At 66.3% G+C, this 229,948-nt stretch carries 209 protein-coding genes, 3 tRNA genes and 1 pseudogene (2 of these 213 running past the window's edge); 137 read left to right on the forward strand and 76 right to left on the reverse strand.

Annotated elements, in window-relative coordinates:
* The 3 genes in view from QFZ53_RS06755 to QFZ53_RS06765 are tightly spaced (at most 48 nt apart) and all read right to left on the reverse strand, a layout consistent with a single transcriptional unit that may run on beyond the window.
* Positions 1 to 436, reverse strand: partial view of an MFS transporter gene (locus tag QFZ53_RS06755; protein ID WP_307294855.1) — the start only. Its footprint begins 791 nt before the window's first position; the window shows 436 of its 1,227 coding nt (coding positions 1–436); it begins with the start codon at positions 434 to 436; its stop codon lies beyond the left edge, outside the window.
* A 47-nt stretch (positions 437 to 483) separates the two neighbouring features.
* Positions 484 to 954, reverse strand: coding sequence for a MarR family winged helix-turn-helix transcriptional regulator (locus QFZ53_RS06760; protein ID WP_307294858.1), 471 nt, complete (start codon positions 952 to 954; stop codon positions 484 to 486).
* Positions 955 to 1,002: 48 nt separating this feature from the next.
* A complete protein-coding gene (locus QFZ53_RS06765; protein ID WP_292906141.1) occupies positions 1,003 to 1,560 on the reverse strand; it encodes a phosphorylase family protein in 558 nt (185 codons plus the stop codon).
* Positions 1,561 to 1,656: 96 nt separating this feature from the next.
* Between QFZ53_RS06765 and nadE the strand changes: the two genes are divergently transcribed.
* The 3 genes from nadE (at position 1,657) to QFZ53_RS06780 (ending at position 6,896) form a co-directional block, all read left to right on the forward strand.
* A complete protein-coding gene (nadE, locus tag QFZ53_RS06770; protein WP_292906143.1) occupies positions 1,657 to 2,475 on the forward strand; it encodes an ammonia-dependent NAD(+) synthetase in 819 nt (272 codons plus the stop codon).
* Positions 2,476 to 2,664: 189 nt separating this feature from the next.
* Positions 2,665 to 6,129: a TM0106 family RecB-like putative nuclease gene (locus QFZ53_RS06775; RefSeq protein ID WP_307294860.1), complete on the forward strand. Its 3,465-nt coding sequence runs from the start codon at positions 2,665 to 2,667 to the stop codon at positions 6,127 to 6,129.
* Positions 6,129 to 6,896 carry a hypothetical protein gene (locus QFZ53_RS06780; protein WP_307294862.1) on the forward strand — a complete coding sequence of 256 codons (768 nt, stop codon included), beginning with the start codon at positions 6,129 to 6,131 and terminating at the stop codon, positions 6,894 to 6,896. Before QFZ53_RS06775 ends, QFZ53_RS06780 begins: the two co-directional genes overlap by 1 nt.
* 229 nt (positions 6,897 to 7,125) lie before the next feature.
* On the opposite strand, the gene upp is transcribed toward QFZ53_RS06780, so the two are convergent.
* Positions 7,126 to 7,758: a uracil phosphoribosyltransferase gene (upp, locus tag QFZ53_RS06785; protein ID WP_292906148.1), complete on the reverse strand. Its 633-nt coding sequence runs from the start codon at positions 7,756 to 7,758 to the stop codon at positions 7,126 to 7,128.
* A 91-nt stretch (positions 7,759 to 7,849) separates the two neighbouring features.
* Here upp and QFZ53_RS06790 point away from each other — a divergent pair, with 91 nt between their 5' ends.
* Positions 7,850 to 8,281, forward strand: a complete 432-nt coding sequence (locus QFZ53_RS06790) for a nucleoside deaminase (protein WP_292906308.1) — start codon at positions 7,850 to 7,852, stop codon at positions 8,279 to 8,281.
* 37 nt (positions 8,282 to 8,318) lie between these two features.
* On the opposite strand, the gene QFZ53_RS06795 is transcribed toward QFZ53_RS06790, so the two are convergent.
* Positions 8,319 to 9,203, reverse strand: a complete 885-nt coding sequence (locus tag QFZ53_RS06795; protein ID WP_307294866.1) for an alpha/beta hydrolase — start codon at positions 9,201 to 9,203, stop codon at positions 8,319 to 8,321.
* Between the two features lie 3 nt (positions 9,204 to 9,206).
* The gene (locus QFZ53_RS06800; protein WP_307294868.1) at positions 9,207 to 10,178 is read right to left on the reverse strand and encodes a cation diffusion facilitator family transporter; all 972 of its coding nucleotides are present in this window, start codon (positions 10,176 to 10,178) and stop codon (positions 9,207 to 9,209) included.
* Positions 10,179 to 10,237: 59 nt separating this feature from the next.
* Between QFZ53_RS06800 and proC the strand changes: the two genes are divergently transcribed.
* Entirely contained in the window at positions 10,238 to 11,077 is an 840-nt protein-coding gene (gene proC, locus QFZ53_RS06805) for a pyrroline-5-carboxylate reductase (protein ID WP_307294870.1), read from the forward strand.
* Positions 11,078 to 11,254: 177 nt separating this feature from the next.
* On the opposite strand, the gene QFZ53_RS06810 is transcribed toward proC, so the two are convergent.
* The 4 genes from QFZ53_RS06810 to QFZ53_RS06825 all read right to left on the reverse strand — a co-directional run bounded on the left by QFZ53_RS06810 (position 11,255) and on the right by QFZ53_RS06825 (position 15,789).
* Entirely contained in the window at positions 11,255 to 12,847 is a 1,593-nt protein-coding gene (locus QFZ53_RS06810) for a hypothetical protein (protein WP_307294873.1), read from the reverse strand.
* A complete protein-coding gene (locus QFZ53_RS06815; protein WP_292906158.1) occupies positions 12,829 to 13,605 on the reverse strand; it encodes an ABC transporter ATP-binding protein in 777 nt (258 codons plus the stop codon). Before QFZ53_RS06815 ends, QFZ53_RS06810 begins: the two co-directional genes overlap by 19 nt.
* An 89-nt stretch (positions 13,606 to 13,694) precedes the next feature.
* A complete protein-coding gene (locus QFZ53_RS06820; protein WP_307294877.1) occupies positions 13,695 to 14,366 on the reverse strand; it encodes a potassium channel family protein in 672 nt (223 codons plus the stop codon).
* Positions 14,359 to 15,789: a TrkH family potassium uptake protein gene (locus QFZ53_RS06825; protein ID WP_307294880.1), complete on the reverse strand. Its 1,431-nt coding sequence runs from the start codon at positions 15,787 to 15,789 to the stop codon at positions 14,359 to 14,361. Before QFZ53_RS06825 ends, QFZ53_RS06820 begins: the two co-directional genes overlap by 8 nt.
* 101 nt (positions 15,790 to 15,890) lie before the next feature.
* Between QFZ53_RS06825 and QFZ53_RS06830 the strand changes: the two genes are divergently transcribed.
* On the forward strand, positions 15,891 to 16,307 hold the full coding sequence (locus tag QFZ53_RS06830) for an ArsR/SmtB family transcription factor (protein ID WP_292906164.1): 417 nt from the start codon (positions 15,891 to 15,893) through the stop codon (positions 16,305 to 16,307).
* Positions 16,308 to 16,374: 67 nt separating this feature from the next.
* Here QFZ53_RS06830 and QFZ53_RS06835 read toward each other — a convergent pair whose 3' ends face one another.
* Positions 16,375 to 17,172 carry an ABC transporter permease gene (locus tag QFZ53_RS06835; RefSeq protein WP_307294881.1) on the reverse strand — a complete coding sequence of 266 codons (798 nt, stop codon included), beginning with the start codon at positions 17,170 to 17,172 and terminating at the stop codon, positions 16,375 to 16,377.
* Complete coding sequence (locus QFZ53_RS06840) at positions 17,169 to 18,053, reverse strand: ATP-binding cassette domain-containing protein (protein WP_307294883.1); 885 nt, start codon at positions 18,051 to 18,053, stop codon at positions 17,169 to 17,171. Before QFZ53_RS06840 ends, QFZ53_RS06835 begins: the two co-directional genes overlap by 4 nt.
* 113 nt (positions 18,054 to 18,166) lie before the next feature.
* Here QFZ53_RS06840 and QFZ53_RS06845 point away from each other — a divergent pair, with 113 nt between their 5' ends.
* The 11 genes from QFZ53_RS06845 (at position 18,167) to QFZ53_RS06895 (ending at position 24,559) form a co-directional block, all read left to right on the forward strand.
* Positions 18,167 to 19,099 (forward strand): TetR/AcrR family transcriptional regulator, encoded by a 933-nt coding sequence (locus QFZ53_RS06845; RefSeq protein ID WP_307294885.1) that lies wholly within the window; start codon positions 18,167 to 18,169, stop codon positions 19,097 to 19,099.
* A gap of 39 nt (positions 19,100 to 19,138) precedes the next feature.
* Complete coding sequence (locus QFZ53_RS06850; protein WP_307294886.1) at positions 19,139 to 20,068, forward strand: cyclase family protein; 930 nt, start codon at positions 19,139 to 19,141, stop codon at positions 20,066 to 20,068.
* 74 nt (positions 20,069 to 20,142) lie between these two features.
* Entirely contained in the window at positions 20,143 to 20,334 is a 192-nt protein-coding gene (locus tag QFZ53_RS06855) for a helix-turn-helix domain-containing protein (protein ID WP_292906174.1), read from the forward strand.
* Positions 20,335 to 20,364: 30 nt separating this feature from the next.
* Entirely contained in the window at positions 20,365 to 20,862 is a 498-nt protein-coding gene (locus tag QFZ53_RS06860; protein ID WP_307294888.1) for a hypothetical protein, read from the forward strand.
* 113 nt (positions 20,863 to 20,975) lie between these two features.
* Complete coding sequence (locus QFZ53_RS06865) at positions 20,976 to 21,074, forward strand: 30S ribosomal protein bS22 (RefSeq protein WP_003792170.1); 99 nt, start codon at positions 20,976 to 20,978, stop codon at positions 21,072 to 21,074.
* Positions 21,075 to 21,154: 80 nt separating this feature from the next.
* Positions 21,155 to 21,457 (forward strand): rhodanese-like domain-containing protein, encoded by a 303-nt coding sequence (locus QFZ53_RS06870; protein ID WP_292906178.1) that lies wholly within the window; start codon positions 21,155 to 21,157, stop codon positions 21,455 to 21,457.
* Positions 21,454 to 21,738: a glutaredoxin family protein gene (locus QFZ53_RS06875; RefSeq protein WP_292906180.1), complete on the forward strand. Its 285-nt coding sequence runs from the start codon at positions 21,454 to 21,456 to the stop codon at positions 21,736 to 21,738. Before QFZ53_RS06870 ends, QFZ53_RS06875 begins: the two co-directional genes overlap by 4 nt.
* Entirely contained in the window at positions 21,735 to 22,037 is a 303-nt protein-coding gene (locus QFZ53_RS06880) for a Dabb family protein (protein ID WP_307294891.1), read from the forward strand. Before QFZ53_RS06875 ends, QFZ53_RS06880 begins: the two co-directional genes overlap by 4 nt.
* Before the next feature lie 130 nt (positions 22,038 to 22,167).
* Positions 22,168 to 22,977, forward strand: a complete 810-nt coding sequence (locus tag QFZ53_RS06885) for a basic amino acid ABC transporter substrate-binding protein (protein ID WP_292906184.1) — start codon at positions 22,168 to 22,170, stop codon at positions 22,975 to 22,977.
* Positions 22,978 to 23,009: 32 nt separating this feature from the next.
* The gene (locus QFZ53_RS06890) at positions 23,010 to 23,807 is read left to right on the forward strand and encodes an amino acid ABC transporter permease (RefSeq protein ID WP_292906186.1); all 798 of its coding nucleotides are present in this window, start codon (positions 23,010 to 23,012) and stop codon (positions 23,805 to 23,807) included.
* Positions 23,804 to 24,559 (forward strand): amino acid ABC transporter ATP-binding protein, encoded by a 756-nt coding sequence (locus QFZ53_RS06895; RefSeq protein WP_292906188.1) that lies wholly within the window; start codon positions 23,804 to 23,806, stop codon positions 24,557 to 24,559. The genes QFZ53_RS06890 and QFZ53_RS06895 overlap by 4 nt, the downstream gene beginning before the upstream one ends.
* Positions 24,560 to 24,632: 73 nt before the next feature.
* Here QFZ53_RS06895 and QFZ53_RS06900 read toward each other — a convergent pair whose 3' ends face one another.
* From QFZ53_RS06900 to QFZ53_RS06925, 6 genes are all read right to left on the reverse strand, one after another.
* A complete protein-coding gene (locus QFZ53_RS06900) occupies positions 24,633 to 24,815 on the reverse strand; it encodes a YegP family protein (RefSeq protein WP_130495960.1) in 183 nt (60 codons plus the stop codon).
* An 83-nt stretch (positions 24,816 to 24,898) separates the two neighbouring features.
* The gene (locus tag QFZ53_RS06905) at positions 24,899 to 25,978 is read right to left on the reverse strand and encodes an ABC transporter ATP-binding protein (RefSeq protein ID WP_307294893.1); all 1,080 of its coding nucleotides are present in this window, start codon (positions 25,976 to 25,978) and stop codon (positions 24,899 to 24,901) included.
* Positions 25,975 to 26,769, reverse strand: coding sequence for an ABC transporter permease (locus QFZ53_RS06910; protein ID WP_292906196.1), 795 nt, complete (start codon positions 26,767 to 26,769; stop codon positions 25,975 to 25,977). Before QFZ53_RS06910 ends, QFZ53_RS06905 begins: the two co-directional genes overlap by 4 nt.
* Positions 26,766 to 27,716, reverse strand: coding sequence for an ABC transporter permease (locus QFZ53_RS06915; RefSeq protein WP_373426246.1), 951 nt, complete (start codon positions 27,714 to 27,716; stop codon positions 26,766 to 26,768). Before QFZ53_RS06915 ends, QFZ53_RS06910 begins: the two co-directional genes overlap by 4 nt.
* Positions 27,695 to 28,843 (reverse strand): ABC transporter substrate-binding protein, encoded by a 1,149-nt coding sequence (locus QFZ53_RS06920; protein ID WP_307294898.1) that lies wholly within the window; start codon positions 28,841 to 28,843, stop codon positions 27,695 to 27,697. Before QFZ53_RS06920 ends, QFZ53_RS06915 begins: the two co-directional genes overlap by 22 nt.
* A gap of 241 nt (positions 28,844 to 29,084) precedes the next feature.
* Positions 29,085 to 29,597 carry a GNAT family N-acetyltransferase gene (locus tag QFZ53_RS06925; protein ID WP_292906202.1) on the reverse strand — a complete coding sequence of 171 codons (513 nt, stop codon included), beginning with the start codon at positions 29,595 to 29,597 and terminating at the stop codon, positions 29,085 to 29,087.
* Between the two features lie 25 nt (positions 29,598 to 29,622).
* Here QFZ53_RS06925 and QFZ53_RS06930 point away from each other — a divergent pair, with 25 nt between their 5' ends.
* The gene (locus tag QFZ53_RS06930) at positions 29,623 to 30,447 is read left to right on the forward strand and encodes a sulfite exporter TauE/SafE family protein (protein ID WP_307294899.1); all 825 of its coding nucleotides are present in this window, start codon (positions 29,623 to 29,625) and stop codon (positions 30,445 to 30,447) included.
* 258 nt (positions 30,448 to 30,705) lie between these two features.
* Here QFZ53_RS06930 and aspS read toward each other — a convergent pair whose 3' ends face one another.
* Complete coding sequence (gene aspS / locus QFZ53_RS06935) at positions 30,706 to 32,487, reverse strand: aspartate--tRNA ligase (protein WP_307294901.1); 1,782 nt, start codon at positions 32,485 to 32,487, stop codon at positions 30,706 to 30,708.
* Between the two features lie 194 nt (positions 32,488 to 32,681).
* Between aspS and QFZ53_RS06940 the strand changes: the two genes are divergently transcribed.
* A complete protein-coding gene (locus QFZ53_RS06940) occupies positions 32,682 to 33,305 on the forward strand; it encodes a histidine phosphatase family protein (RefSeq protein WP_307294904.1) in 624 nt (207 codons plus the stop codon).
* Positions 33,306 to 33,321: 16 nt separating this feature from the next.
* Here QFZ53_RS06940 and QFZ53_RS06945 read toward each other — a convergent pair whose 3' ends face one another.
* Positions 33,322 to 34,224, reverse strand: coding sequence for an NAD(P)/FAD-dependent oxidoreductase (locus tag QFZ53_RS06945; RefSeq protein WP_307294906.1), 903 nt, complete (start codon positions 34,222 to 34,224; stop codon positions 33,322 to 33,324).
* Positions 34,225 to 34,276: 52 nt separating this feature from the next.
* Here QFZ53_RS06945 and QFZ53_RS06950 point away from each other — a divergent pair, with 52 nt between their 5' ends.
* From QFZ53_RS06950 to ccsB, 5 genes are all read left to right on the forward strand, one after another.
* Positions 34,277 to 34,681, forward strand: a complete 405-nt coding sequence (locus QFZ53_RS06950) for a MerR family transcriptional regulator (protein ID WP_307294908.1) — start codon at positions 34,277 to 34,279, stop codon at positions 34,679 to 34,681.
* A 79-nt stretch (positions 34,682 to 34,760) separates the two neighbouring features.
* Positions 34,761 to 35,384, forward strand: a complete 624-nt coding sequence (locus tag QFZ53_RS06955; protein WP_307299364.1) for a TlpA family protein disulfide reductase — start codon at positions 34,761 to 34,763, stop codon at positions 35,382 to 35,384.
* Positions 35,381 to 36,169, forward strand: coding sequence for a cytochrome c biogenesis CcdA family protein (locus QFZ53_RS06960; RefSeq protein WP_307294909.1), 789 nt, complete (start codon positions 35,381 to 35,383; stop codon positions 36,167 to 36,169). Before QFZ53_RS06955 ends, QFZ53_RS06960 begins: the two co-directional genes overlap by 4 nt.
* Positions 36,170 to 36,200: 31 nt before the next feature.
* Positions 36,201 to 37,994 carry a cytochrome c biogenesis protein ResB gene (gene resB / locus QFZ53_RS06965; protein WP_307294911.1) on the forward strand — a complete coding sequence of 598 codons (1,794 nt, stop codon included), beginning with the start codon at positions 36,201 to 36,203 and terminating at the stop codon, positions 37,992 to 37,994.
* A gap of 4 nt (positions 37,995 to 37,998) precedes the next feature.
* Entirely contained in the window at positions 37,999 to 38,979 is a 981-nt protein-coding gene (gene ccsB / locus QFZ53_RS06970) for a c-type cytochrome biogenesis protein CcsB (protein ID WP_307294914.1), read from the forward strand.
* A gap of 49 nt (positions 38,980 to 39,028) precedes the next feature.
* Here ccsB and QFZ53_RS06975 read toward each other — a convergent pair whose 3' ends face one another.
* The 3 genes from QFZ53_RS06975 to QFZ53_RS06985 form a co-directional block, all read right to left on the reverse strand.
* Positions 39,029 to 39,613 carry a 2'-5' RNA ligase family protein gene (locus QFZ53_RS06975; RefSeq protein WP_292906220.1) on the reverse strand — a complete coding sequence of 195 codons (585 nt, stop codon included), beginning with the start codon at positions 39,611 to 39,613 and terminating at the stop codon, positions 39,029 to 39,031.
* A 120-nt stretch (positions 39,614 to 39,733) separates the two neighbouring features.
* A complete protein-coding gene (locus QFZ53_RS06980) occupies positions 39,734 to 41,722 on the reverse strand; it encodes a YhgE/Pip family protein (protein ID WP_307294917.1) in 1,989 nt (662 codons plus the stop codon).
* Complete coding sequence (locus QFZ53_RS06985) at positions 41,719 to 44,604, reverse strand: MMPL family transporter (RefSeq protein ID WP_307294919.1); 2,886 nt, start codon at positions 44,602 to 44,604, stop codon at positions 41,719 to 41,721. Before QFZ53_RS06985 ends, QFZ53_RS06980 begins: the two co-directional genes overlap by 4 nt.
* Before the next feature lie 142 nt (positions 44,605 to 44,746).
* Here QFZ53_RS06985 and QFZ53_RS06990 point away from each other — a divergent pair, with 142 nt between their 5' ends.
* Positions 44,747 to 45,367 carry a TetR/AcrR family transcriptional regulator gene (locus QFZ53_RS06990; protein WP_307294922.1) on the forward strand — a complete coding sequence of 207 codons (621 nt, stop codon included), beginning with the start codon at positions 44,747 to 44,749 and terminating at the stop codon, positions 45,365 to 45,367.
* Between the two features lie 24 nt (positions 45,368 to 45,391).
* Here QFZ53_RS06990 and QFZ53_RS06995 read toward each other — a convergent pair whose 3' ends face one another.
* Together QFZ53_RS06995 and QFZ53_RS07000 are read right to left on the reverse strand one after the other, a co-directional pair.
* Positions 45,392 to 45,706, reverse strand: a complete 315-nt coding sequence (locus QFZ53_RS06995; protein ID WP_292906228.1) for a DUF2277 domain-containing protein — start codon at positions 45,704 to 45,706, stop codon at positions 45,392 to 45,394.
* Between the two features lie 9 nt (positions 45,707 to 45,715).
* Complete coding sequence (locus tag QFZ53_RS07000; RefSeq protein ID WP_307294924.1) at positions 45,716 to 46,705, reverse strand: o-succinylbenzoate synthase; 990 nt, start codon at positions 46,703 to 46,705, stop codon at positions 45,716 to 45,718.
* 61 nt (positions 46,706 to 46,766) lie between these two features.
* On the opposite strand from QFZ53_RS07000, the gene metH reads away from it, so the two are divergent.
* Positions 46,767 to 50,411 (forward strand): methionine synthase, encoded by a 3,645-nt coding sequence (gene metH, locus QFZ53_RS07005; RefSeq protein WP_307294927.1) that lies wholly within the window; start codon positions 46,767 to 46,769, stop codon positions 50,409 to 50,411.
* A gap of 100 nt (positions 50,412 to 50,511) precedes the next feature.
* Here metH and QFZ53_RS07010 read toward each other — a convergent pair whose 3' ends face one another.
* The 3 genes from QFZ53_RS07010 to QFZ53_RS07020 form a co-directional block, all read right to left on the reverse strand.
* Positions 50,512 to 53,466: an ATP-binding cassette domain-containing protein gene (locus tag QFZ53_RS07010; protein ID WP_307294929.1), complete on the reverse strand. Its 2,955-nt coding sequence runs from the start codon at positions 53,464 to 53,466 to the stop codon at positions 50,512 to 50,514.
* On the reverse strand, positions 53,463 to 54,002 hold the full coding sequence (locus QFZ53_RS07015) for a hypothetical protein (protein ID WP_307294932.1): 540 nt from the start codon (positions 54,000 to 54,002) through the stop codon (positions 53,463 to 53,465). Before QFZ53_RS07015 ends, QFZ53_RS07010 begins: the two co-directional genes overlap by 4 nt.
* Before the next feature lie 68 nt (positions 54,003 to 54,070).
* Positions 54,071 to 55,084 carry a GNAT family N-acetyltransferase gene (locus QFZ53_RS07020; RefSeq protein ID WP_307294935.1) on the reverse strand — a complete coding sequence of 338 codons (1,014 nt, stop codon included), beginning with the start codon at positions 55,082 to 55,084 and terminating at the stop codon, positions 54,071 to 54,073.
* 90 nt (positions 55,085 to 55,174) lie between these two features.
* On the opposite strand from QFZ53_RS07020, the gene QFZ53_RS07025 reads away from it, so the two are divergent.
* From QFZ53_RS07025 to QFZ53_RS07055, 7 genes are all read left to right on the forward strand, one after another.
* The gene (locus tag QFZ53_RS07025; RefSeq protein ID WP_307294938.1) at positions 55,175 to 55,507 is read left to right on the forward strand and encodes a PadR family transcriptional regulator; all 333 of its coding nucleotides are present in this window, start codon (positions 55,175 to 55,177) and stop codon (positions 55,505 to 55,507) included.
* Position 55,508: 1 nt separating this feature from the next.
* Positions 55,509 to 56,498 carry a permease prefix domain 1-containing protein gene (locus QFZ53_RS07030; protein WP_307294943.1) on the forward strand — a complete coding sequence of 330 codons (990 nt, stop codon included), beginning with the start codon at positions 55,509 to 55,511 and terminating at the stop codon, positions 56,496 to 56,498.
* Positions 56,499 to 56,575: 77 nt separating this feature from the next.
* On the forward strand, positions 56,576 to 57,487 hold the full coding sequence (locus tag QFZ53_RS07035; RefSeq protein WP_292906242.1) for a 1,4-dihydroxy-2-naphthoyl-CoA synthase: 912 nt from the start codon (positions 56,576 to 56,578) through the stop codon (positions 57,485 to 57,487).
* Positions 57,488 to 57,492: 5 nt separating this feature from the next.
* Complete coding sequence (locus tag QFZ53_RS07040) at positions 57,493 to 58,656, forward strand: AMP-binding protein (protein WP_307294945.1); 1,164 nt, start codon at positions 57,493 to 57,495, stop codon at positions 58,654 to 58,656.
* Positions 58,657 to 58,694: 38 nt separating this feature from the next.
* Positions 58,695 to 59,486, forward strand: a complete 792-nt coding sequence (locus QFZ53_RS07045; RefSeq protein ID WP_307294947.1) for a class I SAM-dependent methyltransferase — start codon at positions 58,695 to 58,697, stop codon at positions 59,484 to 59,486.
* A 63-nt stretch (positions 59,487 to 59,549) separates the two neighbouring features.
* Complete coding sequence (locus QFZ53_RS07050; RefSeq protein WP_307294950.1) at positions 59,550 to 60,728, forward strand: sensor histidine kinase; 1,179 nt, start codon at positions 59,550 to 59,552, stop codon at positions 60,726 to 60,728.
* Complete coding sequence (locus QFZ53_RS07055; protein WP_307294952.1) at positions 60,725 to 61,360, forward strand: response regulator; 636 nt, start codon at positions 60,725 to 60,727, stop codon at positions 61,358 to 61,360. The genes QFZ53_RS07050 and QFZ53_RS07055 overlap by 4 nt, the downstream gene beginning before the upstream one ends.
* A 20-nt stretch (positions 61,361 to 61,380) precedes the next feature.
* Here the strand turns inward: QFZ53_RS07055 and QFZ53_RS07060 are convergent, their stop codons facing one another.
* Positions 61,381 to 62,259 carry a LysR family transcriptional regulator gene (locus QFZ53_RS07060; RefSeq protein WP_292906252.1) on the reverse strand — a complete coding sequence of 293 codons (879 nt, stop codon included), beginning with the start codon at positions 62,257 to 62,259 and terminating at the stop codon, positions 61,381 to 61,383.
* Between the two features lie 86 nt (positions 62,260 to 62,345).
* Between QFZ53_RS07060 and QFZ53_RS07065 the strand changes: the two genes are divergently transcribed.
* The 6 genes from QFZ53_RS07065 (at position 62,346) to QFZ53_RS07090 (ending at position 66,860) form a co-directional block, all read left to right on the forward strand.
* Positions 62,346 to 62,840, forward strand: coding sequence for a carboxymuconolactone decarboxylase family protein (locus tag QFZ53_RS07065; RefSeq protein ID WP_307294956.1), 495 nt, complete (start codon positions 62,346 to 62,348; stop codon positions 62,838 to 62,840).
* A 17-nt stretch (positions 62,841 to 62,857) separates the two neighbouring features.
* Positions 62,858 to 63,211 (forward strand): nuclear transport factor 2 family protein, encoded by a 354-nt coding sequence (locus QFZ53_RS07070; protein ID WP_307294958.1) that lies wholly within the window; start codon positions 62,858 to 62,860, stop codon positions 63,209 to 63,211.
* A gap of 100 nt (positions 63,212 to 63,311) precedes the next feature.
* On the forward strand, positions 63,312 to 64,073 hold the full coding sequence (locus QFZ53_RS07075; protein WP_292906258.1) for an ABC transporter ATP-binding protein: 762 nt from the start codon (positions 63,312 to 63,314) through the stop codon (positions 64,071 to 64,073).
* Complete coding sequence (locus tag QFZ53_RS07080) at positions 64,070 to 65,530, forward strand: ABC transporter permease (protein WP_307294961.1); 1,461 nt, start codon at positions 64,070 to 64,072, stop codon at positions 65,528 to 65,530. Before QFZ53_RS07075 ends, QFZ53_RS07080 begins: the two co-directional genes overlap by 4 nt.
* Positions 65,531 to 65,649: 119 nt before the next feature.
* Complete coding sequence (locus QFZ53_RS07085; RefSeq protein ID WP_307294963.1) at positions 65,650 to 66,306, forward strand: 2-phosphosulfolactate phosphatase; 657 nt, start codon at positions 65,650 to 65,652, stop codon at positions 66,304 to 66,306.
* Positions 66,307 to 66,425: 119 nt separating this feature from the next.
* Complete coding sequence (locus QFZ53_RS07090) at positions 66,426 to 66,860, forward strand: DUF3054 domain-containing protein (RefSeq protein WP_307294965.1); 435 nt, start codon at positions 66,426 to 66,428, stop codon at positions 66,858 to 66,860.
* 2 nt (positions 66,861 to 66,862) lie between these two features.
* Here the strand turns inward: QFZ53_RS07090 and QFZ53_RS07095 are convergent, their stop codons facing one another.
* From QFZ53_RS07095 to QFZ53_RS07110, 4 genes are all read right to left on the reverse strand, one after another.
* Positions 66,863 to 67,351: a SprT-like domain-containing protein gene (locus tag QFZ53_RS07095; RefSeq protein ID WP_292906265.1), complete on the reverse strand. Its 489-nt coding sequence runs from the start codon at positions 67,349 to 67,351 to the stop codon at positions 66,863 to 66,865.
* Positions 67,352 to 67,445: 94 nt separating this feature from the next.
* Positions 67,446 to 67,973, reverse strand: coding sequence for a hypothetical protein (locus QFZ53_RS07100; RefSeq protein WP_292906267.1), 528 nt, complete (start codon positions 67,971 to 67,973; stop codon positions 67,446 to 67,448).
* 123 nt (positions 67,974 to 68,096) lie between these two features.
* A complete protein-coding gene (locus QFZ53_RS07105) occupies positions 68,097 to 68,957 on the reverse strand; it encodes a spermidine synthase (protein ID WP_307294967.1) in 861 nt (286 codons plus the stop codon).
* 17 nt (positions 68,958 to 68,974) lie between these two features.
* On the reverse strand, positions 68,975 to 70,240 hold the full coding sequence (locus QFZ53_RS07110) for an LCP family protein (protein WP_307294969.1): 1,266 nt from the start codon (positions 70,238 to 70,240) through the stop codon (positions 68,975 to 68,977).
* A 143-nt stretch (positions 70,241 to 70,383) separates the two neighbouring features.
* Here QFZ53_RS07110 and QFZ53_RS07115 point away from each other — a divergent pair, with 143 nt between their 5' ends.
* The 8 genes from QFZ53_RS07115 to rpoC all read left to right on the forward strand — a co-directional run bounded on the left by QFZ53_RS07115 (position 70,384) and on the right by rpoC (position 83,517).
* Entirely contained in the window at positions 70,384 to 71,409 is a 1,026-nt protein-coding gene (locus tag QFZ53_RS07115; protein WP_307294971.1) for an extracellular solute-binding protein, read from the forward strand.
* The gene (locus QFZ53_RS07120; RefSeq protein WP_307294973.1) at positions 71,321 to 71,683 is read left to right on the forward strand and encodes an extracellular solute-binding protein; all 363 of its coding nucleotides are present in this window, start codon (positions 71,321 to 71,323) and stop codon (positions 71,681 to 71,683) included. Before QFZ53_RS07115 ends, QFZ53_RS07120 begins: the two co-directional genes overlap by 89 nt.
* A 13-nt stretch (positions 71,684 to 71,696) precedes the next feature.
* The gene (locus QFZ53_RS07125) at positions 71,697 to 72,665 is read left to right on the forward strand and encodes a carbohydrate ABC transporter permease (RefSeq protein WP_307294975.1); all 969 of its coding nucleotides are present in this window, start codon (positions 71,697 to 71,699) and stop codon (positions 72,663 to 72,665) included.
* Positions 72,662 to 73,495, forward strand: coding sequence for a carbohydrate ABC transporter permease (locus tag QFZ53_RS07130; protein WP_292906298.1), 834 nt, complete (start codon positions 72,662 to 72,664; stop codon positions 73,493 to 73,495). The genes QFZ53_RS07125 and QFZ53_RS07130 overlap by 4 nt, the downstream gene beginning before the upstream one ends.
* A complete protein-coding gene (locus QFZ53_RS07135) occupies positions 73,492 to 74,961 on the forward strand; it encodes a glycoside hydrolase family 3 N-terminal domain-containing protein (RefSeq protein WP_307294977.1) in 1,470 nt (489 codons plus the stop codon). The genes QFZ53_RS07130 and QFZ53_RS07135 overlap by 4 nt, the downstream gene beginning before the upstream one ends.
* A 15-nt stretch (positions 74,962 to 74,976) precedes the next feature.
* Positions 74,977 to 75,852, forward strand: coding sequence for a MurR/RpiR family transcriptional regulator (locus tag QFZ53_RS07140; RefSeq protein ID WP_307294979.1), 876 nt, complete (start codon positions 74,977 to 74,979; stop codon positions 75,850 to 75,852).
* A 215-nt stretch (positions 75,853 to 76,067) separates the two neighbouring features.
* Complete coding sequence (gene rpoB / locus QFZ53_RS07145; protein ID WP_307294980.1) at positions 76,068 to 79,568, forward strand: DNA-directed RNA polymerase subunit beta; 3,501 nt, start codon at positions 76,068 to 76,070, stop codon at positions 79,566 to 79,568.
* A 73-nt stretch (positions 79,569 to 79,641) separates the two neighbouring features.
* Positions 79,642 to 83,517: a DNA-directed RNA polymerase subunit beta' gene (rpoC, locus tag QFZ53_RS07150; RefSeq protein ID WP_307294982.1), complete on the forward strand. Its 3,876-nt coding sequence runs from the start codon at positions 79,642 to 79,644 to the stop codon at positions 83,515 to 83,517.
* A gap of 269 nt (positions 83,518 to 83,786) precedes the next feature.
* On the opposite strand, the gene QFZ53_RS07155 is transcribed toward rpoC, so the two are convergent.
* Complete coding sequence (locus tag QFZ53_RS07155; protein WP_307294983.1) at positions 83,787 to 84,386, reverse strand: hypothetical protein; 600 nt, start codon at positions 84,384 to 84,386, stop codon at positions 83,787 to 83,789.
* 87 nt (positions 84,387 to 84,473) lie between these two features.
* On the opposite strand from QFZ53_RS07155, the gene QFZ53_RS07160 reads away from it, so the two are divergent.
* Both QFZ53_RS07160 and QFZ53_RS07165 read left to right on the forward strand, forming a co-directional pair.
* Positions 84,474 to 85,391: a PfkB family carbohydrate kinase gene (locus QFZ53_RS07160; protein ID WP_307294985.1), complete on the forward strand. Its 918-nt coding sequence runs from the start codon at positions 84,474 to 84,476 to the stop codon at positions 85,389 to 85,391.
* A gap of 86 nt (positions 85,392 to 85,477) precedes the next feature.
* Positions 85,478 to 85,559, forward strand: a tRNA-Tyr gene (locus tag QFZ53_RS07165).
* 227 nt (positions 85,560 to 85,786) lie between these two features.
* Here QFZ53_RS07165 and QFZ53_RS07170 read toward each other — a convergent pair.
* The gene (locus QFZ53_RS07170) at positions 85,787 to 86,173 is read right to left on the reverse strand and encodes a hypothetical protein (RefSeq protein WP_307294987.1); all 387 of its coding nucleotides are present in this window, start codon (positions 86,171 to 86,173) and stop codon (positions 85,787 to 85,789) included.
* Positions 86,174 to 86,459: 286 nt separating this feature from the next.
* Positions 86,460 to 88,673 (reverse strand): KAP family P-loop NTPase fold protein, encoded by a 2,214-nt coding sequence (locus QFZ53_RS07175; RefSeq protein WP_307294989.1) that lies wholly within the window; start codon positions 88,671 to 88,673, stop codon positions 86,460 to 86,462.
* A 317-nt stretch (positions 88,674 to 88,990) separates the two neighbouring features.
* On the opposite strand from QFZ53_RS07175, the gene QFZ53_RS07180 reads away from it, so the two are divergent.
* The 3 genes from QFZ53_RS07180 to QFZ53_RS07190 all read left to right on the forward strand — a co-directional run bounded on the left by QFZ53_RS07180 (position 88,991) and on the right by QFZ53_RS07190 (position 92,561).
* Positions 88,991 to 89,749, forward strand: a complete 759-nt coding sequence (locus QFZ53_RS07180) for an Ig-like domain-containing protein (protein WP_307294990.1) — start codon at positions 88,991 to 88,993, stop codon at positions 89,747 to 89,749.
* A 95-nt stretch (positions 89,750 to 89,844) separates the two neighbouring features.
* Positions 89,845 to 91,614, forward strand: coding sequence for an SIR2 family protein (locus QFZ53_RS07185; protein ID WP_307294991.1), 1,770 nt, complete (start codon positions 89,845 to 89,847; stop codon positions 91,612 to 91,614).
* Positions 91,615 to 91,778: 164 nt separating this feature from the next.
* Positions 91,779 to 92,561, forward strand: a complete 783-nt coding sequence (locus QFZ53_RS07190; protein WP_307294993.1) for a hypothetical protein — start codon at positions 91,779 to 91,781, stop codon at positions 92,559 to 92,561.
* Between the two features lie 229 nt (positions 92,562 to 92,790).
* On the opposite strand, the gene QFZ53_RS07195 is transcribed toward QFZ53_RS07190, so the two are convergent.
* The 4 genes from QFZ53_RS07195 to QFZ53_RS07210 all read right to left on the reverse strand — a co-directional run bounded on the left by QFZ53_RS07195 (position 92,791) and on the right by QFZ53_RS07210 (position 97,579).
* Positions 92,791 to 94,590 (reverse strand): DUF4209 domain-containing protein, encoded by a 1,800-nt coding sequence (locus QFZ53_RS07195; protein WP_307294995.1) that lies wholly within the window; start codon positions 94,588 to 94,590, stop codon positions 92,791 to 92,793.
* Positions 94,591 to 94,599: 9 nt separating this feature from the next.
* Positions 94,600 to 96,135 carry an SIR2 family protein gene (locus tag QFZ53_RS07200; RefSeq protein WP_307294996.1) on the reverse strand — a complete coding sequence of 512 codons (1,536 nt, stop codon included), beginning with the start codon at positions 96,133 to 96,135 and terminating at the stop codon, positions 94,600 to 94,602.
* A gap of 150 nt (positions 96,136 to 96,285) precedes the next feature.
* Positions 96,286 to 97,323, reverse strand: a complete 1,038-nt coding sequence (locus QFZ53_RS07205; protein ID WP_307294998.1) for a hypothetical protein — start codon at positions 97,321 to 97,323, stop codon at positions 96,286 to 96,288.
* A gap of 124 nt (positions 97,324 to 97,447) precedes the next feature.
* Complete coding sequence (locus tag QFZ53_RS07210) at positions 97,448 to 97,579, reverse strand: hypothetical protein (RefSeq protein WP_307295000.1); 132 nt, start codon at positions 97,577 to 97,579, stop codon at positions 97,448 to 97,450.
* Between the two features lie 239 nt (positions 97,580 to 97,818).
* On the opposite strand from QFZ53_RS07210, the gene QFZ53_RS07215 reads away from it, so the two are divergent.
* From QFZ53_RS07215 to QFZ53_RS07230, 4 genes are read left to right on the forward strand one after another with little or no spacing between them, the layout of a single operon-like run.
* The gene (locus QFZ53_RS07215) at positions 97,819 to 98,433 is read left to right on the forward strand and encodes a hypothetical protein (RefSeq protein ID WP_307295002.1); all 615 of its coding nucleotides are present in this window, start codon (positions 97,819 to 97,821) and stop codon (positions 98,431 to 98,433) included.
* A gap of 53 nt (positions 98,434 to 98,486) precedes the next feature.
* Positions 98,487 to 99,722 carry a DUF4238 domain-containing protein gene (locus QFZ53_RS19835; RefSeq protein ID WP_373426320.1) on the forward strand — a complete coding sequence of 412 codons (1,236 nt, stop codon included), beginning with the start codon at positions 98,487 to 98,489 and terminating at the stop codon, positions 99,720 to 99,722.
* 15 nt (positions 99,723 to 99,737) lie between these two features.
* Positions 99,738 to 100,859 carry a hypothetical protein gene (locus QFZ53_RS07225; protein WP_307295005.1) on the forward strand — a complete coding sequence of 374 codons (1,122 nt, stop codon included), beginning with the start codon at positions 99,738 to 99,740 and terminating at the stop codon, positions 100,857 to 100,859.
* On the forward strand, positions 100,856 to 102,238 hold the full coding sequence (locus QFZ53_RS07230) for a hypothetical protein (protein WP_307295007.1): 1,383 nt from the start codon (positions 100,856 to 100,858) through the stop codon (positions 102,236 to 102,238). Before QFZ53_RS07225 ends, QFZ53_RS07230 begins: the two co-directional genes overlap by 4 nt.
* 378 nt (positions 102,239 to 102,616) lie before the next feature.
* On the opposite strand, the gene QFZ53_RS07235 is transcribed toward QFZ53_RS07230, so the two are convergent.
* The gene (locus QFZ53_RS07235) at positions 102,617 to 103,885 is read right to left on the reverse strand and encodes a serine/threonine-protein kinase (RefSeq protein ID WP_307295008.1); all 1,269 of its coding nucleotides are present in this window, start codon (positions 103,883 to 103,885) and stop codon (positions 102,617 to 102,619) included.
* 188 nt (positions 103,886 to 104,073) lie between these two features.
* Between QFZ53_RS07235 and QFZ53_RS07240 the strand changes: the two genes are divergently transcribed.
* From QFZ53_RS07240 to QFZ53_RS19840, 11 genes are all read left to right on the forward strand, one after another.
* Entirely contained in the window at positions 104,074 to 104,526 is a 453-nt protein-coding gene (locus QFZ53_RS07240; protein ID WP_292905682.1) for a hypothetical protein, read from the forward strand.
* 46 nt (positions 104,527 to 104,572) lie between these two features.
* Positions 104,573 to 105,064 (forward strand): FBP domain-containing protein, encoded by a 492-nt coding sequence (locus QFZ53_RS07245; RefSeq protein ID WP_307295012.1) that lies wholly within the window; start codon positions 104,573 to 104,575, stop codon positions 105,062 to 105,064.
* Between the two features lie 46 nt (positions 105,065 to 105,110).
* Positions 105,111 to 105,908, forward strand: a complete 798-nt coding sequence (locus QFZ53_RS07250) for an enoyl-CoA hydratase/isomerase family protein (protein WP_307295014.1) — start codon at positions 105,111 to 105,113, stop codon at positions 105,906 to 105,908.
* An 86-nt stretch (positions 105,909 to 105,994) separates the two neighbouring features.
* On the forward strand, positions 105,995 to 107,083 hold the full coding sequence (locus tag QFZ53_RS07255) for a hypothetical protein (protein WP_307295015.1): 1,089 nt from the start codon (positions 105,995 to 105,997) through the stop codon (positions 107,081 to 107,083).
* Positions 107,080 to 107,874, forward strand: coding sequence for an inositol monophosphatase family protein (locus QFZ53_RS07260; RefSeq protein ID WP_307295017.1), 795 nt, complete (start codon positions 107,080 to 107,082; stop codon positions 107,872 to 107,874). The genes QFZ53_RS07255 and QFZ53_RS07260 overlap by 4 nt, the downstream gene beginning before the upstream one ends.
* A 153-nt stretch (positions 107,875 to 108,027) precedes the next feature.
* A complete protein-coding gene (locus QFZ53_RS07265; RefSeq protein ID WP_307295019.1) occupies positions 108,028 to 109,203 on the forward strand; it encodes a M23 family metallopeptidase in 1,176 nt (391 codons plus the stop codon).
* A gap of 79 nt (positions 109,204 to 109,282) precedes the next feature.
* A tRNA-Thr gene (locus QFZ53_RS07270) sits at positions 109,283 to 109,354 on the forward strand.
* A gap of 34 nt (positions 109,355 to 109,388) precedes the next feature.
* Positions 109,389 to 109,462: transfer RNA gene (locus QFZ53_RS07275), tRNA-Met, on the forward strand.
* Between the two features lie 209 nt (positions 109,463 to 109,671).
* Positions 109,672 to 109,866 carry a helix-turn-helix domain-containing protein gene (locus tag QFZ53_RS07280; protein ID WP_307299365.1) on the forward strand — a complete coding sequence of 65 codons (195 nt, stop codon included), beginning with the start codon at positions 109,672 to 109,674 and terminating at the stop codon, positions 109,864 to 109,866.
* 113 nt (positions 109,867 to 109,979) lie between these two features.
* On the forward strand, positions 109,980 to 111,068 hold the full coding sequence (locus QFZ53_RS07285) for a site-specific integrase (protein WP_307295021.1): 1,089 nt from the start codon (positions 109,980 to 109,982) through the stop codon (positions 111,066 to 111,068).
* 532 nt (positions 111,069 to 111,600) lie between these two features.
* Complete coding sequence (locus QFZ53_RS19840; RefSeq protein WP_373426250.1) at positions 111,601 to 111,867, forward strand: hypothetical protein; 267 nt, start codon at positions 111,601 to 111,603, stop codon at positions 111,865 to 111,867.
* A gap of 617 nt (positions 111,868 to 112,484) precedes the next feature.
* Here QFZ53_RS19840 and QFZ53_RS07295 read toward each other — a convergent pair.
* The 5 genes from QFZ53_RS07295 to QFZ53_RS07315 form a co-directional block, all read right to left on the reverse strand.
* Positions 112,485 to 113,438: a hypothetical protein gene (locus QFZ53_RS07295; RefSeq protein ID WP_307295023.1), complete on the reverse strand. Its 954-nt coding sequence runs from the start codon at positions 113,436 to 113,438 to the stop codon at positions 112,485 to 112,487.
* Positions 113,407 to 114,078: an ATP-binding cassette domain-containing protein gene (locus QFZ53_RS07300; protein WP_307295026.1), complete on the reverse strand. Its 672-nt coding sequence runs from the start codon at positions 114,076 to 114,078 to the stop codon at positions 113,407 to 113,409. The genes QFZ53_RS07295 and QFZ53_RS07300 overlap by 32 nt, the downstream gene beginning before the upstream one ends.
* Positions 114,075 to 114,620 (reverse strand): hypothetical protein, encoded by a 546-nt coding sequence (locus QFZ53_RS07305; RefSeq protein ID WP_307295028.1) that lies wholly within the window; start codon positions 114,618 to 114,620, stop codon positions 114,075 to 114,077. Before QFZ53_RS07305 ends, QFZ53_RS07300 begins: the two co-directional genes overlap by 4 nt.
* Before the next feature lie 510 nt (positions 114,621 to 115,130).
* Positions 115,131 to 115,865: an O-methyltransferase gene (locus QFZ53_RS07310; RefSeq protein WP_307295030.1), complete on the reverse strand. Its 735-nt coding sequence runs from the start codon at positions 115,863 to 115,865 to the stop codon at positions 115,131 to 115,133.
* 596 nt (positions 115,866 to 116,461) lie between these two features.
* Positions 116,462 to 118,354: an RCC1 domain-containing protein gene (locus tag QFZ53_RS07315; RefSeq protein WP_307295032.1), complete on the reverse strand. Its 1,893-nt coding sequence runs from the start codon at positions 118,352 to 118,354 to the stop codon at positions 116,462 to 116,464.
* A 417-nt stretch (positions 118,355 to 118,771) separates the two neighbouring features.
* Between QFZ53_RS07315 and QFZ53_RS07320 the strand changes: the two genes are divergently transcribed.
* On the forward strand, positions 118,772 to 120,376 hold the full coding sequence (locus tag QFZ53_RS07320) for a leucine-rich repeat domain-containing protein (protein ID WP_307295033.1): 1,605 nt from the start codon (positions 118,772 to 118,774) through the stop codon (positions 120,374 to 120,376).
* 484 nt (positions 120,377 to 120,860) lie between these two features.
* On the opposite strand, the gene QFZ53_RS07325 is transcribed toward QFZ53_RS07320, so the two are convergent.
* Positions 120,861 to 123,356 (reverse strand): helix-turn-helix transcriptional regulator, encoded by a 2,496-nt coding sequence (locus QFZ53_RS07325; protein ID WP_307295035.1) that lies wholly within the window; start codon positions 123,354 to 123,356, stop codon positions 120,861 to 120,863.
* Between the two features lie 462 nt (positions 123,357 to 123,818).
* Between QFZ53_RS07325 and QFZ53_RS07330 the strand changes: the two genes are divergently transcribed.
* The 8 genes from QFZ53_RS07330 (at position 123,819) to QFZ53_RS07365 (ending at position 147,640) form a co-directional block, all read left to right on the forward strand.
* On the forward strand, positions 123,819 to 125,438 hold the full coding sequence (locus QFZ53_RS07330; protein WP_307295038.1) for a choice-of-anchor D domain-containing protein: 1,620 nt from the start codon (positions 123,819 to 123,821) through the stop codon (positions 125,436 to 125,438).
* A 912-nt stretch (positions 125,439 to 126,350) separates the two neighbouring features.
* Positions 126,351 to 128,795 (forward strand): DUF7507 domain-containing protein, encoded by a 2,445-nt coding sequence (locus QFZ53_RS07335; RefSeq protein ID WP_307295040.1) that lies wholly within the window; start codon positions 126,351 to 126,353, stop codon positions 128,793 to 128,795.
* A gap of 2,605 nt (positions 128,796 to 131,400) precedes the next feature.
* Positions 131,401 to 132,129: a DUF5819 family protein gene (locus QFZ53_RS07340; protein WP_307295042.1), complete on the forward strand. Its 729-nt coding sequence runs from the start codon at positions 131,401 to 131,403 to the stop codon at positions 132,127 to 132,129.
* Positions 132,129 to 133,253 (forward strand): HTTM domain-containing protein, encoded by a 1,125-nt coding sequence (locus QFZ53_RS07345; protein WP_307295044.1) that lies wholly within the window; start codon positions 132,129 to 132,131, stop codon positions 133,251 to 133,253. The genes QFZ53_RS07340 and QFZ53_RS07345 overlap by 1 nt, the downstream gene beginning before the upstream one ends.
* Positions 133,253 to 134,689: a phytoene desaturase family protein gene (locus tag QFZ53_RS07350; protein WP_307299366.1), complete on the forward strand. Its 1,437-nt coding sequence runs from the start codon at positions 133,253 to 133,255 to the stop codon at positions 134,687 to 134,689. The genes QFZ53_RS07345 and QFZ53_RS07350 overlap by 1 nt, the downstream gene beginning before the upstream one ends.
* Positions 134,686 to 135,108, forward strand: a complete 423-nt coding sequence (locus QFZ53_RS07355; protein WP_307295046.1) for a hypothetical protein — start codon at positions 134,686 to 134,688, stop codon at positions 135,106 to 135,108. Before QFZ53_RS07350 ends, QFZ53_RS07355 begins: the two co-directional genes overlap by 4 nt.
* A 1,259-nt stretch (positions 135,109 to 136,367) precedes the next feature.
* Positions 136,368 to 145,382 carry a hypothetical protein gene (locus QFZ53_RS07360; protein ID WP_307295048.1) on the forward strand — a complete coding sequence of 3,005 codons (9,015 nt, stop codon included), beginning with the start codon at positions 136,368 to 136,370 and terminating at the stop codon, positions 145,380 to 145,382.
* Positions 145,383 to 147,016: 1,634 nt separating this feature from the next.
* On the forward strand, positions 147,017 to 147,640 hold the full coding sequence (locus tag QFZ53_RS07365; RefSeq protein ID WP_307295050.1) for a class F sortase: 624 nt from the start codon (positions 147,017 to 147,019) through the stop codon (positions 147,638 to 147,640).
* A 519-nt stretch (positions 147,641 to 148,159) separates the two neighbouring features.
* On the opposite strand, the gene QFZ53_RS19845 is transcribed toward QFZ53_RS07365, so the two are convergent.
* A complete protein-coding gene (locus QFZ53_RS19845; protein WP_373426251.1) occupies positions 148,160 to 149,728 on the reverse strand; it encodes a helix-turn-helix domain-containing protein in 1,569 nt (522 codons plus the stop codon).
* A gap of 48 nt (positions 149,729 to 149,776) precedes the next feature.
* On the opposite strand from QFZ53_RS19845, the gene fepB reads away from it, so the two are divergent.
* From fepB to QFZ53_RS07405, 9 genes are all read left to right on the forward strand, one after another.
* Positions 149,777 to 150,772: a Fe2+-enterobactin ABC transporter substrate-binding protein gene (gene fepB / locus QFZ53_RS07370; RefSeq protein ID WP_307295051.1), complete on the forward strand. Its 996-nt coding sequence runs from the start codon at positions 149,777 to 149,779 to the stop codon at positions 150,770 to 150,772.
* 74 nt (positions 150,773 to 150,846) lie between these two features.
* On the forward strand, positions 150,847 to 151,827 hold the full coding sequence (locus tag QFZ53_RS07375) for a FecCD family ABC transporter permease (protein ID WP_307295053.1): 981 nt from the start codon (positions 150,847 to 150,849) through the stop codon (positions 151,825 to 151,827).
* Positions 151,828 to 151,853: 26 nt separating this feature from the next.
* On the forward strand, positions 151,854 to 152,858 hold the full coding sequence (locus tag QFZ53_RS07380) for a FecCD family ABC transporter permease (RefSeq protein WP_373426321.1): 1,005 nt from the start codon (positions 151,854 to 151,856) through the stop codon (positions 152,856 to 152,858).
* A gap of 10 nt (positions 152,859 to 152,868) precedes the next feature.
* Entirely contained in the window at positions 152,869 to 154,560 is a 1,692-nt protein-coding gene (locus QFZ53_RS07385; RefSeq protein ID WP_307295054.1) for an ATP-binding cassette domain-containing protein, read from the forward strand.
* A 229-nt stretch (positions 154,561 to 154,789) separates the two neighbouring features.
* Positions 154,790 to 155,980 (forward strand): IS30 family transposase, encoded by a 1,191-nt coding sequence (locus QFZ53_RS07390; RefSeq protein ID WP_444916559.1) that lies wholly within the window; start codon positions 154,790 to 154,792, stop codon positions 155,978 to 155,980.
* A gap of 80 nt (positions 155,981 to 156,060) precedes the next feature.
* Positions 156,061 to 156,462: a hypothetical protein gene (locus QFZ53_RS07395; protein ID WP_307295055.1), complete on the forward strand. Its 402-nt coding sequence runs from the start codon at positions 156,061 to 156,063 to the stop codon at positions 156,460 to 156,462.
* A complete protein-coding gene (locus QFZ53_RS19850; RefSeq protein ID WP_373426252.1) occupies positions 156,459 to 156,659 on the forward strand; it encodes a DUF2283 domain-containing protein in 201 nt (66 codons plus the stop codon). The genes QFZ53_RS07395 and QFZ53_RS19850 overlap by 4 nt, the downstream gene beginning before the upstream one ends.
* A gap of 71 nt (positions 156,660 to 156,730) precedes the next feature.
* Positions 156,731 to 157,066: a hypothetical protein gene (locus QFZ53_RS07400; protein WP_307295057.1), complete on the forward strand. Its 336-nt coding sequence runs from the start codon at positions 156,731 to 156,733 to the stop codon at positions 157,064 to 157,066.
* A gap of 157 nt (positions 157,067 to 157,223) precedes the next feature.
* Entirely contained in the window at positions 157,224 to 157,610 is a 387-nt protein-coding gene (locus QFZ53_RS07405) for a M20/M25/M40 family metallo-hydrolase (RefSeq protein ID WP_307295059.1), read from the forward strand.
* Between the two features lie 211 nt (positions 157,611 to 157,821).
* Here QFZ53_RS07405 and QFZ53_RS07410 read toward each other — a convergent pair whose 3' ends face one another.
* The gene (locus QFZ53_RS07410) at positions 157,822 to 160,299 is read right to left on the reverse strand and encodes a LuxR C-terminal-related transcriptional regulator (protein ID WP_307295060.1); all 2,478 of its coding nucleotides are present in this window, start codon (positions 160,297 to 160,299) and stop codon (positions 157,822 to 157,824) included.
* 479 nt (positions 160,300 to 160,778) lie between these two features.
* On the opposite strand from QFZ53_RS07410, the gene QFZ53_RS07415 reads away from it, so the two are divergent.
* Positions 160,779 to 161,426 (forward strand): response regulator transcription factor, encoded by a 648-nt coding sequence (locus QFZ53_RS07415; RefSeq protein WP_307295061.1) that lies wholly within the window; start codon positions 160,779 to 160,781, stop codon positions 161,424 to 161,426.
* Between the two features lie 711 nt (positions 161,427 to 162,137).
* On the opposite strand, the gene QFZ53_RS07420 is transcribed toward QFZ53_RS07415, so the two are convergent.
* Together QFZ53_RS07420 and QFZ53_RS07425 are read right to left on the reverse strand one after the other, a co-directional pair.
* Entirely contained in the window at positions 162,138 to 162,488 is a 351-nt protein-coding gene (locus tag QFZ53_RS07420) for a hypothetical protein (RefSeq protein ID WP_307295062.1), read from the reverse strand.
* Positions 162,489 to 162,504: 16 nt separating this feature from the next.
* Positions 162,505 to 163,335, reverse strand: a complete 831-nt coding sequence (locus tag QFZ53_RS07425; RefSeq protein WP_307295064.1) for a hypothetical protein — start codon at positions 163,333 to 163,335, stop codon at positions 162,505 to 162,507.
* A 1,461-nt stretch (positions 163,336 to 164,796) separates the two neighbouring features.
* Between QFZ53_RS07425 and QFZ53_RS07430 the strand changes: the two genes are divergently transcribed.
* Positions 164,797 to 165,105: an integrase core domain-containing protein gene (locus tag QFZ53_RS07430; RefSeq protein WP_307295065.1), complete on the forward strand. Its 309-nt coding sequence runs from the start codon at positions 164,797 to 164,799 to the stop codon at positions 165,103 to 165,105.
* A gap of 345 nt (positions 165,106 to 165,450) precedes the next feature.
* Here QFZ53_RS07430 and QFZ53_RS07435 read toward each other — a convergent pair whose 3' ends face one another.
* From QFZ53_RS07435 to QFZ53_RS07455, 5 genes are all read right to left on the reverse strand, one after another.
* A complete protein-coding gene (locus QFZ53_RS07435) occupies positions 165,451 to 165,870 on the reverse strand; it encodes a GNAT family N-acetyltransferase (RefSeq protein ID WP_307295067.1) in 420 nt (139 codons plus the stop codon).
* Between the two features lie 762 nt (positions 165,871 to 166,632).
* Positions 166,633 to 167,829 carry a hypothetical protein gene (locus tag QFZ53_RS07440; RefSeq protein ID WP_307295070.1) on the reverse strand — a complete coding sequence of 399 codons (1,197 nt, stop codon included), beginning with the start codon at positions 167,827 to 167,829 and terminating at the stop codon, positions 166,633 to 166,635.
* A 560-nt stretch (positions 167,830 to 168,389) separates the two neighbouring features.
* Positions 168,390 to 168,638: a hypothetical protein gene (locus tag QFZ53_RS07445; protein WP_307295071.1), complete on the reverse strand. Its 249-nt coding sequence runs from the start codon at positions 168,636 to 168,638 to the stop codon at positions 168,390 to 168,392.
* 36 nt (positions 168,639 to 168,674) lie between these two features.
* Positions 168,675 to 169,388, reverse strand: a complete 714-nt coding sequence (locus tag QFZ53_RS07450; RefSeq protein ID WP_307295072.1) for a hypothetical protein — start codon at positions 169,386 to 169,388, stop codon at positions 168,675 to 168,677.
* Between the two features lie 126 nt (positions 169,389 to 169,514).
* The gene (locus QFZ53_RS07455) at positions 169,515 to 169,649 is read right to left on the reverse strand and encodes a hypothetical protein (protein WP_307295073.1); all 135 of its coding nucleotides are present in this window, start codon (positions 169,647 to 169,649) and stop codon (positions 169,515 to 169,517) included.
* A 329-nt stretch (positions 169,650 to 169,978) separates the two neighbouring features.
* On the opposite strand from QFZ53_RS07455, the pseudogene QFZ53_RS07460 reads away from it, so the two are divergent.
* The 4 genes and pseudogenes from QFZ53_RS07460 to QFZ53_RS07475 form a co-directional block, all read left to right on the forward strand.
* A pseudogene (locus QFZ53_RS07460) lies at positions 169,979 to 170,118 on the forward strand (NrdH-redoxin); the annotation flags it as partial.
* Positions 170,119 to 170,126: 8 nt separating this feature from the next.
* The gene (locus QFZ53_RS07465; RefSeq protein ID WP_307295075.1) at positions 170,127 to 170,387 is read left to right on the forward strand and encodes a hypothetical protein; all 261 of its coding nucleotides are present in this window, start codon (positions 170,127 to 170,129) and stop codon (positions 170,385 to 170,387) included.
* Positions 170,384 to 170,959 carry a thermonuclease family protein gene (locus QFZ53_RS07470; RefSeq protein ID WP_307295077.1) on the forward strand — a complete coding sequence of 192 codons (576 nt, stop codon included), beginning with the start codon at positions 170,384 to 170,386 and terminating at the stop codon, positions 170,957 to 170,959. Before QFZ53_RS07465 ends, QFZ53_RS07470 begins: the two co-directional genes overlap by 4 nt.
* Positions 170,937 to 171,209: a hypothetical protein gene (locus QFZ53_RS07475; RefSeq protein ID WP_307295079.1), complete on the forward strand. Its 273-nt coding sequence runs from the start codon at positions 170,937 to 170,939 to the stop codon at positions 171,207 to 171,209. The genes QFZ53_RS07470 and QFZ53_RS07475 overlap by 23 nt, the downstream gene beginning before the upstream one ends.
* Here QFZ53_RS07475 and QFZ53_RS07480 read toward each other — a convergent pair.
* Positions 171,187 to 172,089 carry a hypothetical protein gene (locus QFZ53_RS07480; RefSeq protein WP_307295081.1) on the reverse strand — a complete coding sequence of 301 codons (903 nt, stop codon included), beginning with the start codon at positions 172,087 to 172,089 and terminating at the stop codon, positions 171,187 to 171,189. The genes QFZ53_RS07475 and QFZ53_RS07480 overlap by 23 nt on opposite strands.
* Before the next feature lie 205 nt (positions 172,090 to 172,294).
* Between QFZ53_RS07480 and QFZ53_RS07485 the strand changes: the two genes are divergently transcribed.
* Positions 172,295 to 172,510, forward strand: a complete 216-nt coding sequence (locus tag QFZ53_RS07485) for a hypothetical protein (RefSeq protein ID WP_307295083.1) — start codon at positions 172,295 to 172,297, stop codon at positions 172,508 to 172,510.
* Positions 172,511 to 172,706: 196 nt separating this feature from the next.
* On the opposite strand, the gene QFZ53_RS07490 is transcribed toward QFZ53_RS07485, so the two are convergent.
* The 4 genes from QFZ53_RS07490 to QFZ53_RS07500 form a co-directional block, all read right to left on the reverse strand.
* The gene (locus tag QFZ53_RS07490; RefSeq protein WP_307295085.1) at positions 172,707 to 173,093 is read right to left on the reverse strand and encodes a hypothetical protein; all 387 of its coding nucleotides are present in this window, start codon (positions 173,091 to 173,093) and stop codon (positions 172,707 to 172,709) included.
* Positions 173,094 to 173,427: 334 nt separating this feature from the next.
* The gene (locus QFZ53_RS19855) at positions 173,428 to 173,982 is read right to left on the reverse strand and encodes a TetR/AcrR family transcriptional regulator (protein WP_373426253.1); all 555 of its coding nucleotides are present in this window, start codon (positions 173,980 to 173,982) and stop codon (positions 173,428 to 173,430) included.
* Positions 173,983 to 174,633: 651 nt separating this feature from the next.
* Complete coding sequence (locus QFZ53_RS07495; RefSeq protein ID WP_307295087.1) at positions 174,634 to 174,891, reverse strand: hypothetical protein; 258 nt, start codon at positions 174,889 to 174,891, stop codon at positions 174,634 to 174,636.
* 28 nt (positions 174,892 to 174,919) lie between these two features.
* On the reverse strand, positions 174,920 to 175,825 hold the full coding sequence (locus tag QFZ53_RS07500) for a hypothetical protein (protein ID WP_307295089.1): 906 nt from the start codon (positions 175,823 to 175,825) through the stop codon (positions 174,920 to 174,922).
* 835 nt (positions 175,826 to 176,660) lie between these two features.
* Between QFZ53_RS07500 and QFZ53_RS07505 the strand changes: the two genes are divergently transcribed.
* The gene (locus QFZ53_RS07505; RefSeq protein ID WP_307295091.1) at positions 176,661 to 177,809 is read left to right on the forward strand and encodes a tyrosine-type recombinase/integrase; all 1,149 of its coding nucleotides are present in this window, start codon (positions 176,661 to 176,663) and stop codon (positions 177,807 to 177,809) included.
* A 6-nt stretch (positions 177,810 to 177,815) separates the two neighbouring features.
* Here the strand turns inward: QFZ53_RS07505 and QFZ53_RS07510 are convergent, their stop codons facing one another.
* On the reverse strand, positions 177,816 to 178,088 hold the full coding sequence (locus QFZ53_RS07510; protein ID WP_307295092.1) for a helix-turn-helix transcriptional regulator: 273 nt from the start codon (positions 178,086 to 178,088) through the stop codon (positions 177,816 to 177,818).
* A gap of 114 nt (positions 178,089 to 178,202) precedes the next feature.
* Here QFZ53_RS07510 and QFZ53_RS07515 point away from each other — a divergent pair, with 114 nt between their 5' ends.
* Positions 178,203 to 179,102 (forward strand): hypothetical protein, encoded by a 900-nt coding sequence (locus tag QFZ53_RS07515; protein ID WP_307295094.1) that lies wholly within the window; start codon positions 178,203 to 178,205, stop codon positions 179,100 to 179,102.
* A gap of 630 nt (positions 179,103 to 179,732) precedes the next feature.
* On the opposite strand, the gene QFZ53_RS07520 is transcribed toward QFZ53_RS07515, so the two are convergent.
* The 3 genes from QFZ53_RS07520 to QFZ53_RS07530 all read right to left on the reverse strand — a co-directional run bounded on the left by QFZ53_RS07520 (position 179,733) and on the right by QFZ53_RS07530 (position 183,072).
* Entirely contained in the window at positions 179,733 to 180,572 is an 840-nt protein-coding gene (locus QFZ53_RS07520; RefSeq protein ID WP_307295095.1) for a restriction endonuclease, read from the reverse strand.
* A gap of 139 nt (positions 180,573 to 180,711) precedes the next feature.
* Complete coding sequence (locus QFZ53_RS07525; protein WP_307295097.1) at positions 180,712 to 181,932, reverse strand: ATP-binding protein; 1,221 nt, start codon at positions 181,930 to 181,932, stop codon at positions 180,712 to 180,714.
* A 204-nt stretch (positions 181,933 to 182,136) separates the two neighbouring features.
* Positions 182,137 to 183,072: a hypothetical protein gene (locus QFZ53_RS07530; protein ID WP_307295098.1), complete on the reverse strand. Its 936-nt coding sequence runs from the start codon at positions 183,070 to 183,072 to the stop codon at positions 182,137 to 182,139.
* A gap of 101 nt (positions 183,073 to 183,173) precedes the next feature.
* Between QFZ53_RS07530 and QFZ53_RS07535 the strand changes: the two genes are divergently transcribed.
* Positions 183,174 to 183,398 carry a helix-turn-helix domain-containing protein gene (locus QFZ53_RS07535; RefSeq protein WP_307295100.1) on the forward strand — a complete coding sequence of 75 codons (225 nt, stop codon included), beginning with the start codon at positions 183,174 to 183,176 and terminating at the stop codon, positions 183,396 to 183,398.
* 256 nt (positions 183,399 to 183,654) lie between these two features.
* Here the strand turns inward: QFZ53_RS07535 and QFZ53_RS07540 are convergent, their stop codons facing one another.
* Complete coding sequence (locus QFZ53_RS07540; RefSeq protein WP_307295102.1) at positions 183,655 to 184,344, reverse strand: hypothetical protein; 690 nt, start codon at positions 184,342 to 184,344, stop codon at positions 183,655 to 183,657.
* A gap of 204 nt (positions 184,345 to 184,548) precedes the next feature.
* Between QFZ53_RS07540 and QFZ53_RS07545 the strand changes: the two genes are divergently transcribed.
* The 13 genes from QFZ53_RS07545 (at position 184,549) to QFZ53_RS07605 (ending at position 192,226) form a co-directional block, all read left to right on the forward strand.
* Entirely contained in the window at positions 184,549 to 186,477 is a 1,929-nt protein-coding gene (locus QFZ53_RS07545) for a hypothetical protein (protein WP_307295103.1), read from the forward strand.
* Positions 186,478 to 186,731: 254 nt separating this feature from the next.
* Positions 186,732 to 187,028, forward strand: a complete 297-nt coding sequence (locus QFZ53_RS07550; protein WP_292905670.1) for a DUF7882 family protein — start codon at positions 186,732 to 186,734, stop codon at positions 187,026 to 187,028.
* A gap of 84 nt (positions 187,029 to 187,112) precedes the next feature.
* Complete coding sequence (locus QFZ53_RS07555; protein WP_307295105.1) at positions 187,113 to 187,655, forward strand: hypothetical protein; 543 nt, start codon at positions 187,113 to 187,115, stop codon at positions 187,653 to 187,655.
* 177 nt (positions 187,656 to 187,832) lie between these two features.
* On the forward strand, positions 187,833 to 188,279 hold the full coding sequence (locus tag QFZ53_RS07560; protein WP_292905666.1) for an Asp23/Gls24 family envelope stress response protein: 447 nt from the start codon (positions 187,833 to 187,835) through the stop codon (positions 188,277 to 188,279).
* Complete coding sequence (locus tag QFZ53_RS07565) at positions 188,276 to 188,467, forward strand: DUF2273 domain-containing protein (RefSeq protein ID WP_292905664.1); 192 nt, start codon at positions 188,276 to 188,278, stop codon at positions 188,465 to 188,467. Before QFZ53_RS07560 ends, QFZ53_RS07565 begins: the two co-directional genes overlap by 4 nt.
* Positions 188,464 to 188,796: a hypothetical protein gene (locus tag QFZ53_RS07570; protein WP_307295108.1), complete on the forward strand. Its 333-nt coding sequence runs from the start codon at positions 188,464 to 188,466 to the stop codon at positions 188,794 to 188,796. Before QFZ53_RS07565 ends, QFZ53_RS07570 begins: the two co-directional genes overlap by 4 nt.
* Entirely contained in the window at positions 188,796 to 189,362 is a 567-nt protein-coding gene (locus QFZ53_RS07575; protein WP_307295110.1) for a DUF6286 domain-containing protein, read from the forward strand. The genes QFZ53_RS07570 and QFZ53_RS07575 overlap by 1 nt, the downstream gene beginning before the upstream one ends.
* A complete protein-coding gene (locus QFZ53_RS07580) occupies positions 189,359 to 189,961 on the forward strand; it encodes a hypothetical protein (protein WP_307295112.1) in 603 nt (200 codons plus the stop codon). The genes QFZ53_RS07575 and QFZ53_RS07580 overlap by 4 nt, the downstream gene beginning before the upstream one ends.
* Positions 189,962 to 190,106: 145 nt before the next feature.
* A complete protein-coding gene (locus tag QFZ53_RS07585; RefSeq protein ID WP_292905656.1) occupies positions 190,107 to 190,280 on the forward strand; it encodes a CsbD family protein in 174 nt (57 codons plus the stop codon).
* Positions 190,281 to 190,323: 43 nt separating this feature from the next.
* Positions 190,324 to 190,590 (forward strand): GlsB/YeaQ/YmgE family stress response membrane protein, encoded by a 267-nt coding sequence (locus QFZ53_RS07590; protein ID WP_292905654.1) that lies wholly within the window; start codon positions 190,324 to 190,326, stop codon positions 190,588 to 190,590.
* A 111-nt stretch (positions 190,591 to 190,701) separates the two neighbouring features.
* Positions 190,702 to 191,268: an RNA polymerase sigma factor gene (locus QFZ53_RS07595; protein ID WP_307295115.1), complete on the forward strand. Its 567-nt coding sequence runs from the start codon at positions 190,702 to 190,704 to the stop codon at positions 191,266 to 191,268.
* The gene (locus QFZ53_RS07600; RefSeq protein ID WP_307295117.1) at positions 191,265 to 191,891 is read left to right on the forward strand and encodes a hypothetical protein; all 627 of its coding nucleotides are present in this window, start codon (positions 191,265 to 191,267) and stop codon (positions 191,889 to 191,891) included. Before QFZ53_RS07595 ends, QFZ53_RS07600 begins: the two co-directional genes overlap by 4 nt.
* The gene (locus tag QFZ53_RS07605; protein WP_307295119.1) at positions 191,888 to 192,226 is read left to right on the forward strand and encodes a hypothetical protein; all 339 of its coding nucleotides are present in this window, start codon (positions 191,888 to 191,890) and stop codon (positions 192,224 to 192,226) included. Before QFZ53_RS07600 ends, QFZ53_RS07605 begins: the two co-directional genes overlap by 4 nt.
* 25 nt (positions 192,227 to 192,251) lie before the next feature.
* Here the strand turns inward: QFZ53_RS07605 and QFZ53_RS07610 are convergent, their stop codons facing one another.
* Together QFZ53_RS07610 and QFZ53_RS07615 are read right to left on the reverse strand one after the other, a co-directional pair.
* On the reverse strand, positions 192,252 to 192,986 hold the full coding sequence (locus tag QFZ53_RS07610) for a hypothetical protein (protein WP_307295120.1): 735 nt from the start codon (positions 192,984 to 192,986) through the stop codon (positions 192,252 to 192,254).
* A gap of 78 nt (positions 192,987 to 193,064) precedes the next feature.
* Complete coding sequence (locus tag QFZ53_RS07615; protein ID WP_292905644.1) at positions 193,065 to 193,910, reverse strand: SDR family oxidoreductase; 846 nt, start codon at positions 193,908 to 193,910, stop codon at positions 193,065 to 193,067.
* Positions 193,911 to 194,004: 94 nt separating this feature from the next.
* Between QFZ53_RS07615 and QFZ53_RS07620 the strand changes: the two genes are divergently transcribed.
* The 7 genes from QFZ53_RS07620 (at position 194,005) to QFZ53_RS07650 (ending at position 200,436) form a co-directional block, all read left to right on the forward strand.
* Positions 194,005 to 194,370, forward strand: a complete 366-nt coding sequence (locus QFZ53_RS07620) for a winged helix-turn-helix transcriptional regulator (RefSeq protein WP_292905642.1) — start codon at positions 194,005 to 194,007, stop codon at positions 194,368 to 194,370.
* A 102-nt stretch (positions 194,371 to 194,472) separates the two neighbouring features.
* Positions 194,473 to 196,011, forward strand: coding sequence for an APC family permease (locus QFZ53_RS07625; RefSeq protein ID WP_307295123.1), 1,539 nt, complete (start codon positions 194,473 to 194,475; stop codon positions 196,009 to 196,011).
* Positions 196,011 to 196,484 (forward strand): ribonuclease E activity regulator RraA, encoded by a 474-nt coding sequence (gene rraA, locus QFZ53_RS07630; RefSeq protein WP_292905638.1) that lies wholly within the window; start codon positions 196,011 to 196,013, stop codon positions 196,482 to 196,484. The genes QFZ53_RS07625 and rraA overlap by 1 nt, the downstream gene beginning before the upstream one ends.
* Positions 196,485 to 196,493: 9 nt before the next feature.
* Positions 196,494 to 197,339 (forward strand): tRNA pseudouridine(38-40) synthase TruA, encoded by an 846-nt coding sequence (truA, locus tag QFZ53_RS07635; RefSeq protein ID WP_292905636.1) that lies wholly within the window; start codon positions 196,494 to 196,496, stop codon positions 197,337 to 197,339.
* Positions 197,339 to 198,622 (forward strand): hypothetical protein, encoded by a 1,284-nt coding sequence (locus QFZ53_RS07640; protein ID WP_307295126.1) that lies wholly within the window; start codon positions 197,339 to 197,341, stop codon positions 198,620 to 198,622. Before truA ends, QFZ53_RS07640 begins: the two co-directional genes overlap by 1 nt.
* 223 nt (positions 198,623 to 198,845) lie before the next feature.
* Positions 198,846 to 199,724, forward strand: coding sequence for a hypothetical protein (locus QFZ53_RS07645; RefSeq protein ID WP_307295127.1), 879 nt, complete (start codon positions 198,846 to 198,848; stop codon positions 199,722 to 199,724).
* 43 nt (positions 199,725 to 199,767) lie between these two features.
* Positions 199,768 to 200,436, forward strand: coding sequence for an endonuclease/exonuclease/phosphatase family protein (locus QFZ53_RS07650; RefSeq protein WP_307295130.1), 669 nt, complete (start codon positions 199,768 to 199,770; stop codon positions 200,434 to 200,436).
* Positions 200,437 to 200,475: 39 nt separating this feature from the next.
* On the opposite strand, the gene QFZ53_RS07655 is transcribed toward QFZ53_RS07650, so the two are convergent.
* The gene (locus QFZ53_RS07655) at positions 200,476 to 201,447 is read right to left on the reverse strand and encodes a GlxA family transcriptional regulator (protein ID WP_307295131.1); all 972 of its coding nucleotides are present in this window, start codon (positions 201,445 to 201,447) and stop codon (positions 200,476 to 200,478) included.
* Between the two features lie 70 nt (positions 201,448 to 201,517).
* Between QFZ53_RS07655 and QFZ53_RS07660 the strand changes: the two genes are divergently transcribed.
* The 5 genes from QFZ53_RS07660 (at position 201,518) to QFZ53_RS07680 (ending at position 205,752) form a co-directional block, all read left to right on the forward strand.
* On the forward strand, positions 201,518 to 202,270 hold the full coding sequence (locus tag QFZ53_RS07660) for an MBL fold metallo-hydrolase (RefSeq protein WP_307295133.1): 753 nt from the start codon (positions 201,518 to 201,520) through the stop codon (positions 202,268 to 202,270).
* A 216-nt stretch (positions 202,271 to 202,486) separates the two neighbouring features.
* On the forward strand, positions 202,487 to 202,933 hold the full coding sequence (rplM, locus tag QFZ53_RS07665; protein WP_292905625.1) for a 50S ribosomal protein L13: 447 nt from the start codon (positions 202,487 to 202,489) through the stop codon (positions 202,931 to 202,933).
* Between the two features lie 32 nt (positions 202,934 to 202,965).
* Entirely contained in the window at positions 202,966 to 203,451 is a 486-nt protein-coding gene (gene rpsI, locus QFZ53_RS07670; RefSeq protein ID WP_292905623.1) for a 30S ribosomal protein S9, read from the forward strand.
* A 14-nt stretch (positions 203,452 to 203,465) separates the two neighbouring features.
* Positions 203,466 to 204,824 carry a phosphoglucosamine mutase gene (gene glmM, locus QFZ53_RS07675; RefSeq protein ID WP_307295135.1) on the forward strand — a complete coding sequence of 453 codons (1,359 nt, stop codon included), beginning with the start codon at positions 203,466 to 203,468 and terminating at the stop codon, positions 204,822 to 204,824.
* Positions 204,825 to 204,900: 76 nt separating this feature from the next.
* The gene (locus QFZ53_RS07680) at positions 204,901 to 205,752 is read left to right on the forward strand and encodes a patatin-like phospholipase family protein (protein WP_307295137.1); all 852 of its coding nucleotides are present in this window, start codon (positions 204,901 to 204,903) and stop codon (positions 205,750 to 205,752) included.
* 16 nt (positions 205,753 to 205,768) lie between these two features.
* Here QFZ53_RS07680 and QFZ53_RS07685 read toward each other — a convergent pair whose 3' ends face one another.
* Positions 205,769 to 206,707, reverse strand: a complete 939-nt coding sequence (locus tag QFZ53_RS07685) for a Ppx/GppA phosphatase family protein (protein WP_307295139.1) — start codon at positions 206,705 to 206,707, stop codon at positions 205,769 to 205,771.
* Between the two features lie 38 nt (positions 206,708 to 206,745).
* Here QFZ53_RS07685 and coaA point away from each other — a divergent pair, with 38 nt between their 5' ends.
* Together coaA and glmS are read left to right on the forward strand one after the other, a co-directional pair.
* The gene (gene coaA / locus QFZ53_RS07690; RefSeq protein WP_292905597.1) at positions 206,746 to 207,690 is read left to right on the forward strand and encodes a type I pantothenate kinase; all 945 of its coding nucleotides are present in this window, start codon (positions 206,746 to 206,748) and stop codon (positions 207,688 to 207,690) included.
* 198 nt (positions 207,691 to 207,888) lie between these two features.
* Positions 207,889 to 209,736 carry a glutamine--fructose-6-phosphate transaminase (isomerizing) gene (gene glmS / locus QFZ53_RS07695; protein ID WP_307295140.1) on the forward strand — a complete coding sequence of 616 codons (1,848 nt, stop codon included), beginning with the start codon at positions 207,889 to 207,891 and terminating at the stop codon, positions 209,734 to 209,736.
* Positions 209,737 to 209,866: 130 nt separating this feature from the next.
* Here glmS and QFZ53_RS07700 read toward each other — a convergent pair whose 3' ends face one another.
* Entirely contained in the window at positions 209,867 to 210,703 is an 837-nt protein-coding gene (locus tag QFZ53_RS07700) for a DUF559 domain-containing protein (protein ID WP_307295142.1), read from the reverse strand.
* 297 nt (positions 210,704 to 211,000) lie between these two features.
* Between QFZ53_RS07700 and QFZ53_RS07705 the strand changes: the two genes are divergently transcribed.
* The 12 genes from QFZ53_RS07705 to QFZ53_RS07760 all read left to right on the forward strand — a co-directional run bounded on the left by QFZ53_RS07705 (position 211,001) and on the right by QFZ53_RS07760 (position 221,474).
* Positions 211,001 to 211,360, forward strand: a complete 360-nt coding sequence (locus QFZ53_RS07705) for a holo-ACP synthase (protein ID WP_292905591.1) — start codon at positions 211,001 to 211,003, stop codon at positions 211,358 to 211,360.
* Positions 211,357 to 212,460 (forward strand): alanine racemase, encoded by a 1,104-nt coding sequence (gene alr, locus QFZ53_RS07710; protein WP_307295144.1) that lies wholly within the window; start codon positions 211,357 to 211,359, stop codon positions 212,458 to 212,460. The genes QFZ53_RS07705 and alr overlap by 4 nt, the downstream gene beginning before the upstream one ends.
* A complete protein-coding gene (gene tsaE, locus QFZ53_RS07715; RefSeq protein WP_373426255.1) occupies positions 212,457 to 212,948 on the forward strand; it encodes a tRNA (adenosine(37)-N6)-threonylcarbamoyltransferase complex ATPase subunit type 1 TsaE in 492 nt (163 codons plus the stop codon). Before alr ends, tsaE begins: the two co-directional genes overlap by 4 nt.
* Before the next feature lie 188 nt (positions 212,949 to 213,136).
* Positions 213,137 to 213,922 carry a response regulator transcription factor gene (locus tag QFZ53_RS07720; protein ID WP_307295146.1) on the forward strand — a complete coding sequence of 262 codons (786 nt, stop codon included), beginning with the start codon at positions 213,137 to 213,139 and terminating at the stop codon, positions 213,920 to 213,922.
* Between the two features lie 171 nt (positions 213,923 to 214,093).
* Positions 214,094 to 215,707 carry a sensor histidine kinase gene (locus QFZ53_RS07725; RefSeq protein WP_307295148.1) on the forward strand — a complete coding sequence of 538 codons (1,614 nt, stop codon included), beginning with the start codon at positions 214,094 to 214,096 and terminating at the stop codon, positions 215,705 to 215,707.
* The gene (locus QFZ53_RS07730; RefSeq protein WP_307295150.1) at positions 215,704 to 216,864 is read left to right on the forward strand and encodes a hypothetical protein; all 1,161 of its coding nucleotides are present in this window, start codon (positions 215,704 to 215,706) and stop codon (positions 216,862 to 216,864) included. Before QFZ53_RS07725 ends, QFZ53_RS07730 begins: the two co-directional genes overlap by 4 nt.
* Positions 216,861 to 217,472: a tRNA (adenosine(37)-N6)-threonylcarbamoyltransferase complex dimerization subunit type 1 TsaB gene (gene tsaB / locus QFZ53_RS07735; RefSeq protein ID WP_307295151.1), complete on the forward strand. Its 612-nt coding sequence runs from the start codon at positions 216,861 to 216,863 to the stop codon at positions 217,470 to 217,472. The genes QFZ53_RS07730 and tsaB overlap by 4 nt, the downstream gene beginning before the upstream one ends.
* Positions 217,469 to 217,999 carry a ribosomal protein S18-alanine N-acetyltransferase gene (gene rimI / locus QFZ53_RS07740; RefSeq protein ID WP_307295154.1) on the forward strand — a complete coding sequence of 177 codons (531 nt, stop codon included), beginning with the start codon at positions 217,469 to 217,471 and terminating at the stop codon, positions 217,997 to 217,999. The genes tsaB and rimI overlap by 4 nt, the downstream gene beginning before the upstream one ends.
* Positions 217,996 to 219,057: a tRNA (adenosine(37)-N6)-threonylcarbamoyltransferase complex transferase subunit TsaD gene (tsaD, locus tag QFZ53_RS07745; RefSeq protein ID WP_292905577.1), complete on the forward strand. Its 1,062-nt coding sequence runs from the start codon at positions 217,996 to 217,998 to the stop codon at positions 219,055 to 219,057. Before rimI ends, tsaD begins: the two co-directional genes overlap by 4 nt.
* Positions 219,054 to 219,518 carry a hypothetical protein gene (locus QFZ53_RS07750; protein ID WP_307295156.1) on the forward strand — a complete coding sequence of 155 codons (465 nt, stop codon included), beginning with the start codon at positions 219,054 to 219,056 and terminating at the stop codon, positions 219,516 to 219,518. Before tsaD ends, QFZ53_RS07750 begins: the two co-directional genes overlap by 4 nt.
* Before the next feature lie 398 nt (positions 219,519 to 219,916).
* A complete protein-coding gene (locus tag QFZ53_RS07755) occupies positions 219,917 to 220,264 on the forward strand; it encodes a hypothetical protein (protein WP_307295157.1) in 348 nt (115 codons plus the stop codon).
* A complete protein-coding gene (locus QFZ53_RS07760) occupies positions 220,248 to 221,474 on the forward strand; it encodes a hypothetical protein (RefSeq protein ID WP_307295159.1) in 1,227 nt (408 codons plus the stop codon). Before QFZ53_RS07755 ends, QFZ53_RS07760 begins: the two co-directional genes overlap by 17 nt.
* A gap of 1 nt (position 221,475) precedes the next feature.
* On the opposite strand, the gene QFZ53_RS07765 is transcribed toward QFZ53_RS07760, so the two are convergent.
* On the reverse strand, positions 221,476 to 222,756 hold the full coding sequence (locus QFZ53_RS07765; RefSeq protein WP_307295160.1) for a class I SAM-dependent methyltransferase: 1,281 nt from the start codon (positions 222,754 to 222,756) through the stop codon (positions 221,476 to 221,478).
* Positions 222,757 to 222,892: 136 nt separating this feature from the next.
* On the opposite strand from QFZ53_RS07765, the gene groES reads away from it, so the two are divergent.
* From groES to QFZ53_RS07780, 3 genes are all read left to right on the forward strand, one after another.
* A complete protein-coding gene (groES, locus tag QFZ53_RS07770) occupies positions 222,893 to 223,189 on the forward strand; it encodes a co-chaperone GroES (protein WP_017203655.1) in 297 nt (98 codons plus the stop codon).
* Between the two features lie 76 nt (positions 223,190 to 223,265).
* The gene (rarD, locus tag QFZ53_RS07775) at positions 223,266 to 224,198 is read left to right on the forward strand and encodes an EamA family transporter RarD (RefSeq protein WP_307295188.1); all 933 of its coding nucleotides are present in this window, start codon (positions 223,266 to 223,268) and stop codon (positions 224,196 to 224,198) included.
* 144 nt (positions 224,199 to 224,342) lie between these two features.
* Positions 224,343 to 225,602, forward strand: coding sequence for an ABC transporter substrate-binding protein (locus QFZ53_RS07780; RefSeq protein ID WP_292905565.1), 1,260 nt, complete (start codon positions 224,343 to 224,345; stop codon positions 225,600 to 225,602).
* A 410-nt stretch (positions 225,603 to 226,012) separates the two neighbouring features.
* On the opposite strand, the gene QFZ53_RS07785 is transcribed toward QFZ53_RS07780, so the two are convergent.
* The 4 genes in view from QFZ53_RS07785 to QFZ53_RS07800 are tightly spaced (at most 46 nt apart) and all read right to left on the reverse strand, a layout consistent with a single transcriptional unit that may run on beyond the window.
* On the reverse strand, positions 226,013 to 226,750 hold the full coding sequence (locus QFZ53_RS07785) for an ABC transporter ATP-binding protein (protein ID WP_292905563.1): 738 nt from the start codon (positions 226,748 to 226,750) through the stop codon (positions 226,013 to 226,015).
* Complete coding sequence (locus QFZ53_RS07790; protein WP_307299371.1) at positions 226,747 to 227,730, reverse strand: ABC transporter ATP-binding protein; 984 nt, start codon at positions 227,728 to 227,730, stop codon at positions 226,747 to 226,749. The genes QFZ53_RS07785 and QFZ53_RS07790 overlap by 4 nt, the downstream gene beginning before the upstream one ends.
* Positions 227,731 to 227,776: 46 nt before the next feature.
* Positions 227,777 to 228,754 (reverse strand): branched-chain amino acid ABC transporter permease, encoded by a 978-nt coding sequence (locus QFZ53_RS07795; protein WP_307295191.1) that lies wholly within the window; start codon positions 228,752 to 228,754, stop codon positions 227,777 to 227,779.
* Positions 228,755 to 228,756: 2 nt separating this feature from the next.
* A protein-coding gene (locus QFZ53_RS07800) for a branched-chain amino acid ABC transporter permease (protein WP_292905559.1) crosses the window boundary here: on the reverse strand, positions 228,757 to 229,948 show its 3' portion. It continues 155 nt past the right edge of the window; only the last 1,192 of its 1,347 coding nucleotides appear in the window; its start codon lies off the right edge, out of view — the gene reads right to left on this strand; its stop codon occupies positions 228,757 to 228,759.

Genomic DNA, 229,948 nt, shown 5'->3' on the forward strand with positions numbered 1-229,948 from the left:
CAGAGCCGATGAAGGCGAGCACCGCGAAGGCCCTCATTCGCGGTGCAGGCTCGGGGAAGAGGTCGGCGATCATGCCCAGCGAGACCGCCGTGGAGAGCCCGCCGCCGACTCCCTGCAGCGCGCGGCCGATGAGGAGCGAAGCGGGATCCCAGGCCAGACCGCAGAGGATGGATGCGGCGGTGAAGAGAGCGACGCCCGTGAGGAAGACGCGCCGGGTGCCCCATCGGTCGCCCAGCCTGCCGGCGGGCAGCAGGACCACGGCGAACGCGGCGAAGAAGGCGTTGACCACCCAGGAGAGCGAACTGTCGGAGAATCCGAGGCCGGAGCGGATCGCGGGGAGAGCGACCGTGACGACCGTGCCGTCGAGGATGACCATCAACTGGGTGGCGGAGAGGGCCAGAAATGCGAGCGAGCGTCGACGCGCGGTGGAAGTCATATTCCGACCGTAACAGATAGTTTTGTATAAAACTATTCTTTGTAGATCTACTTCGTGACGGGCACGCGACGTCGCAGGGTGGCGGTGTGCGAAGGGGTCGCCCACACCGACTCGGTCAGCGTCTGCAGGGTGGAGAGGAAGGTCGCACGCGCGGTGGGCTCGATCGCCACGAGGGCTTCTTCCACGACGGCGTCGTACACGTCGTAGGCGCGACGTAGCGTTTCGAGGCCGGAATCCGTGACGACGACGATCCGGGCGCGACGATCAGAGTCCGACACGCGACGCTCGGCGAGTCCTGCCCTCTCCAGGCCATCAAGCGTCGTGACCATCGTGGTCTTGTCGAGCATGGCGAGTTCTGCCACGACGTTCTGTGTGCGCTCGGCCTCTGCGGCCTTCATGAGCACGCAGAACTCGCGCACGTCCAGTCCGACTTCCTGCAGGGCGGCGCCCAGTTGCGCGGAGAAGGCATATGCCGACTGATTGAGCAGGAATGCCAGGTCGAGACGGATGCCGGTCATATTGCAACTGTAGCAAGATGATCCGCTGTCGGATTGTTTTCTCGCGCCTCAGACGCCGTACGCCGAGGCGACGAACTCGCGAAGCTGCACGCTGCATCGGGCGACGGCATCCCGCCAATCCGTCAGCGCACCGTCTTCGGCGCTGTCCGACACCGCACGGTACACGCGGATGGGCACGCCGAACTGCCCGGCCACCCAGATGTACGCGTAGGTCTCCATGTCGACGAGAGCGGCTCCGGTGGGGCGGATGACCGCCGTGACCTCGGCGTCGTCGACGAAGTGGTCGCCCGTTGCGATGAGGACCCCGTCGCGTCCGGTCGACACGCGGGCGGGAAGCGAGACGTGCTGACCGGAGATGCCGTCGAGGTCGGTGACGTCGTGCTGGAAGGCGGTTCCGACCTCGTGCACGCCCTCGGCCAGATCGGGGTCGATGGCCCCGGCCGTGCCGACCACGACGATCTCGTCATAGGTGTTCGCGTCGAGAGCCCGGGTCAACGCGTACGTCGCCTGGAGCTTCCCGGGGCCCGTGACCAGACGGTCGAATCCGGGCAGGGTGTCGGGAAAGGCGGAGAGCTCGGAGGCGAGTGCGGCGACGAGAAGTTTCACTGCCTCATCTTTTCACTCGGCACCTGGTAGAAACATGTGTCATCCCGCCGTAACAGTCAGGGGGGATACTGGTGTCACAACGAGTGAGGAGCCCCCGTGTCGCTGCAGCAGCAGATCTCTGAAGCCCTCGGCGTGAAGGCCGAGATCGATCCCGATGCCGAAGCGGAGCGGCGGGTGCAGTTCCTCGCCGACTATCTGCGCGCCTCCGGAGCGCGCGGGTTCGTGCTCGGGATCTCCGGCGGGCAGGACTCCACGCTGGCGGGGCGTCTCGCGCAGCTCGCGGTCGAACGAGTCCGCGAAGAGGGCGGCGAAGCGACGTTCCTGGCCGTGCGCCTGCCGTACCGCGTGCAGCACGACGCGGCCGACGCCGACGCCGCGCTGGCATTCATCCAGGCCGATTCCTCAGTCGAGGTGAACATCCAGAACGGGGTCGACGGCGTCGAGGAGGACATCGAGTTCGCCGTCACGAGCGACATCAGCGACTTCAACCGCGGCAACATCAAGGCCCGCGTGCGCATGGTCACGCAGTACGCGCTCGCCGGCCATGAGGGCAAGCTCGTGATCGGCACGGACCACGCCGCCGAGGCGGTGACGGGCTTCTACACGAAGTTCGGAGACGGAGCGGCCGACCTGCTGCCTCTCTCGGGACTCAGCAAGCGTCAGGGACGCGCCGTGCTGAAGAGCCTCGGCGCGCCGGAGCGGTTGTACCTGAAGGTGCCGACGGCCGATCTGCTCGACGGCACGCCCGGGCGCGCTGACGAGGACGAACTCGGTCTCACCTATGAGCAGATCGACGACTTCCTCGAGGGCAAGCAGGTCGATCCCGAGGTCGCCGGCCGCATCGAGGCGAAGTACCTCGCCACCCAGCACAAGCGGCACCTGCCCGCGACACCGGCCGACACCTGGTGGCGCTGAGGCGCTGAGCCGTCGGCGTCGCGGGTGGTGCGGCTCTGCTCGCTTCCGCCTGTGCCACACACCTGGCACCTGTTGGCGGAATCCGCGCGCGATTGCGGCCATCGGTGGCGTCCGAAGGGCGGTCGCGCGAGGGGCGCCCAGACTGCTGCGCGGCCGGGCGTTGTCGGATGCCGCGGCTAGTGTCGAAGCATGCGGATCGATCCCGAATCTCAGCGCGTCATCTGGAGCGCGAGCGACCTCAAAGCGGCGGCCGAGTGCGAGTTCGCGTGGTGCCGGGCGATCGATGCGAAGCTCGGGAGAGTCCCTGCCGTCGAAGAACCCGAAGACGCCACGCTGAAGCGCGCGGCGCTCCTCGGAGACGTGCACGAGCAGAAGGTTCTGGCGCGCTACGTCGACGACCTCGGCGATGATCGTGTGCACCGCATCGAAAAGGTGTCGTCGGTCGATGCCGAGGCTCTCGCCGCGGCCGTCGCAGAGACGATCGAGGCGCTGAACTCCGACGCGACGGTGATCTTCCAGGCCGCGTTCAAGACAGACGAGTTCGTCGGATTCGCCGACTTCCTGCGCCGCGATCCCGACGGGCGCTGGCGCGTCGAAGACTCGAAGCTCGCGCGTCGAGCCAAGGTGACGGCCCTCATGCAGCTCGCGGCATATGTCGATCAACTCGACCGCCTCGGCGTGCCGCGCTCCGACGAGGTCGACCTCATCCTCGGCGACGGCACCCGCAGCACGCACCGGGTCGACGATCTGCTGCCGCTGTTCCAGGTGCGCCGGGCGCGTCTGCGTGCCCTGATCGCCGATCGTGCCATCGCGTCCGGCGCTGCGGGCACGCCGCTGGCCTGGGGCGACGACCGGGGAGATCTCGAGATCGTGGCGTGTGGACGCTGCGCCACGTGCGAAGAGCAGGTCCTTGCGCACCGCGACCTGCTCATGGTCGCCCGCATGCGGCCCGTGCAGCGCGCCCGACTGCGCGTGGGCGGGATCGAGACGATCGACGCCCTGGCCACCGCATCCGATGCCCCTGAGGGCATGAACCCCGACACCTTCGACACCCTGCGCGCGCAGGCGCGGTTGCAGCTGCGCGCCGACGTCGCGGGAGAAGCGACCTTCGAGGTGCACTACGCCGCGGCGATCCACACGCTGCCGGTGCCGAGCCACGGCGACATCTTCTTCGACTTCGAGGGCGACCCTCTGTACACCGAGCCTGCTCCCGACGGCGAGGCCCATTGGGGGCTCGACTACCTGTTCGGCTGGGTCGACAACGCCGATCAGTACAGCGCGCTGTGGGCGCACGACTTCGCGGCCGAGAAACAGGCGCTCGAGGACTTCCTCGATTTCGTCGCCGCCCGTCGCTCCGCGCACCCCGGCATGCACATCTATCACTACGCGCCGTACGAGACCTCGCACCTCGTGGCGATGGCGGCGAGGCATGGCGTGCGCGAGGGTGAGGTCGACAAGCTGCTGCGTGAAGGAGTCTTCGTCGACCTGTATCCGCTGGTCCTGCGGACAGTGCGCGTCGGCTCGCGCTCGTACTCGATCAAGAAGCTCGAGCCGCTGTACATGGGCGACGAGGTGCGCACACAGGACGTGCAGAAAGGCGACGACTCGATCGTGCAGTACGTCGCCGCGCGCGAGCTCGCGGCGGCGGGGGAGCAGGCCGAGGCCGATGCCGTGTTCGCCGATCTCGCCGACTACAACCGCTACGACTGCGTGTCGACGAGGCGATTGCGCAACTGGCTGATCGACATCGCCAGAGAGAAGGGCGTGCGCCCCGCTCCGCCGGATCAGGCCGACGAGATCGTCTACGAACCGTCTCCGCGGTCGGTGTCGCTGCTCGCCGACGCCGCGCACGACGTCGACTCAGGGGGCGACGGACTCGTGCACCGGATCGCCGCAGCCGCGATCGACTACTTCCCCCGCGAGGCGAAGAGCTTCTGGATCTCGCACTTCGCACGACTCCGTGAGCCTGTGACGATGTGGGAGACCACGCGGGACGTCATCCGCATCGACCGTTTCGCGTCGACGGTGCTCCGCGACTGGAGCGTCGGCGAAGGGCGTCGCGTGATGTCGCGCGACATCGAGATCCGGGGAGAGGTCGCGCCCGGCACGACCCTCGGCGCGGGCGGCGAGCCGTTCGCTCTGTACGAGATGCCGGCGCCGTTCGAGATCGACGCACCGTCCAGGGCCGTGCACGCGGCCCGGACTGTCAAGATCGCCGAGGTGCTCGACGACGGCTATCTCATCACCGAGGCCTCGGTGCGCGGCCAGACCTGGGACGAGCTGCCGATCGCTCTGACACCCGCGGCACCGCCGCGGGTGGCCTCTCTGCAGGGGGCGATCGACGAATGGGCGGATGCCGTGCATCTCGCCGCCCCCGATTTTCCCCGCGACGCGGCGACCGACATCCTGCGGCGGATCCCGCCGCGCACGATCTCCGGCGCTCCGCTGCCTGAGGCGGGCGAGGACACGATCGACGCCATCGTGCGCGGCGTTCTCGATCTCGACCGCAGCTACCTCGCGGTGCAAGGTCCTCCCGGCACAGGCAAGACCTTCACGGGTTCTCGCGTGATCGCGCGGCTCGTGAAGGAGCACGGCTTCAAGGTCGGCGTCGTCGCGCAGTCGCACGCGATCATCGACACCCTGCTCGAGCGCGTCGTCGCCGACGGCGTGCCCGCCGGCCAGGTCGGCAAGGCGCCGAAGGACGGCGCCGCCGAACCCTCCTACACGCCTATCCCGAAGGGCGGCATGGCTGCATTCCTCGGAGAGCACGCCGATCACGGCGTCGTGGTCGGCGGTACCGCGTGGGACTTCAGCAACACCCAGCGCGTCGACAGAGCTGGTCTCGACCTCCTCGTGGTCGACGAGGCAGGGCAGTTCTCGCTCGCGTCGACGATCGCCGTGGCCGCCGGTGCCCAGCGCCTCCTGCTGCTCGGAGACCCGCAGCAGCTGCCGCAGGTGAGTCAGGGGGCGCACCCCGAGCCGGTCAACACCTCGGCCCTCGGCTGGGTCATGGACGGTGACGAGGTGGTCAGGCCCGAGTACGGCTACTTCCTCGCGAGGTCGTGGCGCATGCACCCCTCCGTGGCCGCTCCCGTCTCGAAGCTCTCCTACGCCGGAAGACTGGCATCGGCTCCCGTCGCCGCGAAGAGGTCGCTCGACGGAGTCGAGCCCGGGCTGCACGTCGTCGCTCTGCGCCACCGGGGCAACGCGACGGAATCGCCCGAGGAAGCAGCCGAGGTGGTGCGCATCGTGCGCGAGATCGTCGGCCGTACCTTCACCGACGACGATGGCGCTGTGCGTCCCTTGGAGCAGTGCGACATCATCGTCGTCACGCCGTACAACGCGCAGCGCCAACTCGTTCTCGACGCGCTGGCGGCGGCGGGTTTCGGCGAGGTGCCCGTGGGCACGGTCGACAACTTCCAGGGCAAGGAGGCTGTGGTCTCGATCACGTCGCTCGCGGCGTCGAGCGGCCGTGACGCCCCGCGCGGACCCGAGTTCCTGCTGCTGCAGAACCGGCTGAACGTCGCAATCTCGCGCGCGCAGGTCGCGGCTTACCTCATCCACTCCCCGGCGCTGCTCGACGACCTGCCGCACACGCCGGACGGCGTGACACGGCTCAGCGCCTTCGCCCGGCTCGTGGGGGCGGCGAACTGATGCACACGACGGACGACATCATGCGGGCGGCGGCAGCCTGGGTATGGTTCCCGCGCGACAGCGAGCAGCAGAACGACGAGCTGCAGCTGGTGCGCTATCCGGCGCGGTTCGGCGGGGGAGTGCGCGCTTCGCAGGTCGATTCGACGGCCGATGCCGCGGCTGTTGTCGACCATGCGATCGCGCGCACCCGCGCATGGGGTGAATCGCGGCTGACAGTGTGGGTCAGTCCTTCGGACTCGCCTGACCTCGAGCACGAACTGCTGCGCCGCGGCGGCGAGCTTTTCGACACGGTCACCGTGTTCGCCAGCCCTATCGAGGCCATCGAGATCCACATTCCGGTCGGCAGGAGCGCCGAAGTCGTCCGGAGCATCGAGCAGGTGCGAGAGGTCGACGCAATCAATGTGGCGGTGTGGGCGCAGGCGCCCCTCGACGAGGAGGGGCTGAGCACAGAGTTCTCCGACATCTCGACGGTGCTCGCCGCGGGCACCGGTCTACGAGTGCTGGGGCGGATCGACGGCGAACCCGTGAGTACCGGCGGTTGCACGATCGTCGACGGGTTCACCCGCCTGTGGGGCGCAGCGACACTCGAGCACGCACGCGGACGAGGGGCCTATCGTGCGGTGCTCGCGGAGCGGCTGCGTGCGAGCGCTGAACTCGGCGCCCGTACCGCGCTGGTGAAGGGGCGGATCTCCACGTCAGCGCCGATCCTCGCCCGAGCGGGTTTCCGCAACTACGGCGACGAGCGCGGATACCGGCTCGCGGTCTGACGGGGCCTCGCCGTGCGCAGGACCGGTCCTTGCGGATCGCGCTCAGGTACGAAAAGTCGGTGTTTCGGTCGACACGCCGCTGCCGACGGCCGCCTGCGCGGCGTGTCGGTGCGTGGGTCCGACGTTTCGTACGGCGCGGAGCGGCGCGGCGCAGGAATGTGGAGCGGAGCAGGAGCGGTGCGGCGCAGGAGCGCGGCGCAGGAGCGGAGCGCTGCAGCATCCCATCCGCTCAGACGGTGCCGTAGAGCCTGTCTCCCGCGTCGCCGAGACCGGGCACGATGTAGCCCTTCTCGTTCAGGCGCTCGTCGAGTGCGCCCAGCACGAGGGTGACGTTGCGGTCGCCGACAAGCTTCTCGATCGCCGCGACTCCTTCGGGCGTGCCGAGCAGGCAGATCGCCGTGACATCCTCGGCGCCGCGGTCGAACAGGAACTGGATCGCGGCGGCGAGAGATCCGCCGGTCGCGAGCATCGGGTCGATCGCGAAGCACTGACGGTCGCTGAGGTCGGCGGGAAGGCGCTCGGCGTAGGTCGTCGGCTCGAACGTCTCCTCGTCGCGGACCATGCCGAGGAATCCCACCTCGGCGGTCGGCAGCAGCTTGACGAGGCCCTCGAGCATGCCGAGGCCGGCGCGGAGGATCGGGACCACGATCGGACGCGGCTCCGACAGCTTCACCCCTGTCGTCGTGGTGACCGGCGTCTTGATCTCGATCGGGGTGACCTTGACATTGCGGGTCGCCTCGTAGGCGAGCAGGGTCACGAGCTCCTCGGTGAGCTGGCGGAACAGCGGCGACGATGTGCGCTCATCGCGCAGGACCGACAGCTTGGCTGTGATGAGAGGGTGGTCGGCCACGTGAACGCGCATGAGTCCAGGCTATCCGACGCACACGCTTTCGCCGATGCCGGCTCATCGGGCGGGATAGGGTGTGACCGTGAGGCAAGGCGACAGCGAGGGCATGCTGCGCTCGCTCGCGCTCGCGGCCGAAGCCGCCGCGGTCGACGAGATCCCGGTCGGCGCCGTGGTGCTCGATGCCGACGGCCGCATCATCGGCGAAGGGCGCAACAGCCGAGAGATCTCCCACGATCCGACAGGTCACGCCGAGGTGAACGCCCTGCGAGGAGCCGCGGCATCCGTCGGATCCTGGAACCTCGAAGGCTGCACGCTGGTCGTCACCCTCGAGCCCTGCGTGATGTGCGCCGGCGCGATCCTGCAGTCGCGAATCTCGCGCGTCGTGTTCGGCGCATGGGATGACAAGGCCGGAGCGGCCGGCTCGATGTACGACCTGTTGCGAGATCGCCGGCTGCCGTACCGCGCCGAGGTCGTCGGGGGAGTCGAAGCGGATGCCGCCACGGCTCTGCTCCGCGACTTCTTCGCCTCGCGCCGCTGACTGCGCCCCTGTCGTCGCAGCCGTTCGAGCTTCCGGCTCAGCCCGTCGCCGCATCCGTCAGCCGCGCCACCAGAGTGAGATACCCCTGAGTGCGCTCGTCGAAGTAGCCGGGATGCCGGATCCCCCGCTCGTCGACGGCGGTCTGCGACGCGTGTCCCTCGACCGCGACGCCGAGCACGAGGTCTCCGTCCACCCCCGGCGCCTCACCGCCGTCGCAGTCGTAGACGATGACGCCACGAAGATCGCGCGGGTCGACGGGGTGGTGGCCGAGTCTCCCGAGCGGCGCGGTGCCGTCGCCCGCGCCCTCGGTCGCGTAGAAGACGACCTCTCCATCGGCGATCGCCGACTCGATGGCCGCGCCCGCCGCGTGCGTGACTCCGGCCGAGGCGATCGCGAAGGCCGTGTGCACCTCCTCGGCGATGTTCAGTGCGAACATCTCACCGAGCAGCGTCGTCGAGTACGAGTAGGTCACGACCGCGATGTGCGCGCCCGGGTTGCGGTCCGCCAGCCGGTCGATGTCGACAGCGAGGCGGGCCGCCCCGATCGTGGCGTGCTTGGTCGCGAGGACGCTGGTCTGTGTGCCGGAGTCCCACCCGAACCAGGCGATGGTCGCGACCGAGCGCGGCGTGCCGCGCACCACGCATGAGCGGATGACGTCCGCGCACACGCGCTGCGCAGCATCCGCCCACCCGGGGAGCGCCTCGAGATCCGTCTCGATGCCGTGCATCAGGTAGACGACGAGGTCCGCCCTGTCCGGGTCGCCGAAGGCGATCACCGCATACGGGCGATCACCGGCGATCCAGAAGGACTCGAGCCGTGCCTGCGAGTCACGGTCGAGCACGCTCTTCACGGCGCGCGCCTTCGCGAGCGTCGCCGCGGGTAGATCGGTGCGTGCGAGGGCCGCCTGCAGATCGCGCAGCACGGCTCAGTCGGAAGACTTGAGCACGAACACGTCCGTCGACGGCTGCGGGTCGATCGCCGGACGGTAGACGTCGGGCTCGATGTAGACGACGCGGGCGACGGGCACGGCATCGCGGATGCGCGCCTCGATCGCGTCGATGTCGTCGGCGACCTCCCGCAAGGGCTTGTTCGCGCTCATCGCGATCTTGGCGGCGACCATCAACTCGTCGGGGCCGAGGTAGAGCGTCTTCATGTGGATGATCTTCTCGATCTCATCGCCCGCGTTGATCGCGTCGACGATGCGGTCGTAGTCAGCCTGGTTCGCTCCTTCGCCGACCAGGAGGCTCTTGGTCTCGATGCCGAGCACGATCGCGATCGTCACGAGCAGCAGACCGATCATGATCGTGCCGAGGGCATCGAACAGCGGGTTCCCGGTGATCACGGTGAGCCCGACGCCGAGCAGCGCGAACGCGAGTCCGATCAGCGCTCCCGTGTCTTCGAGCAGAACGACGGGCAACTCGGGCGCCTTCGCGCGGCGGACGAACGACACCCACGACTGACCCTTCTCACGGACGTGGTTGCTCTCCCTGACGGCCGTGCGCAGCGAGAAGCTCTCGAGCGCGATCGAGATCACGAGCACGACGAGGGGCAGCCACCACCACGCCGGGTCGAGCGCGTGCGGCTCGCGGATCTTCTCGACACCTTCGTAGATCGCGAACACGCCACCGACCGAGAACAGGATGATCGAGACGACGAACGCCGATACGTAGCGTTCGCGCCCGTATCCGAAGGGATGCTCGCGGTCGGCGTCGCGCTTGGCGCGGTTGCCGCCGAACATCAGCAGCAGCTGATTGCCCGAATCGGCGACCGAGTGGATGGCCTCGGCGAGCATGGATGCCGACCCCGAGAGAGCTGCAGCGATGAACTTCGCGAGGGCGATGCCCATGTTCGCCAGGAACGCTGCGACGATGGCCTTGCTGCCTCCGGATGCACTCATGGAACGAGTCTAGATCTCCGTCCCGATCGAGCGAGGGGAGCCCGCCGTAGGATGACGACATGGCTGATTCTCTTCCCGCTCTCGCTTTTCTCGGTGCCGGTTCCATGGGGGGAGCGATCCTCCGCGGCGTGGTGGCTTCGGGCATCACTGTGGACGGCGGGATCACCGCCACGAACCGCTCGGCCGACAGCGCGGCCGCGCTCGCCGAGGTTCCCGGTGTGAAGAGCATCGCGCTCGAGGAGCAGCCCGACGGCAACCTCGACGCGGTGGCCGCGGCAGGAGTGGTCCTCGTCGGTGTGAAGCCGGCCATGGTGCCCGATCTGCTGCGCGAGATCGCCCCTCGCCTGAAACCCGAGACGATCGTCGTGAGCGTCGCGGCCGGCGTGACGCTGCAGACCTTCGCCGATGTCCTCGGCGCCGGCGCCCGAGTCGTCCGGTCCATGCCGAACACTCCGGCGACGGTCGGCAAGGCGGTCACGGGACTGGCGGCCGGAGCATCCGTCAGCGCCGATGACCTCGCCGTCGTGCGACGCCTCTTCGAGACCGTCGGCGCGGTCATCGAGGTGCCCGAGTCGCAGATCGACGCGCTGTCGACGATCTCAGGATCCGGCCCCGCCTACGTCTTCCTGCTCATCGAGGAGTTCACCCGGGCCGCGATCGGCATGGGGTTCACCGAGGCGGATGCGCGGCTCATGGCCGAGCAGACCTTCATCGGCGCGACGGCGCTGCTCGACGCCTCGGGCGAGAATCCGGCCGAGCTGCGGCGTCGAGTCACGAGCCCGAAGGGCACGACCGAGCGCGCGATCGCGGTGCTGCAGGACGCTCACCTCGACCGCACCTTCGCGGAGGCCGCCGCCGCCGCCCTGGTCCGTGCCAAGGAGCTCGCCGCCGGAGTCTGACCGCGCAGCATCCGCGCCTGTTCCCGAGAACCACTGCCGGTGCGAGAAGCACCGTCTCCCACTCGAAAACAGGTCAACCGCGCGAGATCAGGAGCGTTCGGCCGTATCGTCCTGTTCTCGAGCGGTTGACCTATTCTCGGACCGGATGCCGGATGCCGGATGCCGGGTGCCGCGCGTCTAGGCCTCGCTCGAGACCTCCGCGAGCACCTGCGGCCAGCGGCGGTCGAGCACGCGCCCGCCGAGCGCGGCGCCGCCCCAGATCGCCGCCGCCCCGACCACAAGACCGCAGGCGAGGCTCGCCCAGCCGAGCGCCGGCGTCCAGAACGCGGCGATCGCGAATCCGAGCGCGGGAGCGCCGAGGATCAGGGTGATCGGAGACATGACGGCCATCGCGATGAGCGACTGCACTCCGCCCGACGATCCCCGTCCGAAGGGATTGGCCTCGGGTGCGGGTGCACGGCCGGGCAGGAAGCTGCCGACCCACGCGCCGGCGCCGGCCGATATCGCGCCCAGTCCGAGGGCGGCGCCGAGGCTCCCGGGCATGAGGTCGGGGCGCCCTGCCAGAACGCAGCTCGCGACGCACAGCACCAGGAGCAGCGGAACCGCGATGATGCCGAAGCCGAGGAGGCGCCCGAAGCGGTCTGCCGACCCGCGCACGCCGGTGTGGATGTGCAGGGCGAGGGCGTCGTTGTCGTAGGCGAGCGCCATCTGCATGATCGTGCCTGCGAGCAGAGCGTCGATCGCCGGCACGAGCGTGACGACCGGACCGAACCCGATCGACTCGTCCTGCAGACCGTTCATGAAGACGACGCCGATGAGGATGGCGGGCAGGAACAGCATCATGACGACGTTGACGACCTGGCGGGGGTCGCGGCGGAAGTACCGCAGTGAGCGGGCGGCGATGGCGCCGACAGCAGTGGCGGGCAGCATCCGATCGATCACCCCGCCCGAGCGCACGCGTCCGCCGCCGCTGGACTGGATCGGAGCGACCAGCCGGGCGGCGAGCAGCGCCTGCGAGGCGAACCAGAGCACGGCGACCGTCGCGAGCCCGATCAGCAGCCGAAGACCTGCGGCGCCGATGTCGCCGGCGACGATCGAGGCGGGCACGCCGAAGGCGGCCGCGAGCGGCGTCCACCCGAGCACGTCGGCGGCGTCCGCGAACACCGAGCCGACGTCGCCCATCTCCCGCACGGCGGCGAGCACGAGGTTGATCAACAGGCCCGAGCTCGCAGCGAGCAGCACGCCGATCGTCATCACGAGATCGCGGCTGCGGCGGCGTGCCAGCCATCGCGCGAGCAGCCCGCTGATCACGCGCGCCCCGAGGACGCAGATCGCGAGCGCCAGAGGGATGATCAGCACTCCGACCAGGAGAGCGAGTCCGTTCACGGACCATCCGAGCAGCATGAGCGCAAGCGCCAGGGTCGTGCCGAGGCCGCCGATGGTCGTCGCTCCGGCGATGACCATGCCGGGAAGCAGCTGGCGGGCGGTCACGGGCAGCAGCGAGAAGCGCTCGGCGGCCAGCGTGTCGTCGGCGCTCACGAGCAGCGATCCGATCCACCACCCGGCGGTGATCACCGCGCCCGTCAGCACCAGCACCGTGACCGCGGCCTCGGGGGCGGCGAAACGCATCGCGAACAGTCCGGCGGCGAGGACGGCGAGGAATCCGAGCGCCATCAACCCGGTGATGATCAGGGTGACGATCATCCACGGGTTGCGGGCGAGCTGGTGACCGAGCTGCCGCCAGCGCAGGCTTACGAGGAGCGCAACCATGCCAGCGTCTCCGTTCCGAGGTCGTGGGCGCCGACCAGCGACAAGAAGCGCTGCTGCAGGCTCATGCCCGCGCGTACCTCGTCGAGGGTGCCGTTCGCGAGCAGGCGGCCTTCTGCGACGATCGCCACCCGGTCGCACATCGACTCCACGAGTTCCATCACGTGGCTGGACAGCACGACGGTGCCGCCGCCGTTCACGAACGCCCGCAGGATCTGTCTGATGGTCTCGCCGGAGACCGGGTCGACGGCTTCGAGCGGCTCGTCGAGGATCAGCAGCCGCGGAGCGTGGATGAGCGCGCAGGCCAGGCCGATCTTCTTGCGCATGCCTGCGGAGTAGTCGACGACAAGAGTGCTGCCGGCGTCCGCGAGCCCCAGCGCCTCGAGCAGCTCTCCCGTGCGCGAGACCACATCGGCTTCGGTCATTCCGCGCAGCAGGCCCGTGTAGCGGAGCAGCTCGGCACCGGTGAGGCGGTCGAGCATGCGGATGCCGTCGGGCAGCACGCCCATGAGCGCTTTCGCCGCCGCGGGGTTCTGCCACACGTCGATGCCGAGGATCCACGCGGTGCCGGCGTCGGGGCGGAGCAGCCCGGTCGTCATCGACAGGGTCGTCGTCTTCCCCGCGCCGTTGGGACCGAGCAGACCCAGCATCGTGCCCGCCGGAACGTCGAGAGAGAGGTCGTCGACGGCGACCTTCGGGCCGAACTGCTTGCGAAGGCCGCGGAGGGCAAGGACGGGAGGGGCCGCTGTCTGGTCGGTCATGACTTCATCTCATCACGACGGCGGATGCCGCGGCATCCGCCCTGCGGGGGATATCCCCGATGCCGTCAGCGGACCGACGGCTGCCGGGGTTACCGGTCGAGAGCGGCGAAGCGCTCGATGTCGCTGTTCGTGCCCGACACGATGATGAGGTCGTGATTGGTGACGATCGTGTTCGCCTCGGCGTAGCGGAACGGCTTGCCCGGGCTCTTCACCCCGACCACAGTGACCTTGTACTTGGTGCGGACGCCGGACTCGTTCAGCCGCACGCCGCGGATGAACTTCGGCGGGTACATCTTCGCGAGCACGAAGTCGTCGTCGAAGCGGATGAAGTCCAGCATGCGCCCGGAGACCAGGTGCGCGACGCGTTCGCCGGCCTCGCGCTCGGGGTAGATGACGTGGTTCGCGCCCACGCGGGCGAGGATCTTGCCGTGCGACTGGGAGACGGCCTTCGCCCAGATCTGGGGCACCTTCAAATCGACGAGGTTGGCCGTGATGAGCACGGACGCCTCGATCGACGATCCGACTGCGACGACCGCGACCTGGAAGTCCTGAGCGCCGACCTGGCGCAGCGCGTCGATGTTCTTGGCGTCGGCCTGCACGGTGTGCGTGACACGGTCCGACCACTTCTGGACGAGCTCGAGGTTGTCGTCGATCGCGAGCACCTCGCGGTCGAGCCGGTCGAGCTCGCCGGCGCAGGCGGCGCCGAAACGGCCGAGACCGATGACGAGGACGGGGGCGTCTCCGCGGAGGACTTCAACCAACGATCGGCCTTTCAACCGGCAGCGAGTAGTACTGCGTCCGTGATGTCGCGGCGACTGCCGCGGCGAGAGTCACTGTACCAACGCGGCCCATGAAGATGGTGGCCGCGAGCACGTAGGCGCCGGAATCGGGCAGGGACTCGGTGAGCCCTGTGGACAGCCCGACCGTGGCGAAGGCGGAGATCACGTCGAACAGCACATGGCTGATGTCGTCTTTGGTGATCTGGGCGATGATGATCGTCGACAGGGCGACGATGGTGGCGCCCCAGGCGACGACGCTGAGGGCGACGCGCTGCACGTCGCTGGGGATGCGTCGCCCGAAGACCTCGACCGACTGGCGTCCCTTGGCCTCCGACCACACGGCGATCGCGAGCACAGCGAGGGTCGTGACCTTGATGCCGCCGGCTGTGGATGCCGAGCCGCCGCCGACGAACATCAGCATGGATGCCGCCAGCAGCGACGAGCCGTTCAGATCGGCCATGTCGATCACGTTGAAGCCGCCGGAGCGGGTCATCGCAGACAGGAAGAACGCCTGGAACGTGGTGTCGACGGCATCCATCGATCCGAAGGTCTTGGGGTTGTTGTATTCGAGGATCAGGAAGACCGCGGCGCCCAGGAAGAACAGCAGCACCGTCGTGACGATCGTGAGCTTGGTGTGCAGCGACCACTTCTTCACGTGCCAGACGTGCTTGGCCAGCGTGTAGATCACGGGGAAGCCGATGCTGCCGAGGAACACCCCGGCCATGAGGAGCGTGAGCACCAGGTAGTCGTCCTCGAACACCGCGACGCCACCGGCGTTCGGTGCGAAGCCCGTGTTCGTGAAAGACATGGCGGCGTAGTACGGCGCCTCCCACAGCGCCGCGATGGGATCGACCTCCGCCATGACGAGTGCGGGGTAGAGCAGGATCGCGAGGGTGCCCTCGATCACGAGGGCCGAGATCGCGACGGTCGTCAGCAACTGGCCGACCTCGCCGAGCCGAACGGTCTGGCTCTCGTTCACGACGCCGCCATGAGCGCGGAGCGGGTTCGTGTCGCCCGCCGCCATCAGCTTGGCGCGCAGTCCGAGGCGCTTGGAGATCAGCATGCCCATGAGCGACGCCAGGGTCAGCACACCCAGAGCGCCCACGTTCACGCCGACGAAGACCAGCACGTGCCCGAAGGGCGACCAGTGCGTGGCCATGTCGACGGTGGTGAGGCCCGTCACGCAGATCGTGGAGACGGCGGTGAACAGGGCATCGCTGAGATCGGTGAACTCGCCGGTCGCAGACGAGATCGGCAGCCCGAGCAGCACCGTGAAGATCAGGATCAGCAGCGCGAAGACGACGATCGCGAACCGTGACGGGGACGAGGTGACGATGTGGCGCGCGCGCACCGCGAAGCTTTCCAGCCGACGTCGCGGAGAAGACGCCGATGCGATGCCCGACATCCCGCCCCTTTCGTCTGCTCCCTGCCGCGCCATGCGGTCGCGGCCCGCCGCTGCGAGCCTTCGTCATGGTACTCCGTGCCGGGGGCGGCTAGCCTGATCACATGACGGACATCTTCGACGTGATCGCAGACGGTACGAGGCGCGACATCCTCCAGCTCCTTCTGCGCCGGGCCGAAGAGGGCGACGCGGGCACCAGCGTCGGCCACATCGTGGCCGAGCTCGGCATCAGCCAGCCGACGGTCTCGAAGCACCTCAAGGTTCTGCGCGAGGCAGAGCTCGTCAACGTGCGCGAAGACGGCCAGCGCCGGTTCTACAGCCTGGCGGTCGAGCCGCTGTCGGTCGTCGACGACTGGCTCGTGCCGTTCCTCGTCGACGCCTACGGAGACGACGCGCCCGACATCGACTACCCCTTCCAGCCGCTTCCCGACGGAGCGGCCCACGCGGCCGAGGTGGTCGGCCGTGCAGCCGCCTCTGCGAAGCACGTGGTCGCGAACGCCATCAAGCGGCTCGGCGGCTGACCGGCGCCTCCGCTGGCATCGGGCGTCATCGGGGGCGTTGTGCTCCAGCGGCTCGCAACGTGAGAGGTCATCGACGACCGGACTTGCGACGGAACAGCCACGCACCCCAAGCCACGGCGATCACGAGGATCACGAGGCACCAGCCGATAGCCCACCAGAGCTCCGCGCCGAGGGACGTGTCGCTCAGCAGACTCCGGATCGTGTCGACGATCGGCGTGATCGGCTGGTGAGCGGCGACCGGCTGCAGCCAGTGCGGCATGCTCTCGACAGGGACGAACGCGCTCGACAGGTATGGCAGGAAGAGCAGGGCGAAACCGTAGCCGTTCGCGCCCTCAGGGCTGCCGGCGGCGAGGCCGATCGCTGCGAACAGGTACGTGATCGCCAGGATGTACAGGGCGATGAGCGCGGCCACGCCGACCCAGTCCATGAAGCTCGCCTCCGGCTGGAACCCCACGAGGACGCCGACGCCGATGACCACGCCTGTGGCGAGGAGATTGCGCAGCAGGCTGGCGACGACGTGCCCCGTGAGCACAGCGCTCGCCCGCAGCGGCATCGTGCGGAAGCGATCGATGATGCCGCTGCGCATGTCGTTCGCGACGTAGACGGCGGTCGATGCCGCACCGAATCCGGCGCACGTGAGGATGATGCCCGGCACGACGTAGTCGACGTAGGCGCCGGATGGATCGATCGCGCCGCCGAACACCCATGTGAACATCAGCATCAGCATGACGGGCAGGGCGATCGCCATGACGAGTGACTCCCCGTCGCGCAGCGAGTGCTTCAGGCTGCGGGTGACGAAGACGGATTCCGCGGCGAATCCGCGGAGGCGAGGGCGGAGGGCGACGGATGCCGCGGCGGCGTTCATGCGTGCTCCTTCTGGGGGAGTTCATCGGAGGTGACGGCGAGGAAGACGTCGTCGAGGGAGGGACGACGCAGCGTGATGATCCCCTCTCGGCCCTCTTCGTCGAGCAGGTCGAGCGCTCGCCGGAGTCCCGCGACGCTGCCGTCTGTCGACATCTCGCTGAGGAGATCACCACGATCGTCATGCAGCTCGACGGTGTCACCGCCGATACGAGACTTCAGTTCGGCCGGTGTTCCGAGCGCGGCGATACGGCCACCGTGGAGGACCGCGATCCGATCCGCGAGCTGATCCGCCTCTTCCAGGTACTGCGTGGTGAGGAAGACGGTGGTCCCCGCCGCGGCGAGTGAGCGGATGATGTCCCACAGATCCCTCCGGCTGCGGGTGTCCAAGCCCGTCGTCGGCTCATCGAGGAACAGCACCTCCGGCGTCACGACGAAGCTCAACGCGAGATCGAGGCGCCGCCGCATGCCCCCGGAGAAGGTCTTCACCGGACGACGCGCCGCTTCGGCGAGGTCGAACTGCGCGATCAGCTCTTCGGCTCGGTGCCGCGCCGCGCCGCGGTCGAGTCCCGCGAGCCGGGCGAACATGATGACGTTCTCGATCGCGGTGAGCACGTCGTCCACCGCAGCGGATTGACCGGTGAGGCTGATCCGTCGCTGCACTTCCCGCGGCTGCGTGCGTACGTCGAAGCCGGAGACCGTCGCGATCCCCGCATCGGGCTCTATGAGAGTCGTGAGGACGTTGATGGTGGTCGTCTTCCCGGCGCCGTTCGGGCCGAGAAGGGCGAACACCTCGCCGGACGCGACCGTGATGTCGAGGTCGTCTATGACGAGCCTGTCTCCGAACTTCTTGCGCACGCGGCGCATCTCGATGGCGGGTCTCATGATGTCCCTTCCTCCCTGACGTGGGGTCTGCATGTCGAAACTGTGTATGAGCTACGCAAGTGTGTATGACCATAACACACTGTTTATTTAATAAACAGAAGTAGGATGGCGGCATGACCGAGAACGAGCCACCGGAGCTGCCGCGGGGTATCGCTCTCGCCTGGGGCGTCGCGGCCACTCCGCAGCGCGGCCCGAAGCGCGAGATGAGTGTGGAGCGCATCGTCGACGCGGCAGTGGAACTGGCGGATGCCGAGGGCATCGGCGCCGTTTCGATGGCAGCGGTCGCCGCGAAGCTCGGCTTCACGCCGATGTCCCTCTACCGCTACGTCACCGCGAAAGACGACCTGCTGCTGCTCATGCAGGAGCAGGCGACAGGCGTTCCTCCGGAGTCGCACCTCGAGCACGAGGGCTGGCGCGATCGGCTGCTCGCTCTCTACGAGGAACAGGTGCTGCTGTATCTGCGGCATCCGTGGATGCTCTCGGTTCCGATCACCGGATCGCCGATCACCCCGAACAGCTCGGCATGGCTCGACGCCTCGCTCGCAGCTCTCGAACAGACCGTTCTCACGGCCGACGAGAGGATCGCGACCGCCCTGGCGGTGACCGGCCAGGCGCGCTGGTGCGGCATCGTGCAGGCCGGCTACACCGCGCAGGCGCGCGGCATCGGACTCTCGCCAGACGAAGTCGCCGTCAGGGAGGCCGACCTGTACGACAGGGTCATCACCCAGGACGAGTTCCCCGCCCTGCGTCGCGCGGTGGACGAGGGCGTGTTCACCTCTCCTGCCGATCCTTTCCGCTTCGGCGTCGAACGCATCCTCGACGGCGTCGCGGCGTACCTCGACGCGCGGGATCGTGGCGAGTCTCGCGCTCCGGTCGACGAGTGGATCGCGATCGACCCCGTCGAACTCGCGGGCGATCGGCGGCTGAAAGAAGCCCAGAAGACGGTCCGCGAAGCGGAGAGGATGCTGCGCGCCGCCCGCAAGGCCGAGCGACAGGCCCTGCGCGAGGCGAAGGAGCGGTTCGCGAAGACGAAGGGGCAGGGCTGAGCGCGCTCGGCGCCCAGCCGTCTTTGTCATGATGTGGTGATGACACAGGCATCGGCGCAGCACCGCGCGCACTTCGACTTCTCGATCTCCTTCGCGAACGGCGGCGGGATGAGCGGCGAGGGCTTCCGTCTCGACCTGCCTCGCCCCGACCTGAGCGCCGAAGAGATCGGCGTGCTTCTCGTGCGGCATCTCGGCCTCGCGCTCGTGCGCGACGTGGACCTGCGCGGGCTGCGCATCGTCGAGGAGACGCATCGCGGCAGCAGGGGAGCGGATGCCGCGGCCCCCGGAGTCGACCGGGTGATCGACCTCAGTCATCCGATCGAAGCGGGAATGATCACGTACCCCGGCCTGCCGGCACCGGCGATCACTCCGCATCTGACCCGTGAGGACTCTCGGGAGAAGTACGCACCGGGAACCGAGTTCGCGATGGACATCATCACGATGATCGGCAACACCGGCACGTACCTCGACGCCCCGTACCACCGCTACGCAGACGGCGGTGACCTCGCCTCACTCGATCTGAACACGCTCGTGGGGATACCCGCGGAGGTGTTCCATCTGCGCGACTCGTGGAGCGCGGATCGTCGGGGGATCGAAGCGGTGACACTCGCGGATCGCGAACTCGCAGGCAGCGCCGTCCTGCTCGACACCGGGTGGAGCAGTCGCTTCGGCACACCGGAGTACGCGGCGGGCGCGCCCTTCCTCACCGAAGGCGGGGCGCGCTTCCTCGTCGATGTCGGCGTGCGGATCGTGGGCATCGACTCCCTGAACATCGACGACACCGAGAGCGGAGGGGCGCGCCCGGCGCACAGCATCCTGCTCGCGGCGGGGGTGCACGTGGTCGAGCATCTGACGAATCTCGATACGGTCCCGGCGCACGGGGCACGGTTCACCGCGGCCCCGCCCGCCGTGCGCGGATTCGGGACCTTCCCGGTGCGCGCGTTCGCCACGACGTCGGAGTCCCACTGATCACAGGGGTCACATGGGTTTACATGCGTCCCAGCGACCCATAGAGTGTGCACATCGAGAAAGGGGTACGTGGGATGCCCGAGGTTCCTGACGTCCGGTTCCTGACGGTGGCTGAGGTCGCCGAACTCATGCGCGTGTCGAAGATGACCGTCTATCGGCTCGTGCACTCCGGCGAGCTGCCTGCGATCCGCTTCGGTCGCAGCTTCCGTGTCCCCGAATCCGCCGTGGCTGAGGCGTTGCAGCGCCCGATCGCCGACGTGGGCTGATCCGCGAGCAGGATCGCCGCAGGAGGCACCGTGGACGCCAGCACTTTCTACGCACTGTTCTCCGCCACCTGCTTCACGCTGACCGGGCTCTGGTGGAACGTGGTCCGTGCCCGCAGCGACTGGACGGCCGATCGCTCGATCCGACGCACGATCGGCGGCGTCTACCTGTCGTTCCTGCTCCCCGCGCTGATGGGGCTGTTCGCCCAGGTCGGCGGGACCGAGAGCCCGCTGATCTGGCGGCTCTCCTTCGTCGTGATCGCCGTCGTCGGCGGGGTGTCGATGCTGCGACTCGTCTCCCAGGCGCGCGGCGACGGCACGCCACGAGCGGTGCGTTGGACTCAAGCCGGCACCGTCGTCGTGTACGCGGCGATCGCCGTCATCGGCGTCGCACCGCAGTTGGCCGCACCGCTGGGCCTCACCGGCATCCAGGTCGGAGCACTGCTTCTGATCGTCTTGGTCGCGCTCGGTCACGCCCTCGTCTGGCGTTTCATGGTGGCTGATCATGCCCTGCACAGCGGTGAGGAGTGAGTGCGTACGAGCGGGCCCCCGCGATTTGCTAGACTGTTCCGAGGCATTTTTCCGTGCCCGTACCCGGGTGTCCGCCACGTGCGACGCCCAGCCCCTGACTTAGTGAGGTTTCCGTGGGTTCTGTCATCAAGAAGCGCCGCAAGCGCATGGCGAAGAAGAAGCACCGCAAGCTGCTTCGCAAGACTCGCCACCAGCGTCGCAACAAGAAGTAAGCGGCCAGACACCGAGCGCCTGTCTCCGGACGGGCGCTTTGTGTCTCCGCCCGCAGTTCCGATCCACCGCAGGAGGACGCATGAAGTCGATCACCGTCGCAGAGCTCGCCGCTCGTGAGAACACGCCGCTCATCGATGTGCGCGAGGCGAACGAGTTCTCATCGGGGCACATCCCGGGCGCCGTGAACATCCCGATGTCCGAGATCGGCAACCGCCTCGAAGAGCTCCCTGCCGAGGCGTTCGACGTGATCTGCCAGATGGGCGGACGTTCGGCCCGTGTGGTCGAGGCGCTCGAGGGGCGAGGATACGACGTCACCAACGTCGAGGGCGGCACCGCCGAGTGGATCGCCGAGGGCCGTGAGGTCGAGGTGCCGTCGGCGTGACCACGCTGACTCTGATCGGCAAGCCCGACTGCCACCTCTGCGATGTGGCTTCCGAGATCATCGACACCGTGATCGCCGATCTTCCGGATGCTGCGGCGGAGAGCATCGAGGTCGTCGAGGCTTCCATCCAGGACGACCCGGCGCTGTACGACCTGTGGTGGGAGAAGATCCCCGTCGTGCTGATCGACGGAGAACTGCATGCGCACTGGCGCTTGTCGGCCGACCGGCTGCGTTCCGCACTCGAAGAGGCCGTGGTGAACGACCTGAAGGAGACGAGATGAGCATCCGCCATGTCGTGAGCTGGAAGCTCGCCGCATCCGATCCCGCCGCCCGCGCCGAGCAGGCCGCCGAAGTGGCGCGCCGGCTCAACGCCCTCGACGGCGTCGTGCCGCAGCTGCTGTCGATATCGGCCGGCGCCAACGTGGCCTACCCCGACTCCAACTGGGACGTGACGCTGATCGCCGACTTCGACTCGATCGAGGCGCTCGAGCAGTACCAGGTGCACCCGGCGCACGAAGAGGTCGTCGCCTACGTGCGTTCGGTCGTCGCCTCGCGAGCGGCCGTCGACTTCGAGGTCTGACGAAAAGCACTTGCAACAAAAACGTAACCCGGGGAAACGCTGTTCGGCCGTGACGGCCCTCGAGCGCATGTCAAGATGAACACCTACCCGTTCGCGGGCGCGATCCGCCCCCGACTCCCCAGGAGCTGACATGCAGCGTCGCAACATCTTCGCCGGAATCGCCCTCGCGGCGACCGCCACTCTCGCCCTCGCCGGCTGCGCCAGCGGATCAGGTGCGGGTTCCGGCGGCTCGGCGGACGACCCGTACGGCCTCGTCGAGGCCGGTACGCTCACGGTCTGCTCCGACATCCCCTACCCGCCCTTCGAGTTCGAGGGCGGCGACAACGGCACGGGATACACGGGCTTCGACATCGATCTGCTCGACGCGATCGCGAAGAAGCTCGACCTGAAGCTCTCGGTGCAGGACGTCGGCTTCGAGGCGCTGCAGTCCGGAACCACTCTGGCCAACGGCACCTGCGACCTGGGTGCATCGGCTATGACCATCACCGACGAGCGCAAGAAGAACATCGACTTCTCCGAGCCGTACTACGACTCGCTGCAGTCGCTGCTCGTGCGCACCGACTCGGGCATCAAGAGCATCGACGACCTCGACGGCAAGAACGTCGGCGTGCAGCAGGGCACCACCGGCGAGTCCTACGCGACGGAGAACGCGAAGGGTGCGCAGCTCGTGCAGTACCCGTCGGACGGCGAGCTGTGGCCCGCGATCCAGGCCGGCCAGATCGACGCGATCCTGCAGGATCAGCCGGTGAACCTCGAGCACGAGAAGGCCGACAGCGCGTACAAGATCGTCGAGACCTACGACACCGAGGAGTCCTACGGCTTCGCCTTCGAGAAGGGCAAGAAGACCGAGCTGCTCGACGCGGTCAACGGCGCTCTGAAGGACCTCCGCGACAGCGGCGACTACCAGACGATCTACGACACCTACTTCACCGCGAACTGAGCGGCGAGCAGGAATACAGGAGGACCTTGACAATGGCGTTGAGGCGCACTCAAAGACAGAAGCTGTACCGGTACGTCGTCTATGCCGTGCTGATCGCCGTAGTCCTCTGGGCGATCGTCACGACGGACTGGAGCCGGATCGGACCTCTGTTCTTCGACCCCGAGATCGCGGCAAAGATGTTCCCCGGGATCATCACGACCGCACTCGTCAACACGCTGTGGTTCACGGCCGTCGCCTTCGCGGGCGGACTGCTGCTGGGCATCCTCCTCGCACTGCTCAAGATGTCGAGCATCGGTCCGTTCCGGTGGATCGCGACCGCCTGGATCGAGCTGTTCCGCGGCCTGCCCGCGATCATGACGATCTTCGCGATCTCGCAGGTCCTTCCGATCGCGACCGGGATCTCCGGTCAGAAGCTCGGCGGTCCCGTTGTGCTCGGTCTGATCGGCCTGGTCCTCGTCGCTTCGGCGTATATGGCGGAGACGATCCGCGCCGGGCTCCAGGCCGTCCCCAAGGGGCAGACCGAGGCCGCGCGCTCGCTGGGCATGTCGCCGTTCAAGACGACCTTCTGGATCGTGGTGCCGCAGGGCTTCCGCATCATCATCCCGCCGCTGACGAACGAGTTCGTGCTGCTGCTGAAGGACACCTCGCTGCTCTTCGTGGCGGGCTCGTTCATCTGGTCGAAGGAGCTCACGAACTTCGCCAAGGACGCGACGACGCAGAACCAGAATGCGACGCCTCTGGTGATGGCCGCGATCCTCTACCTGATCGTGACGATCCCGCTCACGCGGTTCACCGCCTACCTCGAGCGACGGATGGGGAACCAGCGATGATCACCGACCTGATCGATGTCCACGCCCCCGCGATCGACGTGCAGGGGCTCGTGAAGACGTTCGGCGACAACGAGGTGCTCAAGGGCATCGACCTCACCGTCACCGCTGGTGAGGTCGTCTGCGTGATCGGGCCCTCGGGCTCGGGTAAATCGACGCTGCTGCGCTCGGTGAACCTCCTCGAGGAGCCGACCGGCGGAAAGATCCTCATCGAGGGGATCGACATCACCGACCCCGACATCGACATCGACGGTGTGCGCACACGCATCGGCATGGTGTTCCAGAGCTTCAATCTGTTCCCGCACATGAGCGTTGTGGGCAATCTCACCATCGCTCAGCGGCGTGTGAAGAAGCGCGGCAAGGCCGAATCCGAGAAGATCGCTCACGAGATGCTCGCCAGGGTCGGCATGGCCCACAAGGCCGATGCCTATCCGACGCAGCTCTCCGGCGGCCAGCAGCAGCGTGTGGCGATTGCGCGCGCTCTGTGCATGAACCCCGACATGATGCTGTTCGACGAGCCGACGTCGGCGCTCGATCCCGAACTCGTCGGCGAGGTTCTGCAGGTCATGCGCTCGCTGGCCGACGAGGGGATGACGATGCTCGTCGTCACGCACGAGATGGGCTTCGCGCGCGAGGTCGGCTCGCGCCTGATCTTCATGGACGGCGGCCACATCGTGGAGGAGGGCGACCCGCGTGAGGTGCTCGGCAACCCGCAGCACCAGCGCACGAAGGACTTCCTCTCCCGCGTGCTCTAGCCCGCACTCCCTGTTTCACGACGAAACCCCCAGCCGCAGCTGGGGGTTTCGTCGTGAGACAGGGGTGTCGGCGTCAGCTCTCGACCTCGACGACCTCGGCATCGGCGGCGTTGCGCTTGACCGAGTCGATGCCGTTCAGGGCACCGGACTTCGAGGCGTAGCCCTGGCCGGTCGCGATGACTTCGCCATTGCCGGCCTTCAGGCGGAATCGGTAGTCCCCGCCCTTGTCCTGATACAGCTCGAATTTGCCTGCCATGAGGCGTCCTTTCTCTCCGGGTCGAGGGCGACGCCCTCGCGGCTCAAACTATCGTTGCGGGCACGGGGACGGAAGAGCGGGATTCATCCGCGCGGATGAACCGCGACCGGTTCGGGTGCGAGGGCGATCCGCACACGGTCGCCGAAGGCGGGCTGGATGCCTGGCGCGTGCTGCAGCCGGATGAGCTCTCCCGACTCGGTGCGAACCAGGGTGCGGCGCATGCTTCCGAGAAAGGTGCTCTCCTCCACGAAAGCGTCGGTGGCGGCATCCGCCTCTCCGGCGAAGTGCACGTTCTCAGGGCGGATGTACACGTCGACCGGGCCGTCGGCCGGGGTCTGCAGCGGCAGTCGCTGACCCCACACCGTCACGTGGTCGCCCTCGGCGACTCCGGAGACGACGCTGGAGAGGCCCACGAAGGCTGCGACGCCCGCGGTCGCAGGTGTCGTGTACAGCTGCTCGGGAGAGCCGATCTGCTCGATGCGGCCCGAGTTCATCACAGCGATGCGGTCAGAGACGGCCAGGGCCTCTTCCTGATCATGGGTGACGAACACGGTCGTGATGCCCAGACGCAGCTGGATACGGCGGATCTCGTCGCGCAGCTGCACGCGGACCTTCGCATCGAGGGCCGAGAGCGGCTCGTCGAGCAGCAGCACCTTGGGCTCCGTGACGAGGGCGCGCGCCAGGGCCACGCGCTGCTGCTGGCCGCCAGAGAGCTGGTGGGGGAACCGGTCCGCGAAATCCGCGAGGCCGACCAGGGCGAGGGCATCGAGCGATCGCTTCGCCGCATCCGCCCGGTTCACACCGCGACGACGCAGGCCGAAGGCCGTGTTGTCGACCACTCGCAGGTGCGGGAACAGCGAGTACGACTGGAAGACCATCCCGATGTCGCGCTTGTTGGTCGGCACCCGAGAGACGTCTCCACCGCCCAGCAGCACCGCGCCCTGGTCGGCGATCTCGAGCCCGGCGAGCACCCGCAGCAGGGTGGTCTTGCCGCAGCCGGAGGGGCCGAGCAGAGACACGAACTCGCCGGGCGCGATGTCGAGGTCGACGCCGTGCAGAACGGTGGTGCCCGCGTAGCTCTTCACGATCCCCTGCAGCTGCACGCGGGTGCCCTCACCGGCATCGGCGAGCAGCATGTTGTCGGCGGTACGGGGGAGGGTCATGAGCGGGCCTTTCCGGTGCCGCGGGCGACGCGACCGATGACGAGGAGCAGGACGAAGCAGAACAGCAGGGCCAGCAGGGTGAAGATCGCAGGCAGGTAGCCGTCCTGCTTCTGCACGACGACCATGGCGGTCTGGAACACGGGGCGGTTCAGGAGCGACGCGATCGTGAACTCGCCGAGCACGACGGCGACCGAGATGAGCGACGCGGCGAGCAGTCCCTGACGGAGGTTCGGGGCGAGCACCTGGAACACCACTGTGGTCCACGACGCGCCGAGGGAGCGAGCGGCCTCGGTGAGCGTGCGGATGTCGACCGCGTCGATGGATGCCTGGATCGATCGGTAGGCGAACGGCAGCACGGTGATGCCGTAGGCGAGGGCGAGAGTCCAGGCGCCGGTGCCGAGCGTTCGACCGATCTGCAGGTAGATCGGCGCGAGGCCGACGACGAGCACGATGGCCGGGATCGAGATCGGCAGCAGAGCCGCGAACTCGAACGCCGGACGCATCTTCGCGAAGCGCAGGTTCACGAGGATCATGGTGGGCGCCAGGACGAACAGCACGATCGCGACCGTGATCACGGCGAGCAGCAGCGAGTTGCCGAGCCCCGTCCAGATCGGCTTGAGCGTCGCCGCCATCGCGGGGTCGAAGAGGCTCGCCCAGCGCTTCAGCGAGTACGAGCCGTCAGCCATCTTCACGGTGTACAGGAAGGTCGCCAGCAGCGGGATCGCGAAGAACGCACCGACCAGGATGCCTATGATCCAGCGGGTCGGGCGTGAAGGGGCGAGCGGATTCATGCCTGCCACCTCGCTGCCCGGCGCTGGACGAGCGAGTACAGGCCCATGACGACTCCCACGACGACGATCATGCCGAGCGCCAGGGCGCCGGCGAGGTTCTCTCGGCCGAGCACGGTCTCGCTGGTGAGCGCGGCGCGGATCTGGAGAGGGACGATCTGCGAACCCTGACTGGCGAGCGCCGCGGCAGTCGCGTACGACGAGAACGCGTTCGCGAACAGCAGCAGCAGGCTCGCGAGGAACGAGGGGGCGAGGACCGGAATGCCGATGCGCAGCCAGAAGCTCGACCGGGTGCCTCCGAGGGTGAGGTTCGCCTCGGACCACTGCGGCTTGAGGGCGGCGAGTGCGGGCATGAACGTGATGACCATGAGCGGGATCTGGAAGTAGATGTAGGGCAGGATCAGCCCCGGCAACTCGTAGAGCCAGGTGCCGTTCGCGAAGATGTCGATGCCGAAGCTCTCCTGGAGGAACACCTTCACGACGCCTTGGATGCCGATCGTGGCGATGAAGACGAACGCGAGCATGACGCCGCCGAACTGGGCGAGCACGCCTGCCGCTGCATCGACGGTCTGCCGGACGAGTCCCTCCGGATTCATGCCGAGCAGCGCGTAGCAGACCAGCGCGCCGACGAGCGCGCCGACGAGCGCGGTCAGCAGTGAGACCCAGGCCGAATTGGCGAAGGTGTTCAGGACTACGGGGTCGCCGAGAGCGGCGACGTTGGTCCACGTGAAGGTGCCGTCCTTGGTGAAGAAACCCGACCCGATGGCGAGGATCGTCGGAACGGCGAGGAACAGGATGACGTAGGCGGCGAAGGGGACGAGACCGAGCCAGGAGAGGGAAGGGGCGAACCGCCGGGCCCGCGCGCGCGGCGCGAGCCCGGCGGAGGGGGCGGATGCCGCAGCATCCGCCCCCGTCTGCGTGAGGGTGGTCACTGAACCGCCGCTGCCCACTTCTCGCCGAGCAGCTTTCCGGCATCGGTGGACTGCTGTTCGGTCGGGACGACCGTGTCCGACGGGGCCTCGGGGAGAGCGGCTGCGAGCTCGGCGTCGATCGTGCCGGCATCCGTCATCGCCTCCATGCGGGCCGGACGCGCGCCACCCTTCAGCCACAGGTTCTGCACCTCGTCGCTGTACAGGAACTCCTGCCACAGACGGGCGGCTGCAGGATGCGGGGCGTCGATGTTGATGGCCTGGTTGTAGTAGCCCGCGTAGCCGGTGCCGTCGAGGACCACGACCTTCCAGTTCTTGTTGCCGTTCTCGCCCTGAGCGTGGGCCGCGTTCAGGTAGTCCCAGTCGAAGACGACCGGGGTCTCGCCGCTCGCGACGGTCGCGGTGGTGACATCGACCTTGAGCAGATTGCCGGCCTTCTGCAGCTCGCTGAAGAAGTCGATGCCGGGCTGGAAGTCGTCGAGCGTGCCGTCGGACTGCACCGTGGCGAGGCCCACGGCCGCGAAGGCCGCGCCGGCCTGCGTGGGGTCGCCGTTGATCGCGACGGCGCCCTTGTAGTCGGCTCCGAGCAGGTCGTCGAGGGTCTTCGGCGCGTCGAACTTCGAGGAGTCGTATCCGATCGACATGTACCCGCCGTAGTCGCCGACGAACAGGCCGGTCGGCTCCTTCAGCGCGTCCGGAATGTCGTCGAACGTCTGCACCTTGTAGGGCGCGAACTGGTCGGTGTTCTGCAGCGCGACGGCGAGGCCGAGGTCGAAGACGTCGGGAGCGGTGTCGAGGCCCTTGTTGGTCTCCGCGGCCTGGATCTCTTCGGCGCTCGAGACGTCAGGGGAGGCCTCGTTGATCGTGATCTCGGGGTACTTCTCGGCGAACAGGTCGAGGATCTCGCCGTAGTTCGCCCAGTCACGGGGGAGCGCGATGACGTTCAGCGCGCCCTCGGCCTTCGCTGCCGCCTCGAGGTCGGCGAATGTGCCGAAGTCGGCGACGGTGGTGGCGGATGCCGCGTCGACCTTGTCGGAGCCGGCTGCCGGAGTGTCGCCGCCGCTTGCGCAGCCGGTCAGTGCGAGCGCGGCCGTGGCGGCGAGGGCGATGCCGGCGCCGAAGCGGGCGCGGCGGGGGAAGTGTGCCATGAGGGTCCTCTCGGTGACCGGCGCGGGTACGCCGGTTCGGGTTGCGAGTGGACGCTACGGGACGGAGGTGACCGGTGAGTCGGCGACGGGTGAATGGCGGGTGTCCGGGCGGTGGCCGGATCGGATGCCGTCGCCCCGACGGCGCCAAGGAAGGACGACTGCGCCTCGGAAGGACGAACGCTCCGGCTTCGTCCTTCGGTAGCGCGGTCGTCCTTCGGGGGTGGAGCCCTCGGATGCCGGGTCAGCGTGAGACGGCGTACTTGAAGCCGAGATGAGAGCCGACGTAGCCGAGCCGTTCGTAGAAGCGATGCGCCTCGACGCGCGCGGCATCCGAGGTGAGCTGGATCATCGCGGCTCCCAGTGCGGGCGCCGCGGCATCCGACACCCAGCGCATCATCGCGGAGCCGATTCCTGACGAGCGAAGGTCGCTGCGCACACGCACCGCCTCCACGAGCAGGCGCCGGGCGCCGCGCCGTGCCATGCCGGGAATCGATGTGAGCTGAAGCGTCGCGACGATCTGCCCGTCGAGCTCGACGACCACGAGATCGTTCGAGGGATCTCCGAGGACGTCGGCCAGTCCGGCCTGGTACGCAGGGCGGTCTTCGACAGACGCGACGTCGCCGCGCGAAGCACTGATCGGGTCGTCGGCGAGCAGAGCGATGACGGCATCCGCGTCGTGCACCGTCGCCCGGCGCAGGGTGGCGCTTCCGGCACGGGAGTCGAGCGGGCGAGGCAGCGGGAGGACATCGAGCATGCAGCCAGTCTGACATCCTGGACGGATGGACATCGGCGCTGTGCTCGGGCTCGAGCAGCTCACGTGGGGCACGCTGATCCTCGTCGTCGTGGCCGCGTTCTGCGCGGGGTGGATCGATGCCGTCGTCGGCGGCGGAGGGCTGCTGCAGCTGCCCGCACTGCTGCTGATCCCCGGCATCACACCCGTGCAGGCGCTCGCCACGAACAAGCTCGGCTCGGTCTTCGGCACGGCCACGAGCAGCGTCACCTACTACCGGCGGGCGAAGCCAGACATTCGAACAGCCCTTCCGATGGCAGCGATCGCCTTAGCCGGATCCTTCGGAGGAGCGGCGGTCGCGACCGTGCTCCCGTCATCCGCGTTCAAGCCGATCATCGTCGTCGCCCTGCTGGCCGTCGCTCTGTTCACGGCGTTCAAGCCGCAGCTGGGCGCCGCGACGCAGCTGCGGTTCCACGGGCACAAGCATCACATCGCGGCGGGGGCCGCGGGCCTCGGCATCGGCTTCTACGACGGCATGATCGGCCCGGGAACGGGCACGTTCCTCGTGATCACGCTGGTCGCGCTGCTCGGCTACGACTTCCTGCAGGCGAGTGCGAAGGCGAAGATCGTGAACTTCGCGACCAACGCCGGCGCGCTCATCCTGTTCATCCCGCACGGCGCCGTGTTGTGGCTGCTCGGCGGCATCCTCGCCGTGGCCAACGTGGCCGGAAGCTATCTGGGCTCGCGGATGGCGATCTCTCGCGGGACGACGTTCATCCGCGTGGTCTTCCTCGTCGTCGTCATCGCGCTCATCGCGAAGCTCGGCGTCGACGTGTGGAACGAGAACATCGCGCCGGGACTCGCTGCTCTCTGACGCACCGCTTCACCTCACGCGTTTCGTCTCGCTCGCTGGCGCTCGCTCGCTCAACGACCCGCGGGCTGAGTCACCGTTCGTTGAGGGACGTTTCGACCCGCGGGCTGAGTCACCGGTCGTTGAGGGAGGCTTCGACCTGCGGGCTGAGCCGCCGGTCGTTGAGCGAGCGCAGCGAGACGAAACGCCTCATGCTCCGTAGAACATGAGGCGTTTCTTCTCGTCGCTGCGCTCCTCGCTCAACGACCGGTGGTGCGAAGCTCAGGCCTCGGCATCCTCCGGCACGAAGTCGACTCCGGCCTCCTTGCGCTGCGCGTCGCTGATCGGCGCAGGTGCGGAGGTGAGCGGGTCGAAGCCGCCACCCGACTTCGGGAAGGCGATCACGTCGCGGATCGATTCGCTCTTCGACAGGTGCTGCAGCACGCGGTCCATGCCCAGCGCGATGCCGCCGTGCGGCGGGGCGCCGAACTTGAACGCGTCGAGCAGGAAGCCGAACTGCTCCTGCGCGACCTCGTCGCTGATGCCCATGACCTCGAAGACGCGCTTCTGCACGTCTTCGCGGTGGATGCGGATCGAGCCGCCGCCGAGCTCCGAGCCGTTGCACACGATGTCGTACGCGTAGGCGAGCGCAGACCCGGGGTCGGTGTCGAAGGTGTCCTGGAACTCGGGCTTCGGGCCGGTGAAGGCGTGGTGCACGGCCGTCCAGGCGCCGGCGCCCACGGCGACGTCGCCGGATGCCACGGCATCCGCTGCGGGCTCGAACATCGGTGCGTCGACCACCCAGGTGAACGCGAATTCATCGGGGTTCAGGTAGCCGAGGCGACGGCCGATCTCGACGCGCGCGGCGCCGAGGAGTGCACGCGACTCCTTGGTCGAGCCGGCGGCGAAGAACACGCAGTCGCCGGGTTCGGCGCCGACGAACGCGGCGAGGCCTGCCTGCTCGGCCTCGGAGAGGTTCTTCGCAGCGGGGCCCCCGAGGGATCCGTCTTCGTTGAAGAGCACGTAGGCGAGGCCGCGGGCGCCACGCTGCTTGGCCCAGTCCTGCCAGGCGTCGAGCGTCTTGCGCGGCTGCGAGGCACCACCGGGCATCCGCACCGCACCGACGTACTCGGCCTGGAACACGCGGAACGGCGTCTCCTTGAAGTACTCGGTCGCTTCGACTAGTTCGAGTCCGAAGCGCAGGTCGGGCTTGTCCGAGCCGTACTTCGCCATGGCCTCGGCATAGGTCATGCGCGGCAGCGGCGTCTGCACCTCGACGCCGATCGTCTTCCACATCGCGACGACGAGCGACTCCATCAGAGCGATGACGTCTTCCTGGTCGACGAAGCTCATCTCGATGTCGAGCTGGGTGAACTCCGGCTGGCGGTCGGCCCGGAAGTCCTCGTCGCGGTAGCAGCGCGCGATCTGGAAGTACTTCTCGACGCCGCCGACCATGAGCAGCTGCTTGAACAGCTGAGGCGATTGCGGCAGGGCGTACCAGCTGCCGGGGTGCAGGCGAGCGGGCACGACGAAGTCACGGGCGCCCTCCGGGGTGGAGCGGGTGAGCGTCGGCGTCTCGACCTCGGTGAAGTCCTCGGCATGCAGCACGTCGCGCACAGCCTTGTAGACGTTCGAGCGCAGGCGAAGAGCGGATGCCGTCGCCGGACGCCGCAGGTCGAGGTAACGGTACTTCAGCCGCGCCTCCTCGCCCACGTTCTCGGTCTCGGCGAGCGCCGTGGAGACCTGGAAGGGCAGCGGCGCGGATTCGTTCAGCACCACGACGTCGCTCGCGATGAGCTCGATCTCGCCGGTCGGCAGGTTGGGGTTCTCGTTGCCGTCGGGGCGACGGGACACCTCGCCGGTGACTTTGAGGACGAACTCGTTGCGCAGCGGGTGGGCCACCTCTTCGTCGCGGATGACGACCTGGGCGATGCCCGATGCATCCCGCAGATCGATGAACGCGACTCCTCCGTGATCACGACGACGATCGACCCAGCCCGTGAGGGTGACGGTCTGACCGATGTTCTCTGCTCGCAGGGAGCCTGCGGAGTGAGTGCGAAGCACGGAGGATTCCTCCTGATCTGGGAAATGGTGAACCCGGCAAGTCTACCGGGGACGCTTTCAGTAGACTCGCCAGCGCTGACCCCGTTCCTCTCATGAAAGGCCGTCATGCGTCTCGCCTCTGATGTCTTCTGCGACGGCGATCTCTTCGCTGCAGCGACCCGCATCGTCCCGCTCGCCGCAGGGCGTCGACGGGCATGACGGCGTCGCGACTGCATCTGGTCAGGCACGGCGAGGTGCACAATCCCGGACGCGTGCTGTACGGGAGGCTGCCCGGGTACGGCCTGAGCGAGGCAGGACGGCGGATGACGTGGGCCGCCGCCGAGCACGTGCGCGACTTCGATCGACCGGTGACGTCGCTGATCGCCTCGCCTCTGCAGCGCACTCAGGAGTCGGCCGAACCGTTCACCGAGATCTTCGGGCTCACGCCCGTGCTCGATGAGCGCGTGATCGAGCCTGCCAACGTGTTCGAGGGCACGCGGATGCGCCGCTCGCTGATGGACCCCAGGAACTGGTGGCACCTTCGGCGCCCCTCGGTGCCGAGCTGGGGTGAGCCGTACTCATCCATCGCAGAGCGGATGCTGTCTGCGATGGATGAGGCCTGGCACGCGGCCCCGGACGGCGACGTGGTCGTCGTGTCGCACCAGGCGCCGATCTGGATCACGCATCTCCGGGTCGCGGGTCTCCCGCTTCGGCACGACCCGCGCACGCGGCGCTGCGCGCTGTCGAGCGTGACCTCGTTCGAGCGCGTCGGCGATGTGTGGCGCGAGGTCGAGTACGCGGAGCCCGCCGCCGACGGAATCGATCTCGGCGCGGTCTGACCCCGTCGTTCGACGCTCACTGACCGGCGCTCAGCGCCTTGACGATGCCGGTCGCGGCCAGCTGACCGGCCGCAGCCGCGAGCAGCACCGACGCCATCGCCCCCGGGAGAGCCGCGCGGTGGGCAAGGTCACCCGCCGCCGAGACGCCGGGCACGGAGGTGGCGCCGAAGTCGTCGATCTCGATCGCGCCCGAGGGCAGCATGGCCAGACCCAGCTGCTCGGCGAACGGGGCGCGCTGGCGCATCTCGACCGAGGCGACGAAGACTCCGGCGACCGACATCGACGAGCCGCCCGCCGTGACGATCACATCGGCGCCGTCGCCTTCGACCCCGTCTACAGGCATGGCGCTCACGCGGGCTCCGCGCTCCTCCAGCATCCGCCGTTCTTCTTTCGAGAAGTCACCGCCGACGGGGAACACCGAGATGGCTCCGACGAAGCGCCCGAGCAGACTGATCAGGTGCTCGGCGCGGGCCGCGGCGCCCAGGATCGCGATGGGCCTGCCTGCGTGTTCGTGGCCGTCGCAGAACGGGCAGCTGAAGGCGCGCGTCCCCCAGAGCGCGGCCAGTCCCGGGACCTCCGGCAGATCGTCGGCGACGCCTGTCGCCAGGACGATCCGGCGGGCGGACACCTCGGTCCCGCCGACGAGTCGCACCGTGAAGTCGCCCTCACGGCCCGAGATGTGCGAGGCGCCCACGTCGCGGATCTCCACGTCGGGGTACTCGGCGAGCTGCCCTCGGGCGGTGGCGCGGAACTCCGAGGGAGGAGTGCCGTCGTTGGCCACGACGTTGTGCATGTGCAGCACGGTGCCGTTGCGGTACTCGCCGGAGTCCAGGAGCAGGGTCGAACGGTGCATCCGCCCGAGCGTCAACGCCGCCTGCAGGCCGGCAGGGCCGGCGCCGATCACGATCACGTCGTACATGAGTGGGTCCTCTCGTCTTGCTTTCGAGCTCAGTCTGTGACTTCATGTCAACATGAAGTCAAGTGCTGAGCATCCGTGGTCCGTAGGCGACGTGGCGGCTCGCTTCGATCTGCCGACCAACGTGCTCCGGCACTGGGAGACGGTGGGCCTGCTACGGCCGGAGCGGGATGCCGCCGGCCGGCGCCGGTACGGCGAGGATGACGTCGTGCGCATCGCCGTGATCCAGCGCAGCAAGGCCGCAGGGATGAGCCTCGAGCAGATCGGGGTGCTGCTGGACGACGGCAGTGCGGGTCGCCACCAAGTGCTGCAGGCGCATCTCGACGACCTCGATCGGCGCATGGACGAGATGCGTCGCTCGAAGGCGATGACCGAGCACGCGATGCAGTGCAGCGCCCACGACATCGCCATGTGCCCCAAGTTCCGGCAGGGCGTCGCGGACGTCCTCGCGCGCTTCTGACGACGGCCTGCATCCGGCCCACGCATAGGAACCCCTGCGTACACTGGGATTCGTGCCTGTCGCGCCTGTGAACACCCCGATGCGCAGCGGCCGCCGCTCCCGCATCCGCTTCGTCCGTGGTGCGGTCGGAGCCGCGCTCGCCGCGATCGTCGTCGTCGGTCTGAGCGCGTGCGCTCCCGATCCGGTGAGCGATTCCTTCCTCAGCGGAGACAACAACGGCTATGTCGCAGCGGACGGCGCGATCGTCGAGATCCCCGTGGCAGACCGAGGCGAACCGGTCGATTTCGGAGGCGTCACCGAGAACGGCGAGAAGTTCTCCAGCGCCGACATCGCGGGCCAGGTCACGGTCGTCAACTTCTGGTACGCGGGCTGCGCGCCCTGCCGGGTCGAGGCGGACTTCCTCGAGACCGTCTGGCAGAAGTTCGACGGCGAGGGCGTCTCTTTCATCGGCGTCAACACACGTGATCAGGCCGACACGGCCAAGGCCTTCTCGGAGGAGTACAGCATCACGTACCCGAGCCTGATCGACGTCGACACCGCCGAGGCGAAGCTCGCCTTCGCCGAGGCCGTGCCGATCCAGGCCACCCCGACGACGCTCGTGCTCGACAAGCAGGGCCGCGTCGCGGCCCGCATCATCGGCCCGATCGACAGCCCCTCCATCCTCTCCACGCTCGTCAAGGACGCACTCGCGGAGAAGTCGTGAACCCCGACGCCATCATCGGCTCGGGTGCACTGTGGATCGCGGTCCCGGTCGCGATGCTCGCCGGACTCCTGTCGTTCCTGTCGCCGTGCGTTCTGCCGCTCGTGCCGGGGTACCTCGGATTCCTCGGCGGGGCCGTGGCGGGCGGAGGCGTTTCGTCTCGCTCCGCCCCTTCTACAGGCTCAGGGACCCAGGCAGGTGCGACTCCCGTCCGCCGCCAGCTCGTGCTCGGCGTGCTGCTGTTCATCCTGGGCTTCAGCGTCGTCTTCATCGGCATCACCGCGCTCAGCGGCACGGTCGGCGTCTTCCTGCTGCGCTGGGGCGACCTGATCACGCGCGTCCTCGGCGCGGTGATCATCCTGATGGGACTCGTCTTCCTCGGATTCTTCGGCTTCGCGCAGCGCGAGCTCCGCTTCCACGTCGATTCCAAGGCGGGGATGATCGGCGCCCCGCTGCTGGGGATCGCACTCGGCATCGGCTGGGCGCCCTGCATGGGGCCGACTCTCAGCGCGATCGTCGCGCTCTCGTTCAACTCGGGCGACCCGGTCCGAGCGAGCTTCCTGGGTCTCGCGTACTCGCTGGGTCTCGGCATCCCGTTCCTGCTCGTCGCCCTCGGCTTCGGCTGGGCGACCAGGACCGTCGGGTTCCTCCGACGCCACATCCGCATCGTGAACATCATCGGCGGCGTCCTGCTCATCGTGCTCGGCGTCCTGATGGTGTCCGGGCTGTGGACCGACATCATGTCGCGACTGACGGCGGTGATGGGCAGTGTCATCCTCCCGCTCTGACCTCACTGACCAGAACGACCAGAAGGACTCCGTGGAAACCGACCCTCTGCGCCCGTCGGATCACATCGACGGCGACGACACGATCACCCAGCCGAGGCTCGGTTTCGTCGGCTGGCTGCGGTGGGGATGGCGTCAGCTCACCTCGATGCGCACGGCACTCATCTTGCTGCTGGTGCTCGCGATCGCCGCGATCCCCGGCTCGATCTTCCCGCAGCGCATGGCGGATCCGAACGGCGTCACGCAGTGGCAGCGCGACAATCCCGATCTCTTCCCGGTGCTCGACGCGCTGAAGATGTTCGACGTGTACCTGTCGCCGTGGTTCTCGGCGATCTACCTGCTGCTGTTCACCTCGCTCGTCGGCTGCGTGATCCCGCGCATCAAGCATCATGCGAAGGCGCTGCAGGCCCGGCCGCCCCGCACTCCGGCCCGGCTGAAGAGGCTGGCCGACTTCCGCGACGTGACCCGCGCTTCGACGGGCTCAGCGACCCAGGGGGCGGATGCCGCGGCCGACGCCGCTGCGACGATCGACATCGCGCAGAAGCAGCTGAAGGCGCTCGGCTACCGCGTGGAGCGCTACGACGACAAACGCGCGTTCTCGGTATCGGCCGAGCGCGGGTACTGGCGCGAGACCGGCAACCTCATCTTCCACATCGCCCTGGTCGGCGTGCTCATCACGGTCGGCGTGGGCGGCGGCTTCGCCTACACCGGCCAGCGCGTGCTCGTCGAGGGGGAGACGTTCGCGAACACGCTGCTCGACTACGACTCTATGAATCGAGGGCGCTTCGTCGGCGACGGCGCGCTGACGCCCTACTCGATGCGACTCGATACCTTCGATGTGACGTACCAGCCGTACGGTGAGCCCGGTTCGGGTCAGGCCGGCGACTTCTCGGCGAACATGACGGTCAAGGAAGACGGGCACAAGCGCACAGGCTCGGTGAAGGTCAACCATCCGCTGGAGGTGGGCGGGGACCGGGTATATCTGCTCGGCAACGGCTACGCGCCCACCATCACGGTCCGCGACGCCGAGGGGAAGGTCGTCTTCACGAACAGCGTGCCGTTCCTCCCGCAGGACAACAACCTGTTCTCCGTGGGCATCGTCAAGGTGACCGATGGGATGCCGGAGCAGCTCGGAATCCGCGGGCGCGGGCTGTTCTATCCGACGGCGGCGGCGGGCAAGGACGGCGCGATCGCCTCCGCCTACGGCGACCTGTTCAACCCCACGCTCACGCTCGACGTGTTCGAGGGCGATCTGGGCATCGACGACGGCACGCCGCGATCGGTCTACGTGCTCGACACCACGGATCTCACCCAGCTCACCGGTCGAGCGATCGGGGAGGAGTCGATCGAGCTCACCCCCGGAAAGACCGCCGATCTGCCGAACGGCCTCGGCACCGTGACCTTCGAAGACGAGTCTCCCGCCGGAGCGACCGACCTCACCCAGTCGGTGAAGAGGTTCGCGTCGTTGCAGATCCATCACGACTCGTCGTCGGTGTGGGTGCTCGTCTTCGCGCTCCTCGCGCTCGGAGGTCTGATGCTCGCCCTGTTCGTTCCGCGCCGGCGCGTGTGGGTCAAGGCTGTCGCTGCCGGCGATGGCGTGACCCTCGAGTACGCCGCCCTCGCCCGTGGCGAGGATCCGACGCTCGCGGCGGCGGTCGACGACCTCGTCGCCGGTCACGCCCGACTGCTCGACGCCGCCGGCGTCACGTCGGCCGTGCCCCGATCGTCGAGCGAGGACGGCGACGCCGACCGAGACGAAGCGCCCGATTCCGCAGCATCTGCCGAAGAACTCGAGCCCCCGGCATCCGACACCCCGAAAGTAGACTGACAGCATGTTCGATCTCTCCGTGATCTCGCCGGTCCTGCTGTGGACCGCGATCGCGATCTACGCGGCGTCGTTCGTGGCCTACGCCTTCGACCTCGCCCGCCGCTCGCAGGCGACCGCGGATGCGCAGACGGTTCGCGAGCGCGAACTGGTCGGCGCCGGCGCTCGCAGCGGCTCCGGCGCGGTCACGCCTACCGGAGCCCCCGTCGATCCGGCACCGCAGCGGTTCGTGATGGCGCGCATCGGCACCTCGCTGATGGTCCTGGCGTGGGTGTTCCACCTCGCCGCGGTCGTCACCCGCAGCATCGCCGCCGGCCGTGTGCCCTGGGCCAACCTGTACGAGTTCGCGATGATCGGCACGCTGCTGATCGTGCTCGTCTACCTCATCGTCCTCACCCGCATCGACCTGCGTTACCTCGGCACCTTCATCACCGGACTCGTGGTGATCCTGCTCGGACTCGCGGCGACGAACTTCTACGTCGCCGTCACCCCGCTGATGGATCCCCTCAAGAGCATCTGGCTGATCATCCACGTGTTCGTCGCTTCGCTCGGAACGGCCTTCTTCGCCTTGGCGTTCGCGCTGTCGGCGCTGCAGCTCATGCAGTCACGACGAGAGCGTCTGGTTCGCGAAGGCGCGGCGAAGACGGGTCCCGGATTCCTGCGCACGCTTCCCCTGTCCGACCGCCTCGAGAGCCTCGCGTATCGCTTCTCGATCATCGGGTTCATCCTGTGGACCTTCACGCTCATCGCCGGAGCGATCTGGGCGCAGGACGCCTGGGGTCGCTACTGGGGCTTCGACGTCAAGGAGACCTGGACCTTCGTGATCTGGGTCATCTACGCCGGCTACATCCACGCGCGTGCGACGCGCGGCTGGCGCGGCAATCCCTCGGCCTGGCTGTCGATCGTCGGCTTCGCCGCCGTGATGTTCAACTTCACGATCGTGAACGTCTTCTTCAAGGGCCTGCACGCGTACTCCGGCCTGAGCTGAGCCCTCGGCGGGCTGTCATGACGCCCGTCGGCCGCGGTGCGTCCGGGGGTCAGCCGGTGAAGGGGATGATCTCGGAGTGCTCCTCGCCGTTCTCGTACCAGACGAGTTCGGCCTCGCCGATGGTCTCAGCGGGCCGCCCGCCGATCGAGCGACGTGACATGTGCGAGAGCGTCGTCCACGGTGCGGGCGCGAGGGTCTTCGCATAGACGAGTGACATGTGGAACGTCCACTCCTCGAGAGGCAGTTCGCCGAGCCGACGGAGGTCGGTGCGGTCGAGCGCTTCGGTCAGGCGCGCGTACGCTGCGAGCAGGCTCGGCGTGCGCGACAACCGGATGATGAGGATCTGCCAGGGCGCGGGAAAGGCGTCGACCGCCTCGGCGACGACCTCGATCGGCGGCTGAGCCGCTGCCCACCTGCGCACGAGCGCTGCCAGCTGCTCACGCCGCTCGGGCTCGAAGAAGCCTCGCAGCGTGACGTGCCCGGTGTGCGGGTGCGGTACGTCCGCACGTGCGAGCGCGGTGCGCTGTTCCGCGCGGTAGCGGTCGGCGACGACGGACGTCGGACGGAGCACGAGATACTGCTGACCCTCGAGCGAGGCGAGCTGCTCGGGGGTGCTCATGAACGGACGGCGCATCTCCCGAGCGTACGTCTTCTCACGGCATCCGTCGTCATCGGTCCGGGCCGCTGCACTCGTCCCCGGCCGGAAACGCACCTCCGAGGGGACTCGGAGATGCGCGTCCGACCGCGCTCGGCATCAGGCGGTGGCCAGCACCGTCTTCGCCGAGGTCGTACGCCGCAGCGTGATCACGAGGGTCGTGACGACCAGCGACAGCACACCCCATACGATGAGCCCGGCAGCGGCAGAGCCGTTCGCGGCGATGAGTCCGGTGAAGGCCGGGGCTGTGGGCAGCGCGGCGCCGATCGAGGCGAGCCAGTCCGGAACGGTCGAGATGAGACCCGTCGCCACGGCGAGGACGCCGATCAGAGCACCCACCCAGCGCCCGATGCCGCCGAACACGGCGACGAGCGCCTGGTTCACTGCGGCGAACGCGACGCCCGCGAGCACAGCGGTGCCGGCGAACGCCCACCAGGTGCCCGCGTCGTAGCTCGCGACGATCTGCACGATGAGCGCGACGAGAACGCCCTGTCCTGCCCCGATCAGGGCGGCGGGTGCGAACGATCGCAGCGCCAGGGCCGCCGAGGAGCGTCGCGAGGTCAGGGTGCGCGCGGTGTGCGCCCGCATCACGATGAACGAGGCGAGGCCGCCGAACCAGAGCACCACTGCGGCGAGCAGCGGGATCGCCGTCGGACCGAAGATCGTGGTCGCCTCGGCGTTCGTCTTCACGGGGTCAACCATGACGGTGGCGAGCGACTTCGACTCTCCGTCGCTGAACGAGGGGAGGGAGTCGGATGCGGTGCGCAGACCGCCGGCGAGATCGCCGGTGCCGGTCGCCAGGGTGTCGAGGCCCGTCGCCAGCTCGCCCGCGCCGCTGGCGAGCTGGGTGGCCCCGTCAGACAGCTGCGACGCGCCGTCGGAGAGCTGAGTAGCACCAGCGGCGGACTTGTCGAGGCCGTCGGTGGCGAGCTGGTTGAGGCCGGCGGCGATCGATGAGGCGCCGGTGCCGGCGGTGCGCATCTGGGTCGCGAGCGTGGAGAACGTGCCGGGAAGGGCGGCGACGCCGCCCGCGGTCTGAGGGTCGTTCAGGATGGCGGATGCCGTGCCTGCGGAGGTCACGACGTCGCCGGCAGACGTGGCTGCCGCTGTGATCCGATCGCATACAGCCGTGGGCACTCCCGAGTCTGGCTTCGCGCAGTCGACTGCGAGAGCGCCGAGATCTCCCGCGAGCGTCGCAGAGCCGGTCGACGCCGTCTTCGCTGATCCCGCGGCCGTCTGGATGCCACCGACGAGCGCCGTAACGCCCGTCGTGTTCTGCTCGAGCTGCGTCGCCCCCGAGAGCAGCCCGGAGCCCAGCTGCGTCGCCCCGCCGGCGAGCTGCCGCGTGCTGCCAGCCATCGTCGTGATCCCGGTGGACAGCTCCGATGCCCCGGTGCTCAGCCCGGTCGCCCCGGTGGCGAGTTTGGTCGCCCCGTCGGGGATCGCCGCGGCGCCGGTGGCGGCATCCCGGGCTCCCGATGCGAGCTTCACTGCGCCGTCCGCGGCCTCGCCGATCTGATCGCCGAGCGTGGTGTAGCCGACCAGCACATTGCCCATGGTGGCTTCGCTGAGCATCGAGCCCATGCTCGAGGCCGCCACCGAGGCGATCTGCCCGGTGATGAGGTCGTCGGCGACGAGTCCATCGGGAGGAGTGGTGACCTGGATGGTCGCCTTCTCCGCATCGTCGGATGCGGAGCCCCCGCCGTCGGCGATCGCGGTGCCGGCTGAGGTCGCCGCCTTCGAGAAGTCCTCGGGGATCGTGATGACGGCCTGGTAGGTGCCGTCGGCGAGGCCCTCCTTCGCATCGTCCTCGTTGGAGATGACCCAGGTGAGGTTCGAGTCGAGATCGTCCGATCCCTCGACCAGACCGGACGCCAGCTGGCGGCCGAGCGGTGTGAGCTGACCGTCGATCGTGACGGGTTCGTCGAGGTTGACGATCGCCGCGGTCATCGAGTCGAGCCGCTCCGTCGGGTTCTGCAGGGCCGCGACGAGGATCCCGCCGACGGCTGCGGGAAGCAGCAGCACGCCGAGGATCGTCAGCCAGGTGATGGGTTTGCGCGAACGTGCGCGCTCGATGGGGAGGGTCATGCGGTCACCTCAGAGGATTCGTCGGAGTGCGCTGACCCCGGGTTGTCGTCGAGACCCCCGGCTGGCGACGCCAGCACGGCGGGGTGTCGGCGGGAAGCCGGGGTATCGGCGGATGGGAAGACGTCGATCACGTCGGGAGTCGGGCGGCCCGCCTGCGCCAGGATCTCGAGAGCCGATACGGGGGATGCAGCCGTGAGCACGACGGCGGTGGCGGCATCCGCGTCTCGCAGGCGGGCCGCGAGCTGATCGCGCTCGGCTGCGGGGAGGCTGTCGACGCCGTCGATCACGACGAGCGCTGTGCGACCCCGCAGAGCTTCGGAGAGATCGGATGCTGCGGCGCCGGCATCCGACACGAGCACCACTCCCACATGCGCGCGCACCCAGGCCGCACGACCGGGCAGCAGGTGACTCGCCACGCGCAGGCGACCGGAATCGGGGGTGACGCGACCGGCGAGCGTGAGCGCGAGCACACGCAGCGCGCCGGGCGCGCCACCTGTGAGCACCGCTGTGCCGCCCTGAGCGACGCGCAGATGCAACGCCTCGATTCCGGCATCCGCCAGTGCGAGGTCGTCGGCGGCGACCACCGAGTCGTCGCCCGGCCACGCCGACAGATGACGCTCACGCTCGACCGCCTCGCCCTCGATGTCGACGCTCGGGAGGATCTTCTCGAGCCACGACGGGATCTGCCAGGCGCGCTCGCCGAGGATCGCCATGAGCGCGGGGATCAGTGTCATCCGCACGAGGAACGCGTCGATCGCGATGCCGGCGGCCAGACCCAGGGCGATCGGCTTGAGCGAGGAGTCGCCCTCGGGCACGAACGCCACGAACACCGCGAACATGATGAGTCCCGCCGCGGTGACGACCTTCGCCGACCCCGTGAAGCCGCTGCGCACGGCACGCAGGGCGGCGGCTCGTCGCGTGGCGCGATCGGGGCTCTTCCCGTCGGGGTCGTGCACGTAGTCCTCGCGCATGCGCGACACCAGGAACACCTGGTAGTCCATCGCAAGGCCGAACAGCACACCCATCAGGATGATCGGCATGAAGCTGATGATCGGTCCGACCTTCGCGACATGCAGGGCGTCGGAGAACCAACCCCATTCGAACACCGCGCCGACGATGCCGAATCCGGCGACGATCGACAGCAGGTACCCGGCGGCGGCCGTGACCGGCACCCAGATGGAGCGGAAGACGACGGTCAGGAGGATCAGCGACAGGCCGATCACGAAGATCCCGAACGGCAGCAGCGCGTTGCCCAGCTGGTCGGAGATGTCGATGCCGACCGCAGTGAACCCCGTGACCTTCAGATCGATGCCGAACTCCTTCAGCCACTCGTCGTGATGCGAGCGCAGCTCGCGCACGAGATCCGCGGTCGCCGGGTCGTCAGGGGCGGTCTCCGGGATGATCTGCACGATGCCGGTGTCGGCGGTCTCGTTCGGGGTGGAGAGGGCGACCTCCTTCACGCCGTCGATCTTGGCCACGGCGTCGCCCAGATCCTCCATGAGCCCCAGGGGATCCGTGGAGGTGACGATCGAGCCGGTCAGGATCAGCGGCCCGTTGAAGCCGGGTCCGAACTGCTCGCCGACGAGATCGTAACTCTGTCGCGCCTCGGAATCCTTGGGCAGCACGCCCGCGTTCGGCAGGGCGAGGTTCAGGCTGAGAGCGGGCACGGCGACGATGCCGAGGCCGATCACCACGGCGAGCGAGACGAGGATCGGATGCTTCGTGACGCCCGTCACCCAACGATCGCTGAACCGTCGACGTGCAGCCGGGGCAGGCGTCGCCTTCCCCTCGTTCTCGGGCTGAGAGTCGCGCGTCTTGGGCCCCTGAGCCCGTCGAAGGGTCGGCGCCTTGCGCGGACGGCCGGCGACCCGGCCTTTCATGAAGCCGAGCAGGGCGGGGGTCAGCGTCACCGCGATCGCGACGGCGACCGCGACGGCTGCCGATGCGGCGATGCCCATGGTCGTCAGGAACGGGATGCCGGCGAAGCCGAGTCCGATCAGGGCGATCAGCACCGTGATGCCGGCGAAGACCACGGCCGAGCCCGCCGTGCCGACGGCGCGCGACGCCGACTCTTCGGGGTCGACTCCTTCGCGGACCTGATCTTGATGTCTGGCCATGATGAAGAGCGCGTAGTCGATGCCGACGGCCAACCCGAGCATGAGAGCGAGGAGGGGAGTGGTCGAGGAGACGGAGGCGAAGGCCGTCGCCGCGAAGATTCCGGCCATGGAGATCCCGACTCCCAGCACGGCAGTGAGCAGCGGCAGCCCGGCGACGACGAAGGAGCGGAACGTCACGATCAGCACGAGCAGGGCGATCAGGAGGCCGATCGCCTCGGTGAGCGTGACTCCGGGGATCGAGGTGGCGAACAGATCCCCACCGAGGGCGGTCTGCGAACCGCTCGGCAACTCGTCGCTGAGATCGGCGACCACGCTGCGCAGGCCGTCTTTCGTCTTCTCCGAGACATCTGTCGACTGGCCGTCGAACTGCAGACGGATGATTCCGGCGGTCTTGTCGTCGTTGATCATGCCGCTGACGTTCTCGTCGTACGGAGAGGTGGCCGACAGCACGGAGTCGTCGAGATCGGCGAGGTGATCGACCGCGTTCTCGATGTCTTTCCGGTAAGGGTCATCCGTGATCGAGTCGCCGTCTGCGGCGACGACGATGATCTGGGCGCTGGTGCCGCTGACAGCGGGGAACGAGCGGTTGAGCTGCTCGAGGCCCGCCTGGGACTCGGTTCCGGGAATGGAGAACGAGTTGTCCGTGCCCGCTCCCAGCGTGAGCGCGCCCGCGCCCGCGATGCCCAAGACGATGAGCCAGGAGACGAGTACGCGCCAGGGGTGCCGGAACGACCAGCGGCCGAGCGAGGACAGGAGAGTGGACACGAGGCTCCTTCGGGATTCCCACTATTGGATACACAGGTGTATCCAATACATAGATGTATCGTAAAGGGATCTCCACCCGAAAGTCTGTGCGTCGGGTGAGAACCCTTCGACAGGCTCAGGGACCCAGTGGGAAGATGAATCGATGACGACACCCGCTACGCGCAGTCGCGAGAACACGAGGGCGCGTCTGCTCGACGCCGCAGCCCAGGTCTTCGCCGAGGTCGGTCTCGACGGAGCATCGGTCGAGGCCGTGTGCGAACGCGCCGGGTTCACCCGTGGCGCGTTCTACTCGAACTTCGAGTCGAAAGACGAACTGTTCCTCACGCTCGCAGCGAGCGTCGGAGAGGTACGCGTCAGCGCCGTGCGTGCACGCGTCGAGGAGATGGCGGCCGACGGAGCGTTGGCAGATGGCTGCGACCCGATCGAGCTGGTGCAGGACATCATGGATTCAGGCGGTGACGACAGGCTCGGCGTCATGCTCATGAGCGAGATCCGCATCAGGGCGCTTCGCGATGAGGTCTTCGGCGCCGCCTACCTCGCGCAGGAGCGCGAGATGGTCGCCAGCATCGCCCAGATCATCAGCGACATCGTGGCCGCCGGCCACCTCAGGCTGCGCGAGCCGGCCGAGGCTGCCGCCCGCATGCTGATGATCGTGTGGGAGGGCATGACCGTGCGCGGCGCGATGGACGGGCAGGATGCCTCGCAGCTGCGCCGCACGGGAGGCGAGGAGCTCGGGCGCCTCGTCTCGATGCTCATCGAGTGAGCTCGCCCGCCGCGACGGCGGGCGTCAGGATGCGGTGCGCGCTGCGCGTTTCTCCTGCTGGAACACCCTGATCGCCTCGTAGCGTTCGGCCGATCGCGCCTGTCGCTTCGCGGCCTCCTCGTTGCGGTCTTTCGGGGGCGCGGTCGTGACCAGGTCGTCGAGGAGATGGCGCGTGGCGTGCGCGATCTCGGCGACGGCGCGATCGAAGACGGCCTGATTGACGCGCGAGGGCTTGGTGGTGCCCGCGATCTTGCGCACGAACTGGAGTGCGGCGTCGTGGCACTCGTCGTCGGTCGCGGCCGGTGCGAGGTTGTTCAGAGGGACGATGTTGCGGCACATGCCGACAGGCTAAGCCGCATCGCCGCCGAGGCCAAGCACCTGGTGGCAGCGGGTGAGGCGTTCGAGCCACCAGTCGCGCCGCTCGTCCGAGGCGGCGAGACGTTCGAGAGCCGCGGCATCCGGCGTCACCCGATCCGCCGAGATCGATCCGTCGACCGGCCGCAGCTCGGCGACGTCGTCGAGGAACAGCGACGAGGTGCCGAGCCCGCAGTCGTACTCGAGCGAGGGCAGCGCCGCCGCCAGCGCGGCGCCCTGCGAGAGGCCCACAGCTGTGTCGAGGGCGCTGGAGACCACGACGGGGAGACCGGCCGCCGTGACGATCTGCAGCGCGTGCGTGACGCCGCCGAGTGGCTGGGCCTTGATCACCAGCAGATCGGCGGCCTTCGCCCGCGCGACGGCCAGCGGATCGGACGACTTCCGCACGCTCTCGTCTGCCGCGACCGGGATGCCCATGTACTTCACACGCCTGCGCAGATCGGCGAGCTCCTCGACGCTCGCGCAGGGCTGCTCGACGTACTCGAGGTCGAACTCGTTCAGCGCGTGCACGGCATGCTCTGCCTCATCGACGTTCCACAGCCCGTTGGCGTCGATGCGGATGCGCCCCTCCGCGCCCATGGCCTCACGTACCGCTCGCACACGGGCGATGTCGTCGGCGAGAGTCTGCCCGGGTTCTGCGACCTTGACCTTCGCGGTGCGGCATCCGGCGAACCGCGCGAGAACCTCGGGCACCCTCGCCGCCTCGATCGCAGGAACCGTCGCGTTCACGGGAATGCGGTCGCGCAGCGGCGCGGGCTGAGTGCGGAAGGCGAAGTCGATCGCCGCGGCCAGCCAGGTCGCCGCCTCAGCGTCCTCGTACTCGACGAACGGCGAGAACTCCGCCCATCCCTCCGGGCCTTCGAACAGCAGCGCCTCTCTCGTGTCGACGCCGCGGAATCGCGTAGCCATCGGGAGGGAGACGACCCGGGCTGAGCCGATCAGGTCTGCGAGTGCGGGGAGCATGCCCCCATTCTGGCCCCGAAACCCCGCGAAACACGGCTCATCGCGGCAATAGGCTGGGGAGATGCCGACTCCCCGCCACGCCCTCGATATCGAGGCCTTCGACCGCCCGGCCCGCTCGCAGGCGCTGCTGGATGCCGTGCACTCGCGCGTGGTCATCGCCGATGGCGCGATGGGCACCATGCTTCAGCAGCACGAGCTCTCGATCGAAGGCGACTTCCAGGGGCTGGAGGGCTGCAATGAGATCCTCAACGTCACCCGCCCCGACGTGATCGGCGGCATCCACGACGCCTACTTCGCGACCGGCATCGACGCCGTCGAGACGAACACCTTCGGCGCGAACTGGTCGAACCTGTCGGACTACGGCATCGACGACCGGATCCACGAACTGGCCGAGATCGGCGCCCGCATAGCCCGCGAGCGCGCGGAGGCCGCGGAGGCCGCAGACGGCCGCATGCGCTGGGTGCTCGGATCGATGGGACCCGGAACGAAGCTGCCGAGCCTCGGCCACACGACATACGACCACCTCAAGCAGACCTTCGCGCTGCAGGCGGAGGGACTCATCGACGGGGGAGCGGATGCGTTCCTCATCGAGACGAGTCAGGATCTGCTGCAGACGAAGGCGGCTGTGAACGGATGCCGGCAAGCCATCGTCGCGCGCGGCATCCGCCTGCCGATCTTCGTCGAGGTGACCGTCGAGACCACGGGGACCATGCTGATGGGCTCCGAGATCGGCGCCGCTCTCACCGCGCTGGAGCCGCTGGGCGTCGACGCGATCGGCCTGAACTGCGCCACCGGCCCCGCCGAGATGAGCGAGCACCTGCGGCACCTGTCGAAGCACTCCACCGTGCCGATCGCCTGCATGCCGAACGCCGGACTGCCCGTGCTCGGCGCGAACGGCGCCCACTATCCGCTGACGCCTGCCGAGCTCGCCACCGCTCACGAGCAGTTCGTGCGCGAGTTCGGTCTGGGGCTGGTGGGCGGATGCTGCGGCACCACGCCCGAGCACCTGGCGGCCGTCGTCGAGCGGCTGGAGCCGTACCGCACCCGCGATCTGCCCGCTCGGACGCCCGAGATCGAGTCGGGCGTGGCCTCTCTCTACCAGCACGTCGCCTTCGATCAGGACGCCTCGTATCTCGCGATCGGCGAGCGCACCAACGCGAACGGCTCGAAGGCGTTCCGTGAGGCGATGCTCGATGAGCGCTGGGACGACTGCGTCGAGATCGCGCGCAACCAGATCCGCGTCGGGGCGCATCTGCTCGACGTATGCGTCGACTACGTCGGGCGAGACGGGGTCGCCGACATCCGCGAGGTGGTTTCGCGGTTCGCCTCGCAGTCCACCCTGCCGCTCGTGATCGACTCGACCGAGCCGCCGGTCATCCAGGCAGGTCTCGAGCTCATCGGCGGCCGACCCGTCGTGAACTCCGTCAACTACGAAGACGGCGACGGCCCCGACTCCCGGTTCGGCAGGATCATGCCGCTCGTCAAGGAGCACGGCACGGCGGTCGTCGCGCTCACGATCGACGAGGACGGTCAGGCGCGCACCACGGAGGGCAAGGTCGCGATCGCCTCGCGGCTGATCGACTCGCTCGTCGGAGAGTGGGGCATGCGCGTCGAGGACATCATCGTCGACGCCTTGACCTTCCCGATCGCCACCGGCCAGGAGGAGACCCGCCGCGACGGCATCGAGACCATCGAAGCGATCCGGCAGATCACGCGGAAGTACCCCGGCGTCCACACCACCCTCGGAGTCTCGAACGTGTCGTTCGGGCTCAATCCGGCCGCCCGCATGGCGCTGAACTCGGTGTTCCTGCACGAAGCGTCGGAGGCCGGTCTCTCCAGCGGCATCATCGACGCCGCGAAGATCGTGCCCCTGGCATCCCTTCCCGAGGAGCAGCGCAAGGTCGCCCTGGATCTCGTCTGGGACCGCCGCGAGTACGATGCCGACGGCAACGTCACCTACGACCCGCTGTCGACCATGCTCGACCTGTTCGCCGGTGTCGACACCGCGGCCCTGCGCGACCAGCGCGCGGCGGAACTCGCGGCTCTCCCCGTCGGAGAGCGCCTCGAGCGCCGGATCATCGACGGCGAGGGCAAGGGACTCGAGGCCGACCTCGATCTCGCGCGTGCCGAGGGCAAGACCGCGCTCGGCATCATCAACGACCATCTGCTCGAGGGTATGAAGGTGGTCGGCGAACGCTTCGGCGCCGGCGAGATGCAGCTGCCGTTCGTGCTGCAGTCTGCCGAGGTCATGAAGAACGCCGTCGCGCTGCTCGAGCCGCACATGGAGAAGTCGGACGCCTCGGGCAAGGGCACGATGGTCATCGCCACGGTGCGCGGAGACGTGCACGACATCGGCAAGAACCTCGTCGACATCATCCTCACGAACAACGGCTACAAGGTGATCAACCTCGGCATCAAGCAGCCGATCGCCGACATCATCGCGGCGGCCGAAGAGCACGACGCCGACGTGATCGGCATGTCGGGTCTGCTCGTGAAGTCGACGGTCGTGATGAAGGAGAACCTGCTCGAACTGCAGGCCAGAGGGCTTGCGAAGAAGTGGCCGGTGATCCTCGGCGGCGCGGCGCTCACCCGCGCCTACGTGGAGGACGACCTGGCAGGCATGTTCGACGGCGAGGTGCGATACGCGAAGGACGCCTTCGAGGGTCTCGCCCTGATGGAGCCGCTCGTACGGGTCGCCCGTGGGGAGGACCCGGCCGAAGTCGGTCTGCCGGCGCTCAAGAAGCGCATCCATGCTCGCGGCGCGCAGCTCACCCTGACGGAGCCGGAGGACCTGCCGGCCCGCTCCGACGTGGCATCCGACAACGAGGTTCCGGCCCCGCCGTTCTGGGGAACCCGCATCGTGCGCGGCATCGCGCTCGCCGACTACGCGGCGTATCTCGACGAGCGAGCGACCTTCATGGGGCAGTGGGGACTCAAACCGGGCCGCGGCGAGGACGGCGCCTCGTACGAGCAGCTCGTCGAATCCGAGGGGCGCCCCCGGCTGCGCTACTGGCTCGATCGGATCCTCGGCGAGGGGATGCTGGATGCATCCGTCGCCTACGGGTACTTCCCCGTGGTGTCTGAGGGCGACGACGTCGTGGTCCTGCACCACGGCGACGACCCGACCGGCATCCTGGGCGTTCCGGGACTGCTGGCTCCGGACGGAGGATCCGGCCCTTCGACAGGCTCAGGGCCCCAGTTGGGTATGGACCGCCTGCGCTTCACGTTCCCGCGGCAGCGCCGCGACCGGCACCTCGACCTGGCCGACTTCGTCCGTTCGCGGGAATCGGGTCAGGTCGACGTGCTGCCCGTGCAGCTCGTCACCGCCGGAGCCGCGATCGACAAAGTCACCGCGAAGCTCTTCGCCGAGAACCGGTACCGCGACTACTACGAGCTCAACGGACTCGTCATGCAGCTCACCGAAGCGCTCGCCGAGTTCTGGCACGCCCGCATCCGCTCAGAGCTCGGGTTCTCGGCCGAAGACCCGAGCGACACGGCCGGCCTCTTCAAGCTCGAGTACCGGGGTGCGCGCTTCTCGCTGGGCTACCCCGCGTGCCCCGACATGGAGGACCGCCGCAAGGTGGTCGAGCTGCTGCGACCGGAACGCATGGGGGTCGAGCTCAGCGACGAGCTGCAGCTGCACCCCGAGCAGTCGACGGACGCCTTCGTGTTCCACCACCCGGAGGCGAAGTACTTCTCGGTGTGAGTTCGGGCCGGCGACGCTGCGAGTGCAGCCGGGCCGAAGTCGCAATTCAGCAGGGGAGCGGGCGTCAGGAAGTCGGCGAGGGTCTGACTCAGCAGCGGCGTCAGGAGTCGGAGACGTCGCGCGTGGATGGGGGCGCGGGCGCCCGCAGCGCAACCGGCTTCGCGCGGCGGAGTGCCGCGAGCACGGGACGCCCGATCAGAACTACTCCGGCGATCGTCGTGATCGCGCGCAGCGTGTCCCATCCGGCGGTCGACGTGACGAGGGAGTAGAGCAGGAAGCTGCCGAGGTTCTCGACGAGAGGAGCGCCGGGCGCGTAGGAGATCGTGGTGCCCGAGCCGATCGCGAACGGCCAGAACCAGAGGTTGAGCAGCAGGCCGAAGAGATAGGACGCGACGGCGCCGTAGGCGCAGAGCATGACGATCTCGCCCCAGCCCCGCACCCGACGGGGAAGGAGCCCGGCGCCGCCGCCCACCCACGCGCACGCGAACATCTGGAACGGCGTCCACGGGCCGAAGCCTCCGAACACCGTGGACGACAGCAGGATCGTGGCGACGCCGAGCAGCATGCCGAACCGGGCGCCGAAGGCGCGGCCGGCGAGCACGAGCAGGATGAACACCGCCTCGACGCCTCCCACGCCGGTGCTCGCGATGCGCAGAGCAGTGCCGATCGCCGCGAGCACACCGAGGTAGGCGAGGGTGTGCGCGGAGCGCACGGTCTGATCGAGCGCCGCGATCGCGACGATCACGGCCACGGGCGCGAGTGCGAGGGCGACCCAGGGCACCGCAGCGGTCGCCTGCGAGGGTACGGCCACGGCGACGAAAGGCCATGTGAAGGCGGCGAGGGCTACGAGATTCGCCGCGAGGAGTGCGAGCCGCCCTCCGTGCCACCCGTTCGTCGAGCGAGGAGAAGCTCCTTCCGACCCGTTCGTCGAGCGAGCGGAGCGAGATGCTGCTTCCCCTCCGTTCGTTGAGCGAGCGAAGCGAGACGAAACGCGTGAGTCTTCCGGAACATCAGCCGACTGCGCCCGCACGCTCGTCGAATCGGTTGCTCGCTCCACAGGCGACGGGAGATCGATGTGCGGGAGATGATCGACCGACCGGTGAGGTTCGTCGGTCACCGCAGCCGGCACCACGCCATCGCTCATCGGCAGGATCCGTGCACCGAGACTGTGCGCGAAGTCGACATCGTGAGTCGCCACCAGTACCGCGGTGCCGGCATCGGCCGCCCGGCTCAGAGCCTCGCGCACCTGATCGCGGGCGCGCGCGTCGAGTCCTCGGGTGGGTTCGTCGATCAGCAGGGCCTCGGGGGCACGCGCGAGCTGCAGAGCGATCGCCAGGCAGCGTCGTTCGCCGAGTGAGAGGTCGAGCGGATGCCGCGTCATCCGCTCGCGGAGCCCTCCGGTGTCGAGATCGAGGAATGCCGCGAACCTCTCGGCGGTCGCCGTCTGCGAGGAGATGTCGGCCCTGCGCGCCCTGCGGTCGGCCCGAGCGCACTCGGCTGCCACCGTGTCGCGGGTGAACAGATCGTCGGAGGCGTCGGGGACGAGCACCGGGCGCCCCGTGACCACGAGATCGCGCGGCGGCAGCGCGAGCGCCATCAGGAGAGAGGACTTCCCCGCGCCGTTGGGCCCGATCACCGCCGCGATCTCACCGCGGGCGAGCGAGAGAGTCGCGTCGGTCACAGCGATCGTGTCGTCGAGCGCGATGCGGACATGCGACGCCGAAAGGGCTGAAGGACTCGCGACCTCCGTTCGTCGAGCGGGGGAGCGCAGCGACGGAGCCGAAACGCGGTGAGAGTCGAGCGGAGGAAGCGCCGGTCGACTGAGGCGTTTCGTCTCGCTTTGCTCGCTCAACGACCCGGCCTCGATCGTCCACCACTCGTCGGCGACGTCCTCGAAGGCGGCTGCGCGATGCTCCGCGACCAGCACGCACACGCCGCCTTCGTGAGCCAGCGACTCCAGCGCCGCGACCACGCGCGCACGTGCATCGGCATCCAGGTCTGCGAGCGGTTCGTCGACCAGCAGCAGGATCGGACGCTCGACCACTGCGGCGGCGATCGCGACCATGGTCGCCTCCCCGGCCGACAGCGCGTGCACCGCTCGATCCCGCAGATGGGCGATGCCCAGACGCTCGGCGACCTCATCGACGCGAGCGGTCACGATCGTCGATGCCACTCCGCGCAGCTGCAGCGACAGTCCGATCTCGTCGCGGACCAGTTCGCTGCAGAACCCTTCGCGCGGGTTCTGCAGCACGACGCCGACGAGCCGGGAGGAATCGCGCGGCGGCGTCCGCCGGCGCGCGTGTCCCGCCACCTCGACGACGCCCGTCGACCAGCCGCCGTCGACGTGGTCGACGAGCCCGGCCAGACCGCGCAGCATCGTCGACTTGCCCGATCCGGTCGGTCCGGTGGCGACGGCGAGCACTCCCGTACCGAGGGAGAGCTGTGGCACGGACAGCACCGGCGCATCGCCGAACCCGAAGGCGGCATCGCGCACGGTCACGGGGGTCAGACATTCGCCGTCGACCGGTGCGCCGCCGAAGCCGCGCAGCTCCAACCCGTTCGCGACCGCCGCCGCGCGCTCGAGCGTGCGCTCGAGCACCGGGACCAGCATCCGCGGTCCCGCCTTCTCTCCCCGGAGGCGCTGCGCGGTGTGCACGGTGCGAACGGCCTGGCCGAGGCCCGGCAGGGTCGACCACGCCACCGCCAGCGCCCGGGCGATCCCGCGCAGCGGGCCGCGACGAGCGAGCAGGCCGAACGCCCGCGAGATGTCGAACAGGGCGTTCAGCAGTCCGCACAGCAGGATGACCGCGGCGATGGGCAGGGCCGAGAGTATGGCATCCCAGAGCCCGTCGATGGTGACGGGGCCGAGCAGCGTCACCCAGGAGAAGGGGGCGGGCAGCCGCACGGCGGCCAGCGGCAGCAGCACGACACCGCTGCCGTCGGCACCGTGGAACAGCACGCGGTAGACGACGCGGGCGACGACGAAGATCGCCGCCAGCCCCGCCGCCGCGCGCAGCGGGCCGGGTCTCAGTCGGAGCCGGCCCGCTCTGGTCACGACGTGGGAGCGGCGGGAGCGCCGTTGACGGTGAACAGCAGCTCGACGCTGTCGCCGGGGTTCAGCTCGAGGGCGGAGAGTCCGGTCTGCGCGTAGTCCCATTCGCCATCGGCGGGCTTGACCCACAGGCCCCAGTAAGCGGCGGCCGGGGGCATGTCGGCGCAGGTCTCGTGATAGGCGGCGCCGTCGTCGCCGGTGAGCTCCGTATCCTCCGAGGGCACGCCGTTCACGCGGCAGATGACGTCGTCGGGGTAGGTCGTGGTGCCCACCGTGGTGAATCCGGCCTCGGTCACCGCATCCGTGCCGAGGATCGTCTCGTCGGTCTCGACGCACACCGAGGCGGACGGGTCGTCGGAGATCTCCAGATCGCCGGTGTCGACGACGACGGTCACGCCGGCGCAGGCGCCGTCATCGGCGGCGGCGGCCGACGGCGTCGGAGTCGATGTCGGGGCGGTGGGAGAGCACGCGGTGAGGGACAGCGCGAGGACGGCTGCCGCGGACAGGGTGAGAGCGAGGTTTCGGGTCTTCGGGGTCACCGTTCTACAGTACGGAATCGGATGCCGCACCCCGTGCCTGTGTCGTCACAATCAGGCGGCGCTTCGCCTCACAGGAGACGCTTCTGCAGCTCGCCCATCCGTGCCGTCATCCGGAACCCGAGGCGCGTGTTCACGGCGAGCATGTGGACGTTGCTCTCGGCGTTGAAGGTGTAGACGCGGGTGGTCCCGGGTGAGAGGCGCTGCAACAGCCGAAGATTCTCGAGCTTCACGCGCAGGCCCAGGCGCTGCCCGCGATCCTCACGCCGCACCAGCGTTCCCCATTGGTAGGCGTTGCCGTCGTCGAGCGACACGACGATCTGCGTGTAGGCGGCGATGTGGCCGTCGGCGGTGAGCGCCGCGGTGCCGAACGACGTGCGCCCCTGGCGCGCGACGAGCTGTTCGTCGGCCCGGAAGTCGGCGACATCGGCGGACGCCGCCTCGATGTCGAGGTCGCCGGTGGGGGCCTCGGTGTCGAGCATCGCGTCCAGCGCGGCCCATTCGACGACGAGATCTTCGGGCACCGGCCCCGTCCAGCTGCGCACGGTGTATCCGGCCGTAGGAGCCTCCGCGAGGAGGGCGTCGATCGTGGCCTCCGGAACCGGCAGATCCAGGCGGCTCTGCAGGTCGCCCAGAGCGATGTCGTACCCGTGGCGCCGGGCGAACTCGCGTCCGGGTTCGCCTGTGCCGTCGGCCGGGGCGGACGCCGGCCAGAAGATGTCGACCCGCAGGGTCGTGCGACCGGCAGCTGCGGCTTCGCGTTCGAGGTGCGCGAGGAGCGCCGATCCGACGCCGCGCCGACGATGAGCTGCGGGCACGTTGATCCCGATCGCGGCGATGTGCACGTTGTCCTTGAGGGACAGGGCGAGGGATGCCGAGCCGACGACCTCGCCGCCCTCGCGCGCCGAGAAGGCGCGTCGATGCGTGGTGGCCGACGGCTGCTGCAACTCGGCGCGGCTCTCCTCGCGTGACCAGATCACGGCATTCTCGCCCATGTCGACGCGCCGGGCTGCGGCGTAGGCATCCCACCAGGCGTCGACGGCGTCGTCGTCGAAGGGATCGACAGGGCTGATCTCGAAGGACATGTCACCACCGTACGTCGCGAACAGCGACCGCACCCCTCAATATCAATGTGTGCTTGACTATAGTGTGTGACGCACAGTAATGTGATCGACATGAACGAGACGCTCGACACGCACCTGCAGGAGCTGCGCCGAGGCACGGTCGTGCTGGCGTGCCTGCAGCTGCTGCGCACACCCGGCTACGGGTACGGACTGCTCGAAGAGCTCGAGAACCGCGGCTTCGCCACGGACGCGAACACGCTCTACCCCCTGCTGCGCCGACTGGAGAAGCAGGAGCACCTCACCAGTGAGTGGAACACCGACGAGGCCCGGCCCCGCAAGTTCTACCGCACCTCGGATGCCGGCATCCGCCTCGCCGACACCCTCACCGTCGAATGGCGCTCGCTCACCGCGGCGATCACCGCCCTCACCGCAGAGGAGAACTGACATGACCACGACAGCCACTCTCACCGAGCGCTACATCGCCGCGACGGTCAGAAGCCTGAAACCCGATGCGCAGGACGACGTCCGCGCCGAGCTCGAGGCTTCGATCGCCGATGCGATCGAAGCGAGGCTCGAGGCCGGTGAGTCGCCGACGGATGCCGAGCGGGCCGTGCTCGCGGAACTCGGCGACCCCGGCATCCTCGCCGCGGGCTACGCCGATCGCCCCTTGCACCTGATCGGTCCGCGCTTCTACCTCACCTGGTGGCGCCTGCTGAAGCTGCTGCTGATCATCGTGCCCGTCTGCGTGCTCGGCGGAGCCGCACTGGGGCAGACGATCGCAGGCGCTCCCGTCGGCGAGATCATCGCCTCGGCGATCGTCGCCACGGGCGGGGCGATCATCCACATCTGCTTCTGGACCACACTCGTCTTCGTCGTGCTGGAGCGCACCGGCAGCTCGACGTCGATCGACGAGTGGGACGTCGACCAGCTGCTTGAGATCACCGAGAACGGCGCCGGGCGCAACGAGCTGATCGCCTCGCTCGTCTTCCTCGGGATCGCCGTCGGCGCTGTTCTGTGGGACCGTTTCCGGGGTTTCATCCCGGGGGAGGCGCTGCCGATCCTGAACCCTGACCTGTGGCCGTGGGGCATGGGACTGCTGCTCCTGCTCGTCGCGGCGGAGGCGGTCTTCGCGATCATCATCTTCCGTCGGGGCGGCTGGACGGTGGGGGCTGCGGTCGTGAACACCGTCCTCGCGCTGGCGTTCCTCGCGTGGGTGCTCGTCCTGCTGCTGCGCGGCGAGCTCGTCAACCCCGACTTCCTCGCCCACGTCGTCACGGCAGGCGGTGACGGCTTCGCCGCGGGTGATGCCGAGGCGTCCGGCGAGGGTGGGATCATCCGCATCCTCGCGGTCGTCCTCGGGTTCGGCGTCGCGGCCGGCGTCGTGTGGGACATCGTCGACGGGTGGATCAAGACCGTCCGTCGGCGCCGGCCCTGACACCGCCTCCGAGAGAGCGCCGCCCACGACGGGCGGCGCTCTCTCGCCTGCGCCCGCCGAGGAATAGGCTGGACGCCGTGACCACAGCATCCGTCTCCGACCTGTTCGACCCCGAGGAGTGGGTGCTCGCGCCCGGTGCCGAGGACTACACCGACATCACCGCCCACGTCACGCCCGACGGCGGCGTCGCGCGCATCGCGTTCGACCGGCCCGAGGTGCGCAACGCCTTCCGCCCGCACACCGTCGACGAGCTGTATCGAGCTCTCGACATCGCCCGACAGGATCCGCGCATCGGCGCCGTGCTGCTGACCGGCAACGGGCCGAGCCCGAAGGACGGCGGCTGGGCGTTCTGCTCGGGCGGCGACCAGCGCATCCGCGGGCGCGACGGTTACAAGTACTCCGACGACGTCGACGCGGTCGCCGATCCTGCACGCGCCGGCCGCCTGCACATCCTCGAGGTGCAGCGCCTGATCCGATTCATGCCCAAGGTCGTCATCGCGGTGATCCCCGGGTGGGCGGCCGGCGGCGGCCACTCGCTGCACGTGGTGTGCGACCTGTCGATCGCCTCGGCGGAAGAGGCGCGCTTCAAGCAGACCGATGCCGACGTCGGCAGCTTCGACGCCGGCTACGGCTCGGCATACATGGCCCGCCAGACCGGGCAGAAGATCGCCCGCGAGGTGTTCTTCCTCGCCGAGGAGTACTCGGCGCAGCGCGCGTACGAGATGGGCGCCGTGAACCGCGTCGTCCCGCACGAGGAGCTCGAGCGCGAGGCCCTGAAGATGGCGCGCACCGTGCTCACGAAATCGCCCACGGCGATCCGCATGCTCAAGTTCGCCTTCAACGCCGTCGACGACGGCATGGTCGGCCAGCAGGTCTTCGCAGGAGAGGCGACCCGCCTCGCCTACGGCACCGACGAGGCCGTCGAGGGTCGCGACTCCTTCCTCGAGAAGCGCGCCCCCGACTGGTCGGCGTTCCCCTACCACTTCTGACGCTCATGCCGACTGAGCTGAGGCCGACTGACGCCGAAGACCCGAAGGCGCTGCTCGAAGCACTGCGGCACGCGCTCGAGGGCGGACCCGCGCTCGGATTCGGCATGGTAGGTGGGGAACCCGAGGCTGTGCCGGACGGGACCGCCGTCGTCATCGCGACCTCCGGATCGACCGGCATCCCGAAGCGCGTCGTGCTGAGCGGCGAGGCGCTGCGCGCGGGCGCCGAAGCGACGGCCGCGCGCATCGGCAGCGGTCGCTGGCTTCTCGCGCTGCCGGCGACCTACGTGGCGGGGCTCCAGGTTCTGGTGCGCTCGGTCGTCGCAGGCACGGAACCCGCGATCCTCGAAGGGCGTTTCTCCGCAGAGGCCTTCGCCGCGGCGACCCTGTCGATGCTGCGCCCTTCCGCGGTGGCAGGCGCCGGCATCCCTGACCTGTACACCTCCCTGGTTCCCGCACAGCTGGCCACGCTGCTGGAGGCTGAGGACAGTGTCGCGGTCCGCGCCGCGTTGCAGGCGTACCGCGCGATCCTTGTCGGCGGCCAGGCGCTGCCCGAGCCGTTGCGCGATCGCGCGGCCGCACTCGGCGCGCGGCTCGTGCGCACCTACGGCTCGAGCGAGACGAGCGGCGGCTGCGTGTACGACGGCGTACCGCTCGACACGGTCGCCGTGCGCGTCGTCGACGGGGAGCTGCGCATTGCGGGCCCCATGCTCGCCGACGGCTATCTCGGCGACGACGAGCTCACCGCCCGCACCTTCACCCGCGACGAGCACGGCATCCGCTGGTACCGCACCGGCGACCTCGGCCTGATCGAGGACGGGATCGTGCGGGTCCACGGCCGTGCGGACAACGTGATCGTCTCGGGAGGCATCAACATCTCTCTCGACCGGGTCGAGCGGATCGTGCGGCGCATCCCCGGTCTCAGTGGCGCCGTCGTGGTCGCCGTCGACGACGCGCGCTGGGGGGAGGCCTCCGTCATCGTGGCGCCCCGCGGTGAGGCGCTGCGGCGCAGCGAAGCCGAACAGCTCGCGCACGCTCGCGACGCCGTCGCGGAAGAACTGGGCAAGCATGCCCGCCCCGCTCGGCTGATCCTCGTCGACGAGCTCGACACGCTGTCCTCGGGCAAACCCGATCGCGAGTCGATCCGGCGAGCGGTGGCCGAGCTGCACTGACTGGCTCGACGGCGTTCCGCGGGGTGCCAGGATGGAACATGGCCTCGTACACGCACGGACACCACGAATCCGTCCTCCGCTCGCACAACGTCCGCGACATCTCGAACTCCGCCGAGTATCTCCGTGCGCACCTCACGGGATCGACGAAGCTCCTCGATGTGGGAGCGGGGCCAGGCTCCATCACCGTCGACTTCGCGAGCGTCGTCGCGCACGTCACCGCGACCGAGATCGATGAGAACGCGCTGTCGCTGTCTCGTGGTCTCGCCGAGTCGCGCCGCGCGACCAACATCGACTTCTCGGTCGAGGACGTGCACGTGCTGAGCTTCGCCGACGACAGCTTCGACGTCGTGCACGCGCATCAGGTGCTGCAGCACGTCGGCGATCCGGTGCAGGCGTTGCGCGAGATGCGCCGGGTCGCCGTGCCTGGTGGGGTCGTCGCGGCGCGCGACGCCGACTACGCCGGATTCATCTGGTTCCCTGTGCTGCCCGAGCTCGATCGCTGGCTCGATCTGTACCGCCGGGCGGCGAGGGCCAACGGAGGAGAGCCGGATGCCGGTCGCCGGCTGCTGTCGTGGGCCCGAGCCGCCGGGTTCGACGACGTCACGGTCACGGCATCCACTTGGTGCTACGCGACACCCGAGGAGCGCAGCTGGTGGGGAGGCATGTGGGCCGACCGCATACTCGAGTCCGCTCTCACCCGGCAGCTGCTCGACAGCCGCATGGCGAGCGAGGCCGAGCTGCGCGACATCAGCGATGCGTGGAAGCGCTGGGCCGACGACGGCGACGGCTGGTTCCTCGTGCCGCACGGCGAGATCATCGCGCGCGCCTGACCCGTCGGCCGGATACATCTCGAGGCGGATGCCGCAGCTTTCGCGCTCGCGTAGCGTGGGGGAGTGATCCGGCCGCTCTCCCGTACGGCGCTCGTGCTCGACATCCTCGGCGCGGTGCTGCTCTTCGTCGTGCTCACGCCCATGTCGGTCGTCTTCTACGGTCCGGTGACGGGCGGCCCGGAGGTCCACGGTCTCGCCCTCGCCGGGCTCATCGTGGCGGGCGTGCTCATGATCGGCGGCGTCGCGATCGGCCGCCTCGCGCCCGGTATCGCCCTCGCGGCAGCCTGGGCAGGCGCCGTGCTTCAGATGCTGTCGGGCTTCGGACCGGTGCCGATCGACCTCGCCATCCTGCTCGTGCTTTATGCGACGGCGGCGTGGGGCTCGAGGGCCGTGCTCTGGTGGGGATTCGGGTCGACCCTGCTGGGCGGACTCATCGCCGCGGCGTACATGGTCCTCGTGAACGGCGTCTCGTTCGTCGCGAGCACGGGCTGGGAGCAGCTGAGCGCGGGAGTGCTGCTGCTGATCGTCTCGATCCTGGCGCTCGGCTTCGCGTGGGTGAGCGGGCTGCTGTGGCGAGTCGTGCTGCGCGCTCGTCGCACGAGGGCTGCTCAGCTGCAGGCCGAATCCCTCGCCGCCGAGGAGCAGGAGCGCGTGCGCATCGCCCGTGACATGCACGACATCGTCGCGCACTCGCTCGCGGTCGTGATCGCGCAGGCCGACGGCGCGCGCTACGTGGCCGCGGCTGAGCCGGAGATGGCGACCGAAGCGCTCACGACGATCGCACAGACGGCCCGCGGCGCGCTGTCCGACGTGCGGCTGCTGCTCACCCAGCTCAGACATCGCCAGGGCGACGGTCCGCAGCCGACGCTCGCCGATCTCGAGACGCTGTTCGCACAGGTGAGGCAGGCGGGGATCGAACCGCGCATCACGGTCGATCCGATGCCGCCCGGCGAACCGCCGGGGGCGATCCAGCTGGCCGTCTACCGGATCCTGCAGGAAGCTCTGACCAACGCGATCCGCCACGGGGACGGCTCGGTCGACGTGCGACTGTCATGGCTGCCCGAACGCGTCGACATCGAGATCGGCAACCGCATCGGGGTCGTCGCCTCGTCGCCCTCATCGGGGCACGGGCTGATCGGCATGCGCGAACGCGCACAGCTCGTGGGCGGTAGCCTTCATGCGGGGCTGGAGGGCGAACTGTTCCTCGTTCGCGCCTCGCTGCCCATCGGGGGGAATTCGTGATCAGAGTCGTGCTCGTCGACGACCAGGCGCTCTTCCGCGCCGGCATCCGCATGCTGGTCGCGTCGCAGCCCGACCTCGACGTCGTCGGCGAGGCCGGCGACGGGCGCGAGGCGATCGATGTCGTGCGCGCGACGCGGCCGGACGTCGTCTTGATGGACATCCGGATGCCGGTCATGGACGGCCTGACGGCCACCACCGAGATCCTCGCGCAGCCCGACCCGCCGCGGATCGTGATGCTGACGACCTTCGACCTCGACGAGGCCGCCGCCCGGGCGATCCGACAGGGAGCGAGCGGCTTCCTGCTCAAGGACGCGGACCCCGAGTTCCTCCTCGCGGCCATCCGCACGGTGAACTCGGGCTCGAGCGTGATCGCGGCATCCGCCACGCGTGATCTCTTCCAGCACTTCGCCGAGGCGCCGAAGCCGGTGCCCGTCCAGTACTCGGCCCTCACCGATCGCGAACGCGAGATCTTCGCGCTGGCCGCGCGCGGCCTGTCGAATTCCGAGATCGCGGCGCGCGAGTATCTCAGCGAGGCGACCGTGAAGACGCACATCAGCCGCATCCTCACCAAGCTCGCCCTCCGTGATCGCGTGCAGCTGGTCGTCTTCGCCTTCGAGCACGGACTGGCCTGAGGCCGGACACCCGTTCCCGATCAGGTCGTCGAGGGGGACGCCCGCAGCAGCTCGAGCAGAGCGCGCGTCGCGTGCGTGGGCTCAGTGCGCCAGGCGATTCCCAGGCGCGAGCGGGCCGTCGGCGCTCCGATGGGCACGATTCGCACGCCGGCCCAGCCGGCGCAGGTCGTCTCGCTGACGATGCCGACGCCGAGGCCGCGGGTCGCGAGCATCTCCACGAAGGAGGGCGTCGACACCTCCCACCGGGGTGCAGCCGTCCGCCCGGACGCGGTGAGCAGGGCATCCAGCGCAGTGCGCGCCCCGGTGCCGGGTGGCAGCACGATGAGGTCGGCGTCGAGCAGCTCGCGGGGGCGGATGCTGCGCCGTGCCGCCCACGGGTGGTCCGGCGCGACCACGGCGACGAGCGCGTCATCGAACACGACGCTCGTCTCGAGTCCCTCTCGGACACCGGCGGTCCACGCGGCGACGGCGACATCGCTCTCGCCTCGCGACAGCGCCGACAGGAGCTCTTCCGAGGTGCCTTCGTGCAGGCGGATGTCGAGGCCGGGATGCGTCTCGTGCAGCGACGCGAGCGCGTCGAACAGCGGCGGCCAGGCGAGCCCCGACACGGTGCCCACCCGCAACGAGCCGACGACGAGTCCGCGCAGGTCGTCTGCCGCGGCCCGCACTTCGCCGACCGCCGACAACGCAGCACGGACGATCGGGAGCAGCCTCTCGCCGTCGGCCGTGAGTGCGGCGCGCCGTGCACTGCGGTCGAACAGCGTGACCCCGAGTTCGCGTTCGAGCTTCTGCACCTGGGCGCTCACGCCCGACTGACTGACGTGCACCCTGTCTGCCGCCGCGGTGAACGATCCCGCGTCGACCACGGCGAGGAAGTAGCGCAGCTGATGGAGTTCCATATCTGAGAACGATGATATCCATCTGAGCCAGCTGTTGGACAGATTGCTGCTCGGCGGCGACGCTGGAGAAGACGAAAGGAGGAGTCATGAACTCCGCACCCACCGATCCGACTCCGACCGTCCCCGTGCTCGTCCGCCTGGACTTCGATGCCACCGCACCTCGATTCGCCAAGGCGCTCGCGCACCTCGATAACGCCGCCACCGGCGAGCTCGACCAGGCGGGCATCGATCGCCTGCTGCGCGAGCTCGTCCGCATCCGAGCGTCCCAGCTGAACGGCTGCAGCTACTGCGTCGACCTGCACACCGGTGACGCATTGAAGGCCGGCGAGAACGCGCGCAGGCTCGCCGCGGTCGCCGTATGGCGTGAATCGCCTTTGTTCACGGCGAGGGAGCGGGCCGCCCTCTCGCTGACCGAGAGCATCACCCGGGCTTCCGAGACCCATGTGCCGGATGCGGACTGGAAGGCCGCATCCGCGATGTTCTCGCCCGAGGAGCTCGGCGCCCTGGTGTCGCTCATCGTCGTGATCAACGCCTGGAACGCAGTCGGCGTCTCCACCCGCGCCTGGACGGTGTCGCTGTGAGCCGAGAAGGTGAAGCCATGACCTCGCAGCAGGACGCCACCCGCCGCGCCGCGACGATCTACTTCGACGCCTGGCGTGATCGTGACTTCGGCCTGCTTCGGAGGGTCCTCGCCGAGGACGTGCAGTTCTCGGGTGTCTTCGGAGACGCCGCAGGCGTCGACGAATGCATCGCGGGTCTGGAGGGGATGGCCGGCTCCGTGATGGACACCTTGCGCCTGACCCGGCGGGTCGTCGAAGGAAACGATGCGATGACGTGGTTCGATCTCGTCGCCCGCAACGGCGCGATCGTGCCGACGGTCAACTGGAGCCATGTCGAAGAGGGGCTGATCACGAGCATCCGCGTCGTTTTCGATCCGCGCCCGCTGCTGTGACGGGAGCGGATGCCGCGCCCGCCGGATCATCCTTGCGATGTACCCGGATGCTCCGCCAGAGCGACGCGCCGCGGCATCCGCTCTCCGTAGCGTCGATGGCATGGAGATCACGACCACCGACCTCGGGCTCGCCGCCCGCGTCCAGCACCTGAAGAAGACCTACGGCACGGGCGAGGGCACCGTGCGCGCGCTCGACGACGTGAGCGTCGGCATCCGTCGCGGACAGTTCACGGCGATCATGGGGCCGTCCGGCTCGGGCAAGTCGACGCTCATGCACATCATGGCGGGGCTCGACACCCCGAGTGAGGGGCGCGCCTGGATCGGCGACACCGAGATCACCGGGCTGGACGATCTCGATCTGACGATCCTGCGCCGTCGTCGCGTCGGCTTCATCTTCCAGGCCTTCAACCTGGTGCCCACGCTCACGGCGCTGGGCAACATCATGCTGCCCTTCGAACTCGACGGCCGTCGCCCGAGCGCGATCGAGAAGGCCCGCATCGACGGCCTCATCGAATCGCTCGGCCTCGGCTCGCGCCTCGAGCACCGCCCCCACCAGCTGTCCGGCGGCCAGCAGCAGCGCGTCGCGATCGCCCGCGCGCTGGCTACGGCTCCCGACCTCGTCTTCGCCGACGAGCCCACGGGCAACCTCGACTCGAAGACCGGACGCGAAGTGCTGCGCCTGCTCGCGGAGGCGAGTCGCGACCACGGACAGTCGATCGCGATGGTCACGCACGACGCGATCGCCGCGAGCCATGCCGATCGGGTGCTGTTCCTCGGCGACGGTCGCATCGTCGCCGACCATCCTCGCCAGAGCGCCGAGGAGATCTCGGCGTACATGCTCGCGGCGGAGGTCTCGGCATGAGCGCGATCGCCACCGTCGTCCCGCAGACCGCGGCGACCGGCCCCCGCCTGGCCTGGCTGCGCGACCGAGGCATGGGCGCGAGCGTCCTCGTCGCGACGCTGTCGGCCGCCTTCGGCGTCGTGCTCGTCGAGACGACCGCGTACATCGGCGCGGTGCTGCAGGCGGATCCGTTCATCGGAGACAGCGGAACGCTCGCCGTCGTCGTGGCGATCCTCTCTGTCCTGTTGACGGCGGTCGCGATGTACGTCGCGGCGATCGTGACCGCCAACACGTTCTCGACGATCATCGCGGGGCGCACACGCCAGATCGCGCTGATGCGGCTGATCGGCGCCACCGCTCGGTCGCAGCGCGGCGAGGTGGGCCGGCAGGGGCTCGTGGTCGGGATCATCGGCGCACTCCTCGGCGCGGCAGCGGGTCTGCTGCTGGCCGCAGTCGGCGTGCAGATCGGCGCCCAGTTCATCGACAACGTCCCGCGGGACTTCACGATCGCGCAGCCGTTCATCGTGCTGCCCGCGGTCGGCGTCGCCCTCACCACGTGGATCGCCGCATGGGCGGGCTCCCGGCGAGTTCTGGCGGTCACACCGCTGCAGGCCATCGGCGGCTCGGTCGAGCGTGCGCATGACGAGGTCGCCGGCAAACCGGGCCGCCACGTCGGCGCCTGGGTGCTGCTGATCTCGGGTGCGGCTCTTCTGGCGGCGGGGGTGGTCCTCGGTCTGATCACGCCGCTCGGAGTGGTGGTCGCGTTCTTCGGGGGCATCCTCTCGTTCACCGGGCTCGCGCTCGGATCTGTCATCTTCATGCCGCCCGTGCTGCGTCTCGTCGGGCGGCTGTTCGGATCGAGCGCCACCGCGCGCCTCGCAGCCGAGAACGCGCTGCGCTATCCGGAGCGCTCCGCGCGCATGGCGATCGGCGTCGTGATGGGAGTCACGCTGGTCACGATGTTCGCCGTGGCGCTCGAGTCCGCCAAGCGTCTGATGACGAGTCAGGTGACCGGAGAGATCCCGCCCGACTTCTTCGCGCCCTTCGATGCGTTCGGGACGATCATGATGGTTCTCGTCGCGGTCTCGGCGGTCATCGCGGCGGTCGGACTCGTGAACCTGCTCACGATCGGCGTCGTGCAGCGCCGGCGCGAGCTCGGGCTGCTGCGCTCGATCGGCCTCTCGAACGCGCAGGTGCGCCGGATGGTGCTGCTGGAGGCCACGCACATCACCGTGGCTGCCACCGTCACCGGTCTCGTGCTCGGCATCGCCTACGGATGGATCGCCGCGCAGTCGCTGCTCGGCTCGGTGCCGACGCTGCCCGACTTCACACCGGCGGGTCTGATCGCTCCTCAGGTGCCGTGGATCCCCGTCGTGGTGATCGTCGTGGCCACTGCGGTGCTCACGCTCGTCGCGGCCGCGACTCCCACCCGGCTCGCGACACGCGTCGCGCCCGTCGAGGCGCTCGCGGCGGACTGACGCGGGCGGGCGCCTGTAGCCGATGTCGGTGTCGAGGTGCGCGTTGTGGTCGCGCTTTCCGCCCGCGGCGACCACAGCACGCACCTCGAGAAGCATCCGAGCGAGCCTAGGCTGGAGAGATGGCATCGCCCTTCGACCAGTCCACGTATCAGGTCCGCTTCGAATGGGGAGCCGCCGGCCTCGCACGCCTCGCCCCCGCCGACATCGTCGTGGTCGTCGATGTGCTGCGCTTCTCCTCGACGGTGCCGGATGCCGTCGCCTCGGGCGTCGTCGTCACCCTCGACGACGCGCGCGAGTGGTCGAGCAACGGTGCGGCCGTGGCGGCGTCCGCCGAGGGCGCTCTCGTGCTGGTCGGGGGGCTGCGCAATGCTGCGGCCGTCGCCCGCGCGGTGCAGGCCGTGCAGGAGCGCCGTCAGCAGCGCACCTCGGTGGCGGTGATCGCCGCAGGGGAGAAGGCTCCTGACGGCGCTCTGCGTTTCGCCGTCGAAGATCAGCTCGGCGCCGGAGCCGTCATCGCCGCTCTCACCGATCTCGGCATCGACCACACCGCGCCCGACGCGGCTGTCGCCGCCGAGGGGTTCCGAGCGCTCAAGGGCGCCCTGCGGCACCTGCTCAGCGCCAGCGGCTCGGCACGCGAGCTCGAGATCGGCGTCGCCTCGACCGCGCGCATGGCGGAGTCGGGGATCGTGCCGGCATCCGTCGCCGAGGCCGCGTCGCTCGATTCCTCCGACATGGTCCCCGAGCTGCGCGACGGCAGGTTCGCGCCCTTCGTGTAGCCCCTCGAGCGGACGGGCGCCCGCCGAACGCACGGCGCGGCGACGTCGACAGACCGTTCACTCGTCAACAAGCCGCGCGCTCGCCGCGGAATCGGGCCGCGGGGCCGTATGGTCGGGGCATGAGATACCTCCCCGCTCTCATCGTCGATGCCGTGCTCGTGCTGATCTTCGCCGTGATCGGGCGCGCATCGCACCAGGAGGATCCGGGCGGATTCCTCCTGACCGCCTGGCCGTTCCTCGTCGCGCTCCTGGTCGGGCACGCGCTCGCCGCGCTCATGGGATCGGGGCCGCGCAAGCCCTGGTCGCTGCTGTGGGGTGTCACCGTGTGGGTCGTGACGGTCGCGGGCGGCATGCTGCTGCGCATCATCGCCGGCGACACGGCGCAGCTCGCGTTCATCATCGTCGCGACGGTCGTGCTCGGCGTGTTCCTCGTCGGATGGCGCGCTCTCGCAGGAACGCTGCGCAGGCGTCAGAGCACCAAGGAGACGGATGCCGCGGCATCCGATTCTGCGGAGGATGGCGCCGCTCCCGAACAGCGCTCGTCTACGGACTGATCTCAGCGTGCCATCTGCGCGGCGAGACGCGTGGCCGGGGTGATCTCGCGCCTGGTCCAGGTGAACTGGTGGCGCGCGTCGTAGGTGCGTGAGCATTTCGCGCACGACGTGGCCCTGGTCGGGCGGCGGTGCCGGTAGGTGACGTGACCCGCCGGACAGGTGCCGACCCACGGTGCGAGTTCTACCGCGGTCTCGCCCCGATGCGTGACCCCGCCGTCGTAGCCGAGGTCGCGTGCGATCCGCTTCCACGAGGCACCGTGTGCGGCCTTGTGGCCCGCGAGCGCGTGCGCCACCTCGTGCAGCAGCACCTGGTGGATCTCGTCGTCTTCGAAGCGCGCAGCGAGGTAGCGCGACACCGTGATGCGCTTCTTCGTGTAGTCGCACTGACCCGCGCGGCGTTTCGCGTTGTCGAAGCCGAAGGACCAGCTGTCGTCGAGATGCAACCTGATCAGCGCTTCGCCCCAGATGCGCACACGGTCGAGTTCCGCCATGCGCCAAGGCTAAGCCATGCCGCCGACATTGCGACCTGCACGGCGCACCTCGTCGCGGTGGTCGGGCCGGTAGTTGAACCGGTGAGGCGTCTGCTCAGCCGGCGACGAGCTGAGATGGCCGACGGCGCTCCGCGGCTTCGATCGCGAGGAGCGCGACCTCGAGCTCCCGGTCCTCGGCACCGGCCTCTCGGCGGAGGAACAGGGAGCGTTTGAAGCTGTCGCGGGCGGTCTCGAAGTCTCCCGCTTCGTACGCGTTCTTGCCGTGGTGCTGATGGGCGAACGCCGCGATCGACGCCCACCCCTGTCCCTCGGCCTCGGCTGCGCACGTCGTGAGCTCTTGCTCGGCCGCCGCGAACGCGCCGCGGTACTGCAGGATCGTCGCGTGCAGAACGCGAGCGCGGAGCACGTCCTTGCGGGTGCCGGCCATGCGGGCCTGACGCACGGTCTCGTCGGCGAGGGCGAGCGCCTCGTCGAGGCGCCCGAGCACCTTCAGGAGCCACACGCGTTCCAGCAGAGCGGGAAGGCTGCGCTGGCTCTCGATCTCGGCCAGCCTCATCGCGCATTCATCGAGATCGACCAGTTCGCGGAGGGTCTCCTGGTCGTAGCCCCGGATGAAACTCATGCTCTCGGCTCTCCTCTCGCAGCATCCCTCGCTCCAGTCTGCATTCCCGTTTCCGCCGAGACGGGGAACACGCCGAGGAGGCATGACCTTGCCCGGCGTGTTCCGTTCGGCGCCGGCCCGGGCTCAGCGGAGGAAGAGCGAATCGTCGGGGCGAGGGGACGCCGTGGCATCCGAATCGGTCACCACGCGGGCGCCCTGGATGAAGGAGAGGACCTCGGCGCCCTGAGCGATCTTGGCGGGATGGGGACCCGCGGCGAGCACGCGCGGAAGCCAGTCGGTGGGCAGGGGAGAGGCGGATGCCGCGATCACGAGGTTGCCGAATCGGCGCCCCTTGAGAACCTGCGTGTCGGCGAGGACTCCGACTTCGGGCAGGACCTCGGCGATCGTCGCGGCCTGCCGGCGGGCGAACGCGAGACCGGGCCCGTCGGCGACGTTCACGAGGAGCACTCCTGTCGGTTTCAGCAGCGCCCTCAATTCACGGTAGAACTCGACGCTCGTGAGGTGCGCGGGCGTCTGCGCCCCGGAGTAGACATCGGAGATGACCAGATCGCAGGTGCCGGTGAGGGCCGGGGGGAGCTTGTGCACTCCGGCGCGCGCATCGCCGATCCGCACGCGGATCGCGGCTCCTCGCGGCAGCGGAAGGTGTTCGCGCACGAGCGCCGCGAGCGGGGCCTCGAGCTCGATGACCTGCTGGCGGGATCCGGGTCGGCTGGCTTCGACGTAACGCGGCAGGGTCAGGGCGCCCGCGCCCAGATGCACGGCGGTCAGCGGACCGGGCGGCAGCTGATCGATCACGGCGCCCATGCGCACCACGTACTCGAAGTGCAGGTGAGTGGGATCGTCGAGGTCGACGTGGGATTGCGGGGTGTCGTCGACGATCAGCTCGAAGCCGCTGGTGAACGCGCTCGGCACGATGCGGGCGACGCCGCCGTGATCGAGTCGGGCCTGCGGGTGCTCGGTGTCTCGTGCGCGCGTCCTGCCCATGCTCCGAGACTACGCGGTCACTTCGCCTGGTTGCCGTTGGAGCACGTGTCCTGCTCGACGCTCTGTCCGGAGATCTCCGGCGGCAGCGTCGTGCGCACCTCGGGCGTCTGGGTGGCGGGGGGCGTCACCGGATCGGCCGGCGTCTCGCCCGGAGGCGGCGTGGGCACGACGATGCCGGAGTGGCCGTTGACGTCCCCGGAGAGGGAGATCGGCTGCCCTGCGATGAGGGCTGCCCAGAGCGCCTCGGCGGCATCGTCGATGGGGACCACCTTGCTCTTCGGGTTGTCGGGGTCGGGAGTGTTCGGGAACTGCACGAACACGAAGTCGGCGAAGTCGACGCCCTTGAGAGCGAGGGCCAGCTGGGCCAGCGTGAGCGGGTTGCTGAGCTTCTCGCTGGGCACGATGTTGTCGGCGACGGTGTTCGCGAGCTTCAGCACGGTGGACGGGTCGGTCAGAGTCTCGGCGCTGAGGATCTTCTTCGCGAGGCGCGACATGTACTGCTGCTGGTTCGAGATGCGCGCGAGGTCGCTCTCGTCGCCCACGCCGTGGCGTGTGCGGATGAACGCCAGGGCATCCGCGCCCGAGATCGTGTGAGTGCCGGGCGGCAGGTCGATTCCCGCCTGGGAGTCGTGGATGCCCTCGCCGGCGACGCAGACCTCGACCCCGCCGATCGCGTTGGTGATCTCGATCACGCCGTCGAAGCTGATCTTCGCCGCGAACTCGACAGGGAGGCCGCTGAGCTCGGTGACGGTCGTCGCGATGCATGAGACGCCGCCGTGATCGAACAGGGAGTTGAACGACGCCTTCTCCATGGCGGGGGCGGTCGAGCCGTCGTCACGAGTGCACTCGGGCACCTCGACCATGAGATCGCGGGGGAAGGACACCACGGTGACGTTGCGCGGTGCTGCCGACACGTGAACGAGCAGGTTCACGTCGTTGCGGATGCCTCCGTCCGCGTCGCTGCAGCGCTTCCCCATGTACTGACTCGTGATCTCCCCGCATTCGTCCGTGCCGACGATGAGGAGGTTGAAGGCCTTGTCGTCGGGGTAGGCCCCCAGCGCGGGAGGCGCGACGTCGTCGTCGCCCTCCAACGCGACCGCCCCATCGCTCACCCGGTTGGCGAGGTCGATCGCGACGAACGCGGCGATGGACGCAGCCGACACGAGGAGCACGGCGAGCGCAGCCCCGAGCAGCTTGAGCGCGACGGATCCGGGCGAGGGGGAGAGCAGGTGAGCATGGCGCGCGACTGTCGTCCGGTCGGCCTTGTCGAAGGGGCGGCGCATGCCGTGAGCCTACCTCTGGAAACTTTTGTCACAACCGGATGACAATCGTGAGAATTGCTTGCAGCTAATTAGTTAGTCGTGGATACTTATCGAAGTTGGTGAGCACCCGATGCCGCCAGGACGTTTCGAAGAGGAGATCCCTGATGCACAAGCGCATACTCTCGGCTGTCGCGCTGGGCGCCGTGGCCACGCTGAGCCTGGCCGCCTGCTCGACCGGCGGCAGCGACGCCGGCGACGGCGGATCCGTCGACGGCAAGGGCCAGGAGCTCACCGTCTGGATCATGAAGGGCACGAACCCGGACTCGACCGCGTTCTACGACGCCGTCTCGAAGGCCTTCGAGGACGAGACCGGTGCGACCGTCAAGATCGAAGAGGTCCAGTGGGCCGACGCGCACGATCGCTTCGTGACCTCGATCGCCGGAGCCACGACTCCGGACATCGCCGAGACCGGCACCACGTGGACTGCCGAGTTCGCCGATGCCGGCGCGCTGCTGCCCCTCGACGACTACGTCGACGAGGAGAAGGGCCTGCGCGACGATCTGGTCGAGGGGCTCGAAGTCGCCGGCACCTACGACGACGAGCTCTACGGCATGCCGTGGTACGCGGGCGTCCGTTCGATCGTCTACCGCACCGACGTCTTCGAGGAACTCGGTCTGGATGCTCCGAAGACCTGGGACGACATCGTCGCTGCCGGCGAGGCGATCAAGGCGGCGAAGCCCGACATGCTGCCCTTCCCCGTCGCAGGCGACGCCGAGTTCCAGGTCTACCCCTGGGTCTGGGGTGCAGGCGGCGAGGTCGCGACCCTCGACGGCAAGGAGTGGACCAGCGAGCTCGACAGCGAGGAGTCGCAGGAGGGCATCGAGTTCTACACGGGTCTCGCCACCGAGCACGGATTCTCGTCCGCCGGCGCGACCACCTGGAAGGAGACGGATCTTCGTGACGCCTTCACACAGGGGAACGTCGCGATGATGCTCTCGGGCTCGTGGACGCCGAAGGCGCTGATCGAGGCCAACCCCGACCTCGAGGGCAAGATCGGCGCCGCCGTGATCCCCGGCAAGGACGGCGGAATCGCCTCCCTCCGTGCTCGGTGGATCCCACCTGTCGATCTTCAACACCACCAAGAACGCCGATCTCGCGTGGCAGTTCGTCAAGCTCATGACCACCGGTGAGTTCGCCGAGAAGTGGGCCGATGAGACCGGGTACTTCCCGGGCGTGCAGTCGGCGATGGAAGAGTCCCTCGCCTCGACCGACCCCCTGGTCGCCCCGTTCGCCCAGCAGATGGTCGAGGGTGGTGCATCCGTGCCGGTGACGCCGAACTTCGGCGCGGTGCAGGCGAAGAAGACGACGAACTCGATGATCCAGGCGATCCTCAGCGGGCAGAAGGACGTCGCCACGGCGACGAAGGATGCTGCCGCTGAGATGACCGAGCTCCTCAACCAGTAGGAAGTCTCCCTCCATGACGATGGTGCACGCACCTCTACCGGCCACGGAGGCGGAGTCCTCCTCCGCTTCCGTGGCCGGCAGGCCGCGGGGGTTCTCCCTCGTGAAGGCCCGGCCCTGGCTCCTCCTCGCCCCCGGACTGTTCATCCTCGCGACGCTCATGCTGTGGCCGCTCGTGCAGGTGTTCCTGTACTCGCTGCAGGACTACGGGCTGCGCGAGATCAACACGGGAGAGCAGAACTGGATCGGTCTCGAGAACTACGCGAAGGCTCTGAGCGACCCCCAGCTGTGGACCGTCGTGCTGCCGAACACCGTCGGCTTCGCGGCCGTCGCGGTGTTCGTGACCGTCGCGGTGGGGACTCTCGTCGCCCTGCTGCTCGCCAAGCTCGGCCCCGTGTGGCGCACCATCGTCTCGAGCTGCATCATGGTCGCGTGGGCGATGCCCGCGGTGACCGGCACCTACGTGTGGACGTTCATCTTCGATGCAGATCGCGGCGTCTTCAATGCCGTGCTGCAGAACCTGGGCCTGATGGACGAGAGCTACAACTGGTTCACCAACCAGTGGTCGTTCTACGCGATCGTGCTGATCAACGTCGTGCACCACGGCTTCCCGTTCGTCGCGATCACCGTGCTCGCGGGCCTGCTGGGCGTCTCGAAGGAGATGCTCGAGGCCGCGGCGCTCGACGGCGCGGGCGCATGGCGCCGTTTCTGGAAGATCATCTTCCCCACGCTCAGGCCGGTCTTCTCCGTCGTCATCATCCTGTCGACGATCTGGGACTTCAAGGTGTTCGCGCAGGTGTATCTCATGCCCGGCGGCAACGGCGGCAACCGCTCGGTGCTGAACCTCGGCGTGTGGTCGTACGTGGAGTCGTTCGGCCAGAACAAATACGGCTTCGGCGCAGCGCTCGCGGTGCTGCTGACCCTCGTGCTCATCGCCATCACGATCGTCTACATCCGCTCGCTCATGAAGGAGGACGAGCTGTGAACCCGCGTCGCTCTGCCGCATCGAGGATCGGCACCGGCGTCGCGGTCGCCGCAGTCCTGATCTTCACGCTCTTCCCCGTGTACTGGATGGTCTCCAGCGCGCTCGACAAGAAGGCCTCCAGCGGAGGGCAGTCGCTGCTGCCGCAGGAGCTCACGTTCGACAACTTCGCGTTCGTCCTCACCGACGGCGGCTTCGGCACGTTCCTGCGCAACTCGGCGATCGTCGCCCTCGTCACGGTTCTGATCAGCGCGATCGTGTGCCTGCTCGCCGCCGTCGCGGTCGCGCGCTTCCGCTTCAGGTTCCGCACGACGATCCTGATGCTCATCCTCGTCGTGCAGATGGTGCCGCTCGAGGCGCTCGTCATCCCTCTGTTCCTGCAGGTGAAGAGCCTGGGGCTGCTCAACAGCATCCTGGGGCTGATGGTCGTCTACGTCGCACTGTCGCTGGCGTTCGGCATCTGGATGCTGCGCGGCTTCGTGGCGGCCGTGCCCGTCGAGCTCGAGGAGGCCGCCTACATCGACGGCGCCAGCTGGTGGCGGATGTTCCGCTCGATCCTGCTGCCGCTCGTGATGCCCGGTCTCGTCGCGACGAGCATCTTCAGCTTCATCACCGCGTGGAACGAGTTCATCTTCGCCATGACCATCCTCGGCAGCGCCACCGACCAGTACACCGTGTCGATCGGACTGAAGTCGTTCTTCGGTCTGCACTCGAACGACTGGGGCAGCATCATGGCCGCGTCCACGATCATCACGATCCCGGTCATGATCTTCTTCGTGATCGTGCAGCGTCGGTTGTCGGCCGGCATGGTGGCAGGGGCGGTGAAGGGATGAGCGAGGAGCTCGCCCGGCTCGCGAACGGCGTGCTCTGGCCGGGTTTCCTGGGAACGACCTCTCCGGACTGGCTGCTCGACGAACTGCGCGACGGTCTGGCCGGAGTCGTCTACTTCGGCCAGAACGTCGGCGACGACCTCGGCACGCTCAGCGCGCAGATCCTCGAGGCGAACCCCGCTGCGCTGATCGGCATCGACGAGGAGGGCGGCAGCGTCACCCGGCTGGAGACGGCAGAGGGCTCGACCCTCCCCGGTGCCGCCCAGTTGGGGCGACTCGACGACCTCGCGGCGACCCGAGCCACCGGCGCCGAGCTCGCCCGGCGGGTGCGCGCGGTCGGCGCCAACGTCGTCCTCGGACCTGTCGCCGACGTGAACACCGATCCCCGCAACCCCGTGATCGGCGTCCGCTCCTTCGGCGACGACGAGCGGCTGGTGGCTCGCCACGTGGTCGCCGAGGTTCGCGGCATCCAGAGCGGCGGCTCAGCCGCCTGCGTCAAGCACTTTCCCGGTCACGGCGACACGCACCTCGACTCCCACCACGCACTGCCTGAGATCATGCTGCCCGTCGACCAGTTCGAGCGCGTGCACCTCGAACCTTTCCGTGCCGCGATCGCCGCAGGCGTCGACACCATCATGACGGCGCACATCGTCGTCCCCGCCTGGGGGGAACAGCCCGCCACGCTGAACCCGCGCGTGCTCGGCAGGCTCCGCGACATGGGCTTCGACGGGGTGATCATAACCGACGCACTCGACATGGCGGCGGTCAGGGAGACCGTCGGCATCGGCGGGGGAGCGGCACTCGCGCTCGCCGCGGGCGCCGACCTGCTGTGCATCGGCAACCCCACCAATCCCGGCGACGCCGCGCACCCCGACCAGGACCGGCGGGACTTCCTCAGCGCGCGCGACGGCATCGTCTCAGCCCTTCGTGACGGCTCGCTCTCGCGTGATCGCGTGCAGGAGGCGGCCGCTCGGGTCGCGGCGCTCGCCGAGAAGCTCCAGAAGACGGATGCGGAAGAACCGATCGCGTTCGACGCTGCCGACATCGTGCGCCGGGCGATCCAGGGCGGGCCGACGCCGCCGGCCTCCGCCCTGTCGGTCGTCGACGCGCGCCGCCGATCGACTCTCGCCGTCGACAGTGCGGCGGCCTATGTCGCATCGGCCCTCGCCGCCGGCGGCCAGTGCGTGCGTCTCGACGTCGCCCGCACGTCTGCGGCGGAACAGGATGCGGTGCTCGACGCCGCCGTGTCTGAAGACGGCATCACGGCGATCCTCATCGATCGACCCGATTCCGACGCGGGCCAGCGAGAGCTGGTCGAGCGCGCGGCGCGGCGCGATCCTGATGCGGTCGTCGTCAACGTCGGGCTCTCGGCGCGGTCGGCCCTGCCTCTCCCGGTCGTCGAGGTCGGGGCGGCCAGTCGGATCGGCGCGCTGATGGCCAGGGAGCGGCTGCTCGGCCGCGTAGGCTGAGCGCCGGAGGCCCCCGTGGACGTCGACGTTCTCGCCCTGGTTCGCAGATCACTTCCCCGACTGAGCGCGGCAGAGGCGCGCGTCGCCGACACGATCCTCGCCGACCCGACGCTCGTCGTCGACCTCGCCATCAACGATCTCGCGAAGCTGTGCCGCACCTCGGTCTCCACCGTCGCGCGCTTCGCGCAGACGCTGGGGTTCAGCGGCTATCGCGAGCTGAGGGTGGCCGCCGCACGCACGATCACGCTCGCACAGGCGCAACGGGCGCGGTTCGGGCTCGACACGACGGCGATCGACTCGCATGACGGTCCCGAGGCAATCGCAGCGAAGCTCGCGGCGCAGGAGATCGACGCGATCGAGACGACCGCCCGCGGGCTCGACGCCGAAGCCCTCGACCGGGTCGCGCGCGCTCTCGTCGCGGCCAGACACATCGATCTGTTCGGCCAGGCGGCGTCGTCTCTGACGGCGCAGGATCTGCAGCAGAAGCTCGCGCGCATCGGATTCTCCGTGTCGCACTCGGCCGATCCGCATCTGGCGCTCACCACCGCGTCGCTGCGCACCTCGTCCGACGTCGTGATCGCGTTCTCGCACAGCGGGCAGACCGCCGAGGTGCTGAGGGCGGTCGAGGTGGCCCGCGATGCGGGTGCGCTCGCAGTCGCGGTGACGAGCGCCGCCGAGTCGGAACTGGCGCTGGTGGCCGACGTGGTGCTGCTCACGCACGCGCACGAATCGCCGTTCCGCATGGCGGCGATGACCAGCCGCATCGCGCAGCTCGTGCTCGTCGACATCCTGTTCGTGCGGGTCGTCCAGCACAGCGGCGCCCCCGTGACGATCCCGCTGCAGCTCACGCACGATGCGGCGGCGCAGCGACGACGGACACCGCAGGAGTGAGCGGCGTCCGCCCATCGCCCGAGTGCTTTTACCGCAGCATCCGGAATTGGTCAAGGATTTGACTTGCCATGTCGCAGATTCGTGTCTATAGTTGGTAGTTGCGCTCCTTTCTCCGTGCCCTCATATGGTGGTCGGCATACGTTGAGCTCTGAGCGCTACTCCACCTGACGACAAAGGAATCGAGAAGCCCTGCGGGGCTCACGGAGGTTATTCCCTTGGCTGCTGCTCCCAACGCATCCACATCCACCACCACCAAGAACGGACGCGGAGCATCCCGTCTTTCGTTCGCCAAGATCTCCGACACGCTGACGGTCCCTGACCTGCTGGCTCTGCAGACCGAGTCCTTCGGCTGGCTCGTCGGAAACGACGCCTGGAAGGCTCGTGTCGCAGAGGCCAAGGAACAGGGCCGCACCGACGTCAACGAGATCTCCGGTCTCGGCGAGATCTTCGAGGAGATCTCTCCGATCGAGGACCTCGGCGAGACGATGCAGCTCTCGTTCACGAACCCCTACCTCGAGCCGGAGAAGTACTCCATCGAGGAGTGCAAGGAGCGGGGCAAGACCTACGCGGCTCCGCTGTACGTCGAGGCCGAGTTCATGAACCACCTCACGGGTGAGATCAAGACCCAGACGGTCTTCATGGGCGACTTCCCGCTGCAGACCGACAAGGGCACGTTCATCATCAACGGCTCCGAGCGCGTCGTCGTCTCGCAGCTCGTGCGCTCGCCGGGTGTCTACTTCGACAAGACTCCCGACAAGACCTCCGACAAGGACATCGTCTCCGCTCGCGTCATCCCGAGCCGTGGTGCATGGCTCGAGTTCGAGATCGACAAGCGCGACCAGGTCGGCGTGCGCATCGATCGCAAGCGCAAGCAGTCCGTCACCGTCTTCCTCAAGGCCCTGGGCCTGACCAGCGAAGAGATCCTCACCGAGTTCGCCGGCTTCCCCTCCATCGAGGAGACCCTCGCGAAGGACACCATCGTCACGAAGGAAGATGCGCTCCGCGACATCTACCGCAAGCTCCGTCCGGGCGAGCAGGTCGCCGCCGAGGCCGCCCGTGCGCTGCTGGACAACTTCTACTTCAACCCGAAGCGCTACGACCTCGCCAAGGTCGGCCGCTACAAGATCAACCACAAGCTCGGACTCGACGCGCCTCTCACCGACTCGGTGCTGACCGTCGCCGACATCGTGGCCACGATCAAGTACCTGGTGCGCATCCACGCAGGCGTCGAGACGTTCGACGGCATCCGCGGCGGCAAGCAGGCCGAGATCCGCATCGCCACCGACGACATCGACAACTTCGGCAACCGTCGCATCCGCGCGGTCGGCGAGCTGATCCAGAACCAGGTCCGCACGGGCCTGTCGCGCATGGAGCGCGTCGTCCGCGAGCGCATGACCACGCAGGACATCGAGGCGATCACGCCGCAGACCCTGATCAACGTGCGCCCCGTCGTCGCCGCGATCAAGGAGTTCTTCGGAACCTCTCAGCTGTCGCAGTTCATGGACCAGAACAACCCGCTCGCGGGTCTGACCAACAAGCGCCGCCTCTCGGCTCTCGGCCCCGGTGGTCTGAGCCGTGACCGCGCAGGCGTCGAGGTCCGTGACGTCCACCCCTCGCACTACGGCCGCATGTGCCCGATCGAGACCCCTGAAGGCCCGAACATCGGTCTGATCGGTGCTCTCGCGACCTTCGCGCGGATCAACTCGTTCGGTTTCATCGAGACCCCGTACCGCAAGGTCGAGAACGGTGTCGTCACCGAGCACATCGACTACCTGACGGCATCCGAAGAGGTCGATTTCAACATCGCGCAGGCCAACGCCCCGCTCGACAAGAACGGCCGCTTCCGCGAGAGCCACGTGCTCGCACGCCCGAAGGGCGGAAGCGGTGAGGTCGACCTGTTCCTCCCCGAGGAGATCGGTTACATCGACGTCTCGCCGCGCCAGATGGTGTCGGTCGCGACCTCGCTCGTGCCGTTCCTCGAGCACGACGACGCGCAGCGCGCGCTCATGGGCGCCAACATGCAGCGTCAGGCCGTGCCGCTGCTGCGCAGCGACTCGCCGCTGGTCGGAACCGGTATGGAGGGCTACACCGCCATCGACGCAGGTGACGTGCTCACCGCCGAGAAGGCCGGTGTCGTCACCGAGGTCTCTGCCGACCGCGTCATCGTCATGCTCGACGAGGGTGGCACGCAGGAGTACCACCTGCGCAAGTTCGACCGCTCGAACCAGGGCACGTCCTACAACCAGAAGGTCGTCGTCTCGGCCGGTGAGCGCGTCGAGGTCGGAGAGGTCATCGCTGATGGCCCCGCCACCGAGAACGGCGAGCTGGCCCTCGGAAAGAACCTCCTCGTCGCGTTCATGACGTGGGAGGGCTACAACTTCGAGGACGCGATCATCCTGAGCCAGGACCTGGTGAAGGACGACACCCTCTCCTCGATCCACATCGAGGAGTACGAGGTCGACGCCCGCGACACGAAGCTGGGCAAGGAGGAGATCACCCGTGACCTCCCCAACGTCAGCCCCGAGCTGCTGAAGGATCTCGACGAGCGCGGCATCATCCGCATCGGCGCCGAGGTCCGCCCCGGCGACATCCTCGTCGGCAAGGTCACGCCGAAGGGCGAGACCGAGCTGTCGGCCGAGGAGCGCCTGCTCCGCGCGATCTTCAACGAGAAGAGCCGCGAAGTCCGTGACACCTCTCTGAAGGTGCCCCACGGCGAGCAGGGCACGATCATCGCGGTCAAGGAGTTCAACGCCGAGGACGGCGATGACGAGCTCGGCTCGGGCGTCAACCGCCGCGTCGTGGTCTACATCGCCCAGAAGCGCAAGATCACCGAGGGCGACAAGCTCGCCGGCCGTCACGGCAACAAGGGCGTCATCGCGAAGATCCTTCCGATCGAGGACATGCCGTTCCTCGCGGACGGAACCCCGGTCGACATCGTCCTGAACCCGCTCGGAATCCCCGGTCGAATGAACTTCGGCCAGGTCCTCGAGACGCACCTCGGCTGGATCGCCAAGCAGGGCTGGAAGGTCGAGGGCACTCCGGAGTGGGCTGCGAAGCTCCCGAAGGACGCGTTCGAGGCCGCCCCCGGCACCAAGGTCGCCACCCCGGTGTTCGATGGTGCGAGCGAGGAGGAGATCGCAGGTCTTCTCGACGCGACCACCCCGACCCGTGACGGCGTGCGCCTGATCGACTCGAGCGGCAAGACGCAGCTGTTCGACGGCCGCTCCGGCGAGCCGTTCCCGGCGCCGATCTCGGTGGGCTACATGTACATCCTGAAGCTCCACCACCTGGTCGACGACAAGATCCACGCGCGTTCGACGGGTCCGTACTCGATGATCACCCAGCAGCCGCTCGGTGGTAAGGCGCAGTTCGGTGGACAGCGCTTCGGTGAGATGGAGGTGTGGGCCCTCGAGGCCTACGGCGCCGCGTACGCGCTCCAGGAGCTCCTCACGATCAAGTCCGACGACATCCTCGGCCGCGTCAAGGTGTACGAGGCGATCGTCAAGGGCGAGAACATCCAGGAGCCCGGCATCCCCGAGTCCTTCAAGGTGCTCATGAAGGAGATGCAGTCCCTCTGCCTGAACGTCGAGGTCCTCTCGGCCGACGGCACGGCTGTCAACCTGCGTGACACCGACGACGAGGCCTTCCGCGCAGCGGAGGAGCTCGGAATCAACATCTCCAGCCGCTTCGAGGCCGCCTCGATCGACGAGATCTAAGGTCTGGGCCGCCGCCTGAGGCGGCGGCCCACCACCCAGACTTCTCACAAAGAATTCCGACACAGGAGAACTAGTGCTCGACGCAACAACCTTCGATGAGCTTCGCATCGGCCTGGCGACCGCAGACCACATCCGCGCGTGGTCCTACGGCGAGGTCAAGAAGCCCGAAACCATCAACTACCGCACCCTGAAGCCCGAGAAGGATGGGCTCTTCGGTGAGCAGATCTTCGGCCCCTCCCGCGACTGGGAGTGCGCCTGCGGCAAGTACAAGCGGGTCCGCTTCAAGGGCATCGTCTGCGAGCGCTGCGGCGTGGAGGTCACCAAGAGCTCCGTCCGTCGTGAGCGCATGGGCCACATCGAGCTCGCCGCTCCCGTCACCCACATCTGGTACTTCAAGGGCGTTCCCTCGCGCCTCGGCTACCTGCTCGACATGGCGCCGAAGGACCTCGAGAAGGTCATCTACTTCGCCGCCTACATGGTCATCTCGGTCGACGAGGATGCTCGTCACCGCGACCTGGGCACGCAGGAGAACAACATCCGCCTCGAGCTGAAGACGCTCGGCGACCGCCGCGATTCCAAGATCGCGGAGCGCCTGGCCAAGCTGGAGGAGGAGCTCGCGGCTCTCGAGGCCGAGGGTGCCAAGGCCGACCAGAAGAAGAAGGTCAAGGACGCCGCCGAGAAGGAGATGTCGCTCATCCGCAAGGGTGCCGACGAGGCGATCGCCAAGCTCGAGCGCGTGTGGGAGGACTTCCGCACGCTCGAGGTCGGCGCACTCCGCCCCGAGGACGACGTCTTCCACGAGCTGCAGGACCGCTTCGGTCAGTACTTCGAGGCCCACATGGGCGCCGAGGCCATCCAGCGTCGCCTGGCGGCCTTCGACCTCGCGGCCGAGGCTGACAACCTGCACCTGCAGATCTCCGAGGGCAAGGGTCAGCGCAAGATCCGCGCGATCAAGCGCCTGAAGGTCGTCAACTCGTTCCTGGAGACCGGCATGAGCCCGGCCGCCATGGTCCTCGATGTGGTTCCGGTGATCCCGCCGGAGCTGCGCCCGATGGTGCAGCTCGACGGTGGCCGCTTCGCGACCTCCGACCTCAACGACCTCTACCGTCGTGTGATCAACCGCAACAACCGTCTTCGTCGTCTGATCGACCTCGGCGCCCCCGAGATCATCGTCAACAACGAGAAGCGCATGCTGCAGGAGGCCGTCGACGCACTGTTCGACAACGGCCGCCGTGGTCGCCCCGTCACCGGTACCGGCAACCGCGCCCTGAAGTCCCTCAGCGACATGCTGAAGGGCAAGCAGGGTCGTTTCCGCCAGAACCTGCTCGGCAAGCGCGTCGACTACTCCGGCCGTTCGGTCATCATCGTCGGCCCGCAGCTGAAGCTGCACCAGTGCGGTCTGCCCAAGCAGATGGCCCTGGAGCTCTTCAAGCCGTTCGTCATCAAGCGCCTGATCGACCTGGGTCACTCGCAGAACATCAAGGCGGCCAAGCGCGCCGTCGAGCGCACCCGTCCCGAGGTCTGGGACGTGCTCGAGGAGATCATCCGCGAGCGTCCGGTGCTGCTGAACCGTGCGCCCACGCTGCACCGTCTCGGCATCCAGGCCTTCGAGCCTCAGCTCGTCGAGGGCAAGGCCATCCAGTTGCACCCGCTCGTCTGCGCGGCGTTCAACGCCGACTTCGACGGTGACCAGATGGCTGTGCACCTGCCGCTGTCGGTCGAGGCTCAGGCCGAGGCCCGCGTGCTGATGCTCGCGTCGAACAACATCCTGAAGCCGTCCGACGGCCGTCCGGTGACCCTGCCTTCGCAGGACATGATCATCGGTCTGCACCACCTGACCACGGTCAAGGCGGGAGCGGCCGGTGAAGGTCGCGCGTTCGGTTCGGTGGGCGAGGCGATCCTGGCCAAGGACGAGGGCACCCTCGACCTGCAGGCCAAGGTCCGCATCCGCATCCCGGGTCTGACGTTCCTCGAGGGCGACGCTCCCGAGGGCTACGAGCGTCACGGACTCGTCGACGCCTCGCTGGGCCAGGCGATCTTCAACGACACGCTGCCGAAGGGCTACCCGTTCGTCCGCGAGCAGGCAGACAAGAACAAGCTGTCGCAGATCGTCAACAAGCTGGCCGAGGAGTACCCGAAGACCGAGACGGCCGCATCGCTCGACCGCATCAAGGACGCGGGCTTCTACTGGGCCACTCGTTCCGGTGTGACCGTCGCGCTCAGCGACATCCTCACCCCGCCGAACAAGGCCGAGATCGTCGCCGGCTACGAGAAGCAGGCCGCGAAGGTCCAGTCCCAGTACGAGAAGGGCCTCACGACCGACGTCGAGCGTCGCCAGGAGCTCATCAAGATCTGGACCGAGGCGACCGACGAGGTCCAGGCCGCGATGAAGGCGAACTTCCCTGAGGACAACACCATCAACCGCATGGTGTCCTCGGGCGCCCGTGGTAACTGGCTGCAGATCCGCAACATCGCGGGTATGCGAGGCCTGGTGAACAACCCCAAGGGTGAGATCATCCCGCGTCCGATCATCTCCTCGTACCGCGAGGGTCTGTCGGTGGCGGAGTACTTCATCGCGACGCACGGTACCCGTAAGGGTCTGGCCGACACCGCTCTGCGTACCGCCGACTCGGGTTACCTGACCCGTCGTCTGGTCGACGTCTCGCAGGACGTCATCATCCGCGAAGAGGACTGCGGCACGTCGAAGGGCCTCGAGCTCCCGATCGCCGCCGCCGACTCGCAGGGTCAGCTGGTGCGCGACGCGAACGTCGAGAACTCGGTGTTCGCCCGTACCCTGGCGTCCGACGTCGTCGACAGCAAGGGCGAGGTCCTCGCCTCCGCGGGTGACGATGTGGGCGACGTGCTCATCGACAAGCTGGTCGAGGCGGGTGTCGAGACCATCAAGGTGCGCTCGGTCCTCACCTGCGACTCGGCTGTCGGAGTCTGCGCACAGTGCTACGGCCGTTCGCTCGCGACCGGCAAGACCGTCGACATCGGCGAGGCCGTGGGCATCATCGCCGCTCAGTCGATCGGTGAGCCCGGTACCCAGCTGACGATGCGTACGTTCCACACCGGTGGTTCGGCATCGGCGGATGACATCACCCAGGGTCTGCCCCGCGTCCAGGAGCTCTTCGAGGCTCGTACCCCCAAGGGTGCGTCGCCGATCGCAGAGGCCGACGGCCGGATCACGATCGACGAGACCGACAAGGCCAAGAAGGTCATCCTCACGCCCGACAACGGCGACGAGCCGGTGGTCTACCCGGTCCTGCGCCGTGCGACCCTCCTCGTCGAGGACGGCCAGCACGTCACGGTCGGTCAGCCGATCCTGGTGGGCACGCTCGACCCCAAGGAGGTCATGCGTGTCATGGGCGCCCGCGAGGTGCAGCGTTACCTCGTCAACGGCGTTCAGGGCGTCTACCGCTCGCAGGGTGTGCCGATCCACGACAAGCACATCGAGGTCATCGTCCGTCAGATGCTCCGCAAGGTCACCGTCGTCGATCACGCCGACACGACCCTGCTGCCGGGTGAGATGGTCGACCTCAAGCGCTACCAGGCGATCAACCGCGAGGCCGTGGCCGAGGGCAAGCGCCCCGCGTCGGGTCGCCCGGAGCTGATGGGTATCACGAAGGCGTCGCTCGCGACCGAGTCGTGGCTGTCGGCTGCATCGTTCCAGGAGACGACCCGCGTGCTCACGCAGGCCGCCATGGAGGGCAAGCGCGACCCGCTGGTCGGTCTCAAGGAGAACGTCATCATCGGTAAGCTCATCCCCGCCGGAACGGGACTCTCGAAGTACCGCGACGTCACCGTCGAGGCTACGGAAGAGGCGAAGAGCGAGCGCTACCCGAACCGGATCTTCGCATCCGACGGGGCGTACGCCGAGGGCGACTTCGGTTACGTCGACTTCGACGCGTTCTCGACCGACGACATCACGCCGGGTACCTACAACTGATTGAGGCGAGAGCCGGCGAGCTTGCTCGTCCGGCCGATTGAGGTTGTCGAGCGACGAAGTCGCGACACAACTGATCTGAGTGACTGAGAAGGCCCCGGGGTTCGCCCCGGGGCCTTCTTCGTGTGCGCAAGCCCTGTGCCCGCGCGCTCGTTCGGGAGGAGAACGCAGGTTCGGGCTGAGGTTTCGCGGAGATTCCTCAGCCCGAGCGCGAGATCTCCTCCCGAACAGAAGAGCGGAGGCCGCGAATCCGCGCCGCGACGCGGACGCTCCTAGTCGAACAGGTGCGCGATGATGGCCGAGGTGTATCCGCTGGGCGCGAGGTTCGAGTAGCGCGTGTCGATGAGCACGTCATCGCGCCAGAACAGCGTGCGGCCGTCGGTGACGGGGTACTGCTCGTTCTGCCAGGTCTTCTCGCAGCGCGTGCCGCCGTCGGGGGTGAAGCACGCGAAGCCCTCGTTGGTCACGAGCGCGTTGAGCATGTCGAGCGCCGGGCCGCGGTTCATCTTCGAGATGGTGGTGACCAGCCGTGTGGTGTCGGCACGAGGGTCGGCCCAGATGCAGGTGAGCGTGCCGTCGGCGCCCACGCCGGACGGGCCGAAGGCGGCGTCGTTGAGCGGAGTGTCGCCGAGCTGCGAGAGCACGTCCTCTGACAGGATCGCCCGGCAGTCGGTCGGCAGCGCGATGCCCTTGGTCGTGGCGGTGGGAGACGGAGACGCCGTGGGAGAGTCGGATGCTCCGGGTGAGGCGATCGTCTCATCGGATGTCGGCTTCGGCGTGCCGTTCGATCCGCCGGCATCCGACGGGCCGCAGCCCGTCAGCACGGCGGTGAGCAGCAGAGCGGCGGCGCCGGCGGCGAGTCGAGCGTTCATGCGCACAACGTATCGTCCCGGCTTCTCCCGGCGATAGGGGCGCGATCGCGTGTCGTCGATCCGGAGTCCTGAGGTACTGTCGGCAGAATGAGCACCGAATCTGCAGCGATGGGGAGCGCGGTCGTCATCGGCGACGCGCTGATCGACGAGATCAGAGACGCCGGTGGCGTCAGGGAGCTCGTCGGGGGAGCGGCCCTGAACGTGGCTGTCGGCCTCCGCCGCCTCGGCGTGCCGACGACGCTGATCGCGATGGTCGGCGATGACGAGGCGGGCGCGCATATTCGCGGATACCTCGTCGACCACGATGTCCGGCTGATCGCGAGTGCCGCTCCGCACGGCTCTTCGCGTGCGATCGTGACGTGGTCGCAGAGCGGCGAACCGCAGTACGAGTTCAACGAGGCGGCGCGGGCGCGCAGCATCCGCTATTCCGATGAAGCCCGGCAGGCGATCGCCGATGCCGGCCTCGTCGCCGTGAGCTGCTTCCCCTTCGACGTCCCGGCCGAGGTCGATGCGCTGGCCGACGCCGTCGCCGATGCGCGCGTCGCGGTGGATCCGAATCCGCGGTCGGGCATGCTTCGCGATCGGGAGGAGTTCGTGCGGGGCTTCGAGAGCGTGGCAGCGGATGCCGTGATCGTGAAGGTCGGAGCGGACGACGCCGACCTGCTGTACGACGGAGACCTCGACGCGCTGCGCGCGCGGCTGCGCGGATCGGGAGCGGATGCCGTGCTCGCGACTGCAGGCGCAGACGGCGCGGTGCTGGAATCGGATGCCGGCGTCGTGCGGGCGCCGATCTCGGCGCTGCCTGGGCGGATCGTTGACACGGTCGGGGCGGGCGACGCGACTCTCGCCGCCGTCGCCGCCGGGCTCGTAGCGGGGGAGACCGACATGCAGGCTCTGCTGCAGCGAGCGATGGATGTGGCGGCCGCGACGTGCCGCGCTGAGGGCGGTCTGCTGCGCACGCCGGAGTCGTTGGCCGACGCCGAGCGCGGGGTGTACGGCAGCTGACGGCTCGATTTCTCGCGACCGCTGCCGACAGGTATGATTGATACTCGTGCCCCTGGTTGGCTGTCCAAGTCGGGCGGGCGCACAATGGCGAGTTACCCAAGCGGCCAAAGGGATCTGACTGTAAATCAGCCGTCTTCGACTTCGGGGGTTCGAATCCCTCACTCGCCACCGTGGGGTGTTCTCGGATCTAGAACTCACATGTTCTCGGATCTAAACACCTACGAAGAAGGCCTGCCGGACGACTGGCAGGCCTTCTTCGTTCTCCCATTACGAGTATCGCCACACTCACGTCGGGTGGATAGTCGCCTTCGCCGCGACCAGCACCCCTTCCTCCGGCGCCGCCGCCAACACGTCATCCTCCTCGCACCCGTACATGTCTGCGTCGATGAAGTCCTCTACGCGACGCTCAGTCCCAACTGCGCCTTGCGGCTCGCCGACATGCCTTTCCTTGAGGGGCGTGGACGCGCGCTCACTGGCCGCGTGCTGCGCGCATGGCGGGAGAGCGCGTCCGGCGCTGGAGTTCCGTCGAAGTACTGCTGCTCCCAGTCGAGGATGCGCGCGGCGTTCGTCGCAATGACCCCGAGGAGCACGAGGAAAGTCTGGCCGGCCTCGCCACGCTTGCGGCGTGAGGTGGAGTCGGCGAGCCCGTTGTCCGCGTGCTTGAGGCTGTAATTGAACGACTCGATGACCTGGCGGCCGTAACTGTGGATGCGCTGCCATTCGGGTGAGTTGTACCGGTGGTGCTGTTCGTACTTGCCGCCGTCGTTGACGTGGAACTGCACGGAGGTGGAGTTGGTGCAGCAGGGCCCTGGCGCTTTCGGCGGGTGCAGAACGGGCAGGGCCACCGCACCGTTCTTCAACGGCTTCTGCGCAGGCTTTAGCGGGCACTCGAGTGTGCGCGACGGACCTGAGGCCGGGCAGCGCATGGGGTGTGCTGGCTGTGGGGCACGACAGTGACGTACGAGCAGGTGTACGAAGCGTCCCAACGAGCCGCCGCCACGTTCCGAGGATAGAAAGTACGAGCGCCGCGTGGTCGTACATCAGCCATCAGGATGTCAGATGGGCGATCTATGGCCTCGCCTGAGCTTCGGCGACTGCCCCGAGCGCCGCGGTGCGCCGATTCTCTGGCGTGTCATCCATCTTGAGGTAACCGTCAGGCAGTTCGTCGGCGTACTTGCTCGCGATCTCCTCGAAGTCGAAGTGCTTCCTGGCGTCGTCGGTGCGGAAGCCTTCGATGCGGGTGCGTTCGATTCCGCCGGGGAACGACACTGACAACCGTGCAAACCATGACAGAGTCTCCAGTTGGCCGTGAGTTCGTTTCTGCTCGTCGACCCACGCTGCGAATCCGTCTGGATCGATCTGGTCCCAGTCGGTCAGGGCCTCGCGAACACGCCATCGCATGTTCACGACGCTCGCGTCCTCGGTGGCAAGCAGGTCGCGGAGCGCGTCGGTCACCGCTCGTCGCGCACCGGAGCTGAACTCAAGCGGCGGGACGTCATCGGGTTCCATCTCTGTGGCCCAGCGCGCGCTGGTAGCGACCACGGCTCCCCGGCGTCCACCTGACATCGCACGAAGCACCGCTTCGACGTCATCTCGTGGAAGGTTCTTCAACTGCCGCGCGATCTCGCGGTGAATTCGCAGCGTCCAGTCCAGCGTCTTGGCCCTGTCGAAGTCCTGGATGACCATGTCTGCCAGCCATCTGAACGTTGCGGGGGACTTGATGTTCGCGTCGCCTGCAGCGGCGGCGATCTTCGGCGCAGTGCGATTCGGGTTGGTCTCGAGTCCTGAGACGCAACTCTTGGCGGCCTCCGAAGTCTCGCCGACCCCGTCCTCAAAGTCCTGGATCGCTTGACGGACAACGGAATCGCGGAGGTCGCCGTCGGGCACGCCCGCGGTGAAGTAGCGGTCGAAATAGTCTTCGGACGCGATGTGCGGACCAAGGTGGGAGCTGCCGCCGCTTGGTGACCCTGTTGATTGAGCGAAACGAGGGAAGAGCGATGCGACAGCGCTGATGACTCCCGCAGTCTCTGACTCCCGCGTGCCGGCATCGACGAAGGCTTGTGCCCAGTCCGCTCGGATGGTGTCGGGGCTTCGGCGCTCCTGAGGGTCGACATGAGCTGCCACACTACCGATGAGCTCATCACGTCGAGTCTGCAAGAGTGCGTACACGCCTGGCTCGAACGTGCGGATCCAGGTGAGGATGAGGAAGTCGACGAGGTCGACCTCACCTGCGAAACGTTGGCTGAGGATCCGCGCCTGAGCGAAGTAGCGGAGGAGGGCTCGAGGGGTTGTGAGGCGCCGTGAGATGAAGCGCTCGTACGCCTCCTGGAATCTCGGGCGGGCGAGATCGTCGATAACGTGCCCGGTGTCCGCCTCCAAGTCCATGAGGGCCTCGTTGGTCAGTTCAGAGACGTCACTCGGACGGAGTTGCGGGACATCGAATCGGATCTGCACCACCTTCTCCATGTAGTCCCGCGCGCGACCTAGCTGCCCGTCGCCGATGAGATTGGTGCGAGTGAGAACGTCCAGGATTGTCGACTCGTCGTAAGACAGGAGGTAGTGGACGTAGGGGAGTCTGCCGAGCTGGCGAACGAGCTTCAGCGTGAGGAGGAGCTCATCCGCGGAAATCCGGTCGAGATCGTCGATGACGATGAGGACAGGAGTCTTCGCCTTCTTGAGCGTGTCCACGAGCTTTCGGCGCGCGGCGTCCGCGCTACGGTTGCTGCCGAGAAGCTTCGCGGCGCCCTCCACGACTTTGCTGGCGTCGAAGATCCCCCATGCGGAGGCGACAGCTGTCAGTGGAGCGACAGCAACGCCGAAATCGCTGAGCAGGTCACGGGCAGCGTCGAACTTCGAGGAGCCGAAACTCGCGTTGAGTGAGCCGAAGAACCCGAGTTGCAGGGTCCCGGCGTCGGGATAGTCCCACGGGTTGAAAGTGAGGACGGTCCAGGGGGTCGTGTCTGCGTCGGCGGGTTCTTCGGTGGCCTTGGCGCGCAACCAGTCGAGCATCGAGGTCTTCCCGGATCCCCAGGGGCCCACGAGACCGAAGACCGAAGAGTCCTCTTCGGTCCGTGCTTCATCGATGATCTCCCAAGCCCGTCGGAGAAAATCTGCGCGTCCGAACCGGGGCGCGATAGCGGCGTTCGACTCGTCCGTGATGAAAGACTTCGAGGTCGACGCAACGGAGGCGCCATCGTCATGGGGGTCCTCGCTGACTTCGTGTCCCCAGAATCTGAGCCAGCCGTCTTTCGCACGCTGGCGGGCGGAGCGTTCGTCTCTCATGACTCTCAGCATGGTGCATGTGAGGGGCGCGAGTGAAAGTTCGCTCGCGCCCCGGTCGTCTTCTACGCCAGGCCGCAGTAAATCTGAGTGCCGTCGGGGTCGAAGGCGCGCTGTTCGGTGCTGATTTCGGGGATGGTCTCGCCGATGGGGGTCGCGTACCACCGCTTAACCTTGTACTCGGCGTACGGCTGGGGAGCTGTCTCCGGCGGGATTCTCGGCGACGGCGGCCGGCCCGGTTACGTAACGACTCCAACCCCCGTGCAGCAGGTCGGGAATCCACTCCAGACTCGGTCCGACTGGTCGGGTTCTACTCGGGAGTGCTGGCGTTCGCCGAGCCGAGACCGCTCACCCCTGTGGACGTGGAGGGGCCGGAAGCAGGCGCGGAGGTCGATCCCACACCAGAATTCCACGGCACAGGCGACAGGGACGCGACGATTGTCTTCACCGGTAGCGACCGCGATCTCGGATCCGCGACGGTCGCGCGCGACGGGACGTGGAGGTTCACCCCGGCCGCCCCGCTGCCGGAAGGCGACATCACGGTGGTCGCTACCCAAGACGTCGATGGCTCAGTCGACAGCGTCGACCTCAAGGTTGCTGTCCCCGCCGAGCCCGTCGCAATCGCGTCGCACAACGACGGCGATGACTTCACGCACGGTGACATTCTCCACGGGACGGGAGAACCCGGCGCCCTGGTGACAATCGCCGACGCCGAGGCGAAGCCGTCGATGCGGTCCGCGCGGGCACAGGCAACCGTCGATGTGGAGGGTGTGTGGGCGCTCGCACTCCACGAACTTGAAGAAGGCGAACGCACCGTCACCGTAATCCAAGACGTGGATGGTTCTTCGGCTGCGGTCAAGCTCGCCGTGCGAGCGCCGGACACCCCCGGTCCCGTCGACCCGGCGGACGGAAGCAAGCCCGGCGCCGGCGAACGAGGAGAGGCCAATGACGCGAAGGGGCAACTCGCCGCGACTGGCTGGGATCTCGCCGCGATATCGTTTCCGGTTGCGCTCGCCCTCCTCGCGATTCTGGTGTCGCTCACTCTGATGCGTCGTCGAACGGTCGTGGGCAACGATTGAGGTGCGAGCGCCCCGTGAGCACGGGGCGCTCGCCCTGTAGGGGCGTCGCGACTGGCAGAATCATGGCGTCACCGCCCACCGTCGAAAGGCCCGTCGTGCCCGCAGGACTCTCGCCGCTCGTTTCGCTGGCTACCAGCATGCACGCCCAACCAGGCGTCTACGCGCTACTGCTCGGGTCCGGCGTCTCCACAGGAGCGGGCGTGCCGACCGGCTGGGGAATTGTTGGGGAACTCGTGAGCCGCATCGCTCACGTCGCGGGCGGCGAGGACGCATCCGCGGCGGCGCGAGCGAACCCAGAATCGTGGTGGGTAGAGAACGGCAGCGGTGAGCTTGGATACTCCACGCTCTTGGAGGCTCTCGCCCCGACGGCTGCCGCGCGTCATGGTCTGCTCGCCGAGTTCTTTGAAGGCAAGGATGACGACGACGAGCCCGTCGTGCCCAGCCGAGCGCATCGAGCTATCGCTGAACTCGTCGACCGAGGCGTGGTGCGGGTGATTGTCACCACGAATTTCGACCGTCTCATGGAGCGAGCGCTGCAAGAACGCGGCATCGAACCGCAGGTGATCTCCCGCCCGGAAGCAGTCAACGGGATGGCGCCGCTTGCGCACTCGAAGGCCACCATCATCAAACTCCACGGGGACTACAAGGACCTCGGCACGCTGAACACGCCAACGGAGTTGTCGGCGTACGCCCCCGAGTGGACGACACTGCTCGGTCAGGTCTTCGACGAATACGGGCTCGTGGTCTCCGGCTGGTCCGCGGAATGGGACAGCGCCCTCGTCGCCGCACTGGAAGGCGCGACGAGTCGCCGTTACCCGTTGTACTGGGACGCAAGAAGTGCCCGGCACGACAACGCGACACGGTTGCTGGCGTTCCGTGCCGGAACCGTCATTCCCGCGGCATCCGCCGACGACCTGTTCTCCGAAATGGCGGAAGCGCTGGACGCGCTCGACCGGATGAGCACGCCGCCACTGTCGACAGCGCTTGCCGTTGCTCGACTGAAAAAGTACTTGCCGGATCCGGTGCGGCGCATCGACCTTCACGACCTGGTGATGAGTTTCGTTGAAGACGTCGTCCGAAAGATCGAGGCAAGTCCCATCACCGGGGATGCGAACTACGCCGACCTGGACCGATTGTACGAGGACATGTTTGTCGCCATGGAGCGTGTGACGCCCCTCCTCATCGATGGGGTGTGGCATTCATCTGGCCCCGAACACACGCAGCTGTGGTCCGATGTGCTGCAACGCCTGCTCGACGCCGCGTTGCCGGCACCGGACCGGTGGAACCGGGCGTACCGAGGCGCACGACTCATCCCTGCATTCGTCGCCTTCGCCGTCATGTCGATGACGGCCATCGCTCGAGGTAACGAAGGCCTCATGGTGTCTCTCGGGACACGAGTCGAAGCCGTGGACCGGTCTCGTGGTGGGGACGACCCGACCCCGGCCGCGCAGCATCTTCACTATCGCGGCATCGCTGAGGACGACTGGGTGAAAGAGCTACCGCGGTGGAACGGTGCAGGTCACTTTCTGTACCCTGCGAGTCGTCTGTTCGGTAAGGAGCTGCGGCGATACTTCACCGAACGGTTCCAGAGCGACGCCGACTTCGCGGTCGCATACGCCGGTTTCGAATATCGCCTCGGACTTCTGCAATCGCTTACCGCAGGGCGCAACGCGATCTCGGGCGAGTATGTCAGCGATGGGAACTGGGTAGATGAGGTCCCGAAGGCAGAAATCCGCTTCACGAAGACCCTCGAACACGAAGCGGGGCGCCCATGGCGAAACCTCTTCGCCTCACACGGTCTCGATGCCACGAGCCACCTCGTCGCTCATCGTGCGCGACTCTCCCGCTATCGACGCGACTGGTAACGCTCATACATCACCACGCCTGGCCGTTCTCCCGAATCATATCCGTGGGCGCCACCGCGCCCGCGGATACGCGGAGGACAAGAATGAACGGCACAACACGGCGACACCGCCGGTGGGCTGCGGGCGCAGCTGCGACGCTGGGTGCAACCCTCCTGACAGCCGGCGTGAGCGTCGCAGCGGACGCTGCAGAATTCAACGGTGAGATCGATGCCATCGCCTTTGGACTGGGATACGACCACATCGGGTCGGGCGCGACCAAGGGACCCGAGCAGCTGGGGTCCAAGTTCGACCTTGCTCACTCCGATCTCTACCGCGCTGACATCGTGCACCTCGAATCGGGTGGCAAAGATGGGGGAGACGGCATCGCTCTCACCAAGAACGGCACCGTCATCACGTGGGGAGAGAACAGCACGGGAATCGCGGGCAACGGCGGGACCGACGCCAAGCCGACAGCGACAGCTCTCGACACCACCGGCTCCGAGCTTGACGGCAAGGTCGTCACGACCGTCGCGATTAGCTCTCAGACCGCCTACGCACTGACAAGCGATGGATCGGTCTTCGCCTGGGGCGAAGGATCCGAAGGGCAGATCGGCAACGGTGCACGCGATGACGTGTTCCGTCCCACTCGAGTGCCCGTCACGGGCACTCCACTGGACGGGCAGGACATCACGGGACTGTTCTCAACGGCTGACGGCGCAATGGTGCAGACCGCGTCCGGAGACGTCTACGGATGGGGCATCAACGCCACCATCCTCGATCCCACCTCAAACACTCGCAGCTTCGACACCCCCGTCCAGCTGAACACCGCAGGCAGCGACCTCGACGGCAAGACCATCGCAGACATGCGCGTCCTGCCCTTCAACGAGAAAGACTGGACGGCAAGTGCGGTCGCCCGCACGACCGACGGGACCGTCGTGTCGTGGGGAACAACGTCCCTCAGCTACTAGTTCGACGGGTTCTCGCTCGGTGAGCGATTGCAAGGGTCCGTGCTGTGCGGCTGCGAGTATCTCCCGGTGTTGTGCGCACCGGTCGTAAAGCGGGGCGAGCTGCTTGCTGGATCCCATTGCCTTCGGTGATCCTTCCTCCGGCCGAGAGTAACGATCCTAGATCTTGGGGCCGAAGTTGAAGTGGGGGCTCATCGGCTGGAAGGCGAGGAGGGTGCAGGGGGCACCAGGTCTAGGCGTCGTCGTCATCCTCGGGAACGACCGGTCCGCCGCGATCTGAGGCTTCTTCGTCCCGTTCCGCATTGAAGAACGCTGAGTGGATGAGGCGCCAGATGAACCACCAGGCGTAGAACGCGGTACTGGAGTTGATGTGGTCGTCATCGACGAGGCCGTGGGCGATCTCGTTGCGGAGGTTCGGGCCGTGGGAACTGCAGAACAGTGCGCGGATCTCGAACACGATGTCCAGCCCGAACACGCGTTCGACGTCGTCACCTTTCATCAGCGCGCTGAGACCCTTCTCTGTTTCGATGCCGTCCTCAATCGTGCTGGTACTCACGCCGGCGTCCTGGAGCTTCACCCGGATGATGTTCTCCAGCTGTGGGATCAGTAGGTGCGCGGCGGTCAGGAAGTCGCCACCGTAGCCGTAGTGAAGCCCACGAGCGACGAGGGATTCTCGTCCGGATGGAACCAGCGAACTTTCGCGGGCGAGGAAAGTGAAGTCCGCGATGTTCAACGGGTGCTGTGCAGACAAGATCATCCACGACGATGCGAGGAAGCGATGGACATAGAGGTTCACGCGCATCCCGAACTCTCGCGTCATCACGCGCCACAGGTGGGATGGCATGCCATAGATCACGTCGTCCTCGTCGCTGGACGAGCGCGCGACCGTGCGTCCATCCTTCGAGAACTGCACGTGGGTGAACAGGTGCGACAACGGGTACTTCTTCACGAGGGCCTGGTTGTTGGACTTGTTCGTGGCGAAGTCCGTCAATGGCAGCCACTGCAGAAACAGGTGCAGAGCGTCGCCGAGGTCTTGCCCGTCGAGTGCTTCCGCGAGGTTGGGCATCTCCTTCGGCAGGGGGACTTCGCGGCGAATCGATTTCATGAATGACAACGTGGCGGTCCCGGCGCGACGAATCATCCGGGTGAGTTCGCCGTGTAGCTGATCCACACCTCGCGACGGCCGTTCGGCGCGGGGAATCGTTGCGAGGCGGTCGAGGGCCAGCTCCAGATCCTTTCCCGCACGCGCCGCGGAGTCCGTACGATGCTCGGCGAGTAACGCAGCGGCCTGGTCGCGAAGCATCAGCACCGCGGCGGCAACGTCATCGAAGTGTGCCTGACGGTCGCCGGCCAGAAGGTGCCATGCGCCCGCCTCCTCGCGAAGTAACCGTGGCATGTACAGATCGCTCGATGAGGACGCCACGGAACGCAGGTGGGCGGCGACCTCGGCTGCTCGGGTCCGGGGTCGTCGCTTCTCGCGCAAGTTCTCAGCGAGGCGGAGCGATTCGCTCGCGTTCGTGCATGCGAGCAAGCGATCCAACAAGAACTGCTCGAGCCTGTCGCCAGGCTCCATGGTGCGCGGACCAAATCGCGGCGCGAGAGCGAACGCACGTCCCACCGCAAACGACACGTCGTGATCGAACGGACGGCCAGCGAACTCAGTGATGACGTGTTCGATGATCTTGGCTGACGTCTCTACCTTCTCCAGACCCTTGGTGCGAGCAGCGACGAGCTCAAGCACTCTTAATCGAGTCGGTGCGTCGAGGTCGTAGTCCGCCACGTGGCGGAGGATGTCAATCTCGTGGTCTTCCAGGGTGTGTGTCGAGACCCAGCGCCCGTCCGGTCGAGGACGAAAAGGAATATAGGACTCCTCGCCCCCATCTGGGTGAGTCATCAGTTCCCGAACGGCATCAACGAGAACGGTCACCTCGTTGACTCGCTCATCGTCGGGCGCCTCAGGACGCACGCCCTCGGGAAGAAGGAAGCCGCCACTGGCCGCGCGGGCCACGGCCTCCGCCCACTCGTCGCTCATGGTCGCACCCTATTGGGCGCCCGCGACATTGCCAGTGGCAGGGGCGCTGTCCGGTTCGATGATGGGCCACGCGCCGCTATGGCTCCTGGCGCTTTCGTTGCCGAAGGTTCGCAGCGCCGCTTCGACTGGCCGGCTGTCCCACGACACGGTGACGTTGAGGGATTCGCCATGCGCGAAGACCGGAACCGACTGCTGTCGGTACACCATCCGATCTTGGATTGCGTCTTCGCGTTCGATGGAGAGCGCGTTCGGATGCGGGGTGCTGTACCCGCCGGGACTGACGCCGAACCTTTCGATTACTTCGCCATGATTGGTGAACGTCACGGTCGCCACCGCCCCCTCCCAGCTGACGTCGACCTGGAGTCGCGGGGAGGGGATCGCAGGCGGACCTTCGTGCAGGGCGCGGTGGAGAGCGGTGGCTGTTGTGGCGCGCACGACGTGAATCCTGGGCAACGTCGTATCGTCCAGCTCGGATGTGAGCTCCGCGCGAATACCTTCACGATACGAATGTGAGTGCGGCCAAGACGGGTCAAGAGCGGTCAACGTCCGTGACTCATCCGCGTGGAGCCAATCGAGAATGATCTCGTTGACGTGCGGATCGGCGAAAGCGTAGCCGACGACAACGAGCTTGTTCGCGTTCTGAAGTGCGGTAGCGAACGCGACCAGAAGAGCGAGAGTGCGCCCACCCGACCCCAACTTGTCCCTGTCGCCAATCACGATGTCGGGAGCGAAATCGTCGTCACTGGTATCGACGACCACGGCGGGCTTGCGGGCCAGCGAGCGGACCGAATCGTGGGCGCGGAGGTCAATCGATCCATGGATCTTGTACAGCCGGATCGCAGCACTCGGGTCGAAATCCGAGGGTGAGCCGAGACTCGCGATCTCCGTGCCCCGGCTGAGCACCACACCGAGGGAGTCGGCGCAGGCCTCGACCGTCAGGTCGTAGTTGAGCGTCGCGACATCTAGCCCGCCCGGTTGCGTTGCGCCAAGTTCGATGAGCGGTGCGAGGTAGTTCACGTCCCCATGCCGGAGAAGCAGCCGGCGCACGCGGGTTCGGATGAGCTTCTCTAGCTCGTCATAGAGGTCGCCGTTGGACGGGGCATCGCTGTCGGCGACGATTGCCCGCACTGCGGCCTCGACCTCTCGCCCCGGGGAGAACCGCCTGTCGCCCTCAAGCGCTTTGATGAGAGCGTCGCCTTGCCAACCTCGGGATGAGGACGCGTAGCGTCCGACGCCAGGCTTCCAGTCCTGGATGAATGGGGCGACCTCGTGTGTTCCACGGTCGCGCAGTAAGCGGATCGCGCTAATCATCGTCTCGACGTTCACGGCATCGAAAGGATCACCGCCTCGTTCCGTCCGGTGGTTCACCATCGCGCCGTACACGAAGTTCAGCGTCTTGACGATTGTTCTTTCGCGGCCGAGCTTCTCGGTGATGTCCTCGACGAGCTGACGCGCGAATGTGAATGTCGTGGGGAGACCGGCGTCAACCGAGGCGCCCGCGCCCAGAAGAACAGCCGTACGCGGTGCCGTCGGGGGGTTGCTCATGCATGCATTTTGTCAGTCGAGTGGCCCAGTCACCGACTCCGACGGGTGGGACAGCGGGGGACATCGCCAAGCGACATCGCTTTCCGAAAAGCCTCCGTCGTTGTCGTTGTCGTTGTCGTTGTCGATGTCGGGGTCAGGTCGTGGTGGTGGCTACGCGCCACCGGGATCGTGTCTTTCGCGCCACAGCAGACCGAGCACGGTTCGCGGGAGCCGCCGTCGGCCGCCCGCCCTGAGGAAGCTCGCGTACGCGAACAAGAAACGTAGCAGTAGCCCGACGCTGGCGAAGAAGGCCACGACTACTGTCGCGCGCATCCCCCACGTGAGACTGGTCACCTCGAATGCCATCACAACAACGGGGAATGCGACGCCTGTGATGGCGAGGACGCTGAGAACCTGGAGCGCGAGCGAGAATCCCTCCGGCTGACGGCTGACGGCTGACGGCTGACGGCTGACGGCTGACGGCTGACGGCTCGCATCGAGCGTCTCGCGGGCGAGCGATGCTTCGGCACGGAGAGCTGCGGAGTCCGCGGTCGCGGTGTGAAGCTGCTCGCGGAGACGGCCGTGGTGGATGACGTCAGCGTTCGGCCTCACCGTAGCCATGATTTGCTGCCGCTCGAGCAGCTTTGGCAGCAGCACTTGGCGAGCGTATGTGTCGGCGGCTTCTGTGCGGCGCGTGACGATTGAGGTGCATGTCGTTTCGTAGGCCCACTCCCATACAAATGCGTCCGCGACGGGAAGTTCCAGGTGTTCGGCCCAGAACGTCGCCCACCGTGGATACGAATCGGCCTCTCCAATCAGACCCCGCATCGATCTCACCGCCTTCGACAACTCCGCGGCAACCACCGTGATGCGTCCGGCGAAGATCGTCTGGTCGAAACCCTCCCTCGCCAGCCCCGCACGCGCGAGAGCCTCGTCAACAGAGATTGGTCCGCCGAGCAGCGCCTCAAGAACGCGAGTGTCGTGAAGAACCACGTCGGCTTCGAACTCGGCCAGTTCATCCTGGGCGCTCGCGATCCTTTGCTCAGCGTCCTTCGCGCGTGCGTCAAGCTCAACCACCCGCCGCCCCGCCGCCTCTTGCTCCGTATGTAAACCGACGTAGCGCGAGACGAGCAGGCCGCCCACGATAGCAATCATGGCGGCGGAGCCCTGGGCAACGGAGGTCAGGAGCCAGTTCACATCTGCGGTCACGACCTCATTGTGCAGCACCGACGAGCGAGGCAGCGGTTCTATGAACATGAACATGAACATGAGAAGCGACAGCGATGATGTGACACGTGCGTCGGTGACAGACCGCTAGCGTCAGGGCATGACTTCACGCGTCGCCGCGGCCACGTACCGCACGTTGTTCGCTGCCCTGGCTATCGGCGCGGTGGCGTTCGGTGTCGCGGGCCAACTTCTCCACGAGTTCGTACTGGTTTTCGGGCGCGCTGAAGGACGTCATCATCGGGTCTCCTGCTCATTCGGAAGCGCAACACTGCGCAGTCCGTCTTGGTAGACGCTGTTGTCTGCTGCTATTCAACGAGTGGGGCAAGGTCGGCGGTGGGGTGCTACTTGCTCATATCCCACGGCGCGGAGGAGCGGCTGTAACGCCATCCGCTCGTTCCCTGGGGTGTGGGGTCCGTGCGCAAGACCACGGAACGGACAACGGGTTCGGGGTGCTCAATTGCTCGCTAGCCTGGCGAGGTGTCCCGCGAAATCCCGCACGTGTACCTCGACCTTGCATACGTCCCTGAACGGGTACGTCATTTCCGTAGTGCTCCCGAATCTGAGCAACTCAGCGCCATCACGGAGCTCATAAAGCGCCAGGCACAGCATTCCAGCACGTCGGCTGCGACAATCGCTGCGCTGGTCATCGCGGCCGGGGTGGGCCTTGTGGGAGCCTTCGCTTCTGCGCTTGGGCTTCACGCTCAGAACATTGCGATGCAGCGCAGTTCTGCTGTGGAACTGGCTGAACTCGCGGATGAGCGCGGGCAGTTCTCGCTCGCACTTGAAGCTCGTGAGCTCGCAGTCGAGTCGCTGTCGCTCGGGTTCGGGCTCGCCGAGGCGATTCCGCTCGCGCTCCTGTTCCTGGGCCTTCTCACCATTGCGGCCACGTGGTGGGCGGCTGACCGAACGAAGTTCCAGCGTGGCCAAGGCGTGGCTTACCGCCTACTCGCGTCCTATGGCTGCCTCACCGCGGAAGCGGTGGCCGTTTGTGAATCAGAAATGAGGTTGGATCTTTGTAAAGGATCTCGCCTGCTCGGGCGCGCTTCGCGAGGCCCGCGGGCGTCAGGGGTAGTCGATACGCTCAAAGGATGACCGGGGACCCGCCTTACAACCTGTGGGAAGCGGCGCGCCGCAAGGCCGACGGCATGACGGCCGCCGGGATTGAACCCAGGCGACATCATCTCCTGCCGGCGTTCTATCTGGATCGATGGGCGGATGGCAACCGTGTCCGCGTGACCGATCTTCTGCGAAACCGGAACGCGTACGAGACGGCACCAAGAAGCGCCGCACTCGAGACCGATTTCTACCGACTCCAAGAAGCGAACGGGATCTCACCGGTGTACTGGGAGGCCTGGCTGTCTGAGGTTGAAGGTCATGCCGCAACCGCGTTACGAGAGATCGACGCCGAAAGGATGCTCAGCGATGAGTCACAACAATGGTTGTGCCTCTTCCTCGCCACCCAGATGATGCGGGGGCGAAAAGCTCGTCGTGGGCACCGTGCCCTATTCGCCGCAGAACTCGCCCAGGTGCGGGCCGCGAACGGCGATGAAAGCCTCGCGGAGGAACTGCGCAAGGGCAGCATCTTCAACTTCGCAGATGCAGACGATGTCCCAACCATCATGGCTGAGGTCGACCGAGTGTTCGCAGACCCCGAGATACTCCCCATCACTCGCGAGAACGATCTCGAAGCGTTGGCGACGTTGGCCACCCACGTAGCTGGGCTTCTGACCACTCGTCACCTCGCGTTATACCGGACGCGTCGGGCGCTCATTACGTCCGACGAACCTGTGGTGGAGCTTCACGAGAACAGGCGAGACCAGCGTTGTATGGGGGAGTGTGGGGTGCTCCAATCTTTGCTTTCCCCATCGACCCGCACAAAGTCTTGGCCCTGTACAGGCGTGACATCGAACCACGTGACGTCGGCTCGACACTGGACACGCAGGAGACTCTTGAGCTCAACGCCGCGATCCTTGCGAACGCTCATGCCTTCGCCGTGTCGAAGCCTGGGGACAAGCTTGCGGAAAGGTTGTTCCTGCCGGAAGAGCCTGCGGGTTACGGGTCGGAACACTTCACAGACCCCGAGTCTGGGAACGTGCTGTTCCGCTTCTGGGCGCCGAGCCGGTGGGAAGGGCGAGATGATGCGCCGCGCCGCGTGGTCTCCCGCTGGTGGCCGTCTCACGTTCCGCCCGCGTCGCCTCCGACTGCTGAGGAGCAGGCAATCATCGACGGTTGGATGTGAGCGTATGGCTGCGGTGGGCAGCTCCGCTCTCAGTCTGTGCTCTAGGCCTTGCTGGAACTTGGTCGCCGAGCTCGACATGCGTTGGCTGGCCGTCCGCGGAGGTCCACGTGTGACTCTCACGATAGAAATGCAGCATGCATAAGTCATCAGGGCAGCCATGACACATATTCAGGAATGGTTCCGACGTCTCAACGAGCTAGATGAGAGCCGTGAGGACGCAGCCCACGAGTTGGCGTTCCGTGTTCTCGCTACCTCGGCGCTCGACATCAACGGATCTATCATTCGTGTCGATCCCACAGATCGCCTGGTGGAGCCGTTCGGTTCGATGCCCGCGCGGATGAGTGTGATGCATTTTCTCGATGGGGGAGATGCCACGAACGTACGCCGTAGCCAAGCTCTTGCAACACAGATCGGCGCCGTGATTACTCTCGCACTCGGGCGACGCGTCCGCGTGGCCTCGGATGAGATTGTGGCCCGCCTGGATGGCGCGGATCACGTGAACTTCATCCCATCGGGCGTGAACGGCCGTGACCTCTACGGCCCGATTAGCGGCAATCCGAAACGACTCGTTGAAACAATGCTCACCCGTATCGCTGGTCTCAGTGACGATGACGCTACTCCGATCCTCGCCGCCAGTGAGCTGCACTACGCCGCCACGCAGCTCTTCGATGTCGATCTGCACACTGCATTCACACTGGTTGTAGCTGGCCTGGAGACCCTCGCTGGGCATTTCGAGGCGCAGCCTCCCACATGGGAAACGTACAACGATGCACCACACTGGGACGCGGTGTTCGACCGACTCGGCCTTGACGCTACACAGTCCCAGGCGATGCGGGACGAGCTCCTCATCGACAAGCACGTCAGACTTCGGCAACGATTCGCGACGTACACCCTCCGCATGCTCACGCCGGGTTTCTGGCGATATGCAGTGAGAGACTTCACGCCCTCGTACAGTTTCGCGCCCCAGTCGTCCTCGTTTCTGGGGATGGAGGAAGTGAGGACACCCACCCCGATGGACGTGATTGTGCCCCGAGAATCCGCTGTGCTGCGACGCCGACTCCTTGCTTGTTACGACGCGCGCAGCACATTCGTGCACGCGGGCACCAAGGCCATGGACGCGGACTCACCACTCCTCTCGCGAGCCGGCGCACCCATTAGCAACACCTCGCCTCTGGAGTTCACCGCGCTGCGCCGCATACTCGAGTGGGTACTGAGAGAGGAGATCGCGCAACGGTCCCATCCCGCAGCGCTCCCCGATTGCATCTTGCGTCGAGCATGAACGTCTGGGAACGGCTACGGAAACCGGCGCGACCACTTCGGAACGAGCGACGCGCATTCGACCTGCACGCGGACTTGCCGACCTTGCGCGTCGTCATCGACCCCCTCCTCGCACTGACTCCCGAAGTCGACGGTTACTTCGATCTCCTCCGCCGTGCTGACGCGAGCATCCTCATACTCCGACGCCGAGAGCAGAACCAGGTTCTCGCGTCCGGAGACTACGCCGTCGTGACACCGGCGGAGACGCCAGCAGACAGCGGCTGGGGTGGGGTCATCGAGAAGCACGAGAACGGAGTGGTGCACCGCGCGATCCCGTTCGCACAGAAGAACACCGAGTCGGCATTCAACTGGGCCAAACACTACGGCCTGGATCCCGTCGCGGCGCGCGCCCGCGAGCTCGACGCGCAAGCTGCAATATCTCTGGAGGCCGACCTTTACGTCACCGACAACGAGTTCGCACTCCACCGCAAAACGATGCGCAGCGCGTGCACGGTGTCGGATGCCCTCGCAGTCATCGGGTTGCATCAGCGGCTGCGTAGCCGTGTGTTGGTCGGGCCGGAGGATGCTCAGTTCATCACTAGCTGGATGGCGGAGCGGATTCAGGTTACAGCCATGCTTCCCCGCGTCGACGCCCAGTTCAACGACGTGATGGAGACGCGGGCCGGAGACGGGGCTCTCTCGATGCTGCGCGCCATGCTCATCCGGCTGGAACGCGCGCTCGCTGCGCGGGACCGTCTGCTCGTCACCTCGTTGCACCCGAACGGACTGATTGGGTTCGAAGCTCCCGACGAGCTTGTCGAACGAGCTGTCGTTGCACTTCAAGGTGTGCTCGATGCCGCGGCCCGAGCACTCAACGCTCAGCTCACCTCCCCAGTTCCCGCATCGGAAGCATCCTTCTCCAGAAAGTCATTCCGAGCGCAGCTACCGCCAGCCACCAGAAAACTGGTTGAAGACTCAGACAACCGTGCGACACGGGAGATCATCTCCGTGCTACGCAACACCATCCACAATCAGCCTTTCGGCATCGCAGCGCACGAGAAAGGCGGAGAAGTGGAACGCCTCGCGACAGTGGAGGGAGAACCCGGCGAGAAGTTCCGTGCGCTCGCTGCTCAACTGAAGGCAACGGACCGGTGGACGTTGTTCGAGACCAAGTCCGCGGTCCCTGATCTTGGATTCGGCGTCGTGCTGCGTCCCATCCCGCTCATCGACGAGCTCATCGTCAGATGTGCGGCGCTCTCCGACTCGCTCATCGCATCCGCCCCATGGGCGACGACACCTTTCCCCGACGCGGAGAGGACGGGTTGGGGGAGTGGCCCCGCGTTCATCCGCTCAGTTCAGCGGGGGTATGGACTGGATGACGCGGTGGTGTTCGCTCGCTAGGAGAGTCTGCGGGCCACTGCGGAAGCTGCTCGGTCTCGTGCTTGTCGCGATGTGTCGCGCAAGGCGTTGAGGGGGACGTTCGGGGAGATGTCGGTGCCAGCGCATCGCGTGGGGCCTCACAAGCTTGGAAAGGCCAGATCACATTACAATTTCTCCAGGGCGCGCGATGGTCGGGAGGAATAGCGTTCTCGCGTCGGAGGATTCGCCCGAGTACATGGTGCGTATGACCCCTGTAGCCTCAAGGCCTTCCGCAGAACCGAGAACACCCCACCGTATGACTGAAGGGCCTCGCTATGCGGGGCCCTTCGCTTTTCCCTGATCACGCCGCTGATCAGACCTCGAACCCGGTGGAACGAGCAGCGGCGGTCGGCGGGACGCTCACTTGCCCTTGCCGTTGTTGCCCTGGGAGGCGTGCTCGGTCTTCTTCTCGGCCACCTCCGCCCCGTGCTCGGCCTTCTTGTCCGCCGTCTCTGCCGCGTGCTCGACCTTCTTGTCGTCGTTCAAGGCCGACGGGCCTGGATCGCCGTCATTGACCGTCACCGTCACCGGTGTGGTCGACGAGTCCGAGTCGGAGGTCGTGGCGGGTGCGGAGCGGGGTGTCGTGACTCCGGTGACCGCGCGGGCCGTCACGATGTCGGCCGCCGACGAGGTCCATGCCCCGATCGCGGCGAGCAGCCCCATGGCTGCGGCTCCGGCGATCAGAGCGGTGATCACGCGACGTGGGCGGCGGTCCGTGTCGCCGCGCAGGAGGCGGGTCTGCGGCAGCTGTTCGGTGACGGCGGCGCTCGACGGGCCGGACGACTCCGACCGGTCGCCACCGCGAAAGCCTCTGATCTCGGCGGCGACCTCTTCGGCCGACGGCCGCTCCTCGGGATCGACCTGGGTCATCCAGAGGATGAGCTGCCTCCACCCCGGGCTCACCGCGTCGGGGATGTCTGGCGGCTCGGTCAGCCGCACCCGGGCGGATTCGAGACTGGCGCCGATCGGGTAGCCGTGACGGCCCGTGAGCGCCTCGAGCAGCACGAGGCCGAGAGCGTAGATGTCGGCGGCGGGGGTGAGCGGAAGATCTCGTAGCTGCTCGGGCGCCATGTACGCGGCGGTACCGAGGACGACGCCCGTGCGCACCTTCGAGGTCTCTGGAGTGCAGGCGATTCCGAAGTCCGCGAGCTTCGCGGTCCAGCGGCCGGATGCTGTCGCCGGTGGAGCCAGCAGCACGTTCGACGGCTTCACGTCGCGGTGGATGATGCCGGCCGCATGGACGGCCTCGAGCGCGTTCGCGAGGTCTTCCCCGATCTGCGCGGCGTCTGCTGATGAAAGCGGGCCGTGTGTCATCCGCCTGGCCAGGCTCGGCCCGTCGACGAGTTCCATGACGAGGTACTGAGGCGTTCCCGGGTCGAGGTGGGCGTCGAACAGCGTCACGAGCGCGGGATGGTTCACCGCAGCGAGCAGTGCTTTCTCGGTGTGCACCCGGTCGGCGGCGAACGGGGCCTCGGGGTCATGGCGGATCAGCTTGATCGCGACCGTCCGTTCCAGGATCGCGTCCTCTGCCCGGTAGACGGTCGCCATGCCGCCACGGCCCAGGCGGTCGAGCAGCCGATACCGGCCGTTGAGAAGCGCTTCGGTCGGCGGTGCGTCCTCCGCGTGCATATCGCTACCTCCGGAGCAGATGGGGTCCGCGCAGTGGGAAGGCCACGATAGGCGGCAGGCGGCCGTTCGCCGTAGGGGCTTGCCCGCCGCGGGAGCGTGGGCTAAGCGCGGCGGGGACGTGCCTATCGACCACCCCACAGGCTCATGATCCTCGAGTCGCGTAATGAAACGCCCCCTACCCCCGTCTCATGGGTATGAGCATCGTCGAGTCGCGCCTGTTCCACGAACCCGCCCCCGTCGCGCCCGGGCCCGGAACCCGCTTGCAGCGTCGCGCGCTGCTCGACCTCAGCATCGATGAGGAGATCGTCAGAGGGGATCTCCGCGGAGCCACCCTCGACGAGCCGCTGCGCACGGCCCTCGCAGTGGTCGTCCAGCAAGAGCTCAAGCAGGAGGAGTCCCTCGTGGAGGACGACATCTTCGATGCGCTCCGCTCGCACCGTCTCATCAGCAGACGGCGCTGCCGACGCCGGCTTGATGCGCTCTCGGGCATGAACCTCATCCGTCGGGAGGGCCGCATCGTCCACGCGACCGTCGCCGGCATCTCCGCCGTGCTGCGGCCGTCGTCGCTCGATGGAACCCGCCTGCCACGCGACCTGCTGCGGGTGCTGCGTCAGGCCGAGCTCGCGCGGCTCGGTCGCTGAGGCGGGCGCAGGCATAGGCGCGGAAAGCTCTGCCTAGACTGGAGCGATGCGCGCGCTCACAGAGGCCGAGGTCCGATCCTCGTTCGTCAACGCGGATGCCGACGACCTGCGGATCATGCAGTTGCCGCACGATTTCGTACTCGTCGACTGGGACTATCTCGACTTCTTCGCCTGGCGGGATCCGAGCGCGGGCAAGCGGGGGTACGTGTTGATCCAGCACGACCGGGAGATCAAGGGCGTCGTGCTGCGGGTGTCCGACTCCGGACGCGCTCGCAACGGCATGTGCAACATCTGCCACCTGATGCAGCCGGGCAATCAGGTCGCGCTGTTCTCGGCCCGCCGCGCAGGGGCGGCAGGGGAGCGCGGTGACTCGGTCGGCACGTACATCTGCGCCGATCTCTCCTGTCATGACAATGTGCGCCTGGCGCATCCGCTGGCTCCGAACGAGGTGCGAGCCCCGGGGCAGGCCGACTATCGCCTCGACGGAACGCGCCGTCGGATGGAGGCCTTCGTCGCCAGGGTCTGGGAGCACGTCTGAGCGCGGTTACGCTGGAGCGATACGTCCTGTGCTCGAAGGAGAAGCCATGAGCGATGCCATCCTGTTCTCGGTCGATGAGGGAATGGCTCGGCTCACGCTGAACCGCCCGGGCCGGCTGAACGCCTTCAACGCCGATCTCGCGCACGCTTGGCGGGATGCGACCGCCGAGGCGGCCGGTCGCAGTGACGTCAAGGCGATCCTGCTCGACGCCGCAGGGCCGGCGTTCTGCGCCGGCGGCGACGTCATCGAGATGTCGACGTCGATGGGCTCCGGCACCGACATCACTGCCCTCGCCGAGGTGATCAACTCCGGCATCCGCTCGCTCACCGAATCGTCGATCCCCGTCGTGGTCGCCGCCCACGGCACCACGGCCGGCGGCGGACTCGGCATCCTGCTGAGCAGCGACTACGCGGTGGTCGGCTCGCGTTCGAAGCTCGGCAGCCTGTACGCGAACATCGGCCTCACCCCCGACCTGTCGGTGTCGGCGCAGCTCGCTCAGGCCGTGGGCCAGCGGCGTGCACTGCAGCTCGTGCTGCAGGATCGCCTGCTCTCGGCGACGGAGGCCGTCGAATGGGGGCTGGTCGCCGAGGCGGTCGAAGGAGCGGATGCCGCGGCCGAAGCCGAGCTCGTCCGTGCACGCGCGGAGGAGATCGCGCGTTTCTGGCTTGCGGGCGCCGCCGACGCGTACGGGCAGGCCAAGCGCCTCGTGCGCTCGCGCCCCGAGCGATCCTTCGTCGAGCAGCTCAGCGAAGAGGCGCGTTCGATCGGTGCGGCGCTGGAGACCCCGGATGCTCAGGCCCGCGTCGCGGCCTTCGCCGCCGCATCCGCCAGGAAGACCGGCTGAGCTTTCCACACATGTCCGGATCACCCCTGATCCGGTCATCAGGCATGCGAGGATGAACCCACAGCTCACTCGTCGAGAGGACCGCCATGTCTCAACCCGGAACAGTGACACCTGAGCCGAAGAACACCTCGCTCCTCATCCGCGGCTCGATCTGGATCGCGATCGGCGCGCTGATCGCCGCTGCTCTCGTCTGCGTCGTGTGGGTGCTCATCGGAGATCAGGACGGGCTGATCGGACGCGCGTTCCTCACGATCCTTCTTCTGGCAGGCTTCGCCGGCATCGCGATCCTCGAGGCGGGTCTCGCGCCCAACCGCCCCGACTGGCTCGCGCTGGCGAGCATGGTGTCGTGGATCATCGCGCTCATCGTCGGCGCGTTCAAGATCTGGCTCCCCGAAGACGGTCAGTTCTTCAGCGGGGGCGAGCGGTTCTTCCAGCTGCTGCTCGTGATCGGCATCCTGCAGCTCGCTCTGCTGCACGTGCGGCTGTTCACGCCCGCCGCTCAGCGCTACGTCACGGTCTTCACGCGCATCATCTACATCGCCACGATCGTGTTCCTGGTCGGACTCGTCGGCATGCTGCTGTTCTTCCTGACGTTCACCCACAACTTCGAGTTCGGCGATCTGTTCGGCCGCATCCTCGTGGCCCTCACGATCCTCACGGCCGTCGGCACCACGCTCATCCCGTTGCTGAACACGCTGTTCGCCCCGAAGAAGCAGACTGCTCCCGTGCACCAGGCCGCTCCCGCGCTCGCCACCTGGCCGACGTACGCCGACGGCGCGACACCGCTGCCGGTGATGCCCGACGGCAGCCCGGACTGGAACGCCTACTACACGGGATTCCCCTCGGCCCCGCAGCTCGCAGCGCCCGTCGGCGGCACCTACTACCAGGGCCAGGGCACGTATCCGGGCCAGAGCGCTGCGCAACAGCCCGCCCCGCAGTATCAAGCGCAGCCGCTTCCCGCGCTTCCCGTGCCCGTCGCGCCACAGGAGCCCGCTGCGCCTCAGTACGCGGCTCCGGCCGCGGCCGACTTCGCACCCGTGGCGGAGCCTGCCCCGACCGAGCAGCCCGCGCCCGCTCCCGCGCCGGAGGAGCCCGGGGGGCACGCGGTCCCTCCCGCCCCCGCGGGCCCGCCGGCAGAGCCGTACCCGCCCGCGCCGCCCCTGCCTCCGCAGTGACCGCGGAGACCGAGCTGACAGACCTCGCCGCGGGCATCGCGCGCGAGGCCGGTGAGCTGGCGCTGCGGCGCCGCGAAGAAGGCGTGCATCTCGCAGCCACGAAGTCGAGCCTGGCCGACATCGTCACAGACGCCGATCGCGAGGTCGAAGCGCTCATCCGCGCCCGGCTGCGTGAGGCGAGGCCCGGAGACGGGTTCCTCGGTGAGGAGTCGGATGCCGATGCCGGCGTGACCGGGATCACCTGGGTGGTCGACCCCATCGACGGCACCGTGAACTACGCCTACGGCATCCCCGCGTACGCCGTCAGCATCGCCGCCGTGCGGGGTGAGGCGGTGCCGGGGCGGTGGGAGGCGCTGGCAGCCGCCGTCTTCGCGCCCGCTCACGATGAACTGTTCACGGCTGCCCGCGGTGAAGGAGCCTGGCGAGGCTCTGTGCGGCTGGCCGTCGCGTCGGCGACACCGGCGGGTGCCTTGCTCGCGACGGGTTTCGGGTACGACCCGGCGACCCACGACGGAGACATCGCCACCGTGCGCCGTGTGATGCCGATGGCGCGCGATCTGCGACGGGCGGGAGCGGCCTCGCTCGACCTCGCCTACGTCGCGGCGGGCCGGCTCGACGGCTACTTCGAGCGAGGGTTGAAGCCCTGGGATTTCGCCGCAGGAGCGCTCCTCGTCGCCGAAGCAGGGGGAGTGGTCACCCGTGTCGACACGGCATCCGCGCGACCCTTGTTGATCGCCGCCGGCCCTGAAGTCCATGCGCGCCTCGCCGCGCTCCTCGACGAGGAAGCCTGATGAATTCATGGCTTTCTCAGGCGGGTCACGGTAGGGTTTTATCCGATCGTTACTTTCATCGCCCGAAACGATGAGGGTTTCAAGCGCCCCCCCCAGCTTGAAGACTGACCCGAGAGAAACGCTTTGCCCTTCGACAACCCCCAGGCTGCCGCTGTGCCGACGCGCCGCTCCAGCCGGCACCGCACCGCGGTCTTCGAGACCCCCGCAGTGACCGTTGCCGCCGAAGTCGCCGCTGTCGCTGCCGCCGCGGCCACCGCTCCGGTCTCGCGCCGCGCTGCGCGACAGCGTCCGGATGTCGTCGAGCCCGGCGTCGCCGAAGTCGCCGCTGCGGAACCCACTGCTGAGCCTGTCGCTGTCGAGCCCGTCATCGCCGAGTCCGTTGTCGCCACGCCGGTCGCCGACGAGGCGCCCGCTGCGCCGGAGGTTCCCCTCGACACCGCTGCCGCCGACCCCTTCGTGCAGGCGTCGCTCACGTTCCGCTCCGTCGTCCTCGACGGCGACAAGGTTGACGACAACGCCGCAGCCGATGACGCACCCGCTGAAGGGACCGTGGGCGACGCTCCGGTCGCCGAGCACGTCGCGCGCCGCCGCCCTCAGTTCCGCAAGGTCGTCACCTTCGGTGCGACCGTCGGCGTGATGGGGCTCGCAGGCCTGCTCGCCGTCTCGATGACCATGCCGGCAGAGGCCATCGCCGCCACCGGTTCCGACGGCACTGCCACGATGTCGCTTGTCGCAGCATCCTCCACCTCGTCCGCGAAGACCGACGGACAGATCCAGGCGTTCGTCACCTCCTCCGACGTGCAGAACGAGACGCTCGCACGTGCAGAGGACTTCTCGACCGTGTCCCTCGTCGACCTGGCATCCGAGCAGGGCATCAAGTTCTCCGACTCCGTGTTCACGAACGACCCCGATGCGGCCATCCAGTGGCCGTTCCTCGTCGGCGTCAGCATGAGCTCGGGCTACGGCCCTCGCTGGGGACGCATGCACGAGGGCATCGACTTCACCCCGGGTGAGGGGGCGCCGATCCAGGCCATCGCCGACGGCACAGTGCGCATCGCGACCGAGCAGGGCGGCGGCTACGGCGTCACGGTCTACATCGACCACGTGATCGACGGTCAGGTCATCACGAGCCACTACTCGCACATGCAGTACGGCTCGCTGAAGGTGAAGGCCGGCGACACGGTCAAGGTCGGCGACATCGTGGGTGACACCGGCAACACCGGGCACTCTTTCGGCGCCCACCTGCACTTCGAGATCATCGTCAACGGCAAGACGATCGACCCGCTTCCCTGGCTGCGGACGAACGCCGGTCGAGCGTCTCTCGACTGACTTCTCGACTCGCGTCTCGATTTCGCGAGCGAGCCTCTCGGATGATAGGCTCGTCTGGTTGCTCCGCGAGGGGCAGCACGCCCCGATAGCTCAGTGGCAGAGCACTTCCATGGTAAGGAAGGGGTCGTCAGTTCAATCCTGACTCGGGGCTCACAGTGTTCGCATCTGCTATGCGGATGCCGTGCGGCAGGGTAGCTCAGCTGGTCAGAGCGCACGACTCATAATCGTGAGGTCGCGGGTTCAAGCCCCGCTCCTGCTACAGAAATCACCTCCACACCCGCGTGATCACGCGGATTCTGTGGAGGTGTTGTCATGTCCGGCGACAGCAACTTGGCCAGATTGCGGCCATATATTCCCTTCTTAGGGCGAGGATTGACGATCCGCCGCCGTAGCCACCGGGGGGCACCTGAAGCTACGGGGTATCCCGACTGCGCACACATTTCGCTCGGAGCCGCGCATGTGGTGGGTATGGATGCGATAGCGACTCCCGTTTTCTTCACGCCCACGCAACTGGCTGAGTGCCTGCAGATCTCGATCAGGACACTCGAAGACTGGCGACTGCGCGGCTACGGCCCGCCGTTCCTTCCCGTGGGGAAGCACGTGCGCTATCCGCAGGACGGGTTTGAAGCATGGGTGGCGGCCGGCATGAAAGGCCCGTCCTGATGTCAAGGCGACGCCTCAATCCCGGGGAGATCGGATCCATCTCCATCTCCCGCATCGGCGGTCGTGTTCAAGCGCGAGCGCGCACGAGAGATGCCGCCGGTTTACTGGTGCGCGTGTCATTCACCGCGGACCACGAAGATGATGCTGTCAGCGGCGTGCGCCTCGAAGCCCAGCGCCTAGCGTTCGGCGACAGTGAGATCACGCTTTCCACAACTCTCTCAGAGCTTCTCGACCAGTGGCTCCACGCGCGCGCTGCCGATGTGCGCCCCCAGACAATGCGTGTCTATCGGTCCTCTGCCCAACGACTGCGTCGCATTGGGGGAGCGCTCGCCCTCGAGCAGCTGACTCCTGGACGGTGTAAGAAACTCTTGAACGACAGCGGATTCGTCGGATCAAGCTCGCATGCGGCGAAGCAGGCTCGTGTCGCTCTCCGAGGTGCGCTGGACCTTGCACTGGAAAGCGACGTCATCAGCCGGCACCCGGTCTCAGCAATGCCGCGTCAACGACGCGCTCGAAGCGAAGACGGCCTGCCACGCGCGCTGAACGTAGACCAGGTCCACGCATTGCGCCGCGCGGTAACCCGAAGGGAAGAACGTATCGCGCGTCAATTGACGGATGCACGCCCATACTTGCGGTGGGTCATCGAAGTGCAATTAGGGTCCGGGCTGAGAATCGGCGAGGTGCTTGCGCTTCGTCACTGCGACGTGGACCTCGCTGCCGGGATCATCTCCGTTACAGGCACGCAGATCGATGGTGAGAACTGGGAGCTCGTCCGCCAGGAGGAGCTGAAGAGCAGAGCGCAGGCCCGACGGATCAGACTGCCCCGGTTCGCTGTCGCCGCGCTAGAGGAAGCTCGGGGGGCGTGCGATGTTCCCTCGCTGTTGGCAAACGCTCCCGCACTGCAATCGCGGAACGGAACGTCGATTGCCGCTCGTAACCTCCGAAGACAGCTCCGAGACCTGCGAGAGGACGCCGAGCTGATAGCCGCGCTGGCGGAAACAGGGCTCTCCGCGAGCGACCTAGTCCCGCATCTGCTGCGTCGGACAGCGGCCACACTGGTTGCCGTCGCCGACGAGGACCTGACCAGCGCACAACGTCTACTTGGCCACTCGGATCAGAGGACGACGCGAGACAGCTACGCGGGAGCCGCATTCCGGATCGTAGGATCTGCCGAAACGCTTGAAGAACTGCTCGGGTTGTGAAACTGGCCTATCCGCTCCGTGATGGGACTGTGGGGTCCCACCCGCGTACTGGGATTGTGCCAAGGAAGGTCAATCGCATGTGCTCGTGGGCACCTTGAAACTTCCCCAGTTTGTTGCCGTTTCCTCTCGAATATGGAAGGAGGACATTGATCATGCCGAAGATGATCCCGGAGGAGTCGAAGCGTCGAGCAATTCGGCTTGTGCTCGATCATCTCGATGAGCATCCAAACGTGACGGCCGTGAGCTGCGTCAGGCGAACGCGGTCCGTCGGGACGCGGCGGTATTCTTCGCCGGGGAACTCGACCCGCGGCGCCGCTGATCCTCGCGTTTGTCGAGGAGCAGCGCGTCAAGCACCGCTTGGTCGGGTCGATCGGCAAGGTCCTGCGGGAGCTGGGCGTGCTGGTCGCCGAGCGGACGTATCGGGCGTGGCAGCACGCCCAGCCCAGCAGCGGTCGTCATCGACGCGATCCGAGCTGTCCGGATCGATGAGAAGGGCGAGGCAACCCCGGAGTCGATGTGTGAGCGATGGAAGATGACCGCGTTGCTGCGCCGCCATGACCTCCCGGTGTCAAAGCGGCAGGTCGACCGGTTGATGCGTGAGCTCGGGTTCAATGGTCTCGTGCGCGGCAAGGGCGTGTGGACCATGGTCCCGGACCTTAACGCCGCTCGTGCGCCTGACCTGTTGGATCGGGACCTCGCCGCCGTCGCGCCGAATCGGTGCTGGGTCGCGGACTTCACGTATGTGCGGACGTGGGCCGGGATCGACCGCCGCGCTGCGGATGGGCCCGTGGCGACGTGACCGCGCGGGCCGCCCCGCGGCAGACGGGCTGATCCATCACAGTGACACCGGTTCGCAATTCACGAGTGTGTCATTCGCTGAGCCCCTCTCTCTCGAAGGCATCGCGGCATCGCGGCATCGATCGGATCGATTGGCGACATCTACGACAACGCCCTCGCTGAATCCACGATTGAGCTGTTCAAGAACGAAGCGATCCGGGATGATTCTCCGTTCCAGACGGGACCGCTGCGCACGATCGACGACGTCGAATGGATCACCACTGATGGATCGATTGGTGCAACGTGAGACGCCTGCACTCGACCATCGGCGACATCCCACCCGACGAACCCGAGGCCGCGTACTATGCTGGCCTCGCAACACCATCCCGCCCGGTGATGACACCCGCATAGGAACGACAAAGAACCGGGAATCGTTCAGTTTGCCGGCCTGCCGCCTGATCCCGATGGCTTGGCTATTATCCAGGACTTCGTAGACGGCCTGGATAATTAGATCGAGTTTCGAAGAAGGCCGCGCATGGCCGGGCAACGTCGAGCTTACGGCTCAAGGGGCTAAAGCAGTGAGTACGAGAAGGCTTCTTCTATTGACGACCGGAGGGCGCTACGCGATTGAGATTCGGCCTACTGCGCGGTGTTTGGCAGCCGCGCTCGGTAGTGCCATATGAGCACCGCCGTACCGGCGCAGAACAGAGCGAAGCCAATCAGAATGCCTAACCCTAGCGCAGGATCAAGCTCGCCAAGGGCAAACGGAGTGAACTGCCCGACGAAGTAGAAAATGTCGGTTCCTGCAAGGGGGATCATGTTGCGCAGGTCCCACGGCCCAAGCATTGGGAGCAGGTAGTAGGCCAGTGCGAAGGCGACTAGCGTAAACGCACGGTTTCTTGTCGCAACGCCGACGAACAGCCCGAACCATGCCGATACGGTTCCGATCAGGACAGCGAGCATCCCGATGGTCAAGGTCCGCGCAACCGAAGGACCCGGCGGGATAAACGCTCCCAGCGTGGAGGCCTCTTCTTCGGCAAGTGGACCAGTGATGAGCGACGCTATCCCGCTTCCGGCTGCCGATAAGACAACGAGTGCCGCGATGATTGCGAAAAGAGCGACCGGTTTTGTCCCAGCAACGCCCCGGATACCGCTTTGCGGCCACCGAAACGCGATCGATCCGGATTTCGTGTCGTGCGTAGCCGTGAAGATCCCCAGTGCAAACCCAATGAGGGGAAAGAAGATGAATGTGCTCAGGCTCAGGGTCGACGCGATTGCTCCGAGCCCTGTCGTTTGGGTCAGAGCCTCCGTTGCGCGATCCAGGTCGTATCGAAGCGGGTTCGAGATGTTCTGCTGCGTCGCGGCGCCTGTCACCTCAGCAGGGGTCGAGAGCGCCTTGGCGATGTCTTCGCCGTTCTCTTGAAACACGCTCAAGGTGTGCTCGAACTGTGACACGAGTGAGAATGTCGATGAGGTGCCTGCCGCGGCGCCGCTGATGACGATTGCGATCGCGGCTCCGACCAGCGCAAGCGCAAGTCCACTGTTGATGACCCATCGAAACTCACGCCGAATTTCTTGCAACATGTTGCGCATATGCCCTCGTAAGGTCCCTGTCTGAGAAATAGTCGGCGGTGATATCGGTCAGTTGCGTGTCGCGAAGTACCATCACTCGCGTGGGCAAAGACTCGAAAGCGTAGAGATCATGCCCGGTGGCGATGATTGTTCGCCCGCGTTCCTTCAGGTCGCGGTGCACAGCTTCTCGAAACCGAGATCGAGTAGATTGATCGAGTCCGTTAGAGAACTCATCGAGAAGGAGAACATCTGCGTCGCTCGCGAGAAGCGTGGCAAGAAGCACCAGCTTCCGCTGACCAGTTGACATCTTCCCGTACGGGCGGCGCAAGAGATCGCCGAGAAGGTCCTGCACGACAGGAATCTTGTCGGCGTGCGAGTCGTTGAGCACGTAACGGAGGTTCGCGGCCGCACTCCACCTTGGGTACAGCATGGGGTGATCGAGGATGCCGAGGATGTGACGTCGCGGGCGCTTCCCATTGACCTCAACTACGCCGTCATGGTTGTCCAGTTCTAGGAGACAGCGGAAAAAAGTTGATTTACCTGCACCGTTCTCGCCAAGAATCAGACAGAAGTCTCCCGCATCGAGGCTTAGGGCGACGTCGAGGATCGGTCTGGCTCCGAATGACTTCCGGAGCCAGACCACGTCAAGCTGTGAAGTCAATCTTCCCACTTCTGGTAGGAGCCGACGTTCAATACGCGCGAGAACGCATTCGACGTAGCGCTATAGACGTTCGCGTTCCCCCAGGGAGTGGGTACCCCCGCACCGACGGTGTAGCTGCCCCGCCAATCATGCCGTGCCGACGTGGTGTAGATGCGCTTCGTGCCGTTCTGTTTGACAGTATTTGGAATCACCCACCCCGACTGCTGGAACGCGTCACTCCAAGTCACGCTACCGCCACCGTAGCCGAAGCTCACGTTCTCTTCGGCCCACATCAGCCATGAACCACGGTAGAGCTTCATCGAGTTTGTTCCAGAGGTGGCAGCTACGGATGCGACTGCTGTGCGCGACGTGACATTTGCGTCTCCGCTCGCGGTCGACATGTTGGTGCCCCCAGACTCCCATGCCGCAATAGCCTGCTGCTGCTCCGCGCTGAGATCATCTAGCGTCGGCGGGTCCGTGGCTGCCTGCGCTACCGTCGGCAAAAGGCTGCCGAGCAGTAACGCTGCTGCGATCGCACCCGAAATGCGAATTCTCAGTTTCATCGTCCGTCCCTTTCGGTGGGCTGGCACTGCGACGTGTTCGAGCCAGTACGGGTGACGGTAGTGCAACGAGTTCCTCGTCGTCTGTCGGTCTTCCGGAGGATAGACGAAGGTCTAGGGTCCTGAACTGTGCAGGTCACCCACTGTGTTCACGGGGATACGTCCAGCAAAAAGGCGACACAGTCAATCAATCTCACTCTGCCGAAGCTTGAAGATCCTAGACGAACGTCTATCGAATGGAGCGTCCTCGCGATCGTAGGTTCGGTGGTCGTGCTCGGCTGCTTCTGGGAGCGTCAGCGACGCGCCGAACAGGACGGGATCCTGCCGGTTATGCCACCGAGCGTGCTGCGTGCGCCGGCCGTGTGGCGTGGGCTGCTGATGACCCTCCTCTTCTTCGCAACCTGCGACGCATCGGCGGGTGGGCGATGGCGATCGCAGGATTCGCGCAGATGCTCCTGATGGCAGCGATCTCAGTCGTCGCCGTCCGAGAGGTCTGTTCGGGAGTCGGCACCTCTACCGACGACGGGCGATGATCAGTCCGTCCCACCCCTTCTCGCCGACCGTTTGCAACGCCGTCGCGTCGAGGTCATGGTTCGCGGCGATCGCGTCGACAACCGCACGCACGCCCTGCACGCGCGGGTCTTCGCTCTTCTCGTCGGACACAGCCCCGTCACGGACGACGTTGTCGATCACGATCACGGAACCCGGCCTGGTGAGCTTGAGTGTCGCTGCGAGGTAGGTCGGATTGCTTGGCTTGTCTGCGTCGATGAACACCAGATCGAAGGGCTCGACCCCATGGTCGATCAGAGCCTGTGCGGACTCGGCAGCTGAACCGACGATCACATCCACTCGATCACCCACTCCGGCGCGATCGAGGTTCTCCCTCGCCACGACCGCGTTCTGTTCCTCGAGCTCGAACGTCACCACACGGCCTCCGTCGCCCACCGCTCGCGCGAACCAGACCGTCGAGTACCCGGCCAGAGTACCGAACTCGAGAACTCGCCGAGCTCCGCCGATCTGTGCCAGCAGACCCAAGAGAGCTCCCTGATTGGCGGCCACCTCAGCATTGGGCATCGTCGTCCGAGCGCCGGATTCTCGCGCCTCGACCAGCGCGGCATCCTCGTTGACCAGCGCCGCGGCGAAGTACCTGTCGACGGATCGCCACGCGGGGGCAGACGCGTAGCGGTTGGCAGGAACCGCCTCCTCGGGAACCTCGTTGTGGACCGCGGACTCTTGCTTATCACTCATAGCGGCATTTTGGCATCGCTGCCCGCGCGACGCGAAATCGCACTCTGCCCCTAGCATCGGTGTTTCGCCGGAGTACAGGAGACCGGTGCACATTGCGCAGCCGACGTGGTGTGCCGATGTTTCGCTATTCGGCACACTGACGGACACTTGGCGGTGATAGCGGCAACCCGCGAACCCGCTGCGCATGTCGTAGACCTGACTAACCAACCGGAACGCGGGCGGCGCTTGGGCGCATCGGTGCCGACGGTCTGACGGCGGTGCAACAGGACGCACGAACAGCCCTCCCCGGGCGGTCATGGGTGCCACGAGAAGATTCATGGATCGCTCGCTCGAATGAAGTTGGGGGCTTCCTCGAACAGAGCGACTGATCTCCTGCCGTGCGCGCCGGTGCGTGCTCCCACTGGATTGCCTACTGCGCGGGCCACATGCCCGAGATGCATGCGGTCGCCTTCAAACAGGTCCTCACGTGTCTACGCGACGAAGCATTGAGTTAGTGCCCGAAGCGACGGTTCAGCGGGTACGTGCGCTGTGCATCGAACGCGGTCCGGGCGGCGGAAGAAGACATTAGCTCGTCTCGTTGTATCCTGCGCAGCGTGCTACTCCGGTTGTGACCTTCGGCCACGGCGTCCGAAAACAATCGCCGCTGCTCCAACCACGAGCAGCGCAGCAGCGCCCAGCGCTATCCAGCGAGGCGGTTCGCCTCCCGTGGTGGCAAGCCCTGACGGACCTGTCCCTGAGCTTCCGGTTCCAGCGGCGCCGCCGTCGCCGGGCGATGCCTTCGTGACTGTGAGTGTTGCCGCGACGCTTGTCACGGTGCCTTCACTGTTGGTTGCGCTCGCGCGATACTGGTACGCGTTGTGTGCCGTGCTCGCATCCCTGATCGTGACTTCCCGGCCGTCCGCGGAAACGGTCGCACTGGGATCGCCGCTGACGGGGAGCCATGTTCTCCCACCATCGTTCGATACTTCCCATGAGATCGATGGCAAAGGCGCTCCTGTGGCGACCACAGCAAACACCGCAATGCCTCCCTCCTCTACTGCTTCGTCCTCAGGGTTTGTGAGGGTGGGTTTGTCGACGTAGGTAAAACCGCCCGGGTAGATGATCGGCTCCTGAGGGACTCCGCCGAGAGCCCACTCGATCGCGATGTCGACGGGCCCGCCCTCATGCGGAGGGGTGCTCACAAGCACGAGGTCGCCTTGCGTCGAAAGGCTCGTCCCGGGAATACCGCCAAACGTAACTCCGGTTACCACAGCGGAGGGTGCGCTTACCCGGACAGGCTCAGTGCGCTCTTCAGTGCTGCCGTTGCCGAGTTGGCCGCCTCCGTTAAACCCCCATGCGTACGTATTGCCGTCGTCTCCGAGCGCCATGGACATGCCGGCTCCGCCGCTGAGCTGGGTGAAACCAAGGCGATCCGGGACATGTACCATCACCGGGATGCTGCTATCGGTGTGGGTTCCGTTGCCCAACTGGCCGAAGAAGTTGCTCCCCCAGGCGTATGTGTTGCCATCGGATCCGATCGCCAGAGTAGAAGAGCTTTTGTCGGCACTTACGTGCGTAAACGTGACGCCGGTGGGCGCGCTCACTAGCGTCGGAACGTTGCTGTTGTCGAGAGTCCCGTTCCCTTGCTGGCCGAAAGCGTTACGGCCCCAACCGTAGGTGTTTCCATCAGAGCCCACGGCCATCGTGTAGGAGCTTCCGAGGCTGAACTGCGTGAAGGACACTCCGGGAGGGGAAAGAACGCGGACAGGTAGATCGGTGGAGTCATTGGTACCTGTGCCGAGCTGTCCGAAGAAGTTGTCGCCCCAACCGTAGGCGTTGCCATCAGACCCAAGGGCGAGCGAATGGGTACTCCCTCCACCGATTCGCGTAACGCTCACCCCCGCAGGCGTGTTCGTCTGGACTGGGACACTGGTGTTGACCCGCGAGCCATCGCCCAGCTGCCCGTACCGGTTGTCCCCCCAGGCGTAGGCCTTCCCGTCGAATCCCAGCGCTAGTGAGTGTTGGTCTCCGGCTTCCAGGTGTGTGAAGGTGAGGCCTGCGGGGGTACTAACTCGCACGGGAGTGACAGTATTGGTGGTGCCGCCATCTCCTAGTTGACCAGATTCGTTGTTGCCCCAGGCATACGCGTTGCCGTCCGATCCCAGCGCCAGCGAGTGACCGGCGCCAGCACTGACCTGCGTGAAGGTGACGCCAGCCGGAGCGTGGACGAGGACCGGGAGGTTGCTAGTCGTGTTGTTGCCGGTACCGAGTTGCCCCCGGGAGTTGAATCCCCACGCGTAAGTGTTCTGATCAGAACCTATGGCCAATGTGTGGTCGACACCAGCGGCGACCTGGACGAAGGTAACGCCCGCGGGCGCGGGGATCGTGACCTCAGTGCCGCCGATGGTGGAGCCCTTGTCCGGGGTGGGGTTCGTCGCGGCGGCCCAGGAGGCCGTGGGAGCCCCAACGGTAAGCGCGGCGGCGACCAGCATGGCAGCAGTTCTAAGCATGGCTCAAGGGTATACTGCACCATAACTCGCTGCCTGTGGAGGTCGACAGTCGCCGGCGCGTGCGACTGCGGGAAGGGCCTGGATTAGATCCAGAGCGGATCGAGCAACGACGTTCGGCGTCAATGTCATTCTCTTGAGGGCGAAGGCTTCACCCATTTCGGCGATCAAAGGCTCGGGGCTGTGCGCGTTGCTGACGCTCCACACTCAACACGTCAGATATCACCACCTAGCTTTGCTGGGTGCGCGCGAGATTGGCGCCTGTCGCCACCTAGAGCTGTGGACCCGCCGCAAGCATTAGAGCTGAAGCGATTGCTACGCGCTGACGCCGCCTGCGGCGTCAGCATGACCACGGGGGCACACATGAGTTCGTTCGAAAGTGAGGCGCGTATGAGTTCTACCGCGACGTCCACTGCACCTTTGGCTTCCACGCGGAGGACCAAGCTCGCCACAGTTATTACAGCCTTTGTGCTGTCGATGCCGGGCCTGCTCGCCGTGGTCCCCGCGCATGCCGAAGGACCTCCGGCGCTCGAAGATATCCCCCTCGGAGCGGAATCTCTGCCGAGCTACGACCGCGACGAGGGCAGCCTGGAGACACGCAGCATTGCTTATCGGGTGCAGCCTTTGGCAGCCGATGATCAGGAACTGGCCGTGATTCCTGACCCTGCCCTGCGTGCAGCCATCGCGCGAGTTCAGAACGTGAGCGATCCCAGCAGGTTGACCAAACGCAATGTTAGGGGGTTGCAGTTTATCGATGCCCCGGACGCGGGGATCACCGACCTCACGGGGCTAGAGATCGCGGAGAACCTGTCATTGCTGTACGTAGACAACAACAAGATCACGTCGCTGGAACCGTTGCGAGGGCTACCGGAACTGCGGCAGATCACGGCTAGTAGAAACCCAATCACTGACATAGCTCCGCTGTCGACAATCCCGGGGATCGACTTCCTCGAGTTGAACTGGACAAACATTTCCTCGCTTGAACCGCTCCGGGGCAACACGGCACTGTGGAGGCTGCAAGTCGCGTACACCAACATCACATCCCTGGAGCCTCTGAGTAGCGTTGGCACCCTGACCGAGGTTTACTTCCAGAACACAGCCGTCTCCGACCTCTCACCGCTCCGCGGGCTGATGAAGTTGTCCGCTCTATCCGCACCTTCTGCGAACATCTCGGATCTGGAACCACTGCGGGGGCTCCCCAGACTGAGCCTCGTGAACGTCAACTCGAACCATGTGGCCGACATCTCCGTCTTTGAGTCATGGCCCTCCATCGCGCGCATCGGCTTCAACAAGCAGACAGTGTCCGCGGGCGAAGTCCTTGTCCCCTCCGGCGCTGACCACTACACCAAGATCGATGTTGTCGACATCTTCTCGATGCCGTACGGAAACCGGCAAGCGGTCACGGCTGGTGCGACAGCAACCTCTGACAGCGAAGGCGCAATATGGAGCGGCATCGCGCAGGACGCGACCGAACTCTCCGTCTATGTTTCTAAGTCTGTCGTGGCCGGCGGCCCGGAGTTTTCTGCAACTGTGACCTATCCGGTGGCTCGTGCGGTCTATCTCAGCGGGGATCCCCAGCCCGGAACGGTGGGGGAAAAATACCAGTTCGCCTTCTCCATCACGGACGGCTTCACGGCGACAGCAAACGTGCAGGCCGCCACGCCGGGGTATTCGATGGCAGAGGGCGCCGTGCCGGGCCTCACGCTCAGTGCCGCTGGAGTACTCGCCGGCACCCCCTTAGCAGAGGGCGCCTACGTTTTCGAGGTGCGAGGGACAGACCGGCACGGTAACACCCTGGATCACGAGTACATGCTGAGGGTGGGGGCCGGGTCGGTTGTGACGCCTCCGACGATCCCGCCGACGACGGGCACGGAGACTCCGGCTCCTGGGAGCGGAACTGCAGCGCCTGGCGGCCTTGCAGCCACAGGAAACAACGTGCCGGCTGTCCTCCTCACGGCGGCCGTACTCGCCACACTTATCGGCGCGGTCCTCGTGGCACGCCGACGGCGGCGGACGGACGGCTGACTCTGCCGGATCCCAAGCGCCGGGTGTCGGGCGGGCTAGCAGCCTGCCCGGCTCCGCAGTTCCGGAGATCCACTCGCCACCACCGGCGGGGCGGCTCCACTGATGGCGGGAGTCTGCGCGGCGGTTCCCCTCTCCGGTAGGCGCGGCGTCCTTGCTCCTCGCTCGACGCAGTTCGAAGCTCACGAAGGCTTAGCTCGGGGAGCGCTATTCGCGACTGCCTGAACAAGGTGGCACGCAACCTGCCGCTATGCACGGAGTGACGCGGACAAGCGACCAGCCGTGTTCGTGTCATTGCCCGCCACCAGACCATCGGCTGGGGCGGAACACAGTGCGAACGATGGTGGCGGTCATTGCAAGAGAGGCCTGAAGGAGGGCCGTGGATGCATCCTCTTCCCTTCTGGATGCCCCCTCGATAAGCGCCCTGGCGCAGGTCGCTCTGCGACTGGCGCGGAGCGTAGTACTCCGTACTGCTTGGGCGCGCGCGTCAGATGGTGCTCCTGTTGCCTGCGACGAGCGCGGCAAGCTGGGTGCGGTTGCTGGTCCCAGATTTGCGGAGCGCATTGGCAACGTGGTTTTCCACGGTGCGTCGGCTGATGCTCAGCCGTTCGGCAATCTCGTTGTTGGTCAGGGTCTCGGCGAGAAGCGCCACTTGGCGTTCGCGTTCACTCAGGAGTGCCACTCGCTCGCTACTCGCCCCCGAAAGCTGAGCGCCCTCTCCCAGGGGCCTTGCGATCGAGTCAGCGAGTGCGTGCAGACCTGCGCTGCGCTCGACATCGTGATCGTCATCGGCTCGCCGGGCTGCAGCGGAAATCAGTCTGGCCATGAGTGCATCGTCCTGGCCGCGGGGGGCAGACTCTATCCAGAGGCGCACTTCGGTGAGAGGCGCGGTGGCCAACAATCCAGCGAGGGTGCTCGACCTCGCATAACCGGAACCTGGCATTTGAGCTTCAGCGGCCTGAAGCTCACTGACGATACGCGGTTCGAAGGTCAATGTCAGAAGGAACAGCGCCGTTTGGACCGCGCCGACGGTGTACCCCAGGCTGCGACGGGCTTTCAGTGCGCCGACGAGCTCAGCGATGCCTTCCTCTTTTCGCTCTCCTTGGCTTCGGGTGAGGCCGTCCAACACATCGAGACCCATTCCGAGAAAGGGCCCCACTTGCGGGGACACTGTGCTTGACTCGCGGACGAGGTCATCACGGACAGTGCCTTGCCCGTGGAGGTGGGCGGAGGTTGCTTGCATGTTGAGCATCGCGCTGTAGACGAAGCCCATCGTGAGGCGTGGGCGCCCGCCGACAACCCCTTCCTCCAAGACGCGAGCTGCGGAGACAGCGTCATCAAGATAGTCGTGGGCGAGCGCTGCCCAGTAAGAAAGAGTGGCAAAAGCTGGTTTGTCGAACTGCTCGAGAGCCTTCTTCCTCAGACTCTCCGCGGCTGCAACCGCTCCCAACGGATCGCCTTCCAAGACTGAGAGCAGCACAGTCATCTGGGGGAGTAGCGATGGCCACGCACCTCTCCCCGCCAAATGCTCGACCTCATCGCGCGCAACCGCCACCTTTCCTTGAGCGAGGGCCACGCATAGTCGAAGGATGCCGTTCACATCCGCTGGATCATCATGGGTGGGAACGTCCTGGGTAACGCCCTGTCCGTTGATCAGCGCCATGAGCTGGACTGTCGTACGGGCGCTATCCGCCCAATAGGGGTTTTCTGCGGCGAAGTCGTTCAATGTCTGCTGAGCGGCGTCGACGTCACCTACTTGGAAAAGTAGATGTTGGCTGAGCCTCACGACAAACTGAAGCTCGGCGGCACCAGCGCCGCGTCGGGGGAGGGTGGTCTCTGCAAAGACGGCGCTGATGCGTGCATCTTCGGATCGCGCGCCAAGAGCCTCGGCCAAGTAGGCGAGGGCGTTGTTCAGCGTTGGCGATTCACGCCAGGCTGCAAAACTTGCAGCGATCGCTCGCTGGGTGTGCTCGGTGAACGAGCGGGCAAGGATCGCGCTGTTGCTTTCGCTCGTGTCCCCGGCGATGACCGTTGCCTGGCTACTGTCCCCGTCAGCAGCTGTCTCCAACTGCCGAAGAACGTAAGAGCGTTTCTCTTTGTACCTTTCCGAAAGCGCAGGTGGCCATGCCTGCACAAATACGCCGCGAGGACTTGTCGACGCGGCGATGAGTCGCTGGTCTAGTGCCGCGCCGACGGCGTCTCGCCCAAAGCGACTCGTGGCGACAGCGAGCTCGGATGCTCCGCCCTCGCTCAGCCAACGTACGACAGCCTCGATCTCCGGTGGAGTGTCCGCCAACAGCGAGTCAAGGTACCCGGCAAGATCGAAAGTCCACAGCGATCCTCCAGCGGACGCCCATACCCCGTTTGTCATGCGAAGCTTGCCTCGATCGCGGGCACTCTCACCGATGGCAACAACCAAACCCGCAATGCCTCCAGATTTTCCGAATACTCGCGCGACGACCGCCGCGTCTGCGGGAGCGCCCAGGACCTCACGCAGCAACAGGCCGGTGCCAGGTAGGTCCAGGGAGGGCACCTCAACGATTGCTTCGGGCCATTCCGCCGCGAAGTCGGTATCGCGGTGACGGCCGATCAACTCCGTTACGAGGAACCGCACACCGAGCCTGCGGCGCACTGCGCTCAGCACGCGCAGGCTCAGGGCATCGATCTCGTGCACGTCGTCGACGGCGATGACCGCTTTTTCAGGCAAAGCCGCAGCGATCTCGTCGACCACACCTGCAAGATCTCTCGGACGTGCCGGCAAACCTAGTTCTGCACGCAGCTGTTCGAGAACATAACCTGGTTGCAGAACTGCAACGGGATCACCTGCGACGCTAAAGATCGGCACTCCGGCCGCTTCGATCGTCTCCACGAGCGCGCGCAGAATCCGGCTTCTTCCGCTTTGACGGGCACCTGTGAAGCGGACGTTGTACCCCGCCAGAGCGTGACGCCTAGCGTCCGCAAGCTGTTGCTCGAAGAGAATCACCGTGGCATTCCTGCTTTCGCACTTAGGGCTACCGGATGTGCACTCACGGACACTGCCGGACATCACCTAGCAAGTGTATGCCGATCGCCCATCGGGCACTCATGGTGCAATCGTTTCGCGCGGTCAAGGAAGACCGAGAAGGCTACGAACATGCCAGCAAGGCCATGCCTCACATCGTTGCCCAGGCTGTCCCGGTGCGAAGTCCTTCGCGGTAGCAATCGGTCTCCTCTGCCCCCGTGGACAAGCCTGTGTGCGGCTCGCTCCGCGCAGGCTCGGGGAGGGAAATCGGTTGTGGTGGCTCTGCTGCAGTGGCTCGCCCCTCCTGCACGTGCGATGGAGCTGGAGCTGGAGCAGGGGCAGGAGAGGAGGGCCCTCACCTTGGTACTTAGCGACCGATACGAGAGCACCTAGCGCAGGAGCAGCCGCAGATGATAAGAGAACCCGAACAACTGAGGACTCATTATGCACACTCTGCGATTCTCGAAGACAGCTGCCTTGCTCGGCGCGATCGCAATCAGCGCCGCCGTTGGAGTGACGGCTGCCCCGCCTGCACAGGCGGGGCAGCGGCCGCTGGTCACCATCGACACGCACGGCGCGAGCCCTACGGGTATTACGTACCTGACAACGCATCTAGGCGCCGAAGTGCAGACGCTCTTCACGCTGAGCGCGCATGCCCCCGCACTTGTCACAGTGGATCAGCTCTGGGACTTCGAAGACGGGTGGTCGGTGACGGACTCCTCGACCTGCCCTGCTGACCAAGAGACCTTTCTGAACGAAGGCGAGAGCTGCGATGTCATCGTCCGGCTCGCCTTCGACGTAGCTCCAGAGTTCAACATCTCCTACAACCAACTCGAGTACCGCTCGGTGCCGGCCGACCACGCGGGTGCGCCTTTGCCAGGGGGTATCGCGACGCCTGCCACCGAGACTCTCGCGTTCTACCCCAACCCGTTCACTGTCTCTGCGACCGACTTCGGTGAGGTGCAGGTCGGGGAGTCCGTCTCCCGTGTCGTTCGGATAACGAACAGCTTCTCGCAGTCGGAGAACAGCTTCGATGTCCGGCAAATCGACTCCCCATTCTCCCTCGCACCGGGGGCTCCCACTTACGGGCATCTCAAACCAGGCGCATCCGTGGACGTCGAAGTTGCATTCACTCCGTCGAGCCTCGGTACGACACGCGGCGCGATCACCCCAGCATTCACTCCCATGAACACAGGGCATCTCATCGTTGACCCTTATGGGCTTCTCGTCGGTACCGGCACGGCGCCCACCATTTCCCTCGAAGCCCCCGCGGTTGACTTCGGGGAAGTGCCTGTAGGTGCATCCGTGTCGCGGCCTCTCACCATCTCCAACACTGGCGCAACCGACACTGCCCTATCGGTTGGCAACCGCTCAGAGCTTTCCGAGGCGGGGGTGAGGGTGGACCTTATTGACGGGGCTCCTCTCGCTGCAGGAGAGGACGTCACGACATCGGTCACCTGGACGCCAAACGGACCCGGTGAGGCCGTTAGCCCCTCAATTGAGATCGCCCACACCCCGTTCACTGATCCCACAGGCGCAACTGGCCCCCTCAACCCGCTCTCCGTGGCCCTCAGCGGCACTAGTGTTCCCTCGCAGGCAGTGACCGTTGCACCTGTCGATTTCGGAACGGTGCGAGTCGGCGAGCAGGTCGAGAGAACTCTTGTGTTCACAAACCTCAGCGGACAGGACATCACACTGACCGCAACCGACCCGACGAGTCTCGATGCCAACGCGTTGACGACGGATGCTATGACGGTGGTCATCCCGGCCCACTCCGAAATCACCCAGTCCATCTCCTGGACTCCCCGGAAGCCGATCGCCCTGAGCGCCGAAATTGTGTACCTCGCAGAGGAGACCGGAGGCACAACAGCGGCGACGTTTCGAGGGGACGCTCTTGCCGCCGATCCGCGGGGGACAGACGAAGCACTCCCCGAGGGGTCACTAGCGACAACCGGGGGACTGCTTCCGCTGACGGCGATCGTACTTGCTTGCGCGCTGCTCGCAACCGGACTCGGACTGCGGCGTTTCCGCGGACACCGTGGTTCAGAACAAGAGACGGAATGAGGTCCCCGAATCGTGCCCCCGCAGCTGCTGCATCAACGCCCGCTTCCCGACGACCAAGTCCAGCGGGGACAAGCCACAAGTGAAACCGATCTTCGCGGCGTCTACGAGCTCGTTTCCCTCGCGCTCACCACACTCCCCGAGAACCAGCAACAGTATCTACGAGCCGCCGTCGTTGAGGGGCGGAAGCCTTCAGAACTCGCGGAGTATCTGAACCTCTCCCTATCTGAAGTCGAGGCCTTGGGTCTCACTGCGAAGGGTCGTTTGCGAGCAGCGACCCTGCAGATAGCGCTGGGGAATGGGGCTCCGAAGCGCTGTCGCGATTGGGTGATGAGCGCGACCACTCAAATCACACCGTCAGGCATGGTGTGCGAGGCCGTCCAGGCGCAGCATGCCTCCTCGTGTCTGAGGTGTGCGGCCGCGCAAAGCTACTTCAACAGCAGCGTGTCGGAGCTTGGGGTATGCACGGTTCTCGCTGCGGGAGCTCTGCTGTTCGAGGTGGGGGATATGCACGCTCGGTTGCCGCTGAGTCGGCACTCGAACGCCCGGGCAATCGCCGAGCGATGGAACTCGTGGAGTCGCCAGATCGCAATTCTCTCGCGGCATGCGCTCACTCGAAGGATCCCGATCCATTGCAGGGACGGTACTTCGTCGGCAGCCTCTGCAAACTCAGTGGACCCTCTCGTCAATAGATCCCCAGGGCTGGAAGCGAGCAACCTGCTGCCTGCGCTAGGGACGAACGAACCGGACGGCCACCATCCTGACACGGATACGTAGTCCGCCACATTCCTCACCTACGTGAGTTCCACAGAACAAATACTTGATGCGGTCTGGCCGTCGCCGCCCCGGCCGGTTGACCTGAACACCCTGATCGATTGGACCCAACGCGTAATGCGCGCTCGAAGACTTACCGCCATGGCTGCCTCTGCGGCCGCCACCCTTGTCCTGCCGTTCCTGATCGCCTCTCCCGCTACCGCAGCGTCCACCACGGAAGTCACGTTCCCCGACCGCGCGTTGGATAGGTGCGTGGCGTCAGCCCTCGGACTGGGGCAGAACGATCCCATTACTGTCGAGCAGGCAGCGACGCTGAAGCAGCTCACGTGCAACGAGAACGAAGTGGAATCGCTCGAAGGGATCGGGGCACTCTCAAACCTGAGCGACCTGAACCTGCTCAAGGCCCCGCTTTCAGGTGGCTTGGGACCGCTCGCTGAACTGAGTGGTCTGAGGAAACTGTCAGTTAGTGACGCGCAGAGCCTCGACATCGCACCCCTTGCGGACTTGGAAAGTCTCACGGAACTGAGCGTGCAACGTACCCAAGTTGCTGACCTCACGCCGCTTTCGGCAATGACTCAACTGACCTCCCTGTCGCTAAACCGCGTCCAGAACGGGAACATCACGCCACTTCAGAACCTCGTGAATCTGACGTCCTTGCAACTGAACGCTAGCGAGGTCACTGACCTGAGGCCGTTGAAAGGGCTGACGAAGATGCAGTTTTTCGAGGCCACCTCGAATCAGATCGGGGACGTGTCGCCGCTGTCTGGATGGACCTCTCTCCGTCACCTCAACATGCACACCAACAACATCGCAGACGTCACTCCTTTGCGCGGGCTCGTCCAGCTGCGAACCGTGAACCTACAGTCCAACGGGATCTCGGATGTCTCCTCCTGGTCGAACCTGACGAGAGTCACCGATATTGCCCTTGACAACAACAAGATCGCGGAGCTCGATTCGTTCATCCCCATGTCAGGGCTCGAGACGCTGACAGTGAGCCGCAACCTTGTTGAGGACGTCGCGCCTCTTCATGACCTTGTCTTCATAGACCACCTTGATCTTTCTCGCAACAGGATCGTCTCTATTGAGCCCATCAAGACGCTGGAAGCACCCAACTACGTCGTCCTAAACGGGCAAGACATCACGCTGCCCGAGATCGTCGTCGGGCAGCCGCAACCCAACCCAGTGCGGACGCTTGATGGGAGCCCGCTTCCTGTGACATCGCGCACCGCGGACTACGACCCGAATGCAGTCAGCTGGACATTCGCTGCAGTCGGCAACAACACTCTCAACTGGGAGTCGCCCGACCTCGGAATCGGTAGCTATTCCGTCTTCTCAGGATCAATCAGTCAGAAGTCGGTAGCCGAATCCGCTGTTCTCGAGTTGACGAAAACAAGCAGGCTCCAGGAGGCGAACGGTATCCCCCGAGCTGGCGACAAGGTGGCGTACCGGTTCGAGATCACCAACGCCGGGAATACGACAGTGACTGAAGCTGAGATCGTAGACAACATGCCTGATCTGTCTATCTTGTCCTACTCGTGGCCGGGTGCTGCACGAGTGCTCGAGCCGGGGCAGACCGCTGCCGCTACCGCCACATATACCCTTAAGCAGTCGGACATCGATGCGGGGCGGATCACAAACACGGCCCTCGCGACGGCAAAGTCCGTCGCCGGAACCCCGATTGCTTCGGAGCCAGCGAGCACGGATCTGGTGCTTGAGCAGGCCGCCGTCCTGAGCCTCACGAAAGAGGCGGATGTGTCTTCTGTTGCAAGCCCTGCAAGGCCTGGAGACAACATCGAGTACGCGTTCGTGATTGAAAACACAGGAAACGTGAGCATCTCCGGCTCGTGGATCCAGGATGAGCTCCCTAACCTCTCCGAGGTGTCCATCACCTGGCCCGACGCGGAAGGGCATCTTCTCCCTGGTCAGACTGCGAGCGGAAGTGCAACATACTCCATCACACAGGAAGACATTGATGAGGGCAGTGTGCAAAACAAGGCTCTCGCGCACGGAACCGACCCGAACGGTGGGGATGTCGTGTCGGACGAGGCTGTAGCGAAAACGAAGCTGGATAGCGTTCCCTTGCTGCGCCTCTCGAAAACCGCCGATGCATCCGCGCTGCAGTCGCCGACGCAGATCGGAGATGAAATTCACTATGAAATTACGGCCACGAACACGGGAACGCAGACACTGACAGAGGTGGCAATCACCGACGAGCTGCCTGGGCTGACAGAACTCACCTTCACTTGGCCGGGTGCCGTGGGAGTGCTCGCACCGGGCGAATCTGTTCGTGTGGTCACGACGTATGCCGTCCAGGCAACAGACTTCGTTAGCTATACGGTGATCAATTCCGCAGCCGCCGTGGCCACGTCGAGCGATGGCACGGCTCTGCGCGAGACAGCTTCAGTGAGCACTGTGCTTGAACACGTAGAGACGCAGCCGGTAACGGGACCGAGCCACCCGGGAGCCCCTGCTCTCGCGCTCACCGGCGCCTCGCCGCTTCTTCCCCTGGCCGCCGCTGCGGTCCTGCTGATGCTCGGACTCTTCCTGTGGCGCCGCACTCCCGCACGTCACCTCCCCACCGAGTAACGCCCAGAGGGGCGGGCCGGCTGGACCCGCCCCTCCTGCCCCATATCAGCAGCCTCACAATTCGCAGGACCAGCGGAGATAGAGCTGAAAGCTCAACCATCGGTATCGTAGATACGTTGCGCCGGTATGGCACCAGAGATAGTGTTCATCCACAGCGATGGCGTCGGCTAAGTGCCCTCGCCCGAAGCCCACAGGAGGAACGATGGAATCTCCCGATTGCCTTGCACCTACCGGGGCTGACCCACTTGTGCCGATCGTTATCGCGCTGCTGCTCCTGACCGTCGGCCTTACTTTTCTCTGCATGGGGAGGAAGAAGCGTAGGTTCGGCGTCGCCGTGTTTGTTGCTTTGCTCATAGGAAGTGGCACGTTAGTGATGGCGCCGGCAACGACCGCGCACGCAGCCTCGGACGGCTGTGCGGTCCCGAGCTCTCCGCCGGTGCCGGTTCCTACTCCCACGCCGACAGAGCCAGTTGAGCCTGCCCAGACGCCGGCTTACGATCTCATCTTGGGACCCGTGAGTTGGACCGAGGCACCCCCGCGAGACGGCAGTAACTTCCCTCAACTCGTTCCAGGGTCATTGGCCAACGCGACATCAGACGCGCCTACGGGCGCAGTGTCGATCACGATACCGAACGAACCCAATGGGTACTGGGTCATCTCGAATATCATGCTCGCTGATGGCTCTGTGGACGCGTCAGCAGTCATTGTCAGTGGGCCCGACTTCACGACTGTCACTTTCTCATCGCCGCCGACTGCCGGATCGACCAACTTTTTCCAGATCGAGTTGACTTATCAGTACGACTCATGGAGTCATGAGTACGTTGAACAGCCCGATGGGAGCCTCAACAGGTACGAACGTCCGGCATCAGAGATCTCTGGGACTGTCGCCGCGGACCCGGACAACCCTCAAGGGTCTACAAGCTCGACCGACCTTCCCCCGTACGTCGGGGTTATTGCGGCTCCATAGAACGCCACGCTGGATCCAAAATCCACGGATTCAGCGGCCCTGGGGCCTCGTCATCGAACTTTCGGCACGGCGGGGAGTGCTTTGCTCTCAAGAAGGAATCCGGGGATAAGTCGTCGTGTCTCTGGCACACAAACGTGATGATGACCGGAACATCTGGCATCGGAGTCGGAATCAGTCTCGTCGACGGCTTCGGTGATGCGTGATCCAGTTGGTCATCAGCGCGAGCGTGGTTCGAACTGCTCATCCTCATCGATTTCGGCGAACAGAGACGCGATGGTCACCGAATGCGGAAAGCGTGCAGCCGGCGCGCGCAGGTGATCGTGACTGTAGATGGCGCGGTTGCCGCATCAGCCCGACTCGTCGAGTAGGAGGCCGCTCGCTTCGTACGATCCGACGGTGAAGGCGAGCTCTGTCACTGTCCGATAGATCAGTGCCGCTTCACAGATAGCGAAGCCCGCTTCGGTCCATGCGCCGCGAACTCTGCGGGGCTGCGTGTCACGTCTGTCGTTATGAGAGGCGCGACCGAGCGGTGCAGATGGCGGAATCCACGGATCCGCCGCGCAAGCCCGGACAAAATCTCTTCCCAGCGTTCCGCACGGGGCGAAGCCAGAGAACGCGTCAGCCATTTCGCGTTCTGTCAAACCGATCGCGATCGCGTCCTTCCCCGAGAAATGGCGCAGCACACCAGCGTGGTTGGAGCCGAGCGACCGCGATCGTCGCCTTCGCGTTCACATGTGCGGCGGCGAAGCTTGGAGGATGCGGATGGCGCGGGTCGGACCATTCTGTCCGCAGCGGAATCTGTTGTCGTCGGCTTCTTGCTCGCGGGAAACGCGCTCGCGCGCATAGGGCTCGAGACCGCAACGGGCCGCTCTCGGCGCAACGCCGGACGTGGACCGTGGCACCACTTACAGTGTTGTTCAGCACCCTGAGCGTTGCCGCGTTGATCACCATGGTTCCGCTCTTGAACGCGGTGGGCAGCGGGGCAGGTTTCGCCTGCTCGCAGACTGCTCGCCAGTTGGGATCTAGTCCGTTGGCGCAGTGGCAGAGCTAGCGTTCATCGGCTCTACATCGTGGCGACCATGACGCTCGCTACTACTGAGCAACGCGCCTGGTCGTACGCAGGCATGCTCGGTGAGAGCACGGTCGGGCTGAGCGCAGCTGCGCTGACCGCGCTCCCTGGAAGATCACCAAGGCGTCCACGGGTGCGGCGGTGGTCAAAGCGAACAACCGTGCAGCCGTTGTCGGGCTGGCCTCCGGGGTATGGACGAGTACTCCACTAATCGCGGTTCGAACGTCTGGGGTCGTGCATGGCGTCTTGCGGGCACTCTCACTGGGTCCAGTCACGAGACGCGGCGCGGTGTCGACGCCAGGGGGTTGCGGGTGGCGCTCAACGCGACGTTTTCAATCACCTAGATCCGCCTACCCCGCACCCAGTAAAAAGGTGGGGCGCGCACTTGGACACTCAGTAGCGGCAGTCAAGTACCTAGCGGTCTCGTACTGCGTTCAGTCTCTTACGAGCAACAACTGCGTAGTGGACACAGATCCCACGCAGGTCACCTTCTGTGAAGACCGATGAGAGAGCTAATGCTGTTACGACGTCCACCTGTCAGGTTCGGCAGAATTCTCAAGGGCGTGACGGTGAGCACCATCGCCGCCATTACGGTATGGCATCTGTTCGCGTCGTTCCTTTGGATCTCTCCCCCCACACCGCTGCGCCAAATCGTGCCTGGAAACATGTTGTCGGCCTACATGCTGCCCTGGTTTGGGCAGAGCTGGAGTGTGTTCGCCCCGGAGCCCATCAATGGGGCGTACACGTTCGCCGTTCGCGCAAAGGTGCTCAACGAGGTAGGGGAAGTTGAAGAGACTGACTGGGTTACGCCGACGGACGTCGAGTATGGACTCGCGCACCACAATCTCTTCCCGCCACGAGCGGCAAATCTTGGCTATCACGCATCCAGCGGGGTCAAAGATCGTTGGAGTCGGCTGACCGCGGAGCAGCAGGAGATTACTAGTCTCAACTACTTCGAGGGAGACGCATGGCTTGGGCGGTTGCGCGACGATCTCTTGGCGCAGTCCGCTGACAACGAAGATGCGGTGATCGATTACATCGTCGCGGAGCAAGTGGCAGCGGGCTACGCAACCCAGGTGGCCGTTGCCGTTTGGGGCGACGAGGTCGTACAGGTGCAGTTCAAAGCGACACGTCAGAACATAGTCCCCTTCGCGCAGAGGAATGACGAAGACGCGAAGCGTCCGGCTCCACAAATCGCCAGTACCGGGTGGCGAGGGCTGTTGATTCGAGACCAGCAGGATTCGGCACCGTTTGACGAAATCTTCGCCGGCGAGCGGCAGAAGGAGGCCAGCAAGTGATGGCCCTCACCACTCTGATCACCTCCTGGCACTTCGTTCTGAGTGTCATCACCAACACGCTGCGACTGGTCATGCGCAATGCGAAGAGCATTGCGACTGCCGCGGTGGCGCTGCTTTTGGACCGAAAGCACGCGCGCTATGGCCTGTCTGTTACGCGCATGCTTCTAGGGGTGACGGTCCTCGGTTGGACGCTGACAAACTTCGGAACGCGTCAATACACGTTCGGTGGCGGTATGGCTTGGACCGGGCAGATTGAGTTCCCGAGCAGCGATTTCGCTAAGTTCCCACCGTTCTCATGGATTGTTGAAGCAGCTCCGAATGGGATCGCGCTCACCTCGGTCTTCCTCGTTGTTGTGGTGTTGGCGCTCCTATTGATAGTTGGCTATCGCACTCGGCTAACTCTCGTTGTTCTGATGGTGTTTTGGGTAGGCCTGCTCGCCATAAATCCGACGGTTCAGGACCAGAGCGACAACCTCACACGCATCGCGATGACTTCTCTACTCTTCGCTTCCCCGGCGGAAGTCTGGTCGCTTGATGCGCGAAGGAGGCGACGGCGTCGAACTGGCGAGCATGCAGGAGCGCTGTCACGAACCTCCGCTGGACAAGGGTTCGTCCCCGAGTGGCTGTCCAACTGCATGCACAACTGTGCGGTTGTGGTGATCGGCGCGCAGCTCTGCATGGTTTACGCCTCGGGCGGGCTCTATAAAGCCCAAGGAGCGCCCTGGTACAACGGGTACGCAATTTACAACGCAATCAATGTTCCGCAGTTTGGAACCTGGCCCGAGATTTCCGCTCTGATCTCCGTTTGGGGCCCAGTCGTCGCCATAGGCACGATCGGTACGGTTCTCTTCCAGGCGGCGTTCCCCGTAATGCTCGTCAACTCTTGGACTAGGCGAATCGCTCTCATCGTGATTTTGTCTTTTCATCTCGCGATTGCTGTAGTCATGGGGCTGCCGTGGTTCTCGCTCGCAATGGTTGCTATGGACGCAGTATTTATCACGGACGGCACCTATCGCCGGGTTGCTTATAGTCTGAAGCACGCATGGCGGGAAGCTCGATCCAAGAAGCGGAGCCAGAGCAATCCATCTCGAGCGAGCGAGACCCGAAGCGAGCTCAGCATCTGATGGATGTCACAGTAGTGGGGTCGGGGCCCAACGGGCTCGTCGCGGCCTACGTCTGTGCGCTAGCAGGACTTCGAGTACGAGTAGTTGAAAGCGATGAAGAACTGGGCGGGGGAGCGCGTTCCCACTCCGATCTTGAGACCGGATTCGTCCACGATAAATGCTCATCTGTGCACCCCACTGCTGCTGCGTCGCCGATCTTCAACGCTATGCGTCTAGAACAAGACATCAAGTATGTGTATCCGCGCGCATCGTACGCTCATGTGCTGGACGAAGGACGTGCCGCGTTGGCATACAGATCGCTTCGCGACACAACCGCCGAGATGAGTGGGGATGCCCGGCGCTGGCGACAAACGTTTGACGCTGGCTCGGGGTTCGGGGATAGCGTGGTGAGGGCCTCATTCTTGACGCCTCCTCTCGGTCCTGTCGGTATTCCGGACAAACTTCGGCTCGCCCTGGGCGCTGCCGCCCGCGCCGCCCAACCGTTTAGAACTATTGAAGCTGACGCACTCTGGACGGGGCTTCGAGCTCACGCCCCGGGGGCGCCGCGCTCCATCGCATCTGCGCTCGTCGCGGTGTCCTTGGGGACGCTCGCCCACCAAAAGGGTTGGCCTTTCATCTCAGGCGGCAGCGCGCAACTCACTGACGCGCTTGTGAAGAGACTGACGGAATTGTCCGTCACCTTCGCTCTGGGGCACACCATCACAGACTTCCGCGAGCTGTCCAGCCGGGCAGTGATCTACTGCGGTTCTCCTCGGGGGTACGTCCAGGCAGCGGGCGCGCAGATGCCCGCGAAGTCACGAAAGAGGTTTGAGCGATTCCGCTACGGTCCCTCCGTCGTCAAGATCGACGCAACCTTAGACGGCGCAATCCCATGGACCGACAAGCGACTTAGAGAAGCTGGCACGGTTCACCTCGGCGGCACCGGCCCGCAGATCGTCGCCAGCGAGCAAGGTGTCGCGCAGGGGCAAGATTCTGAGGAACCTTTCGTGCTGGTCACCCAAGCCTCAAACTTCGATCCGTGGCGTGCACCACTAGGAAAAGGCGTGTTCTATGCGTATGCGCATGTCTCCTCAAGCGCCAAACCGGTCGAGGTAAGCGACCGTATCGCCGGGTTACTGGAGTCCCATGCGCCAGGGTTTCGCAGTCTTGTCCGCCGATGGCGAATTACGGAGCCGAGACAACTCGCGCATCAAAATCTGAACTATGTCGACGGTGACATTTGCACCGGAGAGATCTCCTTGCGGCAACTTGTTGGCCGACCGGTTGTGGCCTTCAACCCATGGCGGGGGCCGGTCTCTGGAACCTACTTAGGTTCCGCGGGGACCTTTCCCGGACCGGGCACACACGGCATGGCGGGGTGGCATGCGGCCCGCACTTGCCTTTCGGACCTATTTGACAGACAGATGACCCTAGACCTGATTGAGGAACTCCAATGAAGAAGACATGCGTCAGCCTTTTGATGATCGCCGCGTTGATCGGAACGCTGGCTGGATGTGGATCCGTCGAGAAGGAGCCGACAGATCTGAAAGTGGCAGACGGTAGTGATAACGGAAGCGTGAGCCAACTTGAGGAGATTCGGGCTGCACGGGATGCGATCACCCTTGAGACGTGCGAACTCAGTGGTGACCACCTCACCGCATCGGGTGCATTCAGTCCGCCCGCGGACTTCGATTCTGATATCCATCTGACGGTGCGATGGGATGTGGTCGGAGGCCCCAATGTGCAAAGCACGGTGACGCTCGAGGCGGATACGGATCAGGAAGATTCGGATTGGTCTGCGGAAGCGACGCTCGAAGGCGAAATTAAGGCGACAGAGGTTACGTGCTCCACGGGGATCACCGTCGAGGTGGAATGAGCTTACGCGGATCCTGATGTAGGTAGGCCCCGGAACTGCCCTTGATATAGCACCTATGCATTGAAGAGAAGGTGATCGCTTCGCCGTGAGAAGTCAATCGCGCATATCGCAATCAATTCACTCCCTCCAGATCATGCCTGTACACCGAATGGTCAATTGAAATGAACCCTGAACAACCACAACCGCTCATGCAAGCCTCTGCACCACGAAGTAGTCTTCGACGTTTGGGTGCCGCGCTCCTCGTGTCCGCGCTCACAACCGCCAGTCTCTTGGCAGGAGCGGCGCCGGCGCTGGCTCTCGACGGGTCTCTCTTTCCAGCAGGGTACCGCTCGAGCGATGGCCTACCGGAATGGTCGGGTACGTCCGTCAGCGTGCCATTACCGGGTAATCTGGGTGCCTCATCAGTGGCCTACTCGTCGCCAGGTGCGGTCAGTGCCGGAACTGCGGTGTCCGCACGGGCGGGATTCGTCTATACAGCAAGCACGGGAGATCTTCCCTGCGTGATTCCGACCGGAACCGCCGGTGTCCTCTTCCCCTGCGAGGGGGACGCTCGAGGACCGGACCATCGTATTGAGTTCAGTACGCCTGTTATTGATCCGGTTATACCTCTCCACGTTGGCCTTGTGACGGCCATTTTCGACGCTACGGAGCCGGGGACTTCTCGCGTCCTCGGTGGCATTGTGCCGAGTTTTAGGCTCACTGGTGTTAACGGGAGCGCACCCCAGAATGCTGAGGTCTCGGTAGTTGGCGACCCATCGGGGTCGTGGGATCAGCCAACTTTGAGCACCAAGCCGTACCTGGCGACACTTACGGATGCTCCCTACGCGTCCATCAAGATTCACGGCCTCGTGTCCAGTCTTACTCTGTCTTCAGATTTCTATGCGTACAGAACTGAACTTGGCAAGAGCGATGGAACTTTCAAAGGCCCCCGGCATGGGAGAGTCGGGACGGCGATACCGGCGGCTGATCTTGATGTTGCAGTCCTAGGGCCAGAAACTGTTCAGCCAGGCGCTGAGTTCAGCTGGGATGTTCGCGTTAGGAACCTTCCTGCGAGCTCACCGTCGCATGGACTTGTCCTCGAGCATGTGATTCCCGAGAATGTCGCAAACGCGCGGCTTACGTCTACAGACCCGGAGTGCTCCTTGGTCGGCAGGGATCTGGTATGCAAGCGCGAGCCCAGCGGATTCTCAGTGTCAACTGGGGATGACAACTTTGTGGCGGCGCTCACCTCAGTAGGTGGGGTAGGTTCTCCTGCTTCGGTGCTTCGGGCAGAGCAGCAGTTCACGGTGACGCTGACGGCGACTGCACCAGAGGCTGCTGGGGCGACAATCGTAAATACGGCCAAGGTCTCGGGTGTCGATGCTGACGTTGACACCACGAACAACACGGCGACTCTAGTCACTGAAGTCGTCGATAACGATGCGAACACGAACGCGTCGGCGTCGGCTGCGGCGGATTCGAACGCGAACCCGGCTGCTCAGGCGGCGGCGATGGCGGATGCGACCACGAGTGCGTCGGCGGCTGCTGATGTGTCGGCTTCGGCGGCGGCGTTGGCTGCGGCGAAGACGGATGCGTCGACGGATGCGACCACGGATGCGACGACGGAGACCTCTGCGCAGGCAGCGGCTGTGGCGTCGGCTCAGGCGGATGCGTCGTCGCAGACAGCGGCGACCGCGTCGGCTCAGGCGAACGCGGATGCGTCGTCGGCTGCTCAGGCGGCGGCGATCGCGGATGCGTCGGTGGATGCGTCGGTGAACCACGATGCGAACACGAACGCGTCGGCGTCGGCTGCGGCGGATTCGAACGCGAACCCGGCTGCTCAGGCGGCGGCGATGGCGGATGCGACCACGAGTGCGTCGGCGGCTGCTGATGTGTCGGCTTCGGCGGCGGCGTTGGCTGCGGCGAAGACGGATGCGTCGACGGATGCGACCACGGATGCGACGACGGAGACCTCTGCGCAGGCAGCGGCTGTGGCGTCGGCTCAGGCGGATGCGTCGTCGCAGACAGCGGCGACCGCGTCGGCTCAGGCGAACGCGGATGCGTCGTCGGCTGCTCAGGCGGCGGCGATCGCGGATGCGTCGGTGGATGCGTCGGTGAACCACGATGCGAACACGAACGCGTCGGCGTCGGCTGCGGCGGATTCGAACGCGAACCCGGCTGCTCAGGCGGCGGCGATGGCGGATGCGACCACGAGTGCGTCGGCGGCTGCTGATGTGTCGGCTTCGGCGGCGGCGTTGGCTGCGGCGAAGACGGATGCGTCGACGGATGCGACCACGGATGCGACGACGGAGACCTCTGCGCAGGCAGCGGCTGTGGCGTCGGCTCAGGCGGATGCGTCGTCGCAGACAGCGGCGACCGCGTCGGCTCAGGCGAACGCGGATGCGTCGTCGGCTGCTCAGGCGGCGGCGATCGCGGATGCGTCGGTGGATGCGTCGGTGAACCACGATGCGAACACGAACGCGTCGGCGTCGGCTGCGGCGGATTCGAACGCGAACCCGGCTGCTCAGGCGGCGGCGATGGCGGATGCGACCACGAGTGCGTCGGCGGCTGCTGATGTGTCGGCTTCGGCGGCGGCGTTGGCTGCGGCGAAGACGGATGCGTCGACGGATGCGACCACGGATGCGACGACGGAGACCTCTGCGCAGGCAGCGGCTGTGGCGTCGGCTCAGGCGGATGCGTCGTCGCAGACAGCGGCGACCGCGTCGGCTCAGGCGAACGCGGATGCGTCGTCGGCTGCTCAGGCGGCGGCGATCGCGGATGCGTCGGTGGATGCGTCGGTGAACCACGATGCGAACACGAACGCGTCGGCGTCGGCTGCGGCGGATTCGAACGCGAACCCGGCTGCTCAGGCGGCGGCGATGGCGGATGCGACCACGAGTGCGTCGGCGGCTGCTGATGTGTCGGCTTCGGCGGCGGCGTTGGCTGCGGCGAAGACGGATGCGTCGACGGATGCGACCACGGATGCGACGACGGAGACCTCTGCGCAGGCAGCGGCTGTGGCGTCGGCTCAGGCGGATGCGTCGTCGCAGACAGCGGCGACCGCGTCGGCTCAGGCGAACGCGGATGCGTCGTCGGCTGCTCAGGCGGCGGCGATCGCGGATGCGTCGGTGGATGCGTCGGTGAACCACGATGCGAACACGAACGCGTCGGCGTCGGCTGCGGCGGATTCGAACGCGAACCCGGCTGCTCAGGCGGCGGCGATGGCGGATGCGACCACGAGTGCGTCGGCGGCTGCTGATGTGTCGGCTTCGGCGGCGGCGTTGGCTGCGGCGAAGACGGATGCGTCGACGGATGCGACCACGGATGCGACGACGGAGACCTCTGCGCAGGCAGCGGCTGTGGCGTCGGCTCAGGCGGATGCGTCGTCGCAGACAGCGGCGACCGCGTCGGCTCAGGCGAACGCGGATGCGTCGTCGGCTGCTCAGGCGGCGGCGATCGCGGATGCGTCGGTGGATGCGTCGGTGAACCACGATGCGAACACGAACGCGTCGGCGTCGGCTGCGGCGGATTCGAACGCGAACCCGGCTGCTCAGGCGGCGGCGATGGCGGATGCGACCACGAGTGCGTCGGCGGCTGCTGATGTGTCGGCTTCGGCGGCGGCGTTGGCTGCGGCGAAGACGGATGCGTCGACGGATGCGACCACGGATGCGACGACGGAGACCTCTGCGCAGGCAGCGGCTGTGGCGTCGGCTCAGGCGGATGCGTCGTCGCAGACAGCGGCGACCGCGTCGGCTCAGGCGAACGCGGATGCGTCGTCGGCTGCTCAGGCGGCGGCGATCGCGGATGCGTCGGTGGATGCGTCGGTGAACCACGATGCGAACACGAACGCGTCGGCGTCGGCTGCGGCGGATTCGAACGCGAACCCGGCTGCTCAGGCGGCGGCGATGGCGGATGCGACCACGAGTGCGTCGGCGGCTGCTGATGTGTCGGCTTCGGCGGCGGCGTTGGCTGCGGCGAAGACGGATGCGTCGACGGATGCGACCACGGATGCGACGACGGAGACCTCTGCGCAGGCAGCGGCTGTGGCGTCGGCTCAGGCGGATGCGTCGTCGCAGACAGCGGCGACCGCGTCGGCTCAGGCGAACGCGGATGCGTCGTCGGCTGCTCAGGCGGCGGCGATCGCGGATGCGTCGGTGGATGCGTCGGTGAACCACGATGCGAACACGAACGCGTCGGCGTCGGCTGCGGCGGATTCGAACGCGAACCCGGCTGCTCAGGCGGCGGCGATGGCGGATGCGACCACGAGTGCGTCGGCGGCTGCTGATGTGTCGGCTTCGGCGGCGGCGTTGGCTGCGGCGAAGACGGATGCGTCGACGGATGCGACCACGGATGCGACGACGGAGACCTCTGCGCAGGCAGCGGCTGTGGCGTCGGCTCAGGCGGATGCGTCGTCGCAGACAGCGGCGACCGCGTCGGCTCAGGCGAACGCGGATGCGTCGTCGGCTGCTCAGGCGGCGGCGATCGCGGATGCGTCGGTGGATGCGTCGGTGAACCACGATGCGAACACGAACGCGTCGGCGTCGGCTGCGGCGGATTCGAACGCGAACCCGGCTGCTCAGGCGGCGGCGATGGCGGATGCGACCACGAGTGCGTCGGCGGCTGCTGATGTGTCGGCTTCGGCGGCGGCGTTGGCTGCGGCGAAGACGGATGCGTCGACGGATGCGACCACGGATGCGACGACGGAGACCTCTGCGCAGGCAGCGGCTGTGGCGTCGGCTCAGGCGGATGCGTCGTCGCAGACAGCGGCGACCGCGTCGGCTCAGGCGAACGCGGATGCGTCGTCGGCTGCTCAGGCGGCGGCGATCGCGGATGCGTCGGTGGATGCGTCGGTGAACCACGATGCGAACACGAACGCGTCGGCGTCGGCTGCGGCGGATTCGAACGCGAACCCGGCTGCTCAGGCGGCGGCGATGGCGGATGCGACCACGAGTGCGTCGGCGGCTGCTGATGTGTCGGCTTCGGCGGCGGCGTTGGCTGCGGCGAAGACGGATGCGTCGACGGATGCGACCACGGATGCGACGACGGAGACCTCTGCGCAGGCAGCGGCTGTGGCGTCGGCTCAGGCGGATGCGTCGTCGCAGACAGCGGCGACCGCGTCGGCTCAGGCGAACGCGGATGCGTCGTCGGCTGCTCAGGCGGCGGCGATCGCGGATGCGTCGGTGGATGCGTCGGTGAACCACGATGCGAACACGAACGCGTCGGCGTCGGCTGCGGCGGATTCGAACGCGAACCCGGCTGCTCAGGCGGCGGCGATGGCGGATGCGACCACGAGTGCGTCGGCGGCTGCTGATGTGTCGGCTTCGGCGGCGGCGTTGGCTGCGGCGAAGACGGATGCGTCGACGGATGCGACCACGGATGCGACGACGGAGACCTCTGCGCAGGCAGCGGCTGTGGCGTCGGCTCAGGCGGATGCGTCGTCGCAGACAGCGGCGACCGCGTCGGCTCAGGCGAACGCGGATGCGTCGTCGGCTGCTCAGGCGGCGGCGATCGCGGATGCGTCGGTGGATGCGTCGGTGAACCACGATGCGAACACGAACGCGTCGGCGTCGGCTGCGGCGGATTCGAACGCGAACCCGGCTGCTCAGGCGGCGGCGATGGCGGATGCGACCACGAGTGCGTCGGCGGCTGCTGATGTGTCGGCTTCGGCGGCGGCGTTGGCTGCGGCGAAGACGGATGCGTCGACGGATGCGACCACGGATGCGACGACGGAGACCTCTGCGCAGGCAGCGGCTGTGGCGTCGGCTCAGGCGGATGCGTCGTCGCAGACAGCGGCGACCGCGTCGGCTCAGGCGAACGCGGATGCGTCGTCGGCTGCTCAGGCGGCGGCGATCGCGGATGCGTCGGTGGATGCGTCGGTGAACCACGATGCGAACACGAACGCGTCGGCGTCGGCTGCGGCGGATTCGAACGCGAACCCGGCTGCTCAGGCGGCGGCGATGGCGGATGCGACCACGAGTGCGTCGGCGGCTGCTGATGTGTCGGCTTCGGCGGCGGCGTTGGCTGCGGCGAAGACGGATGCGTCGACGGATGCGACCACGGATGCGACGACGGAGACCTCTGCGCAGGCAGCGGCTGTGGCGTCGGCTCAGGCGGATGCGTCGTCGCAGACAGCGGCGACCGCGTCGGCTCAGGCGAACGCGGATGCGTCGTCGGCTGCTCAGGCGGCGGCGATCGCGGATGCGTCGGTGGATGCGTCGGTGAACCACGATGCGAACACGAACGCGTCGGCGTCGGCTGCGGCGGATTCGAACGCGAACCCGGCTGCTCAGGCGGCGGCGATGGCGGATGCGACCACGAGTGCGTCGGCGGCTGCTGATGTGTCGGCTTCGGCGGCGGCGTTGGCTGCGGCGAAGACGGATGCGTCGACGGATGCGACCACGGATGCGACGACGGAGACCTCTGCGCAGGCAGCGGCTGTGGCGTCGGCTCAGGCGGATGCGTCGTCGCAGACAGCGGCGACCGCGTCGGCTCAGGCGAACGCGGATGCGTCGTCGGCTGCTCAGGCGGCGGCGATCGCGGATGCGTCGGTGGATGCGTCGGTGAACCACGATGCGAACACGAACGCGTCGGCGTCGGCTGCGGCGGATTCGAACGCGAACCCGGCTGCTCAGGCGGCGGCGATGGCGGATGCGACCACGAGTGCGTCGGCGGCTGCTGATGTGTCGGCTTCGGCGGCGGCGTTGGCTGCGGCGAAGACGGATGCGTCGACGGATGCGACCACGGATGCGACGACGGAGACCTCTGCGCAGGCAGCGGCTGTGGCGTCGGCTCAGGCGGATGCGTCGTCGCAGACAGCGGCGACCGCGTCGGCTCAGGCGAACGCGGATGCGTCGTCGGCTGCTCAGGCGGCGGCGATCGCGGATGCGTCGGTGGATGCGTCGGTGAACCACGATGCGAACACGAACGCGTCGGCGTCGGCTGCGGCGGATTCGAACGCGAACCCGGCTGCTCAGGCGGCGGCGATGGCGGATGCGACCACGAGTGCGTCGGCGGCTGCTGATGTGTCGGCTTCGGCGGCGGCGTTGGCTGCGGCGAAGACGGATGCGTCGACGGATGCGACCACGGATGCGACGACGGAGACCTCTGCGCAGGCAGCGGCTGTGGCGTCGGCTCAGGCGGATGCGTCGTCGCAGACAGCGGCGACCGCGTCGGCTCAGGCGAACGCGGATGCGTCGTCGGCTGCTCAGGCGGCGGCGATCGCGGATGCGTCGGTGGATGCGTCGGTGAACCACGATGCGAACACGAACGCGTCGGCGTCGGCTGCGGCGGATTCGAACGCGAACCCGGCTGCTCAGGCGGCGGCGATGGCGGATGCGACCACGAGTGCGTCGGCGGCTGCTGATGTGTCGGCTTCGGCGGCGGCGTTGGCTGCGGCGAAGACGGATGCGTCGACGGATGCGACCACGGATGCGACGACGGAGACCTCTGCGCAGGCAGCGGCTGTGGCGTCGGCTCAGGCGGATGCGTCGTCGCAGACAGCGGCGACCGCGTCGGCTCAGGCGAACGCGGATGCGTCGTCGGCTGCTCAGGCGGCGGCGATCGCGGATGCGTCGGTGGATGCGTCGGTGAACCACGATGCGAACACGAACGCGTCGGCGTCGGCTGCGGCGGATTCGAACGCGAACCCGGCTGCTCAGGCGGCGGCGATGGCGGATGCGACCACGAGTGCGTCGGCGGCTGCTGATGTGTCGGCTTCGGCGGCGGCGTTGGCTGCGGCGAAGACGGATGCGTCGACGGATGCGACCACGGATGCGACGACGGAGACCTCTGCGCAGGCAGCGGCTGTGGCGTCGGCTCAGGCGGATGCGTCGTCGCAGACAGCGGCGACCGCGTCGGCTCAGGCGAACGCGGATGCGTCGTCGGCTGCTCAGGCGGCGGCGATCGCGGATGCGTCGGTGGATGCGTCGGTGAACCACGATGCGAACACGAACGCGTCGGCGTCGGCTGCGGCGGATTCGAACGCGAACCCGGCTGCTCAGGCGGCGGCGATGGCGGATGCGACCACGAGTGCGTCGGCGGCTGCTGATGTGTCGGCTTCGGCGGCGGCGTTGGCTGCGGCGAAGACGGATGCGTCGACGGATGCGACCACGGATGCGACGACGGAGACCTCTGCGCAGGCAGCGGCTGTGGCGTCGGCTCAGGCGGATGCGTCGTCGCAGACAGCGGCGACCGCGTCGGCTCAGGCGAACGCGGATGCGTCGTCGGCTGCTCAGGCGGCGGCGATCGCGGATGCGTCGGTGGATGCGTCGGTGAACCACGATGCGAACACGAACGCGTCGGCGTCGGCTGCGGCGGATTCGAACGCGAACCCGGCTGCTCAGGCGGCGGCGATGGCGGATGCGACCACGAGTGCGTCGGCGGCTGCTGATGTGTCGGCTTCGGCGGCGGCGTTGGCTGCGGCGAAGACGGATGCGTCGACGGATGCGACCACGGATGCGACGACGGAGACCTCTGCGCAGGCAGCGGCTGTGGCGTCGGCTCAGGCGGATGCGTCGTCGCAGACAGCGGCGACCGCGTCGGCTCAGGCGAACGCGGATGCGTCGTCGGCTGCTCAGGCGGCGGCGATCGCGGATGCGTCGGTGGATGCGTCGGTGAACCACGATGCGAACACGAACGCGTCGGCGTCGGCTGCGGCGGATTCGAACGCGAACCCGGCTGCTCAGGCGGCGGCGATGGCGGATGCGACCACGAGTGCGTCGGCGGCTGCTGATGTGTCGGCTTCGGCGGCGGCGTTGGCTGCGGCGAAGACGGATGCGTCGACGGATGCGACCACGGATGCGACGACGGAGACCTCTGCGCAGGCAGCGGCTGTGGCGTCGGCTCAGGCGGATGCGTCGTCGCAGACAGCGGCGACCGCGTCGGCTCAGGCGAACGCGGATGCGTCGTCGGCTGCTCAGGCGGCGGCGATCGCGGATGCGTCGGTGGATGCGTCGGTGAACCACGATGCGAACACGAACGCGTCGGCGTCGGCTGCGGCGGATTCGAACGCGAACCCGGCTGCTCAGGCGGCGGCGATGGCGGATGCGACCACGAGTGCGTCGGCGGCTGCTGATGTGTCGGCTTCGGCGGCGGCGTTGGCTGCGGCGAAGACGGATGCGTCGACGGATGCGACCACGGATGCGACGACGGAGACCTCTGCGCAGGCAGCGGCTGTGGCGTCGGCTCAGGCGGATGCGTCGTCGCAGACAGCGGCGACCGCGTCGGCTCAGGCGAACGCGGATGCGTCGTCGGCTGCTCAGGCGGCGGCGATCGCGGATGCGTCGGTGGATGCGTCGGTGAACCACGATGCGAACACGAACGCGTCGGCGTCGGCTGCGGCGGATTCGAACGCGAACCCGGCTGCTCAGGCGGCGGCGATGGCGGATGCGACCACGAGTGCGTCGGCGGCTGCTGATGTGTCGGCTTCGGCGGCGGCGTTGGCTGCGGCGAAGACGGATGCGTCGACGGATGCGACCACGGATGCGACGACGGAGACCTCTGCGCAGGCAGCGGCTGTGGCGTCGGCTCAGGCGGATGCGTCGTCGCAGACAGCGGCGACCGCGTCGGCTCAGGCGAACGCGGATGCGTCGTCGGCTGCTCAGGCGGCGGCGATCGCGGATGCGTCGGTGGATGCGTCGGTGAACCACGATGCGAACACGAACGCGTCGGCGTCGGCTGCGGCGGATTCGAACGCGAACCCGGCTGCTCAGGCGGCGGCGATGGCGGATGCGACCACGAGTGCGTCGGCGGCTGCTGATGTGTCGGCTTCGGCGGCGGCGTTGGCTGCGGCGAAGACGGATGCGTCGACGGATGCGACCACGGATGCGACGACGGAGACCTCTGCGCAGGCAGCGGCTGTGGCGTCGGCTCAGGCGGATGCGTCGTCGCAGACAGCGGCGACCGCGTCGGCTCAGGCGAACGCGGATGCGTCGTCGGCTGCTCAGGCGGCGGCGATCGCGGATGCGTCGGTGGATGCGTCGGTGAACCACGATGCGAACACGAACGCGTCGGCGTCGGCTGCGGCGGATTCGAACGCGAACCCGGCTGCTCAGGCGGCGGCGATGGCGGATGCGACCACGAGTGGATGCTGCGTCGGCTTCGACGGACGGATGCGTCGACGGATGCGACCACGGATGCGACGACGGAGACCTCTGCGCAGGCAGCGGCTGTGGCGTCGGCTCAGGCGGATGCGTCGTCGCAGACAGCGGCGACCGCGTCGGCTCAGGCGAACGCGGATGCGTCGTCGGCTGCTCAGGCGGCGGCGATCGCGGATGCGTCGGTGGATGCGTCGGTGAACCACGATGCGAACACGAACGCGTCGGCGTCGGCTGCGGCGGATTCGAACGCGAACCCGGCTGCTCAGGCGGCGGCGATGGCGGATGCGACCACGAGTGCGTCGGCGGCTGCTGATGTGTCGGCTTCGGCGGCGGCGTTGGCTGCGGCGAAGACGGATGCGTCGACGGATGCGACCACGGATGCGACGACGGAGACCTCTGCGCAGGCAGCGGCTGTGGCGTCGGCTCAGGCGGATGCGTCGTCGCAGACAGCGGCGACCGCGTCGGCTCAGGCGAACGCGGATGCGTCGTCGGCTGCTCAGGCGGCGGCGATCGCGGATGCGTCGGTGGATGCGTCGGTGAACCACGATGCGAACACGAACGCGTCGGCGTCGGCTGCGGCGGATTCGAACGCGAACCCGGCTGCTCAGGCGGCGGCGATGGCGGATGCGACCACGAGTGCGTCGGCGGCTGCTGATGTGTCGGCTTCGGCGGCGGCGTTGGCTGCGGCGAAGACGGATGCGTCGACGGATGCGACCACGGATGCGACGACGGAGACCTCTGCGCAGGCAGCGGCTGTGGCGTCGGCTCAGGCGGATGCGTCGTCGCAGACAGCGGCGACCGCGTCGGCTCAGGCGAACGCGGATGCGTCGTCGGCTGCTCAGGCGGCGGCGATCGCGGATGCGTCGGTGGATGCGTCGGTGAACCACGATGCGAACACGAACGCGTCGGCGTCGGCTGCGGCGGATTCGAACGCGAACCCGGCTGCTCAGGCGGCGGCGATGGCGGATGCGACCACGAGTGCGTCGGCGGCTGCTGATGTGTCGGCTTCGGCGGCGGCGTTGGCTGCGGCGAAGACGGATGCGTCGACGGATGCGACCACGGATGCGACGACGGAGACCTCTGCGCAGGCAGCGGCTGTGGCGTCGGCTCAGGCGGATGCGTCGTCGCAGACAGCGGCGACCGCGTCGGCTCAGGCGAACGCGGATGCGTCGTCGGCTGCTCAGGCGGCGGCGATCGCGGATGCGTCGGTGGATGCGTCGGTGAACCACGATGCGAACACGAACGCGTCGGCGTCGGCTGCGGCGGATTCGAACGCGAACCCGGCTGCTCAGGCGGCGGCGATGGCGGATGCGACCACGAGTGCGTCGGCGGCTGCTGATGTGTCGGCTTCGGCGGCGGCGTTGGCTGCGGCGAAGACGGATGCGTCGACGGATGCGACCACGGATGCGACGACGGAGACCTCTGCGCAGGCAGCGGCTGTGGCGTCGGCTCAGGCGGATGCGTCGTCGCAGACAGCGGCGACCGCGTCGGCTCAGGCGAACGCGGATGCGTCGTCGGCTGCTCAGGCGGCGGCGATCGCGGATGCGTCGGTGGATGCGTCGGTGAACCACGATGCGAACACGAACGCGTCGGCGTCGGCTGCGGCGGATTCGAACGCGAACGCGTCGGGGGCTCTCGTGAACACGGGAGGCGTGGCCGTTCCTGCAGATCAGTTCTTCATCTGGATCTCGATTGCCTTGATGTTGTTCGGAACCGCAGCTGCCGGGTTTGCCGTGACAGCACGTCGACGGTCGAATCGCTGAGCGACTGCGTTGGGGGCCAGCATCTAAAGCTGGCCCCCAATTACGCGTCGCGCGACCAGTAAGGGAACCATGATCAAGGACAGATCCACAAGCTGGATCACAAGCACGATGATGGTGATTGGCGGAGTTGCGGTGCTGCTGGGAGCAGCTGTCCTTAGCTGGTCGGTTGTAGCTACGCCCGATGGGCCAAGGGACCTAAACGGCAATTTGGTCCTCTTCGATGAGGATCCCCCGCCGCCGGCCGATCTGCAACCGACCGCCGACGGGCTCCGCCTGCGTGTTCCCCAAGTGGAACTGGAAGTCGGAGTAGGGGAGATGCACAGCGTGGGTGGGCAGGTAACACCTCCGGACTTCACGAACGCCTACATCGTTCGCGATCTTGGCGGGTCTGGGCCCGGCGATTCTGTGTATATCGCCATGCACTCTCTCCGAGGGGGTGGCGTCGCTCCAGGAAACTCGCTCTTTGATGCAGATTCGCAGCAGGCGCTCGTCGCGGTGGGATCCGCGATCTACTTGGATGGCGTCGAGTACAGGATCACCCAGACGCGAAACGTACTGAAGAAGGAGCTTCCCTCGGATGGAATATGGGATCAACCCGCAGGGACGTTGACCTTAATCACCTGTCTGCAGGAGATCGATGGGAGAGCATCAACCATGAACTTTGTCGTGACCGCAAGCCTGGTTGCCGGATAACAAGGAGGCAGGGCATCGGACCCAAGAGCTACCTTTGAGTCGGTGAGATGGGGTCGAGACGCCTGCTATCTCAATTCACAGTCGGGGTAGACCGTCCAGCGGCGCGTCCTGGTGCCCGGGGGAGTAGAGGCGAGATTGGACGGTCCGGCCTCGACATCGACGAGGCTGACAGGATGCGGGGCGTCCAACCTCGCGGGCGGCCGGGATGCGGGGCTGACGGGCAGACAGGCACACGTTCCCGTCGCTGTCACGGTGGCCGAGGACTGGAGTCCTGATTGAAGTTGACATTCCCAGACGTGCAGGATTTCTCGACAGGGTGAGAAGATATGCACCTGCGTCACCATAAGCGCTATGTGCGCGACCAGTGGATAGGCGATGAACAGCAGCGAACTGGGTATCTCGACATTGGCTCCCTGAGCGGAATCGCGAAAGGTGAACACCTGTCTTCCGATCCGAGCGCTACATCTGCTTTAGGTTTCTCGTTCTCACATGGCCGTTGTCTATTCGTTGCCGTGTAGGTCAGTCTGATCTGCCGAAACCAGAGTGTCGCATGGATGCGCGATACCAACGTCCTGCCTCGCTCCGCGGAGGCGTGCTCGCCAGCACTGACTGCGGAGTAAGACCGTGCGTCTGTCTGAATGCGCGGGAGAACGCTGGGAGGTGCGCGTATCCCAGCTGCCGCGACACCGTGCTCGCACTTACCCCACGGTGAAGTTGGGCTCGCGCGCTGGACATCCGCACGGCGCGGATCCAGCGTGCAAAGCTCATTCCGGCACGTTCGTTCACGATACGGCTGAGCTCCCGTTCACGTAGCCCCGCCCAGTGAGCGCACTCGGCGAGGCTGGTCTGCACCTCACCCGTTGAGATCGCGCCCGCGAGGACGGAGAGGCATACATCATCGCCGAGAGGCTCCTCCGACGTCGAGAGTCTCCATACGCGATCGAAGCCCGCATGGCTATCTGACGCATAAGGGTGAACCGTCGTATACGCGGACACCATAGCGTGGACTAGATCCAGAACGTCGTCGTGATCGATCACGACTGGAATGATCGGGGCTCCGGTGCGCTTTGACCGGACCGGACGGTATCCAACGGGAAGCAGCAAGGAACCAGGAAACAGTTGGATACTGTTCGGCGTACCGGCCGGGAGCACCATGGCCTGCCCCGCGATCATCCGCTGCTGTCGCTCACCTATCTTGACTACGGCAGCCCCGCGCGCGACCCAGACCGCCACGTGCACACCGTTGACGCGCAGCCAGGTGCGGTCGGCTGGCACCAACGACGCTGCCGGCGGCGCGCCCAACCTGATGCTGCCGTTGCCCGCCCCCTGGCGTCGATGCCAGGCCCCCGGCGTAACGCCCGTGTGCGCACGGAACCTGCGAGCGAATCCGCTCGCCGTGCAGTACCCGCTTAGTTGCGCAACGGTCGCAACCTCGTGCCCTGCGGAGAGGAGGTCCGCAGCGAGCATCATGCGGTGGGTCCTCGCCCACTGCTGCGGCGTCTGACCTGTCTCAGTCACAAACCGGCGCCGGAGGGTGCGGGAGCTCCATCCTGCCCCAGCCCCCACAACACCTGAGATCGATATCGCGGGAGACGCCTTCAACGCTGCGGCAACACCAATCAGATCCTCAGAGGTGGGAAAACGGGGCTCGTTGAGGACGCCTCCACGGGGGCCGACCGCATCGAGCTCCGCTTGCAGACATGCGCGGCTCACACCTCCCTCCAGGTGGCCGAGCGCTTCCCCAAACGCGTGCAGGATCCAGGGCTGCCAGGACTGCGGTAGCACCACCATGAAGGCACCTGCCGCTTCACTGACCGTGACCCCCGGAACCGGTACAACAACATCGCGACGTCCCAGGCTTACATGTACGCGGCTCCCCGCGGACACCCAGAGGCCTTCGCCCTCGACGATCGCGTACGCGATCTCCTCGACGAGGATCTGCGCACTGCCCCGCAAGCAACAATGCAACACGGGCTCCGCTAGGCGGTTTGAGGCAGCGACGGGAACTGGTAACACGATGACACTTTCGGAAAGGCCGATCAGGTAAGGCTTAGCTAACTTCGAGTTTATGGGATGTGTCGCCGCCATCGTTTGGTTGGATCATCTCCCCACTCCCCGAACATAGGAATCACTCTCATGCGCTCAGGCCTACTCGCCATCGCCACAGTCACCGCCCTTTCGGCGACCGCCCTGGGCGGGTGCGCAACTGTCGCGCCTGCCCAGAAAATCGAAGTATCGTCCACTGCTGCTGGGCTGTGGCCGCGAACAGTCCAGCACGATTCGGGGGTGACGACGATCGACGAGAAGCCGGCGCGCATTGTCTCCGTCTCGCCATCAATCACGGGAAGCTTGCTCGCCCTCGGGGCTCCGATCGCCGCCACAGCCGCTGCCACTGTTTCGCCTCTGACCGACGATAAGGGGTTCTTTACGCAGTGGGCCTCGATCGCTGACAGCCGTGACGTTGAGGTGCTGTACAGCGATCTTGAACTCGACCTCGACGCCATCGACCTGTTTGAGCCCGACCTCATCATCGGATCCGTTAACGGGGGCGATGCCAGCCTCGAGGCTTACGACCAACTCAGTGAGATCGCGCCGACGGTGCTGTTGGACTATGGGACAGCCACCTGGCAGGAACTCACCACGGAGCTTGGTGACATCACCGGGCTTGAGAAGGAGTCCGCCACGACGATCACCGAGTATGACGCGTGGGTGGACGAGCAAGCGAACGGTTTCAGCCTGCCGAAACAGCCGGTGACAGCGGCGGTATACATGGGCGCCGAAGGCATGTGGGCGTTCGGTGCCGACAGCCCCCAGGCACAGTTGCTGACGGACCTGGGATTCACCTATGAGGAAGCCGCAGAGAAGTTCCGCAGCGAGAAGGGCGGCGCGAATGGTATCGACGTCCTCACCGCGGAGAATGCTGCGAGTGGTCTCGCAGGATCTCAAACACTGTTCCTGGTTGCGATGGGTGGCGGCGATCCCGTGGCACAGTTCACGGGGGACCCCCTCCTTGCGAATCAGCCTGCAGTCGCGGCTGAACGTGTGCACTCGCTGGGCACCGAGGCGTTCCGTCTCGACTACTACAGTGCGCGGAGCACCGTGAAGCTGATCGTTGACACCTTTTCCCAGTGACCATGCCGACAAAGGCAATGCAGTGGCAGAGCGGCTCTGTCTCACGCCCACGTTCTCGCTCGCGCCGTAGTGCGATGCTGCTCGTCGGTGCTACGGCTCTCACTATCGCCACGGCGATCGCGAGCTTGGGCGTCGGCTCGCATCCTCTCGTCCCGTCGGGAGTTGTTGACGCGCTCACTTCGTACGATCCGGCCAACAATGAGCACCTCGTCGTGGTCGCCTCACGGCTGCCCCGCACTGTGCTGGGCGTCGTTGTGGGCGCCGCGCTCGGGATCTCCGGGGCACTCATGCAATCTCTCACGCGCAACTCCCTCGCCGATGCGGGCGTCCTCGGAGTGAACGCGGGGGCGTCTTTGCTCGTCGTGATCGGTATCGCCTACTTCGGCGTCGCGTCGGTGGGCGGCTACATATGGTTGGCGTTCGCTGGGGCCGCCCTCGCCGCAGCACTGGTCTACTCGCTCGGCGCGGCTCACCACAGCGCGACGACCCCGGTACGCATTACCTTGGCGGGTACGGCCGTTGCGATCGCCATCTCTGGTGTGACACAGATGATCCTCATGAGCAATGAAACCGCATTCCAGTACTTCCGTTTTTGGGCCGTGGGGTCTCTCCAGGGGCGAGGTTTTGACATCATGCTCCCGGTGACGCCGTTCATCGTCGTCGGCGTGGTCATCGCTCTCCTGCTGAGCCATCCGCTCGATACGATCGCACTCGGCGACGGATCCGCCCGCTCTCTCGGCACCAGAGTGACCGCGACCCGCATCGCCGCCGCCATCGCGGTCGTGCTACTCGCCGGGGGAGCGACCGCGGCTGCCGGTCCAATCGGTTTCATCGGCTTGGCCGCCGCCCATATTGTGCGCCGCGTCACCGGTGATACCCACCGATGGCTACTCCCGTGCTCGATCGCGGTGGGGGCGGCGCTGCTGATAGGGGCCGACACCGTAGGGCGTGCACTGGCCGCCCCGGGCGAGCTCCAAAGCGGAATCGCCGCTGCGCTGCTGGGAAGTCCGCTGTTCATCGCTCTCGTCCGCTCACGGCAGGCGGGTTCGCTGTGAGCGGCATACTCTCCGCCGACGACATCGTGCGGATCGGGTCCTGGTCGATACGGGTAAACCGGCGCGCTGCCCGCACAACGGGTGTCCTGTCCGCCGCCGTGCTCATCGCACTGATCTCAAGCCTGTGTATCGGAACGATCATGCTCTCCCCGGGCGATCTCATCGACACCGTCATCGGGGACGTATTTCCCGCCACTGTGCGATCCGTATGGGCACGAAGGATGCCACGCGCGCTCACGGCTCTTCTCGTGGGTGCGGGTCTCGCGATGAGCGGCGCCATCTTCCAGTCACTCTCACGCAACCCTCTCGGCTCGCCCGACATTATCGGTTTCACCACTGGAGCGGCCACTGGAGCTGTCGCTCAGATCATCCTGTTCCACGGCGGCGTTCTCGAGACATCCATCGCCGCGATGGCTGGCGGGCTCGTCACCGCCAGCCTGGTTTACGTACTCGCTCGCCGCGACGGGATCAGCGGCGGAGTCCGACTAGTCCTGGTCGGCATGGGCGTAGGCGCTGCGATGGGGGCCATCACTGCTCTCCTGATGGTGCGCGCGGACATCAACGATGCGACGGTTGCGCAGCTCTGGTCCGCTGGCTCTCTCACCGGCCGCGGCTGGCCACACGTCACCATACTTTTGTTCGTGCTGCTCCTGCTCGTCCCCATGCTCATCAGCTGCGCACGCACAGTGTCATTCCTCGAGATGGGCGATGATGCCGCACGGTCGTTGGGCGTAAGCGCCGAACGTAACCGCGTCGTCGCCCTGATACTCGGCGTGGCCGCCGCCGCCGTGGCTGTCGCCGCCGCAGGACCGATCGCGTTCGTCGCTTTCGCTGCACCGCAGATCGCGCGACGCCTCGCTCCGGCCCCCGGAGTGCAGCTCGGTGTCTCCGCACTGACCGGCAGCCTGCTTCTGCTGCTCGCCGATCTCCTCGCCCAAAACCTTGAGATCGGCCTTCGTACGCCCGTAGGGCTGGTCACAAGCCTGCTCGGAGGTCTGTACTTACTGTGCCTACTCGCCCGACGCATCTGATAAGGAACCCATGAATCCTTCTACGCTCTCCGCCCATGGCCTGCGCCTTGGCTACGCCAAGCGCACGATCATCGATGGCCTGACGCTAGACCTACCTGTCGGAGGGTTCACCGTCATCGTCGGCCCGAACGGCTGTGGGAAGTCGACACTGCTGCGAGCACTCGGCCGCGTCATCCAGCCCCGTGCGGGATCCGTGACCCTCGATGGTGTAAATCTCTCCTCGATGCCTACTCGGCAGGTAGCCCAACAACTTGCGCTCCTTCCACAAGCCCCAATTGCGCCCGGGGCGATCACTGTCGGTGAGCTCGTCGCACGCGGCCGCAATCCCCACCAGAGCTTCCTTCGGCAGTGGTCAGAAGAAGATGAAACTGTGGTGGATGACGCGCTGCGCCAGGTGCAGCTGCGCGGACACACCGATCGGCTGGTCGAGCAACTCAGCGGTGGGCAACGGCAGCGGGTCTGGATTGCCATGGCTCTCGCTCAACAGACCCCCGTTCTTCTCCTAGACGAGCCGACGACCTACCTCGATATCGCCCATCAAATCGACGTCCTCGACCTGTGCGCCGAGCTGCACGAGGGCGGACGAACCCTGATCGCCGTGCTCCACGACCTCAATCTCGCAGCCCGTTACGCATCACACGTGGTCGCTATGCGCGACGGGGTCGTGATCGCTCAAGGGCCACCTGACCAGATCTTCACCACCGACCTCTTGCGCACAGTATTCGATCTGGACGCGCTCGTGTTCCCGGACCCCGAAACCGGTCGCCCACTCGTCGTGCCACGGAACCGCCGCGTCACCCGCCACCCTGCCCCTGAAATCCCACCTTCCCCCACAAAAGGAGTCCGTATGAACAAGAACACTGCACCGCTCGTGGATCGCACCCTCCCTCTCCACGAACAAGAGGCCGTCTTATCAAAGGATCACAACAGGGGATTGCACCACACACACGGCGTCGTCCGCGAAATCAACGAGGTCACACCGGAGCTGGTGCGCGTTGTGATGTACATCGCGGGGCTTGCCGGAGACCCGCAGTGGGAACGCCCCAACGTCTCCTTGCGTCTGCACCTCACAGATGGCGACTCGACCCTCTCTCGCGTCTACACTGTTCGACGGGCCGATATCGCGGAGGAAACGATCGAGGTCGATGTTGTACGCCACGGAGAATCAAGCCCGATGATGCGGTGGCTGGACCGGCTGCGCCTCGGCGACTACATCAGCCTGGTTGGCCCACGCCCGCACTTCCAGTTCCCCGACCTACGCGATCGCGAGCTACTAGCCTTCGCCGACGCGACCGCGATCCCCGCCCTCTTTTCCCTGCTCGAGCAAGCGCCCCCAGGCCTGCGCGGACACGTGTGGGTCGCAACGACCGACGAGACTGCCTTCGCGGAACTGCCCACCGTTGACGGCGTCAGCTTGACACGGCTTACCCCCGGAGCCGGCTATGCTGCACAGTTTGCCTCGTACGGCCCCAGAGCAAACATTGTCGTGTGGGGTGCCGGCGAACGCGATGAGATGCGAGCGGTGCGAACGCACTTCCGCACCACGGTCGGGCTCGATAAGGCCGATGTCGCCGTCTACGGGTACTGGAAACGCGGCGTCAGCAACACGGCCATCGATGAAGCGCGACTGCGGGCGTATGAGGCCGTCCTCCAGCAGGGGGGGACCGTCATCGAGATGGACGACCTCGCTCTCCCCATCTGAGTACGCTCGGTATAACGCAAAGCGGGCCCCGCGTACGCCCCGGGGCCCGCGGGTGCCCGGCAACTCCTGACCGGTCTCCGCAGTGGCGAGAAGGGGCATCCCCGTACTTCGTCTATATGCCCCTCCGATTGGGCTTGAATTTTTGTGATCGTTGCAACACCTGAGATGTTCAGGAGTCGCAGTGGAGTTCGAGATCAGGACTGACAAGTCGCCGCAGGGTCGGAAGAAGCTGCACGCGGAGCGCGCCGCGTACTTTGATCTCGTGTCGCACGGTGTGGGTTTCCGTGAGGCTGCGAGAATCGTCGGTGTGGGGTATCGCACGACGAAGCGGTGGCGCAACGGTGAGCAACGAAAGTATGAGCCCGGTGCGGCTGCGCGTCTCCCCATGAGACAGCGGTCGTACCGGGCTTCTTTGTCGTCCCGGTTCTTGTCGGAGGCCGATCGGATCTTCATCGCGGATAGCCTGCGCGCGAAGTGGTCGTTGCGGCGGATCGCCCGCGAGTTGGGCAGGCCGGCGTCGACGATCAGTCGGGAGGTGGCCCGCAACGCGCATCCTCGTTCGGGTGACTACCGGCCATACGCGGCCCACGATCGTGCGATGTCCAGGCTGCCGCGTCCGAAACGCGGGAAGATCGCAGGCAACCCGGAGCTGCGCGAGTTCATCCAGCGCAGACTAGAGATCCGATGGAGCCCCGAGCAGATTGCGAACGCGCTGCGCCGAGAGTTCCCTGACCGGCCGGAGATGCGCGTGTCCCACGAGACGATCTACCTCGCCCTCTACGTCCAAGGCCGTGGGGAGCTGCGCCGCGAGCTGCACAAGGAGCTACGCACCGGGCGGGCCAGGCGCAAGAACCGCAAACAAGCACAGCAGCGCCAGCCTCGCTACCGCGACCCGATGGTGATGATCTCCGAACGCCCCGCAGAAGCAGCCGACAGGGCCGTCCCGGGCCACTGGGAAGGCGACCTCATCATTGGACGGAACGGGAAGTCCGCGATCGCGACACTCGTCGAACGGGCCAGCCGATACACGATGCTCGTCCACCTGCCCGAAGATCGCGGCGCCCTGACCGTCAGCGCCGCCCTCGTCCGCGTCATGCACACCCTGCCGGCGACACTGCGTCGCTCGCTCACCTGGGACCAGGGCAGCGAGATGGGCAAGCACCGCGCGTTAACCCTCGCCACCGGTATGCCTGTCTACTTCTGCGACCCGGCATCTCCCTGGCAACGCGGGTCGAACGAGAACACCAACGGGCTGCTCCGCCAGTACTTCCCGAAGGGCACCGACCTCACCCAGCACACACCCGAAACCCTCGAACTCGTCGCGCACGAGCTCAACACCCGGCCACGCAAGACCCTTCACTGGCACACTCCCGCGCAACGGCTGGCGTCGCTGCTGGAAGACTCGGCCGTTGCAGCGTAGACGAAGGTCTAGTATCGCTTCTTGTACTCGGTTTAATAATCTCGAAGTCCCGATAGGGATCATTAGAACCGGAGGCATGAATGTTCCAGAAGATCAAGAAGATGACTGCAGTGGCGACAGTGGGGATCGTTGTGGGGGGAGTCTTTCCGCTTGCTTCCCAGGCGGCTTACGCGTCTGCGGCACCCACCGCCGTGGCAACGGAGGCGAAGATGTCTCGTGGGCCGATCATGGTCAAGCAGTTCTGGTCCGCTATCTTGCGTCTCTTCATTACGATCTCCAAGCACGCGAGCGATCGCATGCGGCAGTACGGCATCTCGGACAGGCTGCTGCAGCAGATCCTCAACGAAGGCAGAGTCGTCGGGCAGGGTGGCGGTGTCACCAAGATTCGTTTCGGTCAGTGGGAGGCGAGGGTCAACTCCTCAACCGGGAATGTGATTACAGTTATCAAGAACACATCGGGCGGATCGAGCGGTGGGCGATGACAAGAGCACTCAATTTCGAGTATGACCCCGAGTCCGACGCGGCGTACATTCGGCTCCGTTCGGCTCCGATCGACCACACCGTTGATCTCGAACAGGTTGCGCTCCAGCTGCCAGTCCTCGTGGATATCGATAGCGATGGGCGAGTGCTCGGGTTCGAGATCCTCTCCGTCAGCACAACGGTTGGGCCGCAGGCTTGAGGAGACGTCATGTTGCCCCGCTGCTCCTCTCCGCGCTCGCGATCACCAGTTGCGCGCCCGCCGGCGAGGAGATGATCCTCGCAGATGCCAGCGAGGGAACGGCACGTGTCGAATGGACCGACAAAGCTTCTCATAGCTGGACTCTCGTCAAGAACGAGCCCGACTGGGTGCTAGAGGGGAACGTATGTGGCGAGCTCCGGGTGATTCTCACCCGCGGTGAGGATCGAACAGTTTCTGTTGCAAGCTCGTCAAGTGACGCCAGTTGCGCCGACGTATCAGCGGAAGCGCGGGAATGGACCGAGATGATCTTCTCTGATCCCGCCAGCAGGTGGGAGTACGACCAGGGCTTCCTCACCATCCACACCAACGAACGACAGCTCTCTTTCGATCGAAGCGATCGCGACTAGCAGCCGCTCAACGACAAATACGCGGCCTCTTCCCGAACTCGGGGAAGAGGCCGCGTACTGTTCAATGCGGGTCGTGTTGCAACGATCATCAGAATTCGCCGGGTGGTGCCCCGGGGGGGGGGGGGGGGGGGGGGCGAGGAACTGGCCGTCCGCGAGCGTGAATGTTGCGACGCAGGATCAGACGGCGACCACGACATACACCGCGGCCCGTGGCTGCACCGCTCAGGCTGTATACCCGGTCACGATCAACGACGATCACACGACGGCCGAGACACTGGCCTGGCTGGGCGAGCAGTTCGGCGGGCAGCGCGTCCAGACGCTGCCCAACCCCGGTATGGGGTCGGAGGACTTCTCCTTCGTGCTCAACGAAGTCCCCGGTACTTTCGTGATGCTTGCGACCACACCTCCCGATATCGACGCCGACACCACCGAATTCAGCCACTCGCCACGTGTGTACTTCGATGATGCGGTGCTCGGCGATCAGACTGCCGCCCTCGCGAATCTCGCCTGGCCCAAACTCGCATCTGACGCCGATCCCGAGTGAGCCGGGGACTGCCCGATCGTCCTGACGGACCGGCGAACAACCGGTCATCGATCTGCGAGGGTCTGTTACTTGGCCAGGAGCGGGACGATTCGAGTGGAGTCGGCGCGTCCTTCCCGAGTAGGCGTGAGCGGATAGACCATCACGGCTCCCGAACGCACAGTGAGGTCGACCTCCGCCCCGGGGGCGGCGCGGCCGCAGTTAAAGGGAAGGCTTACGCTTTAGTGCGACGAAGATACTCAGCCAGTTCGACCCGATTGGCAGTGTGGGTTTTCCGCAGGGCATTCGCGACGTGATTCTCGACCGTGCGGCGGCTGATCCCCAGCCGTTCCGCGATCTCAGGATTGGATAGCTCTCCGACTAGGAGCCCGACCTCACGTTCCCGGGTACTGATTGTTGCCGGCGGAGTTGATGCGATCGTCGACTGGAGGCTGGTGGCTTCGAAGAACTCGTGGAGAACTGTATGCAGGAACGTTGCGAAGGACACCTCACCGTCGCGGGTCGCTTCGCGTGCACGGGATCCCACGACTCTCATCAGAAGGTCATGATCGTCGCCGATGGTGAGGCGAGTCAACCAGGTCGAGATCGCTTCCATGTCCTTCTGCCGCAACAGCCGGGCCAATTCCAGGGTGTTCTTGTAGATGGGAAGTGGCGAGTGTTCTAGCGCGCGTTGCAACCCATCAACGAGGCCGTCTCCCCACGAGATTGTGAGGAGGATCGCTGCGGATTGCGCGGCGCCGACATTGAAGCCGCGGTCGAGACGGTCGTCGATGAGCGCGACCATGCGGTTAACGAGTGCGGTGGTATCGGCGGTGCTCTCGAGGAAGAGGAGCGGCATGTCCATGCCCATCGCGAGGAAAGGCCCTGTGTCGGGAGAGGACTCCGAAGCTTCCCGCAAGAGGTCATCCCGTAAGGCGCTCCGACCGCTGAAATGTGCGGTCATGGCTTGCATCACGAGCACCGCTCCCTGAATGGTGCCCAGACCCAGACCAGGGCGACCGATCACACTCGCCTCGTTGAGGAGACGTTCAGACAGCTTCATGTCGCCGAGGTGCGACGCTGCGAGCGTGCCGACGTAAGAGAAGACGCAGTACGCATCACGGTTGAGTGCTACGCGAGCTGCTTCTCGCTGAGCTAGCGCCATGTCCAGCGATGCCCGGGCCTGCCCTTCCATCAACAAGATCGCTGTTTTGACAAAGGAAGAGATCAGCGGCCATTTGGAGTGAGCGGGCGGGGCGCTAAGCAGAGCCCGCAAGAATGCCATATCGCCACGAATGAGCGCGGCCACGATCCGCCAGGTGAGGACGTTCTCACTTGATGCGGGTTCATCGGGGCGCAGCCTCGGCGCAGGGCAGCCAGCGAAGGTAGTTGTGACATCAAAGATGAAACGAATCGCCGGAGCGTCTTGGGGGGCGGAGGCGATGAGAGTGTCGAGACGTTGGAGGGCGGTACGACGATCCCTCGCTTCGAAGAGCAACCACTGCACGTGTTGAAATCCGAGCAGCATATCCTCCCTCGACGGTTGCGTCGTCGGGAGGGGGGTGTCGGCGAACACCTGACGGAGGCGCTCGCGCTGCTGGCCCAGTCCTGACGCCGCGTAGACGAAGGCAAGAGCTGTGGCCGAGGTCGGCGAGATCCGCCAGCGTCGATAGGTCTGATCGCTCTTGTGCTCGTCATGTGCTGCAAACTCGCGGGCGAGCTGGACAGCGTCGGCGGCAGCGGGGGAGGCCATGGTTGCTGGTTCTGTAGTGCCGTCTGTGGGCTGTGCCATTTCGTGGAGGGCTCTGAAATCTGGAGAGATGGCGGCTTTGATTCGTCGGGCCAGGATTGGCGGCCAGGCTTGCAACAGGCCATTCTCGGCACCAGAGACGACGCTCGCAAACCGAAGCTCTAGGACGCGGCGCACGAGCGCCGGCGGAAAGGTGCTCAGAGGAATCGACGAAGTGTGCACGGGGCCTTGCAAAGCGAGCCACTGGACGAACTTGTACTGATCAGGTTCCAGCTCGCTCAGAGTTCCGTCGATCAAGGGCGCAAGGTGGGCGCTCCAGAGGTCCGCACCGGTCAAGTGCCATACGCCGCCCTCGAGCTGCAGTGCCCCAGTGAGGCGGGCGCTATCGGCGACGGCTGCGACCATGCCGACAGCGCCGCCCGTGAGTGCGTAGATACTCGTCACCGCTGCGAGGTTCGCTGGTCCGCCAAGTGCGGAGTGCACCAGCATCGTACACTCCGCAAAACTCAGCTCCGACAGCTTCACCAGCGTCTCAGGCCAACACGGGGGGAAGTCTCTGTGCCGATTAACTCCGGCAGGCTCGACAGCGACGAAGCGCAGACCGAGCCGATCGCGGAGCAGAGCCAACGCCTGAAGCGAAAGCGTGTCCATGAGATGAATGTCGTCGAGTAGTAGAACGGTGCGTGGATCCACGCCGACGCTGAGCTGATCGACCATGCCGGTGACAGTGCGGCTACGCAGCGCGAGCCCGAGCGCTCCGGCGAACTGTTCGAGCCCGTAACCAGGTTGCCCGGAAGCAATAGGGTCCCCCTTGAGCGCGATCGCGGGAATCCCAGACGCTTCTAATTGTTGAGCGACCGCACGGACCACTGTGCTCTTGCCGCTCAGTCGGGCGCCAACGAGGCGCACATGCCGAGCTGAACGGATCGCTTCCACAACGGAGTGGACGGTGGTGGTGAACATGGCAAGTCCTTCCAGTGCACCTATGCTCATCGCAGCGGTTGGAAGGCTACTGGTGAGCAAAGAGGTCGACGATGTAAGTAGTGCCGCTGCTGGGCGAGAAGAGGGCTGCGGCGGCCCACCCGGGGAGGGGAGACGCCCGCCGCAGCCCTGCGATGTGACGCCGTCGTCGACACGGTGGGGAGTTGGGGAGACAACTCGTGTCGACCGCCAGCCAGGGAAGCTGGGCTGTTGCGTCACAAACGAATCTAATGAGCGTAGGAGGCTCGTGAGTACTCGGGGCGGCCAACTGAGTGTTTAGTCGGGTCGAATATGAGTGGAGCTCGCCCTGCACTCACGGCATCCTCACTCACCGTGCTCGGATGTAGCCACTCAAATTAGCTCGAGAACGCGTGGAAACGTGGCATACGACGCACGCTGGTGCCGGGGCGCGCTCTGATGGGCGGTAGTACGACGGAACCAACGAGGAGCGAGGCCAACCCATGCGAGAGAAATTCCACGACGTGTTTGTTGTCTCGGAGGAGTTTTCTGTTGCGGTTGCCCTCGCTCATCTGCTCGCCGAAGACGCTTGCCTTAACGTGTCGATGGATCTTCGAGGCGACCGTGCCTCACGCCTGGGCCGCGCTCCTGATGAGTGCTCGGTATTCGTTGTCGATATTGCGACGTCTCCTATCGAGGGTGGAGACTACGACATGGGAGGCAAGCCCTCGGCGCGCTCCATCGTGGCGATAGTGCCCGACGGGGAACGCAAAACCCTCGGTCCGCTGCTCAACATTGGAGTGCAGGGTCTCGTGGCGCGTGACGAACCTCCGGAGGAACTACGTCGTGCGGTGCATGAGGTCGCTTCAGGGCGCGCCTTCGTGTCTCAATCCGTGTTGGCTGAACTCCTCGATCACGTTGTCGAGTGCCACAGCTACATGGAGGCGTCCCCTGCATGGGAGATGTCGCTGGCTCCACGAGAACGAGAAGTCGTTCATCTCTTGACCTCCGGAATGACAAACCGTGAAATTGCCGGGGCGCTCGGGATATCAGAGGCCACGGTGAAATCTCATCTTGGCCGTGTGATGACCAAATGGGATGCGAGAGACCGGCTCCAAGTCGTACTGCGTGCCATCGGACATCGCGTCTGAAAGCAGACATCCGGCCCGAGAATTACGCGGACGTTTGGTTGCAGGGGTGGCAGCGTCCGATCCGTGTCGCGGGGAATCGCGATCCGGAGGTCACGCTCGCGCAGAGCGCGAAGAACTTCGGCATCCATGTCGGCATTCTCGACAAGTGGGTGCGTCAAGCGCGGATCGAGACTGGCGAGCAGCTCGGCGAGACGAAGTCGGAGTCCGCGGAGCTTCGTGAGCTCCGCAAGCGTGACCGTCTCCTCGAGCAGAGGCCGAGGTTCTGCGACGCGCGACCGCGTATCTGTCTCAGGCTCATCTGCCGGGAAAAGGCTCTACCCGCTCGTGAGCGAGCTCGCCTCGGACTGGATTCCAATGGAGGTGTGGTGCCGGGTATCGAAGCACGCTCGCAGCATTACCGCTGGCTGCGCAACACCGTGAGATTCAGCGGGAGCTAGACGAGGCGTATCGCGCGAATGCGCTTTCGACGCGCATCGCGACGATCCCGAGTTCGGGTATCGGCTCCTCGCCGACGAAGCCCGCGCAGAGGGCGGGGAGGCGATGTCGGATCAGATGGCATGGCGGATCGTGTCATCGAATGGTTGGTGAAGCGCGTGGGGAAAGGCGAATTCAGTTGCACTTTGTGGTTCCCCAGACCGCGAGAGCCTAGCCGGATGATACGACGAAGGGGCGACCGGATGTTATTCGGTCGCCCTTCATCGTTGACTGATTTTACTGTTCCTCATCTATGAAGAGCCGGTGATGCCGCTTGGGGAAGAACGCCAGAACTAGGCGACGTCCGAAGCGCTCGTTCCTCAACGCGGGGTCGTCGGTGCTTGCTCCTGCCGTGGTGAGGAGCGTGGTTAGGACTGCGACGATTGCGAAGATGGGACCGATCCACGGGGCGCGGGCCCCAGCTACGATGCCCGCAACAATTACTGATGCAACGATGAGGAGAGCTGCTATCAGACCGATTGCCTTGTGTCGGTTCGAGCGCGTGATTCCTAGGATCAAGCCGGCACTGCCGGCCAGCCCCGCGGTGAGCACGTAGGCGAGAATCTCAACGTTGCTTCCAAGATCCATCAGTACGACTCCGTCTTTAGCAAGGAAGCCTCCAGATTACGCCGGGAATCGGAGCAGCGGTGAAGAAGAGGCATGTCTTGGGGCTGTCGCCCTGGGCGATATTTGCCTGAGCCACGATGTAGGATCCAAAGACGGCGCACGCGATCGCCACCTTCGGAAGCTTGTTCGTGAAGGTGGCACACATGCCCAGTGCTGCTGCGTAGTCGCGAACGCGAGAGGTCTCGGCGCGGGTGAGTTTCATTCCCCACGCAGGACCAGCCCACATCCAAGTGGGATCGGCGACTACCGGGTACACAGTTGATGCGTCCGGAGTCACAACCTGGAATAATTCGTCCCCTCGGATCTCGTAACCGGTTTGAACGGGTTGTCCGCTAACGTCCCTTGCCCAGGGGGCACCGACTGGAACAACGTTGCCGGAGTCATCGACGAACACGACCTCGCCGGTATCACTCTGGTAGGGGTGGTAACCGTCCATTTGGTATCCGAACTCGTGAGCGCTGTCCGCGGTCCCGATCACCGTCTGGATACGAGTTGATCCGTCTGCGAGTGTCTGAACGGCGACGGCATCGCCCGAATCGTCGTTGGCTGCGTAGACGACTGTCCCGTCGTTGGCAACAACACCATCGCCAACCGAAACCTCATCAGGGAGCTCGATCCTCGCAGCCTGTTCTCCCTCCGCAGTCGGTCTCGTGACGACGATGGCACTGTCTGATGACAGCGGGACAGCAGACTCGATATCACCGACGCTCGTTACAAGCTGACCAGCGGAAATCTCACCAGGACTGGACAGGTCCGTTGCTGGTGTCGCGGCTTCGATCGCCGCGGCCACCCGTTCGACATTACTCACGGAGCTATCGTCCGCATAAGCGGGGGAAACCATCGTCGCCGTGAGAGCCGCAACGGCCGTGAGCGAGCCGATGAGCCGGAGGAGCTTTCTTCGCAACATTTCGCACCCGTTCTGGTCCGGGCAATCTGCCTGGGTGGCCTCACTCTAAAGTTCGAGCGGTGCCTCTGTCTGCCATCTTTTGGATGAAATCGGAGGCCCTCGCGTGCCGGGGTGAGCACCGGATGGAGTCAACTTGACTGAATAGCGAGTGCCATCATCGACGGGCGTATTGCGACGACCCCGGTCACAGCGGGAGCCTCGCAGATGAGTATCGACATGATTCGGCACATTCTGATCATGGCCGGCCCCTGGGGAGCGTGCTCGTGATGTCTCGGTATCGGGTGATGAGATCGTTCCACGGATGTCACGAAACTCGCACAGGAAGGGGAGCGTTCATGCCGCTCGCGATCGCTGGCCCGTCCTATCTCGGGCGCGAGCCGCTGGTATCGATCCGGGCGAGGTCCCCGTGGCGGCATCGGCCCACCAACTGCACGCGAAGCCGCAGCGCGACCACGCACCAGGCACTGATCGCACAGCTCGAGGCAGAGTGCGGCGGCTGGGTGGTCAGGGCACGGTACCGACGCTTGTCGGCGTCGCCTCGCCAGTCGCAGGTTCTGACCGTAGGGGCGTTCGTGTTGATCGAGTACTGATTTGCGCGTGCATGTGTCTCATCTCCCATAGATCCCTCCGGAGAACATCGACGTGTCCGCAGCGGGGGTTTACGATGGTCGCCCTGTCGTGACTGACTGTGCCAGCTTTGAGGGAGTATCCGCCGGAGTTGCGGGAGCGAGCGGCGAGGCTCGTGCAGGAAGCGTGGAAGGAAGATCCGGAGTTGTCTGGGAACCAGGCAGTGATCCGGGTCGGGCAGCGCGTCGGGGTGAGTCCTGACACGTTGCGGGTTGGTTCAAGCAGGCTCAGATAGACGCGGGAGAGCGTCCCGGGGCGACCAACGATGGGCAGGGGATTAAGCAGCTTGAGGCGGAAGCGCGTGAGCTGAAGCTGGAGAACGAGATTCTGCTCGCTGCGTCGCGAGGGCATCATCGTCGCCCGGTGCAAGGTGGAGCGCCTCCTGCGTCAGCAGAGTTTGCGTGGCATCCGCAGAGGCAAGCAGTTCATCACCACCCGCCCTGACTCCTCCGCGCCGCGGGCAGAGGATCACGTCAAGCGCGAGTTCCACGCTGACTGACCAAACGAGCTCTGGGTGGTCGACTCCACGTATGTGCCGACGTGGTCGGGGATGGCTTTCACCGCGTTCGTCACCGACGCGTCCGCACGCCGTATCGTCGGCTGGAGAACAATGTCGAAGATGCCGACCGACCTGCCGCTGGACGCGTTCGAGAGGGTACTCTGGGTTCGGGATCGGCCCGCGAGGAAATCACCGGCGTCAATCAATACTCGAACGCGGGACCTGAATACACGGCGTTGCGTTACACCGAGCGGTACGCGGACGTCGGTGCGATCGCGTCGATCGGGACCGTCGGCGACAGCTACGACAACGCCCTCGCAGAGAGCGTCGTCGGCCTCTACAAGACTGAGCGCGTGAAGATCGACGGCCCGTTCCGCGGCGCCGACGACCTCGAACTCGCCACGCTCTCCTGGGCGCATTGGTTCAACGAGAACCAGCTGCACTCCTCGATCGGATACCGCACACCCATCGAGAAGGAGAACGAGTACTACCGTGAGACGAACTCCCTTCGCCAGCCGACGCCGGGAGAACTCGCCCTCCACTAACCCGGGGCGATTCAAGACGCGGTGCGCCGCCTTGTCCACCCGATCATCCACCCGACAGCGCTTCCCACTAGCGCAGCGCTGAGAGATCATGACTCGGCAGCTGCGCCGAGCATCTACATCGCCGTAAGACTCCCGCTCCAAGATTGCGTCGCCGCCTGGCACGTGTACCACCGAGCTCGCGCCTTGGGCTACGGCACGCCCCTGGATTTCCGCGCATAGTCGACATATCGCTCAGGTCTGCAAACGCGCGAAACGATGCCCCGGCTTCGATATTCATCCCAAGGCCAGGACCGAAGCGCGAGTGCTCACGAACGTCGGAAGACGCAGCGCCTCCAGAGTGCAGCGTCACGAACGCATTCTGGCCATGAACTGAGAAGGAACGGGTAGTTCCGAGAAGCCGTACTGCTCATAAAGTCCGTGAGCATCCGCCGTCGCAAGGAGCGTTCGGCGCAACCCTAACGGCTCCAAATCGCTGATGACGCCAGCCATCAGCATCTTTCCGACGCCGGCGCCTCGTACTTCTGGGACCACGAACACATCGCAGAGCCACGCGAACGTGACGCCATCGGTGACGACTCGGGCGTACGCGACTTGCTCCCCGGAGTCCTCGCGCCACACCCCATAATTGCGCGACGCGTCAATGGCGGCGTCCTGCACGGATCGCGGCCGGCCCACCGCCCAATATGAGGCCTCAGACAGCCACTGGTGCACAAGCGGTCGGTCGATCTTGTGTCGCTCATTCGAGAAGAAGTACGGATTGGCCATATTCGATGGTACCTGAACCGTTCCCGGTACTTTGTCGCTCCTATGCGGGTGTCATCACCGGGCGGGATGGTATGCCGTCGATGGTCGAGTGCAGGCGTCTCACGTTGTACCAATCGATCCATCGATTCGACCGCGATAACAGCGGAGGCGATCATGACGAACACGCGATCGAACACGCAGCGGGCAGTGAACCCGTTCTTCGTCGACAGCTCAGACCACTCGTTCTGAGCGCGGCAGGTAGGAGGGCAGACGACGTCGAGCCGAGCGATCCTTTTGTGCTTGAACTGCTCCGCGTACAGGTCTCGCTCTTCCCGAACCCCGAAACCAAGTTCCGGAGGCTCGGGAAGAATCGCCCATGGTTGGACCTCTCGAAAATGGACGTCTATCACGGGCTGCGATCCGGCCTTTCAGCATCAGCTTTAGCAACACGCCCTAGCGGTGCGCACGAGTGACGGCGATCATGGGGACGCCGCGCAGAGGCGGAAGCGTCCCCAAGAGAGACGCATTTTGGGGCGTCAGATTATCTACTTCGATCGGGCCTTACTGTGAGCGCTGTTGCGAGCGATACGGCGGTGAGGCCGAGGACTCCCGTTGCGAGCAGGGCAACGCCTGCCGGCCACACGACGATTCTTGACGCTTCGTATGTGTGAGCGCCGAATTCCGCCCACACATCTACTTGTGCCATGACGGTCAGCACGATCCCTAGTATCAGGGAAGCGCTGGGGATTCCCCATGCCAGCATCCAGGCCAAGGTCCGAGCGTTCATTTACTGACCGCGAATCCGACGACGGGGCTGAACGCGGTCAAGGTGCCGGATGTGGAGTCGATTCGCCAGTTTGGAGTCTTCATGCCGAGTGTCTTGTATCCGGTCCACTTTTGTACCTTGTAGGTGACGCGGGTTCCGACTGCCCAAGCTTTGTATGTTGTTCCCGCAGCTGCCTTGCCTGATGTCCAAGTTACAGTCCCGGTGACGGACTTTGACGCGTTGAACCCGATACCTGCGCTGACGTCTCCCACGGTGGCTCCCAGGCTCGTCTGGATCGACGTGGAGACGGAGTAGGAGTTGGAGCAGGTGCCACCGCCGGCACCCGCTTGAATCTTGCAGATGCCGAGCTGTCTTGCCTTGTTGGTCCAGTTCTTTGTCGGGACCAGGTCGATGACTGTGTACTTCGTGTACTTCACGCTTACTGCCGGGTCTGCCACTACCGGATAGGTGGCCGATGGCACGGACGCCGTGTCGACGATTTGGGTGAGTTTGTTACCGTCGAGCTCGAAACGAGTCGGGATGTCCTGTCCGTTGGCGTCTTTCGCCCAAGGTGGCGCCACGATAGCGACTTCCTTGCCCGCGGCGCTCAGCACGCCGACTCCGCCGTCAGGGAGCGGGGACATCGAACCTCCTGAGTCCGCGGTCACGCCGTAGACAAACGAAGTGGGGGACGAGGCGTCATTGATGACGCTCAACACCTGAAGAACTCCGTTGCTTCGGACAACGGGAACAATGCTCGATCCGTCGTTGAGATCGTGGGTGATGGTCGCGATGTCCGGGACGGTCCTTGTCGAGCCGTCGCCTTGGGGCAGGATGAGCTCGATGGTTGTCCCTGCCTCCGACTCGACGGTCACCGGCCTTGACAGATCCGCGGGAATGACCGCGGTCACCTCATCGATCTGAGCGATAGTTGCATCGCCGCTCCCGTCTTCTCCTGCGGCGGCATCCAGGACGATCTCATCGACGAGATCAGCTTGCTGCGCTACCTCTTCAGCTGATGCAGGAGTGCCGCCAACTGCGGCGGTCCCATCTGGTGTGGAAATCGGAGAGGTCGGGACGGCGTCTTGCAGCAGGCCCCCCTGGACGTTCTGCAGGGCCTCGGTGACGTCCGGCGTGGTAACAAGCCCGTCGCCGGCCTGCGTGTCTGCCCGGGCAGACGGGCCGGCGAACGCGATGCTGGCGGCGATCGTCACGACTGAAGTGACGATCGCGAGCACCGGGAGCCCGCTGAGTCGATGTGCTCGCAGAGCCGTGGACTGATTGTTGTGCGTCACATGTCCCCCTGGAAATGACCGGTGCTGGACGATCCGGCACTGTGGTTAGGCAAACCTATCTACGCGTCACCAGGCCTGTCTATCCTCCAAACGGTGGACAACACCGCAGCGTGCATATGCGCGAAGCGCACTCTGACGGCGTGTCAACTGCAGCCGAGGCATGTACACGAAGGCGCTCAACGACGGTGGTCCGTTTCCTATCTCCATGCTTTTTATCACCGTGCCCGAGGGATCGGTTGTCGTTGACCAACTCCATACGTGCGGGTGGGCTCCCTATGCCGGAAGACCGACCGAGGACTATGGGGCCGAGATCCGGATCATGCCGGACCACCTGACCGTCGTCCTCGGCAGTGAAGTCGTGTTGCACGACGGCGCCGGCGACCCGGTTTCTCCTCCTGGATGGTGGGAAGCCGTCAGTTTCTTTCGCCGCAGTCGCGCACGAACAGCTAAGCCCATAGGCGATCGAAGAGCCCCCCGCGTCAACCTGTCTGGATATGAAGCTTATCGCTTTGAGGACTAATCCTCCTGGCGTCGTGCCGGCCCTCGCCGGCCTCCACGACCGCAACCCGGGTGATCATGCCGGAGCGCATGTGGTTGCAGTGGATCGATCCCAGCGTGGTCAGTGACCAGGCGCTCGTCGATGAGGCCGCGCGCGCGGCGTCGCGGAAGCCGAGCAGTTGCGGATCGACCAGGTGCGCCCGTTCGGCACGACGGACGACGGGCCACACCTGCTCCAGCCGGTCAGCGATTAGGACCGCGTCAACCTACTGCGCGGGCCCGGCCTCAGCGTCGCACTGCGCCTTGATTCGCTTCACCGCCTCGATGGGGAGCGTGCCCCGCTGCCCGACGACCCATCGACGAGATCTGAGCCCGATGAGACGGTTCATGTTGACGTCCTCGGGGAGATCGTCGCCGATCACGAGGAGTTGTGTGGGGGACAGCGGAAACGCGATGGAGGTGGGCTCTTGGCCGCCGCCGAGAGCAAAGAGAAGCACCGCCCCGTCGCCGGTCCATAGTCCCTCGAAGGGGTAGATTTTCCACGCTCGCTGCTCGAGTTCGAGAGACGTTAGGCGCAGCGTGTCGGGATGATCGTGGGCGAGCGACAGCAGATCTCCGTAGTTCAGCTCCGCTTCCTGGACGCTCTCGTCATCGATGAACAGCAGCGCCGGTTGCCGGGCGCTGACGCGGTTGGCGTAGCGGCCGCGGTGAAGATGCATATCGAGGAACGCGATCACGGCCGTCAAGTCGGGCCGGCTCATTTCCTCGCCCGCACGGAGCTTGCGAATCGCCGCGATACCGCTGCCCTCGATGACGCTGAACGCGCCTTCGAGATCGTGCCGGAACGCGTTGGGGTCGTAATCGTAACTGACGACGGAGGCATCTCCGATCGCGGACGGATATCCGCGGCCTTCGTCCACGTCGAGCACGTCGACGACGTTGCGCTCGTCTGCCCAAGCCTTGATGTACGACTTGGTCACCCTGCGTCCGCGTCGCACTCCGGAGGTCGAGCGACCGTAATCCTTGGCGCCGCTCGATGCTTCCGGGAATGTGCTCGTCATGACGTCAGGATAGGGGCCCTGACCACTCGGCGCCGGGGAGACCTGTCAATAGAACTGTGCCGGGAATGTCGTGCCCACGAAGACGTAGTCGAGTTTCGCGAACGCCTCCGATCGCCTGCCGGCTTTCTCGAGCTCGATGGCGTCTGCAACGCGCTTCGCATCGGCGGCGATGCTCGCCACGGCGAGCGAGTGGTAGCTCTCTCCGTCGATGCGGCCCGGAAGTGGACAGTGAGGCCCGTCGGGTCGTTCATATCGGCGAGGTTGTTTCTAGCCAGGCCGCCCATCATGTAGGCGAAGTCGAGGTAGGGGATAAAAAGACGATTCAGTCGCCATCCGTTGCGCCGCTCGCTTCTCTAGATAGAAGGACGAGATCCTGGCGCTCTTCGAGTTGGCGTACTTCCAGGCTTTCATGAGCTGAGCGAGACCCTTAGTGCCATCCGAGGGCGATCGGTTCACGTCTGTGACGTAGGCAAGGTGCGCGTTCGGTGCGGTCTCCATCCATCCTCGCCTACGAGATCCGTGATCTCACCCAGGACCCGTCAGCGCTCGAGCAGGTCAAAGCCCTCGGCTACCTGCAGTCCCCCGTCGTCATCGCGGGGGTGGCTTCCGTCCCGACAAGATCGACGAGCTCGCCTCCCGCGTCGGCTGAGCACGATCATGAATACGACAACCACCACGGCGCCGGCACCGATCGTTGAGCGGCCGCACATCTCCTGGGTCACCTACGAATACATGCGGCAGCGGATCGCTGAGCTCGAAGCCACCACCGTGCAGCTGCAGGCCGACGTCAACCACTGGTCCATGAAGGCCACCTACACCGACCTCGAACGCCAGGTCATGCACCGCCGGCGCTCCCGCGGCGCCGACGAACTCACCGGCGAATGGCCTGCCGCCGACCAACAGGCCGCCGTCGCATGAACCGTCAGCAGGGGGGAGCGGCCGCCCTCCTCGCCGCCGTGGCCCTCGCAGGCTGCACGCCCATGGTCAACACCGCGACGGCCAAGCCGGTCAGGGAGACAGTCGAAGTCGTTGCGGTCGTCGACGGCCACACGATCGACGTCGCCACCGACGGCGGGACAGTGCGTGTGCGGCTGATCGGGATCGATACCCCGGAGATCGGGCGTGGGGGAGAGACCAGCGAATGCTACGCCGAAGAAGCACGCACGTTCCTTGATGACCTGGTCTACGGGCGGACGGTGGAGGTGCGATCTGACCCGACTCAAGCCGACGTCGACAAGTACGGGCGGTTACTGCGGCACGTGTTCATCGACGGGCACAGCGCAGCGGTCCTCGCCCTCGAGGCCGGCACCGGACACGAATACGTCAACCGCACCGCCCACACCGGCCAGGAAGAACACCAAGCGGGGCCCGTGGTGCGTCACACCACGGCCCCTTCGACGGTGTCAGCTCTCGGTTACTGGGGCGCGTCGGTAGCGGACAGCGACGATCCAGAGCGGGAGAGCGAGGATGATCGTCACGACGACGGCTGAGATCCAGGAGCCGGTGATTGTGACGGTGGGCGAGCTGCTCACTTCGCGGAGGCCATCGAACGTGGCAACGAGCGGGATGCCGATGCTCGTCCCATTCGTAAAGGCCGCGGCCGCAAGAAGCATGGTCGCGATCGCCACGATTCCGACCGCGGTAACAGCGGAGGCGATCATGACGAACACGCGATCGATCTTCAGTGGCTCTCGTTGCGACATGGCTTCGTCCTCCGTTACTTCACGCAGCGGGCGGTGAACCCGTTCTTCGTCGATAATTGTGGCCACTTGTTCTGAGCGCGGCAAGTGTTCCACCAGCTCACCACGAGCCACGTCGCCACACCGAGTGCAAGCGCCGCCACGGCAACCATGGCGAGAGCCGTGATGACGATCACGACCACCGGGAGGGGGTCGGCGACGATCGGGTACGTGACACCCGTGAGGTTCTGGTGCTCGACGATCTGCGTGAGGGTGTTGCCCTCCACGGTGTAGCGCGTTGGCACGCTCTTTCCTGCGGCGTCCTGAGCCCACGCCGGTTCGAACTCCACCTTCACCGTGTCCTGCTCATCCACGACGCGAGCGCCACCATCAGCAGTCGCCTCAAGCCGATTTCCCGCGGGCAAGGTCAGGTCGTAGGAGTAGTTCTCTGACGCGGTGTTGTTGTCGATGATCGACAGCAACTGGACACTGTTGGCGGTGGGGATCACGGCGTTGGCGCTCGCGCCGTTCGAGGGGTAGGCCGTGCTGCCGTCGGCGAGGGTCTCGCTCTGCCCGGCCTGGTCGGCGTTCGGCAGGCTGATGTCCATCGTGAAGCCGCCGGCAGACAGTGTGACCCCGCTACTCGCGTCTCCGGGAATCGTAATGTCGAGCGCCGCGGACTCTGCGGCGGTCCCATCCGGTGTGGAAATCGGAGAGGTCGGGACGGCGTCTTGCAGCAGGCCGCCCTGGACGTTCTGCAGGGCCTCGGCCACGTCCTGCGTGGTGATAAGCCCGTCGCCGGCCTGCGTATCGGCCTGGGCAGACGGGCCGGCGAACGCGATGCTGGCGGCGATCGTCACGACTGAAGTGACGATCGCGAGCACCGGGAGCCCGCTGAGTCGATGTGCTCGCAGAGCCGTGGACTGATTGTTGTGCGTCACATGTCCCCCTGGAAATGACCGGTGCTGGACGATCCGGCACTGTGGTTAGGCAAACCTATCTACGCGTCACCAGGCCTGTCTATCCTCCAAACGGTGGACAACACCGCAGCGTGCATATGCGCGAAGCGCACTCTGACGGCGTGTCAACTGCAGCCGAGGCATGTACACGAAGGCGCTCAACGACGGTGGTCCGTTTCCTATCTCCATGCGCCTTGCGATCGCAGATCCGCCCTACCTCGGGCGCGCGAACCGCTGGTACGGCTCCGGCCGAGGACACCGCGGCGGTGTCGGCCGAGCAGCTGCACACGAGGCTGCATCGGAATGGGACGACCCGGCAACTCACCGCGCCCTCGTTGAGCGTCTGGAGGCCGCGTACGACGGATGGGCGATTGCGGCGGCTGCCGACAGCGTGCACGTCTAGACGCCGTCGGCCCTGATCCGTCCGATTCGCGCTAGGAGTGAGGACCGCGGCGCGGTCCGACCTATGCGAACCGGTCAGACCGACCCAATCGAAGCTAGGACCATAAGTGCCTGACAGTAGGAGGATCGCAACTGCCAGCGTTGCGGAGGACACACCATGTTCGGTCTTCCGGTTTGCGTGGGTATTGCTGTGGATCTCACGCCGATACATCGAAGACCAGCTCGACGATGACCTGGAGAACGCTAGCTTCTTCCTCTTTCCTTTTGTCTCCGCTCTCGAGGCCCCATGTTGCACTCAGGAGCATCAGGACATCCTCCGCGGATAGCTTCTCGGAGAGATGGTTTCGCCTACTGGCAAGCTCGAGGATCCCCCTCGTGATCCCGACGAGAGCGAGGTAAGTCTCATTAGCCGCTGTTCTCGCGGAAGGCGCCTCGCAGATCGCGCCCAGTCTGGGGTGCCTGCTCATCAGCACCGCAAGTTCTTGGCCCCAGGCTCGAAAGGTGTTGGCCGGGTCGCGAGTCAACATTCGGCTGATGGCATCGCCGATCTCTTCAACGTCCTCTCGATAGACGTCAAGAACCATATCTTCAGGCACTGGAAAGTGTCGATAGACGCAGGATGCGCCTACTCCGGCGACCCGGGCTATCGAGAGGACAGAGGCGTAAGGGTCTCGCGCGAACTCAGTTCGCGCGGCCTGCCGAATCTTGCCGTAGTTCCGCAGGGCGTTGCCCTGGAGCGGAGCAATCGCACTCATCGTCTCTCCCTGTAGGCGACCATGCACCAAACAGGCGGACGTCTCACTCCTTGGCAACAGGACTCGTCAGTTATGCCCATGCCTCGACCCGCTCCCTTTCGATTCGCCGTTTCATGTGTTCCCAATCACTGAGGGGACTGATGGTGACACCTTGACATGGCACTTAGTCACTGACCAGTCCAAGGAGCGTTTCGAGGAGACGGTTAGCTTGAGCTGTTCCTCCCATGGCATCTCTTGCGTTCCAAGCTCTACTCAACAGCAGAAGGAAGACACCGCCCTGAACGGCCGGACGGTGATTCCCGTTGTGCCTGTTAAGTAGCATGTCAATTGTCAACATGATCTCGTCGCACATGGGGCCGGTGCGCCCGCCTCTTGTGTCCGCGACAATCACGTCTCCCAGGCCGGGGACCCTCCGCACAAGATCACCGATCTCCAGTACCCAATTTCGAAGTGCGTCGGAGCGTCCGGAACGCATGAGGGCGCGTTCCGCATGTGCGCGGAGCTGCGCGATGTCGTCTCGATAGACATGACGCAACAGATCCGTCCGGCTGGGAAAGTGTCTATATAGAGTTCCTGCTCCCACCCCAGCCTTTTGCGCGATGACGTTGTACGATACGTGAGGATCGTCTGATATCGCTTTCCGTGCGATAAGGGCGATGTGCTCACGGTTGTGACGCGCGTCACTACGTACTAGACGACGCCTCATTTGCTCACTCATCTCTTCCTGTCCCCCTGCGTAGATGGCGGCGGAGACACTCTTCAGAGCGTCATGAGAAGGCTACTCTCGGAAGCTCGCCCGGTGACTAACCGATCCTCGCCCTTCGGATGTTCTTGTCGCACTGCATGCGGCGCCGTCCAGGCGTGAGTTCCCATCACACTCGCCTTCAGAAGGCTCTTCCTGACCATCGCATCTGGTCCTGATGTAGTCGTTGGTTCCGCCGCATTAGAGGTCAGCGTCACTTCTCGAACGTCGGGTCCAACCTGACGTGGCGCACTGCAGAGAGGCCCGATGTGGGGGATCCGACGTCGGTCGTGAGAGTTCGAGCGAGGTGACCCGAGCGCACGGGTGTGCCGCGCCGCGATCACGCGGCGAGCGGTCATCCGTCCGGTTGCCGTTAGGGGCCAAAGTGCACAGTCACAGCAACGTGAAGGCCCGATGGCTGGCGGTGAACAAGACGGAACTCTCGCCCGCGCAGCCTGCGCGCGTCATCGACAGATAGGCACCGAATGCGCTGCGCAGCCGTCGGGCCAGACACAAGAACCTCCGCCCTCAACCCGATCGAGCGCGCAATGCCCCAACTTCCGCGACCCACTAGGGGGCGCGGCGCCACCACGGCGACCATGCGGATGGATCCCTTGGAGAGCGGCGTTAGCGCACGCCGGTCACACGCTTCTCGCATTCGGCCGTGCCGTTGGTGCGCTGTGCAACTACGAACAGCGCCACTCCGGCAACCAGGATGATCCCGGTCATGGTCCCCATCACTCCCACGCTGGCGATCGCCTCCGGGAGCGGCGCCCGTACTAACAGCGTTGCGAGATACACCGGTACGGTGAGCAGCAGGCTCGTCCCGGATATTCTCATGAGGTAGCTACCCAACTCGGCGAGCTCGTTGCGCTTCTTTGTCATGCCCTCCACATGCGCGGCGGGGAGGAGCTCAGGACAGGTGGCGGTTCTTCCCGCATTTCCTGAGTCGGGCTGCCGCTTCGGACAGGATGAACCCCGCGAGGACACTGAACACGAGTGAGGCGCCGTTCGTGCGTTGCTGCTCCGCCTGCAGGGCGATGGTGTCCTGGAAGACCCACGAGTATGCCGTTCCTGAGTATTTGTCGCGACACGATGTTTCCGTGGCGCACCAGGAGATCGCTGTTGCGGACACAGACAGGTCGCCAGTGTCCCCTGACAGCAGGCTCCAGCTGATAGGAAAGGCGAACGACGTCTCATACCGAGACGCATACGAATCGATCGTTGTAGCCTTCATGCCCGGTATGCGCCATCGCTGGAGCGAACCTTCCTCGAGTGGGGGATCGATGCGGGCGAGGTTCTGACTCGCCCACTCCGCCCAGGCGTTGTTCGACTGGCCGGGCTCAAGTCTCGCCCCTTGTCTCGTTTCCATGCACTCCACGCCAACAAGTCGTTGCGTGCCCGTACTGCCCTGTATGTACTCAGATGGACTGACCGTGCGATGTAGCTCAACACCGTCCCACGACAGAACCTTGGTCAAGTCACCGTCGTCCGGTGCAGAAGGCGCGTTGAGTCCCGCCCGCAGCGCAGCCGTCATCTCCTCCCCGTCTGCGAGCGTCGAGCCGCGCGACCACTCCGTAGACGAGTACGCCGAGCCTCCATCCTCGGCGGTCGCAGTCACCATGGGTGCACACACCCAGTTCAGCATCTCGGCGGGAGCCGCAACGATCACCCGCGAGGCTTCAATCGTGCGTCCGAAGGACCATGATGGTCCGTTGACATCGAACTGCACCTGAAAAGAGTTCGCGCCCTGCCAATGCGTGTTCCGGGTCACCAGCAACGGTGGATGGTCGACGCCGGGAGCGGTCTCTACGCGCACGTTGAACGAACCTAAGTCCGCTGCGGGGGCAGTGTCAACCTCATCCGCGAAGACCCCGAAAGCGCGTCCGCCCAGCGTTGAAGAGCACCGCCAACGTGACCGCTATCACGGCGGATGGTAACCAACGCCGCGCGCGCCCCATCCACCGGCGGCTCATTGGATCAGCACCAGACGGTGATTCTTCCGCGACCTCACGGCCCGAAAGCGACTCCTGAGCTTCGTCGAGCTCGCGCTCAAGCTCGCGAGCCCGCGACGAAACAACGAGCAGCTGCTCCCGCAAGCCCCGAGACTCACGGCCACTCAACCTGTCAAGCAGCGCGCGCAGCCGGCTCACCAGCCGACCCCTAAACCGCTCGAGCCTACGGGGACTTGCCGCAGGGGTGGTGGGGCAAGAACCCCGAACCCCTGGAGACCTAGCAGATGAACGGCATGGAAGACAAGACGCGACCCCCCGAACAGCCGACACCTTATGTAAGAACCAGAACCCAACGACATTCCAGCGCCCATTTCCGCCCCCTCCTCAACTTCCGCGTAATTCCGCGGCAAAACGGGGCACCTGACCCCATTCTCAAAAGTTGCAGAATACTAGTTAACTTCGTTCTGAAGGCCCCCAAACGACCGATTTCAGAATCTTGCCCGCATTACGCAGTGTTACTACGCATAGCTACGCGATGGATACGCTCTCACCTACTCTTGGTACGCCCTCGAGTGCCAGGTGAGGGCCTTCAACGAGCGCTGAGCGTGCCCCCGCTCAACAAGGATGTGATGGGTCGTGCCTAGGCCGAGGAAGGAGCCCGGCGAGCTCGGAAAGGTCAGCTACTACCCGCGGAGAGACATGATCGAAGCGCGCGGCATGGTGCGCAACGGCGCCGGGAAGGCGTTCCGGCTCTCCGCCACAGGAAAGACCCAGAAGCAGGCGTTGGATCGCCTCATGAACAAGGCCGACGCTGTCTGGGAAGGGATGTTCGTCAACATCAGCCCGGACAGCACCGTCGCAGAAGTCGTCGAGCTGTGGCTGGCCGACGTCGAAGAGAGGGGCGACATTCAACAGAGCACCAAGGAGAGCTACGCGCAGGTGGGGCGCGGGAAGATCACCGAGTACATCGGAGCCGTACCCATCAGACGCGTCGATGCGGGGCTCTGTCATGCCCTGCTCAAGAAGATGAGGCGCAACCACACGATCAGCTACGCCCGTAACGTTCGACGGGTGATGTCCGTGCTCCTCAAATTCGCTGTCGTCCACCGGGCGCTCGAGCGCAACCCGCTCCCTGACACGCCGCGCATGCATGACCCGGAGCCGCATTACATCGAGTGGGATTTCGAACAGGTGGATATGATGCTCCGTCTGCTGAAGCAATGGACTGGCGTGAACCCGGAACGTCGTGGCGGGGGAGTGCCCGACGTGGACCTCGTCATAGATCTGATCCTCATCATGCTGGGCACGTCCCTGCGTCCGGCCGAAGCTCTAGGCATCCGACGTCAGGACGTTACTTTTCTCGGCGATCGGGCTCTCCTGAACTTGCAGGGGACAGTGTCGACAACGAAGAAGCACGGCACCATCTGGAAGAGCACGCCGAAGCGGAAGAGTCAGCAGCGGGCGATCACCGTGCCGGCCTTCGCGGCAGAGGTCCTTCGACGGCGCATGGCCAACTATCGCCACAACGAGCATGCGCTGCTATTCCCGACCCGGACCGGGAAACCGCGGGGGACTCACAACGTCAACCGGATGTTGCGGAGCTTCCGAGCCGCGCATGCGGAGATCCTGCTCGGGATCGGGGTCGAGCCGTCCGATGTGACGTGTCGTGCGTTCCGGAAGATGGCGGCGATGACGATCGCTGACCATGCCGGCATGGACCTTGCCGCGAGCCTTCTCGGGCACGCCGACAGCAAGACAACTCGTGATCACTACGCGAAACCGAACAGGGTCGTGCCGTCGCAGACCGCAGACATCCTTGAGAGGCAGTTCCCGTTCACATCGTTCTGAGAGCCGTCAGGTGACGGAACGAGAGGCCAGATACTCCCGGATGCTGTCCTCTGTGTAGCGGACGTGCCGGCCAATCTTCACAGAACGCGGTCCACCACCGCGTGAGTTCCAGCCTTCCACCGTACGGACGGACACGCCGAAGTACTCCGCCAGCTGCGGGATTGTGAAGAGCCTCGGGAGACCAGGCAGGTCTATTGGGAGCTGGCCCTGACGATTGTCGTCGTTCATGTGTTCCCCAAGAGGCGTGTTCAGGTGGTCATGCGTGCGAATGCGTACCATATTCGCTGAAACAGCATGCAACCTTCAACTAGTGATGAGTAGCGTCTGTGCGCACTATGGACGAAGAGCGCGGCCCTCGCGCGCGGCGAAAGGCCCGACAGGAAGGATCTATCGATGAGTGTGAAACACGATCTTCGGCGACGCGAGACAGTCGACCAGTACACGTTGTCGACGCCCTTCGAACTCTTCGCGCGTGTTGACCGAGGGGGTCTAGAGCGCGTCTTGAAGATCCCTCCAAGATCGCCTGATCAGAGGAAGATACGCGTCCGAATCGGTTTCTACTACATCGCCACCATGTCGCGAACGCTCGGAACCTGTGCCGGTGTCATCGCAGGATTCGCGGCTCTTCTCACGATCGTCGTGTTCTTAGAGGCAATGGACGGCCGGTCCCTGGCCTCAGCGGCGTCTGCAAGTCTCGTTCCCGCGAACTGGTTCTTCTGGTTGACTACCGGATGGCTTTACTTGTACTGGCTTGTCGGAATGCTCGCCCCCAGCACGACAATCGCACGTCGCATCCGTCAACTCGAACGGCAGTGCTCGCCAACGGTCGGGCGGAGCTTCTCGCGCGTTGACGCGATACTGACACTTCAAGGATCAGGCGCGCTCGCCCGAAGCCTGGTCTTCGTCCTGTCCCGTCGCCGATACTTCGCGGCCGATCTGAGGCCGGACGTCGCAGAGAACATTGTCCACCTCGTATACCGCATCATGCTCAACGTGCCACCGAAAGGGTTAGACAGCTTTCGCGGGAAACGAATAGGAGACCTGCAGCGCTACCTGGAGTTCCTGCGCGTGATGCTCGGGTTGGTCATCGTCGGCAGGCTCGACCAGCTCGAGCGTCTCGCGGCAGCGGTGCCATCGGGCGTTCTTGTGGACATCGACGAGCCGATGAGCGCAGAGATGCGCGCATACTTGCAGCCCTCGTACGGGCGTTCATTGTGGTCGGCAATCATCGGGACGGGATTCCCGGCACTCGCGATCGTTATCTCCATCGTCACGATCCTGATCCCCGGTTAGAAGCGAGGCCCGCAAGGCGCCGATCAGTAGCGATCCAACCTGTACTTTCGGTGGGTCACCTGCCCCCGTCACTGGCTGGAAGGCCCAGCACAGCTCGCTCGGGCGGTAGGGCGGAGCGCGAGGGCTCATTTTCCATCGCACCTCGATCGCCTCACCGCCTGCGGTCGCCCAGCGGTGCTGGTGGCTGGGAGGTAGCGGTCCCCGCTTTGTGGATCGCGGGTGGATGAATTCTCGGAGTATCGCTTGGGCTATCGCGATATGGGGATCCGGATCTATCCCCTGTGCGATGGCCGCGATGAGCCGTCAACCGCGCGAGAGGCGGAGTCAGCGGCTCACGCACTGGTCAACACTGCTCTCTCACGGCTTAGGCGGAGGAGCGGTGCCGGCGTGCTGCCAGGAAGGTGAATCTGATCGAATACCTGTCGATCGGATCGCCAGTATTGAGGCGCACGGCATGGAGGAGTGTTTCGATGCCGTGCGCGTCACTCGAAATTCAGCAACTGGAGCGCTCATCCGCTTCGGCGAGGCGAATACCGCTCGGCAGTTACTGAGACGGTTCCGCATGTTGCGGACGGTGGGAGGGGCTGGAGGTGGGAACCGGATTCCCCTTCGCAGTTACGTCCGTCATCGCTAGTCCAAGACGACGTACTCTGCGTGGATATCTGCCGCGGCAAGGGAATCGTATTCGAAGACCGGTCCGTCATCGGTCTGCAGGTTTCGGAAGAGCCCGAACCGGTGCGGGATGCTCGCCGGCGCGGAAGTTAGGAGGCGCAATGTTGGTTGGGAGATCCCCCGGACTGCATAGTCTTCTGCGCCGATTCGTCGTCGGAACTGTTCTGCAGCGGGCTTGGAGAGGAAGAGCGGAAACAGCATCGGAGGCGTCCTGACGCGAGGCCATCGGCGCCTGCTCGAGTCCGGATCCGGGACCAGAAGCCAGTTTCCTGTGACCTTGTCGTCCGTGGTTTCCGCGAGTCCCCAGAACGGAGCTCCATGTGTTTGTGCGCCGGGTAAAGCGACCGCGGCAATTCGGTTTGCGAGTAGCTGTCCGAAATGGGGGATCTGCGTTCCGTCAAAGTGCTCGATCCCGTGGTCGTCTAGGTACTTCAACGCCCCCGCCTGGAATCCTCGACGGGAGATGAAGACGCCGATCGTATGGGAAAGGCCTTTGACCTTCCCCACGAAAGCAATCACGTCATCCCTCCCGATGGGGCGGCGGGTGTCTTTGCATTCGATTGCGACCCGATGGCGGACTCCGGCAACGCTGAACTCGTAGAGGACGTCAATCTCGAAGGAGGATCCGTGTGTGTCCTCGACTTTGACCCTACGTTGGACGGTCACTTCCTCAGCCTGCTGAGCGAGGAGGGAATCGTACATGTACCTGATGTAGCTTTCGAAAAACTCGCCTCTCAACGGTTCCCGCCCTTCCTCTTTCAATTTCCACTTCCGGAAGTTCTCCTCCATCGCATCCATCGACCATCCATCGCCCAAATATCCGTGGGGTGCGGTCTTGCTGCGGTCAGCGGCAGGACCGAAGGCTGATGGACTCATCGAGCGTGCGCCTTCGGGATCGGCGAGTTCCAAGGCTGTAGTTGCTCCGAGCAGTGGCTAGTCATTTCTTCTTCGCCCTTCGAGCTCGGATGGGCGGTACTACTAGTTCAGGGACTGCGCGCAGCATATATCGATCAAAGTGCGGCACGGTGAAGGCAGCGAACCCGTAGTTCGGCGTATATAGGAGCCCCTTCTCGATGAGAGTCGAGCGGGCAGGGCCGCACTGCTCAGAAGTGCGGCCGAGCAGAGCAGCTACTTGGGCAGCGGGTTGAGGATCAGGACCGAGCTGCGCCATCGCCCGTAGGTAAGCCTGCTCGAGCTCGGTGGTTCGATCGAGCCTCACTCGGAAGAAGCTGCTATCAAGTTTCTCGATGAAGATGCCTTCAGCGTTGTCGACGTCTGCTTGGGTGACGCCTTGGATCTCTGCAAGTGGCCAGATGGCGTAGCCGAGCTCTTGAATGAAGAACGGGTATCCGCCGGTTAGGTCGTAGGCGGCGTTCACTGCAGCCTCTTCGTACTTCAGCGATTGTTCTTCCGCAGGTTCGGTCAGTGCGGCGGCAGCGTCTGCCTCAGAGAGGCGGTCGATTGCGGGGAAGGTGAAGAGCCGCTCAGAGTACGACTTCGCTTCGCCGGTAAGCTCAGCGATCTGGGGAAGGCCCGCTGCCACCATCGTGATGGGAAGAGCGCGCTGCACCGTCTTGTGCAGGGCCATGACGAGCGCCTCGAGCTGTGGGCGGCTGAGGAACTGCACTTCATCGAGCAGGAGAAGCACACCCTTCCGCTTCTCCTGTGCTGCCTCCCCAACGGCAACGAACAGATCGGTGAGGTCGATGTCAAGCGCCCCAGAATCCCCGCGCCCTTCGACGGGGTCTACATCGAAGCCTGCGGTGATCGCTCCGGTCGGATCGAACGACACGGAAAATGACTTCAGTACACCGGCGGCATTGCGCGCCCGGTCTCCCCAACGTGCCTTCGGTGAGAGGGAAAGCAAAGCTCGACGCATCTGATGCGTGAGCTGCTTCCTGAAGTCAAGGTCGGAATGCTTGCTGACCTCGATCTCGACGACCGCCCATTCCCGAGACTCCGCCTTCTTCCGGAACTCACTGAGCAATGACGTCTTCCCGACGCCGCGAAGTCCGGTGATGATCATCGACTGTTCTGTGCGTCCGCGCTCCAAGCGAGCAAGCAACAGTTCAAACTTCGCCAATTGATCATCGCGACCCAGAAGCACCGGTGGCGTAGCGCCGGCGTTCGGGGTGTAGGGGTTCTCAAGCGGGTCCATAGTCTGACTAACTATAGTTAGTCAGATTCTAAAAAACTACTCATAACTGTTTTAATCATGTCGTGATGCTAGACCACAAGCGCATTGGCCAGCGAACGTGCAGGCGGAGAGCAGGTCTTAGAGCGAACCGATGCGATCGTTGTCCTTGCTGACGCTGACGCTGGCAACGACGCCCCGCCTTCTCTGGGCATGTGGATTGACTCGTCATTGGGTGGTCATGTTCCGGAGAACTTCGCGGAGCCCGAGGAGGGGCTCGCTGTCCGGGTCCCGCACGGCGATGACGGGCAGCGCCGGTAGTTGATCGGCACGAGGGAAGCCGGTGTAGGCGATTGCGGTGAAGTCAGTGATATCGCGCCCGGGATGCGGCGTGCTCGTCCACGGCCGGGGTTGCCAGTCGAGGTCCTCGAGCGGGTCAAAGTCAAAGCGGGCGCGCCTGTCTGCGGACGCCTTGTTGCGAGCTTGTGTGTTCCTTTCTGTCCAGTCTGCGGCTGCGGCCTCGCCTCGTGCGCGTTCATCCTTCCATTCCGGGTGATGTGCGGACAGGGCGAGGCCCCAGACGAATGTTGCCGCGCTGGCGCCGAGGGCAGCAAGGGGCCATTCCGCGCCGAAGATCGAGTGCCCGCCCATGAAGAGGGCGCTGACGCCCATGATGGCGAAGAGGACGATGGAGCCGGCGGCAAACAGTACACAAAGTGCGTACAGGTTGGCGTTCGCGTGGCTGACGGGCTGTGGCCTGCCGTCAACATAGATCCCGCTCGAGAACTGCTCGCGTTCCCCGGCCGTGATCGCATCGATCGCGGTCTTGCGTTCGCGCTGCCAGGCGGCGTCGAACGCTGCAGTGTTCGCGTCGTACTGTGCGATAAGTGCGTGTGCGCTCCGTGACCAGCGGTCGAAAGCTTGACCGTCGGGGCTCTGCCGCCACAGGGCGAACGCCGCGCGTCGCTGCTCATCGAGTGCCTGCGCCTGCAGGAACTGCGTCTGCCGTTGCGCTGCCGCCGCTGCTTCCGCGGCATCAGCGGCCCGCTGGGACTGGTAGGCGGACTCGGCCTGCCAGACAGCCGAGCGAGCCGCCTCGACGGCCGTGGCCTCTGCCGCTTCCCGCGTCTTACGGATGTTCCGCTGGTGTTCGGTCTCTGGCATCCATGCCCCCCGCCATCAACAAATTGCACTTGCTGGTTATCGCTAGCATATGACGCTCTTGGCTGGTGGACTGAGAATCGGTCAGCCGGAAACGTTGAAGGGTGCCCGCTTCCGACGAAATCCTCCGCCGCCTTGCCGTGCACATCCATCGCATTCGGCTCGAGCGCGGGGTCTCTCAGGAGAACCTCGCCCATGAACTAGACATGCATCGCGCGTACCTGGGATCGATCGAACGCGCCGAGCAGAACGTCACCTTGAAGACGCTCTCACAACTCGCAGAGAGACTCGGAGTCGATCCCGCCGACCTCATTCGACCGATCGGCTAGTCGAGATTCTCCTCGCGTCGGGCGCGTAGCTCCATGTTTCCCTCTAGTCGGAGAAGGCATCAAGTTCGGCTCGGACCGTTTTGGGGACGCGGCGTCGCGCTGCCGGGCCTAGTTCGGGAACGGAGGACGTTCGCCCTCGCTCAACCTCGCATCCCTCTGCATGCATCGCAGCGGACACGATACAGAGGCCCGGCCGGTCCTCGTCCTTGAAGATGCCGAGCGGGTGCAGCCACTGATCTGTGGTCTCGAACATTCGCTACCCTGTTCGCTGCGCTTCGTCCTCTCGAACCCACACGTCGACGACCAGGCCGTAGATCGGAACGTCAGTGCGAAGGCGCCAGGAAACGGGACGGCACTCTATGAGTCGTTCGAGCGCCTCTGCCGTCAGCATGTCGGGCTGATCGAACCGCGACGAGTCTGGATCCTGCGCATCACGGTCGATCTCGAGGCGTTCGTAGTTGCCTGGATGGCGACGGCGCGGTCCAGTGAGCAGCCGACGGTGCAGCCAGCCCTCATAGTCGAGGAGGACACGTTTTGCCTGAGCGACGGTGTCGTACATCAGCTTTCCCCACCCGCCTTCGCGAGCACGGCTAATATGCTCATCTGACTCAACCCGCCGGTGAGTGGCGTCGAGATCGATAGCGGCACGCCACAGGGATCGCGTCTGAAACTCATCGCCGCGAGATGCGACAAGCGCCTGTCGGTGCACCTCCTTCAGGGCCGCCGACAGCCGGGCCGTTCTCAGATACGCAAGCTCCCCTGAGCGGTACGGGCGCTTGTCGTACCGCTCCACCTCCTTGAGCGCGTCGCGTAGGTACGTCGTGTAGATCATCGATCGGATGGCCCGTCGGTCAGCAAGGCGGCGCTGGATGTAGCCACCGAAGAACGCCACCGCGCCACCGAGAAGGGCGCCGAAGGCGGCAGAAACAATGGCGTCAACCGTCATGCGCTTGACGATACCGAGCCCCCACGACATTAATCGGACACGGACAGGCCGCTGATCTACAGGGCGACCGCCTCGCCGTGCTTTCCGTCGATCGATATCGGGGGTGCCGACCGCTGAGATGTACGTCGGGGGAGGAGTCGCGATCGCCGTGAAGGGCTGACGCGGCCGACCGAAGATGTCGGCGGCGCCTACTATCGTGTGCACATGACCGGCAGGTTCGAGTTAACACTGGCTTTCCAGAAGACGACGTGCGACCGATGCGGCGGAGACCGACTCTACAGCGAGCAGTGCACGGCATGCGGTCGCAAGCCCCACTTCGCTGAGACGCAACCTCAGGTGCAACGTCGTCACCGCACCGTTCAGCTGTTCCGTGAACAACGCGACACGGTCGAGGCCTCATGGGAGGACGCCGAGCAACTGCTCCGGGATGCGGGAACGATGATCGACACGCTGGCTGTCGCTCTCGAAGGAGTGGCGAATGGCGGGGAAGATCCTGCCCCACTTATCGAGGCCTTCTATGACCTCGACAAAACCGTCGCTGCCTGGTCACAGCCTCATCCGAGACCGCGCCGAAACCGGGCGCGAACCATCGGCCGCGCCCTCGAACGTCTACGTGATGCGAGCGAGACGTTCACGGAAGCGCTGACTGCACCGACTGCGCACCTTGCGCAAGAACTCGCGCGTCGCGGGCAGGAAGCCTTCGCCGCTGCCTCTGAGCACTTGGGGCGGTTGTCGGAGTACAACAAGTACACGGCGTTCGATGCCAACGACGCCGGTAGCCTCATCACGAAGATCATGGAGTCGACTCGGGACGAGTTGCACGATCCGACTTTGACCGAACTCGACGCGGCGCTGCGGCAGCGACATCGGCTCAGCACGACGGCCTCATCCGGCGCCGGCATAGAACTCGACCTCTACCGTCCGGCAATCGTGCTCGCGCTGGACGAAGAACGAGTTGACCTCGTCGTGCCCTCCGTTGAGCGGGCGTTCACGAGCGAACTCATGATCGGCATGGTTGCGAATGCTGAATGGGCGGAAGAACATGGGCGGGTCACCGCGCTACTCTCCATGGCACTCACGACCGCGTTCGTCGATCTCGAGGAGCGCTCCGATCTGCAGACCGCGGACAGACTTCTCGACGTCGTACTCAAATTGAAGGAAGGGCATGTCCGGCATCTTCTGGCAACGATGTTGCACCTGCGGGGCGGCAGCTACGCGGCGCTCCGGAAGAAGCCCACGGGCGCGATCTTCAAGGAGGCAGAATCACGATTCCCCGAACTCCAGTTGGGGGGACTGAACAGAGTGCTACGCAACGCCGCAGGTCACTCGGACTTCAACGTTGACGACTCCGGAGTGACCGTTCGAGATAACGGCGTGCTCGTCACTCTCCCTGTTTCGGAGTTCCTCAATGATGTCCTGGTGTACTTCGAACTATCAATCATGCTCCAGGTGGGAATCGTCCGAGCATGCGCTGAGCTGGACATCGGCCTGCCGGCATCTCGCCACACCTCTAACTCCGACCGTCGTACTGCGATCATCGCCATCGCATCCGCGATCGGATGGAAAGAGGTCCAGGTCACCGAGCTACTGCCGGTGTGCAGGATGTCCGCTCGGGCGACGACCACTCAGTTCATACATGCCGGCTACGCTCTCGCCCGGGTGTTGCCTGACGACACGGAGTCACTCCACGTAGTGCTGCACGACGAAGACGGCGTCCACCAGGGCGTCGTCGATATCCTCGGGATGAAAGGCGCTGATCTGTCAGGTAATGTGCTCACCGTCGAAGGAGCGCTGCAGATGGCGCGCGTTGCTGCGTCGCACCGAGTCGATGGAGCATCCGCGATGTCTCCGCAAGAGTGGGCCGCACTCGCGCACGCGATCGCACTGGATTCGTCAACCTCGGTCATCGGACGGCTACGTGGTCTGCGCGCGCTACGCGAGACAGCAGCAGAGTTCGCGATGCTGGGACTTGAGGCGGTTGTCGGCAGCCTTGCGACGCGCCTACGCGGAGAAGTGGGGACACCGCGCATGGTGCCGTCGGCTCCGTCAGGCACAGCCTTCGCCCGAGAGGCGAATCAACGTCCGCTAGGAGCTGGCCACTTTGGTGGCCACTTTGGTCGTGTGGGCCACTGAAATGGCCAGCATGGGTCGGTAGATTCCCGTAGCGTTTGGCCGGAGAGGCCAGTAATATCAAGGGAGCAGCGGGTGCGGAGGTAGTCGAACCCCTGTCGTGAGGTCGCGGGTTCAAGCCCCGCTCCTGCTACAGATTCAAACCCCCGGTGCAGCCGGGGGTTTTGTCGTATCAGGAGGCCGCGGAGCGCGGCACGCGAACCCGCGGCACCCGTTCTCCCCTCCTGCACGGTCGTGCTCAAGGTAGTGTGCACATCATGGGGACTCTCGAGTACAACAGCGCCCGCCCGGTGATCGACGTCGATGATGTGACGCTCGCGCATCTGAAGATCGTGATCGGGACCAAGCTTCGCCGTCACGAGAGTTTCATGATGTCGTGGTTGCCTGACGAGAAAGAGCATCCGGGGCGCCTCACGATCTGGATGCATCCGAGCATCCCGCTGGCGCTCGCCTTCGACGACGTGGCGATGCCCGCCGTCGACATGAAACGGATCGAACGAATGATGAAGCAGCTGAACGCCAGCGGCGAACTCGTCCTCGATCAGCTCGCCTAGTTCGTTTCCTCGAGCCACGGCCATGTCCTTGCGGGGCGCCGTCGATCCGTCGAGCCGCCCCTTCCGACCCCGAGAGAGAAGATCGTGACGCAGAAAGCGCAAGAGCGCGTCGCCGCGCTGGCCGAGCTGAGGAACCGCCTCGAACCCGTGCTGGGAAAGTCGGTGTCCAGCCGTGTGAAGGCATTCCGCAACGGCGATCTGTATGTGGACTCGACCGTCGGCGCCGCGCTGTGGTCGTGGTTCGTCGACAGTCTGCTCGTCAACGGAGTCGCGGTCGGTCTGGGCGTGACGTATTTCGTGTCGTCGTCCGCCGTCGACAGGGGGACGGTCGCAGTCGTGATCGCGGCCGTGCTGATGATCGTGCTGCCTCTTCTGTACGGCTGGTGCTACGCCGACGGGCGGGCGCTCGGCGCACGCCTCGCGGGCACGCGCTCGGTTCGAGTGGCTGACGGTGGACGGATCGGTGTCGGGAAGGCACGCTGGGCGATGCTGATCCGCACCCTGTTGCTGCCGTTCATCTTCTGGGTCGCCCTGGGTGAGGTCACGGACATCGGAGAGGTGCGCGTCAGCATCGACGAGTCGGCGACCCGCCGGCTGCGCGAGATGGGCATCACGACGCTCGGATGAGTCGCCGCGTCGCGCGCGTGGGCGTAGCTCCAGGAGCTTGCTGGCAGGAGAAAACGCCCGCCGACAATGCTTCTCCGAGAAGTTTGTGACGTTTCTCCGCTCCCATCCGTCTTAGTGGTGTCGCACGATCGCGACCCGCGTCCTCACCGGACACGGACACACGGATAGGAGCTCAAGATGGCGAATGTGACTGGTGGCACCCAGCCCAAGGCTCAGGTCGTCTCGGCGCCGCAGGGGGCGGCAGCGGGGAAGACCACGATCGAGGACGGCGTGGTCGCGAAGATCGCGGGAATCGCCGCACGGGACGTCAGCGGCGTGTACGCGCTCGGCGGGGGCGCCGCGCGTGTGGTGGGGGCCATTCGCGACGCGCTGAACACGACCGACCTCGCACAGGGGATCAGCGTCGAGGTGGGGGAGACGCAGGTCGCGGTCGATGTCACGATCGTCGCCGAGTATCCGGTGTCGCTGCAGAAGGTCGCCGATGACGTGCGCTCCGCGATCGTCCACGCGATGGTCGAACTGGTCGGCATGGAGGTGGCCGAGGTCAACGTCACCGTCAACGACGTGCACATCCCGTCCGACGACGATGACGCCGACCGCAGCCAGGAGGCGCGAGTCCAGTGAACGCCTCGGTGATCGGCGCCGCCGCCGGGGCGGCGCTCGCGCTGACCTGGGTCGTGCTCGGCTTCTGGGCATTCGTCCTGGTCGCCGTCGCGATGCTCGTCGGCGCGATCATCGGGCGCATCGTCGACGGACGTCTCGACGTGCGAGCGCTGGCGGAGGTCTTCCGAGGCAGGCGCTCGTCATCATGACGCTCGTCGACCCTGTGGGGAGGACACCGGGGCGGACGACCGTCAGTGCCCGTGCGCTGCAGCACCTGGCGACTGGCTTGGCGCGCGACGCGGCCCGTGTGCCGCGTCGCGACGTCGCGGTCGCCCTCTCCGACGAACGTGGCCAGCTGCGTGTGTCGGTCACGGTGCCGGTCGCACTCGCCGACGACGGCGGTCGATCTCTCGTCGCGAGCGCCGAGGGGCTGCGGTCGGCCGTGATCGGCGGGATGCGTGAGCTCGCAGGGCGGGCAGTCGGAACAGTGGATGTGCGCTATTCGGGCGTGCGGAAGATCAGCGAGAGGAGGGTGTGATGACGAGCGAACGATCGGCCTACCGGCGTGTGCTGCGGCGTGAGACGCACTCGTCTCGAACCGCACCGGCCGTCGTGACGGCCGTCGTCGCGATCGTGATCCTGCTGGTGCTTGCGGTCGGTGGAGTGTGGGGACTCCTCGATCCGAGCATCCGCGGCACAGCGGGTGCCTGGCTGGATCGGGCGGTTCCGCCGCGCAACCGACCCGAAGCGCTCGTCATCGCGGGTGCGGTCGCTTCGGTGATCGGGCTCGTCCTTCTCGCTCTCGCCGTGCTCCCTGGCCGGCGCGCCCGGCGGGCTCGCACCACGGAGCGCCTCGCACTGCTGGTCGACGACGGAGTCCTGGCGGACGCGGTGGCGGATGCCGTCGCCCTCCGCTGCGGAATCGATCGCCGGCAGGTGGCGACGACGCTGGGGCGTTCGCGGGTGTCCGTCCGGATCACCCCGACCAGCGGCATCCGTGTCGATGAGAGCGCAGCGGAGGCCGCGGCATCCGAGGCGGTGTCCGCCCTCGGCTTCACTGTGACACCCCGCGTGCACGTCGCTTCGACGGGTGTGGTGGCATGAACTCGACCAATCGGGTCCTCAATCGTGCTCTGCTGCTCGTGTCCGGTGTCGTCCTGCTCGTCGCTGGGGCGACGTGCGTGGCGGTCGGACTCCAGCCAATGTGGTTCCAGCCGTGGCAGGAGCGCGCGGTCGAGGCGGCCTCTCGAATCGGAGAGCCGAGCATCGAGATGGGTAGCGGGGGCGCCGTCTCGATCGCGGCACTCGCGGGTCTGGGGGCAGCGGTGCTGGCCGCCTTGCTGCTCGTCGTCTTCGTCTTCACGCGGGGGCGCGGGAAGACGAAGAGCGTGCTGAAGGTCGATGCGGAGCGTGGGCGAACCGTCGTCGATCGCAACGTCGCCGAGACGGTCCTCGCAGGCTCTCTCGCCGAGCGGCCCGACGTCCTGTCAGCCCGCACCGGCGCGTATCTGGTGCGGGGAACGCGTGCCGTCGAACTGGCCGTGACCGTGCAGCGCGGAGCATCTCTCGACCGGGTGCTCGCCGCCGCAGAGGACGCGGTGCGCGCGTGGGACACCCTGCTCGGAGAGCGCGCCCCGATCATGGTGCACCTCGCCGATCGCAGTTGGCGGGACGCGCTGAGACCACGCACGAGGGTGCGTTGAGGCGAGACGGACAGGGCGAACAAGGCATGTCGCTCGATCCAGCACGCGGGGCGGAAGCTGTGGACAGCCACGCGCTGAACCACGAGATCCATCATCGACAGGATTCGGTCGCGAGATCCGCGACCGAGCAGGGAAAGGAGACGCCATGAGCGCTCAGGACAAGATCAAGGCGGCAGCGGAGAAGGTCGCAGGCAAGGTCGAGGAGACGGTCGGGACCGTCACCGGTGACGACGGGCTCGTCGCCGAGGGTAAGGCAAAGCAGGCGCAGGGCAGCATCAGGAAGACCGCGGAGGACGTCAAGGACGTGTTCAAGAAGTAGCGGACTCAGACGCATCCATCTCACATCGAAAGGACAAGCACCAATGAGCTTCTTCGGATTCCTTCTCCTAGGCCTGATCGCCGGCGCGATCGCCAAACTCCTGATCCCCGGCAAGCAGGCGGGAGGGTGGTTCGTCACACTGCTGCTCGGTGTCGTGGGCGCGATGCTCGGAGGTTGGCTGGGCGGCCTGCTCTTCAACGTCAGCCTGGAGTCGTTCTTCTCGCTCGGGACGTGGGTTCTCGCCATCGGCGGTTCGCTGATCGTGTTGCTCATCTACGGATCGATCGCGGGTCGACGCGCGAAGGCGTGAGGAAGCAGACAGAACTCGGCGGCATCGGATGCGCGCTGCGCAATGCTGGGGTCGGGGCATCGGCGACGATGCCCCGACCCGACCGAGGGTACCGGGGCGAAAGGGTGGGGGATGGACGTCAGACGTTCGAGCAATGCGCTTGAGCGCGCGGACGATGCGATCGTCGCCGGGCGGGCGATGGACGGAGATGTCGCGGCGTTCGCTGTGCTGGTGCGGAGGTACACGCCGATGATGCGGGCCTACACGCACCGGATGCTGAACGCATCCGCCGACGTCGACGACATCGTGCAGGAGGCGTTCGTGACCGCATGGCAACGCCTGCCGGAGCTCGACGACCCGGCGAAGGTGAAGAGCTGGCTGATGCGGATCGTCAGCCGAAGGGCGGTCGACCGGTTGCGGGCGACGCGCCCGGCGGTGGACATCGACGACCTTGAACAGCCGGCTCCCTCGCATGCCTCACCGTCACGGGTCGCCGAGGCGAAAGCCGAGGTCCAAGCGCTCGGTGCGGCACTGAACGAACTGCCCGAAGGGCAGCGCGAGTGCTGGGTGCTGCGCGAGATCGGCGGATACTCCTACGACGAGATCGCCGAGGAGCTCGACATTCCCGTGAGTACGGCGCGCGGACTTCTCGCTCGCGCCAGGAAGTACATCATCGTGCGGATGGAGGAGTGGCGATGACCGACGAACGAGACGCACCTGAGCTGCGCCGGCTCGGGCTCGAACCTGCTGACCTCGACGGGCACACGATCGAGCAGCTCACGGACTACCTCGATGCGGGGCGGGTGCCGGCCGATCCCACGATCGACGACTCGGCCGGATGCCGGCTCGCGTTGGACGCCCTCGAGCGGCTGCACGCCGTCACCGGTCGGCTGATGGCCGACGACGAGGCCGCCGAAGCAGAGGCGGACGAGAGCTGGGTGGATCGCGTCCTCAGCGGCATCGTCCTGGACGCGCGATCCGGACGCCGCGTCCCGATCGCATCCTCATCCCCGACCGCCGACCTCGGGATCACGGAGGGGGCTGTCCGCGGCCTCGTCCGGGCCGCGGAGAACAGCATCCCCGGAGTTCTCGTCGGGCGTTGCCGGCTCGACGGCGACATCGAACAGCCGGGGGCGCCGGTGCGCGTGCTTCTCGATGCCAGCGTTCCCTACGGAGATCCCATCTCTGACGTGGTCCAGCGGCTGCGCGCGGAGGTGGGCGTGCGGCTTCGTGCCCACACGGAGCTGAACGTGACCGGCATCGACATCGTGATCCGTGATGTCAGGGATCCGTCGTCGTGGAGTGAGGAGGACCGCGGATGACAGAACTACAGCAACCGTCTCTCGCGGCGCAGATCGAGTCCGCGCTGCGATCGGCGCCGGGCGTGCGGAGCGTCTATCGGTCCGGATCATTGGTGTCGAACTTGATCGGCCGCGGCGCGGCCGCTCTCGGTCTGGGCGACGGCGATGAACCTCTCGTCGCCGTGATGCGCGATGGCGAGAGCGCCAGCGTGGAGGCATCGATCGCTGTCGACGGCGCCCAGAGCACAACCGAGACGGTGCGATCGGCGCAGATCGTGGTCGAGCGTGTGCTCGGCGCAGCCGGTGTGGAGACGTCAGAGATCCGGCTCACCGTCGTGCATGTGCAGGAGCCCTGACCGCCGCGGTGCGACAGATGGGCGCTCAGGCTGCGGCTCTCGTCGTCGGCGGATGTTCGCCGGCGTCGCGAGGGTCGAACTCGGCGCCGCCGATCATGAAGATGCCACGCTGAGGCATCCAGAATCCGCCGAGCCTGGTCTGCTCGGCGAGCGGGGCGACCGGGCCCAGACTCTCACCGTGCAGTGAGGCGAGTGAGGACTCGACCACCCACATCCGGTCGAGTCTCGCTCGGAAGCGCTGCCGGTTCGGGGTGTCGCCGGTCATGCCGATCCGTCCCGCTCCGAGCGCGGGTCCGGCCATGCCGCCGAGCATCGAGAGAAAGCGCTCGCTCTGCCAGGCGGCATGGGGGAGCCCGCCCGCCATGGCTGACATCATCCGCGACATCGGAGTGGTGGTGAGGACGACGTCCCAGCGCAGATCGATGTCGTCGTCGATGCGCACGGAGAACCGGCGATCGTCGCTCCATTCGACGGCGATGTCGTGCACCGAGGTCGCCTCCAGCGCGCTGCCGAAGTAGCGAGGGCACGAGAGGCTCGCGTCGATGGTCGTGTAGATGCGCCAGGCGCCGTCGGGGGTGCGCGACCACACAGAGGTGTACCCGGGCCCCACCGAGGTCACGGGGAACCGGCGTAGCCCCAGCACCTGGCCGGAGGCGAACGGCAGGCTCATCAGGGCGTAGCCCAGGAACCGCTCCGTCGGGCCCGGCGGGAGTCCCGCCAGAGCTTCGACGTCGGCCGCGAGATCGCGTGCACTGGGCATGATGCCTCCGGTGCTGACGCTACTCCCGCGGCCGACCTCGTGGGGGTCGATCTCTCACGACGGCCCGGGCCGACCGCCTCAGGCGGCGGCGCGCAGACCCTCGACGAGCGGAGTGGTCGGGCGGCCGATCAGGCGCGAGAGGGTGCCGTCGGTGTCGGCCAGTGCGCCGTTGCGGATGCCGGCATCCAAGGCCGACACGAAGCCCACGGTGCCCTCGTCGAGACCGAAGCCGCGAAGGGCCGCGACCTGCTCGTCGAAGCTCAGCGGCGCGTAGGTCACCTCGCGACCCGAGATCTCCGAGAACGCTGCGGCCAGATCGCCGTAGTTCCACGCGACGTCGCCGCCGAGCTCGTAGACCTTGCCGATGTGCCCGTCTTCGAGCAGGACCACGGCCACAGCTTCCGCATAGTCCTTGCGGCTCGCCGAGGCGACCCGTCCGTCTCCCGCGCCCGACGACAGCACGCCGGTCTCGGCGGCCGTGGCGAGGTCTCCCAGGTAGTTCTCGGTGTACCAGTTGTTGCGCAGGATCACGGCGGGCAGTCCGGCCGCGGCGATCGCCTCTTCCGTTGCCTTGTGCTCGGGGGCCAGCACGAGGTCGCTCGTCGTCGCCTTCGGCGCGCTGGTGTACACGAACTTCGACACGCCTGCCGCCGCGGCGGCATCGATGACGGCCTGGTGCTGCGGCACGCGCTGTCCGACCTCCGAGCCCGACACGAGGACGACGGAGTCGACGCCCTGGAGCGCGGCGGTGATCGACGCCGGGTCGGTGTAGTCGAGGTGCACGGCCCGCACGCCGAGGTCGGCGGCCTTCGACACGTCGCGGGCGCCGGCGACGATCTGGTCCGCTGACGCGCCGCGCTCGAGCAGGCTCGCGACGATGAGGCGGCCGAGCTGGCCGGTGGCGCCGGTGACGAGGATGGTCATGGGGTGTCCTTTCGTAGGTGACCTCTGCGACAACCTCCTGACCCCTCGGGAACATTCCAGCCGGAGGGTACCCACTTTGAAGTAAGGTACCTACATGACGGTGAGTTTTGCAGAGATCAAGGCCTCGATGCCGATGGTGTTCGAGTCCGGATGCTCGACCCGGGTCATCCTCGACCACATCATGAGCAAGTGGGGAGTGCTCGTCCTCGCGGCTCTCTCCGACGGCACCAGGCGATGGGGCGAGCTGCGCCGTGAGGTCGATGGCATCAGCGAGAAGATGCTCGCGACGACGCTGCGCACCCTGGTCGATGACGGCATCGTGCACCGCGAGTCGTTCCCGACCGTTCCGCCGCACGTCGAATACAGCCTCACTCCGCTCGGACGCGATCTGATGGAACGGATGCTGCCGCTGATCGGCTGGGTCGCCGACCACGCCGACGCGATGGTCGTCAGGTCCTGATCATCTGCGGAATCCATCGTCATTCGCTCGTAACAGATATGTAATCCGTTGTTGTCTCCGGCCTCTTGACGCGAGAAACGTGGTCGGCATACTGTTCTGTTCATGTCAACGACGCCAATTCACCTTGAACGACCCGACGGCAAGGGGCTGGCAACTGGAACACTGGGGCTCTGGGGATCGACCGTCATCGGATTGGCGTCCACCGCACCCGTGTACTCGCTGGTCGCATCCCTCGGCTGGGTGGTCATCGCGGTCGGGGCGCAGGCGCCGATCGCGTTCGTCCTCGCCTTCGTGCCGATGCTCCTGATCGCCTTCGCCTATCGCGAACTCAACAATGCGGTGCCTGACTGCGGCACCACCTTCACCTGGGGCACCAAAGCCTTCGGTCCGTGGGTCGGCTGGATGGGTGGCTGGGGAGTCGCCGTCGCCGGCATGGTCGTCCTGGCCAACCTCGCGCAGATCGCCTCGGTGTACTTCTGGTCGCTGATCGGGCAGGATCTCGAGAACAACGACTGGCGCGTCATCCTCGTCGCCGTCGTCTTCATCGCCGCGATGACCTGGGTGAGCTGGCGCGGCGTCGAGATCGGCGAGCGCATCCAGAACGTCCTGCTCGGCATCCAGTACCTCGCCCTGGTCGTGTTCATCGTGGCGGTGTTCTGGCAGATCGCGAGCGGCAACGCCCCGAACTCCATCGAGTTCTCGTGGGAGTGGATGAACCCGTTCGCCTTCACCTCGTGGTCGGGGTTCACCGAGGCGATCCTGCTGGCTCTGTTCATCTACTGGGGCTGGGACACCTGTCTCGCGCTGAACGAGGAGACCAAGGACCCCAAGCGCATTCCGGGTCGTGCGGCGCTGCTGACCTGCGTCATCCTGCTGTTCACGTATGTCGCAGTGACGATCGCGGCGATGATGTACGCCGGTCTCGGCGAGACCGGAACGGGCCTCGGCAACGAAGAGCACGCGGACGACTTCTTCCTCGCCATCAAAGACGGGCTGCTCGGCCCGTTCGGCTGGGTACTCGTGGTCGCCGTCATCATCTCTGCGGTCTCGTCGACGCAGACCACGATCCTGCCGACTGCGCGCGGCACGCTCGCCATGGGCGTCTACCGCGCGCTCCCGGCGAAGTTCAAAGACGTGCACCCCGTGTACAAGACGCCGTCGTTCTCCACCATCGTGATGGGCGTCGTCGCGGTCGCGTACTACGTCGGCATGACCTTGATCAGCGACAACATCCTGCAGGACTCGATCCTGTCGCTGGGCCTGGCCATCGCCTTCTACTACTCCATCACCGGTTTCGCCTGCGTCTGGTACTTCCGCAAGGACCTCGCGAAGTCGGCTCGCGACCTGTTCTTCAAGGGCATCTTCCCGCTGCTGGGCGGGCTCATGCTCGCGGGGGCCTTCGTGCAGTCGGCGATCGACATGTGGGACGTCGACTACGGCTACACCGTGCTGTTCGGCATCGGCGGCACGTTCGTCGTGGGGATCGGATCGCTCGCCGTCGGCCTGGTGCTGATGTTCCTCTGGTACCTTTTCCCGCGGTCGAAGCGGTTCTTCGCCGGGGAGAGCCTGAACATGGACACGGAGGTCATGGTGCCCGAAGACGTATCCGAATTCCCCCGTTCGATCGACGGTGGCATCTGATGGCGATAGCCACTGCCGATCTGTACGACGAACTCGAAGAGAGCCTCCAGTCGCTGCCGCTGCAATTGCGTTCATTCGGGCTGCGCCGGGCCTTCGACGGGAAGATCCGCACCGTGCGCTGCCACGAGGACAACGCACTGTTGAAGTCGGTGCTGTCGACACCGGGGGAGGGCGCCGTGCTGGTCGTCGACGGGGGAGGCTCGTTGAACCGTGCGCTCATGGGCGACATGATCGCCGCCCTCGCGGTCGAGAACGGCTGGGCCGGCGTGGTCATCAACGGGGCGATCCGCGACAGCGTCGCGATCGACGGGCTCGATCTCGGCGTGAAAGCGCTGGGGACCAACCCGCGCAAGAGCACGAAGCTCGCCACGGGGGAGGCCGACGTCACGGTGTCGTTTGGCGGAGTCGACTTCGCGGTGGGCGCCCACCTGTACAGCGATGAGGACGGCATCCTGGTCGAGCGACTGTCCTAGTCTTGATGCGTGCGCATCCGGCTCGACATCGCTTATGACGGCACCCATTTCCGCGGATGGGCGAAGCAGCCGGGGCTGCGCACCGTGCAGGGGACGCTCGAAGAGGCGCTCGCCCGCATCGTCGGTTCTGATGTGCAGCTCGTGGTGGCGGGGAGAACGGATGCCGGCGTGCACGCTGCGGGCCAGGTCGCTCATGTCGATCTCGACGAGGAGCAGTGGGGTCGTGTCGAGGCGCGGCACGGTCGCGCCGCTCACGATCCGGCAGGCTCCCTCGCCGGTCGCATGCGCGGGGTGCTCGGCGCATACCAGGACGCGACGGTCGCCCGCACATCGATCGCTCCCGAAGGGTTCGACGCCCGCTTCTCGGCCGTGTGGCGTAGGTATCGCTATCGGCTCGCCGACGATGTCGCAGGCTACGACCCGCTGCGACGCGCGAACACGACGACGCATCGCGGCGCTCTGGACGTCGCGAGGATGGATGCCGCCGCGCAGACGCTCATCGGACTCCACGACTTCGCCGCCTACTGCAAGCCCCGTGAAGAGGCAACGACCATCCGCACTCTTCTCGAGTACCGCTGGGAGCGCGACGCCGAGGGGATCCTCGTCGCGGAGCTCAAGGCCGACGCCTTCTGCCACAGCATGGTGCGCGCTCTCGTCGGCGCCTGCGTCGCGGTCGGCGAGGGGCGGCTCGATGTCGCCGATGTCGTGACGCTGCGCGATGCGCTCACGAGGACGAGCGAGTTCAAGGTGCTCGCCGCGCGAGGGCTCACCCTCACCGAGGTGGGGTATCCGGCCGACGAACTGCTCTCGGCGCGGGCTGAGCAGACTCGCGCGCGGCGGTCGATCGACGGCTGATGGGCGCGTCCTTCGTCGAAGTGTCCTCGCCAGGTTGGGCGTTCTGGCGCGCGCTCGCCGATGCGTGCACCGGCGCCAGCGCGGGTGCCCTGTACGCCTTTCTCGGCATCCTGATCGCGGGCATCGTGGGGGAAGAGGCGCTCTGGTCTCTCTATGCGGGACTCGACCTCGACCCGATCTTCCGGGCCGGCATGGGCGTGTTCCTCGTGGTCGCGGCGGTGCTCGGCGTCGGCGTGCCGCTGGTCTTCGTCGCCGAGAGGATCGCGGCGCTGCGCGCCGTGGAACGGCTGCCGAGCGATGCCGTCCCGCCGAGTCAGTTCCGACTCAAGTTGACGACGTCGCCGTTCGCGCTCATGAAGACGACAGGGACGGTGATCTTCTGGTGCGTTGCGGGGGTGGGTGCGTTCTTCGCGCTCGCCGCAGCCTTCGACGAAGACCTGCGCGGTGACGTCGAGACCTGGATCGCGATCGGCGGCTGTGCGGCGCTCGCGCTGGTCGCCTATGCACTGCGTGTGGCCGGCCGACGCGGAGTCGACCGCGCTCACGATCGCGTCGCCGCGATGCGGTCGGGCTGGCAGAGAGACGTTTCGCTGGCCGATCGATCCGATCGGATGCGGCGCGAGGCGGCGCCCGAGGTGCTGGTGCCACGGTGGCTGACCTCTCCGAGCGCGAAACTGATGAACCGCCTGGCTATGGTCTTGCTCAGTGCGACGCTTGCTTCTCTGGGTGCCTTCATGCTGTCTGTGTTCCTGCGCCAGCAGTGCCGAAACTGCGAACCCGTGTACTGGAGCGATCCGGTGGAGACCGGGATCGACGTGCTGAGCCTGGCCAGCGGCATCGCGATCCTGGCGTGCGCGACCGTCGGGGCCGTCGCGTGGATGGGCAGCATCGCAGTGCAGTTCGTGCGCGAGATCGCGCTGTCCCGATGGGTGAGCGACAGGGTGCCGCGGCGGATCGATGTCTCGTGCGTCGCTCCTCTGCTCGCCGAACGGCGTGCCGCGGTGCGCGCCGGGCGCGGGCTCTGCGGCACGGGAACGATCGTGTTGATATTCGGGTGGGGTGTGCTCTGGGCGGATGCCGAGATCGTCGACGGCCGGGCGCTTCTCGGGATCGGCGGAGTGCTGCTGCTCATCGGCTTCTTGGTCGCATGGACGGACGCTCCGCGCAGCAGACGGGAGCGCCAGGCGATCCGCGACGTGCTGGCGCCCGGTGACGTCGCTCGGGCGGGGGACAGGGCGAAGCGCCCGGAGGGGAAGATCCATCGGCGCAGGCGGCGGTCTTAGCCCGCTGCTGCCGGAGATCCGGGGCTCCTGGGCGGGAGCGCCTCGGGCATGACCTGCGCCCGAAGGTTCGTCGCGGTCGCTCTCCCCACAAGAGCGACCCCGACGTGATCCGCGACGCGACCCCAGTCGTTACGGCGGTGCGATTCGCCATAGGGGGAGGCATCGGCGATCCGTATGCTGACTCTAACGAGTGCGTGTTCACGGAGCGGGAGGGAGAACTGTGATGGGCGGTTCGTCTGCTTTCGCGGCCGCGCTGCGGATGGCGATCTCGGAGCGCGGCGTCAGTCTCTCCCGGCTGCACAGCCAGCTCAAGGAAGACGGCAACCCCGTGTCGATGGCGACTCTGAGCTACTGGCGCTCGGGCGACCGGCATCCCGAGGGAGCGCACTCGCTCAGCGTCGTCGAGGGTATCGAGGATCGCCTCGGACTCGACCGGGGGCATCTGACGAGCCAGCTCGGTCCTTCGTCGCGGCTCGGGACCGTCGCGCCGCCGCGGCTGCCTTTCGACGAGGAGCGCGTGCAGCGCGAGGCCGACGAGACGCTGGCCGCGCTGAGGGCTGCTCCGCAGGACGCGCTGCGAGATCTGTCGACGCAGATGACCGTGCACGTCGGGATCGGCGGCACGGTCGAACGCGTCGTGACGAGGGCGCTCGTGCAGTCGACAAAAGGGGTGCTGAGCGAGGTGCCTCTGATCGATGCTGCGCCCGTCGAGACGGACGAGATGCCGGTGATCTCCGAGGTCAAGGGCGGGCGGCTCGATCGCGAGTACCTGCATCCGGGCAGACTTCTCTCGGGGGTCGTGATCGCGCTCGATGAGCCGATCTCGACCGGCGGAACGGCGCTGTTCGAGTTCACCGAGACCTTCCCCCGGGGCTATCCACGGAAACAGTCCGCATGGCACGGGACCGCCCGCGCCGCGCGGGAATCGCTGATCTGGGTGCATTTCCATCCCGACGCGCTCCCGGCGTGGTGCGAGTCGTACGCCGAGACCGAAGAGGACTACGTCTCGACGATGCTGTCGGTGAAGAGCGGAGCGGTCCACCTCGCCAGACACGGATTCGGCCCTGGCGTGCTCGGCATCCGCTGGGGATATGACGAATGATTCCACGCCGTCGCACAGCATCCGCGAGTAGCGTGAAACCGTCATGAAGGTCATCTCCTACAACCTGCAGAAGCACCGCGCGGCCGGAGAGCTCGTCGAACTGGTCCGCGCGCACGACCCCGATCTCCTGTGCCTGCAGGAGTGCGACGTGGCGGGGCTCCCCGAGCAGATCGGCGACCTCGCTCTCGCCGAGGCCACGCAGGGCAATCGACTCGGACTGGCGCTGTACTACCGTGCGAGCACCTACCGGGTGCTCGCAGTCAAGGCCATCGAACTGAAGAAGTCGCTTCACGATCGCATCGCGAAACCGGCGCATGAGCGCGTCCTCGGAGCCCGACTGCACGACATCGACGAGGGGCGCGAACTCATCGTGGCCTCTTTCCACGCCGCCCCGCTCACCGCACTGAACTCACTGCGTCGGCACCAGATCCGCGCCGCGCTCACACAGCTGTCGGCGCTCGGGCCAGGACTGCCCCAGCTCATGGTGGGGGACTACAACTATCCGGTCTTCAAGGAGAACCTCGGCCACGCGATCAGGGAGCACGGGTACGCGCTCACCCTCAGCGACGATCACACCTACACGCGGTATCGGGTCTTCCGCGGACACTACGACTTCGCGACGTCGACCGGGTTCGAGATCGAGCGGGTGACCACTCTTCCGCAGGGATCGAGTGATCACCGGCCGATCCTCGTCACGGCCAGGTTCGACTGACCCGGTCAGCTGCCGTACGGACGTCGGGCGGCGCCTTCGTCATGCGGCGCCTACACGGAACGCCGCGCGGTGCGCGGCGGGGCTCACGCCCAGACGCTGCCGGAAGTGCAGTCGCAGCGACACCGCGCTGCCGAAACCCGCGAGTTCTGCGATGCGCTCGACCGACGCGTCGGAGCTCTCGAGCATCGCGCGAGCGGCCTCGACCCGCTGGTCCAGCAGCCACTGCTGCGGACTGGTCCCGGTGCGCTCGCGGAACCGTCGAGTGAAGGTGCGGCGCGACAGATGAACCGATCCCGCCCAGTCGTCGACGTCGAAGGAGCCCGCGAGGTCGGCGCGGGCCCAGAGCATCGCACGCCCGATCGGATCGTCAGCGGATGCGGCGACCACCGGCGCCGGGATGTACTGCGCCTGTGAGCCGGTGCGATGCGGAGCGAGCACGAGCGCGCGGGCGAGTGCCGCGGCGGCGACGCTGCCGTGATCGGAGCGGACGATGTGCAGGCAGCAGTCGAGTGCGGCCGCCGCTCCGGCGGACGTGATCACATCGCCGAGGTCGGTCCACAGCACGTCGTCGCGCACACCGACCTGCGGCTGCTCGGATGCCAGTCGCGATGCGGCGGCCCAGTGGGTGGAGACCTCGCGTCCGTCAGCCACTCCGGATGCCGAGACGACGAACGTTCCGAGACACAGGCCGACGATCCGGGCACCGCGGGCGTGCGCGGTGCGAACCGCGTCGAGCAGCGGTTCGGAGGGCGTCATGCCGTTCCGCCAGCTCGGGATCACGACGAGGTCCGCGGTCGTCATCGCGTCGAGCCCGGCATCCACCTGAATCGAGTAGCCGGCGCCGGTGGGCATCGAACCCGGATGCTCGGCGCACACCGTGACGTCGTAGAGCCCGTCGACGCTGTCGAGTCCCGCCCCGCCGAACACGAGCGTCGGCACCGACAGGTGGAAGGGGCTGATGTGCGGGAAGGCCAGAACGGCGACCCTCCCGCCAGGGTGCGAACGACTCATGGCCTGATCTTATCGAATAGATGCCTTCAGGCCACTGGATCGTGAACGACGGATGCCGAAGACTGAAGCCATGACACGCATCTCCGCACTTCTCGTCGGCGGCCCGACGCTCCACTTCACGTACGCCGGACTGTCGATCCTCACCGACCCCACCTTCGACGAGCCCGGCGTCTACCCCGGCGGCGCGACGCTCTACAAGCTGGCCGGACCGGCCGTCCCCGCATCCGCACTAGGAGAGATCGACGTCGTCCTCCTGTCGCACGAACAGCATGCCGACAACCTCGACGACTCCGGTCGTGCGCTGCTCGCCGTCGTGCCGCAGGTGCTGACGACGATCGATTCCGCCGAGAGGATCGCACATGCGACCGGACTCGTGCCGTGGCAGCGGCATCGAGTCGGAGATGCGGTCATCACCGCCGTCCCCGCGTTGCACGGCCCGGAGGGTGCCGAGGCGCTGAGCGGCGACGTGACGGGGTTCGTCCTCGAAGCCGACGCGCATCCGACCGTGTACGTCTCGGGAGACAACGCCTCGGTCGACCTGGTCCGCGAGATCGCCGATCGGTTCCCCGACATCGACATCGCGGTGCTGTTCGCGGGTGCGGCCAACGTCGGACGCTTCGGTGACAGCGACCTGACCCTCAACGCGCGCACGGCGCTCGAGGCTGCAGAGGTGCTGGGGGATGCCGTCATCGTCCCGGTTCACGCCGAAGGGTGGTTCCACTTCTCGGAGACGCGCGAGCGCCTGATCGGCATGTTCGCGCACGCCGATCGTGCGGATCGCCTGCAGGTGCTCGAGCCCGGGGAGCGAGCGGACATCGGCTGAGTCCCGCCCGGGGCGGATGCCGCAGAGAGCGTCCGCCCCGATTCGCAAAACCCTGCTCCCATGGCGTAAGCTGTCACTTTGGTACTCGACTGCCGAGTGCCGCGAACGTGAGCCCTCCACTGGCGTGTTCCCCGAAGTCCTGTCCGCAGGCCACAGGGAACCACCCCGGAGTGGGATTCACGAACTTCTCCGTTCGAACAAGAAAGCAGCACTATCGTGACGCGCACTTACACCCCGAAGGCCGGCGAGGTCCAGCGTGACTGGGTCGTCATCGACGCAACCGACGTCGTTCTCGGCCGTCTCGCTTCGCACGCCGCCGCGCTCCTGCGTGGCAAGCACAAGCCGACCTTCGCCAACCACATCGACTCGGGTGACTTCGTCATCATCGTGAACGCCGACAAGGTCGCGCTCACCGGTCAGAAGCTCCAGAAGAAGCTGGCCTACCGCCACTCGGGTTACCCGGGCGGTCTGAAGTCGGTCACCTACGCCGAGCTCCTCGAGAAGAACCCGGTCCGCGCTGTGGAGAAGGCCATCCGTGGCATGCTCCCCAAGAACAGCATCGGCCGCCAGCAGCTGACGAAGCTCAAGGTGTACGTCGGTGCCGAGCACCCGCACGCCGCTCAGCAGCCGCAGACGTACACCCTCGACCAGGTCGCCCAGTAAGCGCCGGACCTAAAGGACTTAAGGACATACTCGTGGCTGACATCCAGGACACCACCGAAACCCCCCAGAACTTCTCGACGTCGACTCCCGAGACCGAAGCAGTCGAGGTGGCTCCCCGCCCCGTGCTCAGCGTCCCGGGCGCCGCTGTGGGCCGTCGCAAGCAGGCCATCGCCCGCGTGCGTCTGATCCCCGGCTCGGGCACCATCACGGTCAACGGCCGCACGCTCGAGGACTACTTCCCGAACAAGCTGCACCAGCAGCTGATCAACGACCCGTTCACGGTGCTCAACCTCGCCGGCGGCTACGACGTCATCGCGCGTATCTCCGGTGGCGGCCCCTCGGGTCAGGCCGGCGCACTGCGTCTCGGCATCGCTCGCGCGCTGAACGAGATCGACGCGGAGAACAACCGTCCGACCCTGAAGAAGGCCGGCTTCCTGTCGCGCGACGCTCGCGTCAAGGAGCGCAAGAAGGCCGGTCTCAAGAAGGCCCGTAAGGCGCCTCAGTACTCGAAGCGCTAAGGTCTCACCGACCGATGCCGATCTTTGGCACGGACGGCGTGCGAGGGCTTGCCAATGGCACCCTCACCGCCGATCTGGCGCTCACCCTGGCCCAGGCGACTGCTGTCGTCCTGGGCCAGGGCCGTACTGCGGAGGCTCGCAAAGCCGCTGGCAAGCGACTCACCGCAGTCGTGGCACGAGACCCTCGCGTCTCCGGCCACTTCCTCGAAGCAGCCGTCGCGGCGGGACTCGCCTCCTCCGGTGTGGACGTGCTCGAAGCCGGCGTCATCCCGACGCCGGCGCTCGCCTTCCTCATCGCCGATCGTGATGCCGACTTCGGTGTCATGATCTCCGCATCGCACAACGCTGCTCCCGACAACGGCATCAAGATCTTCGCCCGCGGCGGAGTCAAGCTGCCCGACGTCGTCGAAGAGCGCATCGAGGCCGCGATGGCCGGCGAGAAGCTCCGCCCGACCGGCGCCAGCGTGGGCCGGATCATCCGCTTCGCCGACGCCGAAGACCGCTACGTCGTGCATCTGCTCGGCTCGATTCCGCATCCGCTCGACGGCATCAAGGTCGTCCTCGACTGCGCGAACGGCGCGGCGTCCGGTGTCTCTCCCGAGACGTTCAAGGACGCGGGAGCCGACGTCACCGTGATCGGCGCCGATCCCGACGGCTGGAACATCAACGACGGCGTCGGCTCGACCCATCTCGACAAGCTGGCCGAAGCGGTCGTGCGCCTCGGCGCGGACATCGGCATCGCCCACGACGGCGACGCCGACCGCTGCCTGGCAGTCGACGCAGAGGGCAAGATCATCGACGGCGATCAGATCATGGCGATCCTCGCCGTGTCGATGAAGGAGCGCGGTCACCTGACCGACGACACCCTCGTCGCCACCGTCATGAGCAACCTCGGCCTGCATGTCGCGATGCGCGAGCACGGCATCACTGTTCGGCAGACCGCTGTCGGCGACCGCTACGTGCTCGAAGACATGAATGCCGGCGGCTACGCGCTCGGCGGCGAGCAGTCGGGTCACGTGATCATGAGCGAGTTCGCCACCACCGGCGACGGTCTGCTGACCGGCCTGCACCTGGTGAGCGAGATGGCGCGGCAGAAGAAGACCGCCGCCGAGCTCGCGAGCGTCATGACGGTCTACCCTCAGGTGCTGATCAACGTCCGCGGTGTCGACAGAGACGCGCTCGAAGGCGACGAGGTCGTGCAGTCCGCGGTGCGCGAGGTGGAGGCCGAACTGGGCGACACCGGACGCGTGCTGCTCCGCAAGTCGGGCACCGAACCCCTGGTGCGGGTCATGGTCGAAGCGGCGGATGCCGAGTCGGTGCAGACCTATGCCACTCGTCTGGCCGACGTCGTGCGCGAGCGCCTGGCGCTCTGAGAGATCGTTCGAAGCGGGCGGATGCTGTCACGGCATCCGCCCGCTTTCTCGGTTCCGGATACGGGAGGATGTCGACATGACTCGCACCGCACTCGTCCTGGCCGGCGGAGGATCTACCGGCAACGCGTGGATGATCGGCCTGACGGCGGGACTGCTCGACGGGGGTCTCGTCGTGGCAGACGCCGACCTGCTGATCGGCACGTCCGCCGGAGCGACGACAGCCGCGCAACTCGCTTCGATGCGGCCCGCTGAACTGTTCGAGGCGTCGCTGGCCCCGGTTCCCGCGCGGGTCGGACCCGTGCATACCCAGGCCGCAGCCGACAACATGGCCCGAACAGCGGCGATCATCGCCGAAGCGACGGATGCCGGCGACATGCGCCGTCGGATGGGCGCCGCGGCGGTCGCTCTCGACCCCGACGGGGAGAAGTCCGCGCACTGGCGCGGCATCGTCGCACGCCGGCTGCCAGACGCAGCGTGGCCGGAGCGCCGGCTGCAGATCGCGGCGGTGGATGCACGCAGCGGCGAGCCGGTCGTCTTCGATCGCGACAGCGGCGTGGATCTCGTCGACGCCGTCGCCGCGAGCTGCTCGAGCGGCTTCGCCTACGCGATCGGCGACGAACGGTACATCGACGGCGGATACCGGCGCAACGAGAACGCCGATCTGGCTGCCGGGGCCGACCGGGTGCTGGTGCTGTCGCCGTTCGGCGGGCGCACCCGGCATCCGCTCTCGTGGGGCACCGATCTTGCGGCCCAGGTGGCCGAGCTGCGGGCCGCCGGCAGCAGGATCGAGACGGTCTTCCCGGGTGAGGGGATCGAGCGGATGCTGGGCGCCACCGCCATGGACCTCTCGTTGCGCGCAGAGGCGGCCCGAGCCGGGTTCGATCAGGGACGCGTACTGGCGGAGTCGCTCGCGGAGTGGTGGCGCTGAGCGTTCGGCAGCCGGGTCAGGCCCGACCGCTCCAGCTGAGCTGCTCTGTGTAGCGCAGCAGCACACCCTCGCGCAGCGCCCACGGCGACACCTCGAGTTCGTCGATCTTCAGCATCGTCATGGCGGTGTGCAGCGAGACGGCCGCCGCGACGATCTGCAGCGCCCGGTCGGCGGTGATTCCGGGCAGCTCCTGACGAGCGGATGCCGGAATCCGCGCGAGCCGCGGAATCCACGACCCGAGCGACGAGCGCGACAACACGGTGCGGTCGAAGCCGAGACCCGTCACCTCGCGGCCGGCGAGGTTCGCGAGCGAGCGGATCGCCTTCGACGACCCGATGACGTGGTCGGGGCGGGGGAGGGCCATGATCCTCTCGGCCACGGGAGCGAGCACCGTCTCGGCATGCGCGCGGAGCTGAGCTGCGGCATCCTCGCCGGGCGGGTCGTCCGGCATGAACTGCACCGTCATGCGTCCGGCACCCAGAGGCACGGATGCCGCGACCTCGGGCACCTCGTCGGCTCCCGCCGCGAACTCGAACGAGCCGCCGCCGATGTCGAAGAGCAGGATGCGGCCGGCATCCCATCCGAACCACCGCCGCACCGCGAGGAACGTCAACTCGGCCTCCTGCTCGCCGGTCAGCACTTGCAGCGGCTGGCCGAGCGCCGCCTCGATGCGGGCGATCACGTCGTCGCCGTTGAGGGCTTCGCGCACCGCGCTCGTCGCCGTGGCGAGCAGGGTGTCCACGCGCTCGGCCTCCGCCATCGATCGTGCGCGGGCGACCGCTGCGACCAGCGCCTGCACGCCTTCTTCGCTGATGGCGCCTTCCGGCGTGAGGTAGCGCATGATCCGCACGACCGTGCGATCGCTAGTCGTCGCCAGAGGACGGCCTCCCGGGCGGGCATCCGCGGCCAGGAGGTGGACGGTGTTCGAGCCGATGTCGAGAATTCCCAGACGCACGGGAAAGAGACTACCTGCGCCGCGGATACCATTGAGTCGTGACGACTGTCGACCCCACGCTCCCGCTGTCTCCCTATCGGGAGATCGGTCGGGCGGAATGGGCACGGCTCGCAGCAGGGCTGGACCAACCGCTCACCGAGACCGAGGTCGTCGAGCTCCGTGGCATCGGAGACCGGCTCGATCTCACCGAGGTGCGCGAGGTGTATCTGCCGCTGAGTCGCCTGCTCTCGCTGTACGCCACCTCGACCAAGAGACTCGGGGCCGCCACATCGTCATTCCTGCAGGAGGACGATTCGACCACTCCCTTCGTCGTCGGCGTCGCCGGGTCTGTGGCCGTGGGCAAATCGACCATCGCTCGTCTGCTGCGCGAGCTGATGAGCCGCTGGCCCGGCACGCCTCGCGTCGAGCTCGTCACCACCGACGGCTTCCTGTACCCGAACGCCGAGCTCGAGCGCCGCGGCCTCATGGAGCGCAAGGGCTTTCCGGAATCGTACGACCGACGATCGCTCATCCAGTTCCTCACCGAGGTGAAGAGCGGTGCGCCCGAGGTGCGAGCGCCCTTCTATTCGCACATGCGCTACGACATCGTGCCCGACGCGCACGTCGTCGTGCGGCGGCCCGACGTCGTGATCGTCGAAGGGCTCAACGTGCTGCAGCCGCCGGCGGCGCCGAACGACGTGGCAGTGAGCGACCTCTTCGACTTCTCGATCTTCGTCGACGCCGACACCGCGCACATCGAGAAGTGGTACGTCGATCGCTTCCTCGCGCTGCGGCAGGGCGCGTTCTCGAACCCCACGTCGTACTTCAACGTGTTCGCGCACCTGACGGATGCCGAGGCCATCACGACGGCGCTGGGCTACTGGAACGAGATCAACATGCCGAACCTCGTCGAGAACGTGATGCCGACGAAGCACCGCGCGCGCCTCGTGCTCAACAAGGGCGCCGACCACGCTGTTGAGAGCGTGCTGCTGCGCAAGCTCTGACACGCGACGGATTAATGCGCGGCGCGCGTTGCTCTGTCGGCGGTCGATGTTGAGCGGGCGATGGTCGTTGAGTGGGCGAAGCGAGACGAAACACAGAGTCGAAATGCACTGGGGGGTGCGCGTCCTCAAGTCGGTGGTGCCACGGCATCCACTATTCGTACGGGCTCCTGCCAAAACTTCGCGCTTACCCTTGATCCTATGTGTGGAATCGTCGGATACGTGGGCCCGCGCCCCAGCCAGGACATCCTGCTCGCAGGGCTCGCCCGCCTCGAGTACCGCGGCTATGACTCCGCTGGCGTCGCCGTCATCGATGGCGACGGCACTCTCGGTATGCGCAAGAAGGCGGGGAAGCTCAGCATGCTGCGCGATTCGCTCGCCGAGGCGGCTCTGCCCGACGGGAGCACCGGCATCGGGCACACCCGTTGGGCCACGCACGGCGGCCCTACCGACGTCAACGCGCATCCGCATCTGGCGGACGACGACAAGCTCGCCCTGATCCACAACGGGATCATCGAGAACTTCGCCGAACTGCGCGATGAGCTCCTCGCCTCCGGCGTGAGCTTCCGCAGCGAGACCGACACCGAGGTGGCTGCGGCCCTCCTCGGCCGCGAGTACCGCGAGAACGGCGGCGATCTGCAGCTCGCGTTCCGCGGTGTCGTGAACCGCCTCGAGGGTGCGTTCACCCTGCTCGCCATGCACCAGGATCACCCAGGCCTCGTCGTCGGAGCCCGACGCAACTCGCCGCTCGTGATCGGCCTCGGCGAGGGCGAGAACTTCCTCGGTTCCGACGTGGCCGCGTTCGTCGAGCACACCCGCAAGGCTCTCGCGATCGGCCAGGACCAGATCGTATCGATCACCCCCGAGGCCGTCACTGTCACCGACTTCGCCGGCACCCCCGTCGAGGCCGAGCCTTTCGACGTCTCGTGGGACGCCGCAGCCGCCGAGAAAGGCGGATGGTCGTCGTTCATGGCCAAGGAGGTCGCCGAGCAGCCCGAAGCCGTCGCGAAGACGATCCTCGGCCGCGTGCACGACGGCCAGGTCGTGATCCCCGAGCTCGACGGTCTCGACGAGCTCTTCATCGGCATCAACCGCATCATCATCACGGCGTGCGGCACGGCATCCTACGCCGCCCTCGTCGGCAAGTACGCGATCGAGCAGTGGGCTCGCGTCGCGGTCGACGTCGAGCTCGCGCACGAGTTCCGCTACCGCGACCCGGTGATCGGCGCGGACACCCTCGTCGTCTCGATCAGCCAGTCGGGCGAGACCATGGACACGCTGATGGCCGTGAAGTACGCACGCGAGCGCGGCGCACGCACGCTCTCGATCTGCAACACCCAGGGTGCCACGATTCCCCGTGAGTCGGATGCCGTCGTCTACACGCACGCGGGCCCCGAGGTGGCCGTCGCCTCGACCAAGGCGTTCTCGGCGCAGATCACGGCGCTGCTGCTGCTGGGCCTGCACATGGGACGCGTCCGAGGCACGGTGGCCGATGCGTCCGTCGATGTCGCCGAACTGCAGGCGCTGCCCGAGAAGATCGCCAAGGTGCTCGCCTCCGAGCAGGAGCACGTCGAGCAGCTCGCCGGCTGGATGGCCGACACCCGCTCGGTGCTGTTCCTCGGACGCCACGTCGGCTTCCCGATCGCGCTCGAGGGTGCGCTCAAGCTCAAGGAGATCTCGTATATCCATGCCGAGGGCTTCGCAGCGGGAGAGTTGAAGCACGGTCCGATCGCGCTCATCGAGCCCGGCCAGCCCGTGTTCGTGCTGCTGCCGTCGCCGCGGCACTCCGCGCTGATCCACTCGAAGGTCGTCTCGAACATCCAGGAGATCCGCGCTCGCGGCGCCCGGGTGATCGTGGTGGCCGAAGAGGGCGATGTGGCGGTTCTGCCGTTCGCCGACGAGGTCATCCGCATCCCTCTCGCGGGTGCGATGTTCGAGCCGCTGCTGTCGGTCGTGCCGCTGCAGATCTTCGCGATGGCGCTCGCCACTGCGAAGGGGCTCGACGTCGACCAGCCCCGCAACCTCGCGAAGTCGGTCACGGTCGAGTAGGAATCGTCTCCGTTGGACTGGACATTCCGGCTCCTCTGGTCCCGTCGGTCGGCTCAGATTCCATCTGCAAGCCCAGAACCCGGTTTTCGGCCTGCAGACGGAATCTGAGCTTGCAAACGGGACACGGCTGTCATGCCATCGAGCGCGCCAGCGCGGCCAGGATCGCCGCGACTACGCGATCCCACTCGTAGATAACCATCGCGTAGTCGAAACGCAGCGTTTCGTAGCCCAGGACCGACGACTTCGCATCGCGAGTCAGGTCGTTGTGGCGCCGCTCGGCGCCCGCGTGATTCTCGCGTCCGTCGACTTCGAGGATCACCCGGTCGATCACGAAATCCACAGTCCCGACACCGGGGATCCTGACCTGTGACTCGAGCGTGAGACCCAGTAGATGCAGCCGGAACCGCAGCAGCGATTCCAGCCCGCTCTGCGCGTCCGGGCGCGCCAGGTCCAGCATCCAGCCCGCGGAATCAGGGAGCTCTTTGCGGATCCGGCGGCGATCGGATGCTGAGATCTTTCGTTGATTCCAGGCCGACTCGTACGCGGCGAAGAACGCTTCGCGATCGAGGCAGCGAAAGGCGTGGATGAGTGCGACGACGACTGGAGCGTAGCCGAGTCTCGCCGTGCCGGGAGAGAAGTGCGTCGTGCAGAAGGCCTTGCATTGAGGATGCGCATGCAGGCGGCCGGAATCACCGAGCCAGACATGCACCTTCTGATCGGGTCGAGGCAGCGTCCAGATTCCGTGATGGCGCAAGGCATCGGCGCAACTCAGCGCGCCGCCGTGCCGCGCGGCGATGATGAGTTTCGGGTCGGCGTCGGGCAGGGCGAGAACTCCGCGGCGAAGCCGCGCGACGGCGCCGGCGGTGACGGCATCCGCCAGTTCTCGCTTGGTGCACCCGTGGCGCATGAGCCACGCGGTGCGGGCGACGCCGTCGGTGTTCGTGAGGAGTCCGGCCGGAGTGAGCATCGCACCAGCATCCGACATCCGCTTGGTCATCCGGATGCCGGAGCACGTGATTGTGGATGGATTCAGCGGATGGGCGATTGTGGAGGAGTAGTGGCTGTCCCGTTGGTCGGCTCAGATTCCGTCTGCAGGCCCAGAAGCCGGTTTTTGGCCTGCAGACGGAATCTGAGCCTGCAGACGGGACGGGATCAGGGACAGGGTAGGGACAGGGACGGGACCAGGGACAGGGACGGGGAGGCCAGGAGTCGGAGGGGCCGGACCGTACGGCGGGATCGCCGGGCCCACGGGTAGGCTGAACGGGTGATCATCGGGACCGGCATCGACCTCGTGGACATCCCGCGGTTCGAGCGGACCGTCACGCGGACCCCGAAGCTGCTCCAGCGGCTGTTCACCCCCGCAGAGCAGACTCTGCGCCTGCCGTCGCTCGCGGCGCGCTACGCCGCGAAAGAAGCCCTGATCAAGACTCTCGGGGGCTCCGACGGCGTGCACTGGGCCGAGATCGAGATCGCCTCGGCGGCCTCCGGCGCGCCCCATTTCGTCCTCAGCGGCAGCACGGCTCAGGTCGTGCAGGACAGGCGGATCACGAAGCTGCATCTGACTCTGACCCACGACGCCGGATTGGCAGCCGCGTTCGTCGTCGCCGAAGGAGAGCCACTGTGACCCTTTTCCGAGAGGCGACGATCGACCTCGACGCGATCAGCGACAACGTCCGCCACTTCCGGCGTCTCACCGGTGTGCAGGTGATAGCCGTCGTGAAGGCCAACGCTTACGGTCACGGTGCCGCCGCGACCGCGGTAGCTGCACTCGCCGGGGGCGCCACCCGACTCGGTGTCGCAGAGATCCCCGAGGCGCTCGAACTGCGCCGTCAGGGCATCACGGCGCCGATCGTCGCGTGGCTGCACGCCCCTGGGGAGAGGTTCGAGTCCGCCGCGGCACAGAACATCGAGGTGGGCATCTCCTCGTTCGACCAGCTCGAGGCGGCTGCGAAAGCCGCTGAGGTCGATCGCCCCGTCGGCGTGCATCTGAAGCTCGAGACCGGTCTCTCGCGCAACGGCATCCCGCCGGCCGACTGGAACCGTGTGCTCGCCGAGGCCGCGCGTCTCGAGCGCATCGGCCGATTGCGCATCGTCGGTCTCTTCAGCCACCTGTCCAACGCCTCGCCCGACGACGACCGCGCAGCGCTCGCGAAGTTCCAGCAGGGTCTCGCGACCGCCGAGGGATTCGGCATCCGTCCCGAGATCCGGCACATCGCCGCCACCGCGGCCGCGATCGACCTCCCCGAGACGCGCCTCGACGCCGTGCGCATCGGCATCGGCCTCTACGGTCTCTCGCCCTTCGACGACCGCTCGTCAGCCGAACTCGGACTGCGGCCCGCGATGACGCTGCGCGGATCGATCGCGGCTGTGCGCCGGGTGCCTGCCGGCACGGGCGTCTCCTACGGATACGATCACCGCACCGACCGGGACACGACCCTCGTGCTCGTGCCCCTGGGGTACGCCGACGGAGTGCCGCGCAGCGCCTCCGGCAGGCTGCCCGTCTCGATCGCGGGCCGTCGGTTCGTCAACGTCGGCCGCATCGCGATGGATCAGTTCGTCGTCGACGTCGGAGACACGGCAGTGTCGATCGGCGACGAGGTGGTGCTGTTCGGCGACCCCACCCTCGGCATGCCCTCGGCCACGGAATGGGCGGATGCCGCGGACACGATCAATTACGAGATCGTCACCCGTATCGGCGGGCGGGTGCCCCGGAGGGCGTCGTGAGCGTCGATCCTTCTCTGCTCGGCCGGCGTGACGTCGCCACGAGCGAGGAGATGGAGAGGCTCGGCTTCGCCCTTGGCGAGACCCTCGAGCCGGGTGACCTGCTGATCCTGACCGGCCCCCTCGGTGCGGGCAAGACGACCTTCACGCGGGGGCTCGCCGAGGGACTCGGCGTGCGCGGCCCCGTGCAGAGCCCGACCTTCGTGATCGCTCGCACGCACCCCAGTCTCGTCGGACGTGCGCCGCTCGTGCATGTCGACGCCTACCGTCTTGGCTCCGGCGCAGAACTCGACGATCTCGACCTGGATCTCACACGCTCGGTCGTCGTGATCGAGTGGGGACGCGGCATGGCCGAGGACCTGGCGGACTCGTGGTGGGACGTCGAGCTGGAGCGCCCGGTCGGGAGCGACGACGACCTCGACCCATCCGAGCTCGATGCCGATGCACCGCGCGTCGTGACGATCACCCGGGTGACCGCTTCCGCCGCGTGACCGCACCGAGCGGATGTCGGGCCCCTGCCGCAGACTGCGGCGGTGCGCCTTCTGGTCGGACGTTCGCACGGGAGCGGCGTGAACGCGCCCCTCGACGTCTCGGGACGGAATCGACCCCCGATCGCTAGAATGCGAGACACGGATTCGCGCGACCCATGGCGCGTGGGCGCTCTCAGCGTGGGGGAGACATGGTCGAGCACAGTGCACGTGCGCGTGTCGCGGTCATCATCGAAGACGACCCGGATGTGCGGAGCCTGCTCGATGAGGTCTTTCTCGCGGCCGGTTTCGAGACCGTGCTCAGGAGCGATGGCCCGTCAGGACTCGCGGCGATCACGCGGCACGAGCCTGCGATCACCACACTCGACGTGAACCTGCCCGGCATCGACGGGCTTGAGGTCGCTCGCCGCATCCGCACGATGAGCAGCACTCACATAATCATGATCTCGGCACTCGGCGATGAATCCGACGTGGTGCTGGGGCTCACCAGCGGTGCCGACGACTATCTCGTCAAGCCATTCCGGCCACGCGAACTGCGTGCGCGGATCGAGGCGTTCATGAGGCGCCCGCATAGTGCCGCCACCGCGGAAGTCCAGGCTGCGCGGCAGTCGAGCACGTCGCAGACCACGGCTTCTTCGCGCAGATCCATGCGGCATCTCGATCTCATCGTCGATCCCGACACTCACACGGTGCAGGCCGGGACGGGCGAGGTCGTGCTCACCCCGACGGAGTTCGTGCTGCTCTCGGCACTTCTCGAGTCGCAGCGGCGCGTGCAGAGCAAGGCCGACCTGGCCCGGCTGGTGCGCACCGCATCGGGTGCGGCCTCTGACTACATCGCGGCCTCAGACAAGCGTGCAGTGGAGGTGCACATGACGAATCTGCGCCGCAAGATCGGCGACACCCCGACGAGTCCGCGCTACATCGAGACGGTGCGGGGGGTGGGGTACCGGCTCACCACGGGGGAGGAGAGCGGATGATCGGTAGCCGACGAGGCCGCGGCTCCCCAGAAACCGCAGCCTCGGCATCCGCTTCTCCCCAGAACGCGGACCGGCCCCACCCAGCATGCTAGGGCTCTCGAGCTTTCGAGTACGTCTGCTCAAGACGTTCTTTCACCAATCTTGCGTCAACCTTGAGGAAGCGAGGGGATCATGACCCGCACGCTCTCCATATGGCGATGGCAGCTGATCTTCACCGGCAGCATGATCGCGATCACGGTCGCGATCGCGGCCTTCAAACCGGCCTCGTTCGGCAACCCCCTCGTTGTCGCGGGTCTCGGGATGATCCTGGCGACGACGATCGTGACCCTCGCCGTGCCGTGGCAGAAGCTGCCGCGTTCTGCGGTGGCGGCGGTGCCCTTCCTCGACGCTCTCGCGATCGGATTCACGACGAACGCTCCGGACAGCCGGCTCGGGTTCCTGTGGGTCTTCCCGATCACGTGGCTCGCGACGTTCTTCACGCTGCCCTGGGTGTTCGGGGGCATCGCGTTCGTCGCACTGTGCCTCGCCCTCTTCGCAGACCACAGCGGCACGCAGGCCGACATCGTGCTGCGCATTCTCAGCGTGGTGTTCACGCTGAGCTTCCTCGGAACGACGGTGCGCCTGGGCGCGCATCGGTCCCGCGCATCTCGCCGCCTCCTGAAGCGGCAATCGGAGCAGGCGGCGAGAGCGGCCGAGCGCGCGGAGATGCAGCAGATGAGGGTCATTCAGATCATCGACGCTCTCGACATCGCCCTCGTCGTCGTCGCCGAGGACCAGCGGATCGTCAGGATGAACGGGGCCTACCGCACACTGTACGGACGCGACAGGTACGGAGCCGTTCTGCCGTCGGCGTCCGTCGAGTACGACGACCGACGGGGAAGCCCAGTCCCTCCCGAGCGCACGACCCTCGTTCGCGCCGCGGCGGGTGAGCGGCTGCAGAGCGAGCGGGTCTGGCTGTTCGACAGCGGCGGGTCCTGGCACGCCCTCGATGTGAGCACGCACGCGATGGCCGGTGACGCCGATCAGCTGACTCTCGTGATCATCGATGACATCACCGCCCTGATCGACGCTGATGTGGAGCGCCGAGCGCTCACGGCGATGGTCTCGCACGAACTGCGCAATCCCCTCACCGCGATCATCGGCCATGCCGACCTGCTGCTCGAGCGCGACGATCTGCCCGAGCGCGTGATCGGGCAGGTCGGGGTGATCGTGAACGCGGCCGAGCGGATGCAGCGACTCGTCACGGGTGCGCTCGACGATCCGCGCGGCGGTGAGGCGGAGCACCAGCGTGTCGACCTGCGCGAGATCGTCGAAGCCTCCGCCGCCTCCTACGCGCCGATGGCTGCTGCCGCCGGGCTCGATATCGGCATCCAGGGAGCGACCGAGCTCGTGATCCTCGGTGATGCTTTCCGGCTGCGCCAGGTCATCGACAACGTTCTCAGCAATGCGGTGAAGTACACACCTGCCACGGGCAGTATCACCGTCGCGCTGGTCGCCGGTGAGGCGGCCGAAGTCGTGGTCGTCGACACCGGCATGGGCATCGCCGAGGCTGAACTCGGCAGACTGTTCGAACCCTTCTTCCGCACCGATTCGGCGATTCGCGCCTCGATCCCCGGGACGGGCCTCGGCATGGGCATCGCCAGAGACATCGTCGCCATGCACGGCGGCACCATAGACGTGCACAGCGTCGAAGGCGATGGTACGCGCGTCACCCTGCGTTTCCCGATTCCGCCCACCCCAGCCGGCGCCGACTCTTCAGTCGGCCCTTCAGAAGGAGTCCTGTGATCAGCGCAGCCCTCGCGCCGTTGAACGTCGACGTGACGACCAGCATGGTCGCCGTCGTCACCGTGCTGGCGGTCTTGGTATCGGGCCTCGCCACGCTCGCCAAGCCGAGTCGTGCCACGATCGCGTGGGGCACGGCGTACGCGATCGGCATCTTCGGCGCGTACCTCTGGCTCGGCGGATACCAGCTCGACGATCCCGTGATGCGCGCGGGAGCCTCGGCGATCCTGTTCAGCTTCGAACCGCTCGTCTGGTGGGGGCTGCGTGCTTTCGCGGGAAGACGCCCGATCTGGTGGCCGGTGATCGCGTTCATCGCGCTCGGTCCCGTGCTGCTGCTTGGCACCGCGGGGCACCCGGCATATCAGGTCGCGTTCCGTGCCCTTTTCCTCACCGCGAGCGTGTTCGCGGGGCTCATCGTCTACGAACTGATCCGAATGAAGAACGTCGACCGCGACATCACGATGCCGCTGATCCTCGCCTCGGTGACGTTCGTTCTGCTCGCCGTCGTCGCGGTGATCTCGGCGTTCGCGGTCGACGGGCTGACGGCCGAGCAGCAGCTTGGAATCCTCCGCGGCACGAACAGCACGGGCGCCATGGTGATGAGCACATGCGCGGCGTTCACTCTGATCCTGCTGGTCCGCACGGATGCGCCGAGCCGGGGCGGCTGGGACGAGCAGATCGAACGGTCCCGTCGGCGTCTGGCCCGAGCAGAGGCCCAGGGCGATGACGCGTGGTCAGTGCTGGATGTGCATCTGGATGATCAGGTCGATCTGCGCGAGGCCCTCTCGGCGACGGTCTTCGCGGAGGTCCGCGATCGCTTCCACGCCGATGTCGAGCGCTCCGTTCCCGCGGCGGCAGACATCCATTGCATCGACGACGGCCGGGTCATCGTCGTGATAGGCGCAGGGGAAGAGGCGATGAGGCACCATGTTCCCGCACTGTTGAGCCGGATATCGTCGATGGGCGAGGGGACGGCGATGCCCGGCATCCGCGTCTCGGCGAGCGTCGGATGGGCGACGGCGACGACCTTCGGGTTCGACTACGACATGCTCGTGGCCGCCGCGCATCGAGCGGCGGATGCCGCGCGCGCCGCAGGAGGTGACCGCTGGGTGCGCGCGGAACGACCGGCCTCAGCTTCCCCGGCTAACCTGGAAGCGTGATTCTCGCCGTCGACACCTCTCTCGGTACCGCCGTCGCCCTCGTCGACGACGACGGAACGCTCCGCGCCGAGGCGGCGACGACCGACCCGCTCGGCCATGCCGAGGTAATCGGTGACCTGCTCGCCGACGTGCTCGCCGAGGCAGGCGCCGGTGAGATCACGCACGTCGTCTCCGGTATGGGCCCTGGTCCGTTCACGGGGCTCCGCATCGGCATCGCGGCTGCTCGTTCCTTCGCGATGGGCCGCGGAGTTCCTGTGATCCCTGTGCCCAGCCATCTCGCCGCCGCCCTCACGCACACAGGTGACGGTCGCTTCGCGATCGTCACGGACGCCCGCCGCCGCGAGGTCGCGATCACCGTGTTCGACAGGATGGATGCTGATGGCCTCCCCGCGGTCGTCGCAGAGACGACGCTCGTCCGCGCCGTCGACGCGGACGCGCATCTCGCGGGCATCCGACGCATCGACGTCGTCACTCTCTCGGGTGCCGATCTCGCGCGCGTCGGCGCGCTGGCGCTCGCCGCACAGCGCACGCTGACCGACGATGAGCCGCTGTACATGCGCCACCCCGACGTGGTCGTTCCCGGAGCGCCGAAGAAGGTGGGGCTGTGACGCTCAGAGCGGCGACTCCTGACGATCTCGACGGCATCATGGCTATCGAGAAGGCGTCTTTCCCGACCGATGCGTGGAGCGCCGAGGCGATGGCCGCTGAACTCGCCTCTGCCCACAACAGTTATCTCGTCGATGAGGCAGACGGCTTGGTGATCGGCTACGGAGGTGTGCGCGCTCTGAAGGGAGGGGCGGATGCCGACATCCAGACCATCGCTTTCGACGCCGCACAGCGGGGAAGGGGTCTCGGGCGGGCGCTGCTGCGGGCACTCCTCGAAGCGGCGTCGGAACGCGGGGCGCGCGAAGTCTTCCTCGAGGTGCGCGCGGACAACCCCGCAGCCGAGGGCCTGTACCTGTCGGAGGGGTTCGCGGAGATCGGGCGGCGCCCCGGCTACTATCAGCCGGATGATGTGGACGCGATCGTGATGAGGCTCGATCTTCGGCGTCGGGCGCTCCCGGTCGTCGAGCGAGCGGAGCGAGTCGACGTGACGACGCGCGCGGTGGATGACGAGAGCGGGGTGCAGGGATGACTGGACCTCTTGTCCTCGGCATCGAGACGAGTTGCGACGAGACCGGCATCGGCATCGTCCGCGGCCGCACGTTGCTGTCGAACACGATCGCGTCGAGCATGGACGAGCACGCCCGCTACGGCGGCGTCGTGCCGGAGGTGGCCGCGCGCGCGCATCTCGAAGCGCTGCAGCCGTCGATCGACGCGGCGCTGACAGAGGCGGGCGTCGCTCTCGACGACCTCGACGCCGTGGCCGTCACGAGCGGACCCGGCCTCGCTGGCGCCCTGATGGTCGGGGTCGGCGCCGCGAAGGGCCTCGCCGTCTCGATCGACAAGCCCCTGTACGCCGTGAATCATCTGGTCGGGCACATCGCCGCAGACATCCTCACTCCTGATGCCGAGCCGCTCGAGTATCCGACGATCGCGCTGCTCGTTTCCGGCGGGCACACGTCGTTGCTGCATGTGCGAGATCTCACGACCGACGTCGAACTGCTCGGTGAGACCGTCGACGACGCGGCCGGCGAGGCGTTCGACAAGGTTGCGCGGCTTCTCTCCCTGCCCTACCCCGGCGGGCCCGAGATCGACCGGGCGGCGCTCGACGGCGACCCGAAGGCGATCCGCTTCCCTCGTGGCCTGTCGAAGGCGTCGGACCTCGCGAAGCACCGCTACGACTTCTCGTTCTCGGGTCTCAAGACCGCGGTCGCACGATGGATCGAGCGATGCGATGCCGAGGGCATCGACGTGCCGGTGGCCGATGTCGCCGCGAGCTTCCGTGAAGCCGTCGTGGATGTGCTCGTGACGAAGGCGCTGGCCGCCTGCGAGGACCTCGGTGTTCCACGCTTGTTGCTCGGCGGGGGAGTGATCGCCAACCGCCGCCTGCGCGAGGTCGCGCTGGCCCGCGCCGAGGCCGCCGGGGTGACCGTGCGCATCCCCCCTCTGTCGCTCTGTACCGACAACGGAGCCATGATCGCGGCCCTCGCCGCCGAGCTGATCTCATCGGGGCGTCGTCCCTCGACGCTCTCGTTCGGGGCGGACTCGACGCTGCCCGTGACCGAGATCCAGGTGGCCGAGCGATCATGACCATGTCCGACGACGGGCTGCACGCCAGCATCGACAAACCCAGCGGCGAGGTCGAACGCCCCGCCGGGGCCGCTCGGCTGCCCGGCGCTCGTCGGGAGGGCTACACGAAGCTGCCCACCGGGCCGGTCGGCATCGAGCCGGTGGTCGCGACCGGCCCTCATCTCGAAGCGGATGACGGCGACGAGGAATGGTCGCCGAGCGACGCTCCCGCACGGGCCGACGACGCGCGCCTCGCGCCGTGGGCGCTGCTGGCGTCGATCGTCGCACTGTGCGCCTCGTTCTTCGTCGGATGGGGGGTCCCTGTGGCGATCGTCGCGGTGATCGCGGCGATCATGTCACTGCGACGCCCCCTCGAGAACCACGCGATGGCGCGCTGGGCGCTCGTGCTGGGCCTCACCGCCACCGCCTACAGCCTGGGCTGGCTGGTCTGGGCCGGTCTGCAGTTCGAGCGGTTCGGCTGAGCGGATGCCGGACGCCGAGGCCATCGTCGAGCTGCGCTCGCTGCAGGAGCGCGCGTACGGTCGTGGCGGAGGTCTGTCCGTTGCGGATGCCGCACGGCTGAGGGAGCTGGAGGGGCTGCGGGCCATCGAGCGAGGCAGTGCGACGGCTGAGGAGCCCCGGGTCGTTGAGCGAGGGAGCGAAGCGACCGAGACGAAACGCGGTTCTTTGCATCGATTTCAGGGCACGGGCGACTCGTCTCCGTCCGGTCGCTCGACGACCGAGGCGCGCTCGACGCCCCGGCTGCGAAGTGGCCTTCGTGCCCGAGGCGCGGCGTTGGCAGCCTTGGTCGTCGCCATCCTCGTCGGCGTGCTGGTCGGTTGGGCGCTGTTCTCTCCGCGCGCGCGCGCAGGCGGTTCCGTTGAGTGCGGAGCAGCAGTCCTGGCAGAACGAGATACTCGTGTCCGCGGTCTACGACTCGGGCTCCCTGCGCCCGATCGCCGAGGAGGACGGCACGATCGTGTGGTTCGCGACACGCGACGGCGGAGACATCGTCTGCGCGATCATCAGTGACGGTGAGACGACCGCACCCGCCTGCCGTGAGCGGGATGTGGCGATCATGCGAGGCCTCCAGACCAGCCTGAGGCGAGAGGTCGATGGCGGAGAGGGGCTGGTCGAGGCGCAGATCCTGTTCGACGCCGAAGGCGATCCGGCGGCGCTGACCTCGCATTCGCTGATCACGAGGAGTTCCGATGACGCCGATTCCTGAGCCCGACGAGCTGCGCGCGCTGCAGCACAAGGCCTATGGCCGAGGAGGCGGACTGACGGATGCCGAGGCGGCGCGTCTGCGTGAGCTGGAGCAGCCTGAGCCTCCGCGAGTCGACTCGCCCGATGCGCACTCGAGGCCCGACCCTCGTTCATCGACCGACGAGCTCCCGGCGGTTGAGCGTGGGAGCGAAGCGACCGAGGCGAAACACGTTCTCATCTCTCGGCCTCAGGGAACAGACGTCTCGTCTCGGCTTTTCGACTCGACTGCGGCGCGCTCGACGACCGACGCTCGCGAGGCAGCCGAGGAGCCATCGGAATCCACGTCTCGCGGCGCTCGTCCGACGACCGAAGAACTCTCCTGGCGCCCGACCCTCCGCCGTCACTGGAAGGCCGTGGCCGCGGCATCCGCTCTTCTGCTCATCTTCGGGCTCGGGGCAGGCTGGGCGCTGTTCGCACCCCGCGTGCGTGATGCCGTCGCCCTGACGGAAGACGAGGTGCAGCACAAGCTCGAACTCGACGAGAAGTACGAGTTCGATGAGGGCACGTTGCGCGCGGTCGCGCGAGACGACGATGCGCTGGTGTGGTTCGGCACACAGAGCGACGGCGATCAGAACTGCCTCGTGCTCGAGGCCGCCGGACAGAGTCAGATCGGATGCGCGCGGGCCGACGACGTCAACCTCGCCTACGGCCTGAACGCCACCATCTCCCTCCCGCCAGAGGAGGACGCGGCCGAGGGCGATTTCGGAGCCTCGATCAACGCCTACGGGATGCTCTCGACCGCGGGAGAGCCTATGGTCGCCATCCAGCGCTGGGACAACGACGCCTCGATGCTCGACCAGTTCGAGGGGGACGAGCGCACGCGCGCGCAGGCGCTCATCGACGAAGGGTACCTCGCGGGCGTCTCGGTCGTCGGGTACGTCCGCGAGCAGCCGGCCTGGATCGCCTACCGCTTCACGGACTCCGACCAGAACGAGCGCTGCCTCATCGTCGACGCACTCGATGCGACCGCCTGCGGCCTCGAATCCGACACCCTCCAAGACGGGCTCACCCTCACGGCCGAAGACGAGAACGGGCGCATCGAAGTGTCCGCACAGTTCACGAACTGGGGAACGCCCTATCTGACGATCACCGAGAACGCCGGCGGCGCGTCGACGATCGTGATCGATACCGAGACCGGCGACCCGATCGAGGTGACAGACCCCGACGGATGACCTACGACGCGGCGGGCACCCGATCGGCGAGGATCGCGAGCCTCCGGGAGCCCACGCGCGTGAGGATGAGCGTCGCCGTCTCGGCGCCCTTGAGGGTGAGCTTCTTGCGGAACGCCGCCGGATCGACATCCATCCCGCGCTTCTTGATCTCGATCGTGCCGATGTCGTGGCGCTTGAGCGCGTCGCTGATCGCCTTGGGATTCGCCGGCATCGTCTCGCGTACACGGAAGGACTGCACGAAGGGGCTCGTGAACGCGGCATCCGACGTGAGATAGGCGATGTGCTCGTCGAGCATGCCCGCGTCGAGGCTCCGGGCGACGTCGCCGATCAGGCGGGCGCGGATCACGGCTCCGTCGGGCTCGTGCAGGTACGCGCCGAGCTCGCGCACAGGTGCGTCTTCGGCGTCGGCGCCAGAGGTGAGTTCGTACGAGCGGTCGCCCCGGATGACCAGGGCGGAGCGACGGATGCCGGGGCGCGCGAGGACGCCCGTCCAGACGACGAGCTCGACCACGCTGCCATCGGCGCTCACCCACTGAGCTTCGCAGTCGGCGGGGAGCGCATCGCGGTCGTGCGCGGGGCCGAGTTTGATGCCGGTCGGAACCTGCGAGGCCACGTCGAACGCCCAGTCGAGCGAGGGGGAGTAGTCCTCGGCCGAGACGCGCCGAGTCTCGCTGTGCCCCGAGGTGCGGCGGGCCGGATCCATCCAGATCGCTCGAGCACCGCTCTGCGCCGCGCGCTTCCCTCGGTCTTGTGCGCCTGCCTCGGCGGAATCCGAAGCATCCGACCGAGGGAGGGGAACATCTCCGAGCGCGGCGTACGCGTCTTCGGCCGTACCGTGTCGCACCTCCGAGCCGAACGGGGCGAGGTTGTAGGCGGCGATGGCCGCGGTGACCTCGTCGGCGTCGACGGCGAGCACCTCGAGGCCGGCCCCCGCGAACGCGAGCGCATCTCCTCCGATGCCGCAGCCGAGGTCGGCCACCGCCGTGATGCCGGCCGCGCGGAGTCGCTGGGCGTGGCGGGCGCCGACTCCGAGTCTCGTGGCCTGCTCGAGGCCCGCGCGGGTGAACAGCATCCGCTGGGCGAACTCGCCGAACTTCGCGGTCGCCTTCGCGCGCAGATGCGCCTGACCGACGACCGCCGACACCAGATCAGGCGAGTGCCCGGCGGCGCGAAGCCGCGACACCGCTTTCGCGACCTCGCCCGTCGACTCGATCGGGCCCAGGGCGTCGAGCAGCTCCAGACCGTCGGGGGTGAGCAGGGCGCGCAGCTCGGACATCTCCACCTGCTCAGCTTAGGCGGCGGGTGGCTGGCACTCGCATTGCGTGAGTGCCAGCCGACCGCCTAGACTGGATTAGCACTCTCGGGTTGAGAGTGCGAACGAGTCTTTCGTGTCATCGTCAAGAAAGAAGAGGTAGACCGTGTCGGTTTCCATCAAGCCGCTCGAGGACCGCATCGTCATCAAGCAGGTCGAGGCCGAGCAGACCACCGCGAGTGGCCTGGTCATCCCTGACACCGCCAAGGAGAAGCCCCAGGAGGGCGAGGTCGTGGCCGTGGGCCCCGGCCGCATCGATGACAATGGCAACCGCGTCCCGCTCGATGTCGCCGTGGGCGACCGTGTGCTCTACAGCAAGTACGGCGGCACCGAGGTGAAGTTCGGCGCAGACGAGTTCCTCGTCCTGTCGGCTCGCGACGTGCTGGCTGTCGTCGTCCGCTGATACGGCGTACAAGACGAGAAGGCTCGGATGCTTCGGCATCCGGGCCTTCTTCGTTGCCCGGGCATAGGGTTGCGTGGTGACCTCAGAAGCGACCAGCGCCACCCGGACCACGGGGGCACTGTACGCGATCGCCGCATACCTCCTCTGGGGTCTGCTGCCGCTGTACTTCCTGCTTCTGACACCGACCGGACCCTGGGAGCTCGTCGCATGGCGCGTCGTGCTCTCGCTGGTGTTCTGCGTGGTCCTGCTCACGGTCACCCGCGGGTGGAAGGCGCTCGGCGCGATCATCCGCCGGCCCCAGCTTCTCGCCCTCACCGCGCTCGCGGGCGTGCTGATCTACGTCAACTGGCAGGTCTTCGTGATCGGCACTCTCAACGGTCATGTCGTCGAGACGAGTCTCGGTTACTTCATCAACCCGATCACCACCGTGCTCCTCGGCGTGTTCGTGCTGCGTGAGCGCATACGGGTCGCACAGTGGGTCGCGATCGGCATCGCCGCTATAGCCGTCGTGGTGATCATCGTCGTCTACGGGTCGTTTCCGTGGATCGCCCTGTCGCTCACGGCGTCGTTCGGGGTGTACGGGTTGATCAAGAAGAAGATCGGACCAGCGGTGGATGCCGTCAGCGGGCTGACCCTCGAGTCCTTCTGGCTGATCCCGATCGCCGTCGTGCAGCTCATTCTCGTCGCCACCACGCCTGAGGGCATCACGATGGGGCAGAACGGCGCCTGGCACGCCGTGCTCCTCGCGTTCGCGGGCGTCGCCACCGCGGTTCCGCTGCTGCTGTTCGCGGCAGGCACCCGTCGGATCGATCTCACCCTGATCGGGATGATCCAGTTCATCACCCCGATCATGCAGTTCCTGCTCGGCGTCGTCGTGCTCGGCGAAGCCATGCCGCCCGCTCGCTGGGCCGGATTCACCCTCGTGTGGATCGCGATCGCCGTATTCGTGGTCGACATGCTCCTCGCCTCCCGCCGCGGACGCCGAGTGGAACGCCCCGAACTCGTCTGATTCCGGGACGCACATCGCGTGAAACCCGGTACCGGATCGTTAACGCACCGAAACACTTGCGACCCCTGCGCGCGCACCTCGCGTTCTAGGGTTAGAGCACCCGATCGTGGTCACGATCCACGCTCAGTTACGCAAGGGAGCATCATGAACGCACTGAAGGGCTCGCGCACAGCGAAGGTCCTCGCCGGCATCGCGCTGGTCAGCGCATCCGCACTCGTCATGTCGGGCTGCGCGAGCAGCACGCCGTCCGATTCCGGTGACGATGGCGGCAAGCCCGCCACCGACCTCACCCTCAAGCTGGGATCGCTGCTTCCGCAGACCGGATCGCTCGCCTTCCTCGGCCCGCCCATGGAGTCCGGTGTCGGACTCGCAGTGCAGGAGATCAACGACGCCAAGGCCGGTATCACGATCGACCTGACGGCCGAAGACGAGGGCGACACCGACACCAAGGCGTACGAGACCTCGATCACCAAGCTCCAGGGCGCAGGCGTGTCGGCGATCGTCGGCGCCGCGGCATCCGGCGTCTCCAAGCTGATCCTCGACGGCAATGTCGCCGCGGGCATCCTGCAGATCTCGGCGTCGAACACCTCGCCCGACTTCACCAGCTGGGACGACAAGGGCCTCTACTTCCGCACCGCCCCCAGCGACCTGCTTCAGGGCGAGGTCCTCGGCAACCTGATCGCCGAGGACGGCCACAAGACGCTCGGCATCATCTACCAGAACGACGCCTACGGCACTGGCCTCGACGCGGCGATCAAGAGCACGTTCGAGGGCACCGGCGGCGAGGTCGTCGCCGAGGCGTCTTACAACGTCGGCGACGCGCAGTTCGACGCCCAGGTCGAGACCATCAAGGCGCAGAACCCGGATGCCATCGCGATCGTGTCGTTCGAGCAGTTCAAGACCATCGCCCCGCTGCTGGTGAACGCCGGCATCTCGGCCGACAAGTTCTACATGGTCGACGGCAACCTGTCCGACTACGGAACCGACATCCCTGTCTCCCTCGAAGGAGCTCAGGGCACGAAGGCCGGCCCGGCGCTCGCCGACGACTTCACCGAGCGTCTGCAGACGTACTGGACCGGCGAGGGCAACGCCGAGGTCAAGGACTTCACCTACGCGGGTGAGGCCTACGACGCGGTCGTCCTCGTCGCACTGGCCTCGCTGGCTGCGGGCTCGACCAAGGGCGCGGACATCGCGGCCAAGATGGAAGAGGTCTCGGGCGGTTCTGGCGACGGTGAGGCGTGCACCACGTTCGCCGACTGCGCGAAGATCATCAACGACGGAAAGGTCGCCGACTACAACGGCTACTCCGGCGATGTGACGTTCGACGAGAATGGCGACCCTCAGGGCGCCACCATCGGCATCTACAAGTACGGCGCGGACAACACCATCACTCGCACCAACTGATGTGAGTAGAGCGAAGGCCCCGGATGCGAGCATCCGGGGCCTTCGTCATGCCTGCCGCGCGATCGCCTCGGAGTTCCGGTCGCAGTTGATGCCGCTTCTCGCTCGGGGCTGGGCTTTCCGGGTGCAGTTGGCGCCGCTTGTCGTGCGCGGCGACGGCGCTAACTGCGCCCGGAAGGCGGGGGTGGATGCCGGTGGCGGCGTGAACTGCAACCGGAACGCGGCCGCGGTCAACGACGAGCAACCGGTCGTTGAGCGAGGGAGCGCCAGCGACCGAGGCGAAACGCGTGCTCCGAGGAACGGCTGGAGCTCGTGCGAGCCTCGCTGCGTTTCGTCTCGCTGCGCTCGCTCAACGGCCGGGGGAGGGCGTCGTCTCGCTGCGCTCGCTCAACGGCCGAGGGTCCGCCGCGCGCTCAGGCGGCGTCGGTTCCCAGCGTGCCGAGGTACAGACCGATGACCTTCGGATCGTTCAGCAGGTCACGGCCGGAGCCTTCGTAGGCGTCCTTGCCCTGATCGAGCACGTAGCCGCGGTCGCAGATCTGCAGGCAGCGGCGGGCGTTCTGCTCGACCATGATCGTCGTGACGCCGGCCTTGTTGATGTCGGAGACGCGGATGAACGCGTCGTCCTGTCGGACAGGGGAGAGCCCCGCCGACGGCTCGTCGAGCAGCAGCACGGACGGGTCCATCATCAGCGCGCGCGACATCGCCACCATCTGACGCTCACCGCCGGAGAGCGAACCGGCTCGTTGCTTGAGGCGCTTGCCGAGCTCGGCGAAGATGCCCGTCACGAACTCGAGCCGCTCGGCGTAGATCTTCGGGTTCTGGAAGAGCCCCATCTGCAGGTTCTCTTCGATCGACAGCGAGGGGAAGACGTTGTTCGTCTGGGGGACGAATGCCACGCCGCGGCGGACGAGCTTGTCGGCCTTGAGGCCGACGATGCTCTCGCCGTTCACGGTGATCTCTCCCGATCGGACGTTGACCATGCCGAAGATCGCCTTCAGCAGTGTCGACTTGCCGGCGCCGTTCGGCCCGATGATGCCGATCAGCTCGCCCTGCCTGGCCACGAGATTCGCGCCGTTGAGGATGTTCACCCCCGGCAGATAGCCGGCATGGACGTCTTTCAGCTCGACGATGACGGTGTCGTCGCTCATGCCTTGCCCTCCTCGGGTGCGTGGATTTCGGATGCCGGGTCTGCAGTCGAGCGCGCAGCGAGTTCGGCTTCGGCCTCTGCTTCGATCTTCTCGCGCAGTCTCGCGGCCGCGGCATCCTCCAAAACGGCGATGCGGCCGGTCACCGCGCCCAGATCGAGATCCTGGTGGGCGCCGAGATAGGCGTCGATGACAGCCGGGTCCTCCATGACCTCCTCGGGCGGGCCCTCGGCGACGACCCGGCCCTCGGCCATCACGACGACCCAGTCGGCGATGTGCCGCACCATGTGCATGTCGTGCTCGACGAAGAGCACGGTCATGCCCTGTTCCTTGAGATCGAGGATGTGGTCGAGCAGCGACTGCGTGAGGGCCGGGTTGACGCCAGCCATCGGCTCGTCGAGCATGACGAGATGGGGATCGCTCATAAGTGCGCGCGCCATCTCGAGCAGCTTGCGCTGACCGCCCGAGAGCGCAGCGGCGAAGTCCTTCTCCTTGGCGTCGAGCTTGAAGCGCTTGAGCAGTTCACGCGCCTTGACTTCGATCTCGCCGTCCTGCCGTCGCCACAGGAAGGGGAACAGCGAGGCCCAGAAGCCCTCGCCCTTCTGACCGGGCGCACCGAGCTTCATGTTCTCGAGGACCGTGAGCAGGGAGAGCGCTTTCGTCAGCTGGAAGGTGCGCACCTGACCCATCCTCGCCACCTTGAAGGAGGGGACTCCGGAGAGGCTCCTGCCATCGAAGGACCAGGTTCCGCTGTTGGGACGGTCGAAACCGCAGAGCAGGTTGAACAGGGTCGTCTTGCCAGCGCCGTTCGGTCCGATCAGGGCGGTGATCGCTCCGCGCGGGATCTCGAGGTGATCGACGTCGACCGCGACGAGTCCGCCGAAGCGGCGCTGCACGGCATCGACCACGAGGATCGGGTCGACCTTCGCGACACCGGGAGCCGCGGGCCCCTTGGCGAGTCCGGTGGTCTTCGGGCGGCGGATGCTGCCGGTGGGCGTCTCCGCAGGCGCGTCGGCGTCAGGGGTCAGTTCACTTGACAAAGGTCATCTCCCTCTTGTCTCCGAGAATGCCCTGCGGGCGGAAGATCACGAGCAGCATCAGGGCGACGCCGACGAACACGAACACGAGCGTCGACGCCTGGCTGTCGGACATGGGCAGGTATCCGGCCTTCGCCAAACTGGGCAGGAGGTTCGCCAGGAAGGCGAACACCACCCAGAACAGGATCGCGCCGAGCGTCGGGCCGAACACAGTCGCGGCACCGCCGAGGAGGAGGATCGTCCACAAGAAGAATGTCAGCGAGGTCGTGTAGCTGCCGGGCACCACGGCCGAGGGGAGCACGAAGACGATCCCGCCGGCTGCGCCGATCACACCGCCGACCACGAGCGCCTGCATCTTGTAGGCGAACACGTTCTTGCCGAGCGAGCGGACCGCATCCTCATCCTCGCGGATTCCCTTGAGCACGCGGCCCCAGGGGCTGCGCATCAGCGACCAGACCAGCAGCACCGACAGGGCGAGCAGGAGCACGCCGAACACCCGGTTCCACAGATCGTCGGCCGAGTACACCCACGGACCGAAGCCGTAGGTGCCCTGCGGGAACGGGTTCGCGTCGCGGAAGCCGCCGTTGTACTGAGCGAGCCCGTCGGCGGAGTTCGTCCACTCGTCGAACAGCTGAGTCGTGAACAGCAGTCGCACGATCTCACCCGCGGCGATGGTCGCGATGGCGAGGTAGTCGGCGCGCAGTCGCAGAGTCGGGATGCCGAGGAGCACAGCGAACAGCGCGCCGCCTGCGAGGCCGATGAGCATGCCGAGCCACCAGGGCAGGCCGAACGAGAGCACGGAGATCGCGTAGCCGTAGCCGCCCACCGCCATGAACGCGGCCATGCCGAAGTTCAGCAGCCCGGCGTAGCCGAAGTGCATCGCGAGGCCCGTGGCGGCCAGCGCATATGCGATGGTGACCGGGCTGAACAGATAGACGGCGGTGTTGGAGAGGATGCTTCCGAAGTCCATGATCAGCCCAGCCTTTCCTTGCGCCCCAGCAGGCCCTGGGGCCTGACCAGCAGGATGATGATGAGGACGACGAGCGCACTCGCGTACTTCAGGTCGGAGGGGATCCACAGGGTCGAGATCTCGACGGCCATGCCCACGATCAGCGATCCGACGAGGGCGCCGAATGCCGTGCCGAGTCCTCCGAGCGTGATCGCCGCGAACATGAGCAGCAGCATCTGCCCGCCCATGTCCCACTTCACACCAGGGCGGAAGTACGCCCACAGGATGCCCGAGATCGCGGCCAGCACGCCGGCCAGGATCCAGACGATGCGGATCACCCTGTCGACGTCGATGCCGGAAGCGGCGGCGAGCTGCGGGTTGTCGGAGATCGCCCTGGTCGCCTTGCCGATGCGCGTGCGGGTGAGGAACCACGCGACGATGAGGATCACGACGATGCTCACGCCCATCGCGATCAGGTCGATGTACGACAGGGAGATCGGGCCGAACTGGATAGGCGTGGGGCTGGCGCCCGGCAACTGGTAGGTGCCGCCGCCGATGAAGTACTGGAACACATAGCGCAGCGCGAGCGAGAGACCGATGCTGACGATCATCAACTGCACAGTGCCGAGGCCCTTCCGGCGCAGGGGGCGCCAGATGCCGGCATCCATTCCCCAGCCGAAGAGACCGCCGCCGATCACGGCCGCGGCGATGCCCGCCCACAGGGGAAGGTGCCAGAAGGTGGTGGTCACCAGCGCGAGCATGCCGCCCCAGGTGACCATCTCGGCGTGGGCGAAGTTCGACAGGCGCGTGGTGCCGTAGATGAGCGCCGCGCCCATCGATGCGAGAGCCAGGAGCAGTCCGAAGTTCAGCCCGCCGACGAGGCGCGAGAACAGCTGATCCCAGAACGAGACCGTGATGCGCTCGCCCTCGCCGAGGAAGAGGTTCATGATCTTCGTGCCGGTGAGTCCGAACTCGACCTCGAACGATGCCGTGGTGCCCGCGATCGGCTGCGTGCCCTCGGGCAGCTGCGCCGCGTCGACGATGACGCCGTCGGGGAGGGTCTCCTCGTCGACGGTCAGGGTGTACGTCTCCTTCTCAGGGACGTACAGGCGCCACTTGCCGTCGGCGTCGGTCTTGGTCTCGCCCTCGAAGCCGTTGCCCTTGATGGTCATGACGACGTCGGGAACCGGCTCGTCATCGAAGGTGATGACGCCG

It is taken from the genome of Microbacterium natoriense, assembly GCF_030816295.1.
Classification (GTDB): domain Bacteria; phylum Actinomycetota; class Actinomycetes; order Actinomycetales; family Microbacteriaceae; genus Microbacterium; species Microbacterium natoriense_A.

Bases quoted from the DNA above. Each gene is read 5' to 3' on its own strand.
- QFZ53_RS06760 (WP_307294858.1), bottom strand. From the start codon at position 954: ATGACCGGCATCCGTCTCGACCTGGCATTCCTGCTCAATCAGTCGGCA.
- QFZ53_RS06775 (WP_307294860.1), top strand. From the start codon at position 2,665: ATGCGGATCGATCCCGAATCTCAGCGCGTCATCTGGAGCGCGAGCGAC.
- QFZ53_RS06780 (WP_307294862.1), top strand. From the start codon at position 6,129: ATGCACACGACGGACGACATCATGCGGGCGGCGGCAGCCTGGGTATGG.
- upp (WP_292906148.1), bottom strand. From the start codon at position 7,758: ATGCGCGTTCACGTGGCCGACCACCCTCTCATCACAGCCAAGCTGTCG.
- QFZ53_RS06790 (WP_292906308.1), top strand. From the start codon at position 7,850: ATGCTGCGCTCGCTCGCGCTCGCGGCCGAAGCCGCCGCGGTCGACGAG.
- QFZ53_RS06800 (WP_307294868.1), bottom strand. From the start codon at position 10,178: ATGAGTGCATCCGGAGGCAGCAAGGCCATCGTCGCAGCGTTCCTGGCG.
- proC (WP_307294870.1), top strand. From the start codon at position 10,238: ATGGCTGATTCTCTTCCCGCTCTCGCTTTTCTCGGTGCCGGTTCCATG.
- QFZ53_RS06810 (WP_307294873.1), bottom strand. From the start codon at position 12,847: ATGGTTGCGCTCCTCGTAAGCCTGCGCTGGCGGCAGCTCGGTCACCAG.
- QFZ53_RS06815 (WP_292906158.1), bottom strand. From the start codon at position 13,605: ATGACCGACCAGACAGCGGCCCCTCCCGTCCTTGCCCTCCGCGGCCTT.
- QFZ53_RS06825 (WP_307294880.1), bottom strand. From the start codon at position 15,789: ATGTCGGGCATCGCATCGGCGTCTTCTCCGCGACGTCGGCTGGAAAGC.
- QFZ53_RS06830 (WP_292906164.1), top strand. From the start codon at position 15,891: ATGACGGACATCTTCGACGTGATCGCAGACGGTACGAGGCGCGACATC.
- QFZ53_RS06835 (WP_307294881.1), bottom strand. From the start codon at position 17,172: ATGAACGCCGCCGCGGCATCCGTCGCCCTCCGCCCTCGCCTCCGCGGA.
- QFZ53_RS06840 (WP_307294883.1), bottom strand. From the start codon at position 18,053: ATGAGACCCGCCATCGAGATGCGCCGCGTGCGCAAGAAGTTCGGAGAC.
- QFZ53_RS06845 (WP_307294885.1), top strand. From the start codon at position 18,167: ATGACCGAGAACGAGCCACCGGAGCTGCCGCGGGGTATCGCTCTCGCC.
- QFZ53_RS06850 (WP_307294886.1), top strand. From the start codon at position 19,139: ATGACACAGGCATCGGCGCAGCACCGCGCGCACTTCGACTTCTCGATC.
- QFZ53_RS06855 (WP_292906174.1), top strand. From the start codon at position 20,143: ATGCCCGAGGTTCCTGACGTCCGGTTCCTGACGGTGGCTGAGGTCGCC.
- QFZ53_RS06870 (WP_292906178.1), top strand. From the start codon at position 21,155: ATGAAGTCGATCACCGTCGCAGAGCTCGCCGCTCGTGAGAACACGCCG.
- QFZ53_RS06880 (WP_307294891.1), top strand. From the start codon at position 21,735: ATGAGCATCCGCCATGTCGTGAGCTGGAAGCTCGCCGCATCCGATCCC.
- QFZ53_RS06885 (WP_292906184.1), top strand. From the start codon at position 22,168: ATGCAGCGTCGCAACATCTTCGCCGGAATCGCCCTCGCGGCGACCGCC.
- QFZ53_RS06890 (WP_292906186.1), top strand. From the start codon at position 23,010: ATGGCGTTGAGGCGCACTCAAAGACAGAAGCTGTACCGGTACGTCGTC.
- QFZ53_RS06895 (WP_292906188.1), top strand. From the start codon at position 23,804: ATGATCACCGACCTGATCGATGTCCACGCCCCCGCGATCGACGTGCAG.
- QFZ53_RS06900 (WP_130495960.1), bottom strand. From the start codon at position 24,815: ATGGCAGGCAAATTCGAGCTGTATCAGGACAAGGGCGGGGACTACCGA.
- QFZ53_RS06905 (WP_307294893.1), bottom strand. From the start codon at position 25,978: ATGACCCTCCCCCGTACCGCCGACAACATGCTGCTCGCCGATGCCGGT.
- QFZ53_RS06910 (WP_292906196.1), bottom strand. From the start codon at position 26,769: ATGAATCCGCTCGCCCCTTCACGCCCGACCCGCTGGATCATAGGCATC.
- QFZ53_RS06920 (WP_307294898.1), bottom strand. From the start codon at position 28,843: ATGGCACACTTCCCCCGCCGCGCCCGCTTCGGCGCCGGCATCGCCCTC.
- QFZ53_RS06925 (WP_292906202.1), bottom strand. From the start codon at position 29,597: ATGCTCGATGTCCTCCCGCTGCCTCGCCCGCTCGACTCCCGTGCCGGA.
- QFZ53_RS06930 (WP_307294899.1), top strand. From the start codon at position 29,623: ATGGACATCGGCGCTGTGCTCGGGCTCGAGCAGCTCACGTGGGGCACG.
- QFZ53_RS06940 (WP_307294904.1), top strand. From the start codon at position 32,682: ATGACGGCGTCGCGACTGCATCTGGTCAGGCACGGCGAGGTGCACAAT.
- QFZ53_RS06945 (WP_307294906.1), bottom strand. From the start codon at position 34,224: ATGTACGACGTGATCGTGATCGGCGCCGGCCCTGCCGGCCTGCAGGCG.
- QFZ53_RS06950 (WP_307294908.1), top strand. From the start codon at position 34,277: ATGAAGTCAAGTGCTGAGCATCCGTGGTCCGTAGGCGACGTGGCGGCT.
- QFZ53_RS06955 (WP_307299364.1), top strand. From the start codon at position 34,761: ATGCGCAGCGGCCGCCGCTCCCGCATCCGCTTCGTCCGTGGTGCGGTC.
- ccsB (WP_307294914.1), top strand. From the start codon at position 37,999: ATGTTCGATCTCTCCGTGATCTCGCCGGTCCTGCTGTGGACCGCGATC.
- QFZ53_RS06975 (WP_292906220.1), bottom strand. From the start codon at position 39,613: ATGCGCCGTCCGTTCATGAGCACCCCCGAGCAGCTCGCCTCGCTCGAG.
- QFZ53_RS06980 (WP_307294917.1), bottom strand. From the start codon at position 41,722: ATGACCCTCCCCATCGAGCGCGCACGTTCGCGCAAACCCATCACCTGG.
- QFZ53_RS06990 (WP_307294922.1), top strand. From the start codon at position 44,747: ATGACGACACCCGCTACGCGCAGTCGCGAGAACACGAGGGCGCGTCTG.
- QFZ53_RS06995 (WP_292906228.1), bottom strand. From the start codon at position 45,706: ATGTGCCGCAACATCGTCCCTCTGAACAACCTCGCACCGGCCGCGACC.
- QFZ53_RS07000 (WP_307294924.1), bottom strand. From the start codon at position 46,705: ATGCTCCCCGCACTCGCAGACCTGATCGGCTCAGCCCGGGTCGTCTCC.
- metH (WP_307294927.1), top strand. From the start codon at position 46,767: ATGCCGACTCCCCGCCACGCCCTCGATATCGAGGCCTTCGACCGCCCG.
- QFZ53_RS07020 (WP_307294935.1), bottom strand. From the start codon at position 55,084: ATGTCCTTCGAGATCAGCCCTGTCGATCCCTTCGACGACGACGCCGTC.
- QFZ53_RS07025 (WP_307294938.1), top strand. From the start codon at position 55,175: ATGAACGAGACGCTCGACACGCACCTGCAGGAGCTGCGCCGAGGCACG.
- QFZ53_RS07030 (WP_307294943.1), top strand. From the start codon at position 55,509: ATGACCACGACAGCCACTCTCACCGAGCGCTACATCGCCGCGACGGTC.
- QFZ53_RS07040 (WP_307294945.1), top strand. From the start codon at position 57,493: ATGCCGACTGAGCTGAGGCCGACTGACGCCGAAGACCCGAAGGCGCTG.
- QFZ53_RS07045 (WP_307294947.1), top strand. From the start codon at position 58,695: ATGGCCTCGTACACGCACGGACACCACGAATCCGTCCTCCGCTCGCAC.
- QFZ53_RS07060 (WP_292906252.1), bottom strand. From the start codon at position 62,259: ATGGAACTCCATCAGCTGCGCTACTTCCTCGCCGTGGTCGACGCGGGA.
- QFZ53_RS07065 (WP_307294956.1), top strand. From the start codon at position 62,346: ATGAACTCCGCACCCACCGATCCGACTCCGACCGTCCCCGTGCTCGTC.
- QFZ53_RS07070 (WP_307294958.1), top strand. From the start codon at position 62,858: ATGACCTCGCAGCAGGACGCCACCCGCCGCGCCGCGACGATCTACTTC.
- QFZ53_RS07075 (WP_292906258.1), top strand. From the start codon at position 63,312: ATGGAGATCACGACCACCGACCTCGGGCTCGCCGCCCGCGTCCAGCAC.
- QFZ53_RS07080 (WP_307294961.1), top strand. From the start codon at position 64,070: ATGAGCGCGATCGCCACCGTCGTCCCGCAGACCGCGGCGACCGGCCCC.
- QFZ53_RS07085 (WP_307294963.1), top strand. From the start codon at position 65,650: ATGGCATCGCCCTTCGACCAGTCCACGTATCAGGTCCGCTTCGAATGG.
- QFZ53_RS07090 (WP_307294965.1), top strand. From the start codon at position 66,426: ATGAGATACCTCCCCGCTCTCATCGTCGATGCCGTGCTCGTGCTGATC.
- QFZ53_RS07095 (WP_292906265.1), bottom strand. From the start codon at position 67,351: ATGGCGGAACTCGACCGTGTGCGCATCTGGGGCGAAGCGCTGATCAGG.
- QFZ53_RS07100 (WP_292906267.1), bottom strand. From the start codon at position 67,973: ATGAGTTTCATCCGGGGCTACGACCAGGAGACCCTCCGCGAACTGGTC.
- QFZ53_RS07105 (WP_307294967.1), bottom strand. From the start codon at position 68,957: ATGGGCAGGACGCGCGCACGAGACACCGAGCACCCGCAGGCCCGACTC.
- QFZ53_RS07110 (WP_307294969.1), bottom strand. From the start codon at position 70,240: ATGCGCCGCCCCTTCGACAAGGCCGACCGGACGACAGTCGCGCGCCAT.
- QFZ53_RS07115 (WP_307294971.1), top strand. From the start codon at position 70,384: ATGCACAAGCGCATACTCTCGGCTGTCGCGCTGGGCGCCGTGGCCACG.
- QFZ53_RS07125 (WP_307294975.1), top strand. From the start codon at position 71,697: ATGACGATGGTGCACGCACCTCTACCGGCCACGGAGGCGGAGTCCTCC.
- QFZ53_RS07135 (WP_307294977.1), top strand. From the start codon at position 73,492: ATGAGCGAGGAGCTCGCCCGGCTCGCGAACGGCGTGCTCTGGCCGGGT.
- QFZ53_RS07155 (WP_307294983.1), bottom strand. From the start codon at position 84,386: ATGAACGCTCGACTCGCCGCCGGCGCCGCCGCTCTGCTGCTCACCGCC.
- QFZ53_RS07160 (WP_307294985.1), top strand. From the start codon at position 84,474: ATGAGCACCGAATCTGCAGCGATGGGGAGCGCGGTCGTCATCGGCGAC.
- QFZ53_RS07175 (WP_307294989.1), bottom strand. From the start codon at position 88,673: ATGAGAGACGAACGCTCCGCCCGCCAGCGTGCGAAAGACGGCTGGCTC.
- QFZ53_RS07195 (WP_307294995.1), bottom strand. From the start codon at position 94,590: ATGAGCGACGAGTGGGCGGAGGCCGTGGCCCGCGCGGCCAGTGGCGGC.
- QFZ53_RS07200 (WP_307294996.1), bottom strand. From the start codon at position 96,135: ATGAGCAACCCCCCGACGGCACCGCGTACGGCTGTTCTTCTGGGCGCG.
- QFZ53_RS07210 (WP_307295000.1), bottom strand. From the start codon at position 97,579: ATGATGACGTCCTTCAGCGCGCCCGAAAACCAGTACGAACTCGTGGAG.
- QFZ53_RS19835 (WP_373426320.1), top strand. From the start codon at position 98,487: ATGACGGCCGCCGGGATTGAACCCAGGCGACATCATCTCCTGCCGGCG.
- QFZ53_RS07225 (WP_307295005.1), top strand. From the start codon at position 99,738: ATGACACATATTCAGGAATGGTTCCGACGTCTCAACGAGCTAGATGAG.
- QFZ53_RS07230 (WP_307295007.1), top strand. From the start codon at position 100,856: ATGAACGTCTGGGAACGGCTACGGAAACCGGCGCGACCACTTCGGAAC.
- QFZ53_RS07235 (WP_307295008.1), bottom strand. From the start codon at position 103,885: ATGCACGCGGAGGACGCACCGCCGACCGAAGCGCTTCTCAACGGCCGG.
- QFZ53_RS07240 (WP_292905682.1), top strand. From the start codon at position 104,074: ATGGGTATGAGCATCGTCGAGTCGCGCCTGTTCCACGAACCCGCCCCC.
- QFZ53_RS07245 (WP_307295012.1), top strand. From the start codon at position 104,573: ATGCGCGCGCTCACAGAGGCCGAGGTCCGATCCTCGTTCGTCAACGCG.
- QFZ53_RS07250 (WP_307295014.1), top strand. From the start codon at position 105,111: ATGAGCGATGCCATCCTGTTCTCGGTCGATGAGGGAATGGCTCGGCTC.
- QFZ53_RS07255 (WP_307295015.1), top strand. From the start codon at position 105,995: ATGTCTCAACCCGGAACAGTGACACCTGAGCCGAAGAACACCTCGCTC.
- QFZ53_RS07280 (WP_307299365.1), top strand. From the start codon at position 109,672: ATGGATGCGATAGCGACTCCCGTTTTCTTCACGCCCACGCAACTGGCT.
- QFZ53_RS19840 (WP_373426250.1), top strand. From the start codon at position 111,601: ATGACCGCGTTGCTGCGCCGCCATGACCTCCCGGTGTCAAAGCGGCAG.
- QFZ53_RS07295 (WP_307295023.1), bottom strand. From the start codon at position 113,438: ATGCGCAACATGTTGCAAGAAATTCGGCGTGAGTTTCGATGGGTCATC.
- QFZ53_RS07305 (WP_307295028.1), bottom strand. From the start codon at position 114,620: ATGAAACTGAGAATTCGCATTTCGGGTGCGATCGCAGCAGCGTTACTG.
- QFZ53_RS07310 (WP_307295030.1), bottom strand. From the start codon at position 115,865: ATGAGTGATAAGCAAGAGTCCGCGGTCCACAACGAGGTTCCCGAGGAG.
- QFZ53_RS07315 (WP_307295032.1), bottom strand. From the start codon at position 118,354: ATGCTTAGAACTGCTGCCATGCTGGTCGCCGCCGCGCTTACCGTTGGG.
- QFZ53_RS07330 (WP_307295038.1), top strand. From the start codon at position 123,819: ATGCACACTCTGCGATTCTCGAAGACAGCTGCCTTGCTCGGCGCGATC.
- QFZ53_RS07335 (WP_307295040.1), top strand. From the start codon at position 126,351: ATGGCTGCCTCTGCGGCCGCCACCCTTGTCCTGCCGTTCCTGATCGCC.
- QFZ53_RS07345 (WP_307295044.1), top strand. From the start codon at position 132,129: ATGGCCCTCACCACTCTGATCACCTCCTGGCACTTCGTTCTGAGTGTC.
- QFZ53_RS07350 (WP_307299366.1), top strand. From the start codon at position 133,253: ATGGATGTCACAGTAGTGGGGTCGGGGCCCAACGGGCTCGTCGCGGCC.
- QFZ53_RS07355 (WP_307295046.1), top strand. From the start codon at position 134,686: ATGAAGAAGACATGCGTCAGCCTTTTGATGATCGCCGCGTTGATCGGA.
- QFZ53_RS07365 (WP_307295050.1), top strand. From the start codon at position 147,017: ATGATCAAGGACAGATCCACAAGCTGGATCACAAGCACGATGATGGTG.
- QFZ53_RS19845 (WP_373426251.1), bottom strand. From the start codon at position 149,728: ATGGCGGCGACACATCCCATAAACTCGAAGTTAGCTAAGCCTTACCTG.
- fepB (WP_307295051.1), top strand. From the start codon at position 149,777: ATGCGCTCAGGCCTACTCGCCATCGCCACAGTCACCGCCCTTTCGGCG.
- QFZ53_RS07375 (WP_307295053.1), top strand. From the start codon at position 150,847: ATGCTGCTCGTCGGTGCTACGGCTCTCACTATCGCCACGGCGATCGCG.
- QFZ53_RS07385 (WP_307295054.1), top strand. From the start codon at position 152,869: ATGAATCCTTCTACGCTCTCCGCCCATGGCCTGCGCCTTGGCTACGCC.
- QFZ53_RS07395 (WP_307295055.1), top strand. From the start codon at position 156,061: ATGTTCCAGAAGATCAAGAAGATGACTGCAGTGGCGACAGTGGGGATC.
- QFZ53_RS19850 (WP_373426252.1), top strand. From the start codon at position 156,459: ATGACAAGAGCACTCAATTTCGAGTATGACCCCGAGTCCGACGCGGCG.
- QFZ53_RS07400 (WP_307295057.1), top strand. From the start codon at position 156,731: ATGATCCTCGCAGATGCCAGCGAGGGAACGGCACGTGTCGAATGGACC.
- QFZ53_RS07410 (WP_307295060.1), bottom strand. From the start codon at position 160,299: ATGTTCACCACCACCGTCCACTCCGTTGTGGAAGCGATCCGTTCAGCT.
- QFZ53_RS07415 (WP_307295061.1), top strand. From the start codon at position 160,779: ATGCGAGAGAAATTCCACGACGTGTTTGTTGTCTCGGAGGAGTTTTCT.
- QFZ53_RS07420 (WP_307295062.1), bottom strand. From the start codon at position 162,488: ATGGATCTTGGAAGCAACGTTGAGATTCTCGCCTACGTGCTCACCGCG.
- QFZ53_RS07435 (WP_307295067.1), bottom strand. From the start codon at position 165,870: ATGGCCAATCCGTACTTCTTCTCGAATGAGCGACACAAGATCGACCGA.
- QFZ53_RS07465 (WP_307295075.1), top strand. From the start codon at position 170,127: ATGAATACGACAACCACCACGGCGCCGGCACCGATCGTTGAGCGGCCG.
- QFZ53_RS07470 (WP_307295077.1), top strand. From the start codon at position 170,384: ATGAACCGTCAGCAGGGGGGAGCGGCCGCCCTCCTCGCCGCCGTGGCC.
- QFZ53_RS07475 (WP_307295079.1), top strand. From the start codon at position 170,937: ATGATCGTCACGACGACGGCTGAGATCCAGGAGCCGGTGATTGTGACG.
- QFZ53_RS07485 (WP_307295083.1), top strand. From the start codon at position 172,295: ATGCGCCTTGCGATCGCAGATCCGCCCTACCTCGGGCGCGCGAACCGC.
- QFZ53_RS07490 (WP_307295085.1), bottom strand. From the start codon at position 173,093: ATGGTTCTTGACGTCTATCGAGAGGACGTTGAAGAGATCGGCGATGCC.
- QFZ53_RS19855 (WP_373426253.1), bottom strand. From the start codon at position 173,982: ATGAGTGAGCAAATGAGGCGTCGTCTAGTACGTAGTGACGCGCGTCAC.
- QFZ53_RS07495 (WP_307295087.1), bottom strand. From the start codon at position 174,891: ATGACAAAGAAGCGCAACGAGCTCGCCGAGTTGGGTAGCTACCTCATG.
- QFZ53_RS07505 (WP_307295091.1), top strand. From the start codon at position 176,661: ATGATCGAAGCGCGCGGCATGGTGCGCAACGGCGCCGGGAAGGCGTTC.
- QFZ53_RS07510 (WP_307295092.1), bottom strand. From the start codon at position 178,088: ATGGTACGCATTCGCACGCATGACCACCTGAACACGCCTCTTGGGGAA.
- QFZ53_RS07515 (WP_307295094.1), top strand. From the start codon at position 178,203: ATGAGTGTGAAACACGATCTTCGGCGACGCGAGACAGTCGACCAGTAC.
- QFZ53_RS07520 (WP_307295095.1), bottom strand. From the start codon at position 180,572: ATGGATGCGATGGAGGAGAACTTCCGGAAGTGGAAATTGAAAGAGGAA.
- QFZ53_RS07525 (WP_307295097.1), bottom strand. From the start codon at position 181,932: ATGGACCCGCTTGAGAACCCCTACACCCCGAACGCCGGCGCTACGCCA.
- QFZ53_RS07530 (WP_307295098.1), bottom strand. From the start codon at position 183,072: ATGCCAGAGACCGAACACCAGCGGAACATCCGTAAGACGCGGGAAGCG.
- QFZ53_RS07540 (WP_307295102.1), bottom strand. From the start codon at position 184,344: ATGACGGTTGACGCCATTGTTTCTGCCGCCTTCGGCGCCCTTCTCGGT.
- QFZ53_RS07545 (WP_307295103.1), top strand. From the start codon at position 184,549: ATGACCGGCAGGTTCGAGTTAACACTGGCTTTCCAGAAGACGACGTGC.
- QFZ53_RS07550 (WP_292905670.1), top strand. From the start codon at position 186,732: ATGGGGACTCTCGAGTACAACAGCGCCCGCCCGGTGATCGACGTCGAT.
- QFZ53_RS07560 (WP_292905666.1), top strand. From the start codon at position 187,833: ATGGCGAATGTGACTGGTGGCACCCAGCCCAAGGCTCAGGTCGTCTCG.
- QFZ53_RS07570 (WP_307295108.1), top strand. From the start codon at position 188,464: ATGACGCTCGTCGACCCTGTGGGGAGGACACCGGGGCGGACGACCGTC.
- QFZ53_RS07575 (WP_307295110.1), top strand. From the start codon at position 188,796: ATGACGAGCGAACGATCGGCCTACCGGCGTGTGCTGCGGCGTGAGACG.
- QFZ53_RS07580 (WP_307295112.1), top strand. From the start codon at position 189,359: ATGAACTCGACCAATCGGGTCCTCAATCGTGCTCTGCTGCTCGTGTCC.
- QFZ53_RS07585 (WP_292905656.1), top strand. From the start codon at position 190,107: ATGAGCGCTCAGGACAAGATCAAGGCGGCAGCGGAGAAGGTCGCAGGC.
- QFZ53_RS07590 (WP_292905654.1), top strand. From the start codon at position 190,324: ATGAGCTTCTTCGGATTCCTTCTCCTAGGCCTGATCGCCGGCGCGATC.
- QFZ53_RS07595 (WP_307295115.1), top strand. From the start codon at position 190,702: ATGGACGTCAGACGTTCGAGCAATGCGCTTGAGCGCGCGGACGATGCG.
- QFZ53_RS07600 (WP_307295117.1), top strand. From the start codon at position 191,265: ATGACCGACGAACGAGACGCACCTGAGCTGCGCCGGCTCGGGCTCGAA.
- QFZ53_RS07605 (WP_307295119.1), top strand. From the start codon at position 191,888: ATGACAGAACTACAGCAACCGTCTCTCGCGGCGCAGATCGAGTCCGCG.
- QFZ53_RS07610 (WP_307295120.1), bottom strand. From the start codon at position 192,986: ATGCCCAGTGCACGCGATCTCGCGGCCGACGTCGAAGCTCTGGCGGGA.
- QFZ53_RS07615 (WP_292905644.1), bottom strand. From the start codon at position 193,910: ATGACCATCCTCGTCACCGGCGCCACCGGCCAGCTCGGCCGCCTCATC.
- QFZ53_RS07620 (WP_292905642.1), top strand. From the start codon at position 194,005: ATGACGGTGAGTTTTGCAGAGATCAAGGCCTCGATGCCGATGGTGTTC.
- QFZ53_RS07625 (WP_307295123.1), top strand. From the start codon at position 194,473: ATGTCAACGACGCCAATTCACCTTGAACGACCCGACGGCAAGGGGCTG.
- rraA (WP_292905638.1), top strand. From the start codon at position 196,011: ATGGCGATAGCCACTGCCGATCTGTACGACGAACTCGAAGAGAGCCTC.
- QFZ53_RS07640 (WP_307295126.1), top strand. From the start codon at position 197,339: ATGGGCGCGTCCTTCGTCGAAGTGTCCTCGCCAGGTTGGGCGTTCTGG.
- QFZ53_RS07645 (WP_307295127.1), top strand. From the start codon at position 198,846: ATGGGCGGTTCGTCTGCTTTCGCGGCCGCGCTGCGGATGGCGATCTCG.
- QFZ53_RS07650 (WP_307295130.1), top strand. From the start codon at position 199,768: ATGAAGGTCATCTCCTACAACCTGCAGAAGCACCGCGCGGCCGGAGAG.
- QFZ53_RS07655 (WP_307295131.1), bottom strand. From the start codon at position 201,447: ATGAGTCGTTCGCACCCTGGCGGGAGGGTCGCCGTTCTGGCCTTCCCG.
- QFZ53_RS07660 (WP_307295133.1), top strand. From the start codon at position 201,518: ATGACACGCATCTCCGCACTTCTCGTCGGCGGCCCGACGCTCCACTTC.
- glmM (WP_307295135.1), top strand. From the start codon at position 203,466: ATGCCGATCTTTGGCACGGACGGCGTGCGAGGGCTTGCCAATGGCACC.
- QFZ53_RS07680 (WP_307295137.1), top strand. From the start codon at position 204,901: ATGACTCGCACCGCACTCGTCCTGGCCGGCGGAGGATCTACCGGCAAC.
- glmS (WP_307295140.1), top strand. From the start codon at position 207,889: ATGTGTGGAATCGTCGGATACGTGGGCCCGCGCCCCAGCCAGGACATC.
- QFZ53_RS07700 (WP_307295142.1), bottom strand. From the start codon at position 210,703: ATGCTCACTCCGGCCGGACTCCTCACGAACACCGACGGCGTCGCCCGC.
- QFZ53_RS07720 (WP_307295146.1), top strand. From the start codon at position 213,137: ATGGTCGAGCACAGTGCACGTGCGCGTGTCGCGGTCATCATCGAAGAC.
- QFZ53_RS07725 (WP_307295148.1), top strand. From the start codon at position 214,094: ATGACCCGCACGCTCTCCATATGGCGATGGCAGCTGATCTTCACCGGC.
- tsaD (WP_292905577.1), top strand. From the start codon at position 217,996: ATGACTGGACCTCTTGTCCTCGGCATCGAGACGAGTTGCGACGAGACC.
- QFZ53_RS07750 (WP_307295156.1), top strand. From the start codon at position 219,054: ATGACCATGTCCGACGACGGGCTGCACGCCAGCATCGACAAACCCAGC.
- QFZ53_RS07760 (WP_307295159.1), top strand. From the start codon at position 220,248: ATGACGCCGATTCCTGAGCCCGACGAGCTGCGCGCGCTGCAGCACAAG.
- QFZ53_RS07780 (WP_292905565.1), top strand. From the start codon at position 224,343: ATGAACGCACTGAAGGGCTCGCGCACAGCGAAGGTCCTCGCCGGCATC.
- QFZ53_RS07785 (WP_292905563.1), bottom strand. From the start codon at position 226,750: ATGAGCGACGACACCGTCATCGTCGAGCTGAAAGACGTCCATGCCGGC.
- QFZ53_RS07795 (WP_307295191.1), bottom strand. From the start codon at position 228,754: ATGGACTTCGGAAGCATCCTCTCCAACACCGCCGTCTATCTGTTCAGC.